General features: G+C 70.4%; 200 protein-coding genes and 2 pseudogenes (1 of these 202 only partly in view). 124 read left to right on the top strand and 78 right to left on the bottom strand.

From position 1 onward, the window contains the following. A pseudogene (locus tag AB0C27_RS21875) lies at nucleotides 1-245 on the top strand (ATP-dependent Clp protease ATP-binding subunit ClpC); the annotation flags it as partial. A gap of 760 nt (nucleotides 246-1,005) precedes the next feature. Here the strand turns inward: AB0C27_RS21875 and AB0C27_RS21870 are convergent. Then, a complete protein-coding gene (locus AB0C27_RS21870; RefSeq protein ID WP_357846622.1) occupies nucleotides 1,006-1,716 on the bottom strand; it encodes a GntR family transcriptional regulator in 711 nt (236 codons plus the stop codon). Nucleotides 1,717-1,855: 139 nt separating this feature from the next. Here AB0C27_RS21870 and AB0C27_RS21865 point away from each other — a divergent pair, with 139 nt between their 5' ends. Both AB0C27_RS21865 and AB0C27_RS21860 read left to right on the top strand, forming a co-directional pair. After that, on the top strand, nucleotides 1,856-2,380 hold the full coding sequence (locus AB0C27_RS21865) for a YbhB/YbcL family Raf kinase inhibitor-like protein (protein WP_357846620.1): 525 nt from the start codon (nucleotides 1,856-1,858) through the stop codon (nucleotides 2,378-2,380). After that, nucleotides 2,377-2,805 (top strand): cupin, encoded by a 429-nt coding sequence (locus AB0C27_RS21860; RefSeq protein ID WP_357846618.1) that lies wholly within the window; start codon nucleotides 2,377-2,379, stop codon nucleotides 2,803-2,805. Before AB0C27_RS21865 ends, AB0C27_RS21860 begins: the two co-directional genes overlap by 4 nt. 200 nt (nucleotides 2,806-3,005) lie before the next feature. Here the strand turns inward: AB0C27_RS21860 and AB0C27_RS21855 are convergent, their stop codons facing one another. Further along, nucleotides 3,006-3,635 carry a TetR/AcrR family transcriptional regulator gene (locus tag AB0C27_RS21855; RefSeq protein WP_357846616.1) on the bottom strand — a complete coding sequence of 210 codons (630 nt, stop codon included), beginning with the start codon at nucleotides 3,633-3,635 and terminating at the stop codon, nucleotides 3,006-3,008. Nucleotides 3,636-3,702: 67 nt separating this feature from the next. Here AB0C27_RS21855 and AB0C27_RS21850 point away from each other — a divergent pair, with 67 nt between their 5' ends. Together AB0C27_RS21850 and AB0C27_RS21845 are read left to right on the top strand one after the other, a co-directional pair. Continuing rightward, nucleotides 3,703-4,494 (top strand): SDR family oxidoreductase, encoded by a 792-nt coding sequence (locus AB0C27_RS21850; RefSeq protein WP_357846614.1) that lies wholly within the window; start codon nucleotides 3,703-3,705, stop codon nucleotides 4,492-4,494. A 457-nt stretch (nucleotides 4,495-4,951) separates the two neighbouring features. Continuing rightward, entirely contained in the window at nucleotides 4,952-5,890 is a 939-nt protein-coding gene (locus AB0C27_RS21845) for a TIM barrel protein (protein ID WP_357846612.1), read from the top strand. A gap of 20 nt (nucleotides 5,891-5,910) precedes the next feature. On the opposite strand, the gene AB0C27_RS21840 is transcribed toward AB0C27_RS21845, so the two are convergent. Further along, nucleotides 5,911-6,882 carry a substrate-binding domain-containing protein gene (locus AB0C27_RS21840; RefSeq protein WP_357846610.1) on the bottom strand — a complete coding sequence of 324 codons (972 nt, stop codon included), beginning with the start codon at nucleotides 6,880-6,882 and terminating at the stop codon, nucleotides 5,911-5,913. A 55-nt stretch (nucleotides 6,883-6,937) separates the two neighbouring features. Here AB0C27_RS21840 and AB0C27_RS21835 point away from each other — a divergent pair, with 55 nt between their 5' ends. The 3 genes from AB0C27_RS21835 (at nucleotide 6,938) to AB0C27_RS21825 (ending at nucleotide 9,673) form a co-directional block, all read left to right on the top strand. After that, nucleotides 6,938-7,816: a substrate-binding domain-containing protein gene (locus AB0C27_RS21835; RefSeq protein ID WP_357846608.1), complete on the top strand. Its 879-nt coding sequence runs from the start codon at nucleotides 6,938-6,940 to the stop codon at nucleotides 7,814-7,816. Nucleotides 7,817-7,838: 22 nt separating this feature from the next. Beyond that, complete coding sequence (locus tag AB0C27_RS21830; RefSeq protein WP_357846606.1) at nucleotides 7,839-8,540, top strand: ABC transporter permease; 702 nt, start codon at nucleotides 7,839-7,841, stop codon at nucleotides 8,538-8,540. A 92-nt stretch (nucleotides 8,541-8,632) separates the two neighbouring features. Further along, on the top strand, nucleotides 8,633-9,673 hold the full coding sequence (locus AB0C27_RS21825; RefSeq protein ID WP_357846604.1) for an ABC transporter ATP-binding protein: 1,041 nt from the start codon (nucleotides 8,633-8,635) through the stop codon (nucleotides 9,671-9,673). 35 nt (nucleotides 9,674-9,708) lie between these two features. On the opposite strand, the gene AB0C27_RS21820 is transcribed toward AB0C27_RS21825, so the two are convergent. Beyond that, nucleotides 9,709-10,173, bottom strand: a complete 465-nt coding sequence (locus AB0C27_RS21820) for a MarR family transcriptional regulator (RefSeq protein ID WP_357846602.1) — start codon at nucleotides 10,171-10,173, stop codon at nucleotides 9,709-9,711. 60 nt (nucleotides 10,174-10,233) lie between these two features. On the opposite strand from AB0C27_RS21820, the gene AB0C27_RS21815 reads away from it, so the two are divergent. Both AB0C27_RS21815 and AB0C27_RS21810 read left to right on the top strand, forming a co-directional pair. Next, nucleotides 10,234-10,611, top strand: coding sequence for a cupin domain-containing protein (locus tag AB0C27_RS21815; protein WP_346100830.1), 378 nt, complete (start codon nucleotides 10,234-10,236; stop codon nucleotides 10,609-10,611). Continuing rightward, complete coding sequence (locus AB0C27_RS21810) at nucleotides 10,608-10,757, top strand: hypothetical protein (RefSeq protein WP_357846600.1); 150 nt, start codon at nucleotides 10,608-10,610, stop codon at nucleotides 10,755-10,757. Before AB0C27_RS21815 ends, AB0C27_RS21810 begins: the two co-directional genes overlap by 4 nt. 49 nt (nucleotides 10,758-10,806) lie before the next feature. On the opposite strand, the gene AB0C27_RS21805 is transcribed toward AB0C27_RS21810, so the two are convergent. Beyond that, the gene (locus AB0C27_RS21805; RefSeq protein WP_357846598.1) at nucleotides 10,807-11,682 is read right to left on the bottom strand and encodes an A/G-specific adenine glycosylase; all 876 of its coding nucleotides are present in this window, start codon (nucleotides 11,680-11,682) and stop codon (nucleotides 10,807-10,809) included. 79 nt (nucleotides 11,683-11,761) lie between these two features. Here AB0C27_RS21805 and AB0C27_RS21800 point away from each other — a divergent pair, with 79 nt between their 5' ends. After that, complete coding sequence (locus AB0C27_RS21800) at nucleotides 11,762-12,445, top strand: hypothetical protein (RefSeq protein WP_357846596.1); 684 nt, start codon at nucleotides 11,762-11,764, stop codon at nucleotides 12,443-12,445. A 17-nt stretch (nucleotides 12,446-12,462) separates the two neighbouring features. On the opposite strand, the gene disA is transcribed toward AB0C27_RS21800, so the two are convergent. The 5 genes from disA to AB0C27_RS21775 form a co-directional block, all read right to left on the bottom strand. Further along, nucleotides 12,463-13,539: a DNA integrity scanning diadenylate cyclase DisA gene (gene disA, locus AB0C27_RS21795; RefSeq protein WP_357846594.1), complete on the bottom strand. Its 1,077-nt coding sequence runs from the start codon at nucleotides 13,537-13,539 to the stop codon at nucleotides 12,463-12,465. Between the two features lie 40 nt (nucleotides 13,540-13,579). After that, on the bottom strand, nucleotides 13,580-14,986 hold the full coding sequence (radA, locus tag AB0C27_RS21790) for a DNA repair protein RadA (protein WP_357846592.1): 1,407 nt from the start codon (nucleotides 14,984-14,986) through the stop codon (nucleotides 13,580-13,582). A gap of 78 nt (nucleotides 14,987-15,064) precedes the next feature. Next, nucleotides 15,065-15,370 (bottom strand): thioredoxin, encoded by a 306-nt coding sequence (gene trxA / locus AB0C27_RS21785; RefSeq protein ID WP_357846590.1) that lies wholly within the window; start codon nucleotides 15,368-15,370, stop codon nucleotides 15,065-15,067. Nucleotides 15,371-15,372: 2 nt separating this feature from the next. After that, on the bottom strand, nucleotides 15,373-15,741 hold the full coding sequence (locus AB0C27_RS21780; protein WP_346100835.1) for a MerR family transcriptional regulator: 369 nt from the start codon (nucleotides 15,739-15,741) through the stop codon (nucleotides 15,373-15,375). A 66-nt stretch (nucleotides 15,742-15,807) separates the two neighbouring features. Beyond that, nucleotides 15,808-16,506, bottom strand: a complete 699-nt coding sequence (locus AB0C27_RS21775) for a class I SAM-dependent methyltransferase (protein WP_357846588.1) — start codon at nucleotides 16,504-16,506, stop codon at nucleotides 15,808-15,810. A gap of 206 nt (nucleotides 16,507-16,712) precedes the next feature. Between AB0C27_RS21775 and AB0C27_RS21770 the strand changes: the two genes are divergently transcribed. From AB0C27_RS21770 to AB0C27_RS21740, 7 genes are all read left to right on the top strand, one after another. After that, a complete protein-coding gene (locus AB0C27_RS21770) occupies nucleotides 16,713-17,522 on the top strand; it encodes a sugar phosphate isomerase/epimerase (protein ID WP_346100837.1) in 810 nt (269 codons plus the stop codon). A gap of 34 nt (nucleotides 17,523-17,556) precedes the next feature. After that, complete coding sequence (locus AB0C27_RS21765) at nucleotides 17,557-18,390, top strand: class I SAM-dependent methyltransferase (protein ID WP_357846585.1); 834 nt, start codon at nucleotides 17,557-17,559, stop codon at nucleotides 18,388-18,390. Next, entirely contained in the window at nucleotides 18,387-18,989 is a 603-nt protein-coding gene (locus tag AB0C27_RS21760) for a TetR family transcriptional regulator (protein ID WP_357846583.1), read from the top strand. Before AB0C27_RS21765 ends, AB0C27_RS21760 begins: the two co-directional genes overlap by 4 nt. A gap of 138 nt (nucleotides 18,990-19,127) precedes the next feature. Then, entirely contained in the window at nucleotides 19,128-21,233 is a 2,106-nt protein-coding gene (locus AB0C27_RS21755; RefSeq protein ID WP_357846581.1) for a (Fe-S)-binding protein, read from the top strand. A gap of 148 nt (nucleotides 21,234-21,381) precedes the next feature. Then, on the top strand, nucleotides 21,382-22,185 hold the full coding sequence (locus tag AB0C27_RS21750) for a hypothetical protein (protein WP_357846579.1): 804 nt from the start codon (nucleotides 21,382-21,384) through the stop codon (nucleotides 22,183-22,185). Next, nucleotides 22,182-23,261 (top strand): glycosyltransferase, encoded by a 1,080-nt coding sequence (locus tag AB0C27_RS21745; RefSeq protein WP_357846577.1) that lies wholly within the window; start codon nucleotides 22,182-22,184, stop codon nucleotides 23,259-23,261. Before AB0C27_RS21750 ends, AB0C27_RS21745 begins: the two co-directional genes overlap by 4 nt. A 29-nt stretch (nucleotides 23,262-23,290) precedes the next feature. Then, a complete protein-coding gene (locus AB0C27_RS21740) occupies nucleotides 23,291-23,572 on the top strand; it encodes a metal-sensitive transcriptional regulator (protein ID WP_080044376.1) in 282 nt (93 codons plus the stop codon). Nucleotides 23,573-24,078: 506 nt separating this feature from the next. Here the strand turns inward: AB0C27_RS21740 and AB0C27_RS21735 are convergent. After that, the gene (locus AB0C27_RS21735; RefSeq protein ID WP_357846575.1) at nucleotides 24,079-25,524 is read right to left on the bottom strand and encodes a hypothetical protein; all 1,446 of its coding nucleotides are present in this window, start codon (nucleotides 25,522-25,524) and stop codon (nucleotides 24,079-24,081) included. Nucleotides 25,525-25,718: 194 nt separating this feature from the next. Between AB0C27_RS21735 and AB0C27_RS21730 the strand changes: the two genes are divergently transcribed. After that, a complete protein-coding gene (locus tag AB0C27_RS21730) occupies nucleotides 25,719-26,483 on the top strand; it encodes a hypothetical protein (protein WP_357846573.1) in 765 nt (254 codons plus the stop codon). Here AB0C27_RS21730 and AB0C27_RS21725 read toward each other — a convergent pair. Next, a complete protein-coding gene (locus AB0C27_RS21725; protein ID WP_346100845.1) occupies nucleotides 26,455-26,985 on the bottom strand; it encodes a gamma carbonic anhydrase family protein in 531 nt (176 codons plus the stop codon). The genes AB0C27_RS21730 and AB0C27_RS21725 overlap by 29 nt on opposite strands. A gap of 141 nt (nucleotides 26,986-27,126) precedes the next feature. Here AB0C27_RS21725 and AB0C27_RS21720 point away from each other — a divergent pair, with 141 nt between their 5' ends. After that, complete coding sequence (locus AB0C27_RS21720) at nucleotides 27,127-28,230, top strand: hypothetical protein (protein ID WP_357846570.1); 1,104 nt, start codon at nucleotides 27,127-27,129, stop codon at nucleotides 28,228-28,230. 189 nt (nucleotides 28,231-28,419) lie between these two features. On the opposite strand, the gene AB0C27_RS21715 is transcribed toward AB0C27_RS21720, so the two are convergent. The 4 genes from AB0C27_RS21715 to AB0C27_RS21700 form a co-directional block, all read right to left on the bottom strand. Further along, entirely contained in the window at nucleotides 28,420-28,662 is a 243-nt protein-coding gene (locus AB0C27_RS21715; RefSeq protein ID WP_357846568.1) for a hypothetical protein, read from the bottom strand. A 123-nt stretch (nucleotides 28,663-28,785) separates the two neighbouring features. Then, on the bottom strand, nucleotides 28,786-29,538 hold the full coding sequence (locus AB0C27_RS21710) for a GntR family transcriptional regulator (protein ID WP_357846566.1): 753 nt from the start codon (nucleotides 29,536-29,538) through the stop codon (nucleotides 28,786-28,788). A 152-nt stretch (nucleotides 29,539-29,690) separates the two neighbouring features. Further along, nucleotides 29,691-30,233 carry a VanZ family protein gene (locus tag AB0C27_RS21705; RefSeq protein WP_357846564.1) on the bottom strand — a complete coding sequence of 181 codons (543 nt, stop codon included), beginning with the start codon at nucleotides 30,231-30,233 and terminating at the stop codon, nucleotides 29,691-29,693. A gap of 56 nt (nucleotides 30,234-30,289) precedes the next feature. Then, nucleotides 30,290-30,994, bottom strand: coding sequence for a dienelactone hydrolase family protein (locus AB0C27_RS21700; RefSeq protein WP_357846562.1), 705 nt, complete (start codon nucleotides 30,992-30,994; stop codon nucleotides 30,290-30,292). Nucleotides 30,995-31,135: 141 nt separating this feature from the next. Between AB0C27_RS21700 and AB0C27_RS21695 the strand changes: the two genes are divergently transcribed. From AB0C27_RS21695 to AB0C27_RS21670, 6 genes are read left to right on the top strand one after another with little or no spacing between them, the layout of a single operon-like run. Continuing rightward, nucleotides 31,136-32,545: an aldehyde dehydrogenase family protein gene (locus AB0C27_RS21695; RefSeq protein ID WP_357846560.1), complete on the top strand. Its 1,410-nt coding sequence runs from the start codon at nucleotides 31,136-31,138 to the stop codon at nucleotides 32,543-32,545. Next, nucleotides 32,538-33,335 (top strand): fumarylacetoacetate hydrolase family protein, encoded by a 798-nt coding sequence (locus tag AB0C27_RS21690; protein WP_357846558.1) that lies wholly within the window; start codon nucleotides 32,538-32,540, stop codon nucleotides 33,333-33,335. The genes AB0C27_RS21695 and AB0C27_RS21690 overlap by 8 nt, the downstream gene beginning before the upstream one ends. Continuing rightward, nucleotides 33,332-33,757, top strand: a complete 426-nt coding sequence (locus AB0C27_RS21685; protein ID WP_357846556.1) for a RidA family protein — start codon at nucleotides 33,332-33,334, stop codon at nucleotides 33,755-33,757. The genes AB0C27_RS21690 and AB0C27_RS21685 overlap by 4 nt, the downstream gene beginning before the upstream one ends. Beyond that, the gene (locus AB0C27_RS21680) at nucleotides 33,754-34,269 is read left to right on the top strand and encodes a 3-hydroxyanthranilate 3,4-dioxygenase (RefSeq protein WP_357846554.1); all 516 of its coding nucleotides are present in this window, start codon (nucleotides 33,754-33,756) and stop codon (nucleotides 34,267-34,269) included. The genes AB0C27_RS21685 and AB0C27_RS21680 overlap by 4 nt, the downstream gene beginning before the upstream one ends. 10 nt (nucleotides 34,270-34,279) lie before the next feature. Then, on the top strand, nucleotides 34,280-35,257 hold the full coding sequence (locus AB0C27_RS21675; protein WP_357846552.1) for an amidohydrolase family protein: 978 nt from the start codon (nucleotides 34,280-34,282) through the stop codon (nucleotides 35,255-35,257). Nucleotides 35,258-35,289: 32 nt separating this feature from the next. After that, a complete protein-coding gene (locus AB0C27_RS21670; protein WP_357846550.1) occupies nucleotides 35,290-36,579 on the top strand; it encodes an aminotransferase class V-fold PLP-dependent enzyme in 1,290 nt (429 codons plus the stop codon). Between the two features lie 25 nt (nucleotides 36,580-36,604). On the opposite strand, the gene AB0C27_RS21665 is transcribed toward AB0C27_RS21670, so the two are convergent. The 4 genes from AB0C27_RS21665 to AB0C27_RS21650 all read right to left on the bottom strand — a co-directional run bounded on the left by AB0C27_RS21665 (nucleotide 36,605) and on the right by AB0C27_RS21650 (nucleotide 39,863). Then, on the bottom strand, nucleotides 36,605-37,138 hold the full coding sequence (locus AB0C27_RS21665) for a pyridoxamine 5'-phosphate oxidase family protein (protein WP_357846548.1): 534 nt from the start codon (nucleotides 37,136-37,138) through the stop codon (nucleotides 36,605-36,607). Nucleotides 37,139-37,252: 114 nt separating this feature from the next. Next, nucleotides 37,253-38,356 (bottom strand): serine hydrolase domain-containing protein, encoded by a 1,104-nt coding sequence (locus tag AB0C27_RS21660; protein WP_357846546.1) that lies wholly within the window; start codon nucleotides 38,354-38,356, stop codon nucleotides 37,253-37,255. Between the two features lie 81 nt (nucleotides 38,357-38,437). Beyond that, complete coding sequence (locus tag AB0C27_RS21655; RefSeq protein WP_346100858.1) at nucleotides 38,438-38,809, bottom strand: MmcQ/YjbR family DNA-binding protein; 372 nt, start codon at nucleotides 38,807-38,809, stop codon at nucleotides 38,438-38,440. A 10-nt stretch (nucleotides 38,810-38,819) separates the two neighbouring features. Then, entirely contained in the window at nucleotides 38,820-39,863 is a 1,044-nt protein-coding gene (locus tag AB0C27_RS21650; RefSeq protein ID WP_357846544.1) for a DUF2293 domain-containing protein, read from the bottom strand. A 145-nt stretch (nucleotides 39,864-40,008) separates the two neighbouring features. Here AB0C27_RS21650 and AB0C27_RS21645 point away from each other — a divergent pair, with 145 nt between their 5' ends. Then, nucleotides 40,009-40,812, top strand: coding sequence for an FKBP-type peptidyl-prolyl cis-trans isomerase (locus tag AB0C27_RS21645; protein ID WP_357846542.1), 804 nt, complete (start codon nucleotides 40,009-40,011; stop codon nucleotides 40,810-40,812). A gap of 73 nt (nucleotides 40,813-40,885) precedes the next feature. On the opposite strand, the gene AB0C27_RS21640 is transcribed toward AB0C27_RS21645, so the two are convergent. Continuing rightward, entirely contained in the window at nucleotides 40,886-42,238 is a 1,353-nt protein-coding gene (locus tag AB0C27_RS21640; RefSeq protein WP_357846540.1) for an NERD domain-containing protein kinase family protein, read from the bottom strand. Between the two features lie 61 nt (nucleotides 42,239-42,299). On the opposite strand from AB0C27_RS21640, the gene AB0C27_RS21635 reads away from it, so the two are divergent. Together AB0C27_RS21635 and AB0C27_RS21630 are read left to right on the top strand one after the other, a co-directional pair. Continuing rightward, nucleotides 42,300-42,917 carry a DJ-1/PfpI family protein gene (locus tag AB0C27_RS21635; protein ID WP_357846538.1) on the top strand — a complete coding sequence of 206 codons (618 nt, stop codon included), beginning with the start codon at nucleotides 42,300-42,302 and terminating at the stop codon, nucleotides 42,915-42,917. After that, complete coding sequence (locus AB0C27_RS21630) at nucleotides 42,914-43,360, top strand: helix-turn-helix domain-containing protein (RefSeq protein WP_357846536.1); 447 nt, start codon at nucleotides 42,914-42,916, stop codon at nucleotides 43,358-43,360. The genes AB0C27_RS21635 and AB0C27_RS21630 overlap by 4 nt, the downstream gene beginning before the upstream one ends. Here AB0C27_RS21630 and AB0C27_RS21625 read toward each other — a convergent pair. After that, nucleotides 43,325-43,825: a hypothetical protein gene (locus AB0C27_RS21625; protein WP_357846534.1), complete on the bottom strand. Its 501-nt coding sequence runs from the start codon at nucleotides 43,823-43,825 to the stop codon at nucleotides 43,325-43,327. The two genes, AB0C27_RS21630 and AB0C27_RS21625, sit on opposite strands and share 36 nt — an antisense overlap. 414 nt (nucleotides 43,826-44,239) lie before the next feature. Here AB0C27_RS21625 and AB0C27_RS21620 point away from each other — a divergent pair, with 414 nt between their 5' ends. Continuing rightward, nucleotides 44,240-44,506 (top strand): hypothetical protein, encoded by a 267-nt coding sequence (locus tag AB0C27_RS21620; RefSeq protein WP_106246008.1) that lies wholly within the window; start codon nucleotides 44,240-44,242, stop codon nucleotides 44,504-44,506. 316 nt (nucleotides 44,507-44,822) lie between these two features. Here the strand turns inward: AB0C27_RS21620 and AB0C27_RS21615 are convergent, their stop codons facing one another. After that, the gene (locus tag AB0C27_RS21615) at nucleotides 44,823-45,386 is read right to left on the bottom strand and encodes an NlpC/P60 family protein (RefSeq protein ID WP_357846532.1); all 564 of its coding nucleotides are present in this window, start codon (nucleotides 45,384-45,386) and stop codon (nucleotides 44,823-44,825) included. Nucleotides 45,387-45,750: 364 nt separating this feature from the next. On the opposite strand from AB0C27_RS21615, the gene AB0C27_RS21610 reads away from it, so the two are divergent. Beyond that, a complete protein-coding gene (locus tag AB0C27_RS21610) occupies nucleotides 45,751-46,017 on the top strand; it encodes a hypothetical protein (protein WP_346100866.1) in 267 nt (88 codons plus the stop codon). 363 nt (nucleotides 46,018-46,380) lie between these two features. Beyond that, a complete protein-coding gene (locus tag AB0C27_RS21605) occupies nucleotides 46,381-46,758 on the top strand; it encodes an STAS domain-containing protein (RefSeq protein ID WP_357846530.1) in 378 nt (125 codons plus the stop codon). Here AB0C27_RS21605 and AB0C27_RS21600 read toward each other — a convergent pair. The 6 genes from AB0C27_RS21600 to AB0C27_RS21575 all read right to left on the bottom strand — a co-directional run bounded on the left by AB0C27_RS21600 (nucleotide 46,685) and on the right by AB0C27_RS21575 (nucleotide 54,268). Further along, on the bottom strand, nucleotides 46,685-48,922 hold the full coding sequence (locus tag AB0C27_RS21600) for a terpene synthase family protein (RefSeq protein WP_357846529.1): 2,238 nt from the start codon (nucleotides 48,920-48,922) through the stop codon (nucleotides 46,685-46,687). The two genes, AB0C27_RS21605 and AB0C27_RS21600, sit on opposite strands and share 74 nt — an antisense overlap. A gap of 22 nt (nucleotides 48,923-48,944) precedes the next feature. Then, nucleotides 48,945-50,321, bottom strand: coding sequence for a family 2B encapsulin nanocompartment shell protein (locus tag AB0C27_RS21595; protein WP_357846527.1), 1,377 nt, complete (start codon nucleotides 50,319-50,321; stop codon nucleotides 48,945-48,947). Nucleotides 50,322-50,352: 31 nt separating this feature from the next. Then, nucleotides 50,353-51,762, bottom strand: a complete 1,410-nt coding sequence (locus AB0C27_RS21590) for a family 2B encapsulin nanocompartment shell protein (protein ID WP_357846525.1) — start codon at nucleotides 51,760-51,762, stop codon at nucleotides 50,353-50,355. A 30-nt stretch (nucleotides 51,763-51,792) separates the two neighbouring features. Then, nucleotides 51,793-52,734: a 4-hydroxy-3-methylbut-2-enyl diphosphate reductase gene (locus tag AB0C27_RS21585; protein WP_357846523.1), complete on the bottom strand. Its 942-nt coding sequence runs from the start codon at nucleotides 52,732-52,734 to the stop codon at nucleotides 51,793-51,795. Nucleotides 52,735-52,746: 12 nt separating this feature from the next. Beyond that, entirely contained in the window at nucleotides 52,747-53,796 is a 1,050-nt protein-coding gene (locus AB0C27_RS21580) for a polyprenyl synthetase family protein (protein ID WP_357846659.1), read from the bottom strand. Nucleotides 53,797-53,998: 202 nt separating this feature from the next. Further along, nucleotides 53,999-54,268, bottom strand: coding sequence for a hypothetical protein (locus AB0C27_RS21575; RefSeq protein ID WP_357846521.1), 270 nt, complete (start codon nucleotides 54,266-54,268; stop codon nucleotides 53,999-54,001). A gap of 95 nt (nucleotides 54,269-54,363) precedes the next feature. On the opposite strand from AB0C27_RS21575, the gene AB0C27_RS21570 reads away from it, so the two are divergent. From AB0C27_RS21570 to AB0C27_RS21550, 5 genes are all read left to right on the top strand, one after another. Continuing rightward, complete coding sequence (locus tag AB0C27_RS21570) at nucleotides 54,364-55,545, top strand: zinc-dependent alcohol dehydrogenase (RefSeq protein ID WP_357846519.1); 1,182 nt, start codon at nucleotides 54,364-54,366, stop codon at nucleotides 55,543-55,545. Nucleotides 55,546-55,608: 63 nt separating this feature from the next. Further along, nucleotides 55,609-56,658, top strand: coding sequence for an NAD-dependent epimerase/dehydratase family protein (locus AB0C27_RS21565; protein ID WP_357846517.1), 1,050 nt, complete (start codon nucleotides 55,609-55,611; stop codon nucleotides 56,656-56,658). Nucleotides 56,659-56,756: 98 nt separating this feature from the next. After that, nucleotides 56,757-57,230 carry an ATP-binding protein gene (locus tag AB0C27_RS21560; RefSeq protein ID WP_357846515.1) on the top strand — a complete coding sequence of 158 codons (474 nt, stop codon included), beginning with the start codon at nucleotides 56,757-56,759 and terminating at the stop codon, nucleotides 57,228-57,230. Nucleotides 57,231-57,319: 89 nt separating this feature from the next. Beyond that, nucleotides 57,320-58,219 carry a dihydropteroate synthase gene (folP, locus tag AB0C27_RS21555; RefSeq protein ID WP_357846513.1) on the top strand — a complete coding sequence of 300 codons (900 nt, stop codon included), beginning with the start codon at nucleotides 57,320-57,322 and terminating at the stop codon, nucleotides 58,217-58,219. 13 nt (nucleotides 58,220-58,232) lie between these two features. Further along, on the top strand, nucleotides 58,233-58,640 hold the full coding sequence (locus AB0C27_RS21550) for a DUF1992 domain-containing protein (RefSeq protein ID WP_357846511.1): 408 nt from the start codon (nucleotides 58,233-58,235) through the stop codon (nucleotides 58,638-58,640). Between the two features lie 47 nt (nucleotides 58,641-58,687). Here the strand turns inward: AB0C27_RS21550 and AB0C27_RS21545 are convergent, their stop codons facing one another. Continuing rightward, entirely contained in the window at nucleotides 58,688-61,000 is a 2,313-nt protein-coding gene (locus tag AB0C27_RS21545) for a glycoside hydrolase family 6 protein (protein ID WP_357846508.1), read from the bottom strand. A gap of 340 nt (nucleotides 61,001-61,340) precedes the next feature. Here AB0C27_RS21545 and AB0C27_RS21540 point away from each other — a divergent pair, with 340 nt between their 5' ends. Both AB0C27_RS21540 and AB0C27_RS21535 read left to right on the top strand, forming a co-directional pair. Then, nucleotides 61,341-64,253: a glycoside hydrolase family 48 protein gene (locus AB0C27_RS21540; protein ID WP_357846506.1), complete on the top strand. Its 2,913-nt coding sequence runs from the start codon at nucleotides 61,341-61,343 to the stop codon at nucleotides 64,251-64,253. A gap of 11 nt (nucleotides 64,254-64,264) precedes the next feature. Further along, nucleotides 64,265-66,751 carry a glycoside hydrolase family 9 protein gene (locus AB0C27_RS21535; protein WP_357846657.1) on the top strand — a complete coding sequence of 829 codons (2,487 nt, stop codon included), beginning with the start codon at nucleotides 64,265-64,267 and terminating at the stop codon, nucleotides 66,749-66,751. Nucleotides 66,752-67,053: 302 nt separating this feature from the next. Here AB0C27_RS21535 and AB0C27_RS21530 read toward each other — a convergent pair whose 3' ends face one another. From AB0C27_RS21530 to AB0C27_RS21510, 5 genes are all read right to left on the bottom strand, one after another. Further along, nucleotides 67,054-67,575, bottom strand: a complete 522-nt coding sequence (locus AB0C27_RS21530; protein WP_357846504.1) for a hypothetical protein — start codon at nucleotides 67,573-67,575, stop codon at nucleotides 67,054-67,056. Then, nucleotides 67,572-68,633: a lytic polysaccharide monooxygenase gene (locus AB0C27_RS21525; protein ID WP_357846502.1), complete on the bottom strand. Its 1,062-nt coding sequence runs from the start codon at nucleotides 68,631-68,633 to the stop codon at nucleotides 67,572-67,574. Before AB0C27_RS21525 ends, AB0C27_RS21530 begins: the two co-directional genes overlap by 4 nt. 360 nt (nucleotides 68,634-68,993) lie before the next feature. Further along, nucleotides 68,994-70,253 carry a serine/threonine-protein kinase gene (locus AB0C27_RS21520; RefSeq protein ID WP_357846500.1) on the bottom strand — a complete coding sequence of 420 codons (1,260 nt, stop codon included), beginning with the start codon at nucleotides 70,251-70,253 and terminating at the stop codon, nucleotides 68,994-68,996. Further along, nucleotides 70,240-71,211: a LacI family DNA-binding transcriptional regulator gene (locus tag AB0C27_RS21515; RefSeq protein WP_357846498.1), complete on the bottom strand. Its 972-nt coding sequence runs from the start codon at nucleotides 71,209-71,211 to the stop codon at nucleotides 70,240-70,242. Before AB0C27_RS21515 ends, AB0C27_RS21520 begins: the two co-directional genes overlap by 14 nt. A 224-nt stretch (nucleotides 71,212-71,435) precedes the next feature. Next, complete coding sequence (locus AB0C27_RS21510) at nucleotides 71,436-73,592, bottom strand: transglycosylase domain-containing protein (RefSeq protein ID WP_357846496.1); 2,157 nt, start codon at nucleotides 73,590-73,592, stop codon at nucleotides 71,436-71,438. A gap of 405 nt (nucleotides 73,593-73,997) precedes the next feature. On the opposite strand from AB0C27_RS21510, the gene AB0C27_RS21505 reads away from it, so the two are divergent. The 4 genes from AB0C27_RS21505 to AB0C27_RS21490 are packed head-to-tail and all read left to right on the top strand — an operon-like array spanning nucleotide 73,998 to nucleotide 77,202. Continuing rightward, nucleotides 73,998-75,248, top strand: a complete 1,251-nt coding sequence (locus tag AB0C27_RS21505) for a hypothetical protein (RefSeq protein WP_357846494.1) — start codon at nucleotides 73,998-74,000, stop codon at nucleotides 75,246-75,248. Then, nucleotides 75,245-76,243 (top strand): hypothetical protein, encoded by a 999-nt coding sequence (locus AB0C27_RS21500; RefSeq protein WP_357846492.1) that lies wholly within the window; start codon nucleotides 75,245-75,247, stop codon nucleotides 76,241-76,243. Before AB0C27_RS21505 ends, AB0C27_RS21500 begins: the two co-directional genes overlap by 4 nt. A 35-nt stretch (nucleotides 76,244-76,278) precedes the next feature. Next, nucleotides 76,279-76,764 (top strand): MarR family transcriptional regulator, encoded by a 486-nt coding sequence (locus tag AB0C27_RS21495; protein WP_357846490.1) that lies wholly within the window; start codon nucleotides 76,279-76,281, stop codon nucleotides 76,762-76,764. A 60-nt stretch (nucleotides 76,765-76,824) separates the two neighbouring features. Further along, the gene (locus AB0C27_RS21490) at nucleotides 76,825-77,202 is read left to right on the top strand and encodes an STAS domain-containing protein (protein WP_357846488.1); all 378 of its coding nucleotides are present in this window, start codon (nucleotides 76,825-76,827) and stop codon (nucleotides 77,200-77,202) included. Between the two features lie 60 nt (nucleotides 77,203-77,262). On the opposite strand, the gene AB0C27_RS21485 is transcribed toward AB0C27_RS21490, so the two are convergent. After that, complete coding sequence (locus tag AB0C27_RS21485; protein ID WP_357846486.1) at nucleotides 77,263-78,669, bottom strand: NAD(P)/FAD-dependent oxidoreductase; 1,407 nt, start codon at nucleotides 78,667-78,669, stop codon at nucleotides 77,263-77,265. Nucleotides 78,670-78,830: 161 nt separating this feature from the next. On the opposite strand from AB0C27_RS21485, the gene AB0C27_RS21480 reads away from it, so the two are divergent. Next, nucleotides 78,831-79,934 carry a sialidase family protein gene (locus tag AB0C27_RS21480; RefSeq protein ID WP_357846484.1) on the top strand — a complete coding sequence of 368 codons (1,104 nt, stop codon included), beginning with the start codon at nucleotides 78,831-78,833 and terminating at the stop codon, nucleotides 79,932-79,934. Nucleotides 79,935-79,961: 27 nt separating this feature from the next. Here the strand turns inward: AB0C27_RS21480 and AB0C27_RS21475 are convergent, their stop codons facing one another. From AB0C27_RS21475 to AB0C27_RS21465, 3 genes are all read right to left on the bottom strand, one after another. Then, the gene (locus AB0C27_RS21475) at nucleotides 79,962-81,866 is read right to left on the bottom strand and encodes a CheR family methyltransferase (RefSeq protein ID WP_357846482.1); all 1,905 of its coding nucleotides are present in this window, start codon (nucleotides 81,864-81,866) and stop codon (nucleotides 79,962-79,964) included. A gap of 45 nt (nucleotides 81,867-81,911) precedes the next feature. Then, complete coding sequence (locus AB0C27_RS21470; RefSeq protein WP_357846480.1) at nucleotides 81,912-82,775, bottom strand: STAS domain-containing protein; 864 nt, start codon at nucleotides 82,773-82,775, stop codon at nucleotides 81,912-81,914. Nucleotides 82,776-82,871: 96 nt separating this feature from the next. Next, nucleotides 82,872-84,428 (bottom strand): IucA/IucC family protein, encoded by a 1,557-nt coding sequence (locus AB0C27_RS21465; protein ID WP_357846478.1) that lies wholly within the window; start codon nucleotides 84,426-84,428, stop codon nucleotides 82,872-82,874. Nucleotides 84,429-84,507: 79 nt separating this feature from the next. Here AB0C27_RS21465 and AB0C27_RS21460 point away from each other — a divergent pair, with 79 nt between their 5' ends. Both AB0C27_RS21460 and AB0C27_RS21455 read left to right on the top strand, forming a co-directional pair. Then, entirely contained in the window at nucleotides 84,508-86,076 is a 1,569-nt protein-coding gene (locus AB0C27_RS21460; protein ID WP_357846476.1) for an IucA/IucC family C-terminal-domain containing protein, read from the top strand. A gap of 52 nt (nucleotides 86,077-86,128) precedes the next feature. Continuing rightward, the gene (locus AB0C27_RS21455) at nucleotides 86,129-86,974 is read left to right on the top strand and encodes an alpha/beta hydrolase (RefSeq protein WP_357846474.1); all 846 of its coding nucleotides are present in this window, start codon (nucleotides 86,129-86,131) and stop codon (nucleotides 86,972-86,974) included. 55 nt (nucleotides 86,975-87,029) lie between these two features. Here AB0C27_RS21455 and AB0C27_RS21450 read toward each other — a convergent pair whose 3' ends face one another. Both AB0C27_RS21450 and rfaE2 read right to left on the bottom strand, forming a co-directional pair. Continuing rightward, on the bottom strand, nucleotides 87,030-87,521 hold the full coding sequence (locus tag AB0C27_RS21450; protein ID WP_357846472.1) for a hypothetical protein: 492 nt from the start codon (nucleotides 87,519-87,521) through the stop codon (nucleotides 87,030-87,032). 112 nt (nucleotides 87,522-87,633) lie between these two features. After that, nucleotides 87,634-89,049 (bottom strand): D-glycero-beta-D-manno-heptose 1-phosphate adenylyltransferase, encoded by a 1,416-nt coding sequence (gene rfaE2, locus AB0C27_RS21445; protein ID WP_357846471.1) that lies wholly within the window; start codon nucleotides 89,047-89,049, stop codon nucleotides 87,634-87,636. A gap of 84 nt (nucleotides 89,050-89,133) precedes the next feature. Between rfaE2 and AB0C27_RS21440 the strand changes: the two genes are divergently transcribed. The 7 genes from AB0C27_RS21440 (at nucleotide 89,134) to AB0C27_RS21410 (ending at nucleotide 97,124) form a co-directional block, all read left to right on the top strand. Further along, nucleotides 89,134-90,237: a glycosyltransferase family 9 protein gene (locus AB0C27_RS21440; RefSeq protein WP_357846469.1), complete on the top strand. Its 1,104-nt coding sequence runs from the start codon at nucleotides 89,134-89,136 to the stop codon at nucleotides 90,235-90,237. A gap of 148 nt (nucleotides 90,238-90,385) precedes the next feature. After that, nucleotides 90,386-90,895: a SigE family RNA polymerase sigma factor gene (locus tag AB0C27_RS21435; RefSeq protein WP_357846467.1), complete on the top strand. Its 510-nt coding sequence runs from the start codon at nucleotides 90,386-90,388 to the stop codon at nucleotides 90,893-90,895. Then, nucleotides 90,892-92,103 (top strand): hypothetical protein, encoded by a 1,212-nt coding sequence (locus tag AB0C27_RS21430; RefSeq protein ID WP_357846465.1) that lies wholly within the window; start codon nucleotides 90,892-90,894, stop codon nucleotides 92,101-92,103. Before AB0C27_RS21435 ends, AB0C27_RS21430 begins: the two co-directional genes overlap by 4 nt. An 89-nt stretch (nucleotides 92,104-92,192) precedes the next feature. Next, complete coding sequence (locus tag AB0C27_RS21425; protein WP_357846463.1) at nucleotides 92,193-92,771, top strand: TetR family transcriptional regulator; 579 nt, start codon at nucleotides 92,193-92,195, stop codon at nucleotides 92,769-92,771. A gap of 19 nt (nucleotides 92,772-92,790) precedes the next feature. Further along, on the top strand, nucleotides 92,791-93,552 hold the full coding sequence (locus AB0C27_RS21420) for an SDR family oxidoreductase (protein ID WP_357846461.1): 762 nt from the start codon (nucleotides 92,791-92,793) through the stop codon (nucleotides 93,550-93,552). Nucleotides 93,553-94,058: 506 nt separating this feature from the next. Further along, nucleotides 94,059-96,380 (top strand): sodium-translocating pyrophosphatase, encoded by a 2,322-nt coding sequence (locus AB0C27_RS21415; protein ID WP_357846459.1) that lies wholly within the window; start codon nucleotides 94,059-94,061, stop codon nucleotides 96,378-96,380. 264 nt (nucleotides 96,381-96,644) lie between these two features. Beyond that, on the top strand, nucleotides 96,645-97,124 hold the full coding sequence (locus AB0C27_RS21410; protein ID WP_357846457.1) for a histidine phosphatase family protein: 480 nt from the start codon (nucleotides 96,645-96,647) through the stop codon (nucleotides 97,122-97,124). Here AB0C27_RS21410 and serB read toward each other — a convergent pair. From serB to AB0C27_RS21390, 4 genes are all read right to left on the bottom strand, one after another. Beyond that, the gene (gene serB, locus AB0C27_RS21405) at nucleotides 97,121-98,341 is read right to left on the bottom strand and encodes a phosphoserine phosphatase SerB (protein ID WP_357846455.1); all 1,221 of its coding nucleotides are present in this window, start codon (nucleotides 98,339-98,341) and stop codon (nucleotides 97,121-97,123) included. The two genes, AB0C27_RS21410 and serB, sit on opposite strands and share 4 nt — an antisense overlap. A 78-nt stretch (nucleotides 98,342-98,419) precedes the next feature. Further along, a complete protein-coding gene (locus AB0C27_RS21400; RefSeq protein ID WP_357846453.1) occupies nucleotides 98,420-98,986 on the bottom strand; it encodes a hypothetical protein in 567 nt (188 codons plus the stop codon). A 100-nt stretch (nucleotides 98,987-99,086) separates the two neighbouring features. After that, nucleotides 99,087-100,094, bottom strand: coding sequence for an S-adenosylmethionine:tRNA ribosyltransferase-isomerase (locus AB0C27_RS21395; RefSeq protein WP_357846451.1), 1,008 nt, complete (start codon nucleotides 100,092-100,094; stop codon nucleotides 99,087-99,089). Between the two features lie 37 nt (nucleotides 100,095-100,131). After that, nucleotides 100,132-100,797 carry an SDR family oxidoreductase gene (locus AB0C27_RS21390; protein WP_357846449.1) on the bottom strand — a complete coding sequence of 222 codons (666 nt, stop codon included), beginning with the start codon at nucleotides 100,795-100,797 and terminating at the stop codon, nucleotides 100,132-100,134. Between the two features lie 123 nt (nucleotides 100,798-100,920). On the opposite strand from AB0C27_RS21390, the gene AB0C27_RS21385 reads away from it, so the two are divergent. Together AB0C27_RS21385 and AB0C27_RS21380 are read left to right on the top strand one after the other, a co-directional pair. Beyond that, a complete protein-coding gene (locus tag AB0C27_RS21385) occupies nucleotides 100,921-102,048 on the top strand; it encodes a GAF domain-containing sensor histidine kinase (RefSeq protein ID WP_357846447.1) in 1,128 nt (375 codons plus the stop codon). A 127-nt stretch (nucleotides 102,049-102,175) separates the two neighbouring features. Then, a complete protein-coding gene (locus AB0C27_RS21380; protein WP_357846445.1) occupies nucleotides 102,176-102,793 on the top strand; it encodes a response regulator transcription factor in 618 nt (205 codons plus the stop codon). A gap of 120 nt (nucleotides 102,794-102,913) precedes the next feature. Here AB0C27_RS21380 and AB0C27_RS21375 read toward each other — a convergent pair whose 3' ends face one another. Beyond that, on the bottom strand, nucleotides 102,914-103,630 hold the full coding sequence (locus AB0C27_RS21375) for a hypothetical protein (RefSeq protein WP_357846443.1): 717 nt from the start codon (nucleotides 103,628-103,630) through the stop codon (nucleotides 102,914-102,916). A gap of 68 nt (nucleotides 103,631-103,698) precedes the next feature. Between AB0C27_RS21375 and AB0C27_RS21370 the strand changes: the two genes are divergently transcribed. From AB0C27_RS21370 to AB0C27_RS21355, 4 genes are all read left to right on the top strand, one after another. Next, nucleotides 103,699-104,487 (top strand): ABC transporter ATP-binding protein, encoded by a 789-nt coding sequence (locus AB0C27_RS21370; protein ID WP_357846441.1) that lies wholly within the window; start codon nucleotides 103,699-103,701, stop codon nucleotides 104,485-104,487. A gap of 86 nt (nucleotides 104,488-104,573) precedes the next feature. After that, nucleotides 104,574-105,497 (top strand): SPFH domain-containing protein, encoded by a 924-nt coding sequence (locus AB0C27_RS21365; RefSeq protein WP_357846439.1) that lies wholly within the window; start codon nucleotides 104,574-104,576, stop codon nucleotides 105,495-105,497. A 77-nt stretch (nucleotides 105,498-105,574) separates the two neighbouring features. Then, complete coding sequence (locus tag AB0C27_RS21360; protein ID WP_357846437.1) at nucleotides 105,575-106,330, top strand: sulfite exporter TauE/SafE family protein; 756 nt, start codon at nucleotides 105,575-105,577, stop codon at nucleotides 106,328-106,330. 23 nt (nucleotides 106,331-106,353) lie between these two features. Next, the gene (locus tag AB0C27_RS21355) at nucleotides 106,354-106,578 is read left to right on the top strand and encodes a hypothetical protein (RefSeq protein WP_357846435.1); all 225 of its coding nucleotides are present in this window, start codon (nucleotides 106,354-106,356) and stop codon (nucleotides 106,576-106,578) included. A 13-nt stretch (nucleotides 106,579-106,591) separates the two neighbouring features. Here AB0C27_RS21355 and AB0C27_RS21350 read toward each other — a convergent pair whose 3' ends face one another. From AB0C27_RS21350 to AB0C27_RS21325, 6 genes are all read right to left on the bottom strand, one after another. Continuing rightward, nucleotides 106,592-107,410, bottom strand: a complete 819-nt coding sequence (locus AB0C27_RS21350) for an NAD(P)H-binding protein (RefSeq protein ID WP_357846433.1) — start codon at nucleotides 107,408-107,410, stop codon at nucleotides 106,592-106,594. A 29-nt stretch (nucleotides 107,411-107,439) separates the two neighbouring features. After that, nucleotides 107,440-108,351 carry a Rieske 2Fe-2S domain-containing protein gene (locus AB0C27_RS21345; RefSeq protein ID WP_357846431.1) on the bottom strand — a complete coding sequence of 304 codons (912 nt, stop codon included), beginning with the start codon at nucleotides 108,349-108,351 and terminating at the stop codon, nucleotides 107,440-107,442. Nucleotides 108,352-108,381: 30 nt separating this feature from the next. Then, the gene (locus AB0C27_RS21340; protein WP_357846429.1) at nucleotides 108,382-108,993 is read right to left on the bottom strand and encodes an HD domain-containing protein; all 612 of its coding nucleotides are present in this window, start codon (nucleotides 108,991-108,993) and stop codon (nucleotides 108,382-108,384) included. Between the two features lies 1 nt (nucleotide 108,994). Continuing rightward, nucleotides 108,995-111,175, bottom strand: coding sequence for a molybdopterin-dependent oxidoreductase (locus tag AB0C27_RS21335; RefSeq protein WP_357846427.1), 2,181 nt, complete (start codon nucleotides 111,173-111,175; stop codon nucleotides 108,995-108,997). A gap of 133 nt (nucleotides 111,176-111,308) precedes the next feature. Further along, the gene (locus AB0C27_RS21330; RefSeq protein WP_357846425.1) at nucleotides 111,309-111,959 is read right to left on the bottom strand and encodes a hypothetical protein; all 651 of its coding nucleotides are present in this window, start codon (nucleotides 111,957-111,959) and stop codon (nucleotides 111,309-111,311) included. Nucleotides 111,960-111,961: 2 nt separating this feature from the next. Beyond that, nucleotides 111,962-112,177: a hypothetical protein gene (locus tag AB0C27_RS21325; RefSeq protein ID WP_357846423.1), complete on the bottom strand. Its 216-nt coding sequence runs from the start codon at nucleotides 112,175-112,177 to the stop codon at nucleotides 111,962-111,964. A 649-nt stretch (nucleotides 112,178-112,826) separates the two neighbouring features. On the opposite strand from AB0C27_RS21325, the gene AB0C27_RS21320 reads away from it, so the two are divergent. After that, entirely contained in the window at nucleotides 112,827-113,690 is an 864-nt protein-coding gene (locus AB0C27_RS21320) for a helix-turn-helix transcriptional regulator (protein ID WP_346100921.1), read from the top strand. 52 nt (nucleotides 113,691-113,742) lie between these two features. Further along, nucleotides 113,743-113,967, top strand: a complete 225-nt coding sequence (locus AB0C27_RS21315; RefSeq protein ID WP_106246091.1) for a DUF397 domain-containing protein — start codon at nucleotides 113,743-113,745, stop codon at nucleotides 113,965-113,967. 369 nt (nucleotides 113,968-114,336) lie between these two features. On the opposite strand, the gene AB0C27_RS21310 is transcribed toward AB0C27_RS21315, so the two are convergent. Together AB0C27_RS21310 and AB0C27_RS21305 are read right to left on the bottom strand one after the other, a co-directional pair. Continuing rightward, on the bottom strand, nucleotides 114,337-115,782 hold the full coding sequence (locus AB0C27_RS21310; protein WP_357846420.1) for a catalase: 1,446 nt from the start codon (nucleotides 115,780-115,782) through the stop codon (nucleotides 114,337-114,339). Nucleotides 115,783-115,927: 145 nt separating this feature from the next. Further along, nucleotides 115,928-117,337 (bottom strand): MFS transporter, encoded by a 1,410-nt coding sequence (locus AB0C27_RS21305; RefSeq protein ID WP_357846418.1) that lies wholly within the window; start codon nucleotides 117,335-117,337, stop codon nucleotides 115,928-115,930. 103 nt (nucleotides 117,338-117,440) lie between these two features. Between AB0C27_RS21305 and AB0C27_RS21300 the strand changes: the two genes are divergently transcribed. From AB0C27_RS21300 to AB0C27_RS21285, 4 genes are all read left to right on the top strand, one after another. Continuing rightward, complete coding sequence (locus AB0C27_RS21300; protein ID WP_357846416.1) at nucleotides 117,441-118,268, top strand: helix-turn-helix transcriptional regulator; 828 nt, start codon at nucleotides 117,441-117,443, stop codon at nucleotides 118,266-118,268. A 59-nt stretch (nucleotides 118,269-118,327) separates the two neighbouring features. Further along, nucleotides 118,328-119,416 (top strand): CapA family protein, encoded by a 1,089-nt coding sequence (locus AB0C27_RS21295; RefSeq protein ID WP_357846414.1) that lies wholly within the window; start codon nucleotides 118,328-118,330, stop codon nucleotides 119,414-119,416. A 123-nt stretch (nucleotides 119,417-119,539) separates the two neighbouring features. Beyond that, on the top strand, nucleotides 119,540-121,297 hold the full coding sequence (locus AB0C27_RS21290) for an SDR family oxidoreductase (protein ID WP_357846412.1): 1,758 nt from the start codon (nucleotides 119,540-119,542) through the stop codon (nucleotides 121,295-121,297). Nucleotides 121,298-121,394: 97 nt separating this feature from the next. Next, nucleotides 121,395-121,958 (top strand): TetR family transcriptional regulator, encoded by a 564-nt coding sequence (locus tag AB0C27_RS21285; protein ID WP_357846410.1) that lies wholly within the window; start codon nucleotides 121,395-121,397, stop codon nucleotides 121,956-121,958. A gap of 147 nt (nucleotides 121,959-122,105) precedes the next feature. Here AB0C27_RS21285 and AB0C27_RS21280 read toward each other — a convergent pair whose 3' ends face one another. Further along, nucleotides 122,106-122,426 carry a hypothetical protein gene (locus tag AB0C27_RS21280; RefSeq protein WP_357846408.1) on the bottom strand — a complete coding sequence of 107 codons (321 nt, stop codon included), beginning with the start codon at nucleotides 122,424-122,426 and terminating at the stop codon, nucleotides 122,106-122,108. A gap of 172 nt (nucleotides 122,427-122,598) precedes the next feature. On the opposite strand from AB0C27_RS21280, the gene AB0C27_RS21275 reads away from it, so the two are divergent. After that, the gene (locus AB0C27_RS21275) at nucleotides 122,599-123,129 is read left to right on the top strand and encodes a tetratricopeptide repeat protein (RefSeq protein WP_346100929.1); all 531 of its coding nucleotides are present in this window, start codon (nucleotides 122,599-122,601) and stop codon (nucleotides 123,127-123,129) included. A 231-nt stretch (nucleotides 123,130-123,360) separates the two neighbouring features. On the opposite strand, the gene AB0C27_RS21270 is transcribed toward AB0C27_RS21275, so the two are convergent. The 6 genes and pseudogenes from AB0C27_RS21270 to dnaK form a co-directional block, all read right to left on the bottom strand. After that, nucleotides 123,361-124,071: a hypothetical protein gene (locus tag AB0C27_RS21270; protein WP_357846406.1), complete on the bottom strand. Its 711-nt coding sequence runs from the start codon at nucleotides 124,069-124,071 to the stop codon at nucleotides 123,361-123,363. Between the two features lie 199 nt (nucleotides 124,072-124,270). Continuing rightward, the gene (clpB, locus tag AB0C27_RS21265) at nucleotides 124,271-126,844 is read right to left on the bottom strand and encodes an ATP-dependent chaperone ClpB (RefSeq protein ID WP_357846404.1); all 2,574 of its coding nucleotides are present in this window, start codon (nucleotides 126,842-126,844) and stop codon (nucleotides 124,271-124,273) included. A 73-nt stretch (nucleotides 126,845-126,917) separates the two neighbouring features. Next, a pseudogene (locus AB0C27_RS21260) lies at nucleotides 126,918-127,199 on the bottom strand (helix-turn-helix transcriptional regulator); the annotation flags it as partial. Nucleotides 127,200-127,203: 4 nt separating this feature from the next. After that, nucleotides 127,204-128,385, bottom strand: coding sequence for a molecular chaperone DnaJ (gene dnaJ / locus AB0C27_RS21255; RefSeq protein WP_357846402.1), 1,182 nt, complete (start codon nucleotides 128,383-128,385; stop codon nucleotides 127,204-127,206). A gap of 22 nt (nucleotides 128,386-128,407) precedes the next feature. Further along, the gene (gene grpE / locus AB0C27_RS21250) at nucleotides 128,408-128,998 is read right to left on the bottom strand and encodes a nucleotide exchange factor GrpE (RefSeq protein WP_357846400.1); all 591 of its coding nucleotides are present in this window, start codon (nucleotides 128,996-128,998) and stop codon (nucleotides 128,408-128,410) included. Next, the gene (gene dnaK / locus AB0C27_RS21245; protein WP_346100934.1) at nucleotides 128,998-130,872 is read right to left on the bottom strand and encodes a molecular chaperone DnaK; all 1,875 of its coding nucleotides are present in this window, start codon (nucleotides 130,870-130,872) and stop codon (nucleotides 128,998-129,000) included. The genes grpE and dnaK overlap by 1 nt, the downstream gene beginning before the upstream one ends. A 138-nt stretch (nucleotides 130,873-131,010) precedes the next feature. Between dnaK and AB0C27_RS21240 the strand changes: the two genes are divergently transcribed. Both AB0C27_RS21240 and AB0C27_RS21235 read left to right on the top strand, forming a co-directional pair. Continuing rightward, a complete protein-coding gene (locus tag AB0C27_RS21240) occupies nucleotides 131,011-131,562 on the top strand; it encodes an RNA polymerase sigma factor (protein WP_357846398.1) in 552 nt (183 codons plus the stop codon). After that, entirely contained in the window at nucleotides 131,555-132,682 is a 1,128-nt protein-coding gene (locus AB0C27_RS21235) for a hypothetical protein (protein WP_357846396.1), read from the top strand. The genes AB0C27_RS21240 and AB0C27_RS21235 overlap by 8 nt, the downstream gene beginning before the upstream one ends. 318 nt (nucleotides 132,683-133,000) lie before the next feature. Here the strand turns inward: AB0C27_RS21235 and AB0C27_RS21230 are convergent, their stop codons facing one another. Continuing rightward, nucleotides 133,001-133,444: a hypothetical protein gene (locus AB0C27_RS21230; RefSeq protein ID WP_357846394.1), complete on the bottom strand. Its 444-nt coding sequence runs from the start codon at nucleotides 133,442-133,444 to the stop codon at nucleotides 133,001-133,003. 126 nt (nucleotides 133,445-133,570) lie between these two features. On the opposite strand from AB0C27_RS21230, the gene AB0C27_RS21225 reads away from it, so the two are divergent. From AB0C27_RS21225 to AB0C27_RS21205, 5 genes are all read left to right on the top strand, one after another. After that, nucleotides 133,571-134,452 carry a proline dehydrogenase family protein gene (locus AB0C27_RS21225; protein WP_357846392.1) on the top strand — a complete coding sequence of 294 codons (882 nt, stop codon included), beginning with the start codon at nucleotides 133,571-133,573 and terminating at the stop codon, nucleotides 134,450-134,452. Nucleotides 134,453-134,496: 44 nt separating this feature from the next. Then, nucleotides 134,497-135,291, top strand: coding sequence for a pyrroline-5-carboxylate reductase (gene proC / locus AB0C27_RS21220; protein ID WP_357846390.1), 795 nt, complete (start codon nucleotides 134,497-134,499; stop codon nucleotides 135,289-135,291). Nucleotides 135,292-135,424: 133 nt separating this feature from the next. Then, the gene (locus AB0C27_RS21215; protein ID WP_357846388.1) at nucleotides 135,425-136,759 is read left to right on the top strand and encodes an efflux RND transporter periplasmic adaptor subunit; all 1,335 of its coding nucleotides are present in this window, start codon (nucleotides 135,425-135,427) and stop codon (nucleotides 136,757-136,759) included. After that, complete coding sequence (locus AB0C27_RS21210) at nucleotides 136,756-137,514, top strand: ABC transporter ATP-binding protein (RefSeq protein WP_357846386.1); 759 nt, start codon at nucleotides 136,756-136,758, stop codon at nucleotides 137,512-137,514. Before AB0C27_RS21215 ends, AB0C27_RS21210 begins: the two co-directional genes overlap by 4 nt. Then, nucleotides 137,511-138,695 carry an ABC transporter permease gene (locus AB0C27_RS21205; RefSeq protein ID WP_357846384.1) on the top strand — a complete coding sequence of 395 codons (1,185 nt, stop codon included), beginning with the start codon at nucleotides 137,511-137,513 and terminating at the stop codon, nucleotides 138,693-138,695. Before AB0C27_RS21210 ends, AB0C27_RS21205 begins: the two co-directional genes overlap by 4 nt. A gap of 93 nt (nucleotides 138,696-138,788) precedes the next feature. On the opposite strand, the gene AB0C27_RS21200 is transcribed toward AB0C27_RS21205, so the two are convergent. The 4 genes from AB0C27_RS21200 to AB0C27_RS21185 all read right to left on the bottom strand — a co-directional run bounded on the left by AB0C27_RS21200 (nucleotide 138,789) and on the right by AB0C27_RS21185 (nucleotide 142,313). Continuing rightward, the gene (locus AB0C27_RS21200; protein ID WP_357846382.1) at nucleotides 138,789-139,532 is read right to left on the bottom strand and encodes an ABC transporter permease subunit; all 744 of its coding nucleotides are present in this window, start codon (nucleotides 139,530-139,532) and stop codon (nucleotides 138,789-138,791) included. Continuing rightward, on the bottom strand, nucleotides 139,529-140,419 hold the full coding sequence (locus AB0C27_RS21195; protein WP_357846380.1) for an ABC transporter ATP-binding protein: 891 nt from the start codon (nucleotides 140,417-140,419) through the stop codon (nucleotides 139,529-139,531). Before AB0C27_RS21195 ends, AB0C27_RS21200 begins: the two co-directional genes overlap by 4 nt. A gap of 80 nt (nucleotides 140,420-140,499) precedes the next feature. After that, nucleotides 140,500-141,180 (bottom strand): response regulator transcription factor, encoded by a 681-nt coding sequence (locus AB0C27_RS21190; RefSeq protein ID WP_357846378.1) that lies wholly within the window; start codon nucleotides 141,178-141,180, stop codon nucleotides 140,500-140,502. Continuing rightward, nucleotides 141,177-142,313 carry a histidine kinase gene (locus tag AB0C27_RS21185; protein WP_357846376.1) on the bottom strand — a complete coding sequence of 379 codons (1,137 nt, stop codon included), beginning with the start codon at nucleotides 142,311-142,313 and terminating at the stop codon, nucleotides 141,177-141,179. The genes AB0C27_RS21190 and AB0C27_RS21185 overlap by 4 nt, the downstream gene beginning before the upstream one ends. 144 nt (nucleotides 142,314-142,457) lie before the next feature. On the opposite strand from AB0C27_RS21185, the gene AB0C27_RS21180 reads away from it, so the two are divergent. The 9 genes from AB0C27_RS21180 (at nucleotide 142,458) to AB0C27_RS21140 (ending at nucleotide 149,643) form a co-directional block, all read left to right on the top strand. Beyond that, nucleotides 142,458-143,621, top strand: a complete 1,164-nt coding sequence (locus tag AB0C27_RS21180) for an acetoin utilization protein AcuC (protein WP_357846374.1) — start codon at nucleotides 142,458-142,460, stop codon at nucleotides 143,619-143,621. 13 nt (nucleotides 143,622-143,634) lie between these two features. Then, the gene (locus AB0C27_RS21175; RefSeq protein ID WP_357846372.1) at nucleotides 143,635-144,423 is read left to right on the top strand and encodes a phosphatase; all 789 of its coding nucleotides are present in this window, start codon (nucleotides 143,635-143,637) and stop codon (nucleotides 144,421-144,423) included. Nucleotides 144,424-144,729: 306 nt separating this feature from the next. After that, nucleotides 144,730-144,933: a helix-turn-helix domain-containing protein gene (locus AB0C27_RS21170; RefSeq protein ID WP_043629748.1), complete on the top strand. Its 204-nt coding sequence runs from the start codon at nucleotides 144,730-144,732 to the stop codon at nucleotides 144,931-144,933. A 174-nt stretch (nucleotides 144,934-145,107) separates the two neighbouring features. Then, a complete protein-coding gene (locus tag AB0C27_RS21165) occupies nucleotides 145,108-145,206 on the top strand; it encodes an AURKAIP1/COX24 domain-containing protein (RefSeq protein WP_018654693.1) in 99 nt (32 codons plus the stop codon). Between the two features lie 22 nt (nucleotides 145,207-145,228). Next, on the top strand, nucleotides 145,229-146,224 hold the full coding sequence (locus AB0C27_RS21160) for an NAD-dependent epimerase/dehydratase family protein (protein WP_357846370.1): 996 nt from the start codon (nucleotides 145,229-145,231) through the stop codon (nucleotides 146,222-146,224). Nucleotides 146,225-146,292: 68 nt separating this feature from the next. Beyond that, nucleotides 146,293-147,117 carry a lysophospholipid acyltransferase family protein gene (locus AB0C27_RS21155; protein WP_346101066.1) on the top strand — a complete coding sequence of 275 codons (825 nt, stop codon included), beginning with the start codon at nucleotides 146,293-146,295 and terminating at the stop codon, nucleotides 147,115-147,117. Between the two features lie 87 nt (nucleotides 147,118-147,204). Then, the gene (locus tag AB0C27_RS21150; protein ID WP_357846368.1) at nucleotides 147,205-147,990 is read left to right on the top strand and encodes an SDR family oxidoreductase; all 786 of its coding nucleotides are present in this window, start codon (nucleotides 147,205-147,207) and stop codon (nucleotides 147,988-147,990) included. Nucleotides 147,991-148,048: 58 nt separating this feature from the next. After that, entirely contained in the window at nucleotides 148,049-148,627 is a 579-nt protein-coding gene (locus AB0C27_RS21145; RefSeq protein ID WP_346100949.1) for an RNA polymerase sigma factor, read from the top strand. A gap of 2 nt (nucleotides 148,628-148,629) precedes the next feature. After that, nucleotides 148,630-149,643, top strand: a complete 1,014-nt coding sequence (locus AB0C27_RS21140; RefSeq protein WP_357846365.1) for an LCP family protein — start codon at nucleotides 148,630-148,632, stop codon at nucleotides 149,641-149,643. 98 nt (nucleotides 149,644-149,741) lie between these two features. Here AB0C27_RS21140 and AB0C27_RS21135 read toward each other — a convergent pair whose 3' ends face one another. The 3 genes from AB0C27_RS21135 to AB0C27_RS21125 are packed head-to-tail and all read right to left on the bottom strand — an operon-like array spanning nucleotide 149,742 to nucleotide 151,972. Next, nucleotides 149,742-150,614: an HAD-IB family hydrolase gene (locus AB0C27_RS21135; RefSeq protein ID WP_357846363.1), complete on the bottom strand. Its 873-nt coding sequence runs from the start codon at nucleotides 150,612-150,614 to the stop codon at nucleotides 149,742-149,744. A 30-nt stretch (nucleotides 150,615-150,644) separates the two neighbouring features. Then, nucleotides 150,645-151,274: a DUF5667 domain-containing protein gene (locus AB0C27_RS21130; RefSeq protein WP_357846361.1), complete on the bottom strand. Its 630-nt coding sequence runs from the start codon at nucleotides 151,272-151,274 to the stop codon at nucleotides 150,645-150,647. 59 nt (nucleotides 151,275-151,333) lie between these two features. Then, the gene (locus AB0C27_RS21125) at nucleotides 151,334-151,972 is read right to left on the bottom strand and encodes a sigma-70 family RNA polymerase sigma factor (protein ID WP_346100953.1); all 639 of its coding nucleotides are present in this window, start codon (nucleotides 151,970-151,972) and stop codon (nucleotides 151,334-151,336) included. Between the two features lie 179 nt (nucleotides 151,973-152,151). Here AB0C27_RS21125 and AB0C27_RS21120 point away from each other — a divergent pair, with 179 nt between their 5' ends. After that, a complete protein-coding gene (locus AB0C27_RS21120) occupies nucleotides 152,152-153,699 on the top strand; it encodes an antibiotic biosynthesis monooxygenase (RefSeq protein WP_357846359.1) in 1,548 nt (515 codons plus the stop codon). A 59-nt stretch (nucleotides 153,700-153,758) separates the two neighbouring features. Here AB0C27_RS21120 and AB0C27_RS21115 read toward each other — a convergent pair whose 3' ends face one another. Continuing rightward, on the bottom strand, nucleotides 153,759-153,995 hold the full coding sequence (locus AB0C27_RS21115) for a glutaredoxin family protein (protein WP_357846357.1): 237 nt from the start codon (nucleotides 153,993-153,995) through the stop codon (nucleotides 153,759-153,761). A gap of 116 nt (nucleotides 153,996-154,111) precedes the next feature. Here AB0C27_RS21115 and AB0C27_RS21110 point away from each other — a divergent pair, with 116 nt between their 5' ends. The 7 genes from AB0C27_RS21110 (at nucleotide 154,112) to hemL (ending at nucleotide 161,669) form a co-directional block, all read left to right on the top strand. Continuing rightward, complete coding sequence (locus AB0C27_RS21110; protein ID WP_357846355.1) at nucleotides 154,112-154,789, top strand: redox-sensing transcriptional repressor Rex; 678 nt, start codon at nucleotides 154,112-154,114, stop codon at nucleotides 154,787-154,789. Then, nucleotides 154,786-156,042, top strand: coding sequence for a glutamyl-tRNA reductase (locus AB0C27_RS21105; RefSeq protein ID WP_357846353.1), 1,257 nt, complete (start codon nucleotides 154,786-154,788; stop codon nucleotides 156,040-156,042). The genes AB0C27_RS21110 and AB0C27_RS21105 overlap by 4 nt, the downstream gene beginning before the upstream one ends. Further along, nucleotides 156,039-156,959, top strand: coding sequence for a hydroxymethylbilane synthase (gene hemC / locus AB0C27_RS21100; RefSeq protein WP_357846351.1), 921 nt, complete (start codon nucleotides 156,039-156,041; stop codon nucleotides 156,957-156,959). The genes AB0C27_RS21105 and hemC overlap by 4 nt, the downstream gene beginning before the upstream one ends. Next, nucleotides 156,956-158,500 carry a bifunctional uroporphyrinogen-III C-methyltransferase/uroporphyrinogen-III synthase gene (locus tag AB0C27_RS21095; RefSeq protein ID WP_357846349.1) on the top strand — a complete coding sequence of 515 codons (1,545 nt, stop codon included), beginning with the start codon at nucleotides 156,956-156,958 and terminating at the stop codon, nucleotides 158,498-158,500. Before hemC ends, AB0C27_RS21095 begins: the two co-directional genes overlap by 4 nt. Continuing rightward, the gene (gene hemB / locus AB0C27_RS21090) at nucleotides 158,497-159,483 is read left to right on the top strand and encodes a porphobilinogen synthase (protein ID WP_357846347.1); all 987 of its coding nucleotides are present in this window, start codon (nucleotides 158,497-158,499) and stop codon (nucleotides 159,481-159,483) included. The genes AB0C27_RS21095 and hemB overlap by 4 nt, the downstream gene beginning before the upstream one ends. A 130-nt stretch (nucleotides 159,484-159,613) precedes the next feature. Further along, nucleotides 159,614-160,243, top strand: coding sequence for a bifunctional DNA primase/polymerase (locus AB0C27_RS21085; RefSeq protein WP_357846346.1), 630 nt, complete (start codon nucleotides 159,614-159,616; stop codon nucleotides 160,241-160,243). Between the two features lie 136 nt (nucleotides 160,244-160,379). Next, nucleotides 160,380-161,669 carry a glutamate-1-semialdehyde 2,1-aminomutase gene (hemL, locus tag AB0C27_RS21080; protein WP_357846344.1) on the top strand — a complete coding sequence of 430 codons (1,290 nt, stop codon included), beginning with the start codon at nucleotides 160,380-160,382 and terminating at the stop codon, nucleotides 161,667-161,669. Between the two features lie 159 nt (nucleotides 161,670-161,828). Here hemL and AB0C27_RS21075 read toward each other — a convergent pair whose 3' ends face one another. After that, nucleotides 161,829-162,704: an EamA family transporter gene (locus AB0C27_RS21075; protein ID WP_357846342.1), complete on the bottom strand. Its 876-nt coding sequence runs from the start codon at nucleotides 162,702-162,704 to the stop codon at nucleotides 161,829-161,831. Nucleotides 162,705-162,897: 193 nt separating this feature from the next. On the opposite strand from AB0C27_RS21075, the gene AB0C27_RS21070 reads away from it, so the two are divergent. Next, nucleotides 162,898-163,818: a LysR family transcriptional regulator gene (locus AB0C27_RS21070; protein ID WP_346100964.1), complete on the top strand. Its 921-nt coding sequence runs from the start codon at nucleotides 162,898-162,900 to the stop codon at nucleotides 163,816-163,818. 83 nt (nucleotides 163,819-163,901) lie between these two features. Here AB0C27_RS21070 and AB0C27_RS21065 read toward each other — a convergent pair whose 3' ends face one another. Continuing rightward, a complete protein-coding gene (locus tag AB0C27_RS21065; protein ID WP_357846339.1) occupies nucleotides 163,902-164,753 on the bottom strand; it encodes a DMT family transporter in 852 nt (283 codons plus the stop codon). Between the two features lie 89 nt (nucleotides 164,754-164,842). On the opposite strand from AB0C27_RS21065, the gene AB0C27_RS21060 reads away from it, so the two are divergent. From AB0C27_RS21060 to ccsB, 5 genes are all read left to right on the top strand, one after another. After that, a complete protein-coding gene (locus AB0C27_RS21060; protein WP_357846337.1) occupies nucleotides 164,843-165,481 on the top strand; it encodes a histidine phosphatase family protein in 639 nt (212 codons plus the stop codon). Nucleotides 165,482-165,603: 122 nt separating this feature from the next. Further along, entirely contained in the window at nucleotides 165,604-166,179 is a 576-nt protein-coding gene (locus AB0C27_RS21055; protein ID WP_357846335.1) for a TlpA disulfide reductase family protein, read from the top strand. Further along, the gene (locus AB0C27_RS21050) at nucleotides 166,172-166,894 is read left to right on the top strand and encodes a cytochrome c biogenesis protein CcdA (RefSeq protein ID WP_357846333.1); all 723 of its coding nucleotides are present in this window, start codon (nucleotides 166,172-166,174) and stop codon (nucleotides 166,892-166,894) included. Before AB0C27_RS21055 ends, AB0C27_RS21050 begins: the two co-directional genes overlap by 8 nt. Then, on the top strand, nucleotides 166,894-168,468 hold the full coding sequence (locus AB0C27_RS21045; protein WP_357846331.1) for a cytochrome c biogenesis protein ResB: 1,575 nt from the start codon (nucleotides 166,894-166,896) through the stop codon (nucleotides 168,466-168,468). Before AB0C27_RS21050 ends, AB0C27_RS21045 begins: the two co-directional genes overlap by 1 nt. Beyond that, nucleotides 168,458-169,504 (top strand): c-type cytochrome biogenesis protein CcsB, encoded by a 1,047-nt coding sequence (gene ccsB, locus AB0C27_RS21040; protein ID WP_357846329.1) that lies wholly within the window; start codon nucleotides 168,458-168,460, stop codon nucleotides 169,502-169,504. The genes AB0C27_RS21045 and ccsB overlap by 11 nt, the downstream gene beginning before the upstream one ends. Before the next feature lie 126 nt (nucleotides 169,505-169,630). Here the strand turns inward: ccsB and AB0C27_RS21035 are convergent, their stop codons facing one another. Continuing rightward, nucleotides 169,631-169,924 carry a PLDc N-terminal domain-containing protein gene (locus AB0C27_RS21035; RefSeq protein ID WP_357846326.1) on the bottom strand — a complete coding sequence of 98 codons (294 nt, stop codon included), beginning with the start codon at nucleotides 169,922-169,924 and terminating at the stop codon, nucleotides 169,631-169,633. 157 nt (nucleotides 169,925-170,081) lie between these two features. Between AB0C27_RS21035 and AB0C27_RS21030 the strand changes: the two genes are divergently transcribed. Together AB0C27_RS21030 and AB0C27_RS21025 are read left to right on the top strand one after the other, a co-directional pair. After that, on the top strand, nucleotides 170,082-171,278 hold the full coding sequence (locus AB0C27_RS21030) for a hypothetical protein (protein WP_357846324.1): 1,197 nt from the start codon (nucleotides 170,082-170,084) through the stop codon (nucleotides 171,276-171,278). Between the two features lie 10 nt (nucleotides 171,279-171,288). Beyond that, nucleotides 171,289-171,531, top strand: a complete 243-nt coding sequence (locus AB0C27_RS21025; RefSeq protein ID WP_357846322.1) for a hypothetical protein — start codon at nucleotides 171,289-171,291, stop codon at nucleotides 171,529-171,531. A gap of 286 nt (nucleotides 171,532-171,817) precedes the next feature. Here the strand turns inward: AB0C27_RS21025 and AB0C27_RS21020 are convergent, their stop codons facing one another. Then, nucleotides 171,818-172,039: a BldC family transcriptional regulator gene (locus tag AB0C27_RS21020; protein WP_026214226.1), complete on the bottom strand. Its 222-nt coding sequence runs from the start codon at nucleotides 172,037-172,039 to the stop codon at nucleotides 171,818-171,820. Nucleotides 172,040-172,295: 256 nt separating this feature from the next. Between AB0C27_RS21020 and AB0C27_RS21015 the strand changes: the two genes are divergently transcribed. Next, entirely contained in the window at nucleotides 172,296-172,514 is a 219-nt protein-coding gene (locus tag AB0C27_RS21015; protein WP_357846320.1) for a DUF4229 domain-containing protein, read from the top strand. On the opposite strand, the gene AB0C27_RS21010 is transcribed toward AB0C27_RS21015, so the two are convergent. Further along, a complete protein-coding gene (locus tag AB0C27_RS21010) occupies nucleotides 172,511-173,716 on the bottom strand; it encodes a hypothetical protein (RefSeq protein WP_357846318.1) in 1,206 nt (401 codons plus the stop codon). The genes AB0C27_RS21015 and AB0C27_RS21010 overlap by 4 nt on opposite strands. A 107-nt stretch (nucleotides 173,717-173,823) precedes the next feature. Between AB0C27_RS21010 and AB0C27_RS21005 the strand changes: the two genes are divergently transcribed. The 17 genes from AB0C27_RS21005 (at nucleotide 173,824) to AB0C27_RS20925 (ending at nucleotide 192,413) form a co-directional block, all read left to right on the top strand. Continuing rightward, nucleotides 173,824-174,540 carry a demethylmenaquinone methyltransferase gene (locus AB0C27_RS21005; RefSeq protein ID WP_357846316.1) on the top strand — a complete coding sequence of 239 codons (717 nt, stop codon included), beginning with the start codon at nucleotides 173,824-173,826 and terminating at the stop codon, nucleotides 174,538-174,540. 357 nt (nucleotides 174,541-174,897) lie between these two features. After that, entirely contained in the window at nucleotides 174,898-176,154 is a 1,257-nt protein-coding gene (locus AB0C27_RS21000; RefSeq protein WP_357846314.1) for a geranylgeranyl reductase family protein, read from the top strand. 64 nt (nucleotides 176,155-176,218) lie between these two features. After that, the gene (locus tag AB0C27_RS20995; RefSeq protein ID WP_111175515.1) at nucleotides 176,219-176,614 is read left to right on the top strand and encodes an NADH-quinone oxidoreductase subunit A; all 396 of its coding nucleotides are present in this window, start codon (nucleotides 176,219-176,221) and stop codon (nucleotides 176,612-176,614) included. Between the two features lie 2 nt (nucleotides 176,615-176,616). Continuing rightward, the gene (locus AB0C27_RS20990) at nucleotides 176,617-177,168 is read left to right on the top strand and encodes an NADH-quinone oxidoreductase subunit B family protein (RefSeq protein WP_346100979.1); all 552 of its coding nucleotides are present in this window, start codon (nucleotides 176,617-176,619) and stop codon (nucleotides 177,166-177,168) included. An 86-nt stretch (nucleotides 177,169-177,254) separates the two neighbouring features. Continuing rightward, nucleotides 177,255-177,860 (top strand): NADH-quinone oxidoreductase subunit C, encoded by a 606-nt coding sequence (locus AB0C27_RS20985; RefSeq protein ID WP_357846655.1) that lies wholly within the window; start codon nucleotides 177,255-177,257, stop codon nucleotides 177,858-177,860. Next, a complete protein-coding gene (locus AB0C27_RS20980; protein ID WP_346100980.1) occupies nucleotides 177,857-179,182 on the top strand; it encodes an NADH-quinone oxidoreductase subunit D in 1,326 nt (441 codons plus the stop codon). Before AB0C27_RS20985 ends, AB0C27_RS20980 begins: the two co-directional genes overlap by 4 nt. Continuing rightward, the gene (nuoE, locus tag AB0C27_RS20975; protein WP_357846311.1) at nucleotides 179,179-179,835 is read left to right on the top strand and encodes an NADH-quinone oxidoreductase subunit NuoE; all 657 of its coding nucleotides are present in this window, start codon (nucleotides 179,179-179,181) and stop codon (nucleotides 179,833-179,835) included. The genes AB0C27_RS20980 and nuoE overlap by 4 nt, the downstream gene beginning before the upstream one ends. Then, complete coding sequence (nuoF, locus tag AB0C27_RS20970) at nucleotides 179,832-181,121, top strand: NADH-quinone oxidoreductase subunit NuoF (protein ID WP_357846309.1); 1,290 nt, start codon at nucleotides 179,832-179,834, stop codon at nucleotides 181,119-181,121. Before nuoE ends, nuoF begins: the two co-directional genes overlap by 4 nt. Further along, on the top strand, nucleotides 181,118-183,496 hold the full coding sequence (locus AB0C27_RS20965) for an NADH-quinone oxidoreductase subunit G (protein WP_357846307.1): 2,379 nt from the start codon (nucleotides 181,118-181,120) through the stop codon (nucleotides 183,494-183,496). Before nuoF ends, AB0C27_RS20965 begins: the two co-directional genes overlap by 4 nt. Beyond that, nucleotides 183,493-184,776 (top strand): NADH-quinone oxidoreductase subunit NuoH, encoded by a 1,284-nt coding sequence (nuoH, locus tag AB0C27_RS20960; protein ID WP_357846304.1) that lies wholly within the window; start codon nucleotides 183,493-183,495, stop codon nucleotides 184,774-184,776. Before AB0C27_RS20965 ends, nuoH begins: the two co-directional genes overlap by 4 nt. Continuing rightward, nucleotides 184,763-185,278 carry an NADH-quinone oxidoreductase subunit NuoI gene (gene nuoI / locus AB0C27_RS20955; protein WP_106246440.1) on the top strand — a complete coding sequence of 172 codons (516 nt, stop codon included), beginning with the start codon at nucleotides 184,763-184,765 and terminating at the stop codon, nucleotides 185,276-185,278. Before nuoH ends, nuoI begins: the two co-directional genes overlap by 14 nt. After that, nucleotides 185,271-186,050 (top strand): NADH-quinone oxidoreductase subunit J, encoded by a 780-nt coding sequence (locus tag AB0C27_RS20950; protein ID WP_357846302.1) that lies wholly within the window; start codon nucleotides 185,271-185,273, stop codon nucleotides 186,048-186,050. The genes nuoI and AB0C27_RS20950 overlap by 8 nt, the downstream gene beginning before the upstream one ends. Continuing rightward, nucleotides 186,047-186,343, top strand: coding sequence for an NADH-quinone oxidoreductase subunit NuoK (nuoK, locus tag AB0C27_RS20945; RefSeq protein ID WP_020542667.1), 297 nt, complete (start codon nucleotides 186,047-186,049; stop codon nucleotides 186,341-186,343). Before AB0C27_RS20950 ends, nuoK begins: the two co-directional genes overlap by 4 nt. Nucleotides 186,344-186,416: 73 nt before the next feature. Next, nucleotides 186,417-188,264 carry an NADH-quinone oxidoreductase subunit L gene (nuoL, locus tag AB0C27_RS20940; RefSeq protein WP_357846653.1) on the top strand — a complete coding sequence of 616 codons (1,848 nt, stop codon included), beginning with the start codon at nucleotides 186,417-186,419 and terminating at the stop codon, nucleotides 188,262-188,264. Then, nucleotides 188,264-189,823, top strand: coding sequence for an NADH-quinone oxidoreductase subunit M (locus tag AB0C27_RS20935; protein WP_357846299.1), 1,560 nt, complete (start codon nucleotides 188,264-188,266; stop codon nucleotides 189,821-189,823). Before nuoL ends, AB0C27_RS20935 begins: the two co-directional genes overlap by 1 nt. Further along, nucleotides 189,820-191,412 (top strand): NADH-quinone oxidoreductase subunit NuoN, encoded by a 1,593-nt coding sequence (gene nuoN / locus AB0C27_RS20930; protein WP_357846297.1) that lies wholly within the window; start codon nucleotides 189,820-189,822, stop codon nucleotides 191,410-191,412. The genes AB0C27_RS20935 and nuoN overlap by 4 nt, the downstream gene beginning before the upstream one ends. An 11-nt stretch (nucleotides 191,413-191,423) precedes the next feature. Then, nucleotides 191,424-192,413 carry a polyprenyl synthetase family protein gene (locus AB0C27_RS20925; RefSeq protein WP_357846295.1) on the top strand — a complete coding sequence of 330 codons (990 nt, stop codon included), beginning with the start codon at nucleotides 191,424-191,426 and terminating at the stop codon, nucleotides 192,411-192,413. Here AB0C27_RS20925 and rarD read toward each other — a convergent pair. Next, nucleotides 192,389-193,318, bottom strand: a complete 930-nt coding sequence (gene rarD, locus AB0C27_RS20920; protein WP_357846293.1) for an EamA family transporter RarD — start codon at nucleotides 193,316-193,318, stop codon at nucleotides 192,389-192,391. The genes AB0C27_RS20925 and rarD overlap by 25 nt on opposite strands. A gap of 134 nt (nucleotides 193,319-193,452) precedes the next feature. Next, a complete protein-coding gene (locus AB0C27_RS20915; RefSeq protein ID WP_357846291.1) occupies nucleotides 193,453-194,271 on the bottom strand; it encodes a DeoR/GlpR family DNA-binding transcription regulator in 819 nt (272 codons plus the stop codon). A gap of 417 nt (nucleotides 194,272-194,688) precedes the next feature. On the opposite strand from AB0C27_RS20915, the gene AB0C27_RS20910 reads away from it, so the two are divergent. From AB0C27_RS20910 to AB0C27_RS20875, 8 genes are all read left to right on the top strand, one after another. Then, the gene (locus tag AB0C27_RS20910) at nucleotides 194,689-195,858 is read left to right on the top strand and encodes a sugar ABC transporter substrate-binding protein (RefSeq protein WP_357846289.1); all 1,170 of its coding nucleotides are present in this window, start codon (nucleotides 194,689-194,691) and stop codon (nucleotides 195,856-195,858) included. Between the two features lie 56 nt (nucleotides 195,859-195,914). Beyond that, a complete protein-coding gene (locus AB0C27_RS20905) occupies nucleotides 195,915-196,853 on the top strand; it encodes a sugar ABC transporter permease (protein WP_357846287.1) in 939 nt (312 codons plus the stop codon). A 5-nt stretch (nucleotides 196,854-196,858) separates the two neighbouring features. Further along, on the top strand, nucleotides 196,859-197,704 hold the full coding sequence (locus AB0C27_RS20900; protein ID WP_357846285.1) for a carbohydrate ABC transporter permease: 846 nt from the start codon (nucleotides 196,859-196,861) through the stop codon (nucleotides 197,702-197,704). Nucleotides 197,705-197,737: 33 nt separating this feature from the next. Continuing rightward, nucleotides 197,738-198,601, top strand: coding sequence for a ketose-bisphosphate aldolase (locus AB0C27_RS20895; protein WP_357846283.1), 864 nt, complete (start codon nucleotides 197,738-197,740; stop codon nucleotides 198,599-198,601). Between the two features lies 1 nt (nucleotide 198,602). Then, nucleotides 198,603-199,799: an ADP-dependent glucokinase/phosphofructokinase gene (locus AB0C27_RS20890; protein ID WP_357846281.1), complete on the top strand. Its 1,197-nt coding sequence runs from the start codon at nucleotides 198,603-198,605 to the stop codon at nucleotides 199,797-199,799. After that, nucleotides 199,796-200,746, top strand: coding sequence for a mannose-6-phosphate isomerase (locus tag AB0C27_RS20885; RefSeq protein WP_357846279.1), 951 nt, complete (start codon nucleotides 199,796-199,798; stop codon nucleotides 200,744-200,746). Before AB0C27_RS20890 ends, AB0C27_RS20885 begins: the two co-directional genes overlap by 4 nt. 211 nt (nucleotides 200,747-200,957) lie before the next feature. Further along, nucleotides 200,958-201,131, top strand: a complete 174-nt coding sequence (locus AB0C27_RS20880) for a hypothetical protein (RefSeq protein WP_357846277.1) — start codon at nucleotides 200,958-200,960, stop codon at nucleotides 201,129-201,131. Between the two features lie 169 nt (nucleotides 201,132-201,300). Next, a complete protein-coding gene (locus tag AB0C27_RS20875; protein ID WP_357846275.1) occupies nucleotides 201,301-201,522 on the top strand; it encodes a hypothetical protein in 222 nt (73 codons plus the stop codon). Between the two features lie 269 nt (nucleotides 201,523-201,791). On the opposite strand, the gene AB0C27_RS20870 is transcribed toward AB0C27_RS20875, so the two are convergent. After that, nucleotides 201,792-202,667, bottom strand: partial view of an NADP-dependent oxidoreductase gene (locus AB0C27_RS20870; RefSeq protein ID WP_357846273.1) — the 3' portion only. It continues 81 nt past the right edge of the window; the window shows 876 of its 957 coding nt (coding positions 82-957); the start codon falls outside the window, past its right edge; its stop codon occupies nucleotides 201,792-201,794.

Raw genomic sequence — 202,667 nt, 5'->3', positions numbered from 1 at the left:
AGCAGCTGCTGGCCGACCGCGGCTACGACCCCGTCATGGGCGCCCGGCCGCTGCGCCGGACGATCCAGCGCGAGCTGGAGGACTCCCTGTCGGAGAAGATCCTCTACGGCGAGCTCCGTCCGGGGCAGGTCGTGAAGGTGACGATCGAGGGCGAGGGCGACAACGCCAAGTTCATCTTCAAGGGCGAGACGTCCTCGAAGATCCCGGACTCGGCCGCCGCGATCGCCGCTCCGATCCAGAACTGACCCTGTTCTGAGGAAAGCCCCCGCGTGGATCATCACGCGGGGGCTTTTCGCGTCCTACGCGCGGCGCCGGGGCCGGGGCCGAGGTCGAGGTCGAGGTCGGCGGTGAGCCGTCGTGGGAGCAGCGCAGAGACCACGACGTGAGCCAGCCGGACATCTTCTGGATGTCGGCCTGCTCGTTCGGGATGATCTCCTTGGCCGGCTTGCGCACGTAGTCGCCGCCGCCCCGCTCGGCCGCGAGCTCGCCCAACTGGATGGGTCTGGCGGTGGTGGACCTCCGTGCGGCTTGCTTGCGACGTCCGTGCGGTCTGTTCATGGCCTCGTCGGTAGTCCCCGGCATCCTTCCGGGACCACCGACCACGTCTTCCCGTTTGCGGTTGTCAGGCGAACTGGCTGGTCAGCCGCTTGGAGGCCGGTCAGGCAGGCACGTCAGGCGAGTCGAACTCAGCATGCCGAGCATGGCCGTCAAGGACGGCGCTTCGGAGCGACGACCGTGTGATCGGCGGCCGGTTGGGCAAGCACGTCAGGCGAGTAGACCCGAGTATGCCGAGCATGGCCGGGCCCTCCAGGACGGCGGCGTTGAGTGGATCGGCTGCTGCGGCTGGTCGCACCGCCACCTATGGGCCGCACCGCCTTCTATGGGCCGCGCTGCCCGGCTTGTGGGTCGCGCCGCCAGTTGTGGGTCGCACCGCCTCCTATGGGCCGCGCTGCCCGGATGTGGGCCGGACTGCTAGTTGTGGGCCGCACCGCCGGCTGTGGCAGGTCACAGCTGTGGCCTGACTTCATCAGGTGCATCGGGTGTATCAGGGGCGGAGGTGAGGGCGGCGACGGTCAGGGTCAGGTGTTGGGCCAGGACGTCGGCGGCGGTGTCGGCGTCGCGGGCCAGGGCCGCCTCCTCCAGGCGGCGGTGCTCGGCGGCGCCGTCGCGGTCGGGGGTGCGCTGCGCCGACCAGCGGCGGGCCAGCTCGCCGGCCGTCCACAACCGGTCGAACGTGTCCAGCAGCACGGGGTTGCCGCACCCGTCCAGCAGTGTCCGGTGGAAGGCGCGGTGTGCCTCCGACCAAGCGCTGCTGTAGTACTCGCCTTCCTCCGGCACGTACACCGGCGTGCGGGTCAGGCGGTGGTGGGCCGCCCGCACCCGTGCCTCCCAGTCGAGGTCGCCGCGCTCGATCGCCAGGCGCAGCATGACCGGCTCGATCGTGCGGCGGGCCTCCGCGATCTGCTGCCACCGCTGGTCCGAGAAGTCGGGGACGGCGAAGCCGCGGTTGGGCAGTCGCACCGCGATACCCTCGCCGACCAGGCGCACCAGAGCCTCGCGTACGACGGCCAGGCTGACGTGGTGCTGCTGGGCCAGCTCTTGCGGCTTGAGCGCCTCGCCCGGTGCGTACTCGCCCCTCATGATCGCTTCCTGGAGCCGGGCGTGGACCCGCTCGGAGAGCATCTGCTTCGTCGATGGGCCGACGGTCTGCGTCATGTCCTCAGGATAGACCATTCGCCAAATAATCGATTATTCATGTTATGGTCGATGATGTCCGGACGGCATCCTCGATGGTGCCGTTCGTGGATGCCGACTCGTCGGCTGACCTCCTCACCAGCTCACTGAAGGAGCAGACGTGAACAACCCCTTTGCCCGCCTCCCCGAGGCGCCCTCCTTCACCGTCACCAGCACCACGCTGGCCGACGGCGCTCCCTGGCCCGCCGCACAGCTGTCCGCGGGCGTTCCGGGAGGAAAGGACGTCTCCCCGCAGTTGTCGTGGAGCGGCGCCCCTGAGGGGACGAAGAGCTATGCCGTCACGGTGTACGACCCGGACGCGCCGACCGGCTCCGGCTTCTGGCACTGGGCCGTGGCCGACATCCCCGCCACCGTCACCGCGTTGCCCGAAGGCGCGGGCGACGACACCGGCTCCGGTCTCCCCGAAGGCGCCTACCAACTGGCCAACGACGCCCGCGTGGCGCGTTACCTCGGCGCAGCCCCGCCGGCGGGGCACGGCCCGCACCGCTACTTCGTCGTGGTGCACGCCCTCGACACCGACACCATCGGCGTCCCGGCCGACGCCACCCCCGCCTACCTCGGCTTCACCATCGCCGGCCACATCCTCGGCCGCGCGGTCCTGACCGCCACCGCCGAAACCCCATGACCGTGACCCCGATCGAGCTCTCCGCGTCCGGCATCCACCTGTCGAGGGGTGGCAGGATCCACGCCGGTCCCCGGCCGGTGGACGCCGGGCGCGATGACTGGCATCTGAAGGCGTTCCACGCCAGGACCGGTGTCGACGTGCACGCCGACCACTGGCAGGTGAACACCGATGCCGAGAAGATCGTGTCCTGCGTCATCGGCAAGATCCGCCTCTACCTCCGTCCGGCGCGGCCGGAAGGTCCGCAACGTCCGCAACGTCCGGGGCGGCAGGGGGAAGAGGAGGAGGAGATCAGGCTGACGGCCGGCACCGCCGCCATCGTCCCGCGCGGACGGTGGCACCGGATCCAGCTCGACATCCCCAGCACCATCATGATCATCACTCCGCCGGGTGGCGGCCGTTTGGAAAGACGCGCCGACCCCCTCTGACGACGCCCGCTCTCTGACGACGCCCGCTCTCTGATGGCGAATGTGCGGAGGCGGGTGCGGACAGGCGTGCGGAGGCGGCGGTAACGTGCGGTGCCGTGGGCGGGCTTGGGTCACGCGGGGCTGTGCGTCAGCTTGAGCGGTCTGGGGTCACGCGGGGCTGTGCGTCGGCTTGGGTGGCCTTGGTCGCGTGGGGTCGGGTGTCAGCCGGAGTGGCCTGGCTCGTGTCTTGGCCAGGCGGTCAGGGCCAGGTCGGCTATCTGGGTGAGTTCGGCCGCGTCGGCTCCGTCCCGGGCGCGTTGCGACATCCCCTGGATGACGGCGGCGAAGTATCCGGCCAGCGCGCGGGGATCGGCGTGCGGGGGTAGCTCGCCGTCCTGCTGAGCGGCGCGCAGGCGGTCCTGGAAGATCGCGAGGTTCGTGTTGCGCAGATCGCGCAGGAACGCCGCAATCTCGGTGTCCTGGACGGTCACGTTGGTGGCGGCGCTGATGGTCAGGCAGCCGGCGGGATGTGCAGGGTCGGGGTAGATCGCCGCGGCCTCGCACAGGATGCGGGCGAAAGCGTGGTGCGCCGTGGGCTCCTCGCGGAGGGCCACGCCGACGAACGCGCCGACGGGCGAGCGGGTGTAGGCGTGCACGACCTCCTTGAACAGCGCCTTCTTGTCGCCGAAGGCGGCGTACAGGCTGCCTGGCCTGATGCCCATCGCCTCGGTGAGCTCGTTGAGCGAGGTGGCCTCGTAGCCGCGCTCCCAGAACAGCCGGGTGGCCGCGGCGAGTGCCGTGTCACGGTCGAACGTACGCGGACGGCCTCGTGCTGCGCCTGCTTGCCCCATGACTCACATTCTAGAGCGTTCACTCAAGAAGTAGTGTTACCGTACTTGTTGAGTGAACACTCAAAAAATGAGAGGCGGGACGTTCATGGGCGGACGTGTGCTGGAGGACAGGGTGGCACTGGTCACCGGCGGCAGCAGGGGGATCGGGCGAGCCATCGCCGAGCGGCTCGGCCGGGACGGCGCCGTCGTGGCCGTCGCCTTCGCCCGCGATCAGGCTGCGGCCGGCGAGGTCGTGGAACGAATCGGCAAGAACGGCGGCCGGGCGTTCGCGCTCCGGGCCGAGTTGGGCAGGCACGGCGACGCGGCCGCGTTGTGGGCCGCGTTCGACGCCGAAGTCCAGCGGCACTCGCTCCGGGCGGGCGTCGACATCATCGTGAACAACGCCGGCATCGGCCGCAGTTCGGACCTGGCCTCGCTCACGGAGGAAGAGTTCGACGAGGTCTTCGCGGTCAACGTGCGGGCGCCGTTCTTCATCGTGCAGCAGGGGCTCAGCCGGCTGCGCGACGGCGGGCGGATCATCAACATCTCCAGCGGCGCGGCCCGGCTGGCCATGCCGGAGATCAGCGCCTACGGCTCCTCCAAGGGCGCCCTGGACACCTTCACGCTCAACCTGGCCAAGCAACTGGGCCCGCGGGGCATCACGGCGAACTCGGTTGCCCCCGGGATCGTGGACACCGACCTCAACGCGGGATGGCTGCGCGGGAACGCGGACGCCCTGGCCAACGCCGCGTCGCTGCACGCGCTGGGCCGGGTCGGGCAGCCCGAGGACATCGCCGACGTCGTGGCGTTCCTCGCCTCCGACGACGCTCGCTGGGTGACGGGCAGGGTGATCGACGCGACCGGCGGCGCCGGGTTGTGACCCGCTTCTCGGGTGGGGGCCACCGTGGCACTCCGCCCGAGAAAGGGGTGGGTGGCTCTGTGGGGGTGCTGGGGAGGTGTTCGGAGGTCGTGGGGACCCCCGGGCCTATGTATGGGGGAATGGGGCGGTGTGGGGGATTTGGGGCCGCGTACGGGAGCATCTTGGTGATCTTCACCGTACGAGATGGCCGGAAGTGAGAAGGTTGCGGTCGTTGCGTAATTGTTGGGTCAACGGGTATGACGCCACCGCGAGTAGTACTACACTGCGTAGAGCTTCGCCAAGTCTCATCCAAGTGAGCGACAAGTGCGTGTTCCTAGGCTGAAGGCTGCTCCGCAGGGAGTAGCGAGATGTCAACTCAGGGCGGACGCGCGTGCCACCCGCAAGCAGGCATGCTCACATGGCTCGTACGTTTCGAGGCGGGCGAGGGAACACTCAAAGCAAGCCGTGGAGGAAACCGATGCGCCTGCGTCACGATGACGGAACGCTCGTTCACCTCGCCTACAACGCAGGCGTCCACCCCGCTGAGGACCTGGAGAACCTCATCGCCCACCTGACGCGTTACGCGGTTCCGGTGCGCAAGCGACTGGGCGTGGAGCGGATGGGCATCGGGCTTTGGCTGTCCCCTGCCGTCGCCGACCACCTCACCGCCGACCGCATCGAGCTCGTACGGCTGCGCCGCTCCCTGGAGGAGCGCGGCCTGGAGGTCGTGAGCCTCAACGGCACCGGCGGACGCAACCAGGAGGTCCCCGGGCCCGACTGGGCCAAGCCGGAGCGCTACCGCTACACGATGGCGCTGGCCAAGATCCTGGCGTTCCTGCTGCCCGAGGACGTACGGTTCGGCAGCATCTCGACGATCCCGATCGGCTGGCGCCGCGACTGGCCCGCCGACCTGCACTCGATCGCCACGCGCCGGCTTGAGCGGCTGGCCCGCGAGTTGCGCGGCATCTACAGCACCACGGGCAAGACGATCAGGGTCGGGTTCGAGCCGTGGCCCGGCTGCGTGCTGGAGACCACCGAGCAGGCGCTTGAGCGGGTCGGCGGCATCGACTCCGAGCACCTGGGCGTGTGCCTGGACGCCTGCCACCTCGCGTGCGGGGCCGAGGAGCCCGATGTGGCGCTGAAGGGGCTGGCCGCGGCCGGCGCGCCCGTGGTCAAGCTGGGCCACGTGCACAACCACACGGGTGAGACGCCGAGCACGGGCGCGGTGCTGCACGACACGCTGACGGCCCTGCTGTCGGGCGCGGTGAGCGGCAGTGCGCACATCGAGGTCGAGACGCACAACCTCATGGTTCCCGGGCGGGCCAAGGGGCCTGGCGCGCTGGTGTCGCTGCTGGCCGAGGAGCTGGCCTGGGCGCGTACCAATCTGACCAGCCTGGGTCTGCAACTGGCCGCGTAGGGGATGATCCCCGCGTCCGCTCAGCGCTGAGCGGACGCCGGTCGTTCTGTGTCGGCAAGTTCGGCAAGTTCGGTGAGTTCGGGGAGTTCGGTGAGTTCGCCGGAGCGGGACGTGTCGTAGCCGCCGAGGGCGGTGATCTTCTCGCGCAGGGCCGGGGTCTGGAGTGCGGCGATGAGGTGGGCCGCCGGGTCGAGGCCGTTTCTGACCAGCCCGATGTCGAAGTCCTCCCACGTCAGAGGGACGAAGTCGAGGTCCAGGCCGATGGCGGCCGAGCGGATGCCGAGGCCGGCGTCGACCGTGCCGGTGGCCACGGCCAGGGCGACCTCCAGATGGGTGCCGACCTGCGGCCCCCTGAGGTCGTCCGGGTCCAGGCCGGCGGCGAGGAGCAGGCGGTCGAGCAGGATCCTGGTTCCGGTGCCGGGGCGGCGGGTGGAGATGCGCCGGTTCGCGAGGTCGGCTATGCCGGTGATGCGGCCCGGGTTGCCCGGTAGCACGATCAGCCCCTGCTCGCGTCGCCATAGGTGGATCAGGTGCGGTTCGAGACCGCGCAGCATGCCGCGCGCGAAGGGCGCGTTGTAGACGCCGGTGTGGTGCAGCAGATGGATCGCGGCCCCGTCGGCGCGGCCCTCGCGTACCGCGGCGAGGCCGGAGACGCTGCCCTCGCGCTGGGTGATCTTCAACTGGCCGGACAACATTCCTGCGAGGAGGTCGAGCGCGGGGTCGTCACTGCCGGCCAGGGTGAAGACCTGGTCCTCGTGCAGGAAACGCCGGGCGGCGAGCGCGGCGCCGGGCGCCACGCGGGCGCGGCGGCGTTCGGCGAGTTCGAGCACCCCGGCGTCGGCCAGCCGCCGCTGGGCGCGGCTGACGGTGGAGGCGGTGGTACGCCACTGCTGGGCGAGCTCGCGCACCCCCGGCAGTTCGTCGCCGGGGTGGAGGGTGCCGGCGCTTATCTGGTGGGCGAGGTCGCTGCAGATCTCCCGATATCGGGTCACGTCGCAATAACTTACCCTTGCACTACTCTGAAGTAGCGCAGATAGGGTCACAGCCATGCGTAGAGGGATCCTGATCGGTATCGCCTGGATCGTGGCGGTTCTCCTGGCCGGATGCGGGACCACCCCCTCCGCCGGCGGGCCCTCCGCGAGCGCGTCGGCGGCTCCGGCGGAGAAGTCGCTCATCCTGGCCACCACGACCAGCACCCAGGACAGCGGCCTGCTCGACGAGCTGCTGCCGGTGTTCACCCGCGAGAGCGGCTGGCAGGTCAAGACCGTGGCGGTCGGCAGCGGGCAGGCCATCGAGCTGGGGCGGCGCGGGGAGGCGGACGCGCTGCTGGTGCATTCGCCGGAGGCGGAGGAGAAGTTCGTCGCCGAGGGCAGCGCCGGCGCCCGGCGGCTGGTGATGCACAACGACTTCGTCCTGCTCGGCCCGAAGGCCGACCCCGCCGGCGTACGGGGAACGAGCAGCGCGGACGCGATGAAGAAGATCGCTGACACCAAGGCGGTCTTCGTCTCGCGGGGCGACGAGTCGGGCACGCATGCCAAGGAGAAGGGCCTCTGGTCCCAGGCCGGCGTGACCCCGGGCGGCTCCTGGTACCAGTCCACCGGCCAGGGCATGGGTGCGACGCTGCGGGTCGCCGGTGAGAAGGCCGGCTACACCCTGTCGGATCGGGCCACGTACCTCAGCCAGCGCGAGTCCCTGGAGCTGGAGGTGCTCAGCGAGGGCGACCCGGGTCTGCTGAACGTCTACCACGTCATCGAGATGACTCAGAAGGCCGGCGGCAGGGTGCGGGCCGACGGCGCCAAGGCGTTCGCGGACTGGATCGTCGCTCCGGCCGCGCAGCGGCTCATCGGCGAGTTCGGGCGGGCGAAGTTCGGCCAGCCGCTGTTCACTCCGGACGCCGGCAAGGACGAAGCGAAGCTGGGCGAGTGAGCACCGTCCGGGAGGTCGCTTGATGGACGTGCTGTTCGACGGGTTCGTGGACGCGATCAAGCTGCTGCTGTCGGGGGACGAGGACAGCTGGTCGATCATCGCGCTGACGCTGCGCGTCTCGTTGACGGCGACCGCGATCGCCCTGCTGGTGGGGCTGCCGCTGGGCGCGATCGTGGCGCTGGCCCGCTTTCCCGGCCGGCGGGTGCTGCTGGCGGCGGCCAACACGGGGATGGGCATGCCGCCGGTGGTGGTCGGCCTGTTCGTGACCGTGCTGCTGTGGCGCAGCGGGCCGCTGGGCGGGCTCGGGCTGCTCTACACGCCGACCGCGATGATCATCGCCCAGGCCGCCATCGCCACTCCCGTCGTGATCGCGCTGGTCGCGGCCGCGCTGCAACAGGTCGATCCCGACTTCCGCGTACAGATGCAGGCTTTGGGAGCGAACCAGGTGCGGGCGTTCGCGGCGCTGCTCGGAGAGGCCAGGCTGCCGCTGTTCGCCGGGACGATGGCCGCCTTCGGGGCAGTGGTGAGCGAGGTCGGGGCCGCGCAGATGGTCGGGGGGAACCTGGTCGGGCAGACCCGGGTGCTCACCACTGCCGCGGTTCTGGCCACGAGCCGGGGGCAGTTTTCGCTCGCGATCGCGTTCGGGCTCATTCTGCTGGTGATCGCGTTCGGCGTGAACCTGACACTGACCCTCGTCCAGCAGCAGCGGGCAGAGCCGCGATGAGCGGCCCGAGCGCCGGGGGCGCGGTGGGCGGCCGGGATGTCGGGGATGCGGTGAGCGGCCTGAGTGCGGGGATTGGGTGCCGGGACCTGTGTGTGCGTGCCGGCGACCGCGAACTGCTCAGCGTGCCTGAGCTGGACGTCGCGTCAGGACGCACGCTGGCCGTGCTCGGCCCGAACGGAGCCGGCAAGTCGACCCTGCTGCGTGCGCTGGGCCTGCTCAGCAGTCACCGTGTCAGCGGGCGGATCCTGCTCGACGGCCGGCCCGCGACCCGGCCGCTGATGCGCCACGCCATCGCGGCCGTGCTGCAACGGCCGATCCTGCGCCGTGGCACGGTCGCCGCCAACGTGATCAGCGGGCTGCGGTTCCGTGGGATGAGCCGGCGTGAGGCCCGGCTGCGCGCGTGGCCGTGGATGGAGGCGCTCGGCCTCGTGCCGTTCGCCGACCGGGACGTCCGCGGTCTGTCGATCGGCGAGGCCCAGCGGGTCAGCATCACCCGCGCGCTCGCGGTCGGGCCCAAGGTGCTGTTGCTCGACGAGCCGTTCACCGGGCTGGACAGCACCACCCGCGCCGACCTGATCGCCGACCTGCGTGCCGCGCTGAGCGGGCAGCCCACCGCCACGATCATGGTCACCCACGACCGGCAGGAGGCGCTCGCCCTGGCCGAGGACACCGCGCTGCTGATCGGCGGCCGCATCCGCCAGCACGGCCCGACCGCCGAGGTGCTCGACCATCCCAGTGACGCCGACACGGCCCGGCTGCTCGGGTACACGAACCTGCTCCCGCCGGCGCTCACCGGCCGCCCCCATCCGCTCGTGGCCCGGCCCGAGCACACGCATCTCATCCTCGACTCGTCCGACTTCGTCGCGGGTCAGGGCGATGATGACGTACGGCCGGTGGCCGGAACGCTGCGTCGTACTGTTGCGCTCGGCATCGCCACCCGGGTGGACGTCGACACCGCGAGCGGCCCGTTGACCTGCCTGCATCCCGGAGATCTGCTCGGCACCTCGGTTCCTCCGGTCGGGGGTGACGTTCGCGTACAGGTGCGGCAGGCACGGGCGCTGGCCGTCGCCGATGGGAACGGGTGGATGGAGGGCGTCAGGTCTGATCCTGAGACCAGGCGTCGCCCTGGGTAAGGAGGCCGAGGAGGGGGCCTCGGTGTGGAGGTGGGTCAGAGGTTGCCGAACCAGCCGGGGGTGTCCAGGCGCCACGGGTTGCCCGGCGTCATCGTGCGCAGGTCGGCTTCCAGGGCGTTCAGGCGGTCTTCGCCCAGTTCGTCGGCCCAGCGGGCGCGCAGGGTGTCGAAGATGCGGGCTGAGCGGTTGAGGGCGTCCATGCCGTACGGGGTGAGGCGGACGATCTTGCGTCTGGTGTCGCGGGCGTCCGTGGTGCGTTCGACGTAGCCGATGCGTTCCAGGGTGTCGATGGTCTTGCCCGCGGCCTGTTTGGAGACGCCCAGCGTACGGCCCAGCTCGACGGCGGTGGTGCCGTCCGGGCCGATCGCCTGCATGACGAAGCCGTGCATGGGCCTGATGTCGGGATGACCCTGCCGGGCGAGCTCGGCGTGCAGCTCGTCGATCAGCATCCGGAACGCGAGCAGCAGGCGTAGCGGCAGTTCGAAGCCATGGCTTGACACGATAGACAACCTGGTTAACTATATGGACAACGTGGTTGCCTATCTTAGGGGGTATGCGGCATGGCCGTCATCCATGCGGCTGAGGCGCGGCGGTCGGAGACTCCTGGCGGGGTCATGACGACGCTCGCCTCGCCGACACAGGGAGGGGCCTCAAGGGCCCTGTGGAAGGTCGAGGCCAAGCCGGGCGCCGAGGGGCCCGTGCACGACTTCGACGTGGAGCAGGTGTGGAGCTGGGTCGCCGGGGCGGCGACGGTCGAGCTGGGTGGGGAGCGTTTCGAGGTGACGGCCGGTGACACGGTCGTCATGCCCGCTCGTACGGTGCGGCGAGTCCTCGCCGACCCCGCGACCGGCTACACGGCCGTAGTTACGGCTGCGGCCGGGGCCAGGGCGTTCACCGCCGACGGCACCGAGTACGGCGTGCCGCCGTGGATCGCGTGAGAGGAGTCGCCGAGCACGGGTTCGTGTCGGTCGTGGTCGCGCCGGCCGGGGCTCGGGTCTGCAACCCGAGCGGCGTGTCGGAGCCGGACGCCTGCGCCCTGGCCCCCAGGGACACCGAACGCCTGGTCCCGCTCTGGGTGCGGTGAACGGCCTCCTGGGGTGCGGTGGTGGTTCGTGAATCGGTGGGGCTGTGGGTCAGGTGTGGGGGAGGCGGTAAGTGTCGTCGGGGAGGACTTCGGCCAGGCCGTCCGCGATCAAACCGTCCAGAGCGCGTTCGCGTTGCGGGGCGTCGTCCCACACCGCGTCGAGCGCCGCCTTCGGGACCGGGCCGTGCGCGTTGCGCAGCACTTCGAGCAGGCGGCCGCGGCACTGGCGGTCGGTGCCCGCGTACGTCTGGCCCTTGCGCGGCGGGCCCGCGTGCGGTGGTTTGCCGGCCAGCCGCCACGCGCACACGTGGGTGATCGGGCAGTCGGCGCAGCGGGGCGCGCGGGCCGTGCACACCAGGGCGCCCAGCTCCATCACGGCCACCCCCCACCGGGCCGCGCCCAGCTCGGGCAGCAGCGCTTCGGCCAGCCGCCGTTCGGCCGCCGAGGTGGCGGTCGGCGGGTATTCCTCCGCGCGCACCGCCCTGGCGAACACCCGCCGCACGTTGGTGTCGAGCACGGCGTGCCGGCCCCCGTAGGCGAAGCTGGCGACCGCGGCGGCGGTGTATTCGCCGATGCCGGGCAGCGCCAGCAGGGTCTCGTGGTCGGACGGCACCTCGCCCCCGTGTTCGTCGGTGATGGCCTTGGCGCAGGCGTGCAGGCGCAGGGCCCGGCGCGGGTAGCCGAGGCGGCCCCAATGGCGGACGGCCTCGCCGGGTTGCTCGGCCGCGAGTGCCTTCGGGGTGGGCCAGCGTTCCATCCACTCGTGCCAGATGGGCAGGACGCGGACGACCGGGGTCTGCTGGAGCATGATCTCGCTCACCAGCACCCCCCACGGCGTCGCGTCGGGGGCACGCCAGGGGAGATCGCGGGCGTTGTCCGCGTACCAGTCCAGAACGGCGGTGTGCAGGAGGTTCGGCTCGACCACGCGGTCAAGCGTATTCCGTGATGGCCAAGACTCGGCGTGTCGTCACTCACCGTCGCTGACCCGTCACCAGACTTGGTGTATGGACCCGGATACGATGCGTGGCGACGGCGGTGACATCTACTGGCGGCGCCGGATGAGCCTTCTGGTGGCGGTGCTCGTCGTGGTGGCCGTTGTGGCGTGGGCGTGCTCAAGCGGCAGCGGCCCTGAGCGCTCGTCCAGCGCGCAGACCTCGCCGAGCGCGAGCGTCAGCGCCACGCCCTCCGTCGACCCGCTGCTCGCGGGGCTGCGTACGCTCGCCATGGGCACGGCCAGTCCCACGCCCGCCACCCCCACCCCGAAGGCGACGCCCACCCAGCGGCCCAGGCGGCCGGGGGAGCCGTGCCCCGAGCAGGACCTGGTGCTCAGCCTCCAGGGCGGCAAGGAGCAGATCTACCCGGGCGACTCCCGTCCCAGCTTCATGGTCACGCTGGTGAACACGGGCACGGTCATGTGCACCGCCGACGTGGGGCCGCGGGCGATGGAGATCCGCATCACCTCGGGCGCCGACCGCATCTGGTCCACGGCCGACTGTGTGAGCGGTGAGGGCACGGAGGTCAGGCAACTGCAGCGGGGAGTTCCGTACGTGCGGTCGCTGGAGTGGGATCGGCGGCGGTCGAGCTCCGACTGCCGCGCGACCCCGTCGGTGGCCTTGCCGGGGACGTACGTGGCGACGGTGCGGATGGGGAGGATGCGCAGCACCAAGGGGGTCTTCCACCTCCGCTGAGCAGGCGGAAGGGGGAGTCAGACGTAGCGTTCGAGGATGGAGGACTCGGCGAGGCGGGACAGGCCCTCGCGGACGCTGCGAGCCCTGGACTCCCCGACGCCGCCGACCGCCTGGAGGTCGTCGATGCTGGCGGCCAGCAGCTTCTGCAGGCCGCCGAAGTGGTTGACCAGCCGGTCGACCACCGTCGCGGGCAGCCGGGGGACCTTGGCCAGCAGGCGGAAGCCGCGCGGGCTGACCGGGCTCTCCAGCTGGTCGCTGCCGGTGTGGCCGAGGACGCGGGCGACGACCGAGAGGTCGAGGAGCTCGTTGCCCGACAACTTGTCCAGCTCGTGCAGGGCTTCGAGCAGCCGGCGCTGGCGGCGGCCGGCGGGGGCGGGGAGGTAGTCGCGGATGACCAGCTCGCGCTCGGAGTCGACGCCGGCCACGAGCTCGTCGAGCTGCAGGGAGAGCAGCCGGCCGTCGGTGCCGAGCTCGACCACGTAGCCCTTGATCTCGTCGGAGATGCGGCGGACCATCTCCAGGCGCTGCGCCACGGCGGCCACGTCTCTGACCGTGACCAGGTCTTCGATCTCCAGGGCCGACAGGGTGCCGGAGACCTCGTCGAGGCGGTGCTTGTAGCGTTCGAGCGTGGCCAGGGCCTGGTTGGCCTTGGACAGGATGGCCGCCGACTCCTCCAGGACGTAGCGGATGCCGTCGAGGTAGAGGGCGATGATGCGCATCGACTTGCTGATGGCGATGATCGGCAGGCCCGTCTGCAGGGCGACGCGCTGCGCGGTGCGGTGGCGGGTGCCGGACTCGTCGGTGGGGATGGCGGGGTCGGGCACGAGGTGCACGGCCGCGCGGACGATCTTGTGGTCACCGCTCACCACGATGGCGCCGTCCATCTTGGCCAGCTCGCGCAGCCGGGTGGCGGAGAAGTCGACGTCGAGCAGGAAGCCGCCGCTGCAGACCTCTTCGACGACCTCGTTGTAGCCGAGGACGATCAGCCCGCCGGTCTGTCCGCGCAGGATTCGCTCCAGGCCGTCGCGCAGAGGTGTGCCCGGCGCCACAGCGGCCAAGGCTTCGCGACGGCGGTCGTCAAGACTCCTGTCCACCTGACCCCCGTGTCGATCGGTCACCTCAGCTTAGCCGTGCTCATGTGACGTGTGTGAGTGCGTCCCAGACGTTCTCCGCCTGGACCACCTCGAACCCGGGCGCGAACGCCACCGGCCCCACCGGCACCAGAGCTCGCTGCCCGCCACGTCTGCGACCGGCCTCTTCGAGGGATCCGGCGGGCACGAGGGCGCGCTTGAAACCCAGGCGCGCGGCCTCCGTCAGCCGCCTGCGCACGTCCTTGACCGGGCGCAACTCGCCCGCCAGCCCCACCTCGCCCAGCGCCACCAGGCCGGACGGCAGCGGCTTGTCGCCGGCGGCGCTGGCCACGGCGAGCATGACGGACAGATCGACCGCAGGATCGGACAGTTTGATGCCGCCGACCGTCGCGGTGAACACGTCGCAGCCGCCGAGCCGGGCGTTGAGCCGGCGCTCCAGCACCGCCAGGATCATCTGCACGCGATAGGTGTCGAGGCCGGATGAGGTGCGCCGGGGCTGCTGGGCGTCGGTGCGGGCGACGAGCGCCTGCACCTCGGCGGGCAGCGGACGGGTGCCCTCGACGGTGACGGTGACGCAGGTGCCGGGGACCGGCTCGCTGCGCCGGGAGACGAACAGCCCGCTCGGGTCGGTGATGCCCTCGATGCCGCGCTCGTGCAGATCGAAGCAGCCGACCTCCTCGATCGGGCCGAACCGGTTTTTGATCGCGCGCACCATGCGCAGCCGGGAGTGGCGGTCGCCCTCGAAGCTGAGCACCACGTCGACGAGGTGCTCAAGGGTGCGGGGGCCGGCGATGGAGCCCTCCTTGGTGACGTGGCCCACCAGGACGGTGGCCATGTTGCGCTCCTTGGCCATCCGGACCAGGTTGGCCGCCACCTCGCGCACCTGCGTCACCCCGCCCGGCACGCCGGTGGCCTGCGCGGAGCCGATCGTCTGGACCGAGTCGACCACCAGCAGCCGGGGCTCCACCTTCTCCACGTGGGTCACCAGGGCCGACAGCTCGGTCTCGGCGGCGAGGTAGAGCCGGTCCTGGATCGCGCCGATGCGGTCGGCCCGCAAGCGCACCTGGGCCGCGGACTCCTCGCCTGTCACGTAGAGGACGGTGTCGCGCTCGGCGATGCGGGCCGCGGCCTCCAGCAGGAGGGTGGACTTGCCGATGCCGGGCTCGCCGGCCAGCAGCACGACCGCGCCCGGCACCAGCCCGCCGCCGAGCACCCGGTCGAGCTCGGCCACGCCGGTCGTGCGGGCGGTCGCCAGCTCGGCCTTGACCTGGCCGATCGGCAGCGCGGGCGCGGTCGTCGCGCCCGCCTGGACGACGTTGACCCCGGCGCGGGCGCCCTCCTCGTCGACCGTGCCCCACGCCTGGCACTCGCCGCACCTGCCGACCCACTTCGTGGTGCGCCACCCGCACTCGGCACAGCGGTATCCGGGCTTCTGGGCTGTCTTGGCCATGCCGAGCAGGCTAGCGGCTCGGGCCGACAATCTTCGAGAGAGCGGATCCGCGCGCGGCCATGTCGGGCACGCGGCGGCCTACGCCAGGCCCAGCTCCGCGACGAGCATGCGCTTCGGCTTGGCGCCCACGATCTGCTTGACCGGCTCGCCGTTCTCGAACAGCAGCATCGTCGGCACGGCCATCACCCCGTACCTGGCCATGATCTCGGGGTTCTCGTCGGTGTTGAGCTTGCCGATCGTCAGGCCGTGCTCGGCCTCGATCTGCTCCAGCACGGGCCCGACCATCCGGCACGGCCCGCACCACTCGGCCCAGAACTCGACCAGCACCGGCTTGTCGCTCCTGAGCACCTGCTCCTCGTAGTTGTCCGTGGTCAACGTGATCATCTTCATCCCCTCACAAAGCAACCTGGGCAGGACTGGGCGAGCTGGGCGGCCACCTCGGCGCGGCGGGCGAGCAGGACCCGGATCTCCTGGTCGATCTCGGTCAGCTTGCGCTCGTAGACCTCGACCGACTCGGCGCACGAGCCGCCGGTGCTGTGTCCCCGGCGCAGGCAGTCGACGAACGGCCTGGTCTCCTCCAGCGTGAAGCCGATCTGGAGCAGGGCCCGGATCTCGGACACCAGCCGGACGTCGTCCTCGGCGTAGTCGCGGTAGCCGTTGGAGCCGCGGCGGGCGCGGAGGAGCCCGTGCTGCTCGTAGTAGCGGAGCGAGCGGGTGCTCACTCCGGTGCGTTCCGCCAGCTCACCGATGCGCATGCGTCCACGGTAAACGTTGACGCCTGTGTCAAGGTCAAGCGGTGAAGTACGACGTCGCGGTCGTGGTCAGAAGTAGCGCCAGCGCAGGACGTTCGGGTAGGCCAGCTCCAGCCCGGTCGTCTCGGCGATGGCCTGCTCCGCCACCTCGGGCGTGAACTCGATGCGCAGCACCGCCTCCAGGTCCGCCCGCCGCCGGAACGTCATCCGCAGGTCGAGCGGCCGGCGCTGCCAGCCCTGCCGGTCCCAGAACGCCTCGACCTCGCGGACGGAGTAGGTGGGCACCGTACGGGAGAACCAGCGGCCGAACGACCCCCGCGCCGCGTCGAGGTCGAGGACGAAGGCGGCTCCGCCACGGCGGACGACCCGGGACAGCTCACGCAGGCCAGGCTCGCAGCCTGGCCCGAAGAAGTACGCCCACCGCGCGATGGCCACGTCCACCCCCGCGTCGGGCAGCGGCAGGTCCTGGGCCGCCGCGGCGTGCACGCTGACGTTGGGCAGGTCCGCGCAGCGGCGGCGGGCCAGGGCGGCCAGGTCTCCGTGCGGCTCCACGCCGATCACCCTGGCGGCCTCGGCGGCCAGGACCGGCAGGTGGTAGCCGGTGCCGCAGCCGATGTCGAGGACGGTGGCGCCGCCCCAGGGGCGCAGGGCGCGCATCGCCGCGTCGGCCGCGCCGTCGGGGTCGACGGCGCGGTTCTCCAGCTCGTAGGTCTGGGGGGTGTTCCAGATGTTGGGGCTGGGGATCGCACCTTTCGCTATCCGGGACATGCCACCACGGTAGAGGCACCTCCGCCCAGGAAAAGCCGCGGCCTCGGACGCGCCCGCGGACCCCGATGTGTCGCCGCAAGGGAAGGGCCGCGTTCGGCGCCGGGGCCGAGGTCACGAGCGTGCCGCCGTCCCCGACGAGACGCTGAGACACGGCTCACCACGGGTGGCCGCGCGCCAGATCGCCTTCTCCGGCTTAGGCTGGCAATGTGGCTGATGTCATCCGCGTGCCCAGCGCGAAGATCGCGCTGAGCACCGCTTCGGTATATCCGGAACGCACTCCCGATGCGTTCGAGCTGGCCGCGCGCCTGGGATACGACGGCGTAGAGATCATGGTCGGCGCCGACCCGGTGAGCCAGGACATCGACGTGATCGAGCGGCTGTCCGAGCACTACCAGGTGCCCGTGCTGGCCATCCACGCGCCCTGTCTGCTGGTGACCCAGCGGGTTTGGGGCCGTGACCCGTGGGCAAAGCTCGTCAAGGCGCAGAAGGCGGCCGAACGGCTGGGCGCCTCCACGGTCGTGGTCCATCCGCCGTTCCGCTGGCAGCGTGACTACGCCCGTGACTTCGAGACCGGGCTGGCCAGGATGCGGGATGAGACGGATGTCGCGTTCGCGGTGGAGAACATGTTCCCTTTGCGGGCCAGGGCCAACGACGTGGTGCCCTATTCACCCGACTGGAATCCGATCGACTACGACTTCCCCCAGGTCACGCTGGACCTGTCACACACGGCGGTCTCGGGCTCCGACGCCATGGAGATGGCGGTCAAGCTCGGCGACAGGCTCGCGCACCTCCATCTCGCCGACGGTCTCGGCGTGACGAACAAGGACGAGCACCTGGTGCCCGGCAGGGGCAACCAGCCGTGCGCGCCGATGCTGGAGCGGCTGGCCGGCAACGGCTACTCGGGGCTCGTGGTCCTGGAGATCAACACCCGGAAGGCGGCCAGCCGCACCGAACGGATCGACGATCTGGCGGAAGGGCTGGCCTTCGCCAGGTTGCACCTGGCGGCTTCTAGATGATCCTGGTGGCAACCTCCATGAACGCGGCATCCACATGAACGCAGGGCCGATCAAGGACCTGGGCAGGACCTTCGACCGGGTGGCGGACGCGTACGACGAGGGCAGGCCCGGCTACCCCGACGAGGTCTACCGCGCGCTGGGCGAGGTCAGCGGCGTCGACCTCGACGGCGCGACCGTGGTCGACGTCGGCGCGGGCACCGGCATCATGACGCGCGGCCTGAGGGCGCGCGGCGCCCGGGTGGTGGCGGTCGACCCGGGCGAGCCGATGCTGGCGCGCCTGGTGTCCAGGAGCCGTGCCGACGAGCAGGCCGGTGAGCAGGCCGGTGAGCGAGCAGGCGAGCGAGCAGGCGAGCGTTCAGGCGAAGGCGCGCCCGTGGCCGCCGTGCTGGCCGACGGCAACGTGCTGCCCCTGGCCGGCGAGACGGCCCAGCTCGTGATGTACGCCCAGTCGTGGCACTGGCTGGACCCCGTGCTGTCGATCAACGAGGCGCGGCGGGTGCTGCGGCCCGGTGGCGCGATCGCGGGCTGCTGGAACTTCCACCACGCCTCCCAGGCCGAGTGGCTGGCCGCCTATGAGGCCCGGCTGGCCGAGGCGGTTCCGACCTACTGGGGGCCGGCGGTCGAGGAGTGGTCGGTGCCGCCGATCGCCTCGGCCTTCGAGGTGGTCGAGGAGCGCTGGATCCCCTGGACCAGGCTGGTCGGCATCGAGCACTTCCTGCTCGACCTGCGCTCCCACTCCTACATGGCAGCGCTGTCCAAGGAGCGGGCCGACGAGCTGGTCGACCGGCAGCGGGTGGAGCTGCGCGCGGCGTTCCCCGAGGGTGTGCTGTCCGTGCCGATGCGGGTCTACCTGGCGGTGGGCCGGTGAGCGGTACGCCGGCGAAACGGCGGCCGGGGCGCAGGCCGGGCTCGGCCGACACGCGCGGCGAGATCCTCACGGCGGCCAGGAGGGTGTTCGCCGAGAAGGGCTTCGACAAGGCGACCGTACGCGGCATCGCCAGGGAGGCCCAGGTCGACCCGGCCCTCGTGCACCACTACTTCGACACCAAAGAGGGCATCTTCACCGCGGCGATGCAGCTGCCGATCACCCCTCAGGACGTCATCCCGCTGCTGCTCGACGGCCCGCGTACGGAGATCGGCGAGCGGCTGGTGCGCATGATCCTGCGCGTCACCGCCTCGGCCGAGACCCGCGAGCCGATGGTGGCGCTGATCCGCTCGGCGATGACGAACGAGCAGGCGGCCGCGATGTTCCGCGAGTTCATCTCCAACGCCCTGCTCTACCAGGTGGCCGACCGGCTCCAGGTGCCGCACCTGCGGGTCGAGGCGGGCTTCGCGCAGATGTTCGGCGTGATCATGGCGCGTTACGTGCTCAGGCTGGAGCCCATGGCCAGCGCCACCCATGACGAGCTGGTGGCGCTGCTCGGCCCGACCCTCCAGCGCTACTTCGCGCCCGAAGGGCCAGATTAGAGCATTGTTCTGGAGGCGGCGATGACCTTAGGGTATGTCACGTGACCCGCTGAAGTTACTCACGGGTAGGATCGGGTTGAACGCCTGATCGGCGGGTCACCGTACGCTGACAGCCAACGTCGTCTGTGGGAGGATCCCGTGCTCTGGGTAGCCATCGTCGGGCTCGTCATGACCATCCTGGCGGTGGCCGTGGCCGGCCGCAGAGTGATGTTCCTCTACCGGCTCGCGACCGTGGGCCCACCCGCTCCCGAGCGGATCGACTACGCCAAGGCCCACGCGGGCGACGAGATCAAGGCCCAGCTCGTCGAGGTGTTCGGGCAGCGCAAGCTGCTCAAGTGGACGCCGTCGGGCGTGGCTCACTTCTTCGTCATGTGGGCGTTCTTCATCCTGCTGACCGTCTACATCGAGGCGTACGGCGCCATCGTCCAGGGCGCGATCACCGGCACCCCCGACTTCCACATCCCGCTCATCGGCACCTGGGGCGTGCTCGGCTTCCTCCAGGACTTCATCGCGGTGGCGTGCGTGCTCGGCCTGATCGCCTTCGCCGCCATCCGGATCAAGAACTCGCCCAAGACGCTCGGCCGCGAATCCCGCTTCTCCGGCTCGCACCTCGGCGGCGCCTGGCTCGTCCTGTTCATGATCTTCAACATCATCTGGACGTTGTTCCTGGCCAGAGGCGCGGCCGCGGCCAACGGGAATTTCCCCTACTCCTCCGGCGCGTTCGTCTCGCTCGCGCTCGGCGACGCGCTGCCGGCCAGCTCGCTGCTCGAGGAGATCGCGCTGCTCCTGCACATCGGCTTCATGCTGGTGTTCCTGGTCATCGTGGTCAACTCCAAGCACCTGCACATCTTCACCGCGCCGATCAACGTGCTCTTCTCCCGCCGCCCCGACGGAATGGGCGGCGCGCCCGAGATGCGCGTGGACGGCAAGGCGGTCGACTTCGAGGACGAGGACCTCGACCCCGAGCGGCTCGGGCGCGGCAAGATCGCCGACACCACCTGGAAGGGCTTCCTCGACTTCTACTCCTGTACGGAGTGCGGCCGCTGCCAGTCCCAGTGCCCGGCGTGGAACACCGACAAGCCCCTGTCGCCGAAGATGCTCATCCTCGACCAGCGCGACCACGCCTTCGCGGTGGCCCCCTACCTGCTGGCGGCGGCCAACGGCGTCGAGCACAAGGACACCGACGTGCTCGCCCTGCTGGAAAAGCCGCTGGTCGGCGAGGAGGGCGTGATCCACCCCGACGTGCTCTGGTCCTGCACCAACTGCGGCGCCTGCGTCGAGCAGTGCCCGGTGGACATCGAGCACATCGACCACATCCTCGACATGCGCCGCTACCAGGTGATGGTGGAGTCGTCGTTCCCGTCCGAGGCGGGCGTGATGGTGAAGAACCTGGAGAACAAGGGCAACCCGTGGGGCATGTCCGAGATGAAGCGGGCCGACTGGATCGAGGAACTCGACTTCGAAGTGCCGATGGTCGAGGACAAGATGCCCGAGGACGCCGAATACCTGTTCTGGGTGGGCTGCGCGGGCGCGCTCGAAGACCGGGCCAAGAAGACCACCAAGGCGGTCGCGGAGCTGCTGCACATCGCGGGCGTGAAGTTCGCGGTGCTCGGCCCGATGGAGGCGTGCTCCGGCGACCCGGCGCGGCGGCTGGGCATGGAATACCTGTTCAACATGCTCGCTCAGCAGAACATCGAGACGCTCAACGAGGCGGGCGTGAAGAAGATCGTGGCCACCTGCCCCCACTGCTTCAACACCCTGGCCAACGAATATCCGCAACTCGGCGGCACGTACGAGGTCGTGCACCACACCCAGTTGCTGTCGAAGCTGGTGGACGAGGGGCTGCTCACCCCGGTCACGCCGATCGAGGAGAAGATCACTTACCACGACCCGTGCTTCCTCGGCCGCCACAACAAGGTTTACTCCCAGCCCCGCGACATCATGGCGAAGGTGCCCGGCGTGCAGACCCAGGAGATGCACCGCCACAAGGACCGCGGCTTCTGCTGCGGCGCCGGCGGCGCGCGCATGTGGATGGAGGAGCGCATCGGCAAGCGCATCAACACCGAGCGGGTGGACGAGGCGCTGACCACGAATCCTGACACGGTCTCGACCGCGTGCCCGTTCTGCATGGTGATGCTCGGAGACGCGATCAACGAGAAGAAGAACAACGGCGAAGCCAAGGAGACGCTCGAAGTCGTGGACGTCGCCCAGCTCTTGATCAAGTCGGTCAAGGGCACTTCCTGACCGTCGTCAGTCGGACTCCTCCACACCAGTTGTGGAGGAGTTTCGCATGTCAACGGGTGTGGCTGGGAGAAATCCAGCATCCACATAACGGGAAAATCACGGTAACCTCAACGTCGCATGGCTCTATTCGACGGGGAGGGGGCTAGTGATGGGCGTCGTCGTCACGGACGCCGAAGTCACCCTGGCCGACGTACTCTCCCTGCGGCTAGCCATCGACGAACCTCTGGAAGACGGCACCGAACTCGTTCTCAGGCATCGCACCACGGGGGTGGAACGCGACGTGCTGCTCCGGACGTCACGCGCTCGGGCGCGCGAGGCCACGCTGTCGGTCTCGCTGGAGCCACTGGACCTCAGCACCGGGCGCTGGGACGCCTATCTGCGCCGTGACGGCAAACGCAGCAGGCTGCGCAGCGTCGATCCCGGCTTCTCGCTCGACCACCTCGACGCGTACGCGCTGTGCAAGCGCACCCTCGCCTACCGCTCCTACCGCACCCGCAACGGCTTCCTGGCGCTGAAGATCTCCGACGCCGAGCCGGTGGCCGAGGTGCGCTCCATCTGGTTCAGGGAGGGCCGTTTCGAGGTGATGGGCCTGCTGGCCTACACGGGGCTGGAGGACGACGACACCCGCCACGAGGCCACGCTGACGCTCGACCGCCGCCTGACCGGGGCCCACCTGTCGGCCACGGCCACGGTCCAGGGCGTGCGCTTCCACGCGGCCGTGTCGCTGGTCGACGTGCTGGCGGCCGGCCACGAGGAGGCCGAAGGCTCGGGCACGTGGGAGCCGGCGCTGGAGGTCGAGGGCGTGCCCACGCCGCTGCGCCTCGGGGCCAGGCTCGACGACGTGGACGGCAAACGGCGCCGGCTGCACTATCCGTCCTCCCGGGTGGACGGCGTGCTCATCAGACCCTGCTACACCGCCGACGACGAGCTGCGGATCGAGGTCGGCGGATGAAGGTCAGCCTCGTCCTCACCTCCGCGTACGCCATGCGCGGCGACGTGCGCGCCACGCTCAACCTGGCCACCGCGCTCGCGGAGCGGCACGAGGTCGAGGTCATCAGCATCCGGCGGCAGAAGGAGAAGCCGTTCTTCCCCGTCGGGCCCAAGGTGGCCATGCGCAGCGTCGTGGACGCCAGGCCGGGGGTCAGGCACCTGCTGCCGCGCGGCCAGGTCCGTACCGAGGTGGCGCTGTGGCGGATGCTGCGCAACCTCAAGTGCGACGTGCTGATCACGACCAGGCCGGGGCTGAGCGTCCAGGCGGCCAGGCACGCGCCGCGCGAGACCATCAAGATCGCCCGTGAGTGGGGCAGGCCGTCGGTGCCCGGGCCCGTGCAACGCCTCTACCCGCGCCTGAACGCCGTCGTGACGGCCACGGAGTCGGCCCAGGAGGACTGGGTCAGGCTGCTCGACGTGCCAGGCGGCGGCGGGCCTGTGGTGCACAGCGTGCTGGACGCGCTGCCGCGCGGCCCGTGGCCGCGCTCGCGGATGGACAACAGGATCGTCGCCGCCGGCGGGCGGTGGGTGCCGGTGAAGGCGTACGACCGGCTGATCAGAGCGTTCGCGATCGTCGCCGACAAGCGCCCCGACTGGCGGCTGCGGCTGTACGGCGGCGGCCCCGAGGAGCGCAGGCTGCGTGCGCTGGTGCGCGAGCTGCACCTGCACAACCACGTCTACTTCATGGGCACCACCCCCGACCTCGCTGGCGAGTTCGCCAAGGCGTCGATCGTGGCCAACCCCTCGCGCGGCGAGGACCTGGGCATGACGGTCCTGGAGGCCATGGGGTGCGGGGTGCCCGTGGTGGCCTTCGACGGGGCCAGGGGGCCCAGGGAGTTCGTCGCGACGGGCTACAACGGGGTGCTGGTGCCCGAGTCCGAGAGCGACCAGCAGCTCTTCGCAGGGGCGCTGCTGGCGCTGATCGACGACGAGCGCAGGCGGCGCTCGCTCGCGGCGGGGGCGCTCGACACCGCGGTGCGTCACTCGGCCGACGAAGTGGCCGAGCAGTGGGAGAAGCTGATCGACGGGCTCCGCTGAGCGATACCTTCTCCGGGTACCGTAGAAGCATGCATGGGTACAGCGGGGACAAGCAGGCATATCTGACTCGCCTGCGACGGATCGAGGGGCAGATCAGAGGTCTGCAGCGCATGGTCGACGACGACGCCTACTGCATCGACGTGCTCACCCAGGTCTCCGCGGCGACCAGGGCCCTGCAAGCGGTGGCGCTCGGGCTGCTGGAGGAGCACATCTCCCACTGCGTGGCCGACGCGATCAACACCGGCGGGCCGGAGGCCGAGGCGAAGGTCAAGGAGGCCTCGGCGGCGATCGCCCGGCTCGTCCGCTCGTAGGTGCGCCTCTCGTCCGAAAGTCGGATCGACCGGCGGTGGATTGACTAGTTATGTGAAACCCCGGAAACCGGTGTTCCCGACCCCATTGGAGCCGGGAACTAGGTCCCCGGGGCTAGTAATCGTTGGTCCTTCAGCGGCTCGCCGAAGTCCGCAATCCGAGCGCGTCGTCGAGTTCGTCCAAGGTCAGCCGCCGCTCGCTGACAGCCACGGCCGTGAGCACCTCGGCGTAGAGCGCAATCTCGTCCAACGCGACACGGTCGTGGACCCGAGAGTCCAGGTCATCGTGCCCCACCGCGTCGTCCTTCCTTCCGCAGCCCACACCCTCTACGAGGTTACGGCGGAGACTCTGCGGGCGACATGGCCCATCGGAGTCATTCCTTTCAGCGCCGCGGGGGCCCCTCGGGGATCATTTCCCGAGGCCGAGATCACAATTCAGCTAATTAACTGTTATCGGAAGTGTTAGAACGATATAGGGGAGGTAAGGTGGAAATATCGGTATTTGTGGTTTAGATGTGACCTGTGTGATGGTCGTCGCGTTGATGGACGATCTTTCGTACGAGTGCCGACTGACTTGCCAGCCCCCGCTCGGGCACCCTGGCTCCCGTCAGCCGCCCCCACGCGAGCCCCATGGCGTAGGCCGCCCCCAGCACCGCCGCCGCGCTCGCCCGGTCCGGCGGCGTCACCTCCAGCACCGGCTCGGGCCCGCCCGTGAGCCCGCCAGTGAGTCCGCCCGTACGGACCGGGAAGCCGTCGGGCTCCGTCGAGTCGGCCGCGGACGTCCCGACCCGCCCCGCGCGGGCCAGCTCCTCGTACGCCATCCGCAGCCGATGATCCAGCCGCCCCGGCAGCATCCGCCTGGAGTCGGACAGATCGGCCAGGAACGTGGCCGCGGCCGCCGGCGGGTCCGGCATGAAGGACAGCGCGTCGACGAGGTCGTACACGGTGTGCGAGAAGTGCGCCTCGAGGTCGTTCTCCACCAGCAGCGCCCGGCACAGCCGCGCGGGCACCCGCTCCAGCCACGCCTCACGCAGCGCCGCGTCCTCCCGCTGGAAGTCCGGCCGGGAGTCCTGCGACCGGCTGTGCGGGCCCGTCAATGAGCCGTTCCCCGCAGCGTCCTGGTACGCGCTGTGCAGCCCGCTGGTGAACTCGCCGCGGAAGTCCTCAGGCCTGGCCGTGCGCAGCATCGGCTCGACCATCGTGAGCAGCGCCAGCGCCCGCGGCCTGAACCGGGTGTCGAGCAGCAGGATCTGCGCCGCGTCCGCCATCACGGCGGCCAGCCGTAGCGCCGCCCGCGAGCGCCCGGCCCGCAGCCGCTCGGCCACGAGCGTGACGAGGTCGAGCAGCGGCGGCGCGGGCAGCCAGCGCACCCACTCGTCGCCGGGCAGGGGGCGGCGCAGGTATTCGCCGAACACCGTGATCAGCCGCTCGTTGCCGTCGAAGGCGGGCGCGTAGGCGCACCACATGATCGTGCCCCAGACGGCCGCCACCGTGCTGGGCACGTCGGAGGCGAAGATCTCGCCGAACGCCGTCAGCGGGTAGTCCAGCTCCGACTTGCGCCCGCTCGCGCGAAGGAGCACCCTGAGCTGCTCGGTGAGGGTCTCGGGCACGTCGGGGCCGACGAACGCCTGCGTGGAAGCGGGCTCGGCGTGGAAGTCGTAGCCCTGCGGCACCACGGCGTCGGGCAGGGTCGTCGTCGCGTGCCCCACCTGGCGCGCGCGTACGCGTCTGGCCGGCGGGGCGAGGTGCCAGCGGCCGTCGGCCGGGTCGAGCAGGTGCCAGCGCGCGTGGGCGCCGAAGAGCCACCGATCGCCATCTGGGGTCACAAGAATTCTGGCGGCCAGGACGTGGGCACGATCGGGTAGGGGAAGACGCTGCCAGCGTGGGTCCGCGACCATGGCACGGACCTCCGCCTCCGCGGCGGTGAACGCATCCCAGGGTGGCACGGCGGTCATCGTACTGGTGGTACTCGGATCATCCATCGGCTTTTCACGGCACAATGTCCGCTATGAGGGCGAAGGTAGCAGGGTTGTCGGTGGTCGTTTGTGTGCTCTCCGGTTGCGGGACCACAGCGGCACCGCAGCCGACGCTCACGGGTCCCGGCATCCTCACGTTACAGAACGCCAGTCCGCCGGCGTCCGGCGGGGAGGTGGGTGAGGCATCGACGGAGTTCGACGACGCCGCCGACCTGTCGGCGTGGACCAAGCTGAGCGAGACCGAGAAGGACGTCGACCGCATCGCCAAGTACGACGTCAACAAGACCGTGAAGGGCTCGATGTACTTAGAGCCGAAGACCTCGGCCTGGTTCGACGGCTTCCGCGGGCCCTTCGTCTACCAGGACCTGGCCGGCGACATCGTCATGCACGCCCGGGTCAAGGTCACGGGCAGGAGCGGCAGCGGGTGGCCGAAGCGCAAGTTCTCGCTCGGCGGGCTGATGGCGCGCCAGCCCGGCTCGTACGCCAAGCCCAACTGGGTGTCGGCCGCCGTGGGCACGGGCGAGAAGAGCGGCCAGGTCGAGGTGAAGTACACCCAGGACGGCAGCTCCAAGCCGCAGGAGCTGGCCGTGAAGAGCGGCTGGGTCGACCTCGCGCTGGCCAGGGTGGGCCGGGTCTTCGTCGCCCTCTACAAGGAGGACGGCGGCGCGTGGAAGGTGGGCCGGCGCTGGCCGTCCACCCTCCCCGACGTGCTCCAGTGGGGGGTGACGGCCTACACCGACTGGGACAGCTACAGCCTGCTCAAGAAGGACGCCACCAAGGGCAACGCCAAGCAGGTCACGGGCACGCCAGACCTCAAGCTCACGGTCGACTTCGTCCGCTTCCTGCGGCCCGAGCTGCCCGAGTACGCCGACCCGCTCAACACCGCCTCGGTGTCGGACGAGGTGCTCATCAAAGCGATGACGCCTGCCGGTGCCTGATCGCCTTGGCCATGTAGTTGTCAGGAGTCCTGGCGAAGGAGTCGCGGTCGTCGTCGGTGAGCTCGCGCACGATCTTGCCGGGCACGCCGGCGACCAGCACGCCCGCGGGGATCTTCTTGCCGGGGCCGACGAGCGCTCCGGCGGCCACGAGCGTGCCCGCGCCGATCCTGGCGCCGCCCAGCACGATGGCGCCGATGCCGATCAACGAGCCCGACTCGACGTGGGCGCCGTGGACCATGGCCTTGTGGCCCAGGCTCACGCGGTCCTCCAGGATCGCGGGCTCACCCGGGTCGGAGTGGAGACAGGACAGATCCTGTACGTTGCACTCCTCGCCGACCTCGATCCGCTCGTCGTCCCCCCGGAGAACGGAGCCGTACCAGATGCTGGATGCCCGGCCCACACGTACGGCGCCGACCACGACGGCGCCGTGGGCGATGTACGCATCGGGGTGTATGTCGGGCACTGCTCCGTTGTCCAACGCTGCTATGTACATTCGAGACATCGTAATTCCAGCTCGGGGTATGGCGTTCGGGTTGCGGACGTGGGCAGATGGCAGGAAAGTCGTTTCCTGACGTCCCGTTGCCAGACCCTCACAACCCGCAGTTTTCCCCCGCCTCACGCAAACCACCCTTAGGTAACCCCCATGACACACCAGCACGAGAGCATTCCCGATCTGATGCAAGAGGACACGTTCGAGGTCGTGATGCGCGGCTACAACCGCCGCCAGGTCCACGACTACATGATGCGAACCCGTAACCAGATAAGGGACCTGGAAGAGCGGCTGGCACGGGCCATCGAGCAGGCCGAGCAGGGCCGGATCGAGCTGGCGGAGGCCCGCCGGCGCATGGTCGAGACGCCGCAGAGCTACGAGGACCTCAGCCCCCGGCTCGCGCAGATCCTCCGGCTCGGCGAGGAGGAGGCCGCGTCCAAGCGCGAGGACGCCGAGGCCGAGGCCGCCAGCGTGCGCGAGTCGGCCAAGGCCGAGTCCGAACGGCTGCTCAGCAGCTCGCGCGAGACCGCCGACAAGATCCTCACCTCCTCGCAGGCCGAGGCGGAGCGGCGGGTGAGCGAGGCCACCCAGGCGGCCGAGAACATGCTCGCCCAGGCGGGCAGCGACGCGGAGGAGCAGCTCACCTCCGCCCGCACCGAGGCCGATGAGACGCTGAAGGCGGCCAGGGCCGAGGCCGAGCGGCTCGTCACGGGCGCTCGTACCGAGGCCGACCAGGCCATCACCAGCGCCAGGGCCGAGGCGGAGCAGGCCATCGCGAACGCCCAGGCGCAGGCCGAGCAGACGGTGCAGTCCGCCAACGCGCAGGCCGAGCAGATCGTCACCAGCGCGCGCAGCGAGGCCGACTCCATGCTGGAGCAGGCGCGGCAGCGCACCGCCGCGCTGGACGAGCAGGCCGGGCGGCGGGTCGACTACCTGAGCAACACCCATTCGGAGGTCGTGCGCCGGCTCACGGAGGTCAGCGCGGTGCTCGGCGACCTCATGCGGGCGGAGGCGAACGCCGGCCCGCTGGTGCCGGAAGCAATCGCCCCGCCGGCGGCGCAGCCGGCCGTCCATGACGCTCAGGAGGTCGCCCAGGAGGGCGTCCAGGAGGACGTACGCGTGGTCCTCGACCCCGAGGAGACGGTTGAGGTCGTCATCGACAAGGACGCGGCCGAGCCGCGGCCTCAGGCCCGGGAAGACGGCATCTCGGACGATACGGACGTCAACATCGTCCGGCTGTCAGAGGCCCACAAGTAGGCCACAAGGCGGCACCCCGGATAGGTCCACGAGCAGGTCGTAAGCGGAAGCCCCCGCCCCCGATAGGGTCGGAGGCTTCCGCGTTCGTGGCCCCTCCTGTTTGGGGGCCCGGTACCGGGGCCGCCGAGACGCTGAACCCGGCACCGGGCTGCTCGTGTGCGCGGGCCGGGGAACGCTCCACGGCCCGCGTCAAGGAGGTGCGGGGCCGGCCCGCCACGTCTGGTGCTCACCGGCCCGCCTCTCCTGGTCCCGGAGATGGTCGCGCAGTCCCTCCGGGTCGTCCGCGTCGATGGTCATCGCACATCCGGCATCGCGCTGCGCCACGCTGAGCGGATGGTGTCTCGTGGCCCACCAGCGGCCCGCGTCGCTCCGCCAGATGGTCCAGTGGGGGTACTCCCGGGCGATGTCGGCAAGATGTCGGTCAAAGGACATCTCCGTCCGCCTTTCCCGGGCCCCAGGCGAGGTTCCATCTCTCTACACGATGCGCCACTTCTCTAGAGAATTTCTATGATCGTGACGGTCAGGTCAACCTATCGCTTGACAGATCGCCTTGAATCACGCGTCGAAGTCGTACTGGAGTACATAAGCCGCCGAGTCCAGCACCATCTCGTTGAGCTCGATCGGCAGCCCTCCCGACGTGTACGCGGTCCGCGAGATGACGATCACGGGCGTGCCACCGGGCAGGTCGAGCAGCCCGCTCTCGCGCGGTCCTGGCATGCGGGCGCGCACCTCCTCGGTGAAGTGGACCGGAGGCAGCCCCAGATCGCCCAGTCGGGCGTAGACGCCGCCGGGGCCGGTGTCCGCGAGGGTGATCGCGCTTCCCTGGACCAGGTGGGCGGGGAAGTAGGACGTGGCCAGTTGCACGGGTCTGGCGTCGACCGAGTAGCGCCGCCGCCGTACCCACACCTCGACGCTTTCGAGTACCCCGGCCACCTCCTCGGTGGCGCGCTCCAGCGCCACCTCCACCCGGTCGACGGTGAACGGCCGCCCCCGCGCGTCGGCGTCCCAGATGGCCCGTCCCTGACCCCACTGCTCTCGTGACAGGCGGCGCGAGCCGTGCCTGCGGATCGGTTTGAACAGCCGCACGTAAACCCCCGAGCCTCGTTTGGGCACCGCCAGCCCTTCGTTGATCAGTACGGCAAGCGCCTGCCTGGCGGTGGCTCGTGCGATTGCGTATTCGGCCATCAGCGCGTTCTCGCCCGGTAGTCGGTCCCCGTCGCGCAGTTCGCCGGACAGAATCCGGGCGCGGAGGCCGTCGGCGATGCGTCGATAGATAGGGGGCTCGTGGGGTACCGGGGATTCAGACAACTTTGATCACCCTCTGTCACCAACCGGGTAGTGGCGTCTCCAGAGAACTTGCCCCGTCTTGTCCACGATCGCACAGATGCAGGGCTTGGTCGCGGGCTGATTTTGAGAGGATCGTGCCCGTGTGGTGAATTCCGCGATGTTTTAGCGGACCGTTAGTGTGGAACGGTCCCGGCCGGTATTCGATCGGCCCACCAGCGGCGAGTAACCAAAGAGAAGATCACGGCGCCGGCCGTATTGAGGATGACGTCGTCCACGGACGAGAAACGACCCAGTCGCAGCACGTACTGGAGCACCTCGACCAGGACCGAAAATGCCGCCGCGACGGCCGCAACGCGGGCGGGAGAGGACATCGCCGCGCTGCGTACCGGCAGCAGCGCGCCCAGCGCGGCGAAAACCAGCAGATTACCTCCCACCTGCACCGACACCGCTTCCCACGGTGCCGTCACCAGGTCCGCGAGGTCGGCGAACGGGACGAGCCCGACTCCCGGCTCGCCGTCGGAGGGCGTGAGGATCATCCAGATCCAGGGTGCGGTCCCGGCCACGATGCCGACGTCGGCGATCGAGGTGCGCAGGGGTGCCGGACGGCCGGCGCGAGCGCGGTGGCGGCGGAGAACCAAGATTGCTAGCAAGGCGACAGGGAGTGCAAACGTACCAGCAATAATGACGTTTCCCCACAATTCCCACGTCCGCGCCATCCGACCATCATGGCGATTGATCTAGGGGTACCGGAAGATGTCCATCTGGACAGGTCTCATCGGGCGGGCAGATGCTCGTCGAGGAAGGCCATGGCGACCCCCCACGTACGCTCCGCCGCCTCCGGCCGGTAGAACATCGGCGCCTCGCTGTTGTGGAAGGCGTGGCCGGCCTCCTCCTCCACATGCATGGTCACGTTCGGCCTGGACTCCGCGGCCTTCTCGACCACGGCCACCCGCTCGCGGGCGATGAAGGGGTCTGCGCCGCCGAAGACCAGCAGGAGCGGCGCCTGGATGCGCTCCATCAGGCCGGTGCCCTCGGGCACGGCCGAGCCGTAGAACGACAGCACCGCGGCCAGCTCGACCTGGGTGGCCAGCATGTACGCGAGCGAGCCGCCCAGGCAGAACCCGACCGCGCCGACGCCGCCGCGCACCTCGGGCAGCGCGGCCAGATGGGCGACCGTGAGCGCGCAGTCGGCCACGCCCTGGGCGAAGTCGAACCCCTCGGCCAGCGCGATGGAGGTCTGCGTGCCCTCGGGCGTGTGCTCGCCGACCCAGTGCGGCTGCAACCGCCAGAACAGATCGGGCGCGGCCACCACGTAACCGCGTGAAGCCAGGTCGGCGGCGACCTTCTCGATGTAGGGGCCGACGCCGTAGATCTCCTGGACGAGCAGGATCCCCGGGCCGCTCCCGCCGTCGGGAAGCCACACGCGTACGTCGAAGGAGCCGTCATGGGCGGCGATGCTGTCTGTTCGGATCTGCATGTTCACCAGCATCGCTCATAGCGCGCGCCGCGATCCGGCGAGACGATGCGATCAGAGGTTCCGTGTCCCCGGGACGCTCGAAGGTCCACGAGCCGCACATCCGTCCAGACCGAAAGGCGAGGGAGAGATGAGGAGAGTGTTGTGCTGACCCATTTCATCGGTGGCGAGCCGGTGGCCGCGGGCAAGGCGTTCCCCGTGCACGATCCGGTGACGGGCGCGGTGGTCAGGCAGGTGCACGAGGCCGATCCCGAGGTCGTCGACCGGGCGGTGCGCGCGGCCAGGGAGGCGGCCCGCGACTGGGCTGCGCTGCCCGTCGGCGAGCGGGCCGGATGGATGCGGCGCCTGGCCGAGGGCGTCGAGGCGCGCTTCGACGACCTGGTGGCCGCGGAGATCGCCGACACGGGCAAGTCGTTCGACCAGACCCGCACGCTCGACATCCCGCGCGGCATCGCGAACTTCCGCGCGTTCGCCGAGATCGCGGCCCAGCGTCCCGACGACGCCTTCCACCTGTCGGGGACGCTCAGCTACACCGTACGCAGACCGCTCGGCGTGGTCGGGGTGATCGTGCCGTGGAACCTGCCGTTCCTGCTCATGACCTGGAAGCTCGCCCCCGCCCTCGTCTCGGGCAACACCGTGGTGGTCAAGCCGTCGGAGCAGACGCCCGGCTCGGCGGCGGTGTTCGCCGAGATCTGCGCCGACACCGGGCTGCCGCCGGGCGTGGTCAACATCATCTTCGGGCACGGGCCTGTCGGGCAACTGCTGGTCGAGCATCCGGGCGTGAACGGGGTGACGTTCACCGGGTCCACCAGGACCGGCACGGCGATCATGATCACGGCGGCCGAGCGGGTCAAGCCGATCTCGTTCGAGCTGGGCGGCAAGAACGCCGGGCTGATCTTCGAGGACTGCGATCTCGACCGGGCGGTCGAGGGCGCGGTGAAGTCGGTCTTCACCAACGGCGGCCAGGTCTGCCTGTGCACCGAGCGGCTCTACGTGCAACGCTCGATCTTCGAGGAGTTCTGCGCCCGGCTGGCCGTGCGCGCCCAGGAGGTCGATCTCCAGCCGATGATCTCGGCCGAACATCGCGAGAAGGTGCTCTCCTACTACGCCCTGGCCCGCTCGGAGGGAGCCAAGGTGCTGGCGGGAGGCGGTGTCCCCCTGTTCGGCGACCACCGCGATTCCGGATATTTCGTGGAACCGACGGTAGTGACAGGCTTGTCGGAATGGTCAAGGTTCAACAGGGAGGAGATCTTCGGCCCCGTGTGTCACGTCGCCCCCTTCGACAGCGAGGCCGAGGCGATCGACCTGGCCAACGGCAGCGACTACGGCCTGGCCGCCACGCTGTGGACCACCAGTCTCGACCGCGCGCACCGGGTGGCGCAGCGCCTGGAGGCGGGGCTCGTCTGGGTGAACACCTGGTACCTGCGCGACCTGCGCACGCCGTTCGGCGGCGTGAAGCTGTCGGGCATCGGCCGCGAGGGCGGCACCCGATCGCTCGACTTCTACTCCGAACCCACCACGATCACCATCAAACTGGAGCAGTCCGATGCATGACGAATGGTCCCAGGCAGTGAACGCGCACGCCCAGGCCGCCGACCGGCTGGCCGAGGCCGCACTCTCCGGCAAGCCCTGTGCGCCGATCAGGGACCTGGTCAGCACCGCCGCCGACGCGTACGCCGTACAGGAGATCGGCACGAAGCGGGCGCTGGCCGCAGGGCGGCGGCTGATCGGCCGGAAGATCGGCGTCACCAACCCGCTGCTGCAGCAGCAGTTCGGCATCGACCAGCCCGACTTCGGCATGTTGTTCGCGGACATGTACCACCGCGACGGGCTGCCGATCCCGCTGGAGCCGTTCCTGCAGCCCAAGGCCGAGGCGGAGGTCGCGCTGGTGCTCGGCGCCGACCTGGAGGGCGGCCCCTTCACGGTGGCCGACGTGATCAGGGCGGTCGACTTCGTGCTGCCGGCGATCGAGATCGCCGACTCCCGGATCGCCGACTGGGACATCACGCTGGCCGACACGGTCGCCGACAACGCCTCGGCCGGCGCGTTCGTGCTGGGCAGCACGCCCGTCTCGCTCATGGGGCTGGACCTTCGGGCGGCCAAGATGACGATGACGCGCGGCGGCGAAGAGGTCTCGACGGGGTCGGGCGAGTCGTGCCTGGGCCACCCGCTCAACGCCGCCGTCTGGCTGGCCACCCGGCTCGGCCGCACCGGCTACGCGCTGCGGGCCGGCGACGTGGTGCTGACCGGCGCCCTCGGCCCCGTGGTGTCCATCGGGCCCGGAGACGTGTTCGAGGCGAGCGTCGAGGGGCTGGGATCGGTGCGGGCGGTGTTCGGGAAGTGAGGCCCAAGGCCATCCGCGTTCCGGGCAAGGCCGCGCCGCGAGGCAGGTTCCCGCACGTCAAGAGGGCGGGTGACTTCCTGTACGTCTCCGGCACGAGCTGCCGGCGCCTCGACGACACGTTCGTGGGCGTGGAGGTGGACAAGCACGGCACGACGAACCTCGACATCAGGGCCCAGACCAGGGCGGTCATCGAGAACATCGGCGACATCCTCAAGGCCGCCGGCGGATCCCTGGCCGACCTCGTGCAGATCACCACGTACCTGGTCAACATGAACGACTTCAGGGGTTACAACGAGGTCTACGCGGAGTTCTTCGACGAGGAGGGGCCCACCAGGACCACGGTCGCGGTGCACCAGCTCCCGCACCCCCACCTCCTCATCGAGATGCAGGCCGTCGCCTACCATCCACAGGAGCGATCATGATCGTCCCCATCGACTTCACGAAGTGGATCGACGAGCACGCCCACCTGCTCATGCCGCCGGTCGGCAACAAGGTGGTCTTCGAGCAGGCGAACGACTTCATCGTCATGGTGGTCGGCGGGCCCAACGCGAGGACCGATTTCCACGTGGACCCGTACGAGGAGCTCTTCTACCAGATCCGCGGAAACATGCACGTCAACGTCGTCACCGCCGACGGCCCCGAGACCGTGCACGTCCGCGAGGGGCAGATGTGGCTGCTGCCGCCGCGCGTGCCGCACTCGCCGCAGCGGCCGGAGGCCGGGTCGGTCGGGCTGGTGGTGGAGCGCATCCGCCCCGAGGGCGAACCGGAGAGGTTCCAGTGGTACTGCGAGCGCTGCGGCGGCCTCGTCCACGAGGTCGAGCTGCAGGTACGCGACATCGTCAAGGACCTGCCGCCGGTCTTCGAGGCGTACTACGCCGACGAGCGGGCCCGCACCTGCGGCCGGTGCGGCGCCCTGCATCCGGGCAAGGGGTAGCCGGTCCTCCATGGTCATCGACGTCCACACGCACCACGTGCCCAAGGGCTGGCCCGACCTGGGCTGGCCCGGGGCGCCCCGGCTCCGGATCGACTCGGAGCGCGAGGCGACGATCCTCGTCGGCGACCGCAGTTTCCGCACAGTCCAGGACGACTGCTGGGACCCGCGGGTCCGGCTGGAGCGCATGGACGCGGACGGCGTGGACCTTCAGGTCGTCTCGCCCACGCCGGTCTTCTTCGGCTACGACCGGCCGGCCGCGCAGGGCGTGCGGATCGCGCGGATCTTCAACGACCTGGCGCTGGAGATCTGCTCCGACGAGCGGTTGATCCCGTTCTGTCAGGTGCCGCTGCAGGACCCCGAGCTGGCCTGCGCCGAGCTCGATCGTTGCCTGGCCGCCGGTCACCGGGGCGTCGAGATCGGCAACCACGTCGGCGACCGCGACCTCGACGATCCCGGCGTGGTGGAGTTCCTGCGGCACTGCGCCCATCGGGACGTGCCCGTCTTCGTGCACCCGTGGGACCTGCCGGCGGGCCCTCGGGTGGCCCGCTGGATGGCGCAGTGGCTGGTCGGGATGCCGGCCGAGACCCACCTGTCCATCCTGGCGATGATCCTCGGCGGCGTGTTCGACCGGGTGCCGGACACGCTGCGGATCTGCTTCGCGCACGGGGGCGGCTCGTTCGCCTTCTGGCTCGGGCGGGTGGAGAACGCCTGGCACCGCAGGCACGACGTGGTCGGCGGCTCCGAGCGGCCGCCGTCCCGCTATCTCGGCAGGTTCGCCGTCGACTCTGCCGTCTTCGACGAGCGGGCGCTGCGCCTGCTCGTCGACACGTTCGGAGAGGATCGGGTGCTGCTCGGCAGCGATTTTCCCTATCCGCTGGGGGAGTCGCCGTCGGGCGCCCTGATCAGGCGGGCCGGCTTCCTGTCCGGTACGGCCCGCGCGAAGCTGCTCGGGGGTAACGCGGAGGCGTTCCTGGGTCTGGTCCCATAATGGCGAAATAGGGTGATATTCACTATTTCGTCATGACAGGAGTGGCCGTGGACCGCGACCAGTGTCTCGCCCTCGACGCCGAGGATCCGCTGCGGGCCTTCAAGGACGAGTTCGTGCTGCCGGACGGTGTGATCTACCTCGTCGGCAACTCGCTCGGCGCGCTGCCCCGGCGCACCTCCGAGCGGATGCGGCAGGCGGTCGAGGACGAGTGGGGCGCGCAGCTCGTCGGCGGCTGGAACCACGCCGGCTGGTACGCCCAGCCCCTGACCACCGGCGACCGGCTGGCACCCCTGATCGGCGCCGGGCCGGGGCAGGTCGTGGTGGGCAACACGACCTCGATCGCCATCTTCCAGGCGGTGGCGGCGGCGCTGAGACTGCGTCCTGAACGCCGGGTGATCGTCTCCGAGGTGCGGAACTTCCCGACTGACCACTACATCGTGCAGGGGCTGACCCGGCTGCTGGGCGATGATCGTTACGAGGTGCGCGACCTGGCCGAGGGACGCTTCGACGACGCGGCCGTGGTGCTGCTGTCGGAGGTGGACTACCGCACCGGCGCCCGGCGCGACATGCGATCGATCACCGCCGAGGCGCACGCGGCGGGGGCGCTCATCGTGTGGGACCTGTGCCACAGCGTGGGCGCGATGGAGGTGGACGTCTCGGGCGTGGGCGCCGCTGGGGCCGACTTCGGGGGCGCCGGGGCCAATGGGGCCGATTTCGCTGGGGCCGACTTCGCAGGAGCCGACTTCGCGGTGGGATGTACGTACAAGTACCTGAACGCCGGTCCCGGTGCGCCCGCGTTCCTCTACGTCAGCCCGCGGCACCAGGCCGACGCCGAGAACGTGCTGTCCGGCTGGCACGGTCACGCCGAGCCGTTCGCGTTCGAGGAGGACTTCCGGCCGGCCGAGGGCATCAGGCGGTTCGCGGTGAGCACCCCGCACGTGCTGTCGTTCGCCGCGCTTGAGGCGACGCTGGACATCTGGGAGCGGGTGGACCTGGCCCAGGTGCGGGCCAAGAGCATGGCGCTGACCTCGCTCTTCATCGATCTGGTCGGCGACGCGCTGGAGCTGGTCTCACCGGCGGACCCCAGGGAACGGGGCAGCCAGGTCAGCCTGCGCCACCCTGACGGCTACCCGGTGATGCGGGCGCTGATCGACCGCGGCGTGCACGGGGACTTCCGCGCGCCCGACATCCTCAGGTTCGGCTTCGCGCCGCTCTACATCGGCTACGCCGACGTGCACGACGCAGCCACGACCCTGCTGGAGGTGCTGGACAAGGAGCTCTGGCGCGACCCCGCTTACGTCACCCGCCTGGCCGTCACCTGAGCTCGCCGGCAGCCCGGGAGAGCGCTCACCGCCACAGGTAACGCGTCTGGGACGACCGGGTCCCGCCGGCGAAGGCGAACGCCTTGTCCGGCTGGACCCGGTAGAGGTGGACGGTTCCGGACCTGACGGCGTCGCCCACCTGGTGCCAGGTTCCGTCTTCACGGGTGAACTGCCAGCCATAAGCGTGCTCGAACGCGGTCGTCACGGAATGCCGGGTGGCCTCGTCGGTGACCAGGCTCGCCGTGCCTTCGATGACGTAGTCGGTGCCGGTCAGGGTGTCGGTGCCGCCGGTCAGTGCGCAGTGCTGGTTGGTGCTGAGATTGACGGCCTTCTGCTCGTTCTCGCCGGTGATGAACCACATCGCGCCGAACGCCCAGATCGCCAGCAGCGGTGTCACGTGTGGGCGGCCGTCCCTGCGCACCGTGCAGAGCTGGAACTTCTGGATCCGGCGCAGGGCCCACTCCGTCTCCTCCCACGGCGTCGGGCTGGCGCCTGGTGCGGAGAAAGGGCCCAGGCTCGTCTGCGGCGCGGCCGGCTCGCCGGTGGTGGGAGTGGACATGATCTCTCCTGGTGATCGTGGTGGATCCGGCCCCGGCACACGGACCCCGGCACACAGACAGGGACAGCTCGGAGACGGGTGGCTCGGGCGGGTGCGTGCTCGGGTGCGGACGGCTCAGGCCATTCTGGCGAGGTGGTCCGACAGAATCGTGGTGACCGAGAGCGCGGTGTCGAAGTTCGGGACGAGCCGGGTCTTCGTCAGCGCGAAGGCGATCCCGCGTGCGGGGTCCGCGTAGGCGTAGCTTCCGCCCCCGCCCGGCCACCCGAACGCCAAAGAGCTCTCTTCGGCGTTGTCTTTGGGGGGCGCGCCGATCCGGCCGAGCGGGAAGCCCAGCGCCATCCGCGCCGGAGTGCCGAAGACCTGGTCCACGCCCTCGTACGCGAGCGCGGACAGTTCCCCCACCCGGGCGGAGCCCACGAGCTCGCCCCGCAGCAGGGCGTCGAACATCGCGGCGAGGCCGCGCGCGGTGGCGATGCCCACCGACGGGATGTCGGCACACAGGATCTCTCGGTCGTTGCCGAAATCCGCCCGAGGCCCGCTCTCCCACGGCGCGAGGATCGCGTCACCGGAGGCCGGGACGGCGGGCCACTGCTCCGCCCGCTGCTCCAGCCGGGCCAGCCCCGGCAGCGACTCCGGCGGGGCGGCGAAGTAGAGCTGCCCCTCGATGCCGAGCGGCGCGGTGATCCACTCACGCAGCAGCTCGCGCATCGGCCGCCCGGTCGTACGGCGGGCCAGCTCACCGACCAGATAGCCGAAGGTGTAGGCGTGATAACCCATGGCGGCGCCGGGCGGCCGGCGCGGCTCGGCCGCCGCCAGCGCCGCGCACACCCTGGACCAGTCGGGCAGCTCGGCCGGAGTGATCTCGCGCGGCATGGCGGGCAGGCCGGTCGTGTGGGTCAGTACGTGGCGCAGCGTCGTCGTGGCCTTGCCGCGTACCCCGTACTCGGGCCAATGGTCCGTGACCAGGCTGTCGTAGCCGAGGAACCCCCGCGCGACGAGCATGTGCGCGAGCGTCGCGGCGATGTTCTTGCCGGTGGAGAAGCCGAAGATCGGTGTGCCGGACGTGAGCGGCCGCCCGGTGGCCGGATCGGCCGGGCCGGCCACCACGTCCACGATCAGCGCGCCGTTCTGGTAGACGGCGACCTGCAGCCCGGCCTCCACGCCGCCGCCGACGAGCGCGTCGGGGTGACGCTGGATCCGGTCCTGTAGATCACTCATCGCGGTTCCCGGCCCCTGTCTCCGGCCCCGTGTTGCGGCTCCGTCCGGGCGTCACCTGGGGCTCATCGGCATGCGCGGGCGTCACCTGAGGTCGAGTTCCTTGACCGCGCGCTTGGGCGCGATGGCGCGGTAGCTCTCCTCGACCCAGTCGAGCAGCACCTCGGTCTCGGGCAGCGCGGACAGGAACGGCACGGTCACCCACCCGGCCTTGCCCAGCCCGTAACCGCTCGGCCCGGCCCCCTCGACGGTCAGCGCGTGGCCGTGGGCCTCCGACAGCAGCTTCACCCCGAAGGTCGGATCCCACTTCTCGGTCTGCTCGTCGATCCCGAGAAACAGGAAGACCTTCTTGTTGACCTTGATGACCGTCTCGCCCCAGGGATGATCCTCGTGGCTCTCGGGCAGACCGAGCGCGAACGCGCGCAGCTCCTGCCTCACGTCGTGCCAATCGCTCATGTTTTCGACATTAGCGCGGGGCGCGGAACTCTTCGAGCTTGCGCTCGATGGCCCCTCTGATCCGCTCGCGGGCCTCCATCCGCGGCACGCCGGACATGAGCAGGCTGTCGTAGTCGGTGTCGAGGTGCCGGACCGAGGCGATGACGGCGAGCGTGATGGCGTTCTCGTCGAGCGCCCTGGCCGCCGCCGACCTGCCGACCCGGCCGCTGCCGCGCAGGCCCGCGTGCTCGGCGATCTCCCGCGCCCGCTCCTCCGGGCAGCCGGGGAACAGCCGGGCGATCTCGGCCGCCATCCGCGCCTGGAACTCGACGTCCTGATCCGCCCTGCGCTCGCGGTCGCGCTCGCGGCGGCGCAGCCGTACCTCCTCGTCGGCCAGGCACCGGTCCTCGGCCGCGGCCAGCGCGGCCTCCTCCACCAGCAGGCCCTGGCGCTGGTAGAGCCGGCGCCGCCGGTTGTAGCGGACCACCACCGCCGACAGGCCGCTCTCCTGCTTGGCGCGGCGGCTGAGCGCGGCGTTCCCCGACGGCAGGAACACCAGGTGGTCCATGTCCGCGCAGGTCAGGCAGTGCGGCGCGTCGTCCTCCATGATCAGGTAGGGGCCGGTGCCGGCGCAGGACGCGCACGTCCACTCGTCGAGCGGGGCCACCGCCACCAGGTCGGGCGCCTTGCTCTGCGCCTCGGTGAGCCGGCGCACCCTGGCTTCGCTGAGGTCGGGCGACAACCAGTGCACCCGGAACGGCTCCTGCGCGTGCGCGGTGGTGAAGCGCAGCTCGCGGCGATCGCGCGTGCCCGCGACGTACGGGGTGTCGACCGGTTTGAGCCCCTTGGCCCGCGCCCAGTCGCGCAGCAGCCCGGCCGTGGTCAGCAGGCGGTCCTCGTCGACCGCCGCCAGCTCGGCCAGCGTGGCCACCCTGCCCTGCCGCCAGGTGTCCACGTGCCGGGAGTGCAGCCAGCGCAGCGCGGTCACCACGTCGATGAACGTCACGTACTTACGGGTGGTCAACGCGATCTCGGCCGCCTCGGCGACCCGCCGCGCGAGGTTGGGCTTGCTCACATGCTCTCCTTACGCCGACCCGAACGCGGGCCGTCGCGTCTCGTCGTCCCACGGTCCCAAGTTTGTCGTGAGATGGCGCGCCCCGAAGCTTTCCTTTGAACACTTACGGCAAGTACTCCTTCGGATCTGGTCCGGGAGGAAAATCGTGCGTCTGTTCTGGCCTGCTCTCCTCATGCTCGCCACCACGTGCGGGGTGGCGGAAGAGGGCACGCAACCCGTCGTCACGGGTCGGTTCGGCAGCAAGCCGAACGTCTCCATACCCCTGGGCCAGCCGGGGCGCACGCCGCGGATCACGGTGCTGTCGACGGGCAGCGGGCGGCGTACGGTGCCCGGTGACGTGGTGCTCGCCGACGTGGACATCCGGCGCTGGTCGGGCAACCGTCCCTACCTGAGCACCTGGGACGGCAACCAGCCCACCACGGTCGTCTTCGACGGCAGGCAGGTGTCGGAGACCTGGCGGCAGGCCCTCATCGGGCGGCCGGCGGGCAGCCGGGTCATGCTGGTCAGCCCGGCCGGCGAGGCGAAGGGCCCGAACGTGCCGCTGGGCGGCCTGTCGCCCGCCGACACGCTGGTGCTCGTCTTCGACATCCTGGGCGGCTACCCGCCCGACGCCCGGCTCGTCGGGCGCGCGCTGCCGGTGGTCCCGGCCGACCTCACGCCCTCGGAGCCCGCCCGTACGCTCATCGACGGGTCGGGGCCCCGGGTCGAGCCCGGCGCGAAGGTGGTCGTCCAGTACGTGGCCGCGTCCTGGCCGTCGCGGACCGTGGTGGACTCCTCCTACCGGCGGGGCGGGCCGAGCGCGTACACGCTGGAGGCCGGCGCCGCGCCCATGTCCTGGGTGAACGCGCTCACCGGGCAGCACGTCGGCAGCCGGGTGGCGGTGCCGTCGCCGGGCGAGCTGCCCATGCTGTACGTGATCGACATCCTCGATATGATCACCACCGCCTAGCCAGGAGCCGCCGCGGAGCCGCCGCAGAACCGTCGCGGCGGGGGCACGGCCGGGGCACGGCCGGGGCCGGTCGTCAGGAGCCGGAGACGATGCGGCGGACGAGACGCCTGATCTTCGAGCCCTGCTGCGGCGTGCTGCGCAGTGCCTCCAGCGCCTGCTCGGCCGTGGGCCGCTTGGCGGGCGAGTGGTCGAGCATCCGGCGGACCACCTCGGGCACCTCGGGGCCGCCGTGGGCGTCGGCGCTGGTCGGCAGCTGGCCGGTGAGGACCTGGTAGGCGATGGCGCCGGCCGCGTAGACGTCGGAGGCGGTCGTCATCTGGTCGGGCCGCTCCTGGCACTCGGGCGCCACGTAGTGGGCGTCGAGCACGTTGCCCAGCTCGTGGGCCACGGTGTAGTTGCGCGGCCCTGGCTTGGCGTAGTCGAACCCGGTCAGCACGGCGTGCCCGGCGTCGGTGACCAGGAGCGAGGCCGGGGTCAGGGCACGGTGCACGACGCCGTTGGCGTGGGCGTGCGCCAGCCCGCGCAGCAGGTCCTGGATCACCGCCATCGGGGCGGCGCCCTTGCCCATCGCCAGGTGCAGCGCCTGGCCGTGGACGTCGTCGAGCACCAGCACGAACCGGCTCTCGTCGTCGATGGCGAAGAAGTCGCGCGAGCGCACCACGCACGGGTGGGGCGGGATGCGGGCCAGCGACTGGTAGGCGTTGGCGATGCGCTGCCGCTCGGCCGCCCGCGCCTCGTGGTCGGCCAGCGGATCGGCCTGGTAGACCCGCAGCAGCACGGTCTCGCTGCCCGGCAGCGTGGCGTTGAACGCGCGGTATTCGGTGACCTTGGCGTCGCCGCCGAGCTGCTCCTCGACCTCCCAGTTGCCGAACCTGGGCGGCGCGGTGCTGCGGCGCACGGTCTGGTTGAGCGCGTCGAGGATCGCCGTCAGGTACGGCTTCGCGTCGGGGCTGCACCCGCGCCTGACCCGCGAGACGTCGCTCAGCGTGGCCAGCAGGCCCGGCAGGTCGGTGACGTTGACCGCGTCGCGCCCGGCCGGGTCGATCAGCTCGGCGTCGGGCGAGGTGAGCACGACCAGGCTGTCGACGTAGACCCGTTCGAGCTGGGTGGCCCTGGACACCAGCAGGCCCTTGAGCGCCTTCGCGGTGCCGCGCAGCTTGGCCACGGGCGAGCCGAACGCCTCCCTGCGGGGCGGGAACCAGCGAGTGCCCGACACCTCGATGCGGCCCCTGGTGCCCTTGACGTCGACCACGACGAGCGAGTGGCCGGTCAGCACGATCATGTCGACCTCGAACACGTCGTGGCCGCGCGGGACCTCGACGTTGTGCAGCAGCAGCCAGTCGCCGGGCGCGTGGTCGCGCAGATAGGCGATCACACGCCGCTCCGCGTCGTTCACCGGGCGTCCGCCGCCGACGATCTCTGCCATGACCACTATCCTCGCATGGGATCGCATTGACAACATACTGTCGAAATGACAAGATGTTGTCATGAAGCGAATCGCACACCACGCCGTCTACGACACCCTCGCCGACTGGGAGACCGGTCACGCGACCGCGCACCTGCGCAACGGCCGCTACATGCGCGAGCCTGAGGGCTACGAGATCGTCACGGTCGGCCTGACCCGCGACCCCGTCGTCACCATGGGCGGCGTGCGTCTCACGCCCGACCTCGCGCTCGCCGACCTGTCGCCGGCCGAAAGCGCGCTGCTCATCCTGCCCGGCGCCGACCTGTGGGACGCGGGCGACGAGCTCGCGCCGTTCGCGCGCAAGGCGGGGGAGTTCCTCGACGCGGGCGTGCCGGTGGCGGCCATCTGCGGCGCCACGGCCGGGCTGGCCCGCGAGGGGCTGCTCGACGAACGCGACCACACCAGCGCCGTGGTGCACTACCTCCAGGCGCAGCCGGGCTACGCCGGCGCCGGGCGCTACCTCGACCGGGACGCGGTGCTCGGGGGCGACCTCATCACGGCCGGGCCGACCGAGCCGGTGGCCTTCGCCAGGGAGATCTTCCGGCGGCTCGACGTCTACCGGCCGGAGGTGCTGGACGCCTGGTTCCGGCTGTTCGCGCACAGCGACGCCACGGCGTTCGAGGTGCTGGCGGCCGCATGAGCGAGAGCGCCGAGCTGCTGTCCGGAATGGCTCTGGGGTCGTTCCGGCTCAACGGGCAGTTCCTGCACGTGGCCGAGGAACTGGCCCGCCCTGCGGGGATGACGGCGGCGTGGTGGCAGGTGCTCGGAGCCGTACTCGCCGAGCCTCTGCCCGTCGCCGGGATCGCCCGCGTCATGGGGATGACCAGGCAGGGCGTGCAGCGGATCGCGGACCTGCTGGTCGAGCGGGGGCTGGCCGAATACCGGCCCAACCCCGCGCACCGGCGGGCCAAGCTGCTGCGGCCCACGGCCGAGGGGCGGGCGGCCATCGACGAGATCACCCCCGGCCATCAGGAGTTCGCCGACCGGCTCGTGGGCGAGCTGGGGGTCGAGACGGCCCGTGACTGCCTGGAGGCACTCCACCGTCTGTCAGCGGCTCTCGACCGGATCGGCGACCACCCCTGACGGCCACGTCGCGGCGCGAATTCCGCGGCGCGGTTTGAAGACCGACAGCGCCGTGGCCGTCATCAGCATGGCGATCTGGAGGCCCAGCGCCGCCACCTGAGCCCACTGCCGTGCCTCCGTCACGGACCGGCCGCCCGAGGTGGCGGCGGCCATTCCCTCCGGATCGACCAGGAACATGCCCACGCCGACCACGGCCAGCAGCAGCACCAGCTTGGCCGCCACCCAGGAATGGCGAAACAGCCCCCAATGGCTGGTCAGGCCCAGTGTTATGCCGCTGATCAATGCGATGAGGCTGAGCGGTATCCCGCCCGCGAACACCAGTGGCGCCATCAGCTGATAGGCCGAGTGGGTCAGCGCGGGATCCTTTGCCAGCCTCGCCGCCGTATTCAGCACGACCAGGCCCCACACCTCCCCGACCAGCGCGACCGAAGCGATGACGTGGATTACCACGATCGTCTTCCTCATTCGTGGTCGCATCTCACCCGCCTCCTTTCCGTGCCCAGGCGGCCATCCTCACCGTTCCGTGCGGCCACGACGTCCCCCCTCGGGCGCACGCCCGGATACGCCACCGGGCGTACGCGATATTCAAGTTTCGGGCGATCCTTGTCTAACCGGTGGTGAACTAATACGCGGGTATTCTCGCGGAGAGCCAAAACGGATGCCGATTTCCGGCCTTCTGATGGAGCGTAAATGCCGGGCGCGGTCGACGGGCGTGAAAACACCGTGCCAAGAAACAGAGGTTCCGGCTTGACTCCCAGCAGGGCCAAACGAGTTGCGGTTCTCGCCGCCTGCCGCGATTGTTATTGGCGGCACCTCACAGCCCTGCACAAACGACTATGGCGTCGGGATTTCCGCGCCGATCCATGGAGGAAAGCACACATGATCCGTCGCATTCTCGCCGGTGCCGCGATCGCGGCCGTCGCACTCGGTTTCTCCGCGTCCGCGGCCTCGGCCGACGTCGGCCCCAACCCGCACAACAGCGGGCAGAGCATTCTGAGCCAGTTCAGCATCCTGGACGACCTGACCGCGCTGAACGACGTCCTCAACGACTCCGTCAAGTACGTGGACGTGCTGACCATCGCCCACCTGCAGGACATCGACGCCGACGTCCTGAGCAACGTGGAGAACTCCGGCGACAACAACTGACGACTCCTCACATGGCGTAGGCAGGAAGGTGATCGGCGACTTTCCGAACATGCGGAGAGCCCGCCCGGCCAAGATCGTCTTTCTGGTGCCTTGAGGTAGGCCGAATGTACGGGCCGTGGACATCGCGACCACGGCACTGGCTTGGTGCGCACCGAGCTACGCGCATCGCGCGGTCCGGGTCGATCACTGCAGGACGACCCCGGGCCGCGCGATCGTCGTTTCCACCGGACGCACGCTGCCCGGCCGGCTGCCTGACCGGCTGCCCGACCGGCTGCCCGACCGGCGCCCCGCCGGTCGCACCTGCCGGCGCCCCGCCTCACGCCGACGGATCGAGGTTCGCCGCGGTCTCGCTCGGCCGTACGACTCCCATGAAGGTCGGCCGATCCAGCGGATCCACCCGGACGAACTGCCCGGTCTGCGGCGCGTGCACCATCCGCGTCGCGTCCACCGCCACGGCGACGTGCTCGGGCCCTGGACTGCCGGGGTCGTTGTCGTAGAAGACCAGATCCCCCGGCTCCACCTGCTCCTTGGCCACGCGGATCCCCGAGCGCCACTGCTCGTGCGTGGTCGTGCCGATGGGCACCCCCGCCCGCGCCCAGGCGTACTCCGTCAGGCCCGAGCAGTCGAAACCGAGCGTCCTGGCGCCTTTCCCGATCCCGAATCCGGGCCCGCGCACCCCGCCGCCACCCCACGAATAAGGAATTCCGATCATCTCCATCGCCGCCCGCGCCGCGATGGCCCCGGCCCCTGAGCGCAGCGCCGAGACGGGCCGGCATATTTGCGCGGGACAGCCGTCGACGGCCGCCGCGGCAGTGGCGGGAAACGCGTTGACAAGTGTGCCCGCCAGCACCGCCGACAGCACCGTCCTTATTCCGTTCATGGCATGTTCAGCGCTCCTCGACTCGTTTATGCCGAGCCCGTGGTCACGGCGTTCTGCCGTTAACATTCCGCCCTGCCTATGCGGATAAAACGCCCTTTGGTCAGGTGGGGTGCGCGTATGGCCATAAGATGAAATATTGCCGTCATGCCGCCCGGGGCAAAGCGGGACCACTCGGTACATATCCCGACTGGGGATGATCGGCAGCCAAGGAATTGGTGCGCGTATTTGACTTCGACTTAGCGTGGCCGGGTTGCGGCGCGCCGACAGGTCGCGAGATTGTTATTCAGCGAATCTCACAGCGCTGTGCGAGTGATTCACGATGACGCGCATCCCGCGCCGATTCCGACGAAGGAGAAACAAACAAATGATCCGTCGCATTCTCGCTGGTGCAGCGATCGCGGGCTGCATGTTCGGGATGTCGGCCACGAGCGCCTCGGCCGACGTCGGTCCCAACGCGTTCAACAAGGGCAAGCAGATCCTCAGCCAGCTGAGCATCCTCGACGACGCCACGGTGGCCAACGACGTCCTCAACGACTCCGTGAAGTACATCGACCTCGGCACCTTCCTGCACCTGCAGGACATCGACCTCAACGCTCTCAGCAACCTGGAGAACGTGGGCGACAACAACTGATCGCCCGAGGGCGGGGCGGCTCGACGCCCAGGTCCGCGTTCCCCGGTGTGACGGCGCTCCGGCAGCCACGAACCCCTCGTGGCGGCACCTTGCCGGAGTGTCTCCCCGCCGGTCGCGTACGCGGAGCCGGGCGCGGCCGGTCACCGTCCTCGGTAGATCGCGCATCCGAACAGGCAGGTGTCCGTCAAGCCCGCAGCCGGCGCGGGTACGGCCCGCCTGTTCGGAAAGCGCTGCCTGCCAACATTCACCCTAAAAACGGTCATAACACGGCGAAGAATACCTATTAATTAATTCCTCGTGTAGCCTGTATTTCAGGAAATTCGGCAATATGACCCCCAGAGTGTGTGTTGGGGGGTGCGGGGAGTGTGTAGCGTCCAGCAGCGACTGCTCTATCAGGACGAGCAGCTGAGCATCACCGTGGTGATGGCGTCCGCGGCTCCGGTCGTCACACTGACCGGCGAGATCGACGCCACCAACAGTCCGGCGCTGGCCGGCGTCCTGGCGAGTTGCCGCCAGAACACCGGCGGGAACGCCGTCGTCCGACCTGACCCCTGCCCTTACGTCGACGTCGACACCGGGGCGCTGACCTTCATCGACGTCTCAGGACTGCGGGTGCTGGTCATGCCCGCGCTGCCCGCAGGGCAGCGCTGGATCCGATTGCACAACGTCACGCCGGCTCAGCGGCGGCTCCTGCGCATGATGGGGTGGTACTACCAGCCCACGGTCCACGCGCCCCTGTGAGCTCGATCAGCGCGGCCGAGGTGCCCAGCCCCGTGGGCCCGCCGATCCGCCACTGCGTCGCGCGGTGGTGGCGGAGGAGCGACGGCTCGTCGTAGCGCGAGCACTGGCGGTGCCAGTGGGCGACGCCCGCCAGCCAGTCGCGGAGCTCGGCCACGAAGGCGTCGAGGTCCTGCCGCGCGTCGGCGTCGAGGCCGAAGTCGGCGCAGACGATCGGCAACTCATGCACCACGATGTGCTCGAACTGCCGCACCCGCGAGGCCATCAGATCGTTGACGATCTCCAGCGCGGCCGAGTAGTCGCAGTCGAAGAAGTTCTGCACCACCAGGACGCCGTTGTGCACCTCGCCGTCGAACTCGATCTCCTTCTGGTACGAGAAGACGTCGTTGATCAGCATCCCGGCGTCCATGATCGCGTTCTGCAGCGCCACCATCGGGCCGGTCGCGTAGAGCTCCCTCGGGATCGCCTTCGAGCGCCGCAACCGGCACAGGCTCATCGTCAGCTTCGAGCCGAAGGTGTGCCGGCGCATCTCCAGGTAGTCCACCGGGTCGGGAATGTGGTGGGCGATCTCGCCGGCCAGCTCCCAGAGCCAGGACGCGCACATGTCCTCGACCGACACGCGCAGCTCCCGGCGGTCCTCGACCGGCATCGGCCCGGCCGTCCTGGCCCAGATGTCGGCCAGCCCCCGCTCCAGCGCGCCGACCGGCGGCGGCGGGGCGGAGCAGTCGAGCGGCATGAGCTCCTTGAGCCGGTCCACGCACACCTTGGCCGCTGACAGGTTACGGGTCCTGCCGAACACGGCGGGGAAGTAGTCGTCGCCGTACGTGCCCCAGGCCAGCCAGAACGAGGCCAGGTCGAGCTCCTCCGGTGCGGCGTCCGGATGCAGGCCCGCCGCGCACAACGGCAGGTCGTAGTCGATCACCTTCGCCTCGTCCCACACCGCCGTGCCGACCACCCCGTTCTGCGGCTCCAGCATGCCCGTCTCCCGGCACCAGTCCACGGTGTGGCGGCGTGACCGGTCGAGGTGCGGCGACAGCCTCAGGTCGAAGGGCACGTACAGGTCGGGAATGCGCGAAGGACCCACGCGCGGGTACGGCACGTGCGCGAAGTTCCGCAGCCGCTTGGCGCCCAGCACGTCGATCGCCGACGACATGCCGAGTGGCCGGCTCGCCCTGGCCCGCGCGTTCATGTAGCGGCTGGAGCGCAGGTGCCACTCGTGCCCGCCCGACTGCCAGTCCTGCAGCCCCTTCACGTACGCCAGCACCTCGGCCGCGCCGATCGGGTCGATGGCGTGCTCCGCGAACAGCGGCCCCAGCTCGAACGCCGCCGTGTGCTCGAACTGCTGCATCCGCGAGGTCAGCAGGTCGTTGACCGCCTCGGCGGCCTCCTGCGTGCCGCAGCCGAGGAACGTCTCCAGCACCAGCACGCCGTTGCTCAGCTCGCCCTCGTCACGGACCTCACGCTCATAGGAGAACAGGTCGTTACGCAGGTGCACGGCGTCGGAGAAGGAGTCGCGCAGCACCCGCATCGGCCGCGAGGCCGCGATCCTGGCCGGCACCTCGGCCGCCACCGCGTGCTCGACCAGCCCGGCCGACCAGGGGGCGCCGCCGACCTTGCGCCGCATCTCGATGTACTCGACCGGGTTGGCCACCCGGCCCCTGTTGATGTTGGCCAGCTCCCACAAAGACTCGTCGAGCAGGTTGCGAGTGCTCTCCGCGAACCGCGCCCGCCAGTCGGCGGACATGCCCGGCACCGTACGCGGCCACAGGTCGGCCAGCCCGGCCTCCACCGGACCGGCCGGCTCGGGCACCGTCAGGTCCAGGCCCATCGGCATGAAGGCGGCCAGCCGGTCGAGATACCGCTTGCCGCCCTTGAGGTCACCCGTGCGCTTGAAGACCTCCAGGAAGTGATCGTCGAAGAAGAAGACCCACACGTACCAGTCGGTGATCAGACTCAGCTCGGCGCCGTCGCAGTCGGGATGGGTGTAGGCGCACATCAGCGGATAGTCGTGGGCGTCGAGGTCGGCCTCCTCCCAGACGCCCGAGCCCTCGAGCATGCCCATGTCGCGCGCCCACTGCGTGGAGTGCGCGCGGGCCTCGTCGAGGTGCGGGTTGAGCCGGGCCGGATACGGCTGGTAGAAGTCCGGCAGTTCGAACGGCTGGGACATCATCGCTCCTTCACGTGAACGGTCAGCGCGTCACCTCGACGTTCTCCAGCACGCCGAGCGCGTCAGGCACCAAGACGGCGACCGAGTAGTAGGCGCTGACCTGGTAGGACGCGATGGCTCTGGCGTCGATGCCGGTGAAGCGCACGCTCAGCCCCGGCTCGCGCTCGCCGGGGACGCCGCGGCGGTGGAGGCCGACGACGCCCTGATCCTCCTCGCCGGTGCGCAGGACGAGGATCGAGGTCGTGCCCTGCCCGCTGATCGGGATCTTGTCGCAGGGCAGGATGGGCACGCCGCGCCACGCGGTCATGCGCGCGCCGTCGATCTCGACGCTGTCGGGATAGAGACCCCTGGCGGTGCACTCGCGGTGGAAGGCGGCGACGGCGCGCGGATGGGCCAGGTAGAAGCGGGACTTCTTCCTGCGGCACAGCAGCTCGTCGAGGTCGTCGGGGGTGGGCGGGCCGGTGCGGGTGTGCACGCGCTGGCCGGGGTGGGCCTGGTGGAGCAGCCCGAAGTCGCGGTTGACGATCATCTCGCGCTCCTGCGACTCGCGTACCGCCTGGATGGTCAGGCGCAGCTGCTCCTCCTTCTGGTCCATCGGCTGGTTGTACAGGTCGGTGACCCGGTTGTGGACGCGCAGCACGGTCTGCGACACGCTCAGCTCGTACTCGCGCGGCCCCGGGTCGTAGTCGGCGAACGTGCCGGGCAGCGTCACCTCGCCGCGGTGCCCGGCGGCGGTGGCGATCTCGGCCTCGCCCTGCTTGTTCTGCGGCGCGGCCCTGCTCGCGCGGTGGGCGGCGAGCCGGTCGCGCAGCGCCGGTGACCGCTCGGCCAGCGCGTGGAGCTCCTCCCAGCGCAGGAACAGCACCGTGCAGGCGGTGTCGGCCGCCAGCGTGCAGTCCCACGGCTCGCCCTGGGCGGGCTCGTCGGCGCCGGCGTGGTCGCCGCCGGCCAGGACACCGGCGAAGGTCCGGGCGCCGTACGCGCCCGCCCGGAACCTCCGCACCCGCCCGCGCGCGACGACGACCAGCTCGTCCGCCGGCCGCCCGGCCCGCACGATCGTGTCGCCAGGCTCGTACTCGCGCTGCTCGAACCGCTCGGCGACCAGGTCGAGCACCTGGTCGCCTGCCAGGCCGTGCAGCGGCGGCAGCTCGGCCAGGGTCGGTGGGACGACGTGGATCCTGGCCCCGGTGTTGGCGAAGCTCACCCGGCCGCCGCCCACCGGATAGGTGAGCCGCCGGTTCACCCGGTAGACCCCGCCCGCGACGTCCACCCACGGGAGCACCCGCAGCAGCCAGCGCGGGGAGATCTCCCGCATCTGGGGTGACGTCTTGGTCGTCGTGGCCAGGTTGCGCGCCGCCGAGGTGTCAAGGCTCGACCTCTGGCCGGGCTCCGCTGTCATCACACCAACTCCTGACGAGAAATGAGAGCGGTTAGCCGTTCCTGCCGAGCTCGACGTCCTCCAGCACGCCGAGCGCGTCCGGCACCAGCACGGCGGCCGAGTAGTAGGCGCTGACCAGGTAGGAGATGACGGCCTTCTCGTTGATGTTCATGAAGCGGACCGACAGGCTCGGCTGGTACTCGTCGGGGATGCCGGTCTGGTGCAGGCCCACGACACCCTGGTTCTCCTGCCCGGTGCGCATGAGCAGGAAGGACGTCGTACGGGTGCCAGAGACCGGGATCTTGTTGCACGGGAAGATCGGCACACCCCGCCAGGCCGGCACCCGGTGGCCGCTGACCTCACTCGACTGCGGGTAGACGCCGCGCTTGCTGCACTCGCGGCCGAACGCGGCGATGGCCTGCGGGTGGGCCAGGAAGAACGACGGCTCCTTCCACACGGTCGACAGCAGGTCGTCGAGGTCGTCGGGGGTGGGCGGGCCGGAGCGAGTGCGGATGCGCTGGCCGAAGTCGGCGTTGTGGAGCAGGCCGAACTCCCTGTTGTTGATCAGCTCGTGCTCCTGGCGCTCGCGCAGGGCCTCGATCGTCAGACGCAGCTGCTGGTCGAGCTGGCTCATCGGCTGGTTGTACAGGTCGGAGACGCGGCTGTGCACGCGCAGGACCGTCTGGGCCACGCTCAGCTCGTATTCGCGCGGGGTCTGCTCATAGTCCACGAACGTGCCGGGCAGGACGGCCTCGCCGACGTGGCCGGCCGACATGTTGATCGCGGCCTCGCCGTAGTCGTTCTGCTCGCGGTCGCCGCTGGTGCGCCAGCGCTCGACGTGCTCGCGCAGCGCCGGGGCCTGCTCGGCGATCTGCTCGAAGTCCTGGCGGGAGAGCGTGAGCACGGTGGTGGCCGTCTTCGCGCGGGCCGAGAACTCGTGCCGGCCGCCCCCGGCCAGGGTCAGCTCGCCGAAGTGGTCGCCGTCGGCCAGCACGCCGAGGTTCTGCTCGTCTCCGTACGAGCCGTGCCCGACCTTGGCCACGCGGCCGTGCGCGATCAGCACGAGCCGGTCCACCTCGCCGCCCTCGGAGACGATCTCCTCGCCCGCCTCCACCTCGCGCTGGCTGAACCGGTCGGCCAGCGCGCCGAGCACGTCCATGTCGTCGAAGCCGCGCAGCATGGGCAGCTCGGTCAGCTCCGCCGGGATCACCCGCACCTCCGCGCCCGTGGTGGTGAAGGTGATCCGGCCGTCGCCCAGCGTGTACGTCAGCCGCCGGTTGACCCGGAACACGCCGCCCGAGCACTGCACCCACGGCAGCAGCCGCAGCAGCCACCGGCTGGTGATCTCCTGCATCTGCGGCGGCGTCTTGGTGGTCGTCGCGAGCTGTTTGGCCGCGTCGGTACTGAGGCTGAGCTGCCCGTTGCCGTTCTCGGGCGCCGTGGTGTGCGTGGTTTCCGTCATCGTGGTGCACCGCCAATCTGTGGATGGGACCTAGCGAGGGTTGCGGGAGGATCGGAGTTCGAGCGGCAGCGAGAACGTGAGGGTCTCCTCCGTCAGCGTCACCTGCTCCACGTCGGCGTATCCGCGGGCCGAGAGCCAGGCCAGTAATTCGCCGACCAGGCTCTCCGGCACGGACGCGCCGGAGCTCACCCCGACGGTCGCGACGCCGTCGAGCCAGCGTTCGTCGGCGTCGCAGGCCCGGTCGACCAGGTGGGCGGCGTGCGCGCCCGCGTTGAGCGCGACCTCGACCAGGCGTCGGCTGTTGGAGGAGTTCGGCGAGCCGACCACGATGACGAGCTCGCACTCCGGCGCGATCCTGGTGATCGCCTGCTGGCGGTTCTGGCTGGCGTAACAGATGTCGTCGCTCGGCGGATCGACCAGGCCGGGGAAGCGCTCGCGCAGCGCCGTGACGGCCCGCATGGTCTCGTCCACGGCCAGCGTGGTCTGCGACAGCCAGCTCATCCGGCCGGAGCCGGCCGTCGCCAGCTCGCCGGGCCTGGCCGGGTCCACGACGTGGATGCGGTCGGGAGCCTCGCCGAGCGTGCCCTCGACCTCCTCGTGCTCGGCGTGGCCGATGAGGACGATCTCGAAGCCCTCGTCCGCCATCCGCACGGCCTCCTTGTGCACCTTCGTGACCAGGGGGCAGGTGGCGTCGATCGAGCGCAGGCCGCGCCGCCCGGCCTTGTCCTTCACCGCGGGCGCGACGCCGTGGGCGGAGAAGACGACCAGCGCGCCGTCGGGGACCTCGTCGAGCTCCTCGACGAAGACCGCGCCGCGCCTGGTCAGGTCCTCGACCACGAAGGTGTTGTGGACGATCTGTTTACGCACGTAGACGGGGGGTCCGAAGCGTCTCAGCGCCTCTTCCACCGTCATGATCGCGCGTTCCACGCCCGCGCAGTAGCCGCGCGGGGCAGCGAGAAGTACCCGTCCCATCCGGGGGTCCCCTTACTTGGTGCGGTGGGCGAGCTGGTCGGCCATGAGGGCCAGCACGCCGGCGGCCTCCGGCTTGATCTGCGCCCGGCCCAGAGCGGTCATGGCCTGGCCGACCCGTTCATCGATCATCTGCTCGACCCTGGCCAGCGCGCCCGTGTCGATCAGGATCTGCCGCACCTGCGCGGCGTGCTCCTCGTCCAGCGCCGGATTGCCGTGCCAGGCCCGCAGCTGGACGAGCTGGGCGGCGGAGGCGTGCTGCACGGCGTGCGCGAACATCACCGTCTGCTTGCCCTCCCGCAGGTCGTCCAGCGCCGACTTGCCGGTCTGCGCCGACGAGCCGAACGTGCCGAGCACGTCGTCGCGCAGCTGGAACGCCTCGCCCAGGGGCACGCCGAAGCGGGAGTACTCGTCCAGCAGCTCCAGCGGGGCGCCGGCCAGCGCGCCCCCGATCTGCAGCGGCCGCTCGACGGTGTATTTCGCGCTCTTGTAGCGGATCACCGTCAGCGCCTCCTCCTCGGTGGCGCCCGAGCGGAGCTGCGCGAGCACGTCGAGGTACTGGCCGCTGATGACCTCGGTGCGCATGGTGTCGAACACGTGGTGCGCGGAACGCAGCCGCGCGCCCTCCACGCCGCACGAGGACAGCAGCGCGTCGGACCAGGCCAGGCTGAGGGTGCCGAGCAGGATGCCGCCCGCCCGGCCGAACGCCTCCGCGCCCGGCCCGTCGTGCAGCCCGGCCAGGCTCATGTGGACGGTCGAGCGGCCCCGGCGCAGCTCGCTGCCGTCCATGATGTCGTCGTGGATCAACAGGCCCGCATGACACAGCTCAAGGGCGGCGGCGGCGCTGATGATCTCCTCACAGTCGTCGCCGCCGGCGCCGCGCCAGCCCCAGTAACACAGCTGCGGCCGGACGCGCTTGCCGCCGCCGAGGATGAACGAGGACAGCAGGCCGTAGGCGGCCTCCACGCCCGGGTCGGAGACCTGGGTGCGCCAGGTTTCCAGGAATCCGCTCAGCCGCTGATCAATGCGTGAACCAAGGGAATGCTGGGTGAAGCCCACCGGCATACGCACGGCTCCTTCTCTCTCCAGTCGGTCACTACCCCTAGTTACTCATCGAATACGGAGAGTGTAAAGCTTCTGCCACCGCTTGACCATGGGCAGCCCGGAAGAACGCCAGGTCGCCGGCGTCATTTCGAGGGCACGACAAAACGGCCCCCCACGGGTGTCGTCACTCGTGGGGGGCCCGAAGAAGGTCGGAGCGGGCTGGTTACGGGGTGAGGGGAGGCTGCTGCCGGTCCGTGAGCGGCTGACCGCCGAGCTCGAACGTCATGCCGCGCGGGCCGGCCATGCTGATCACCGGGCGTCCGAGCAGTTCGCTCGCCCGGTGCACCGCCTCCTGGAAGTGGCGCTGGAGCTCCGGGTCGTCCACGGCGGACAGGCGGAGCGAGCCCTTCTCCGCGAGCTCCTTGGCGAGCCATTCGGACATGTTCCCCCGGAAGCGGGCGGCCTCGTCCGGGGTGAGGGGGGTCGGTGCCATGAGGGCAGTCTAGGCGCTCGCCTCAAGGCCGGAGCCGTTTGGAGAGCTGCGTGGGGGTATGCGGCTTTTGTCGCCTCTGGCTGAGGAGAACGAGGATGAAGGCAGTCACCTGGCACGGTAAGCGTGACGTGCGGGTCGAGGACGTCCCCGACCCGTCGATCAAGGAGCCCACCGACGCTGTCATCAGAGTGACCAGCACCGGGATCTGCGGCTCCGACCTGCACCTGTACGAGGTGCTCGGGCCCTTCATGGCCGAGGGCGACATCCTCGGGCACGAGCCCATGGGCGTCGTCGAGGAGGTCGGGTCGGCCGTCTCCGGCATCCGGCCGGGCGACCGCGTGGTCGTCCCGTTCAACATCGCCTGCGGCCACTGCCACATGTGCGGGCTGGAGCTGTACGCCCAGTGCGAGACCACCCAGGTGCGCGAGCACGGCATGGGCGCCGCCCTGTTCGGCTACACCAGGCTCTACGGCCAGGTGCCCGGCGGGCAGGCCGAGTACCTGCGGGTGCCCGAGGCCCAGTTCGGCCCGATCAAGGTCCCCGAGGGGCCGCCGGACGAGCGCTTCCTGTACCTCTCCGACGTGCTGCCGACCGCCTGGCAGGCCGTCGCGTACGCGGAGCTCCCCGAGGGCGGCAGCGTCACCGTCTTCGGGCTCGGGCCGATCGGCCAGATGTGCGCCCGCATCGCCCGCCACCTCGGCCACCGCGTGATCGGCGTGGACGGCGTCACCGCCCGCCTGGAGATGGCCCGCCGCCACGGCATCGAGGTGATCGACGCCAGTGAGGTCACCGACGTCCCCGGGGAGATCCGCGCACGCACCGGCGGGCGCGGCACGGACTCCGTCATCGACGCGGTCGGCATGGAGGCCCACGGCTCGACCGCGGCCAAGCTCGCCCAGACGCTCACCGGGCTGCTGCCCGGCGCGGTGGCCGCGCCGCTCATGACGAACGCGGGCGTCGACCGGCTGGCGGCGCTCAACCAGGCCATCGACGCCGTCAGGCGCGGCGGGGTCATCTCGGTCATCGGCGTCTACGGCGGCATGACCGACCCGATGCCCATGCTGCGCATGTTCGACAAGGGCATCACGCTGCGCATGGGCCAGGCGCACGTCAGGAGATGGATCGGCGCGCTCATGCCCCTGGTGACCGACGACTCCGACCCGCTGGGCGTGATGGACCTGACCACGCACCGGCTGCCGCTGGAGCGGGCGCCGCAGGCGTACGAGATGTTCCAGAAGAAGTCCGACGGCGCGGTGAAGATCCTGCTGCAGCCGTAACGTCGCAGGTCACCGGTGGTGGATCGACGTTTCGTGGCCCGGGGGGCGGGCAGCGGAGCACCCATGAGAGTCGTCGTGGTGGGTGCTACCGGGAACGTCGGCACCAGCGTCGTACGCGCGCTGGCCGCGGACGAGGACGTGAGCTCGATCGTCGGGGTCGCCCGCCGGCTGCCCGGCTGGCGGATCGACCGCACCGACTGGCGGCGGGCCGACGTGGCCACCGACGACCTGACCAGGATCTTCGACGGCGCGGACGCCGTGGTGCACCTGGCCTGGCTGTTCCAGCCGACCCGGCATCCCGAGGTCACCTGGCGGGCCAACGTGCTGGGCAGCATGCGGGTCTTCCGCGCCGTGGCGGAGGCGGGGGTACCGGCGCTGGTCCACGCCTCGTCCGTCGGGGCGTACTCGCCGGGGCCGAAGGATCGGCCGGTCGACGAGAGCTGGCCCACGCACGGCTGGCCGGGGGCGGCGTACGGGCGGGAGAAGGCGTACGTGGAACGGGTGCTCGACGTGTTCGAGCACGACCATCCTCACGTCCGGGTCGTACGCATGCGCCCCGGTTTCATCTTCCAGCGCGTCGCCGCGACCGAGCAGCGCAGGCTGTTCGGCGGGCCCTTCGTGCCCAGGCGGCTCGTCAGGGCCGGGCGGATCCCGTTCGTGCCGGACATCCCAGGACTGCGGCTGCAGGTGCTGCACGCCGCCGACGCGGCCGAGGCTTATCGGCTGGCCGTCACCAAGGAAGTGCGGGGCGCGTTCAACATCGCCGCCGAGCCCGTGCTCGACCCGCACGACCTGGCCGAGCTGCTCGGCGCCCGCACGGTCCCGGTGCCGCGCGGCCTGGCCAGGGCGGCGGTGGCGGCGGGCTGGCACCTGCGGCTCGTGCCCGCCGCGCCAGGGCTGCTCGAACTGTTCCTGCGCATCCCGGTCATGCGGACCGACCGCGCGCGGGAGGTGCTGGGCTGGGCCCCGCGCTACTCCTCGTTCGAGGCCATGCGGGAGCTGTTCGAAGGCATGCACGACGGCGCGGGGATGGAGACCGCGCCACTGGCGCCCGACGGGGGGCCGATGGCCCGCGTTCGCGAGCTCGCCACCGGCATCGGCGGACGCCCGTAACCACATGACTGTGTGTAAGATCCGGCCGCAGGGGAAGATGTCAGATCACGCGGGGTCCTGAAGCGTGGCCGGTGTGTCGAAACGGCACGGAGGAGCGCATGCGTACCCTGATCGCCCAGGACTTCACTCTCCAAGACCTGACGAAGCTGCGCCACGCCGTGTCCGAGCAGGCCAGAAGCTGCGGGCTGCACGGCCCGAGGCTCGACGACTTCGTGCTGGCGGTGCACGAGAGCGTGGTCAACGCCATCGAGCACGCGGGCGGGCGCGGGCGGTTCAAGCTGTGGACGGTCGACGGGGTCATCCGCTCCGAGACCAGTGACCGGGGCGCGGGCATTCCCGAGGCGTACATGAACGGCGCCAAGCGGCCTTCCGACGAGTCCCACACCGGGCGGGGGATCTACCTGATCAGGCGGCTGTGCGACGCCGCCGACTTCCGCACCGGGCCCGGCGGCACCACGGTCCTGCTGACCATGCGGTTACCACGGGAGAGCGGTCCGAGGGCGTCGAGGAGCATGCGGCGCATCCGGGTCACGGCGCCGGGCGGGCGCCCGTTCGGCCGCTTCACCGCGTGAGCCTCCGCGTGATCGCCGCGCCCGGGTCCCGGGCCGTCTGACCTGGCCGGGCGCCGGGTAGGCTCAAGGCGACGGAAAGGGATCACTACGTGAGCGGCGAAGAGCTTTCCCCCGGGATCATCTCTCCTGTCCGGCGCATCGGACGGCGCGAGTTCGATTTCGAGCGCCAGGTCGCCATCATGGCCATCGTCAACAGGACGCCCAACTCCTTCCACGACCAGGGCAGCACGTTCGAGCTCGACCGCGCGGTCGAGGCGGCGACGCGGGCCGTGGACGAGGGGGCAGACTGGGTCGACATCGGCGGCTTCGCCTTCTCCGCGGCCCAGGCCCACATCGACGTGGCGGAGGAGATCGACCGGGTGGCCCCGGTCATCGCCAGGGTCAGGGCCGCCACCGACGCGGTGATCTCGGTCGACACCCACCGCCCCGAGGTGGCCAGGGCCGCCCTTGAGGCGGGCGCCGACGTCATCAACGACACCAACGGCCTGCGCGAGCCCGGCCTGGCCGAGGTCGCCGCCGAGACCGGCGCCGGCGTCATCGTCACCCACAGCCTGGGCGGCCCCGGCCGCCGGGTCTTCCGGCCGAGCTACGCCGACGTCGTGTCCGAGGTGGCCGACTTCCTGCGCGAACGGGTCTCGGCCGCGCTCAAGGCTGGCATCCTGCCGGAGAAGATCATCATCGATCCCGGCCACGACCTCAACAAGAACACCTTCCACTCCCTGGAGCTGACGCGCCGGCTGGAGGAGATCACCTCGATCGGCTACCCCACGCTGGTGGCGCTGTCCAACAAGGACTTCATCGGCGAGACGCTCGACCGTCCCCAGGGCGAGCGGAAGGAGGGCACGATCGCCGCCAACGTGGTCTCCATCCTCAAGGGCGCCCGCATCCTGCGCGTCCACGACGTCGCGGCGACCGTCGCGTCCGTACGCATGACCGAGGCCGTGCTCGGCTGGCGCGGCCCCGCCGCCCCCAGTCACAACCTGGCGTGAGGAGAGCACATCCGTGAGCGACCGCAAGCCCGTCGGCATGCCCTTCGAGAGCTGGATCGACCGGCAGATCCGCGAGGCCGAGGAGCGCGGCGAGTTCGACGACCTGCCCGGCAAGGGCAAACCGCTGCCGAACCTCGACCGGTACCTCGACGACATGTGGTGGATCAAGCAGAAGGTCGAGAGCGAGGGGCTGTCCATGCCCCTGCCGCCCACGCTGGCACTGCGCAAGGACGCCGAACGGGCCCTGGCCGAGGCACGCGGGGCCCGCTCGGAGACCGAGGCCAGGCGGATCGTGACGGAGATCAACGAACGGATCCGCGAGGCGATCAGGACGGGGCTGTCCGGGCCGCCGCTCAACCTGATGCCCTTCGACGCGGACGAGATCGTCGCGGAGTGGCGCCGGGCCCACAGAAAGAGGTGACCGGCCGGCGACCCGGGTCAGGCGGGTCGCCGGCCGGCCGGGTCATCTCAGTTGACGGGCGGGTAGGCGTTCTGCAGCAGCTGCCTGAACTGGGCGGAGAACCACTGCCCTGACAGCGGCGCGTCGGCCAGCGCCCCCGACATGTTGTTGCCGTTGAGGTCGTTGCCGGGGTAGGTCGGGTCGCACATCCGGTCGAACTTCTTGCCCTCGTCGTTCGGGATGTCCTCACTGGCGCCGTCGGACTCGCCGGGCGGCTTGATCCAGACGTAGGCGTCGAGGCCGCCGGCCGGAGCAGCGGTCGGCCGCGCGCCCAGGCCCGCGCCGCTCTGGTTGCACCAGTTGCCGGCGTGGATGCGGCGGTCGGTGCGCGACTGGTTGACGAACTCGTCCACGTTGGTCGACGTGCTCGGGCCGCTCGGGCGGGCGCTGCCGCCCCAGCCGTTGCGCGAGGTGTCGATCAGCATGCCGAGGCCGGAGCGGAAGCCCTTGGCGATCAGGGCGGTGCGCAGGGCGACGGCGAAGGACTGCTCGTCCACGTAGTAGTTCCAGTCGACCCACTTGGACTGGCGCACCGAGGTGCCGTTCACCGTGGTGTTGATGGTGAAGTGCGGCTCGGTCGTCGCGGAGTAGTTGGCGGTGTTGACGATGAAGCCGTCCACGCTGTCCACGCCAGCGGTGGTGCCGGCCACCGTCTCGTAGAAGAGGTTGACGGAGGGCTGGAAGTTCGAGTCCCAGCCGAGCCACGCGTGGTGGGCGGCGTCGATGTAGGTGTAGACGTTGGTGATGGCGTGCAACTGGTTGAGCGCGTACCGGACGCCGTCACGATAGCCGCCGGCGCCGTTGGCCTCGCGGCAGTCGGCGAACCTGTCCAGGTTGGTGACGAGATTCGGCAGCGAGTCGGGCTCGATGATGGTGACGATGCGCAGGTTCGCGTAGGCGGACTCGCGGAGGATGGCCGCGATCGGGTCGATGTACTCCGTCTTGTAGCGGTTGAAGCCGTCCTCGGAGATGCGCAGCTCGCCGTTGGAGGCCAGCGCCGAGCAGTCGCGGTTGGGCAGGTTGTAGATGACGACCTGGATGGTCAGCGGCGCGGAGCCGTTGGCGGCGTCCTGCCTGACGGCCTCGTCCAGGTGGGCGCGCAGGCCCATGGCGCCGGACGCGCCGGCGATGGCCGCGATGCGGTCCATCCACACGGCCGTGGAGACGTTGGCGACCGCCGAGCCGCCGGGCTCGGCCGCGGCCCTGGCGCTCCAGTTCGGGTTCACGTAGCCGGTGGCTCCCGCGTACGGGTTCTCCACGTGGGTCGGGGTGGGCCCGCCGTCGTCGTCGGCCTCGGTGGCGGTGACCGTCCGCGAGGTCAGGCCGGTGGAGGCGACGGTGAAGGTCCGGCTGCCGGCGGCGGTGTCGGAGTCCTGCGCGGCGGCCAGGGTGACCGTCTGCGGGGTGTTCCAGTTCGACGTGGTGAAGGCGAGGCTGCCGCCGGAGGAGACGGTGAGGTCGGCGTCGCCGCTGCCCGCCGTGGTCGTGACGGTCACGCCGGAGGCGGGCTGGGCGGCCAGCCGCACGGTGAAGGTGCCGGTCGAGCCCTCGGGCACGGTCACCGCGGCCGGCGTGACGACGAGTGACTGCTCCACGGTGGCGTCGTCGTCGACCTCGGTGGCGCTCACCGTGGCGCCGGTGACGCCGGTGCCGCTGACGCTGAAGGAGGCGGTGCCCGCCGTGGTGTCGGAGTCCTGGGCGGCGGCCAGGGTGACCGTCTGCGCGGTGCTCCAGTTCGACGGCGTGAAGGTGAGTGAGGCGCCCGAGCTGACGGTCAGGTCCGTGTCACCGCTGGTCCGCGCGGTGGTGACGGTCACGTTCGAGCTCGGCGCCGAGGAGAGCCTGGCGGTGAACGTCGCCGTGCCGCCCTCGTTGACCGCGACCGCGCTGGCGGAGGTGACCACCGACGGGGTGGTGGGGGTCGTGCCGCCGCAGGTGGTGCCGTTGACGCTGAACGAGGTCGGGTTCGGGTTGGTGCCGGACCAGGTGCCGTTGAAGCCCACCGAGACCGAGGCGCCCGTGGCCAGGCTCCCGTTGTACGGCATGTTGGTCCCGGTCACCCGGGAGCCCGACTGACTCCAGTTGGCCCCCCAGCCGGTGGGGGTGTAGCGCTGCGTGGTCGTCGGGTAGTCGAAGGCCAGCGACCACGACGAGATGGGGTCGCCGGTGTTCTTCAGCGTGATGTTCGCGGTGAAACCGCCCTGACCAGGGCTGCTCGTCCACGAGTTGGCTGTGTAGGTCACGTCGCAGGCGACGGCGGCGTTCGCGGCCGTGCTCTGGCCGGCGACGAGCCCTAAGGCCGCGACACTCGCGGCGGTCATGGTCACGGCCCATTTGCGGAGGCCGCGGTGGAGTCTCACTTGCGATCATCTCCAGTGCTTAGGTGGCTGGGAGCGCTCCCATGGTCTGTCGCGGCCGGATCCGTGTCGAGAGCCCGCTTGATCGCGGGGTTTCGACCGCCCCGCATGCTCGCCGAATGCCCTCCGACACAGATGAAACTTTCATCCCGGCCAGCCTGGTGAGAGGAAACACGGGGGTCACCGACACGCCATTCCGTTGACATACGCCGGAGGGCATCCACAATCCCGTTTGGGAGCGCTCCCAACCCCCTACTCCCATGGAGACCCCGTGAAGCACAGACCTCCGATTCTCTTGACCCGGTTGGCGAGACGGCTCGCCGTGGCCACGACGCTCGTCCTCGTCGCGGGCGCGACCGCGGCCGTCACGGCCGCTCCCGCCCAGGCCGCGGTGGCCTGCGATGTGACGTACGCGGCCAACCAGTGGACGAGCGGCCAGAACCAGGGCGGTTTCACCGCGAACATCACGCTGAAGAACACCGGCGACCCCATCACGTCCTGGTCCTTGGCCTTCGACTTCCCGACCACGGGCCAGCGCTACACCCCGACCGGCTGGGGCGCCAACTGGAGCCAGTCGGGCCCCCGCGTGACCGGCACCAACATGCCCTGGAACGGCAGCCTGGCCACCGGCGCCTCCACCAACATCGGCTTCAACGGCACCTGGACGGGCAGCAACCCGAGCCCGGCCACGTTCAGCGTCAACGGGGTCACCTGCGGCGCCACAGGCAACGCGCCCACCGTGGCGCTGACCTCGCCCGCCGCGGGCCAGACGTTCACCGCCCCCGCCACCGTGCCGATCACGGCCACCGCCGCCGACTCCGACGGCACCGTCGCCAAGGTCGACTTCTACCAGGGCTCCACGCTGCTGGGCACCGACACCTCCTCCCCCTACGCCTACACCTGGTCGAACGTGGCCGCCGGCAGCTACTCGATCACGGCCAGGGCCACCGACAACAGCGGCCTGGTCACGACCTCCGCCCCGGTCGGCATCACGGTCTCGCCGGACTCGGGCCCGGCGCTCGTGGTGAGCCCGACGACCATCTCCGTGCCGGAGGACGGCACCGCCTCCTTCGGTGTGCGGCTGTCGCAGGCGCCCTCGGCGAACGTGAGCGTCTCGGTCGCCCGCGTCAGCGGTGACGCGGACCTCACCGTCTCCGGCTCCGCGACCAGGACGTTCACGCCGTCGAACTGGAACACCGTGCAGAACGTCACGCTGGCCGCGGCCGACGACGCCGACACCACGGCCGGCTCGGCCGTCTTCCGGGTCAGCGCCACCGGCTACACCGCGGTGGACGTGACGGCGAACGAGGCGGACGACGACGTCGGCGGCGACAACGAGTACGTGGCCCGCTTCGTCGAGCTCTACAACGAGCTGCACGACCCGGCCAACGGCTACTTCTCGCCCGAGGGCGTGCCGTACCACTCGATCGAGACGTTCATGGTCGAGGCGCCGGACCACGGGCACGAGACCACGTCCGAGGCCTACAGCTACTACCTGTGGCTGGAGGCGACGTACGGGCAGGTGACCGGCGACTGGTCGAAGTTCAACGCCGCGTGGGCCTCGATGGAGAAGTACATCATCCCGGCCACCGCCGACCAGCCGACGAACTCCTTCTACGACCCCTCGAAGCCGGCGACGTACGCGGCCGAGTACAACACGATCAACAGTTACCCGACGCAGATCGACTCCAGTGTCAGCGTCGGCACCGACCCGATCGCCGGCGAGCTGCAGAGCGCGTACGGCACCCGCGACGTCTACGGCATGCACTGGCTGCTCGACGTCGACAACACCTACGGCTTCGGCCGCTGCGGCGACGGCACGACCAGGCCCGCCTACATCAACACCTACCAGCGCGGCCCCGAGGAGTCGGTCTTCGAGACGATCCCGCAGCCGTCCTGCGACACCTTCGCCCACGGCGGCACCAACGGCTACCTGGACCTGTTCATCAAGGACGCCTCGTACGCCAAGCAGTGGAAGTACACCAACGCCCCCGACGCCGACGCCCGGGCGGTCCAGGCCGCCTACTGGGCGCTGACCTGGGCCAAGGAGCAGAACAAGGCCGGCGACATCTCCGCCACCGTGGCCAAGGCCGCCAAGATGGGCGACTACCTGCGCTACGCGATGTACGACAAGTACTTCAAGCAGCCCGGGTGCACGAGCCCGTCGTGCCCGGCGGGCACCGGCAAGAACGCCTCCAACTACCTGCTGTCCTGGTACTACGCCTGGGGCGGCGCGACCGACTCCAATGCCGGCTGGGCCTGGCGCATCGGCTCCAGCCACAACCACGCCGGCTACCAGAACCCGTTCGCGGCCTGGGCACTGTCCAACGTGACCGAGCTGCGGCCGAAGAGCTCGACCGGCGCGGCCGACTGGAGCACCAGCCTGACCAGGCAGCTGCAGTTCTACACGTGGCTGCAGTCGGCCGAGGGCGCCATCGCCGGCGGCGCCACCAACAGCTGGGAGGGCCACTACGCCACGCCGCCGTCCGGGCTGCCGAAGTTCCACGGCATGACCTACGACTGGCAGCCGGTCTACCACGATCCGCCGTCGAACCAGTGGTTCGGCTTCCAGGCGTGGACGATGGACCGGGTGGCGCAGCTCTACTACGCCACCGGCAACGCCGACGCCAAGGCGCTGCTGGACAAGTGGGTGTCGTGGGCGCTGGACAACACCACGATCAACGCCGACGGCAGCTACCAGATCCCGTCCACGCTGCGCTGGACCGGCCAGCCCGCGGGCAACTTCAGCGCCACGTCCGGCATGCCGCCGGCCAACCCGGGCCTGCACGTGACCGTCGTGGACCACACGCAGGACGTGGGCGTCGCGGGCGCGTACGCCAAGGTGCTGATGTACTACGCGGCCAGGGCCGACCACGCCGAGGCCCGTGACACGGCCAAGGCGCTGCTCGACGGCATCTGGGACAACCGTGACGCCGAGGGCGTGTCGGTGCCGGAGACCAAGACCGACTACCAGCGCGTGGACGACCCCGTGTACGTCCCGGCCGGCTGGAGCGGCGAGATGCCCAACGGCGACCCGATCAACTCGAACTCCACGTTCCTGTCGATCAGGTCGTTCTACGAGGACGACCCGGACTGGCCGCGGGTGCAGGCGTTCCTGAACGGCAACGGCCCGGCGCCGGTCTTCAACTACCACCGCTTCTGGGCGCAGGTGGACGTCGCCGTCGCCCTGGCCGAGTACGGGCGGCTCTTCCCGTGAGCAAGGCAACCATGATCGCCGTGGCTTCGCTGGTCCTGTCCCTGATGGGGGCGGGGCCGGCGGCCCCGGCCGACGCGGCGGCGCCCGCCTTCGCCTACGGCGAGGCGCTGCAGAAGTCGCTGTTCTTCTACGAGGCCCAGCAGTCGGGCGAGCTGCCCGGCTGGAACCGGGTCTCCTGGCGCGGGGACTCCGGCCTGGACGACGGCGCGGACGCCGGAGTCGATCTCACGGGCGGCTGGTACGACGCGGGCGACCACGTCAAGTTCGGCTTCCCGATGGCCTTCTCCGCCACGATGCTGGCCTGGGGCGCGGTCGAGTACCGCGACGCCTACGCCTCCTCCGGCCAGCTCTCCCACCTGCTGAACAACCTCAAGTTCGTCAACGACTACTTCGTCAAGGCGCACCCGTCGCCGAACGTGCTCTACGGGCAGGTCGGCAACGGCGGCACGGACCACGCCTGGTGGGGGCCGGCCGAGGCGATGGCGATGAACCGGCCGGCGTACAAGATCGACGCGTCGTGCGGCGGGTCGGATCTGGCGGGGGAGACGGCGGCGGCGATGGCGGCCTCCTCGATCGTCTTCCGCCCGACAAATCCGTCTTATGCCGACACGCTGGTGACGCACGCCAAGCAGCTCTACTCCTTCGCCGACACCGTCAGGAAGAAGTACAGCGAGTGCGTCACCGACGCATCCAGCTACTACAACTCGTGGAGCGGCTACCAGGACGAGCTGGTGTGGGGCGCGATCTGGCTCTACCGGGCCACGAACGACGCCGCCTACCTGGCCAAGGCCGAGAGCGGTTACGCCGGCCTGGGCACCGAACCGCAGAGCACCACGAAGTCGTACAAGTGGACCCTGGCCTGGGACGACAAGTCGTACGGCGCGTACGTGCTGCTGCACAAGCTGACCGGTAAGCAGCAGTACCTCGACGACGCCAACCGCTGGCTCGACTGGTGGACGGTCGGCGTGAACGGCTCGAAGGTGGCCTACTCGCCGGGCGGCCAAGCCGTGCTCGACCGGTGGGGCTCGCTGCGGTACGCGGCCAACACCGCCTTCGCCGCGCTCGTGCACAGTGACGCGATCACCGACGCCACGCGCAAGGCCCGCTACCACGACTTCGCGGTCCGGCAGATCGACTACGCGCTCGGGGACAACCCGCGTAACTCGTCGTACGTGGTCGGGTTCGGCGCCGACCCGCCGAGGAACCCGCACCACCGTACGGCGCACGGCTCGTGGACCGACCAGATCACCAACCCCGAGCAGACCCGCCACACCCTGTACGGCGCGCTCGTCGGCGGCCCGCCCGACCCGAACGACGCCTACACCGACAAACGCGACGACTACGTCATGAACGAGGTCGCCACCGACTACAACGCCGGCTTCACCAGCGCCCTGGCCCGGCTCTACCAGGAGTACGGCGGCGCGCCGGCGGCGAACTTCCCCGTGGCCGAGACCCCGGACGGCCCGGAGATCTTCGTCGAGGCGGGCGTGAACGCCTCGGGCAACGGCTTCACCGAGATCAAGGCCATCGTCCGCAACCAGTCGGCCTGGCCCGCCCGGGTCCTGTCCGACGGCTCGTTCCGCTACTACTTCACCCTCGACGGCTCGACGACCCCGGCGCAGATCAGCGTCTCGTCGGCCTACACGCAGTGCGCGGCGCCGACCGTGCGCCAGGCGAGCGGCAGCACGTACTACGTGAACGTCGACTGCTCAGGACAGGCCATCGCGCCCGCCGGGCAGTCGCAGCACCGCAGGGAGGTGCAGTTCAGGATCACCAGCGCGGGCACGTGGGATCCGGCGAACGACTGGTCGTACCGGAACATCCCGACCACGCCCGGGGCGACGCCGGTGCGCACCCCGAACATCACCCTCCACAGCGGCGGCACCACGATCTGGGGTGAGCCCCCTGGTCCGGTGGAAGAGGACACCACCGCCCCCGGCCGGCCGGGCAGGCCCGCGGTCTCCGCGATCACGGGCTCCTCGGCCAGGCTGAGCTGGGCGGCCGCCACCGACGACGTGGGCGTGACCGGTTATGACGTCTACCTGGGGTCCACCAAGGTAGCGACCGCCACGAGCACGTCGTCCGACCTGAGCGGGCTCACCCCCGCCACGTCCTACACCGCCCACGTGGTGGCCAGGGACGCGGCGGGCAACACCTCGGCCGCCTCGGACAGCGTCTCCTTCACCACCACCGACGCTCCCGCCGGCGGGTGCACGGCCACGTACCAGGTGGTCAACTCGTGGGGCGGCGCGTACCAGGCCGAGGTGACGGTCAGGAACGCCGGCACGTCGCCCACCGGCGCCTGGACGGTCGCCTGGACCACCCCGAGCACGATCACCCAGCTCTGGGGCGGCCGGCACACCGTGTCCGGCACCACGGTCACGGTCAGGAACGAGGCGTGGAACGGCGCTCTCGCGCCCGGCGCGAGCACCACGTTCGGCTTCGTCGCCAACGGCGCCGCCACGACCCCCGACCCGATCAGCTGCACTCCCGGCTGATCCGAGAGCCCGCCCCCGCCGCAGCAGCGGCGGGGGCGGCACCAACGAAGACGGACTGAACCCCCCGGCCATCGGCTGCGTATGAGGAGGTGAGGGCCAACAACAATCCCTGCCCAACACACCATCCCGCCCGGATGGGACGGACGCGGTCGAACCTCCACTCGACCGCGTCCGTTCGTGTGTGGTCCGTTCTCACCCTTGCGTCGGCGCGTAGCTGTGGGTGGTCTGTTCTCACCCTTGCGCCGGCGTGAACCTGTAGGTGATCTGTTCTCAGCCTCGCGCCGGCGCGAACCTGTGGGTGGTCACTTCTCGGCCGTCGCCAGCGCGAACCTCTCCCGCGCCGCGTCGATCGCCGCGTCGTCGCTGAACTCGGCGAACGCCTGCTCGTGGTAACGCTCGGGGATGAGCCGCCGGACCCGCTCCGGGTAGCCGGCGCCCGCCTCGGGCACCCTGACCTGGGGCGGGATGTCAATCTTCACGGCGATCGGGCCCGAGGCGCGCACGGACGACGCCCAGTCCCGGCTCTGGCCGGTGATGGCGCACATGTGACGGGCGTAGACCCAGCGCACCTCGACCAGGGAGGCGGCGTTCGGGGGTTCGGTGCCGAAGGGCTCCACGGCGCACACGACGCCCGCGTCGAAGCTGTGCCCGTGGGAGTGGTGCTCGCCTGGCGAGGCCTGTTCGAGTATCAGGGTCACCTGGGCGGCGAGCTCCTCGTTGAGCTGCGAGGACGGCTGCCTGGCCACGAAGAACGTCACCCCGGCCAGGGTCAGGCCGGCCAGGGTGACGAGTGCCGCGACGAGCCCGCGACGGGTTGAGATCACGGGCTGGTGCAGGTCAGGCTGGGTGCGGGGCTCGGGACCGAGCCGGTGGCGTTGAACCCGAACGAGGTCGACGCGTTCGGTGCGAGCTGTCCGTTGTACGTGGCGTTCTTGACCGCCACGTTCGGCGCCTGTGCGGACAGCACCCCGTTCCACGGCTGGCCGTCGAAGCCCTGGCCGCCGGTGTAGGTCCACTTGACCGTCCAGCCGTTCAGCGCGCTGGTGCCCGTGTTCTTCACGGTCACCTCACCCTGGAAGTGGCCGGCCCAGCCGGTGTCGGTGGCCTTCCACGTGGCGGTGCAGCCGCCGGTGGGAGGAGGGTCGGTCGGATCGGGGTCGGGGTCGGGGTCAGGAGTGCTGCCGCCGGGTCCGACGCCGGTCACCTCGCCGTTGCCGCCGTCGAAGACGACGTCCGAGCAGCTGTAGAAGTTCTCGTTGCTGTCGGAACGGATCCAGTGCGTGTAGATGATGTGCCGCCCGCTCTTGCCTGAGGGCAACTGGGCGTTCCAGTAGTAGTAGTTGAGCCCGCCGGCGCCGCCGGACTTGGGCGGATTCGTGACGCTGCCGAACGGCTCAAGGTCGGACCACTTGAGCGGCCCGTTGGGGTTCCAGCCGTTCTTGGTGATGTAGTAGTTGAACGACCCGGGGTGCTCGGCCCAGTTGCTGTGCCGCATCGTGATGGAGGCCCCGGAGGTCAAGTGGGTCAGCGGCCAGTCGGAGCGGACCGCGTTGTAGGCCGAGAAGTCGTAGGGCCCGCCGGTGCCGCCGCTGCAGAGCTGCCCGTCGGGGATGAATCCGGAGGTCCGGCCGGCGCCGTCGGAGCGCAGCACGGCGAACCAGTTGTAGAGGGGGGTCGTGCCGCTCTGGTTGACGGCGGCGGCGCACGCGGGGTTGTAGGGGAGGATCTGCCCGTTGTCCCGCAGGCCGTCCTGCCAGCACAGGAACGTACGGGCGCCGGGGAACATCGACACTCCGTGCGCCTGTGCCTGCGTGGGGGCCATCAGGACACTGGTGATCAGGACCAGGACGGCGGTGAGTGCCGCCGACTTGAATAACTTCATGGGGATTCCCTTGCGCTGACGACAGAGGAAACTGCCCACGACCTGCCCGCCCGGCCAGCGCATTGAATCACGACATTTCTTGATTCGACAATCTTCAGTGAAACTTTCACGCGATCATGGTCATGGCGAATTTGGGGCTACCCATATGGGAGCGCTCCCACTACGCTCCCTCTCGCGGAGGCAGGGGAGCGGGCTCGCGCGGGGCCACGCATTGTGAGGGGTCTGGCCCGCGCGATGGAGGGGTACGGCTGGTGCGGCCGTACCCCTCGTCAATCCGCCGCTCCCGAACCGCCGCACTCGCTCACGCCGCACCGGCCCTGGTCCCGCTGGCCCTGGTCCCGCCGGTTCAGTCCCGCCGGTTCAGTCCCGCTGTACGGCGGCGTCGATGTCGTCCAGCCTGGCCTGCAGCTCGCTCAGGCAGGCCGGTGTGAGGCGGCCCTCCTGCAACCGGGTGGAGAGCTTGGCGCGCAGGCTCGCCGTCTCGACCTCCGACGGGCCGTGCCGCGGCGCCACCGTGTCGTCGAGGACCTGCCGCAGGTCCAGCACCACGTCATCGTCGGTCGCGCCGCACGGCGTCCGCGCCTCCAGCACCGTTCTGAAGCCGGCCGCGGCCTGCTCGACGGTGATCGCCGTGGCCGGCGAGCGCTCGATCAGGTTGGCCGTGGGCGACGGCGGCGGCTGGGCCGCCCGCTGCGGCTGCTCGGGCGGGTGTTCGGGAGGCCGCGTCTGCTGGAACCAGAGCAGGACCGACAGCGCGATGGCCGCCGAGCCCGCCACCGTGAGCCCGCGCCGCACGTGCCGGCCCAGCGTCGCCGTGCCGAGCGCGGAGGTCAGGGCCGAGACGATCTGCGCCGCCGTCGGCCGCTCCTCGGGCAGGCGCGCCAGGCAGCGCTGGCAGAGCGTGGCCACGGCGTTCGGCACGCCGGGCACCCGGGGCGGTGGCTCGGTCCTGCGGGCCGCCTCGATCTCCTCCCACGTGGTCTCCGGGTACGGCGTGCGCCCGGTGAGCATCGTGTGCAGCAGCACGCCCAGAGCGTAGACGTCGACCGCGGGATCGGTCGGCGCGCCGAGCAGCCGTTCTGGGGCGACGTAGGGAGGGGTGCCACGATCGTCCTCGGGGTCGCCGGCCCAGGCCGCGATGCCGAAGTCGAGCAGCTTGGGACCGGCCGCCGTGAGCAGCACGTTCTCCGCCGTCACGTCCCTGTGCACCAGGCCGCGGGCGTGCCCGGCCATCAGCACCCGCGCCAGCCGCAGCGCGATGGAGGCGGCCTCCTGCCACGGCAGCGGGCCCCGCTCGATCCGCTCGGCCAGCGGCGTGCCGTCGAGCAGCGGCATCACCACGTACGCCGCGACGCCGCCGCTGGTGGTGACGGTCTCGCCGTAGTCGTAGATCTCGATCGAGTCGGGGTGGATGAACCTGGCCGCGGCGCGCGCCTCGCTGCGTACGCTGACCCGCGCTCCCGAGTCGGTGTGCAGGGAGGCGGTGAGCACCTTGACCGCGATCATCCGGTGCAGGGACTGGTCGAAAGCCCGCCAGATGACCGACATGCCCCCTCTGGCCAGCGGGTCCAGCAGCAGGTACCGGCGGGCCAGTACGTCCCCGGGCTCAAGCCGACTCACGGACGACCAGTTCCGTGGGGAGGACGGGGTCGATGCCCGCGGCCCCCGTCAGGAGCAGCCGGGTGGCGACGGTGGCGAGCTCCTCGACGGGCTGGCGGACGGTGGTCAGGGCGGGCACGGTGTGCCTGGCGACGGGGGCGTCGTCGAATCCGATCACCGCGACGTCGGCGGGGATCTTGCGGCCCGCCCTGCGCAGGGCCTGGATGGCGCCGGCCGCCATCAGGTCGGAGGCCACGAACACGGCGTCCAGGCCGGGGGCGTGGCGTAACAGCCACTGCATGGCGTGGGTGCCCGAGGCCGCGGTGAAGTCGCCGTACGCGACGGGGACATCGGGGGCGCCTGCGGCCTGGAGGGTGCGGACGAGGCCCTCCAGCCGGTCTCGGGCGCCGGGTAAGGACGGCGGCCCGCCGATGGCCGCCACGTTTCTGCGGCCGGACAGCAGGAAGTGCTCGGCCGCCTGCCGGCCGCCGTCGAGGTTGTCGACGTCGGCGTACGGGAGCCTGAGGTCGTGGGGCGGCCGGCCGATGTTGCGGACCGGGACGCCCGAGGTGGACAGCTTGATCGCCAGGGGATGGCGTTCCCTGGCGCCCACGATGAGCACCGCGCCGGAGAGGGCGGGCAGCGTGGAGGAGGTGGGGGCGACGGTGGTCACCATCAGGTGGGTGCCGTGTTCGGCGATCACCGCGCCGGCGGCGGACAGGAGCCTGGCGTAGTAGGGCTCGTTGAAGAGCCGGGGGAGATGGTCACAGATCACCGCCGTGACGCCGTCGGCCATGGTCTTCGCGGCCGTCCCCCGGGGTGCGCGTTGCCTGACGTATCCCATGCGGGACACGGCGTCGTAGACTTGGCGGCGGGTCGAGGTACTGACCCGCACCGAGCCCGTGAGGACTCGAGATGCGGTCGCGGGGGAAACCCCGGCAGCGGCCGCCACCTGTGCCAGTGTGGGCTGCTCGGACATGGAGCACCTCGCGGGAAGATCCTGGGAGCGCTCCCACGTTACCAATGTTTCGCCGTTGTTAATAGGGCCTTTGCAAGGAGTGCGTCCCGTTGTACGGACGCACTCCGCATCCGCTCAGCCGGGAAGTGCTGGTAGCCGGCGGGGGTTTCGGTGCCGGATGTGCATCAGGGCCTCTTTCTGGACGCCCTATTCATCCACATCCGGCACTCTGAAAACCGCTGAGGTCACTCCCCGCCCAGGCCCGTGTCCACTCCCGTGTAGTCCTCGTCGCCGTCGGTGACGTCGTCGTCCTCGTCGGGCGTCTCGCGCCTCGGCGCGCAGCCCGAGCCGCAGCCGCCGAACCGCTCGCTGTTGACCGGGGTGAAGGCGGTGGCCGGCGTGCCCTTGAGGGCGGACAGCATGGTGTCCTTCCAGATCGGCCCGGGGATCGAGGCGCCGAAGACGTTGGCGTAGTACCGGCCGCCGATGGTGATGCCGTTGAGCTTGTGGTCCTGGGCGCCGTCCGGGTTGCCGATGCTGACCGCGCCCGCCAGATCCGGGGTGAAGCCGGCGAACCAGGCGGTGGCCTGGTTGTCCGTGGTGCCCGTCTTGCCGGCCGCCGGGCGGCCGATGCCGCCGACGCCGCTCATCGTGCCCTTGGTGAACACGCCGGACAGGATGCTCGCCGCCGCGTCCGCGACCTCGGGGTCGAGCTTCTGCTCGCAGTCGGGCTTGTAGTTCTTCACCTTGCCGTAGCGGTCGGTGATCTTGGTGATGACCATGGGCGTGCAGCGCTTGCCGCGCGCGCCGAGGGTGGCGTAGGCGTTGGCCACGGTCACCGGGTCCATCTCGTTCGTGCCCAGCGTGAACGTCTCGTACTCGGTCAGCGGCAGGCCGTCGGAGCGCTTGATGCCCAGGTCCTTGGCCGTCTTGATCGTGTCACACAGGCCCACCTTCTGCTCAAGCTGCACGAAGAAGGTGTTCACCGACTTCCAGGTGCCGGTCTGCAGCGTCATGAAGCCGCCGCCGCCCTCGTCGTTGGTGACGGTGTGCGTCGGGTCGCCGATGTTCTCGCCCTTGCAGTTCTTGAACGAGGAGTAGTACGGGGACCGGTAGCCGCCACTGACGGAGAAGCCCTCGTTGAGCTTCATGCCCTTCTTGAGCGCGGTGACCAGGGTGAACGTCTTGAACGTCGAGCCCGCCTGGAAGCCGGTGCCGCCACCGTGCGCGGCGTCGGCCACGACGTTGTACGACATCTCCTTCTTGCGCTTGTTGGTGCCGTACTTGCGGCTGGCGGCCATGGCCTTGATCGCGCCGGTGCCGGGCTGGATCAGGGCCTCGGAGGCGACCGGGGCGTCCGAGGCGAACACGTGCTTCTTGATGGCCCGCTCGGCGGCCCGCTGCATCTTCGGGTCGAGCGTGGTCTGGATGGTCAGGCCGCCCCGGTTGAGGAACGCGCTCCTGGTCTTGGCCTTCTTGCCGAAGACCGGGTTGCGCAGCACCTCGTTGCGGACGTACATGCAGAAGTACGGATATTTGCTCTCAGCGCATCCGCCCGGGATCGGGGTGTTCTTGAAGCCGAGCTTCTGGGCCTTGGCCGCGGCGGCCTCTTCCGGCGTGATCTTCTTCAGCTCGGCCATCCGGTCGAGCACCACGTTGCGCCGCGAGAGCAGCCGCTTCTGCTGGGCCTTGCCGATGTTGGGGTCGGTCGCGTTGGGGTCCTGGACCGCTCCGGCCAGCGTCGCCGCCTGGGCCAGCGTCAGGTCCGACGCGCTCACCCCGAAGAAGCGCCTGGCCGCGGCCTCCACGCCGTTGGCGCCCGCGCCGAAGTAGGCGATGTTGAGGTACTTCTCCAGGATCTGGTCCTTGGTGTACTTCTCCTCGACCGCCATCGCGTACCGCAGCTCCTTGAGCTTGCGCGCGTAGCTGGCCTCCAGGGCCGCGGCCTTCGCCTCGTCGGTCTCGGCGGAGTTGAGCAGCACCTGCTTGACGTACTGCTGGGTGATCGACGAACCGCCCTGGGCGATGCCACCCGAGGTGGCGTTCTTGGCCAGGGCCCGGATCGTGCCCTCGATGTCGATGGCGCCGTGCTCGTAGAAACGGAAGTCCTCGATGGAGATGATGGCCGTCTTCATGATGTCGGCCACCTGGTCGAGCGTGACGCTCTCGCGGTACTCCTCCCAGAAGTAGGCGATCTCGTTGCCCTTGGCGTCGAGCAGCGTCGTCCGTTCGGCCAGCGGGGGCTCCTTGAGCTCCTCGGGTTTGATGCCGAGGTCTTCTGAAGCCGAGACGAAGATCGCCCCGGTACCCCCGACCGCGGGCAACGCGATGGCGGCGGCCACTACGCCGGCCGCCGCCGCGGCCGCCGTCAGGCGTGCGACACTCGACAAACGGGAACCCATGACGGTATACCCTCCCCCTCGTGGCAATAGGGTGCATCCTAAACCCGGGCATGACGTGCTCCAGGTAAAAACTTGGACGCTCACTGACCCGGAAATGTTGCTCCTGCGCGGAGTTTTCTGGTGATTCGCCGCCGAAGCGGCGTTCGACCTGGTCGGGACGTACGGGGCCGCCGCGACGCGCGTGACGTGAGCCCGTAGCCTCCGCCCTCCCCGCCGCCTTCATCCGCGTCTTCATGTGGGCCTTCTGCTGGGCCTTCGTCCGCGTCTTGTTCTGTGTCTTCTTCTGGGGCGGCCGAGTTTCCGCCAGGTCAAGGCAAAGAAGCGTGTTGTCCGCCGGGTCGTGGCCGGCCGGTCTGGCAACGTCTGGCAGGGCATTTCTTCCCGGGCCTTGGTGGAGGGGGCTGTATGCGTCGCGTCGGGGACCGTGAGCACGTCGATCGGCTGCTGGCCGCCGCCAGGACATGGTGGGCGGACAGCGCCGGTGACGACGGGTGCGTCGTCGCGGAGGCGTACGACGAGGACCTGCGGGTCGTGGCGCGCACGCTGCTGGTGGCGAAGGCGGTCTGCGGGCTGCTGTCCGCGCGGCTGGTCGTGCTGACCGATCCCGGGTGGACGCGGCTGGCCGAGGCGTTCGGCGGCACCGTGGGCGGGCGGCCGGACGTTCCGCCCCGGGCGCTGGTCACCAGCCGGGCCGGGCGCTCCGTGCCCAGGGAGGTGCCGGTCGTCCACGTGCACGGCACCGGGACGCTGCGGGCGTACGCGCTCTTCCCCGACCAGGGGACGTGCACGATCCAGGACGAGCTGCCCGCCAGGGTCGGCGCCTTCTTCGAGCGGCACGTCTGGCCGCACAGGGAGGCGATCAGGCCCAGCGCCGAACGGGTGGCCCGGCGGGTGGGGCGCGGCTACCAGGTCCGTACGGAGACCGAGCGCCGCCAACTGCGTCACCACGCCTGCTCCCGCCTGGGCATCGACGCCGACCGGCCCACCGTCGCGGTCTTCGGCCACGAGCCCGGCGGGGACGCGGAGCTGTTCGCGGCGACGACGGAGTTCGCCGCGGCCGACCAGAGCGCGAACTGGCTCTTCCTCGACACACCCGCCGATGCCGCCTCCCCGAGCACGCCCAGAAACAGCTCCCGGATCAGGCACGTGAGCGGGAAGATCTCGGCCAACCTGCTGTGGAGCACGGCGGACGTGGGCGTCGCGTTCGGCGACAGCGACCTGCCGGCGTTCGGGATCCCCGTCATCCAGGCCGGCTGGTCCGAGGGCGGCGCCTGCGGGGCCACCCACGTCGCGGGCTCGCCGTCCGAGCACCGCCTGCTGCTGGCCGAGGCCATCGCCAGGGGCGCCAAGGGCGCCGGCTTCCTCGGGCCCGAGCAGCGCGAGCGCGCCCGGCTGTGGCTCTGGCTGCGCCGCTGCGGCGCCGACGTGCCCAGCCAGCTCCTGCCCCACTGGGAGCACGGGGACGACTACGCCAGGGCCATGACGGTCAACCTGCGGCACGCGGAGCCGGACGGCGACGCCCTCTACAGCGCGGTCGGCCGCATGTGGCGATGGCGCGATCCCGTACTCACCCGATTCGACTTCCACGACCCGGCCGCGACGGCCGCCGCACTCATTCCTTCGACGACCGCCGTCCCTTCGAGGAGCACCCGATGACCAGCTCAGGACCCGCCACCGACCTCGACCAGGTGGTTCTTCCCGCCATCCCGCCCGTCCACCTGTCCAGCGGCCGGCTGTCGGCGCTGCAGGTGACCGACCGGCTGCGGCGCGGCAGCCAGATCCTGGGCAGGTTCGAGACGTCCGGGCTGGCCGGCTTCAAGGTCTCCGCCCAGGGACGGGCGCTGCGGGTGCAGGTGTCGCTGTCGACGGACGAGCGGTCGGTGAGCGGCTGGCACGAGGGCCGTACGGAGATGAACCCGCGGCCCCGCCTCGTCCAGGTGCTCTCCCAGGGGCGGCTGCGCCAGTGCGTGCTGTTGCGCGGCAAGAAGGCGCACGCCAGGGTGGCCTTCGACCTGTCGCCCGACGAGATCCCCGACGACGGGCTGATCTGCGTCGAGGCGCTGGACATCACCGAGGGCGACGGCGTCTGCGACGAGGTGCGCACGGCCGTGGCCGGTCGCGTCGCCGAGGACGGGGTGGCCGGGGTGCGGCTGGACAAGGTCGTCTTCGAGGAGCCGCCGGCGGTGGACTACGACCCCGACACGCTCGACGGGGCCCGCTGCGAGCTGTACTCGCTGATCAGCGCGGGCGGCCTGGCCAACGCCAACCGGCAGGGGGCGCGGGTGCTGCGCTCCGGCATGTTCGTGGTCAACCCCGTGCTCAAGGACCGGTTCGGGTCGAGCGGGCGCATCACGCTGCGGCTCGGCACCAAGGCCGAGGCGGTGAGCATGATCCCGGCCACGTGGCGCCGGGTCAACAGCGAGCTGCGCTGGCTGCGCCACACCACCAGGCGGCTGCTGCAGTCGGCGGCGCCGTCCGTCGAGCGGGTGATCAGCGTGCGGGACGGCGACCTGGGGAAGCCCGAGCAACGGGTACGGGGGAACGTCACGGAGCTGGAACTGTCCGACCCGGCGGCCTCGCCCCTGCTGGTGATCCTCGGTCCTTGCCCGGACGCCATCCCGACCCTGGAGTCGGGCACCGCGCACCGATAAGGGCGGAGGGTTCGCCTCGAATAGGATGCGGAGCCATGGGCGACGCCATCGACACGATCATCGAGCAGTGGCGGCGCGAGCGGCCCGACCTCGATCTGTCGGCCATGGACGTCTTCGGCCGGCTCGCCCAGGCCATGCGGCTGATGGCGCCCCAGGTGGACCGGGTCTTCACCAAGCACGGGCTGCGGCAGGGCGAGTTCGACGTGCTGGCCGCGCTGCGCAGGGCCGGGCCCCCGTACACGCTGATTCCCTCCGAGCTGTCGGAGGTGCTGATGATGTCGCGGGCCGGGATGACCAACCGGATCGACCGGCTGGAGGCGGCCGGGCTGGTCGAGCGCAGCCTCGACCCGGCCGACCGGCGCAGCTTCCTGGTCAGGCTGACCGAGCGGGGCCTGCGGGTCATCGACGACACGCTCACCGAGCACGCCGCCAACCTGGCCCGCCTGGCCGCGCCGCTCGGCCGCGAGGAGATGGAGACGCTGGCCGGGCTCCTGCGCAAGCTGGCCGACAGCTTGGAGTGAGCAGTCGGGAAAAATGGCAAATACCCCGTGTTATCACCGCTCAGCGGGCAGTGTGGTGATGTGGGCGATGGCGGTTTGCGGATCGAGACGACGAGGCACCTCCATTGCACCGTCCTGCGCGCCGGCGGCGTCCTCGACCACGCCGGCCGGGTCAGGTTCAGCGACCGCATCAACCAGGTGTGGAACTGGTCGGTCGGCCCCGTCCTCGTGTTCGACCTGGCCGACCTCGACTTCTTCGACTCCTCGGTCATCGGCGTGCTCGCGATGGCGATGCAGCGGATGGAGGAGCAGGGCGAGGGCCGGATCATCCTGGTACGGCCCTCGGACCACCTGCTGTCCGTCCTGCGGCTGACGGACCTGCTGTCACGTGTGGAGCTGCGCGGGAGCGTCGAGGAGACGGTGGCGGAGCTGATGCTCCAGTCGGAGGCCAGCCCCTGACCCGCCGCCCCGCCGCACAGCACCGCCGAAACGCCGCCGAAACGCCGCCCCACCGTCGGCCTACAGGCCGTACGCCTCCAGCAGCCGCAGCCAGATCTCGCTCACCGTCGGGAAGGTCGGGACCGCGTGCCAGAGCAGGTCGAGCGGCACCTCGGCGGTCACCGCGATCGTGGCGGAGTGGAGCAGGTCGGCCGTCGCGGGCCCGACGAACGTGACCCCGACCAGCACCCTCCTGTCCTCGTCCACCACGGCCTTGGCCTTGCCCCGGTAGCCGTCGCCCATCAGGTAGGCCCCCGTGACCGAGCCCAGGTCGTACTCGACCGCGCGGACCCGGATGCCCGCCGCGCGGGCCGCCTCCTCGCTGAGGCCGACCGCGCAGACCTGCGGGTCGGTGAAGACGACCTGCGGTGAGCGGGCGCCGCCGACGAGGTCGCGCATCGCGGGCAGCTCGTCGCCGCGCGCCCGCGCCGCGATCACGTCGCCGCAGATCCTGGCCTGGTACTTGCCCATGTGGGTGAGGAGCGCGCGCCCGTTGACGTCGCCCACGGCGTACAGCCAGCCGTCGGCGACCCCGGTGGCCCGCATGCTGTCGTCGACCTCGACGATCGCGCCGTCGGGCAGGCCGACCGCCGAAAGCCCCAGGTCGCCGGTCGCGGGCCGGCGGCCGGTGGCCACCAGCAGCTCGTCAGCCTCCAGCGGTGGGCCCTCCGGCAGGTGCACGGTCACCTTCCCGCCCGGCTCGGGACGTTCGACGCGGACGGCGTCGGTGTGGGTGCGCAGCTCGATCCCGGCGTCGGCGAACGACTCGGCCAGCAGCTCTCCCGCGAACGGCTCCATGCGGCTGAGCAGGCGGTCGCCCCGGACGAGCACGGTCGTCGAGCGTGCGCCCAGCCCGTGCATGGCCTGCGCCATCTCACACGCCACCACGCCGCCGCCGATCACGACCAGGCGCTCGGGGACCGACGTGGTCGCGGTCACCTCGTGGCTGGTCCACGGCCGCGCCTCTGCCAGGCCCGGCGTGGGCGGGATCGCGGGGACGCTGCCGGTGGCCAGGACGACCGCCTGGCGGGCGGTGATCACGCGCTCGCTGCCGTCCTCGGCGGTGACGCGGACGCGTCTGGGCCCGTCGAGGCGGCCCTTGCCCCGGAAGAACTCGGCCGGGACGCTCTCGATCCAGCGCACCTGGCCGCTGTCGTCGAAGTTCGACACGGTCTCGTCGCGCCTGGCCAGCACCGCGGCCACGTCGATCGGCCCGAGCGAGAGCCCCGGCACCCGCCGTACCTCCCCGGCCAGGTCGACCGGCCGCAGCAGCGCCTTGCTTGGCACGCACGCCCAGTAGGCGCACTCGCCGCCGGCCAGCCGCTCCTCGACGATGGCCGCCGTCAGGCCGCCGCGCACGGCCCGGTCGACGACGTTCTCGCCGGCCGGACCGGCGCCGATCACGATGACGTCGAACTCGTCAGCCACTGCTGCCTCCCCAGGCACGGTATTCGTCCTCTTCTCGCATCGTTTCACGGCGAGCCGCCGCAATCGTGGTGCCTGGCCCCGGTGTCGTCCGTCCGTCGGTTTCGCCCGCGCGTACGGCTCCCGTCGGGGTCCGTTCACCCAAGGGCCCTAGCGTGCCCCGCATGGCTGATCGCTACCCGACCTCGGTGCCGTACCGGCAGGCGACGGACGGCTATCACACGTACCGGATCCCGGCGACTGTGGTCACGGCGGCGGGCACGGTCCTGGCGTTCGCGGAGGGGCGGCGCGGCTCGGCGTCCGACTCCGGCCACATCGACCTCGTGCTCAAGCGGTCGGAGGACGGCGGGCGTACGTGGGGCCCGTTGCAGGTCGTGGCCACGGAGCCGAACCGGGGCACCGCGGGCAACCCCGCGCCCGCGGTGCGCGGCGACGGGCGGATCGTGCTGGTGCACGTCCGGCAGGGCCCGACGGCGACCGAGGAGAAGATCAGGCGCGGTCAGGTGGCGGCCGACGCGGGTCGGCGGGTGTTCGTCCAGGTCAGCACGGACGACGGCGTCACCTGGCCGGCGCCGCGCGAGATCACCGCCGAGGTGAAGCGGCCCGGCTGGCGCTGGTACGCGACCACGCCGGGCCACGCGCTCGTGCTGCGTCACGGCCCGCACGCCGGCCGCCTGGTGGTCCCCGCCAACCACTCGCTGCCGCCCACCGGCAAGGACGACGGGACCGAGGGCAAGTACAACGGCGGCCACGCGCTGCTGAGCGACGACGGCGGCACGACCTGGCGCACCGGCTACGTCGACGACAACCCCGACGGGTACGTCAACGTCAACGAGACCACCGCCGCCGAGCTGCCCGCCGGACGCCTCTATCTCAACACCCGCACCGACTCCACCGCCCCCGGCACCAGGGCCGACGCCTACTCGGCCGACGGCGGCCAGACGCTTGAGCTGCCCTTCCGCCCGCAGGCCGGGCTGACCGGGCCGGTGGTGGAGGGGAGCCTGCTGTGGTGCGACGGGCCCGAGGTGCTGCTGTTCTCGGGACCGGCGGCTCCCGACGCACGGGCGGTGATGACGGTGCGCGCCAGCGACGACCACGGTCTCACCTGGCGGGTGGCGCACACGGTGTCGGGGTTGCCCGCCGCCTACTCCGACCTCGTCCGCGTGGACGGCGACACGGTCGGGCTGCTCTTCGAGACCGGGAACTTCGGCCCGTACGAGAGCATCGCCTTCCGCCGGATCCCGGTCGCCGAGATGGCCGCCCGCTGAGGCGGCTGCTCACCGAGACGGCAGGGGTCAGGGCTCCCGGGGGTGGATCTCCTTCATCACCATGATCAGGCCGTGCACGGCGTCGTCCTCCGTGCGCAGGTGTGACAGGCGCACGTCGAGCCGCGTCGGACGCCCGCGCCGGTTGACCGCGTCGAGCAGCAGTCCCTCGCCCTGGACCGGCGGCCGGGACCGGTCGGCCAGCGCGGCGCGCAGACGGGGGCACAGCACGTCGAGCGGCAGGCCGGCGTCGAGCTCGGCCAGCGGCAGACCGGCCGCCTCGTCGGCGCGCACCCCCCACAGCTCCTCCGCCCCCGGGCCCCAGACGACCACACGTAACTGCTCGTCCAGCACCACCACCGCGTCGCCCAGGCTGCGCACCACCGAGGAGACGAACCGGTTGACCTCGTCCAGCTCGATCGTGCGGGTCGTCAGGACGTCGTTGAGGTGCCGCAGCTCGTCGTTGGTGGACTGCAGCTCCTCGTTCATCGTCTCCAGTTCCTCGTTGGTGGACTGGAGTTCTTCGTTGGTCGTCTCCAGTTCCTCGTTGGTGGACTGGAGCTCCTCGTTGGTCGCCTCCAGCGCCTCGTTGAGCGAGCGCAGCTCCGTGTAGGCCTGTTCGAGCCGGCGGTTGGCCTGCTTCAGTTCGTCCCTGAGCCGGCGGTAGCGGGTGACATCGTAGAAGTGGATGCTCACCCCGGCCAGGTCGCCCGACACCAGCAGGGGGACGACGGAGACGTCGAAGACCTCGGGCGCGGGCAGGCCGGCGCGGTACCAGTTCACCTCGCGCAGCTCCACCGGACCCCGGCCTTCGCACGCCTGCTCGATGACGGAACGCAGCTCGACGGGCCAGTAGGAGACCTCAAGATCCTGGAACGGGCGGCCGACGTCACGCGGGCCGAGGCCGAACAGGGCCGCGGCCCTGGAGTTGGCCAGCGCCAGGTTGCCGGGGACGTCCACGACGATCTGGGCCACGGGGCCGCAGTCCAGCGCCACGGACGCGAGCGCGGGCGGACCGGCGACCCGGTCGGCGGGGCAACCGGTGACGCCGCCGGTGACGCCGCCGGTGACGCCGCCGGTGACGCCGCCGGTGACGCCGCTGGTGACGTCGCCTGTGATCGGGCCGCGCTTGCGAAACAGCCGCAGGCCGAGGTCTAACGGCTCGAACGCGTGCTGCTGCTGCCCGAGCAGCATCTCGGCCTTGCCGAGGAAGAGGAAGCCGGGGTCGGACAGGGCGAAGTGGAAACGCCTGACGACGTCGAGCTGCGTCTCGGTGTTGAAGTACATCAGCGTGTTACGGGCCACCAGCAGGTCGACGCGGGAGATGGGGGCGTCCCGGGTGAGGTCGTTGCGGCCGAAGACGAGCCGGCCGCGCAGGTCGTGGCGGAAGGCGGAGCCGCCGTCCGCCGGCTCGAAGTACCTCTCGCGCAGGTCCGCCGGCACGTCGGCGAGCGCCCGGTCGCTGTAGACGCCGGCCCTGGCCGCCCGCACGGACTTCTCATCGAGGTCGGTGCCATAGATCTTGACCCGCCGGCGGAACTCGTCCGCGCCGAGCTCCTCGGCCAGGATCATGGCGAGCGTGTAGGTCTCCTCGCCGGTCGCGCAACCGGCGCTCCACACCCGGATGGGCCGGCTCGCCGGCTCCAGGTCCAGCAGCGCCGGGACGATCAGCTCACGCAGCCGCTGCCAGGCGGTCGCGTCCCTGAAGAACTCGGTGACGTTGATCAGCAGGCTGTCGAAGAGCTTCGTGAACTCGCCCGGTTCGAGTTCGAGCAGGTCGCGGTACGCGTCGTAGTCGCGCAGACCCAGCGCTTCGAGCCGCCGGGCGATGCGCCGGATCAGGGTGGTGCGTTTGTAGCCCGAGAAGTCGAAGCCGCGAGTCTCCCTGAGAAGAAGGAGGAGCTCGTCGAACTTCCGCTCTTCCTGCGTCGTCACGAGCGAAGCCTACGCCGATTGGGTGCGCCCGGCCTGGTGAGAGCCTCATCCTCGGTTCAGCCGGAACGACGTGGGGAGCTTGAGCGAGCCGAGGCTCACGTAGCCGAGGCTGATCACCGCGCGGGCGCGGACGAGGTTGCTGCGCATGGCCGCCAGGTTGTCGTCGCACCGTTCGAGGGTGGTGTGCAGCAGCGAGCGGGCCTCGACCGCGGTCGCGCGCCGCCTGGCCAGCGTCTGCTTCTGGTCGAACGCCTGCTGGCGCAGCATGCGCGAGCGCTCGACGAGCGGCGCCAGCGAACCGGCGGACGTGACGGGAGCCACCGGGCTCGCGGCCGGCTCCTCCTCCAGGCGCGCTTCACCGGCCTGGACGGCGAGCGGTTGCGTCGGCGACGGCTCGCGCCGCGCCCTGAAGCGGCGGCGGGCGCCGGACTGGAGACGTGGCTGGAGGCGCATGTACGGCAGGTGGCGGTACGCCCCGCCAGGCGGGACCCCGGTCCGGTGATCCGCCCCGTGTTCCGTGCCGTGTTCCGACCGGTATTCCGTTTGGTATTCCGGCACCCCGGCGGACGCGAGCGCCTCCGTCATGCTGGCGAAGACGGGGAACGACATCTGGTCCTGCTCGCTCATCAGCGAGATGAGCCGGCGCAGCGGCGGCTGGGGCTCGGCCACGGCCAGGTGGCCGCCCTTGGCCCGCAGGGCGGCATGGGTGGTCGCCAGTTGTTCGAGGCCGTTGAGGTCGCAGAACCAGAGGTCCGCCGCCGCCACGAGCACGTGTTTGACGGGGGACTTGGGCAACGGGTCGAGGAACGCGGCCAGCACCGGCCTCGTCGTGACGTCCAGCTCTCCCGTCAGGGCGATCACCAGGGTGGCGTCATCGATCGGGACGAGCCGTACCGACAGCTGCATCATCGCGTTCCTCCCTCCGGCCATCCACGCGATGGACGCCCGCGCGAACCACCGGGCCGGCCCTCATTCTCCTCCCGCGCACGGAAAAGGGCCAGGCGCTTACGCGTTGTGCTCGGTCAGCGGGTTGGGCAGGCTCGTCCAGTTGCCGCCGGGCGGGGCGCCCTCCAGCCGGGCGGCCAGGTGGGCCTTGGCCGCGATCCGGTCGCCGAACAGGGCGGCGCGGTCCGCGCGTACGTCACGGGTGCCCGGCAGCCGTTCCGACGCCGCACGGGCGGCGGCGGCCAGCACGTGCCAGAGCCGGCCCTCCAGAGCCCGGTCACCCTGGCCGAACAGGGCCACAAGGCTGCCGAACGTGGTCCCGACCAGCGAGCCGAGCAGCTTGGCGTGCAGGACCGCGGGGTCGTCGCTGAGCAGCCTGGCGCTCACCGGCGGCGTCTCGACGCCGTTGCGGGTCAGGCGGGCCGGGCTGATCCTGACGTCGGCCAGGTCACGGTAGATCAGCCGGTACGGCAGCCCGTCCCCGCCGAGCACGACCAGCAGGTTCTGGCCGTGCGCCTCCAGCGCCACGCCGAGCGCGAGCAGGCCGAACGCGTCCGTCACGGCCAGGCGGGCGAACGCGTCCAGCCAGGCCGCGGGGTCACCGACCATCGTCCTGGTGAGCGCCGCCACCGGCAGCACCGTGCCCTGGGCCGTCACGGGCTCGCGCAGCATGACCGACAGATCGGCGCTGTGCCCATCTGCCGATCCGCCCGTGTCGAGCGGGCCGGCCGCGCCGGCCAGGTAGCGGGCGATGCCCGGCGTGCCGCCGCAGCGGGCCGACAGGCGGGTGAGCAGGTCGGACAGGGGCACGCAGTCACGTACGGAGCCGGGGGAGATGTCCCTGACGTCCGAGGTCATGCGCGTGCTGAACGCCGTCTTCAGATGCGGGCTCCCGTCGAGGGGCACGAGGGTGCGTACGGACATGAGCGGGCGCGCGGGAACGGCCCCCGTGGCGTAAGGACGCAGCCCCAGATCGGGCAGGACGTGCCGGGTCTGCCAGGGGTGCACGGGCAGCAGCAGCCGGTCGCCGTCCATGAGGGAGGACGGCCACGGGCCCGAGACGAGGCAGCGGGCGGCGGGCAGCGCCAGCAGGTCGAGCAGCACCGTGGGCCGGTGCTCCGGCATGTACGCCAGTTGCTCGGCGACCGACACGCCCGGCCGGTTGCGGCAGCCGGGGTGGTAGGGATGGCCGTCCACCACGCTCTGCTCGTGCTCCACCAGCCCTTTGGGGCTGTGCGGTGGGGCGCCGGCCCGCGACAGGGCCAGCGAGGCGACGCTGTTGTCCAGGTCGGCGATCAGCCGGTCGGCGCCGGGCAGGCCGAGGGCGGCCAGCAGCGCGGCCGGATGCGTGTGGGGCTCGCCGTCCAGGTGCAGCACCGGCTCGTCCCCGACGTCGTACGGCCTGCGCTCCGGCCCCGTGAGCCTGCGCCCGTCGGCCAGCAGCACGATCGACGGGCCCCGGGCGGTCAGGCCGGGCAGCGGCTCGTACAGCAGCCCCCGCCACAGCCGGCCCAGGACGGCGGCACGCGCGCCCGGGAGGGCATCGGCGTACGCGGCGGACAGATCAGGACGTACGAGGTCGAGCTGCGCCGCGAACTCCGCCTCCGAAAGGCTCATATATCCCATCTATCCCATCAATCTGCCTGGTAGCTACCCTGTGGGCACGGAGGAGGCAAAGGGTAGGAGTACGGTCGCCATGGCATCCACCGACGGCCTCCTCCCGTTCTCTGGGCCGGAGCGGGAGGCAGCGACCCGGGCTTCGGCCCTCGCGGTGACGGCGCTGCTCAACTGCCTGATCCGCGAAGTGGCCCGACCCGCCGTGCCCGGCGAGTACGTTCTGCCCGCGACCGGCCACGTGCTGCGCGTCGGCGGCGACCGGTATCCCGCCGCTCCCTCCCTGCGCACCCCGGACGGCTGGTGCCCGCTGGAGCTGCCGGACCTGGTCGCGCTGACGGCCGCCGAGCTGCGGGCGGCCACCGGGGCGGGCAACGACGAGCTGCCCGCCGAGATCCTGCGCAGCCGCGACGTGACGGCCGCCCTGCTGCTGGCCAGGCGGGCCGCCGTGCCGCCCGCCGACCTCTACCTGCGCTCGGAGCAGGCCCTGGTGGCCGGCCACCGCTACCATCCCGCGCCCAAGGCCAGGGGCGGGGGGAGCCGGGAGTCGTGGCTGCCGTACGCGCCGGAGGCCGCCGCGAGCTTCGCGCTGCCGCTGCTCGGGGTGCCGGTCGAGGACCTGGTGGAGGAAGGGGACGCGGGCGCTCTCGACCTGCTCGGCGACCCGGCCGGCGACGGCTTCGCCCTCCTGCCCGCCCACCCGTGGCAAGTGGCCCTGCTCGGCGGCCTGCGCGGGGGGCGGTTGCGGCATCTCGGGTTCACGGAGGCGACGGCGGTGGCGACGGCGTCGATCCGCACGGTGTACCTGCCGGAGCCCGACCTGTTCTGCAAGTTCAGCCTGGACGTGCGCATCACGAACGACGTACGCCGCCTCTGGCTGCACGACCTGAGCCGGCTCACGCTGGTGACGGCCCTGCTGGACGAGGTCTTCGACGACCTGCCCGGCCACCTCCCGCGCCCCGCCGTGCTGCGCGACCGCGGCTGGCGCAGCGTACGGCTGGGCGGGGACGGCGGTGAGGCGCTGGCCGTGATCGTCCGCGACGGGCTGCGGGGACACGTGCGCCCCGGCCTGACCGCGCTGCTGGCGGCGGGCGTCAGCGAGGGCTTCCCCGGCAACCCGCTCGACGGGCTGGACGAGGACGCGGCCTTCGTCTGGTGGGAACGCTACCTGGAGCACGTGGTGCCGCCGGTGCTGCACGCGTACCTGCGTCATGGGGTGGTCCTGGAGTCCCACCTGCAGAACGTGCTCGTCGCGGTGGACGCGCTGGGCCTGCCCGCGCAGGTCCTGTTCCGCGACGCCGAGGGCGTCAAGCTGGTGGCCGAGCGGCATCCGGAGCTCAGCGCGCCCGTGCTGGGCGCGGAGCGGGCGTGGGAGCGGCTGGTGTACTGCCTGCTGACCAACAACCTCTGCGAGATCGCCGGCGCCGTCGCCGAACGCCATCCGCGTTTGCGCGGTGAGTTGTGGGCGCGGGCCAGGGCGGTGTTCGCCGCCGCCGCCAAGGACCACGGGGATCCGGCCGAGCTGCGCGACCTGCTCGCGGCCCCGCACATCCCGGCCAAGGCCAACCTGCTGCTGCGCTGGCTGGACGCCGACGGAGGGGCCATGCGCTGGGTGCCCGTCCCCAATCCGTTGAGACTCTTTACGGCATAAGCTATTGTCGTCCCAACAATTCTTTACGCTGTATCGAGTTAGGGGCGGGCCCATGGTTCAGGTCACGATGCACGACGGCAGCACGATCGAGGCGGAGGTGCACGGCTCGGGACCGGCCCTGCTGCTGCCGGTCGATCCCACGCCTGTGGAGGGCGAGCAGGCCGACGAGATGCGCAAATGGGGCAACGACCCGGCGCTCGGCCGCTCCCTGATCGACGGGCTCAGCGACGTCTTCCAGGTCGTCGCCTTCGACTACACCGGGCACGTGCTGAACGCGCCCAAACCGGACACGCTCACCCCCGCCAACGTCGTCGCCGACCTGCTGGCCGTGGCCGACGCCGTCGGGGCCGAGCGGTTCGCGTACTACGGCTACTCGTGGCTCGGGCTCAGCGGGCTGCAGCTCGCGCTCAGGACCGACCGGCTCTCCGCGCTGGTGATGGGCGGATATCCGCCGTACGAGGGGCCGTACGCCGAGATGCTGAAGGTCACCATGGCGGCGTACGAGCAGGCCCTCGCGCCCACGCCCGCGCCCGCCCCGAAGGAGAAGAGCTCCGACGACGCCTTCGACTGGTCCTCGGTCGAGGTCAGCACGACCGTGGACCAGAGCAAGCAGTTCGTCACGCTGTACGAGGCGCTGCGGAGCTTCGACGACACGGCGGTCCGGCTCTCCTGCCCCCGGCTGTGCTTCGCCGGCGCCGAGGACAAGATCACCTACGAGGAGCGGTGGGGCGGCGTGGTCGTCGACCTCGCCGGACCGCTGGTGCGGCACCGGGCGGAGCTGGAGGCACTCGGCTGGGACGTCGTGGTGCTCGACGGGCTTGACCACATGAGCGCCATGCAGGCGACGAACGCACTGCCGGTCCTGCGACCGTGGCTCACCGAGACACTGCTGAAGTGACCCGTCAGTGGTTCTCGCGGCGCGCCCGGGTCCGGTGCGCGGCCCAGGTCCCCGGTCAGCGGTCCTCGTGGGGCCAGGGGGAGGCGGCCACGACGACGCCGTACAGCACGTGGTCGGCCAGCAGTGCCAGCCTGGCCGCCGCGCCGTGCCCGCGGTGCAGGCCGAGCGCCGGTACCAGGCCCGCCTCGAAGGCCGTCCAGGCCAGGACGCCGTACACCGGGCCCGCCCACGGCCTGCGGCGCAGCCCCCGGGGCAGCAGGCCGAAGGCGGCCCCGCCGACCGCCCCGTAGGTCCAGTGCACGAGTTCCACCGCCGCCGGGCGCAGCCGTACGGGCACGCGGTGGAAGGCCGTGGGCGCGGTCCGTTCGAGCACCGACTCCGGCGGCGTCGCCGGCAACATGCCGAGCGAGCCGGTGAGCCGCCGCAGGCCCGACATGGCCATGGCCGCGATCGCGCCGCGCGCGGCCGAGCGGGTGATCGGCCGCCGCCGGTGCTCCAGCATGACGTGCTCGTGCAGCTCGGGAGGGGCGTTCAGGGTCTGGGTCATGATCGGTCTCTTCCTGGAAGTGAACGCGGGCGTTTGTGGGAGCCGGTAGCCGTCGCGGTCGCGGCGGTCAAAGCGGTCACGGTGGTCTTGGCGGTCATAGCGGTCATAACGGTCATGGCAGTGAGCGCATGCGGCCGATGATGGCGGTGGTCGAGCGGTCGGGCAGGTAGCCGAGGACGTGCACCTCGCCGCCCAGCGAGCGGACCAGCGGCGCCTCGGCGAGCATCTCCGCCGTGTAGTCGCCGCCCTTGACGTACAACTCGGGACGGATCATCCGCAGCAGCCGTTCCGGGGTGTCCTCGTCGAACTCGGTCACGTAGTCGACGTCGTACAGGGCGGCCAGCACGGACATCCGGTCCTCGCACGGGTTCACCGGGCGGCCCGGCCCCTTCAGCCGGGTCACGCTGGCGTCGCTGTTGACCGCCACCACCAGCACGTCCCCGAGCCGGCCCGCCTGCTCCAGGTACGTCACGTGGCCCCGGTGCAGCAGGTCGAAGCAGCCGTTGGTGAACACCACCCGCTCGCCCCTGCGCCGGTGCTCGTCCAGCAACCGGGCCAGGCGCTCGGCGGGGTGTACCGTGCCCTCGTGCCGGCGCAGGGCGCGCAGCAGCTCGTGCCGGGTGCAGACGGCCGTGCCTGGACGGCGGACGACGACGCCGGCCGCGGCCTGACCGGCCTCCGCGGCCTCCTCCGGCGTGGCGCCGCCGGCCAGCCAGAGCGCGAACGCGGCGGTGTAGGTGTCGCCCGCGCCGGTCGCCATGTGCTGGGGCGCGCGCCTGGCGTAGGTCCGGTACGGCGGGCGGCCGCTCCGGTGCAGCAGCGTCCCCTCCCCGTCCAGCGTGGTCACCACGATCGCGGCGCCGGTCAGCTCCAGCACCCGCTCCGAGCAGGTCATCAGGTACGACGGCCGGTCGATCTCCCCGGCCACGCCGCCTAGCAGGCGTACGACCTCCTCGTAGTTGGGCAGCACGGCGGTGGGCGCGCACTCACGCCAGGGCGCCACCGCGTGCGCGTCCACCACGAGCAGCGGCACCCCGGCCAGCGCCCGGCGCACGGCGGGCGTGAACACCCCGCCGCCGTAGTCGCACGCCACCACCACGTCGGCGCCGGCCACGCACCTGGCCAGCCGCGCCAGCAGCTCCCGCTCAGCCCATTCCGGCAGGACGCCGTGGTCCTCCTCGTCGTAGCGCGCGGTGAGCTGGCCGCTGGTCACCAGCCGGCGCTTGTGGGCCGTGCGCCGCCCCGGCACGGTGAGCAGGTCGATCCCGACGCCGGCCAGGCGCAGCACCCGTACGAGCTCCTCCCCGCAGGCGTCGTCGCCGACGATGCCGACGAGCCGGACGCGGGCCCCGAGCGCCACCAGGTTGGCCGCGGTGTTGGCGGCGCCGCCGGGGGCGTCCTCGGTCGCCTCCAGGCTCATCACGGGCACCGGCGCCTCCTGGGCCAGGCGCTTGGCCGAGCCGTGCAGCCACGAGTCGAGCATGACGTCGCCGACGACCACGGCTTCGATGACCTCGTCTGTGCCCATGATGAGCGAGTACCTGGGAAAGCCCTGCTCAAACCAGACATTGCCCAAGTTATGGGGACGAAGTGCCGGGGTAGCCGGTTCGTCATGCAGGAGCTCGAAGTGCTCACCACGCCGTGCCTCACCATGCGGGGCCGCCCGGCGGCGCTGGTCGGTGACGTGCGGCGGCTGGCGGTGTTGCGGGCCAACGCGCTCGGCGACTACCTCCTGGCCGTACCGGCGCTGGAAGCGCTCAAACGGGCCTATCCCGGCGCGCGCCTGACGTTGCTGGGCGCCGCCTGGCACGCCGCCTTCCTCACCGGGCGTCCAGGACCTGTGGACGATGTGGTGGCGCTGCCGCCCATCTCCGGCGTCTCCACGCTGGAGCCCGGGCACCCGGTGCCGGACGGGCTGTGCGAGCGGCTGCGGGAGCACGCGTTCGACCTGGTGGTCCAGATCCACGGGGGCGGGCGCTTCTCCAACCCGTTCGTCCGGCGGCTCGGCGCCCGGGTGACCGCGGGGATGCGGGCGCCGGGGGCGGAGAGCCTGGACCGCTGGGTGCCGTACACGGACTATCACCACGACACCCTGCGCTTCCTCCAGGTCGCCGCGCTGGTGGGGGCGGCGGGCGGCGAGCTGGAGGCGCGGGTGGCGATCACCCGCGACGACCGCGCCGAGCTGGCCCGCGCGCTCGGATCGCCGCCGCGCGGGCTCGTGGCCGTGCACCCGGGCGCCAGGGACCCGAGGCGGCGCTGGCCGGTCGAGCGCTTCGCCGAGGTGGCCGACGCGCTCGGCCGCCCCGTCGCCGTCACCGGCACGACGGAGGAGAAGGACCTGGTCATGGGGGTGGTCGCGGCGATGCGCCGCCCGGCGATCCCCGTCGTCGGCACGCTCGGCATCGGCGCGCTGGCCGCCCTGTACGAACGGTGCGACCTGCTGATCGCCAACGACACGGGACCACGGCACCTGGCCGCGGCCGTCGGCACCCCCACGGTCGCCGTCTACTGGTGCGGCAACCTGATCAACGCCGGCCCGCTCAGCAGGACCGCGCACCGGCCGCTGATCTCGTGGACCACGGCCTGCCCCCGCTGCGGCGCCCCCGGCGTGCAGCCCAGGGCCGAGCGCTGCCCGCACGACGAGTCCTGGGTCCGCGACGTCCACCCTGACCTGGTCCTGGAACAGGCCGAGGACCTGCTGTCCGGCACGAAATAGCGCCCGCTCATGAGGCGCGGGCGGGGGTGCTCGTGAGGTCGGGCGCGGCTCGCTCGCGAGGCGGCGGAGAGCCTGTTGAGGCGGTGGACGCATAGCGGGCGGCTCCTGCGGCGTCTGAGAGGGTGATGTCAATCCCTTGGAGGTGACCGTGGACGCCGCGGACGAGCAGCGTTTCCGCGAGTTCGTCGCCGCCCGATCTCCCGCCCTCATCCGGCTCGGCTTCCTGCTCACCGGCGGTGACCAGCACGCGGCCGAGGATCTGGTGCAGAGCGCGCTGGCCAAGCTGGTGACCAGATGGCGGCGGGTGGAGACACCGGAGGCGTACGTCAGGCAGATCATGTACCGGCAGCAGGTCAGCTGGTGGCGTACGAGCGCGCGGCGCGGCGAGGTGGTGCAGGCGAGCCCGCCCGAGACGGCGGCGCGCGACCCGCACCATCAGAGCGAGCTGCGCCTGGTGCTGCGCTCCGCACTGGCCAGGCTCACCGCCCGCCAGCGCGCGGTGCTCGTGCTGCGTTATTTCGAGGACCTGCCGGAACAGGAGATCGCCCAGGTGATGGGCTGCTCCGTCGGCACGGTCAGGAGCACCGCGCACCGGTCGCTGGCCCGGCTGCGCGAGATCGCCCCCGAGCTGGCCCAGGATCTGGAGGTGGCCACGTGACCCGGCTGCTGCGCGACACGTTCGAGGACTGGGCCGACGAGGCCAGGGTGCCGCACGACCTGGCCGACCGGGCGCTACGGAGGCGCGCCTGGCGGCCGGTCGGCGCGGCGGCCCTGGTGGCGGTCATGATCGCGGCCGTGGCCCTGTTCGTCACCGGGCAGCGGGAGCCCGAACCCGTCATCCGCCCGGCCGACGGCGTCACGCTGCCGGCCCGCCCGTCGCCCGCGCCGACGGACGTGCGGACCGACACCGCCGACGTCCCGCCGAAGAAGCTGATCGCCGCGGGCAGGATGGCCGTGTCGGCGTACTACGTCGTCAACCGCGAGGCGGTCGACGAGAAGAACGAGCGCCTGCGGCGCACCTGGCACCTGTACGACCCGCGCACCGGCGGCTACGAGCGGACCCCGTACGTCTGGGCGGACGTCGCCCCCGGGCTCCAGGTCGCGGCCGTGCTCGAAGGCGACCTGCTCAGCAGGCGGCTGGGCGTGCTCGACCTGAACACCCGCCGCATGCTCACCTGGATCGACCTGGAGCACCCCGTCGGCTCCGTGGTCTGGTCGCCGGACGGCACCAGGATCCTGGCCACCGCCTACTCCAGCTATCCCGACGACCTCGTGGGCAGGGGAGAGCAGGCGGTGCCGGCGATGGACGGCAGGAGCTCGCGCACCGGCTACTACATCGTGGACGTGCGGGAGGGCATGGCCGACTACCACGAGCTGCCGCCCATGGCCGACAGCAGGCCGGGCGACGCCGAGGGCAGACCCTTCAACGTCAGCTCCCGCCAGGATCTCGGCTGGAGCCTGGACGGCACGATGATCTACGGGCCCACCTCCACCCAGCCCGACCGCGTCTTCTTCACCCTCGACGGGCAGGAGCGGCCCTGGCCCGAGGATCAGCGGTACGTCGACCACTCGTCCCAATCGGCCACCTCGCCGAACGGCAAGCTGGTCCTGGGCACGCCGGGACTGCCGACGAAGATCACCGACGCCGCGACCGGCGCGGTGGTGGGCAGGCAGAAGGTGCTGCAGCTGCACGCCTGGGCGGACGACGACAACGTCCTCGCGATGGGCTGCGCGGGCGAGTGCGAGAACGAGTTCAACTCGGGTCTGGTGCTGGTCAGCGTGGACGGCTCCAGGATGACGCAGCTCTCCCTGAACCAGGACAACAATCTGGACGGCTCCTGGCGCTGGGTCCTGACACCCCGATGAGGCATCGGATCGCCGGTCGGGCCCTGGGCCCGCACCGGCCTGGTCGGCGATTTTTGACCGAACGTTCTCGATTCTGCTAACTTTCCCGCGTGGGAAGAAGCAAGGAGTTCGATCCCGAGGTCGCCCTGCAGCAGGCCCTGGAGCTGTTCTGGGAGCGCGGCTACGAGGCGACCTCGATGGCCGACCTCGTCGACCGCCTCGGGATCGCGCGGGCCAGCATCTACGCCACCTTCGGCGGCAAGCGCGAGCTCTACCTCAAGGCGCTGGAGCGTTACGACCGCCAGCGCGAGGTGGTCGGGCCGCTGTCCCAGCCGGGGCCCGCGCTGCCGGCGATCCGCGCGTTCCTCGACGGCTACGTCGCCGAATGCCTGGCCGACGAGGCGCGGCGGGGCTGCATGGTGGTCAACACCGCCGTGGAGTTCGGCGGGCGCGATGCGGAGATGTTCCGCCGGGTGTCGAGGAGCTGGACGGAGCTGGAGACGGCGCTGTCCGGCGCGCTGGTCAGGGCGCGTGCCCAGGGGGAGCTGGCCGCGGGCAAGGACCCCTACGCGCTGGCCAGGTTCCTGCTCGTGCTGCTGCAGGGCGTCAGGGTGCTCGGCCGGGCCGACCCCGACCCGCGCAGGCTGCGTGACGCGGTCGATCAGGCCATGGCCGCCATCCATATTTGAGAACGATTGGTATGAAAAAATGACTACACGTTTCGCAGGCAAGGTCGCGCTCGTCACCGGGGCGAGCGGGGTGGTGGGCCGGGCCGCCGCGCTGGCGTATGCGCGGGAGGGCGCCGCCGTCCTGGTCGCGGGCCGCGACGCCGCCAGGCTGGCCGAGGTGGTGAAGCTGGCGGAGGAGGCGGGCGGCCGGGCGAGCGCGTTCGCCGTGGACGTCACCCGCTCCGCCGAGGTCGCCGCCATGGTCGAGGCCGCGGTCTCCCGTTACGGCGGCCTCGACGTGGCGCTCAACGCGGCCGGCGTCTTCGGGAGGGTGGCGCCGCTGGCCGACTACGACGAGGACATCTGGGACGACGTGCTCGCGGTCAACCTCAAGGGCGTGTTCCTGTCGATGAAGCACGAGATCGCCCACATGCGGGCGCACGGCGGCGGCGTGATCGTCAACGTGGCCTCCAACCTGGGGGCGCACTGGCGGCTGGCTGGGGCGAGCGCGTACGCCGCCTCGAAGGCCGCGGTGAGCCACCTGACCCGCACCGCCGCCCGCGACCACATCGCCGACGGCGTCCGGATCAACGCCATCAGCCCGGGCCCGGTCGACTCGCCCATGTCGATGCGGCCGGGGGAGACCCGCGCCGACCGCGACGAGCGGATGAGGACCGCGCTGCCGATCGGCCGCGTCAGCACCCCTGAGGAGATCGCCGCGGCGGCCCTGTGGCTGTCGTCAGCGGAGTCGAGCTTCGTGGTGGGCGCGGACCACGTGATCGACGGCGGCGCCACGGCCTGACCGGCGCCGCAGGAGCAGGCACCTGACCACGGCGCACAGCGCCCCCAGCCAGGTGGCCAGGGCTAATCGTGACAAGTCGATCTCCGTTTTTGGGCGCAACCCCATCGGCGCGGGGAAGAGCCGGCCGCCGCCGAACCGGCTGGGCCCAGCCTTGTTCGGCACCCAAGGTTGACGGAGGCGGGCACTGCGTGATCCTGCCTGCAAAACGGAGTTTGGGTCTGACCGTTATCCTGTCTTGCTGCGACCGTAAAGCGGTGGAAATTCACCTTGTCAGATCACAAATCGGGTCACTGGCAGGGGATTACTAGACACTGCCACAATTAGCGGGCGCGAGAGCCTTCATATCCGCGGAGTGCCTGCGTAGACTCCCGGCACCGGCCAAGGTGATCCGGCGGAACGCGGATTCAACCGGAAGCGGCACCCACAACCCGGATGGTGCCGCAACACCCGCCGAGGAAAACTGCAGCACCGCCCGGGCAGGACGACCGGTCTTGCCGAGGAGAACGATGAGCAGGCACATGCTGGCAGCGGAGCCAGCGTCCAATCTGGCCCTGAGCGCAAACAATCTCACCATCGTGATCGTGGTCGCCGCGGTCGCACTGATCGCGCTAGCCGTCGCCGGCGGCCTGGTGCGCGAAGTGCTGTCCGCCGGCCAGGGCACCGAACGAATGCAGAACATCGCGCGTGCCGTACAAGAAGGCGCCGCCGCCTACCTCACGCGTCAGTTCCGCACGTTGGCGATCTTCGTCGTCGTGATTCCCTTCCTGTTGCTGTTGCTACCTGGAGAAACCGACGTCCGCATCGGACGTTCCATCTTCTTCGTGGTCGGGGCGGTCTTCTCCGCGCTGACCGGATTCATGGGCATGTGGCTGGCCGTGCGCGGAAACGTGCGCGTGGCTGCTGCGGCCAACGACTCGGGCGAGAAGCGCGCCATGCGCATCGCCTTCCGCACCGGCGGCGTGGCCGGCATGTTCACGGTGGGCCTCGGACTGCTGGGCGCGGCCGTGGTCGTGTTCGTCTACCAGGGCGACGCGCCGGGCGTGCTCGAAGGCTTCGGCTTCGGTGCGGCGCTGCTCGCGATGTTCATGCGAGTCGGCGGCGGCATCTTCACCAAGGCCGCCGACGTCGGCGCCGACCTGGTCGGCAAGGTCGAGCAGGGCATCCCCGAGGACGACCCGCGCAACGCGGCCACGATCGCCGACAACGTGGGCGACAACGTCGGCGACTGCGCCGGCATGGCGGCCGACCTGTTCGAGTCGTACGCGGTCATGCTGGTCGCCAGCCTCATCCTGGGCAAGGTGGCCTTCGGCGAGCAGGGGCTGGTCTTCCCCCTGATCGTCCCGATGATCGGCGTCATCACCGCGATCATCGGCATCTTCGTCACCGGGATGCGCGACCGCGACCGCAACGGCATGGCGGCGATCAACCGCAGCTTCTTCATCTCGGCCGGCATCTCGGCCGTCCTGGTCGCCGCGGCGGCGTTCTGGTACCTGCCGAGCAGCTTCTCCGGCCTGACCAACGCCGGCGTGCAGTCCGACGCCGACCCGAGGATCATCGCCATCGGCGCGGTGCTCATCGGCCTCGTGCTGGCCAGCGCCATCCAGCTGCTCACCGGCTACTTCACCGAGACCAACCGCCGTCCCGTACGCGAGATCGGCGAGGCCTCGGCCACCGGCCCGGCGACCGTCATCCTGGCCGGCATCAGCGTCGGCCTGGAGTCGGCCGTCTACTCGGCCCTGATCATCGGCGGCGCGGTCTACGGCGCGTTCCTGCTCGGCTTCGGGAACGTGACGATCGCGCTGTTCGCGGTGGCCCTGGCCGGCACCGGCCTGCTGACCACGGTCGGCGTCATCGTCTCGATGGACACCTTCGGCCCCGTCTCCGACAACGCCCAGGGCATCGCGGAGATGTCGGGCGATGTCGAGGGTGAGGGCGCCCGCGTCCTGACCAGCCTCGACGCGGTCGGCAACACCACCAAGGCGATCACCAAGGGCATCGCCATCGCCACTGCGGTGCTGGCGGCCACGGCGTTGTTCGGCGCCTTCCGCACCGCCGTGGAGCTGGAGCTGGCCAGGGCCGACGCGGCGATCAAGGGCGCGCTGGGCACCTTCCAGAACTTCAACCTGGGCATCGACAACCCCAACGTGCTCGTCGGGCTCATCATCGGCGCCGCGGTCGTGTTCCTGTTCGCCGGCCTGGCGATCACGGCCGTCGGACGGGCCGCGATGCGGGTCGTCTTCGAAGTGCGCAACCAGTTCCGCACCCGGCCCGGCATCATGGCCGGCACCGAGCTGCCCGAGTACGGCCGCGTCGTGGACATCTGCACCCGCGACTCGCTGCGCGAGCTGGCCACGCCCGGCCTGCTCGCGGTCATGACGCCGATCGCGGTCGGGTTCGCGCTCGGCTACGCGCCGCTGGGCGCGTTCCTGGCCGGAGCCATCGCCTGCGGCACCCTGATGGCCGTCTTCCTGGCCAACTCCGGTGGCGCCTGGGACAACGCCAAGAAGCTCGTCGAGGACGGGCACCACGGCGGCAAGGGCTCCCCCGCGCACGAGGCCACGATCATCGGCGACACGGTCGGCGACCCGTTCAAGGACACCGCCGGTCCTGCCATCAACCCGCTGATCAAGGTGATGAACCTGGTGGCGCTGCTGGTGGCGCCGGCCGTGGTGCTGTACGCGGGCAACCCGGCCCTGCGCATCGGCATCACCGTGGTGGCGGTGGGCGTGGTGGTCGCGGCCATCGTCATCTCCAAGCGGCGGTCCGTGACCAGCGAGCCGGCCAGCGACAACAACAGCGACCGCGAGCACGAGCCGGTGGCGACGTGACCGTTCACCCGAGGTAACCGGCACGGCGAAACACCGAGGCACCCGCTCCCCGATGACGAAGGGGGCGGGTGCCTTTCGCGTGTGAGCTTGCTCGGAACCGAGCCGGGCGCGGCCCCAGGCCCCCTCGATGGGAAACTGGGCGCGTGAACGATGACAAGCCGCCCAGCGGCGCGAAGACCCTGGGCCTCATCCTGCTGGGGATGCTCGCCGTCCTGGCCGTGATCGTAGGGCTGGCCGTCTGGGCCTCGAAGACGGGATGACCTCGTGCGTACTCTGATCGTGCTGCGTCACGCCAAGGCCGCCCACGTGCCCGGCCTGGCCGACCGCGAGCGCCCGCTGACCGACCGCGGCGAGCGGGACGCCAGACGGGCGGGCGACGAGCTCAGGGCGGCCGGCCTCGACCCCGACGTGGTGCTCTGCTCGCCGGCCCTCAGGACCAGGCGCACCGCCGAGCTGGCCTTCCCCGGCGCGGAGATCAGCTACGAGCGCGACATCTACGAGGCGTACCCGGAGGAACTGCTGGAGCTGGTCCGCCGCGCCGACCCCGAGCTCGGCACGGTGGTGCTGTGCGGGCACAACCCGGGCGTGCACGAGCTGGCCGTGGCGCTGGCCCCGGTCGACTACACGGGCGACTACACGTTCCGGCCGGGCGCGTACGCGGTGATCGGGGTGGAGTCGCCGTGGGAGGAGCTGCACCCGGGCGAGGGCCGCCTGATCTCCCACTGGGACCCCAAGGAGCACTAGGACCCGGTCAGCGCCCGGTCCTCGGCGTCGGCCGCCTCGACCTCGTCGCGCGAGATGCCCAGCAGGTAGAGGATCGAGTCGAGGTAGGGCGTGTTGACGGCGGTGTCGGCCGCCTGACGTACGACGGGCTTGGCGTTGAACGCGATGCCGAGCCCGGCCGCCGCGATCATGTCCAGGTCGTTGGCGCCGTCGCCGATGGCCACCGTCTGCGAGATCGGCAGCCGCGCCTCGCGCGCGAACCGCTTCAGCGCCCGCGCCTTGCCCGGCCGGTCCACGATCTCGCCGACGACGCGCCCGGTCAGCCGGCCGTCGACGACCTCCAGCACGTTCGCCGCCGAGTAGTCGATGCCGAGCTCCTCGACCAGCCCGTCGGTGATCTGGGTGAAGCCGCCGCTGACGATGGCGAAGCGGTAGTCGAGCCGCTTGAGCGTGCGGACGAGCGTGCGCGCCCCGGGGGTGAGCACGACCTCCTTGCGCACGTGCTCGAACACCTCGGCCGGCAGCCCTTCGAGCAGCGCCACCCGGCGGCGCAGGGACTCGGCGAAGTCGAGCTCGCCACGCATGGCCTCCTCGGTGACCCGGGCGACCTCCTCCAGGCAGCCGGCGTGCGCCGCGAGCAGCTCGATGACCTCGCCCTGGATGAGGGTCGAGTCGACGTCCATGACGATGAGGCGCTTGGCCCGGCGGGACAGGCCGGTGCGCTGCACGGCGACGTCGACCTCCTGCGCGGCGGCCTCGGCGGCCAGCTCCACGCGCAGCGCGTCGGGGTCGGCGCCGGAGACGGACAGCTCGATGCAGGTGACGGGCCACTGGGCGAGGCGTTCGATGCGGTCGATGTTGGCGCCGGCGGCGGCGATGCGGCCGGCGATGCCGGCGATGGCGGCCGGCTGGAGGGTGGCGCCGAGCACGCTGACCGAGAGCCGGCCGCGGCGGCGCGCCTCCTTGGCCGTCGATCCGGTGGAGAGCTCCACCTCCATGCCGAGGTCTTCGGCCACCCTTTCGACGGCGGTCCACATCGCGCCGAGGGTGGTGCCGGTGCCGGTCGAGGGGCCGCCCGTGTACGCCACGAGCACGCCCAAGGTGAGTCTGCCTCGGATGACGACCTGCTCGATGTCCGCCACGGCCACCGGGAACTTCGACAGAACCGAGAAAAGACGCGAAGTGACGCCCGGGCGGTCAGGGCCGGTCAGTGTGATCAGGAGGGTGCGCTGGTCCACATCCAGCCACGGTACTGCGCCCGGTCCGATGCTCGTGAAGCAGGTTGGGCATTCGGGCACGGGCGCAGGGTGCGGGAACTAGCGGACGATCTTGGTCTTGACCGACTTGAGGTAGCCGTGAGCCGGGATTCCGAGCCGGTCCAGCTCTTCCTTGCTCAGGTTCTCCATGCCGGTCTGGACGTCATAGGAGATGACGCCGAGTGTCGCGGTCTGGGTGCCCTTCGCCTTCTTCGTGAGCTTCGTGTAGAAGGAGAAGGAGACCGACTCGCCCTTCTTCAGGGCCTTGGGCGCGAAACAAAGGAACGCCCGCCCTTCGGAGAAGCACTGGGTCTTCTTGACGCTGCTGCGGTAGGTGACCCGCTTCAGGTCGACGCCCTTGGGGAACTGGCCGCCGAGGAACCAGGCGTCCGCGACGTACGGGCCCGTGTTGAGCGCCTTGACCTGGTACGTGATCTTGCCCCCGGCCTTGACCTTCTTCGGCGCCTTGACGGTCACCTTGAAGACGTTGAACGGGTCGTCCAGGACGGACGCGCTGACCGCGGTGGTGGTGCTCGCGGTCGTGGTCGCGGCGGCCGGAACCGCCGGGAGGAGCAGGACGCCCGCGAGTAAGCCGAGCGAGGCGACCTTGGTAACCGAGTTATGCATTCAACGTCTCCGTTGTGAGAGGAATGCGGGGACGCGACAGACTAAGCCCCCGTGAATGTCGGCTTTTCCTATCACGTATGCAAAATCTATGTAAAGCCGTTTACTTCAGTATCAGGTGCGTGTCGCCGAACTCGTGCCACAGATATCCCTCACGCAACGCCTCCTCGTACGCGCGGGCCAGCGCCGGCCGCCCCGCGATGGCGGTCAGCATGAGCAGATGACTGGAGCGCGGCTCGTGCAGACCCGTGATCAACCCCGTGACGGCCCGTACGCCGCCTTCGGGCGTCACCACGTGCCTGGTCCAGCCCGCGGCGGCCGAGACCAGGCCGTCTGCCCCCGCGGCCGTCTCCAGCGCCCGCACGACGGTCGTCCCCGCAGCCACCACCCGCCCGCCGTTCGCCCTGGTCAGGTTGACCAGCCGCGCGGTGGACGCGGGCACCTCGTACCGCTCCGCGTAAGGCGGCTCGTCCTTCTCAGGCGAGGCCACCCCCGTGTGCAGCGTGATCGGGGCGATGCCGACCCCGTGCGCCACCAGCGCCGTCACCAGCTCGGCGGTGAACGGCCTGGCCGCGCTCGGCATCTCCGCGCTCCCCGGCACGGTCGCGAACACGGTCTGGTACGCCTCGATCGGCCAGTCCCGCTCCACGTACGAGTAGCGGATCGGCGTGCCGTGCACCCGCAGGTACGCCGGCACGTCCCGGTCGAGCTCGGCCCGCCACAGCCGCGGCGTCTCCCGCTCGATCAGCCGCAGCGTGGCCCGCCCCGGCAGCGGCAGCCACTCGCCCGGCTCGCCCCCCGCGTACGGCTCCGACGCCTTCGAGGTGCGCCGGCGCAGCTCCACCAGCCACGTCCCGTCGTTCCTCGCGGTGGAGAAGTGCACGGCCAGGCGGTCCAGCCGGACGGCGGCCGGCAGGGTAGCCGAGTTGTTCACCACGATCAGGTCGCCCGGATCCAGCAGCCGCGGCAGGTCGCTGAAGTGGTGGTGGCCCGGCTCGGCGGCGCCGCGCGAGACCATCAGGCGCACGGCGTCCCTGGCCAGGCCCCTGGCCTCGGGCGGTTCCGCGGCCGACAGGCCGGGCGGCAGCAGGAAGTCCAGCGAGGCGGTCATCGCAGGCTCACCCTCCTCAGAGAGTCCGGCGAGGCGGTCATTGCAGGCTCACCCTGCCGCTGGCCGGGCGGGAGCTCACCAGGTCGGCCAGCCCTGCCGCCACCTTGGCCGGGTCGGCCGCGCCCGCCGCCTCCTCCTGGCCCACGGCGTCGGCCAGCATGCGGGTGTTCATCTCGCCCGGATCGACCCACCAGACGCGCAGGCCAGGCTCCTCGGCCGACAGCACGTTGGACAACTGCTCCAGCGCGGCCTTGGTGGCGCCGTAGCCGCCCCAGCCCTCGTACGCGCCCGTGGCGGCGTCCGAGGTGACGTTCACGATCGCGCCGCCGGACGCCCGGAGCGCGGGCAGCGTGGCCTGGACGAGGGCGAGCGGCGCGGTCACGTTCGTCTCCAGCAGCACCCTGAACGCCTCCAGCGGATAGCCGGCGAGCGGCGGCAGCGGCGTCGCGCCCAGGTCGCTGGCGTTGTTGACGAGCAGGTCCAGCTCGGGCGCCGCCCTGGCCAGCCGCCGTACGTGCTCCGGGTCCGTGACGTCGCCCGGTATCGCGGTCGCGCCCAGCTCGGCGGCGGCCCGCTCCAGCTCGGCGGCCCCGCGGGCGGTGAGGACGAGATTCCAGCCCGCGGCCGCCAGTGACCGCGCCAGCGCGAGGCCGAGTCCGCGGGAGGCTCCGGTGATGAGTGCGGTCTTCGTCGTGTTCGTCATGAAACCGACGCTAGGAACGCCGCGGGCACGGCACATCGGGCTGTGGACCCGCCCCGTTCTGGGCACATCGTCCTAGGTCCGGGGACCCGTGGTTCTGTCGGAGCCGGACCATAGAGTGGGGCCGTGACCTCAGACCGGGACGAGATCCTTCAGGCGGTGAGCTCCGCAGTGCTCGCGGTCACCCGCCACCTGTCGGTCCGCGAGGTGCTGCAGGTCATCGTACGTTCGGCGCAGCGCCTGCTCGACGCCCGCTACGCCGCGCTCGGCGTGCCCGACGACGACGGTTCGTTCGCCGAGTTCGTCGCCGAGGGCCTGACCGACAAGCAGTGGGAGGCGATCGGCCCGCTGCCCAGGCAGCACGGCATGCTCGGCGCGATGCTCCGCGACGGCGCGCCGGTCAGGTTGCCCGACCTGCGCAGCGACCCGAGGTTCGAGTGGTGGCCGAAGGCCCATCCGGTGATGCGCGACTTCCTCGGCATGCCGATCCGCGACCGCGAGCGGGTGCTCGGCATCATCTTCCTGGCCAACAAGCGCTCGGGCGGCGGCTTCACGCGAGACGACGAGGAGCTGCTCATGCTGTTCGCCGCGCACGCCTCGATCGCGCTGATCAACGCCAGGCTCTACGAGCGCGGGCGCGAGCTGGCCATGATGGAGGAGCGCAACAGGGTCGCCAGAGACCTGCACGACGCGGTCACCCAGAAGCTGTTCTCGCTCAGGCTCTCCGCGCAGGCCGCCGGCGACCTGCTCGCCAAGGCGCCCGACAAGGCCGCCGCCGAGCTCGACCGGGTCCAGCGGCTGGCGGGCGAGGCGCTGGCGGAGCTGCGGGCGGTGATCGTCGAGCTGCGCCCGGCCGAGCTCGACCGGCACGGGCTGTCCGAGACGCTGCGCAAGCACGTGCGCATGCTCGACCGGCTCCATCCGGCACTGGTCACGTTCGAGTGCGCCGAGCTGCCGCCGCTCGACCCCGAGGTGGAGGTGGTGGTGCTGCGGGTGGCCCAGGAGGCGCTGCACAACGCGCTGCGCCACTCCAGCGCCGACCTGGTCTCCGTGCGCCTGTGCGCCACGGACGGCGGGCTGACGCTGGAGGTGAGCGACGACGGCAAGGGCTTCGAACCCGGGGAGTCACGCGGGCTCGGGCTGGCCTCGATGCGCGACAGGGCCGAGTCCATCGGCGGCGTCATGACCGTGGAGTCGATTCCCGGCAACGGCACCACCGTGCGAGTGGAGGTGGGCGGAGGATGCGGGCGCTGATCGCCGGCGGCCCGTCTCGGCGGAGGCGGCCGGGTGATGCCGGTACGGACCGCGGACGACCATCCGGTGGGGGTGGTCGGGTGATTCGCGTGCTGATCGCGGACGACCATCCGGCGGGGGTGGCCGGGTGATCCGGGTGCTGATCGCCGACGACCATCCGGTGGTGCGGCAGGGGCTGCGCACGTTCCTCGACCTCCAGGACGACATCACGGTCGTCGGCGAGGCCGCCGACGGGGCCCAGGCCGTCGAGCTGGTGGCGGAGCTGGCGCCCGACGTGCTGCTGCTCGACCTGAAGATGCCGGTGCTCGACGGGCTCGGCGCGCTTGAGCGGCTGAGCGGCGCGCCGACCAGGATCGTGGTGCTGACCTCGGTGAGCGACCCGTCCGACGTGGGGCCGGCGATGCGGGCGGGGGCGGCCGGGTTCCTCTACAAGGACGTCGATCCGCCCGCGCTCGTCCAGGCCGTGCGGGCGGTGCACGGCGGGCAGGTGCTGCTCGCCCCAGAGGCGGCCGAGGCGATGTTGTCGTCCAGGGGCGGCGCCGTGCCCGCGCCGGTGCCGCTGACCGAGCGCGAGCGCGAGGTGCTGGCGCTCATCGCGGCCGGGCGGTCCAACAGGGAGATCGCCCGGAGCCTGGCCGTGGCGGAGAAGACGGTCAAGACCCACGTCTCCAACGTGCTGATGAAGCTCGGGGTGCAGGACCGCACCCAGGCCGCCCTCTACGCCGTCCGTCACGGCCTCGGCTGAGCGGGCGGCCGGGGGATGACGCGGAAGGTCCCGGAGAGGGCGGCTCGGATGCAGGTGAGGGCGGCGCGGGTGGCGGCGGGGGCGGCTCGGGTGGTGGTGCCGGGGGTGCCGGCCGGGCCGCTACTGGTTCCTGACCGGCTCGAAGATCGCGTGGTGGGCCGCCACGAGCGCGCGGCGCACCGCCCGGTCGAGCTCGCGCAGCGCGGCCGCCCGCGCGGCGAGCTGCCCCGAGGTGAGGCCGCGCTCGTCGGCCAGGCGCAGCACGGCGGCCAGCCGGGTGGCCAGGGCGGAGACCCGATGCGCCCGGCCGGGATAGCCGGGCGCGAGCTCACCGCCGCGCGGCGTCCGTTCAGGGCGGTCGTGGGCGGGCCCGTCGACCGAGGTCAGGGCCTCGGTGGCGGCCCGGATCGCGTCCGACAGCTCCCGCTCGGCCTCCGACAGCGTGGGCAGGTCGTGGCGTACGGGCCCGGCGTCGTGGATCTCCAGGCGCACGCCGACGTACGACGACCCGCGCAGGTCGGGCACCGGCACGAGCCCGAGGTTGCGGTCGCCGAGCACGGCGATGACGGCCTGGCCGGCGTCGACGGCGGCGGAGTTGAACGACGCCGGCCCCGACAGTCCGAGCGGATCGCCCGGGGCGGGCAGGGCCAGCCGCACCTCGCGCAGACCGCCGCCGCGCAGGTTTGCGAGGTATTTACGCAAGGGGACATCGCCGGCGACGACGGGCCCGCCGGCGGCTTCGACGTGGTCAGCCGCCTCGTCGAGGCCGACGTGACCGGACAGCCACGCGTTGCCCCAGGCGACCAGGGATGGGCAGACAGTCGATTCAGGGCGCACCGATCCACGATAAGCGCTCGCCCTGCAATAGGTTTGTCCCGAGGGTGACTCCTAAGGAGGTATCGGGGATGGGTGGTCAGGTGCTGCGGCTCCAGGACGTCGCCGTCAGGCGCGACGGAGCGGCCCTGCTGCGCGGCATCGACTGGACGGTCAACGCTGACGAGCGGTGGGTCGTCGTCGGTCCCAACGGCGCGGGCAAGACCACGCTGCTGCAGGTCGCGGCCACGTTGCTCTATCCGAGTGACGGCGTGGTCGAGGTGCTGGGCGAGCGGCTGGGTCAGGCCGACGTGTTCGACCTGCGGCCGAGGATCGGGCTGGCGAGCGCCGCGCTGGCCGAGCGCATCCCGCCGGAGGAGAAGGTCATCGACCTCGTGCTGACGGCCTCGTACGGGATCATGGGCCGCTGGACCGAGGAATACGACTCCAACGACGTCACCAGGGCGGTCGAGCTGATCGACATGCTGGGCGCGGCCCACCTGATCAGGCGGCGGTTCGGCACCCTGTCGGAGGGCGAGCGCAAGCGGGTGCAGATCGCGCGGGCGCTCATGCCCGACCCCGAGATGCTCCTGCTCGACGAGCCGGCCGCCGGGCTCGACCTGGGCGGCAGGGAAGACCTGGTGCGCCGTCTGTCGCTGCTGGCCGGCGACTACCGCTCGCCGACGCTGGTGCTGGTGACGCACCACGTGGAGGAGGTGCCGGCCGGGTTCACCCACGGCCTGCTGCTGCGCCACGGCTCGGTGGTGGCCCAGGGGCCGCTCGACCACGTCATGACCTCCGACACGCTCTCCGAGACGTTCGGGGTGCCGCTCTCGCTGGACCGCAGCGCCGAGGGCCGCTGGTACGCGCGCGCTCACTAGATCACCATTTATGACGATAAAAGACGCCCAAACCTGAAACACCATAGGATCTGCGGAGTCGGTTTCCTCGGCTCCGGAGCGTCGCCATGTCCGTCGAACAGCTCATCGTCGCCATTGTCGTGGTCGCCGCGGTGGGCTTCGGAGTGGCCCGGACGATTCGCATCATCCCGCAGGCCACGGCCGCCATCATCGAGCGCCTCGGGCGCTACCACCGCACGCTGACCCCCGGGCTCAACCTGGTGGTGCCCTTCATCGACCGGATCAAGGACCTGATCGACCTGCGGGAACAGGTGGTGTCGTTCCCGCCGCAGCCGGTGATCACCTCCGACAACCTGGTGGTCTCCATCGACACCGTCATCTACTTCCAGGTCACCAACCCGAAGGCGGCCACGTACGAGATCGCGAACTTCCTGACCGGCGTCGAGCAGCTCACGGTCACCACGCTGCGCAACGTGGTCGGAGGCATGGACCTGGAGCGCACGCTGACCTCCAGGGAGGACATCAACACCGCCCTGCGCGGCGTGCTGGACGAGGCGACCGGCAAATGGGGCATCCGGGTCAACCGGGTCGAGCTCAAGGCCATCGACCCGCCCGCCTCCATCCAGGACTCGATGGAGAAGCAGATGCGCGCCGACCGCGACAAGCGCGCCGCCGTGCTGACCGCCGAAGGCCAGCGTCAGGCGGCGATCCTGGCGGCCGAGGGCGAGAAGCAGGCGTCGGTGCTGCGGGCGCGCGGCGAGGCGGAGGCGGCCGTGCTGCGCGCGCAGGCCGAGGCCGAGGCCCAGGCGATGCGGGCCAAGGGGCAGGCGGACGCGATCGGCATGGTGTTCAAGGCCATTCACGAGGGCAATCCGGACCAGCACCTGCTGGCCTACCAGTATCTGCAGACCCTGCCGGAGATCGCCAAGGGCGACGCCAATAAAATCTGGATCGTCCCATCCGAGATGGGCAAGGTCCTGGAGAACCTTGGCGGCCTCTTCACTCCCCCGAAAGACCAGGACACCCGGTGAGAACCCTGCCGAACGGACTGCCGCCGCGGCCTTGACCGGGCACGTCGACGCGGCTGCGGTCCGAGCGGGGGGTCTGCGTGACCGGATGGGAACTGGCCGCGATCTGCGCTGCCGGGATGGTGGCGGGCGCCATCAACGCGGTGGTGGGGTCGGGCTCGCTGATCACGTTCCCGACGCTGGTGGCGCTCGGCGTCGATCCGGTCACCGCCAACGTCTCCAACACGATCGGCCTGGTCCCCGGCTCCTACACCGCCGCGTACGGCTACCGCGCCGAGCTCCGCGGCCAGCGTGACCGCCTGCTGCGCCTGGGCGCGGCCTCGGCGCTCGGGGCGCTGATCGGCGGGATCCTGCTGCTGTTCCTCGATCCCGACGTGTTCGAGTTCGTGGTGGTGGTGCTGATCGCGGTGGCCTGCGTGCTCGTCATGACGCAGCCCCGGCTGAACGCGTGGGTGGCCGCGCGGCGCGAGCAGCCCCACGCGCACGGCGGCGCGGCGCTGTGGGTGGGCGTGCTGGCCTCGGGGATCTACGGCGGCTACTTCGGGGCCGCGCAGGGCGTGCTGCTGATCGGGCTGCTCGGCATCTTCCTCGACGACGGCCTGCAGCGGGTGAACGCGGCCAAGAACGTGCTCGCGCTGATCGTCAACGGGGTGGCCGCGCTGCTGTTCGTGGTGGTGGCGGAGGTGGACTGGGCGGCCGTGGCGGGGGTGGCGCTGGGCGCCATCGCGGGCGGGTTCCTGGGGGCCAGGCTGGGGCGACGCATTCCGGCGCGGGTGCTGCGGGCGATCATCGTTTTCGTGGGACTTATGGCGATTATCGTACTGGTGTACGGATAAGTCGGGATGGGTATAACTCGGTCATGAAAGGTGACCGGGTGGAGATCGTCATCGACGCGGGAGACTCTTCGCCCCGCACGTACGAGATCACGGCCACCCGCGCCGGGCGGCGGGTCGAGGTGGCCAACCGGCGGGGGCTCGTGGAGGTGAGCGAGGTGACCCGCACCGGCACACCGGTGCGCACGGCCAGGTTCATGTCCAGCCGCATCCTCGCCCTCGTCGAACACCCCGCCGACTCCACCGACTGAAGCAGGCCCCGGGTCAGGCGAAGTCGGCGGCGTGGTCTTCCGCCCACTGGCGGAAGGTGAGCGCGGGCCGGCCGAGCAGCCGTTCCACCGTGTCGGTGGCCCGTTCAGGGCGCGTGACGAAGCTCTCCCAGGTCGTCAGCGCGCCCTCCACGAACGCCGGCTCCCCCCACGCCGCCATGAGCCGCTCGCGCGCCTCCTCGACCGGCTGCTCCTCCCAGCGCACCGCACGCCCGGTCGCCTCACCGATCACGCGCGCCTGCTCGGCCTGGGTCAGCTCCTCGGGCCCGGTGAGCGCGTACGCGGCCCCGTTGTGCCCGGCCGAGGTGAGCACGTGCACGGCCACGGAGGCGATGTCGCGCTCGTGGATCAGCGCCCTGGACGCCTCCCCGTACGGCCAGCGCACCACGCCCTGCCTGATCTGCCCGGCCCAGCCCAGCGTGTTGGCGGCGAACCCGCCCGGCCGCAGGAACGTCCATCCGAGCCCGGAGCGCCTGATCAGCTCCTCGATCTCCGCGTAGTGCGACGGAGCGCCGTCGCCGCCCAGCGCGGACAGGTACACCACCCGGCGCGCGTGCCGCGCGACGGCCGCGACCACCTCGGCGGCGTTGCCGGTCGTGAAGCCGGGCCAGAGCAGGAACACGCTCTCGACGTCCTTCAGCGCGGGCTCCAGCGTCTCGGGCTCGTACAGGTCGCCCTGGACGACCTCCACGGCCGCCCGCACCCGCTCGGGGCGCCTGGCGAACGCCCGTACCTCCAGCCCCGCCCCGGCGAGCTGGGACACCACATGACTGCCGACGTTACCGGTCGCGCCGGTCACCAGAATCTTGCTCATGGCCCCGACCGTAGGACCTCAACCAAACTTCAGGTCAACCCCGGCCGCACCTGGATGGTGCCGTCCCTCCTGATCCGCGTCTCGAACACCGGCGCGGGCGCGGTCGCGGGCCCGTGCCTGACCGAGCCGTCGGACAGCCGGAACGTGCTGCTGTGCCACGGGCACACCACGCACGCCTCGCCGTCCTCCATCACGAGCCTGCCCTGGTGCAGCGGACCCGCCAGATGCGGGCACCGGTCGGCCAGCACGGTCACGCCCTCACCCTGGCGCAGCACGAAGAGTTGGATGTAGCCGAGCCGCCTGGCCACGGGCCGGCCGTCGGGCAGGTCCTTGAGCGGGCACAGGTCGTGCCAGCCCAGCGGCACCAGGTGCGTCACCTGCGGCGCGTGGTTGGCGCCCGCCGCCTGGCGATGGGCCAGGTGCCCGCCGAGATAGGCGCCGAGCCCGCCGACGGCGAGCCCCGCGTACGACATCATCCGGCCAGGCCGCTCGTGCCCGCGCAGGCGCGCCAGCAGGGAGGCGGAGAACAGGCCGAGCGCGGCCGCGTTCGCCAGCATGTGGACGAAACCCACCCGCTGCTGCTCGCGGTGGAGCGAGGACCAGTCCGTGAGCCCCGCCGCCGCCGTGGGCAGCGCGTTGATCAAACCGGTGGCCAGCAGCAGGCGCGAGGCGCGCGGATCGGCGTCGGCCAGGTCCAGCACGGCCGTGGAGAGCCAGCAGCCCAGGGAGACCGTCGCCAGCGGCGGGTGCATGGGCTCCCCGAGGGGTACGCCGTGCAGCACGTCACGCAGCCGGCCCTGGCGCAGCCGCCGGCGCACGGCCTTGGCGAGTCCCCTGATCGGCGAGTCCATGGCCTTCGACTTCTCGAGCCGATCGGCGATGGCGACCGGCCCGGCGAAACCCCGCAACTGCCGACGTCTCGCTCGTACTGTCTCTTTCACGACAAGTCCCCTACCCCGGCCTTGTGGGGGTCACTCGGGCAGGTGCCCCCTGGCCACGGAGAGTTCGACCAGCTCCAGGGCGTACGCGCCCAGCGAGGGCGAGCCCTCCTCGATGATCCGAACCTTCTCCTTCACCTGTGTGGCGGTGACCTTGAACAGTGGCCACGTGCCGCCCTCGTTGTGATGGTTGGCCAGGATGGGGGCGAAACGGTCGAGCGCCTTGGCGAATCTCGCCTCCGGCGTCTTCCTGTCCTCGAACTCGGCCCACAGCTCACGCATCCGCGTGCCCTGCTCGGCCGGCAGCAGCCCGAAGATGCGGTCGGCGGCGGCCCGCTCGGCCTCGGCCTGCGCGGCCACCGCCACGGAGTCGTAGATGAAGGTGTCACCGGCGTCGATCTCCACCAGGTCGTGCACCAACAACATGGCCACGACGCGTTGCAGGTCGGTTCCGGGTGGGGCATGCTCGCCGAGGACCATCGCCAGCGTGCCCACGTACCAGGAGTGCTCTGCGGTGTTCTCCCGCCGCGAGCCGTCCATCAGATGGTTGCGGCGGATGACCCGCTTCAACTTGTCGATCTCGATGGCGAAGGCGATCTGGGCGTTCAGGCGGTCCTCTTCTGGCGCGATAGTCACGCGCGACACCCTATTGTGCGGTGATCACCCCGGTTGGTGAAATCGTGACCGGAACTCCGTTGAACACTGCGTTACCACTTGGAACGTCAATGGTGGTTTCGTCCGTCAACGCGTTGGCGCTGACGCCCGCGTGCCCGGCCGCCACGCTCTGCGTGCTGCCCGCGTGGCCCCAGCCGTGGGGGAGGCTCACCACGCCGGGCATGATGCTGTCGGTGGGCTCCACGGGCACCGTGACCTGGCCCTTCGCCGAGCGCACCACGGCCTGCCCGGCCAGTCCCAGCCGTTCTGCGTCGGCCGGGTTGATCTGCAGCGTGCACGTGTTGCTGCCGCCGACCAGCGGGCCCACGTTGTGCATCCAGCTGTTGTTGGAGCGCAGGTGGCGCCGGCCGATCAGGACCATCTCCGGCGGCTCCTCCTCCAGCCGGCCGCGCAGCCGTTCCACGTCCTCCAGGAGCTGCGGCGGGGCCAGCTCGATCAGCCCCGAGGCGGTCCTGAGCACCTCGCCGAGCCGCGGCTCCAGCGCGCCCAGGTCCACGCCGTGCGGGTTGTCGAGCAGCTTGCGCAGCGACAGGTCACCCTTGCCGGCCCACTCGCCGTACGGGCCGAGCCTGAGCATGAGGTCGAGCCGCCGTTCGCCGCCCGACTCGCCGTCCAGCAGCTCCCGCAGCTCCGCCACGTCCCGCCCCTCGACCCCCGAGCCGGGCGTCTGCGTGGCCTTTCGCAGCGTGTCGTCGATGACGAACGCGTCGAGGTCCCCTTCCAGCCCCGACGCGATCATGGCCAGCCTGGCCAGGATCTGCGCCTCCGACGGCCGCTCGTCCAGCGGCAGCAGCGGCGGCGAGTAACGCGCGTAGTTGCGCACGGCGAACCCGAGCAGCGCGAAGTCGAAGTGCCCCGACTGCAGGACGCGGGGCGGGGGCAGGATGACGTGCGCGTGCTTCGTGGTCTCGTTCAGGTACGGGTCCACGCTCACCATGAAGTCCAGCCGCCCGAAGGCCGCGTCCAGCCGATCCCCGTTGGGCGCGGAGAGCACCGGATTGCCCGCCACCGTGAACAGGACCTTGATCTGCCCCTCACCGGGTGTCTCGATCTCATCGGCGAGGGTGGCCACCGGCAGCTCACCGTTCGCCTCGGGCAACTCCCTGACCCGGCTGCTCCACCGCCCGACACCGTACGGCCTGCGCCGTGCGCGCATCTCGGTGGCGGCCTTGGGGAACATCGCGCCACCCGGCCGGTCCAGATTGCCGGTCAGCACGTTGACGACGTCCACCAGCCACTGGGCCAGCGTGCCGAACTCGGTCGTGCAGGTGCCGATCCTGGCGTACACGGCGGCCGTACGCGCCGCCGCCAGCTCCCTGGCCAGCCGCACGATCACCTCGGCGGGCACCCCGGTGCGCCGGGCCACGCTCTCCGGCGGGAAGTGCTTGGCCGCCTCGCGTACCTCGGCCAGCCCGTTGACCTCGGCGAGCGGCCTGGCCAGGTCCTCGGCGAACAGGGTGTGGACGATGCCGAACAGCAGGTAGGCGTCCGTACCCGGGCGGACGAACAGGTGCTCGTCGGCCAGCGCGGCCGTACGCGTGCGGCGCGGATCGACCACGACCAGCCGCCCCCCGCGCCCGCGCAGCGCCTTGAGCCGCCCGGGGAAGTCGGGCGCGGTGCACAGGGAGCCGTTGGACTCCAGCGGGTTGGCGCCCAGCATCAGCAGGTAGTCGGTCCTGTCGAGGTCGGGCACGGGGATGGCCAGCGGATGGCCGAACATGAGCCCGCAGGCCACGTGCTTCGGCATCTGGTCGGCGGTGCTGGCGGAGAAGACGTTACGGGTGCCGAGCGACTTGATCAGCGGCGCGCCGTACAGGGCGCCGGCCATGGTGTGGGCGCTGGGGTTGCCCAGGTAGACGGCGACGGAGCGGCGGTCGGAGACCCGGTCCAGCCCCGCCCTGACGGCCTCGAACGCCTCCTCCCAGCCGACCTCGCGCCACAGCTCGCCCTCCCTGATCAGCGGCTTGCGCAACCGGTCGGGATCCTCGTCCAGCCGCCCCAGACTGGCTCCCTTGGGGCAGATGAACCCCTTGCTGAACGGGTCGTCCTTGTCGCCCCTGACGCTGGTCACGTGCCCGCCCGCGTCGAGAGTGAGCGTCAGGCCGCAGACGGCCTCGCACAGGGGGCAGGTCCGGTGGACGGTCGAGGTCATCACGACTCCTGAGTTCGCCAGCTGAACTCATCTTCGCGCGCTCCCCGCCCATGGGGAAGCCCCGGAGCCCCCGCGGTCTCCGGGGCTTCGCCCCCCGGGGAATTTCCCGGATTCCCCAGGTCTCAGGTGGGTCTCATCGGCCCATCAGGGGAAGCGCCGGTTCGGTGCGCAGATCGGGCGGCTCCTCGAGGTCGGGTCTCATGGAGATCCAGACGCGGCGGCCGTACAGGCGCTCCAGGCCGGGGGAGAGCGCCCCCGGCACCTCGTCGCGCCGGACGGTCTCCACGATCAGAAGCTGGGCCCGCGTGCGGTGCCGGTAGACGTTGACGCTGCGCGCCCAGCAGGCCGCGGCGATCTCGGCGCTGTAGGCCTCGAACTCCTCGGCGCTGATGCCGGCCCTGACCAGCACCAGGGCCTTCTCGCCGGTGGCCGTGGGCGTGATCCACAACACCAGCGGGATGCGACCGGCCCTGGTGTGCATGGTGGTCTCCAGGCAGACCCGGTGCAGGCGGTGCCGGGAGATGACGCACCAGACGTGGGCCGTGATCCAGTTGCGGCCCGTCCTGGTGGCGGCGGGCACCGAGACGGCGCCGGCCAGCAGGATGAACGGCATCCAGCGACCCTCCTGGGCGGCGCCCACGAGCGTCAGCGTGAACAGCGCCAGCCCGGCGAGCAGCAGCAGCTCGGCGCGGGCCCGCCAGAACCTGACCAGCGGCCCGCCGCCCCCGGCGGCCGGGAGGTCCTCGTTGGCGGGGAAGATCTGGTTACGCGGATTCCTCGGCATCGTCAGGACACCTCCTCGGTCACCTTGCGTGGGAGGCGGAGCTGGTCGAAGCGCGGGTCGCGGTAGCGCCGGGAACCGAAACCGGTCCTCGTCACGGTCCAGCCCCTGCGGAATGCGAATTCGTCGGGCTCGACGCAGATTCGGTAGTCGGCCGGCGCCATGAGTTCCTGGATCCAGGACTTGATTCGGCTGAGTCCCTTGGTACCTTGTGAGTACATAGAAGACCCCTTTCGCGGCATTTTAAAGGTGGCTTCTTGGCCGGTCCGACGGCTGATGACCGGTTCTTCCGCAGGGTGGCAGCCCATATGCGGTGAACCGGTGGTCAGCCTCGGCCCGGCTTTTTTGCTGCTCGAATGAGCGGACTCGCGCGGTGTTTTCTAGGCGAATGCGCGATCCTTCCGGCAAGTGGCCTCCCTGGGGTGGAGTTTCGTATCCGGGACGGCGACGTTGCCGGAGAGGCGGCCCCTGCGGGGGCTCGCCAGCGGAAGCGGAAGGCTCGGTGTGGGCGGCCGTGTCGTCATCTCAGGCCTCCTCACCACGTCGAGCTCCCTCCTGGCTCTGATCGTCCCCCGAGGTCGTCGATGCTGCAATACTTTGAGCAAGGGAAGATTTAAGAATCTTGCGGCTTGCCGTGCAACTTGCAGGAGAAGTGTCGGCCACAGGGGCCACTCGGGAGATCTTTGCCCGTTGTAGACCACTTAGCGGAGCTTGTCTTGCTCCTACGCTCTACCCATGAAAGCCTTCTGGCAAGGCTGTGCGGCAATGTACGTGCAACTTGCAGGGTAAGATTGGCTAGACGGCCCAGAAAGCCGGGCTCCAAACGGTCCCTTCCGGCTACACCTCCATTCCCGAGAAGGAGCGTGGACGGTGCCAACGCAGCAGGGCAGTCCAACAGTACGGCGACTCCGTCTGGGGCAGGAGCTCCGCTTCCTCCGCGAGCGGCGCAAGCTCACCGGAGCCAGGGCGGCCAGGGATCTTGGCTGGTCGGCCAGCAAAGTCAGCCGCATCGAAGCGGCCAAGACCATGCCCAGCGCCGACGACATCAAGGCCATGGCCAAGCTCTACCGCGTTGACGGTGACAAACTTGACGAGCTCGTTGGCCTGTTGCGTGATGCGGAGCAGCGGGGGTGGTGGGAAGATTACGAAGACTCCCTGCCTGAGGAGTACACAAGATTCCTCGGGCTGGAGGCGGAGGCCACCTATCAGCGCAACTGGGAACCCCAGGCTGTGCCCGGCCTCCTGCAGACCGAGGACTACGCGCGAGAGGTCATCCTGGCCACCCGCGGCATCGCGCGCATCACGCACAGCGGTGTCCGCAGCAGGGTGGAGGCCCGACTCGACCGGCAGAAACGCGTCCTGCACAGGAGCGATCCCTGCCGGATGAGCGTGGTGCTCGACGAGGCGGCGCTGATGCGCCGGTTCGGAGAGCCCGCGGTCATGCGAGAGCAGATGGAGCATCTCCTGGAGATATCCCTGCTGCCGCATGTCAGCGTGCACGTCCTGCCGTTGGACGCACTACATCCGGTCAACACCGGTGCGTTTATTCATCTCAAGTTCACGGCATTCGATGATGTCGTGTATTTGGAACAGCTGTACACTGCTCATTTTGTCGACGACCTGGAGCGGGTGGCCGGCTACGAGTTGGCTTTCGACCACATCAGGTCGGAGGCCCTGGACGTGGACGAGTCGCGTGTTCTCATCCAGCGTAAGGCCATGCTCTGGCGGCGTTGACAAGCTACCTCAACAAAGAGGCAACGAAGCCTCTGCACCCTTTGGGGAGACAATGCACAACGACATCACGAAGGCGGCCTGGCGCAAGGCCAGCTACTGCAACGGCGCCACGGCGTGCGTAGAGGTCGCTCCGCTGGCGGACGGCAACGTCGCGCTGCGTGACAGCAAGCAGGAGGACGGACCCGTCCTCGTGTTCACGCCCGCCGAGTGGACCGCCTTCGTAGCCGGCGTCATGGACAACGAGTTCGACCTGGCCACACTGGTCGCGCGCGCATGACGAACGGCTCTGGCGTGTTGCTGGCACAACCGTCCAGAGCCGTCCTGTAAGAGGCCTGGGGTGCGCCTCTGTCGTTGGGGACACGCCGTCCGGCGTGCCGCAGAAACCCGCATATCGTGGCACCGATGATCTGTGCGCGCAACTCAAGTGATCTTCCTTGAGAACGCCACAGGCCCGGTCCGCCACATCCGGGTGCCCCCATGCCTCGTCTCGACAATCGTTCTCGGGTCCAGCGATATGGCCATCGAGCGAACGGCCTTTTCGTCGGCGATTCATCAGGGCGCGGAAATGGCCCTTCTCAGGCCCGCCACGGGAAATCTTTTATGACGTGGCCGTGGCGAAGAAAGCCGGGACGGTCGGATTCTCGGCTCAGTTCAGGCCGAGGCCCTTGCGGACGCGGGCGCCGAGGTCCTTGTGGATGTTGGTCCAGTAGTCCGCGACGCGCAGTTTCATCGCGGACGTCACCTCAGGGGCTGAGGCGTGGCCGACGATGTTGCGCACCATGTTGGCGCGGTCCCCTTCGGACAGGACGTTCTCCCAGAGCGCGCGCGGCTGCACGAAGTCGTCGTCCTCCGCGTGCCTGCGGTACGCCGAGCGCACGATCTCGCCCGTGACGTGGTAGCGCTCGCCCTCGTACAGGGACGGGTCGGCGGTGGGGCCGCCCGCGGAGTTGGGGGCGTACACCGGGTCCTGGGGGTTCGTGAAGGTCATCGGCCCGTCGAAGTTGTAGGAGTTGACGGGGCTGCGCGGCTGGTTGATGGGCAGTTGCAGGTAGTTGGGCCCGATCCGGTAGCGGTGGGCGTCCGGGTAGGAGAAGAGCCGGCCCTGGAGCATCTTGTCGGGGGAGGCGCCGATGCCGGGCACCAGGTTCGACGGCTCGAAGCCCGCCTGCTCGACCTCGGCGAAGTAGTTCACCGGGTTCTTGGTCAGCGTGAGCCGGCCGATGGTGAGCTCGGGGTAGTCGCCGTGCGGCCACACCTTGGTCAGGTCGAACGGGTTGAACCGGTAGTCGGCCGCGGCCTCGAACGGCATGATCTGCACGTTGACCGTCCACGACGGGTGGTCGCCCTTGGCGATGGCCGTGTGCAGGTCGCGGACGTGGTGGTCGGGGTCGGCGAGCAGCGCGGCGGCCTCGTCGGCCGTGTAGTTCCTGATGCCCTGCTCGGTCTTGAAGTGGTATTTGACCCAGAACCGCTCGCCGGCCGCGTTGTACCAGAGGAACGTGTGCGAGCCGAAGCCGTGCATGTGCCGCCAGGAGGCCGGGATGCCGCGGTCGGTCATGAGGAACGAGACCTGGTGCGCCGACTCGGGCGACAGCGTCCAGAAGTCCCACTGCATGTTGTTGTCGCGCAGGTGGTTGTCGGCGCGGCGCTTCTGGCTGTGGATGAAGTCGGAGAACTTCGACGGGTCGCGGATGAAGAAGATCGGCGTGTTGTTGCCGACGAGGTCGTAGTTGCCGTCCTCGGTGTAGAACTTGATCGCGAAGCCGCGCGGGTCACGCGCCGTGTCGGGGCTGCCGAGCTCGCCGGCGACGGTGGAGAAGCGCAGGAAGAGCGGGGTCTGGGCGCCCTTCTGGAAGAGCTTGGCCTTGGTGAACTGGCTGACGTCCTCGGTGATCTGCAGGAGGCCGTGGGCGCCGCCGCCCTTGGCGTGCACGACCCGCTCGGGGACGCGTTCCCGGTTGAAGTGGGCCATCTTCTGGATCAGATGGTGATCCTGCATGAGCAGGGGCCCGTTTGGGCCGACGGAGAGCGAGTGCTCGTCGCTCGGTGCGGGGATGCCCGCGTCGTCGGTGGTGATGGGCCTGTTCGTCATGATCACGCTCCTCCGGGTCGGCGTTGCCGCTGGTGCGACCTGTCTCCCGCGAACCGTCGCGTACGACCGGCGGCGCGGGGGACGGTCTCCGTCACGTCAAGCTACCCCCTTAACTTGAAGCATTCAAATAAGTGAGTGATCCAAATCAGGCCAGGGCTGGAGTGCGCCGCCGCACCAGCAAGATCGCGCTCAGCCCGGCCAGGGCGGCCAGCCCCGCCATCGCGGCCGCGGTCGGCAGCGCGGCCGCCACGGACGCGGACTCCAGGGCCATGAACAGCGTGCCCACCGTGGAGACGCCGATGACCTGGCCCAGCTGCATCACCGTGAGCAGCGCGCCGCTGGCGTCGGCCGCGTACGCCCGGTCCACCTGCTCGGTCACCATGGTGGTCACCGCGATCTGCACGCCGAGGCCCGCTCCGATGAGCGCGCTCATGACCGCGTACGGGACCCCGCCCCCGGCGGCGAGGCCGAGCCCGAGATAGGCCGGCGCGGCCACCAGGTAGCCGACGGGGACGAGCGAGCGCTGCAGCCGCTGCGGCAGGCGCGGCCAGGCCAGCCCGACCAGGCCGAACGCCAGCGCGCACGGCACCAGCATCATGCCGGAGGCCAGCGGCGTCATGTGCAGGTCGCCTTGCAGGTGCAGCGCCGAGGTGAACAGGAACGCCCCCCACGTGGCCGGGCCGAACAGCAGCACCGCCAGCCCCGGCCGCATGCCGGGCGCGCGCAGGACGCGGGCGTCCACCAGCGGACGGCCGCCGCTCGCGGTGACCCACCGCTCGACGCGGACGAACGCGAAGAAGGCGGCCACGCTCAGCGCCATCGAGATCCAGCCCCAGACGGGCCAGCCCAGATCCCGCCCGAGCACGAGCGGCACCACGAACAGCAGCACGGCCGCGGACAGCGTGGCCAGCCCCCACGGGTCGAGGCCGGTCCTGCCGCCGCCGGTGTCGGCGGGCAGCACCCGGATCCCGGCCACCAGCAGCAGCGCCGAGACCGGCACCAGCACCAGGAACACGAGCCGCCAGCCCAGGCCGACGCCCAGCAGGATCCCGCCCAGCGCCTGGCCCACCACGATGCCGCCACTGATCATCAGAGACCACAGGCCCATCGCCCGGCCCCTGGCCGCGCCGTGATAGTTGCGCTGGAGCAGCGTCAGCACCTGCGGCACCATCATCGCGGCCCCGGCGCCCTGCAGCAGCCGGCTGCCCACCAGCCACTCGGTCGAGGGCGCCAGGCCCGCGGCGAGCGTGGTGAGCGTGAAGACCGCAAGGCCGCCGAGGAACGCCCGGCGGTAGCCGAACAGGTCTCCCACCCTGGCGCCGGTGATCAGGAGGACGGCGTAGACAATGGTGTAACCGGCGATGATCATCTGCAGCCCCGCGCCGGACGAGTGCAGGTCGGACTCGATGGTCGGGGTGGCCACGTTGACGATGTTGACGTTCAGCACGGCCAGGAACTGCCCGACGAGGATGATCGTCAGCAGCAGGCCGCTGGCCTTGGGAGTCTCCTGCGCCTTTGTGTGCGCAGGAGCGGAGAAAGCGGCGGTTTGCGACATGCGGATGAGTCTGCCGCCGATCCAGTACCAGTAACGAGAGCCCATTTATACTGGTACTGGGGATAACTGGCTAAGTGTCGCCCTGTCACCCCATAGTGGAGGAATGACGGTGGCAGATGAGAGACGTGCCGACCTGTCCGCGTTCCTGCGTTCTCGCCGGGAACGGATCACGCCGGAGATGGTCGACCTCGCGCCCGGCCCGCGCCGGCGCACCCCGGGCCTGCGCCGCGAAGAGGTGGCCCAGCTGGCCGGCGTCGGCGTGACCTGGTACACGTGGCTGGAGCAGGGTCGGCCGATCAACGCCAGCAGCCAGGTGCTCGACGCGGTCGCGCGCACGCTCAGGCTCGACAGCGCCGAGCGCCACCACCTCTACCGGCTGGCCGGGCGGCCCGCCGAGCCGGTCCCCGCGGACTCGGCCCAGGTGGCGCCCGAGCTGCGGGTGATCCTCGACCAGCTCGGCGACCTGGCCGCGTGCGTGACGAACAGCAGGTGCGACGCCCTGGCCTGGAACGACGCCTACGTGGCGCTGTTCCCCGAGATCGTGAACGCCCCCGACGGGGAGCGGAACTCGCTCTGGCAGTCCTGCCTCAACCCCTCGCCCACCACGGCCCTGCTCGACCGGGACCAGGAGCTGGGCCGTGCCGTGGCCGTCTTCAGAAGCGCCTACAGCCGGCATGCCGACGACCCCTGCTGGCAGGACTTCCTGCGCCGGCTCAGCTCGGAGAGCGCCGAGTTCGCCCGGCTCTGGGCCAGGCAGGAGGTGGCCGAGCCGGGGCCGAGGGTGAAGGCGTTCAAGCACGTCGAGCACGGGATTCTGCGCTTCAGCACGACCAACCTCATGGCCGCGCTCGAGACCCGGCTGGTGGTCTACACGCCCATGGACGACGACACCCGTGAGGTGATGGCAAAGCTCAGGGGGGCTACGCGGTAATACGCCCTGCATGGCATGCTCGATCCCTGAAAGTCAGAATTCGAGCGGAAGTGCCGCAGATGAGACTCCCCCGTGTCCTCCCGGTGGTCGCCGCCGTCCTGGTGCCGCTGGCCGCGTGCTCGTCCGTGCCGGAACGGGAGCAGCTGCGCAAGCAGGTCGAGCAGCCGGCGACCGCCACGCCGTCGAAAACGAAGTCGAAGAAGCCGACGCCGCAGCGCCGGCCGTACACGATCGCGTTCGGCGGGGACGTGCACTTCGAGGGGATGCTGCGCGGACGACTGAGCAACCCGCGCACCACGCTCGGACCGATCGCCGGTGTGCTGCGCGAGGCCGACTTATCGATGGTCAACCTGGAGACGGCCGTCACCACCGGAGGGACGCCGGCGCCGGGCAAGCAGTTCACGTTCAGGGCGCCGGCCAGCGCGTTCACCGCGCTCAAGGCCGCCGGGGTGGACGTCGCCTCCATGGCGAACAACCACGGCATGGACTACATGGAGACCGGCCTGGCCGACTCGCTGGCGGCGATCAAGCGCAGCAAGTTCCCGGTGGTGGGGATCGGGAAGGACGCGGCGCAGGCGTACCGGCCGTGGCGGACGACCGTGAACGGCAACCGCGTCGCGATCATCGGCGCCACCCAGGTGATGGACGCCGAGTTCATCCAGGCGTGGACGGCCACGGCGGACAAGGGCGGGCTGGCCTCGGCCAAGGACGAGACGGCCCTGCTGAAAGCGGTACGCCAGGCGCGCAAGAGCTCCGACACCGTGATCGTCCACCTGCACTGGGGCACCGAGCTGCAGAAGTGCCCCAACGAGGCGCAGCTGTCGCTGGCTCCCAAGCTGGTCAAGGCGGGGGCCGACGTGGTGGTCGGCGGGCACGCGCACATTCTGCTGGGCTCCGGCTACCTCGAGGACGCCTACGTCAGCTACGGCATGGGCAACTTCGTCTTCTACAACTCCAACCCGGCCACCACCGGCAGGACCGGGGTGCTGACGCTGACGATCAACGGTCGGAAGATCCTCAAGGACACGTGGACGCCGGCCACCATCCAGGGTGGCATCCCGATCCCGATGACGGGCTCCGCCAAGACCGAGGCCGTGGCGGACTGGAAGGAACTGCGCGGCTGTGCGGGACTGGCCGCACGTCCCTGACCTGGGGGCTGTGGGGTGGCCGTGCGACCCTGAGGGCGCGGTCGTGCGGGGCTGGCCGCGTGAACGTGATCGATCTATCCTGCGGTCAGCCCTGCTGGACAGGGCGTCCAATAGGAGGTCGCGATGCGGTGGGTCAAGTCCGGTGACGTACGGCTGGCGGTGTACGAGGAGGGCGACCCCGGCAAACCGGTCGTGCTGCTCCTGCACGGATATCCCGACACGCACCGCGTCTGGGACGAGGTGGCCGCGCTCTTGCGCGACCGCTTCCGCGTGGTGCGGTACGACGTGCGCGGCGCGGGCGCGTCGTCACCGCCCCACGACCGCCGCGACTACGGCTTCGACCGCCTGATCGCCGACCTCGGCGCGGTGATCGACTCCCTGGACGTCCCCCGGGTACACCTCGTCGGGCACGACTGGGGCTCGCTGCAGGGCTGGGAGGCGCTCGGGAGGGAGGGGATCGGCAGGGAGGGGATCGGCGGCCGGCTGGCCTCGTTCACCAGCCTCGGCGGGCCGGGGCTGCGGCAGGCGGGGGACTTCTTCCGGAACGGGCGGCGCCGCGACGTCGCCGCGCAGCGGCTGCGGTCCTGGTACATCGGCGCGTTCCTGCTCCCGGTGCTGCCCGAACTGGCCTGGCGCTCGATCATGCCCCGGCTCGTCTCCCGTACGCTGCGGCGCGGCGAGGGCGTCACGCCGCGGCCCGGGCATCCCGCGGACACCATGGCGGCGGACGGGCGCAACGGGCTCTGGCTCTACCGGCGGAACATGCCGGACACGCTCGGCGATCCCGGGCTCGATCCGCGCCTGCCCGGCGTGCCGGTGCAGCTGATCGAGCCCACGCGCGACCCGTTCGTCACCCCGGCGCTGACAGCGGTGGCCGGGCGGTGGGCTCCTGAGCTGTGGCGGCGGAAGATCGTGGCCGGGCACTGGGTGCAGCGCAGCCACCCCGAGACCGTCGCCGGGATGATCGGCGAGTTCGTCGAGCACGTCGAGGGCGCGCCGGCCGGGCGGGAGCTGGGCCGGGCGCGGGCGCGCGGGGCGTTCGGCGGGCGGCTGGTGGTCGTGACCGGCGCCGGGTCCGGGATCGGGCTGGCGACCGCGCGGGCGTTCGCGGCTCACGGAGCCGAGGTGGTGTGTGCGGATATCGACCTTGACGCGGCGAAACAGGCCGTCGATGCCATTGGCCGGGATCTCGGGGGAACGGCATACGCGGTACGGGTCGATGTGGCGAATGCCGATCAGATGGAGAACTTCTCGCGAAATATCATCTCCGAATATGGAGTGCCGGACATTGTGGTGAACAATGCCGGGATCGCGGTCGCCAAGCGGTTCTTCGATCACAGTCTGGACGACTGGCGCAGGACGATCGACGTCAATCTCTGGGGCGTGGTCCACGGCTGCCGGCTCTTCGGCGCCGCCATGGCCGAGCACGGCCAGGGCGGCCACATCGTCAACGTCGCCTCCCTGGCCGCGTTCGCGCCGTCCAGGCTGCTGCCCGCGTACTCGGCCTCGAAGGCCGCCGTGAAGATGCTCAGCGACTGCCTCAGGGCCGAGCTGGCGGACCAGGGCATCGGGGTGAGCGCCATCTGTCCCGGTTTCGTGTCGACGGCCATCGCGCGCAACGCCGCGTACCCGACGGAGAGCATGCGCGAGGCGGCCGTCAGAGGGCTGGCGCGGCGCGGGTATCCGCCCGAGCGGGTGGCCGCGCACATTCTCCGGGCGGTGCACAGAAATGAAGCTGTGGTGCCAGTGAACCTGGAGGGAAAAATCGGATATGTCCTGTCACGGGTTTCACCTCGTACGATGCGGGGCGTTGCCCGATTGAGCGCTGTCGCGGAGAATCGGGAAATCATGGGTAACGATCGCTCATACAGGAGAAGATGAATCCGTGTCTTCGCCGCAAATGGATGATGAGTGCGTCCAACCCCAAGCCCTCAGGCGGCAGCCCGCACAGCGCCGCAGCGCACGACGTGTCGAGCGCATGCTCGACGCCTGCGCCGAACTGCTCGACGAGATCGGGTACGAAGCCCTGTCCACCACCCGCATCGCCGAACGGGCGGGCGTGGCGATCGGATCCGTCTACCAGTTCTTCCCCGACAAGCGGGCCATCACCCAGGAGCTCACCCGGCGCAACGTCGAGGAGTTCGTCCGCAGAGTCGATCGCACCTTCCTGGAGGAGGACTACCGCGGCTGGTGGGAGGCCGTCGACGCGATCATCGACATCTACGTCGACATGCACAGGACGGTCCCCGGCTTCCGGAGCCTGCGCTTCGGCGACGCCGTCGACCTCAATCTGCTCGACTCCGACTCCGACAACAACGCGGTGATCGCGGGGCGGCTGCGCGGGCTGTGCCTGAAGGAGTTCGGGCTGGCCGACAGCGCCGAACTCGACCTGGCCGTGCTGGTGGCGGTCGAGGCGGGGGACGCCGTGCTCAAGCTGGCCTTCCGGCACGATCCCGGGGGTGAGCCCGAGCTCGTCGAGGCGGCCAAGCAGCTCATCAGGAGCTTCCTGGGCCGCCGGCTCCGCTCCTGGTCACCGCTCTAGCACCGCCGAGTCGCAGCAGGACCGCCGAGCCGCTCCAGCACCGCCGAGCCGCTCTGACACCGCCGAGCCGCGCGTCCTCGGGGTCGCGCGTCCTGCGCCTTTGCGCCTCGTGCTGGAGACCCGGCCTGCCGTACGGGTCAGGCCGGGTCAGTTGCGGCCGCTGCGGACGGCGTCGCTGAGATCCCGTGACGGGCCGGCCAGCCAGCCGGGCACGTCGTGGAGCCAGCGTTCGCCTTGTTCGGTGGTGGGGGTCTGTTCCTCACCCGGTGTGCGTACGCACGGGGCTCGATAGGAGGCCGGTCTCGCGTCCCTGGCCTCGCGCACGTTCAGCCTGGCCTCCAGCGCCCGCAGGTTGCTCTCCGCGGCCTCGATCGCCTCCAGGCGGGCCGACAGATAGCCGGCGACGCCTGGGCCGAGGGCCGACAGAACGACGGCACAGGCCAGCGTGAAGGTCATCTGCTTGGACATGCCCATCACAGTCCCTCCGCTCGCATGGCGGCTGAGGACTCCTATATGCCCGATGACCTGCGCTGATAGGCATTCCGTGACCAGGAATGGACAAGTCGTTACCGAATTTGCACGTGACTGGCGATGCGGATTGACCGGGCAAAGGCCAACCAGGGTCGGTAGTCTCGGCGTTGTGGCGCATGTGACCCGTGAGCACCTTGATCGTCTGCTTGAGCAGGCCCTGCTGGCCGACGACCACAGTTCCTTGGCCAGTCGGCTGTACGACGTGGCGCTCGACTACTCCTCCGGAGACGTTTCGAGGGCATCCATCCTGGTCCTCGCCGCCGAGGAGTGGCGAGCGGCGGGCCAGCCCGCCCGCGCGATGGAGTGTTTCCAGCGCGCGGTCGAGGACGGCGGCGAGGCTGGGTTCGATCCGCGTGCCGGCATCGCCGACACGCTCTTCGAGCTGGACCGGCCGGACGAGGCCAGGGAGGTCATCGAGACCATCCGCAAGGAGGGCGACGTCTCCACGGCGACCGCCCATACGATCGCCGAGACCCTCGTCGCCTACGGTGACCTGCGAGGGGGGCTCGAATGGGCCACCCAGGCCGCCCTGCGGTGCGAGGAGAATGATCCTGAGCAGGTGGCGCTGCTGCGCACCCGCTACCGGATCAGGGTCGACCTGGGGCTGCCCGAGGACGAGCTCGACGAGCTCGTCTCCTGACGGCTCAGGCCCCCGCCGGAGCATCCGTCTCCGGCACGGCTGGCTTCACCATGCCCGCGTACGCGCGTGCGGTTGGTGGGAGGGGCCGCGGCGGCTGACCGCGGCCCCTCCGCTGTGGGGAGGTCCGGGCGCGACAGGCACGATCCGCGCCCGGACGGATGGCTCATCGCCCGGAGCAACCGGTCACGGGCCCACTCACAGGCCCACTCACAAGCCCGGTCATAGGCGCGGTCACAGGCCGAGGGTCTGCTTGAGGCCGGTGAAGCCGGTCAGCGCGGTCTCGCCGCCGGGCAGCATCGAGGTGCCCTCGACGCTCTGCACGGCCTTGGGCAGCAGCACGCCGATGACGTCCTCGCCGATCTCGCGTACCGGCTGCTGCAGGTCTGTCGGCGACTGGATCCCGGTGCCCCCGACCGAGTTGTGGTGCGGAGCCTGGGCGCGCGCGTCGCCCTCCAGCGGGGTGCGCGCCAGCGAGGGCAGCTCGGGCAGTGACGGCAGCTCGGGCAGCGCCGGCAGGGCGGGCACGCCCGCCGTCGTCGAGAGGTCCTTCATCGACATCGGCCCCGGCATCACGGGGATCGCCGGCGAGGCCGAGGTCAGCGACGGCATGCCCCAGGTGGCGGCCGTCCCGCCCAGGTCGGCCGAGCCCAGCACGGCCCGGCCCGTCGCGAGGCCGGTCAGGCCGAGCCGCCTGGCCAGCTCCCCGGCCGCCATGGCCAGCTTGTTGCTCTCCGACGCGACCATCCGGCTGCTGCCCGAGCCGTTGTCGTTCACGCGCAGCTTCGTGTGCTCGTCGCAGTACGTGGCGACCGAGCGAGGCGACAGCAGCGCGGGCTCGCCGCCCTGGCAGCTCGCGGCCGTGGCGGGACCGGCGACCAGCCAGATGACGCCCGTGGACAGAGCGGCCACCGCGATCATGCTCCGCGTTCTCTGGAATGACACCTGCACGTCTCCCTGATCGACTTCGGTGATCTCGCTGAACGTAGTCACCCGTGCGGCCGGGGAGCGGCGGCTTGTCCGAAGAGTGGGGCGAACCTTACCGAAGCCGGGGGCCGATGACCTTGCCATGACACGCCGGAGCCCGGAGATCTGCTGGATCCCCGGGCTCGGATGCGGCCGTTCCCGACAGCGCGCCGGTCGTTCAGGACCCGCGCTGGATGAGCAGCTCGTCGTCGCCCAGCTCGACCTGGACGTGGTCACCGTCGGAGACCTCGCCCGACAGCACGGCCCTGGCCAGTTTGTCGCCGATGGCGGACTGGACGAGGCGGCGCAGCGGGCGGGCGCCGTACATCGGGTCGTAGCTCGTCAGTGCCAGCCACTCGCGGGCCGCCGGCGTGACCTCCAGCGTCAGCCTCCGGTCGGCCAGGCGCTGCGCCAGCCGCTCGACCTGCAGGTCGACGATCTGCGCCAGTTCCTCGGTGCCGAGCGCGTCGAAGAGGATCACGTCGTCGAGCCGGTTGAGGAACTCCGGCTTGAACGAGCCGCGCACCGCCCCCATGACCGCGTCGCGCTTCGCGCCGTTCTCCAGCTTGGGATCGACGAGGAACTGCGAGCCGATGTTGGAGGTCAGGATCAGGATCGTGTTGCGGAAGTCGACCGTGCGCCCCTGGCCGTCGGTCAGCCGCCCGTCGTCGAGCACCTGCAGCAGGATGTCGAACACCTCGGGATGGGCCTTCTCGACCTCGTCGAGCAGCACCACGGTGTACGGGCGCCGCCTGACGGCCTCGGTGAGCTGGCCGCCCTCCTCGTAGCCGACGTAGCCGGGAGGCGCGCCGACGAGCCTGGCCACGCTGTGCTTCTCGGAGTATTCGCTCATGTCGATGCGGGTCATCGCCCGCTCGTCGTCGAACAGGAACTCCGCCAGCGCCTTGGCCAGCTCGGTCTTGCCCACGCCCGTCGGGCCGAGGAACAGGAAGGACCCGGTCGGGCGGTCGGGGTCGGCGATGCCGGCCCGGCTGCGGCGTACGGCGTCGGAGACGGCCTGTACGGCCCGCTGCTGCCCGATCAGGCGCTTGCCCAGCTCCTCCTCCATCCGCAGCAGTTTGCTCGTCTCAGCCTCAAGCAGCCGCCCTGCGGGGATGCCGGTCCACGACGAGATCACCTCGGCGATGTCGTCGGCCCCGACCTCCTCCTTGACCATGGCGTTGTCGGGCGGCGCGGCCTCGGAGGCCGCCTTGAGCGCCTGTTCGAGCCGGGGCACCTCGGCGTACATCAGCCGGGAGGCCGCCTCGAAGTCGCCGTCGCGCTGCGCCCGCTCGGCCTCGCCGCGCGCCTCGTCGAGCTGCTTCTTCAGCTCGCCGACCTTGTTGAGTCCGGCCTTCTCGTGTTCCCAGCGGCCGACGAGGGCGTTGAGCTCCTCCTGCCGGTCGGCCAGCTCCTGGCGCAGCCGCTCAAGCCGCTGGACGGAGGCCTCGTCGGTCTCCTTCGACAGGGCCAGCTCCTCCATCTTCATCCGGTCGACGTTGCGCTGGAGCTGGTCGATCTCCACCGGGCGGGAGTCGATCTCCATGCGCAGCCGCGAGGCGGCCTCGTCGACCAGGTCGATGGCCTTGTCGGGGAGGAACCTGCTGGTGATGTAGCGGTCGGACAGCGCCGCCGCGGCGACGAGCGCGCTGTCGGCGATCTGCACCTGATGGTGGGCCTCGTAGCGGCCCTTGAGCCCGCGCAGGATCGCGATCGTGTCCTCGACCGTGGGCTCGCCGACGTAGACCTGCTGGAAGCGGCGCTCCAGCGCGGGGTCCTTCTCGATGCGCTCGCGGTATTCGTCGAGCGTGGTCGCGCCGATCATGCGCAGCTCGCCGCGGGCCAGCATGGGCTTGAGCATGTTGCCGGCGTCCATCGCGCCCTCGGCGGCCCCGGCTCCGACGACGGTGTGCAGCTCGTCGATGAACGTGACGACCTGCCCGTCGCTCTCCTTGATCTCCGAGAGCACGGCCTTGAGCCGCTCTTCGAACTCGCCGCGGTATTTCGCGCCCGCGACCATCGCGCCGAGGTCGAGCGAGATCAGCCGCTTGTTGCGCAGCGACTCGGGCACGTCGCCGGCCACGATGCGCTGGGCCAGGCCCTCGACGACGGCGGTCTTGCCGACGCCCGGCTCTCCGATGAGCACCGGGTTGTTCTTGGTGCGGCGGCTGAGGACCTGGACCACGCGGCGGATCTCGGAGTCGCGGCCGATGACCGGGTCGAGCTTGCCGCCGCGGGCCCGCTCGGTGAGGTCGACGCCGTACTTCTCCAGCGCCTGGTAGGTGTCCTCAGGGGTCTCGCTGGTGACCCGCGCGTTGCCGCGTACTTTCTCGAACGCGTCGAGCAGCGCCTGCGGCGTCGCGCCCTGCGACCTGAGCAGCTCGGCCGACTGGCCCCCGTCGGCGGCCAGGCCGACCAGCAGGTGCTCGGTCGAGACGTAGAGGTCTTCGAGGCGGTTGGCGTGCTGGGCCGCGGTGTTGAGCACGGTCAGCAGCTGGCGCGAGCTGGACGGCGCCCCCACCGTCGAGCCCTGCGCCTTCGGCAGCGTCGCGAGCTGCTCCTCCGTGCGGGCCCGCAGCGTGCGCCAGTCGGCGCCCACGGCTTCGAGCAGCGGCACGGCGGTGCCGCCCGTCTGGGAGAGCAGCGTGGTCAGCAAGTGAGCGGGGGAGATCTCCGGGTTGCCCTCCGCGGCGGCGCGCCGCATGGCACCCGAGAGAGCTTCCTGGCTCTTCTGGGTGAGCTTGTAGTCCATCTTTCTAGGCCCCCGGTGGCAGCTCGTAGCGGATCAGCGCTCTGACCATGCGCATCTCGGCGCGCAGGCGGACGACCTCCTCACGCAGCCGCAGAGCTTCGTTCTCGAGCTCGAGAATCCGCTTGATGCCCGCGAGGTTGATGCCCTCCTCCTGGGAGAGCCGCTGCACCTCGCGGAGCTGGATGATGTCGCGTGTCGAGTAGAGGCGGCCGCGCCCGGCGGTGCGCCCGGGACTGACCAGCCCGAGGCGGTCGTACTGGCGCAGGGTCTGCGGGTGCAGTCCGGAGAGCTGCGCGGCCACCGAGATCACATAGACAGGGGTGTCATCGGAAAGGTCGAAGTAGTTGGCGTCCATCGGCTTACTCGCTTCTGGCTCGCTGAATGAGCTCAGCGCGCGGGTCCTCACTCGCGACCGCGGTGTTGAACTCGTTGAGCAGCTCGCGCGACTTGTCGTCGAGCGTCTTCGGCACGACCACCTCGACGCTGGCGAGCAGGTCGCCCTTCGTTCCGTCCTTGCGGGTGACGCCCCTGCCGCGCACGCGGAACGTGCGCCCGTTGGGTGTGCCCGCGGGAATGCGCAGCGTGACCGGCATCCCCTTGAGTGTCGGGACCTTGATCTCGGCGCCCAGGGCGGCCTCCGAGAACGTCACCGGCACGGTGATCGTCAGGTTGTCGCCCGACCTGCCGAACACGGCGTGCGGCTTGACGTGCGTCAGGATGTAGAGGTCGCCCGCCGGGCCGCCGTTCTCGCCCGGCGCCCCCTTCCCCTTGAGCCTGACCCGCTGGCCGTCGGCCACCCCTGCGGGAATGCGCGCCTGGATGGTGCGGGTGCTCTTGGCTCGGCCGCTGCCCTCGCACACGGGGCAGGGGACGTCCACGATCAGCCCGCGCCCCTTGCAGTCGCGGCAGGGCTCGGAGAAGGCGAAGTTGCCCAGGTTGCGGCTGGCCGCGCCGGTGCCCTCACAGGTGGGGCAGACCCTGGGGGTCGTGCCCGCCTTGGCGCCGGTGCCGCTGCACGAGGTGCAGGCGGCGGAGCTGGTCAGCCTGAGGGACACGGTGGTGCCGTCGACCGCTTCCGTGAAGGTCAGCGTGACCTCGGACTCGACGTCCTGGCCACGCCGCGGCCTGGACGTGGTCGTGGTGCGGGTCGCCCCGCCCCGGTTGAACAGCCCGCCGAACAGGTCGCCGAGCCGCTCGCCCGCACCCCCGCCCTGGGCGCCGCCCTGCTGGGCGGTGCCGCCGAACAGGTCGCCGAAGTCGAACGGGAAACCGCCACCGCCAGGCCGCTGGCCGCCCACCCCTGACCCGAACAGCGTGCGCGCCTCGTCGTACTCCTTGCGCCGCTTGGTGTCGGACAGGACGTCGTAAGCCTCGGAGACCTCCTTGAACTTGGTCTCCTTGGTCGCGTCGCCCTGGTTGGTGTCGGGGTGATACTGCCTGGCCAGCTTGCGGTACGCCTTCTTGATCTCGTCGGCGGTGGCGGTCTTGGGCACACCAAGGACGGCGTAGTAGTCCTTTTCCAGGTAGTCCTTGGTGCTCATCTACGGCCCTTCGTCTTTGTGATCAGTTGTCGTCGTCATTGGACGCGGCTGGAGCGTCCTCGGGTTCGGCGACGGCCACCCGCGCCGGGCGCAGCACCCTGTCGCCGATGCGGTATCCGAGCTGCAGCACCTCGACGGCGGTCGGCTCGCTCACCTCGGTCGAGTAGCTGTGCATCAGCGCCTCGTGGATCGTCGGGTCGAACGGGTCGCCCTTCTGCCCGAAGGAGCTGAGGCCCAGCTTGGTGAGCGCCGACTCCAGCGACTCCGCCACCTTCGCGAAGCCGCCGGTCAGCTCGCCGTGGTCGCGGGCCCGGCCGATGTCGTCGAGGACGGGAAGGAGCTCCGACAGGGCCCCCGCGACGGCCTGCTCGCGGACCGCGACCCGGTCGCGCTCGACCCTGCGGCGGTAGTTGGTGTATTCCGCCTGAAGTCGCTGCAGGTCGGCGGTCCGCTCGGCGAGCTGGGCCGCCAGCTCGCCATCCTGCGGCTCCAGCACGTCGCCCGGCACCTCCTGTGGCGCCGCGGGCGCCTGTCGAACCTGGCCCGTCTCCGGGTCGATCTTGCGGTTGTCGCGGATCACCGGCTCCTCGTGCCCGTTTTCACGCGCTGGCATCACTGGTCCTTCTTCGGCTGGTCGTCGTCGACGATCTCGGCCTCGACCACGTCGTCGTCGGCCTTCTGGTCACCCTGGCCGGCGGTGGCGTCCTGCGGAGCGCCCTCGGGACCGGCCTGCTGACCCTGACTCTGAGCGTAGATCGCCGAACCCATCTTCTGACTGACGGTGGCGAGCTTCTCGGCCGAGGTGCGGATGACGTCGGTGTCGGTGCCCTCCAGAGCCTTCTTCAGCTCAGCCAGGGCGTCGTTGACCTCGGTCTTGATCTCGCCGGGGACCTTGTCGTCGTTTTCGCGGAGGAACTTCTCCGTCTGGTAGGCCAGACCGTCCGCGTTGTTGCGGACCTCGGCCTCCTCGCGGCGCTTCTTGTCCTCCTCGGCGTACGACTCGGCCTCGCGCATCATCCGCTCGATGTCGTCCTTCGGCAGCGCGGAGCCGCCGGTGATCGTCATCGTCTGCTCCTTGCCCGTGCCCAGGTCCTTGGCGGAGACGTTGACGATGCCGTTGGCGTCGATGTCGAAGGTGACCTCGATCTGCGGGATGCCGCGCGGCGCCGGCGCGATGCCGGTCAGCTCGAACGTGGCCAGCTTCTTGTTGTAGGACGCGATCTCGCGCTCGCCCTGGTAGACCTGGATCTGCACCGACGGCTGGTTGTCCTCGGCCGTGGTGAAGACCTCGGAGCGCTTGGTCGGGATCGTCGTGTTGCGCTCGATGATCTTGGTGAAGATGCCGCCCTTGGTCTCGATGCCCAGCGACAGCGGGGTCACGTCGAGCAGCAGGACGTCCTTGACCTCACCCTTGAGCACACCGGCCTGGAGCGCGGCGCCGATGGCCACGACCTCGTCGGGGTTGACGCCCTTGTTGGGCTCCTTGCCGCCGGTCAGCTCCTTGACGAGCTCGGAGACGGCGGGCATGCGGGTCGAGCCGCCGACGAGCACCACGTGGGCGATGTCGGAGACCTTGATGCCGGCGTCCTTGATGACCTGGTGGAACGGGCCCTTGGTGCGCTCGAGCAGGTCGGCGGTGAGCCGCTGGAACTCGGAGCGGGTCAGCTTCTCGTCGAGGTGCAGCGGGCCCTCGGACGAGGCCGTGATGTAGGGCAGGTTGATGTTGGTCTCGGACTGGCTGGACAGCTCGATCTTGGCCTTCTCGGCCGCCTCGCGCAGGCGCTGGAGCGCCATCTTGTCCTTGGCCAGGTCGACGCCGTGGGCGTTCTGGAAGCGCTTGACGAGCTCGTCGACGACGCGCTGGTCCCAGTCGTCGCCGCCCAGGTGGTTGTCACCGGAGGTGGCCTTGACCTCGACGAAGCCGTGGCCGTCCTCCTGGCCGACGTCGAGCAGGGACACGTCGAAGGTGCCGCCGCCGAGGTCGAAGACCAGGATCGTCTGGTCCTGCTCCTTGTCGAGCCCGTAGGCGAGCGCCGCCGCGGTCGGCTCGTTGATGATGCGCAGCACGTTGAGCCCCGCGACCGTGCCGGCCTCCTTGGTGGCCTGGCGCTGGGCGTCGTTGAAGTAGGCGGGGACGGTGACCACCGCGTCGGTGATCTTCTCACCGAGGTAGGCCTCCGCGTCCTGCTTCAGCTTCTGCAGCACGAACGCGCTGATCTGCTGCGGGGAGAACTTCTTGCCGTCGATCTCCTGGGACCAGTTGGTGCCCATCTCCCGCTTGACGGAGCGGATCGTCCGGTCCACGTTGGTGACGGCCTGCCGCTTGGCGACCTCACCGACCAGGACCTCGCCGTTCTTCGCGAAGGCGACCACGGACGGCGTGGTCCGCGAGCCCTGCGCGTTGGCGATGACAGTGGGCTCACCGCCCTCGAGGATCGAGACGACGGAGTTGGTCGTCCCAAGGTCGATACCTACCGCACGTGCCATGAGTACGTCCTTGTAGTCAAAGTTGAGTCTGTTGGACTCAACCTATGGATACGTGTCGTCTTTGTCAAACGACTTGAGCCTACCCGACTCAACCCTCGTGAGCGTGAAAGCATTCCCGAATTCCGGGCAAGAACGGGCGTGACAGTGCACAACTCACGTAACGGACCCGCGCGATTAGGGGTTCCACCCGATCTCTTCGACGCCCACTTCGCGGAGATCCACCGCTACATCGCGCGCAGGCTCTCCGCGGACGTCGCCGACGACCTCGCCGCCGAGGTCTTCCTGGTGGCCATGGGCGGGGGTTACGACGCCGCGATGGGCGCGGTCAGACCATGGTTGTACGGGATCGCGACCAACCTGGTGGCACGGCACCGGCGTACCGAGATCAGGCGGTGGAAGGCCATCAGCCGGACGGCGGAGCGCGACACCGCCGGCCACGAGGACGAGGTGCTCGACCGGGTCGCCGCCGCCCGCTTCGCCCGGCCGCTGGCGGGGGCGCTGGCCGGGCTGAAGCGGCGCGACCGCGACGTGGTGCTGCTGGTCGCGCTGGCCGGGCTGAGCCACGCCGAGGTGGCGGCCGCCCTGGACATCCCGTACGGGACCGTTGCCTCCCGGCTGAACCGGGCCCGCAGGCAACTGCGCGCGGCACTGGGTGACCTGGATTCGCTGAAGGAGGACGTCGATGGATGAACTCGACCTGCTGAACCGCGCCCTCCCCGGCGCGCGCCAGCCGTCCCCGGAGGTCGTGGCCCGCGCCCGGGCCCGCGTGCGGGCCCGTGAGAGGGCCCATGAGAGGGCCCGTGAGAGGGTGCCGAGACGGCGGGTGCGGGCGTGGTGGGCCGCGCCGGTCACCGTGGCGGTCGTGGGGCTCGTCTTCGCCCTCGTGACCACCCTCGCCCCGCCCTCCGCCCCTGTGCTCACCCGGCCGAACCAGGCGCTCTACGACCTGGCGGACCGGATCGAGCGGCTGACGGAGAAGAAGGGCGCCTACTGGCGCGGCGAGGAGCTGTGGGGCTCGTACGTGCGCACGGACGGCTACACGTTCCTGATGACCATGCGCGTGGATCGCTGGCTGCCGCGTGAGCCCGGCGGGAAGAAGCTCAACGTGTCCCAGCCGGTCTACACCATGGAACCGGCCACGGCGGCGGACGCGCGGGCCTGGCGGGCGGCGGGGTCACCGGCCAAGATCACGGTCGCGTGCGGCGACGGCGGGCCCTGCGGCCAGGTGAGCACCAAGAAGGGGCACAACTGCGCCTATGACCGGACCGGCGCCAACGGTCTGCTGAGCGGCCACGGGTTCGCCCGCCTGACCGTGGCCGACCTGGCGGCCCTGCCCACCGGGCGGGACGCGCTCATGGCCTGGCTGCGCGACTTCCACAAGGCGTGGGCCGGCCGCGGCTCCAAGCCGGCGTTCGATGAGTTCCTGCCCGTGGCCTCCAACCTGCTGGCGGCGCCGATCGGCCCGGCCCAGCGGGCCGCGCTCATCCGCCTGCTGGCCGCCTCGCCCCACGTCAAGGTCGTGGGAGAGGTGACGGGACCCCTGGGAGGAAAGGGGCTGGCGCTGGACTTCGGGGAGCTCGACCACGTCTTCGACAGCCGGCTGACCCCGGCGAAGTTCCCCTACCAGCGGCGGATCGTCGACCTGTCCACGGGCCGGTGGCTCGCCGACGTCACCTACCAGGGCCGCGCGATCGGCGGCGTGGCCAAGGGGGCGCCGCTGATGTTCGCCGCCCGCCACGTCAGCACCGGCTGGGCCGAGGGGCCGCCCGGCCCGCCGAAGGGGTGCAAGGCGTTGAAGCTGGTGGGCTGAGCGACGTGGGCGGACCCCGGCGCGGTGGGCGCGCACCGGGGTCCGCGTAGGAGATGGCTCACGTGACCCGGGCGCTCGCGCCCTCCATCGGAGCGGGATCTCACCGGCGGAGGGTTCGGCGGCGGGGGTGTTCTGATCGATGTATCGCAACAAATCGATCATTTGTCACTACGGTTGTCCGTAAGTGGACAAATGAGGAAGTGGGGATATCAGGACTTGACGCCGCCAACGGGCACCGCCCTGTCACGCCGTCACTTCGCGCCGTCACTTCGCGCCGCCCCTGTCACGCCGTCACTTCGCGCCGCCCCTGTCACGCCGTCACTTCGCGCCGTCCACGAGCTTCCGCTTGCCGAGGGCCTTCTTCAGGGTGACCGTCGTGGTCTTCTCGATCGCGATCATGATGCAGGACACGTTCTTCGCCTTGCTGCCGGTGCCCTCGTACAGGGTGACGGTGACCCGCTTGGACGTCTCCTTCACCTTGACCCGGTCGAGCACCGTGCACGGCTCCACCCCAGACCACCAGGTGAGCTGGACCTTGCGGCCCTTCGAGACCGGCTTGGCCTTGGTCCAGCGGACCTTGTGGACGTTGATGGCGTCACCCGTCGGCTTGACCGTCTCGGGCGGCTTCGTGGGAGAGGTGGTGACCGGCTCCGACACGACGGGAGGCTTCTCCGGGGTCGAGGACGAGGCCCGCTCGACCGGCGGGGTCGTGCCGCAGCCCGCGGCGAGCACCAGACATCCGGTCAGGAGAGTCGCTGTCATTGTCCGCATACCCCTACGACGGACCGCGCCCGCCGCCGGTTCAACTCCCCGGCCGGATCCTGGTCAGGGCACGAGTTGCGAGGTGGGGGCGCACGATCGGCAGGCCGACTGATTAGTGTGGATCGTGTGCTCCGTCAGGCCATGCTCGCCCTCTCCAAGAGCCCCCGAGCCGAGCGGCTCGTCACCACCTCGCCGTTGACCGCGGACGTGATCAGGCGCTACGTCGCGAGCGACATCGGCGCCGTCGTCGACCGGCTGACCCGCCAGGGGCTGCTCGTCAGCGTCGACCACCTCGGCGAGGAGGTGACGGACGAGGCCCAGGCCGAGGCCACCGTGGCCACCTACGTGTCGCTGCTCGACCTGCTGCCCGCCGGCGCCGACGTGTCGGTCAAGCTCACCGCGCTCGGGCTGCGGCTGTCCCAGCGGCTCGCGACCGCCAACGCCACCGCCATCTGCGCGGCTGCCGAGGCGAAGGGCGTCACCGTCACGCTCGACGCCGAGGAGCACGACACGATCGCCGGGCTGCACGCCGTGCACGCGATGCTGCGCAGAGAGCATCCCGAGGTGGGCGTGGTGGTGCAGGCCTACCTGCCCGACTCGCTCGACCGCTGCGAGAAGGCCGGGTCCGCCCGCGTACGGCTGTGCAAGGGGGCCTACACCGCCCCCGGCGGCTACCGCAGGGCCGCCGACATCGACCGCTCGTTCGTACGATGCCTGAAGGTCCTCATGGCCGGCCCCGGCTACCCCATGGTCGCCACGCACGACCCCAGGCTGCTGCGCATCGCCTCCACGCTGGCCGTCCTCGACGGCCGCGACACGACGGGCTACGAATACCAGATGTTGTACGGCGTGCGCCCCGAGGAGCAGACCCGCCTGGCCGGGCTCGGCTCCCGGGTGCGCGTCTACGTCCCCTACGGCGCCGACTGGTACGCCTACCTCATGCGCCGCCTGGCGGAGCGCCCCCGCAACCTGGCCTTCTTCCTGCGTTCCCTGGTCTCCCGGCGGTAGCGGATAGGCTGCCAGACCAGCGTTCCATTCATCGAGGGGCCGAAATGATCGCGATTCTGGGCACGGGCAAGATGGGCGAGGCCCTGCTGTCCGGGTTGCTGCGCGCCGGGCTCAAGCCGGGCGACATCATGGCGACCACCCGCAGGGCCGAGCGCGCGCAGGCGCTGCGTGACGCGTACGGCGTGCGCATCGTCTCCAACGCGGAGGCGGCCAAGTCCGCCGACACCCTCGTCCTCGCGGTCAAACCGCAGGACATGGCGACGCTGCTGGCCGAGATCGCCCCTTATGTGCCCGCTGGGCGGCTGGTGATCAGCGCCGCGGCCGGCATCACCACCTCCTTCGTCGAGCAGCGGCTCGGCGTCCAGGTGCCGGTGGTGCGGGTGATGTCCAACACGCCGATCAGGTTCGACGAGGCGATGAGCGTGATCTCGGCGGGGGCGCACGCCACCGAGGAGCACCTCAAGCTGACCGAGGGGCTGCTTGAGCCGGTCGGCAAGGTGCTGCGCATCCCCGAGTCGCAGCAGGACGCCGCGACGGCGCTGTCCGGCAGCGGCCCCGCCTACTTCTTCTACCTGGTCGAGGCCATGGTCGACGCGGGCATCCTGCTCGGCATGCCGCGCGCCGCCGCGCTCGACATGGTCACCCAGTCCATCGTGGGGGCCGCGGTGATGCTGCGTGACTCCGGCGAGCATCCGGTGATCCTGCGCGAGGCCGTCACGTCGCCCGGCGGCACGACGATCGCGGCCATCGCCGAGCTCGAACGCCACAGCGTGCGCGCCGCCTTCCTGGCCGCCATCGAGGCCGCCCGCGACCGCGGCCGCGAGCTCGCGTCCGGCTGACCCCCCCGGCCTCCACCCCGGCCTCCGGCCGGCATCCGCGTCCGGCCGGAGGCCGGCCTGCGGCTGAGCACCCGGCAGCGGCGGCCGAGCGGGCGCTTGTGAGGGCGGCGGGCCCGGCTCCTACGATGGGGCGGTGACGGTCCGACGCGGGCTGGCCCCGCTGCTCGTCCTGTTAGCTCTGACCGGCTGCACGTCCGAGGAACCCCCGGCCGTCCAGCTCGCCGAGGTCCGGCGCGCCCCGGTCACCGAGGTCGTCGAGGCGCCCGCCACCATCGGCGCGCGCGCCTCCGCGACACTGCGCTCTCCCGCCCAGGGCACGATCGCCAAGCTGTACGTCAGTGAGGGCGACCGCGTCCGCAAGGGCCAGGTCCTGGCCAGGATCCGCTCGCCCCAGGCGGAGGACCAGCTCAGCCAGGCCCGCCGCGCGTCCAGGATGCCGGCCCCGGCGAGCTTCGGCGCGAACGTCCGCCTCCCGTCCCTCGACACCGGCGCGTTCGACCGCAAGGTGGCCGCCCACTTCGCCAAGGCCAGGAAAGAGGCGAAGAAGGTCGAGGACCGGCAGGCCCGCAGGCAACTCCTCACCGCGATCGAGCTGGCCCAGACCCAGCACCGGGCCCAGACGAAGGCGCTGGCCTCGATCACCGCCCAGCTCAACCGCTCGATCACCGGCGTGACCAGCGACCTGTCCAGCTCCATGGCCTCGCTCCAGGCCGCCTCGCGCACCCAGGCGAAGGCCGCGGTGAAGGCGGCCGAGAGCACGGTGAAGTCGCTGACGATCAAGGCGCCGTTCTCCGGCGTCGTCAGCCTGGGCCGGGCGTCGGGCGGCGGCGCGGCGGGCGGGGTCGAGAGCCTGCTCGGACGGCTGCCCGGCGGCGGGCAGCAGCTCCCGTCCGTGCCCTCGGGCGGATCCGCCTCCGGCGCTCCCGTCGCGATCGGCGTCCCGGTCTCGCCCGGAGACTCCATCGTCACCGTGACCGACGTGTCCAGGCTCACCCTGGACGCCGACGTGGACGAGACGGACGTCCTGCTGGTACGCGAGGGCGTCGAGGCCGCCGTCGAGCTGGACGCGGTGCCCGGCGCCACGTACACCGCCGTGGTCACCGGCATCGGCGTCAACCCCATGGAGGGCACCACGGGCGGCGTCAGCTACCCCGTACGCCTCAGGCTCGGCCCCGGCGCCTTCGACGACGGCGCCAAGGCGCCCGCCCCCAAGCCGGGCATGAGCGCCGTCACCAGGCTGACCGTGCGCGAGTCGCCGTCGGCCGTCTCGGTGCCGGCCTCGGCCATCGTCTCCAGCGGGCGCGAGAGCGTGGTCTGGGCGGTGGCGGACGGCGTGGCGCGGCGGCGCGTGGTCAAGCTCGGCGCCCAGGGCGACGCCGTGGTGGAGGTGCTGAACGGGGTGTCCGTGGGCGACCGGGTCGTGGTCAAGGGCGCGGACTCCGTACGGGAGGGGCAGCGGCTGCCATGAGCGCTCCCGCCATCGAGGCGGTGGACCTCACCCGCCGCTACCAGCTCGACGGCGTGGCCGTCGAGGCGCTGAGAGGTGTCTCGCTCCGGATCGACCAGGGCGAGTTCGCCGCCGTCGTGGGCCCGTCGGGGTCGGGCAAGTCCACGCTCATGCACCTGCTGGGCTGTCTCGACCGGCCCTCCTCCGGCGTGCTGCGGATCAACGGGGTGGACATCTCCCAGCTGTCCGACGGCGCGCTGGCCGAGCTGCGCAACCGGACGATCGGCTTCGTCTTCCAGTCCTTCCACCTGCTGGCCAGGACCACGGCGCTGGACAACGTGGCGCTGCCGCTGGTCTACCGGGGGCTGGGACGGGCCGAGCGGCGGGCCAGGGCCCGCGCGGCACTGGAGTCGGTGGGGCTGGGGCACCGGATGGACCACCGGCCCTCGCAGATGTCCGGCGGGGAGCAGCAGCGGGTGGCCATCGCCAGGGCGCTGGTCGGCGAGCCGAAGGTGCTGCTGGCCGACGAGCCCACCGGCAACCTCGACACCGCGAACGGGGCCGAGGTGATGGCCATACTCGACCGGCTCAACGCGGGCGGCGGCGTCGCCGTGGTGCTCGTCACGCACGAGGCCGAGGTCGCGGCCCACGCCAGGCGCCAGATCCACGTAAGGGACGGCGTGATCGAGCGGATCGACGTACGGGACGGGCCGATCGAGCGGACCGGCGTGCGGGACGGATCGACCGGGCGAGCCGACGGACAGGACGGGCGATGAACGCGACCGAGGCGCTGGTCATGGCGATGGAGGCGCTGCGGGTCAACCGGCTGCGCAGCGTGCTGACCATGCTCGGCGTCATCATCGGCGTGCTGGCCGTGGTGATCCTGGTGGCGATCGGCACGGGCGCCAAGGACGAGATCGAGCAGCAGATCTCCGGCCTCGGCACGAACATCATCCTCGTCGTCCCCGGCCGGATCAGCCTGGGAGCGGCGCCGACGCAGAGCAAGCTCGGCCTGGCCGACGTGGCCTACGTGCGGCGGGTGGTGGGCGACCCGGCGAAGGTGACGGTCTCGCTGCAGTCGGGCGAGACCGTGCGCGTGGGCAGGACCGAGGTGTTCGTCACGGTGATCGGCACCGATCAGAACCTGGTCAACATCTTCGAGCGGCCGGTCGGCAAGGGCCGCCCGCTGAGCGAGACGGACGTGGACACCCGCCGCCGGGTCGCCGTGCTCGGCTCGGAGGTGGCCGACCGGCTGTTCGGCGACCTGGACCCGATCGGGCGGCAGGTGACGGTGGCGGGGGCCAGGTTCAGGGTGGTCGGCGTGTACGCGACCGTGGGGCAGACGTTCGGGCTGTCGCGCGACCAGGAGATCCACATCCCGGTGACGACGGCGCAGCGGCTGCTCGGGATCGAGCGGATCAACGGGCTCGCGGTCGGCGCCTCGGGCCCGGACGAGATCGACCCGCTGTCGGACCGGGTGACGGCGGCGCTGCGCGACCGGTATCCGGGCGAGCAGTTCTCCGCCGTCACGCAGACCGCGCTGCTCGGCACGATCGGCAGCGTGCTGGGCATGCTCACCGGCGTGCTCGCGGCCATCGCCGGCATCTCGCTGCTGGTCGGAGGCGTCGGGGTGTCGAACATCATGCTGGTCAGCGTGCGCGAGCGCACCCGCGAGATCGGGCTGCGCAAGGCGCTGGGGGCCAGGCAGCGCGACATCCTGGCCCAGTTCCTCATCGAGGCGGTGCTGCTGACCACGATCGGCGGGCTCATCGGGATCCTGCTCGGGGTGGGCGGCGCGCTGGCCATCGAGGCGTTCACCGAGGTACCGGCCTCGATCACCTGGTGGTCGATCGCGCTGGCCTTCGGGGTGTCGGCGGCGGTCGGGATGTTCTTCGGCGTGGCGCCGGCGCGCAGGGCGGGCCGGTTGGATCCGGTGATCGCCCTGCGCGCCGAGTGAGACGGAGGAGCGCCTTCCAGACGCCGCGGCAGCCTGAGGCGGGAGAGCGGCTCAGGCGTCGCGGCGCCACAGCAGTCCGAGGCAGGGGACGGCTCAGGCGTCGCGGCGCTGCAGCAGCACGGCGCCCGCGGCGACGGTGACGGCGATCCACACCAGGTAGACGCCGAACCCGCTCCACGGCCCCAGCGCGCCCTCGCCCCGGACGGGCATCACGATCAGCATGCCGGCGTTGGTGGTGAAGTAGTCGGCCACGGTCCTGCCCCACTGCCCCGGCAACTGGTACATCAGCTGCGGCAGCACCAGCATCAGCGCGATGGCCGACACGATGGCCCCGGGCGTGTGCCGGATCAGGACGCCGAGCCCCAGCCCGAACAGGCCGCAGGCGGTCAGGTAGAGCGCTGACCCGAGCGCCGCCCCCGCGACCGCGCCAGGATCGACCGACGGCGGCTGAGCGATGAGCACGCCCACCAGGATCGCGACGGCCGACGCGGCCGCCGAGACGACCAGCCCCAACGCGGTGAAGACGACGATCTTGCCGGTGAGCAGCCGCAGCCGCCTGGGCACGGCCATGAGCGAGGTGCGGATGCCTCCCGTGCGATATTCGCTGGAGATCACCAGCACGCCCAGCGTGGCCATGGCCAGTGAGGCGAACATGTTGCCCACCAGGCTCAGCTGGATCGCGTCCTGGCCGGTGATCGGCCCGTCGGTGCTGCCCTTCTGCGCGGCGACGATGAGCGCGCCGAGGCCGATCAGCAGGATCGCGGTGGCGACCAGCGTCCAGACCGTCGAGCGTACAGAGCGGATCTTGGTCCATTCGGACCTGAGGATGTCGGTCATGAGGAGAACTCCAGGCTGTCCTTGGTCAGCTCCATGTACGCCGCTTCGAGCGAGGGACGCACGAACGTCAGCTCCTCCAGCGGAATGCCGGCCCGCGCGGTGAGCGTGCCGATCTCCAGCGTGCTCATCGCGGTGACCCGCAGGTGGTCGGGATGCAGCTCGCCCACTTTCACCAGGTCGGCGACCTCGGCCAGCCGGGGCGAGCGGACCCGTACGTAGCCCTGGGAGCTGCGCCCGATGAACTCGGCCACGCTCGTGTCGGCGATGAGCCGCCCCTTGCCGATCACGATCAGGTGGTCGGCGGTCTGCGCCATCTCGCTCATGAGGTGACTGGAGACGAACACCGTCCGCCCCTCGGCCGCGAGCTTGCGCATGAACGTGCGGATCCACAGGATGCCGTCGGGGTCGAGCCCGTTGACGGGCTCGTCGAACAGCAGGATCTCCGGGTCGCCGAGCAGCGCCGCGGCGATGCCCAGCCGCTGCGACATGCCCAGCGAGAACCCGCCGACCCGCCGCCCGGCGACCTCGCCCAGGCCCACGGCCTCCAGCACCTCGCCCACGCGGGAGGAGGGGATGCCGTTGCTCTGTGCGATGGCGAGCAGGTGGTTGCGGGCGCTGCGCCCGCCGTGCACGGCTTTGGCGTCCAGCAGCGCGCCGACCTTGCGCAGGGGATGCCTCAGCTCCGCGTACGGCCGCCCGCCTACGAGCACCGAACCGCCCGAGGGCCGGTCGAGGCCGAGGATCATGCGCATCGTGGTCGATTTCCCTGCGCCGTTGGGTCCGAGGAAGCCGGTCACCTGACCCGGCTCGACGTCGAACGACAGATCCGCCACGGCGACGGTGCCGCCGTAGCGCTTGCTCAGGTTCGTTGCCCGGATAGCGGTCATGGTCACAGCGTGCCGTCGTACGGCGCCGGTTTCTTCCTGCCCCGGGACCGTTCGCGGAGCCGCGATCTAGGACCCTGGTCCTACTCTCCTGGGTGGATCAAGCCCGCCTCGTACGCGACGATCACGGCCTGGGCCCGGTCCCGCACGCCGATCTTGGCGAACAGGCTCGTCACGTGGTTCTTCACGGTCGAGGGGGAGACGGACAGGCCGGCCGCGATCTCCGCGTTCGACCTGCCCCGGGCGATCAGCACGAGGATCTCCCGCTCGCGCTCCGTGAGCCCGGTCAGCGCGGCGGGCGCCTGGCGCGGGGGCGAGGTGCGGACGAAGGTGCCGATGAGCCGGGTCAGCAGGCGCGGTGCGACGGCCGACTCGCCCCGGTGCACCACGCGTACGCCCTCGATCAGCTCCTCGGGGGAGACGTCCTTGGGCAGGAAGCCGTCCGCGCCCGCGCGCAGCGCCGCGACCACGTTCTCGTCCAGGTCGAACGTGCTCAGCGCGAGCACCCGCACGCCGGGCAGTTCCGCGGTGATCAGCTCGGTCGCGCGCACGCCGTCCATGCCCGGCATGTGCAGGTCCATCAGCACCACGTCGGGCCGCAGCCGCCGGCTCAGGTGCACCGCCCGCTCGCCGTCGCCCGCCTCGCCGACCACGCTCAGGTCGGGCTGGGCGTCGAGCATGAGCCTGAAGCCCTTGCGCACCAGCTCGTGATCGTCGACCAGGAGCACTTCGATGGGGTCCGCGGCGGGATTCGCGGCGGTCATGTCGTCTCCAGCGGGATGCGGGCGTGCACGCGGAATCCGCCCTCCTGGCGCGGGCCGGTGGACAGCTGGCCCCCGCACAGGGCCACCCGCTCGGCCATGCCGCCGAGCCCGAACCCCGGCGTGCCCTGGCCCTTCGTCAGGCCGTCGTCGAGCACCTCGACCTCCACGGCGGCGGGCTGGTAGGCGAGCAGGACGCTGGCTCTGGCGCTGACGGCGTGCTTGCGCGTGTTCGTCAGCGCCTCCTGCACGATCCGGTAGACCGCGTGGTCCACGGTGGCGGGCAGCGCGACCGGCTCGCCCGTCACGGTCAGGCTGGCCGGTAACCCCGCCGACCTCGCCTCCTTGATCAGCGCGGGCAGCCGTTCCGCGCCGACCCCGGTCGCCGCGTCGGGGCCCTCGTGGCCGTCGGCCCTCAGCACGTCGAGCAGGCGGCGCATCTCCGACATGGCCTGCCTGGCGGTCTGCTCGGCGCTCTCCAGGGCGTTCCTGGTGACCTCCTGCTCCGGCGGCAGCGTCGCCCGCGCGCCGCCGACCAGGGCGTTGATCACCGTGATGTGGTGCGCCACCACGTCGTGCAGCTCCCTGGCGATGCGCCGCCGCTCGGCCCTGACCGCGGCGTCGGCGGCCTCGCGCATGCCCCGGTCCTTGAGCTCGGCCCGCAGCCGGACGAGCTGGCCGAGGCCCACGGTGGCGCCGACGGTGAACAGGGACACCAGCCAGAGCCCCTGCCCGTCCACGCCGAACGTCATGACGGTGGCGCCGGCGAGGCACGCCGCCGCCGAGGCGATCGCGGTGGTCCGGCCGCTGGTGTAGCGGCCCAGGCTGTACAGGGCGACGAGCGTGGGGATGTTGGTGTTGTCCACGGCCCCGCTCAGGATGAACACCGCGTCCACGGCGATGACCAGTGCGACGGTCGGCATCGGGCGGCGGCGGCGCATGAGCAGCAGCGCCGTTCCGAGCAGGTAGTGCAGGGTGGCGGCCTGGAACCACCACTGGCCCTGGGCGATCATCAGCAGAGGTCCGATGAGTGCGGGCAGGGCCAGCACGATCACCAGCGTCCGGTCGAAGACGACCGGACGTCTGAAGAATCTGGGGATCCGCCCGATCTTCCGAAAGATCCGCGCGATGCGCACGATAAACACCATAAGTCACGACTTCTGGGTGGAGCTCGGACGTTTCCCACCGTCGGCGGCGGCGCCGGACCCGTGCCACAGCAGGAGGTCCGTGGCTGCGGTAACGTCGGCGCGAAGGCGAGGGCAGCGTGTGGAGGGGTGGGCATGAGCCGGTCGGCGCGGGTGATCTGGGACGACGCTCTCATCTCCTACGACTTCGGCCCGAGCCATCCGCTCGCCCCCGTGCGCGTCGAGCTGACCATGGCCCTGGCCCGCGAGCTCGGTGTGCTCGACAAGGTCGACCTGGCCGGCTGTGAGCCCGCGAGTGACGACGAGCTGGCCCTGGTCCACGAGCGCCCCTACATCGAGGCCGTCAAGCGCGTGTCCGCCTCGGGCCGGGCCGATTTGAGCGTCGGCCTGGGCACGACCGACAACCCCGCGTTCAAGGGCGTCCACGAGGCCTCCGCGCTGATCGCCGGCGCCACGCTGGCCGCCGCCCGCGCCGTCTGGGAGGGCTCGGCCGAGCACGCGCTCAACATCGCGGGCGGGCTGCACCACGCGATGGCCGCCTCGGCCAGCGGGTTCTGCGTCTACAACGATCCGGCGCTGGCCATCGCCTGGCTGCTGGAGCGGGGCGTGGGCCGGATCGCGTACGTGGACGTCGACGTCCACCACGGCGACGGCGTGCAGGCGGCGTTCTACGACGACCCCAGAGTCCTGACGATCAGCCTTCATGAGAGCCCGCGCACGCTGTTCCCCGGCACGGGCTTCCCCCAGGAGACCGGCGCCGAGGGCACGGCCGTCAACGTCGCGCTGCCGGCGGGCTGTGGCGACTCCGGCTGGCTGCGTGCCTTCGACGCGGTCGTGCCGCCGCTGCTGCGCGAGTTCGGGCCGGAGATCCTGGTGACCCAGCACGGCTGCGACAGCCACGCGCTCGACCCCCTGGCCAACCTGATGCTCAGCGTGGACGGCCAGCGGGCCGCGTATTCCGCCCTGCACCGCCTGGCCCACGAGACGGCCGGCGGCCGGTGGCTGGCGACCGGCGGAGGCGGCTACGAGCTGGTCCAGGTGGTGCCGAGGATCTGGACCCATCTCATCGCCGAGGCGGCAGGTCATCCGATCGATCCGGCCACGCCGACGAGCGAGGAATGGCGCCGGTTCGTCCGCGAGCGGACGGGGGAGACGCCACCGCTCACCATGACGGATGGGCGCAAACCGGAATTTCATCACTTCTCTGATGGTTATGATCCTGCGGACCCCATTGACCGTGCGGTCATGGCGACCCGGCACGCGGTGTTCCCCCTGCACGGCCTCGATCCGATGCCCTGACGAGGAAGATGCAGTGCTCAGTCGCGACGAACTCCGTGAACAGCTTGTCCAGACCCGCATCGCGGGTGACGTCGCGACCTCCCGCGAGAACAACCTCGACCACTACAGCAGTCTGGCCAACGGCGACGCCTACTACGCGCTGGGCCTGACGTTCGAGCAGCCGTGGTCCTACCGCGACATCCTGGCGCTGATGGCGAAGTCCGCCGGCGTGGTCGCCGACCCGAGCCACCGCTGGGGCCAGGACACCATCGACCCCGAGCTGACGATCGACGCGATCGACGCGATGGCCGAGCGCATCGCCGCGGTGCTGGCCCGGCCGGGCGCGCGGATCCTGTTCGCCACCGGCCACCCCACCGGCCTGCTGGCCGTGCACCTGCCGCTGGCGGCCCTCTGCGTGGCGAAGGGCGCGCGGCTGCTGACGCCCGGCGAGGGATGGACGTACGCGGGATCGGGTTTCGGTCGGCCGCGGCGGATCCGCTACCTCCAGGACGTCGCCATGCTCGACGACAAGGGCGCGCTGGTGCACACCCACGACGCCGACCCGATGCGGCACATGCTCGATGAGCTCGGCGGCGACCTTCCCGACCTCGTGATCGCCGACCACGGCTGGGCGGGAGCGGCCGGAGAGGCGGGTGTGCCGACTGTGGCCTTCGCCGACTGCAACGACCCCGGGCTCTTCGTCGGTGAGGCGGAGGGCAAGATTGACGTGGTCGTACCACTCGACGACAACGTGCTACCCCGCTACTACGCTCCGTTGACCGAGCGGTTGGTCACAAGAGTCTCACAAGCCCTTCCCGTCTAATTCGGTCATCCCCATACCGTCTTTTCGCGCCTGCATTCCAAGAGGCTCGCTGTCCCTTTGCCAACTTTTGACAGGGCTCCGGCGACTCTTATGTGTGGCAACTTGGACAGTTCCAACGTCCGAGTGAGGTGCTCGGCCGGGCTGCTGGCCAGCGTTTTTGCTGGTTCGGCTGACAGGCGGCTCCGGCGACTGAGAAAATAGGGGGTTTGCGCACTCGGAGTCCCGACTTACGCTGACGGCAGTACACGTGCGTGAGCAATGGCACCAGTGGGGATAACCCGGAAACACGTGCGGAAGAGGCGTCCGATGGCTGCAGGCGAAAGACCTCTCAGCGAGGTGAAGTTCCTGACCGTCGCAGAAGTGGCGACGGTCATGAGGGTGTCCAAGATGACGGTGTACCGGCTCGTCCACTCCGGCGAGCTGCCGGCCATCAGAGTCGGCCGCTCGTTCAGGGTGCCTGAGCAGGCGGTACACGACTATCTGCGGGAGGCCTACATCGAGGCAGGTTGATGTAGCGACACGCCCGGTCGTGTCGTGAATGCTGTCGCGGGAGAGGCCCGGTTGCCGCTGATGCGACCGGGCTCTCGCCCCCCGATGGGCGATCTACCGTGGATCGCCGGTAGTCTGTGAGCCGGTGTGCGCTCGCACATCGATTCAGACTTGCTATCAGTACCTGGGGGTCCCGTGGGCTCTGTGATCAAAAAGCGCCGCAAGCGGATGGCTAAGAAGAAGCACCGCAAGCTGCTCAAGAAGACGCGCATCCAGCGGCGCAACAAGAAGTAACCGACGCAGCTGCGAGGCGCTGATGACCCACACCGTGCTTGTCACCGGGGTCTCGCGCCACATAGGCGCCCGGGTGGCGAGTGCCCTGGCGGCAGACCCGGACATCAGCCGTGTCATCGGAGTGGACACCGTACCGCCCCCCTCGCTGACGCGGGACGGTGACAGCTCCCTCGGCCGGACGGAGTTCGTCCGGGTGGATCTGCGCAGCCCCGACATCGCTCAGGTGATCGCGGCCGCGGACATCGACACCGTTGTGCACATGAGCCTCGTCAGCGCTCCCTCGCGGAGTGGTGGCAGGGCCGCGATGAAAGAGCACAACGTCATCGGCACCATGCAGTTGCTCGGTGCGTGCCAGCGGTCGGCGACCGTGCGACGTGTGGTGGTGCGTTCCACCACCGCCGTCTACGGCTCGTCGCCCCGCGATCCGGCGGTGTTCACCGAGGATCTGGAGCCCCACGACGGCCCCGTCCACGGTTACGCCAAGGACGCGGCCGAGGTCGAGGGCTACGTGCGGGGTTTCGCGCGGCGCCGTCCCGACGTGACGGTGTCGTTGCTGCGCTTCGCCAACTTCATGGGCCCAGGCGTCGACTCGCCGCTGACGCGTTACTTCACCCAGCCGGTGCTGCCGAGCGTGTTCGGCTTCGACCCGCGGCTGCAGTTCGTCCACGAGGATGACGCGGTCGAGGTGTTGCGCCGGATGGCCACCGAGCATCACCCCGGCACGTTCAACGTGGCCGGGGCCGGCGTGCTGCTGCTGTCGCAGTGCGCGCGCAGGGCGGGGCGGCCGACACTGCCGCTGCCCTCGTCCGCCTTCAAGGTGCTCGGCGGAGCCGTGCGCCGGATCGGGCTGGTCGAATACTCGCCCGAGCAGGTCAGGCTGCTGTGCCACGGCCGCGCGGTCGACACCGCCAGGCTGGAGGCCGAGCTGGGCTGGAAGCCCAAGTACACCACCGGCGCGGCCTTCGACGACTTCCTGCGCTCCCACGAGCTGCGGCCGCTGGGAGGTGCCCGGCCTTGAGCGTTCCCCAGGAGGAGGGCCGGGTGATCCCCATCAGCGCGGCGCCCTCGTTCGAGGAGCCCGACCCCATGGCCAGGCTGCTGGCCTTCCTGCGCCGGCGCGTGACCGGCGACTACGAGGTCGACGAGTTCGGCTACGACCCCGAGCTGACCGACAAGGTCGTCCTGGAGCTCATCAGGCCGCTCTACAACCACTGGTTCAGGGTCGAGCCCGTCGAGCTGAAGAACATCCCCGACGACAGCGGCGCCCTGATCGTGGCCAACCACTCGGGGACGCTGCCGATGGACGCGCTGATGCTTCAGGTCGCCCTGCACGACGAGGCCGGCCGGGCGCTGCGGCTGCTCGGCGCCGACCTGGTCTACCAGCTTCCCTTCCTCAGCCACCTGGCCCGCAAGACCGGCCACACGCTGGCCTGCCCCGAGGACGCCGACCGGCTGCTGCGCAAGGGCGAGCTGGTCGGGGTGTTCCCCGAGGGCTTCAAGGGCGTCGGCAAGCCCTTCTCCGAGCGCTACAAGCTCCAGCGCTTCGGCCGCGGCGGCTTCGTGGCCTCCGCCATCAGGGCCGGGGTGCCCATCGTGCCCACCGCGATCGTGGGGGCCGAGGAGATCTATCCCAAGATCGGCGATCTGAAGACGGTGGCCAGGCTGCTGGGCCTGCCCTACCTGCCGATCACCCCGTTCTTCCCGCTGCTCGGGCCGCTCGGCCTGGTGCCGCTGCCGTCGAAGTGGATGATCGAGTTCGGCGAGCCGATCAGGACCGACGAGTACGACCCGTCGGCCGCCGACGACCCCATGCTGGTCTTCAACCTCACCGACCACGTACGCGAGGTCATCCAGCAGCTGCTCAACGAGCTGCGGCTGCGCAGGGGCCACGCCTTCCCGCCCTTCCTCTGACAGGCCGGCCGAAGACCGGGTGCAACCGGACGGCCCCTGGCGGTGTTCTGCGGATCGATCGACTGAACACCGAAAGGGACAACCCTCATGGATCTGCAGCTTTCCGGCCGCGTCGCCGTCGTCACCGGCGCGTCCAAGGGCATCGGCCTGGCCGTCGCCCGCACCCTGGCTGAGGAGGGTGCCCACGTGGTCGCCGCCTCCCGTACCGTCCCCGACGCGAAGGTGAGCCACGTCGCGGTGGACCTGATGGACCCGCAGGCGCCCGCTCAGGTCGTCGCGCACGCGGTCGAGGAGTTCGGCGGGGTGGACATCCTGGTCAACAACGCCGGCGGCCCGCCGCCAGGCGTGACGCTGCCGCGCGCCGGGTTCCTGACGCCCGACGACGCCGATTGGCGGGAGATGTTCGAGTTCAACCTGTTCGCGGTCGTCCGGATGATCCGCGCCGCGCTCCCGGTGATGCTGGAGCGGGGCGGCGGCTCGATCGTCAACCTGTCCTCCACCATGGCCAGGCAGCCGAGCGCCATGAACGTCGACTACGGCGCCGCCAAGGCGGCCGTGCTGGCGATCGGCAAGTCCCTGTCCGAGGAGTTCGGGCCGCGCGGGATCCGGGTCAACACCGTCTCGCCGGGTCCCGTGCTGACGGACTGGTGGACCAAGGACGGCGGCGCCGCCGAGGTGTTCGCCGGCTTCGTCGGCTCCGACAGGGACAGCGTGATCAAGGAGGTGGCCCCTGCGATGATGAACCTGACCACCGGCCGGCTCGTGCACCCGCAGGAGATCGCCGACGCGGTCGCGCTGCTGGCCTCGCCCCGCTCCGGCGGCACGGCCGGCGCCGAGTTCGTCATCGACGGGGGCCAGCTCAAGGAGATCTGAACCCGCTGGGCGGGTTGTGGAGAGACATCCGTGACCGATCCCCCACAGAAGGGCGGAGATGATCACGCAACCCGCCGTCAGGGGAGTGGACTCCGAGCTGGTGAGCGCCTCGTGGACCGACCCCGAGGCGTTCGCCGAGCTCTTCGACCGCTACTCCGCCATGCTCTACAGGTACGTCTCCAAACGCCTCGGCCCCGGGCCGGCCGAGGACCTCGTCGGTGAGACGTTCCTGATCGCCTTCTCCAGGAGGAGGAGCTACGACCTGGCCTACCCGGACGCCAGGCCGTGGCTGTTCGGCATCCTGACCAAGCTGATCGCCCGGCACCATCGCTCCGAGGCGACGCGTTACCGGGCCCTCCTGCGCGCCCCCGTCGAGTCCGAGGTGGAGTCGCCCGCGGACCGGGTGGCGGCCGGGGTGAGCGCCCAGGCCGTCCGCGGTGAGCTGGCCGGCGCCCTGGCCGCGCTGCCCGCCAAGGATCGCGACGTGCTGCTGCTGATCGCCTGGGGCGATCTTACGTACGAGGAGGTCGCGCGGGCGCTCGGCATCCCCGTCGGGACCGTACGTTCCCGCCTCAACCGGGGCAGGCGGAAAGTACGCGCCGCGCTCGGCGACACCAACCCCATGGAGGAGGAGTGACGATGGACGACCTGAAGCTGCTCCGCGACCTCGGGGCCGAGCTGGAGCACGGGCCGCCGCCCACGCTCGTCCGCCAGCGCACGCGCTACCTGCAGGACCGGCCCCGCCGCCGCTGGAACGCGTGGTGGACGGCCGGCCTCGTCGCGGTCGCGACGGTCTGCGCGGTCGCGGTGCCCACGGTGCTCGTCTCGCCGCGCCACCTGGCGAACCTGGCGGGACCGCCGGCCGGGGGCGAGGCGGTGGACGTGAGCGGCGCCATGAATGTGCTGCTGATCGGCTCGGACACCCGCAAGGGCGAGGGCAACGCGAAGTACGGCCCGCGGAGCCAGGACGGGGGCCAGCGCGCCGACACCATCATCGTCGTCCACATGCCGGCCGACAGGAGCCGGGCCACCGCGGTCAGCGTCCCGCGCGACTCGCTGGTGCGGGCCGCGCCGTGCACGTCCGGCCCGGCCAGGACGGTCATGATCAACGCGCTGTACGACGAGGGCGGCGCCGCGTGCCTCAAGAAGACGCTGGAGAAGCTGACCGGCCTGCCGTTGCACCACACGATGGCGGTGGACTTCGCCGGGTTCGAGGACATGGTGGACGCGCTCGGCGGCGTCACCGTCAAGGTGCCGAAGCCTGTGAACGAGCCGAAGGCCAAGCTGCGCCTGCCCGCGGGCGAGCAGGTGCTCGACGGCGAGAAGGCCCTCGGGTACGTACGGCTGCGTTACTACGGGGACGACGGCTCCGACCTGTCCAGGATCAAACGGCAGCGCACGGTCGTCATGGCGCTGCTGAAGAAGGCGCAGGCGGCCGTCGCGGACCCGGGCAAGCTCCAGGAATTCCTCGAGGTGATGCGCAGGACGGTGAAGACGGACCTCACCGTGGAGGAGATGTACGCGCTGGCCATCCAGCTCGCGGAGACCAAGGTCAGCCTCACGGTGGTGCCCACGGCCGAGCATCCTGAGGACCGCAACCGGCTGCAGTGGAAGCAGCCGGAGGCGGGCAGGCTGTTCGCGTCGCTGAAGTAGGAGCGCCGCTGAAGTAGGAGCGGAGCCTCCCCGGGCGGGGAGGTCCATGGGGCGCCCCCAGGGGAGGGGCGCCTCAGTCCCAGTCCCGGGGCGCGGTCTCAGGCGCGGCCGCGGTAGTGGCGGCGCAGGGCGATGCCCGCCGCCACCCCGCCCGCGAGCGCGCCCACGCCGGCCGCGATGGGTAGCGCCGTCATCGTGGCCTTGCGCCCGGTGCGGAAGTCCCTGATCGGCCAGTCGTGCTTCCTGGCGTGCTCGCGCAGCTCGCTGTCGGGGTTGATCGCCACGGCCTCGCCGACCAGGGACAACATCGGCAGGTCGTTGGCCGAGTCGCTGTAGGCGGTGCAGCGCGTCAGGTCGAGCCCCTCCCTGCGGGCCAGCGCGCGCACCGCCTCCGCCTTGGCGGGGCCGTGGAGCAGGTCGCCGACCAGCCGCCCGGTGTAGACGCCGTTGCTGGTCTCGGCGACGGTGCCGAGCGCGCCCGTCAGGCCGAGCCGCTGGGCGATGACCCTGGCCAGCTCGACAGGGGTGGCGGTGACCAGCCAGACCCGCTGGCCGGCGTCGAGGTGGCTCTGCGCGAGCAGCCGGGTGCCGCCCCAGATGCGGTCGGCCATCACCTCGTCGTAGATCTCCTCGCCGAGGCGTACGACGTCGTCCACCTTGGCCCCGGCCACGAAGGCCAGCGCGGTCTCCCTGGCCACCGCGATGTGCTCGGGGTTCTCGTTGCCGCGCAGCCGGAACACCGCCTGCCCCACGGCGAACTTGAACAGGTCGGACGTCGTGAACAGCCCGCGTGTGGCCAGCCCTCTGGCGAAGTGGTAGATCGAGGCGCCGCGCATCATCGTGTTGTCCACGTCGAAGAAGGCCGCGGCCTCCAGATCGGGCTCGACCGGCGTGATCGGCGCGACCGTGACCGCCGCCTGCGCCGCGGCCTCGCCTGCGACCTCGGGCTGCACTTCCTGTCGTCGTCGCATAAGCCGCCACATGGGCTTCAGCTTACTTACCTACTCGGGCGCGACCAGACCTTCGATGTAGTCGAGATAGTCCTCCGCGCGGGCCAGGTCGGCCTCTCCGAGCTGGTCCAACATGGGTTCGACGACCTCCTGCTGATCCCGCGCGAACTTCTTGATCTTCGGGGAGCGCGGCTCGGTCCGTTCGAGGCGTTCGATGCCCGCGCGCGTCGAGTCCTCCATGTCCTTCAGCGTCTTGTTGATCAGCGGGGCGTCGGCGGTGGTGGAGCCGAGCAGGGTGGCGACCTCCTTGGCGCGGGTCTTGGCCGAGTCGAGCTCGCGCTCGCCACGTTCCGCGCCCGAGCTGAGCCGGACGAGCGTGGTCTCGGCGGCGCGCTTGAGCGGGTAGAGCGAGTCGCCCGGCACCGACTGGTAGGTGGCGAAGGAGGAGACCATCATCGCCGCCACCAGCCCCACGGCGGCGAGCTGGGACAGCAGCGGCCTGCGCCGCGCGGGGCGGCGGCGCGGGCGCTCGGTGACGGGCTCGTCCGCCTCCTGGGCGAGCGACAGCAGCTCCGCCCGCAGGCGTTCCTTGAAGGCCGGCTCGGGAGCGCCGAACGGCAGCTCCTGGAGTTCGGTGAGGTGATCGAGCACGCGCTCCCGCCGCCTGCGCGCACTACTCATGCCGGCTCCCGGACCTTCCCGCTCGTGACAATGGCCTAACGACGCGCGGTCGGCGTAGGTTACGCCAGGTCGTGCTTGAGAGCCCTGGCCAGCGACCGTACGGCCCGGAACTGCAGCGCTTTGATCGCTCCACTCTTCTTCCCCATGATCAGCGCGGTTTCCGCGAGCGAGAGGCCGTGCAGGAAGCGCAGGACGACGCACTCCTGTTGTTCGGGATTGAGATCGCGTACGGCACGCAGCACCCGGTCGTTGATGATGGCCGTGACCACGGCGTTCTCGGGGATGTGGGAGCCGTCGAGCGGGACGTCGATCACCTCTCCCGTGGTGACCTCCAGCCGGTAGCGACCCGACTTGAAGTGGTCGGTCACCAGGTTTCTCGCGATGGTCACGAGCCAGGCGCCGAAGTCGCGGCCCTGCCAGGTGAAGTCGCCGATCCGGCGCAGCGCGCGCAGGAAGGTCTCACTGGTGAGGTCCTCCGCCAGCGGGTGGGAGCCCACCCGGAAGTAGATGTAGCGGTAGACGAGGTCGACGTAGCGGTCGTAGAGCGTGCCAAAGGATTGCGTGCATCCGTTCTTGGCGTGCATCACCAGCGTGCGGAGGTCGTCGGGCACATCTTCGTGCACGACGAGCTCGCCCGTCCGGGCAGGTCCAGCGACGGCTGGAGCGAGCAGCCCGGCGAACGGCGACGAGTCAGGCATCCGGTATCCCTAGGGGTAAGGGGTGCGGCGTGCTCGAACACTCTAGAAATCAACCGGAAATTCCACAATCCACAGCGTGATGGCATGACTAGGCGTAATCGGCAGATACCGTGTTGGACCGACCCGTTCCCTCTTCGGCTACCGGCTGGGAGGCATCGTCCGGCAGCATTGGAGTCACCATGGAGATCCTCGTTGCTGTCATAGCTTTCGCCGGCGCGCTCCTGGCCGCCGTCGCGGCCGGTGCCCTGATCCAACGGCTGCGCGACGACCCTGAGGGATGGCTTGTCGCCTGGACCGTTGCAGTCGTGGCGCTCTGTCTCGCGTTGGGCGTGATCGGCCTCGGCTACCTCATCGGCTTCGGCGGCGTCACTTTCCGCATCTATCAGGTGACGGGATCGTTGCTGGCGCCGCTGTGGCTGGCGGTCGGGCTGGTGCAGCTGCTGTCGGAGAAGGCTCCGCCGAGGTTCCTGGCCTGGCTGGCGGGCATCGCGCTGAGCTTCGTGACCGTGGTCATCATGGTGTGGGACCCGCTGAAGAACGAGGAGATGGGCAGGTCGCTGCCGGCCGCGTCCAACCACTGGAACCTCTTTCCCGGCTACCTGCTGATCGCCGTGCACGCCGTGGCCGTGCTCCTCATGCTGGCGATGCTGGTGGTGGCCGGGATCAAGTGGCGCAACGGCGACGAATACGACACCGACAACCTGCACGCGACCGTGGTCATCGTGCCGTCGGGGCTGGCGCTCGTGGGGGCGATGCGGTTCGCGGTGCCGCCGCTGTTCACGACCGCGTTGCTGGCGGTGGCGGGAGCGGCGGTCTGGTACACCGTGCTGAGGCCGCTGGCGCCGTACGAGGACGACGACGAGGACGACTTCGGTCCCGACGGCGACGAGCGCCTCTCGCGCCGCGAGGAGCGCTCTCAGCGCCGCGAGGAACGGGTGCCGCGTGACGAACGGATGCCGCGCGGCGACCGCGCCCCGCGCGACGAGCGCCCCATGCCGCTGGACGAGCGCCAGATGACACCTGGCGACCGTCCCATGTTCCGCGACGAGCCGCCGGGCGACCGCCCGATGTTCCGCGACGAGATGCCGGGCGGCGGCGGGCGCAGGGGCATGCCCGAGCCGATGCAGGCGGCCGAGATGTCGCCCCCGCCACCGCGCAGGGCGTCGGGTCTGGGGGACCTGGTGGCCGAATACCGCGCGGGCGACCAGGAGATCGACTACGCGGCCCGGATGGCGCCGCCGCCCGACGCCGGGCCTTCGACCGGCTACATCATGAACGGCGCGCCGCCCCAGCGGCCCGACTACACTCTGTCACCGTCGGCGCCCGGCACCGGCGCGGTCTTCCCCGGCGCCGACGTCTTCACCCCCGCCCAGCAGCAGCCGGGCTCCGGGCGGCTCTCGCCCACGATCTACGGCCTGCTCACCGTCTTCACCATCATGGACGGCGCGGGCGACGCGTTCGACCGGCTGGCCGAGGCGACCGTCGAGGCCGTGCGCAGGGGCGAGCCCGACACGCTCGTGTACGCCTGCCATTCGGTGAAGTCGGCGCCGCTCCAGCGCATCGTCTACGAGCTCTACCGCGACGAGGTCGCCTACCGCGACCACCAGCGCCAGCCGCACGTGGAGCGGTTCGTCAACGAGCGGCAGACGATGGTGCTGGCCACCAACGTCATCGAGCTCGACGTCAACGCCGCCAAGGTGGTGCCGCTGCCCACCGTCCCGTACTGACCGCGGCTCCCGTTCCGCCTGCCGTCACGTTGCGAACGTGGCTCCCGTCTCCCCGGCCGTCACGTTTCGAGCGCGGCCCTCAGCCTGGCCTCGTCGACCCGCCAGAAGTCGTGCTGGACCCCGTCGATCAGCGTCACCGGGATCATCTCCCAGTATTTCTCGGTCAGCTCCGCCGACGACTCGATGCTGACCTCCTCCCACGGCACGCCCAGCTCGCCCGCGACCCTGGCGATGACCTCGCGCGCGTCGTCACACAAGTGACACCCGGGCTTGCCGAGCAAGGTGATGCGATGCATGGAGCAACCGTACCGCCGCCGACTTTGTGCATCGGTTCACAAAGGGATTAACCTGAAAGACGGTTCGATTCCTATCACGCGGTCCCCAAGCCGCCCGTTCCCTGGAGCACCGGCACGTGAAGAGCCCGTCCCAGCCCCGCGACCGCGGCATCCCCGAAGCCACGGTGGCCCGGCTCCCGTTGTACCTTCGGGCGCTGCACGGGATGGCGGAGCGGGGGATCGCGACCGTCAGCTCGGAAGACCTGGCCGTCGCCGCAGGGGTCAACTCGGCCAAATTGCGCAAGGATCTGTCACACCTGGGCTCCTACGGCACGCGGGGCGTAGGATATGACGTCGAATACCTCGTCTATCAGATCTCCCGCGAGCTCGGACTGACCCAGGACTGGGCGGTAGCGATCGTCGGAGTCGGTAACCTCGGCCGCGCGCTGGCCAACTACGGCGGTTTCGTCTCCAGGGGCTTCCGGGTCGCGGCGCTCGTGGACGCCGACCCCGAAGTGGTGGGCGACACCATCGCGGGGTTGAATGTGGAGCACATCGACGAACTGGAAGCCGTGATCGGGCGGCGCGGAGTCTCGATCGTGGTTCTGGCGACACCGGCGGCAGCGGCGCAGGCGGTCTGCGACCGTGTGATCGCCGCGGGCGTCACCAGCATCCTGAACTTCGCCCCTGTTGTACTTTCCGTGCCGGACAGCGTCGATGTCCGTAAAGTCGACCTATCAATCGAACTGCAGATTCTCGCGTTCCACGAGCAACGCAAGGCTGGGGGGCCACTCATGGCGATGGACGGTCAATGAGTGTTCTGGCTGTAGGACTCAGTCACCGGACCGCGCCGGTGGCACTGCTGGAGCGTGTCTCGATGACCGGTGAGGCGCTGGTCAAGCTCCTGCACGACGTACGACAGGACTCCTGCGTCGCCGAGGCCATGGTGATCTCGACCTGCAACCGGGTCGAGGTGCTGGTCACCGCCGACCGCTTCCACGCCGCCGTCACCGCCGTCACCGACCTGCTGAGCGTCCACTCCGGCGTGCCCGTCGAGGAGCTGCGGCCGCACTTCTTCGTGCACTACGAGGAGCGGGCCGTCGAGCACCTGTTCTCCGTCGTGTGCGGGCTCGACTCCATGGTCGTCGGCGAGGGCCAGATCCTCGGCCAGGTCCGCCAGGCGCTCAAGCTGGCCCAGCGGCAGGGCACCGTCGGCGCCACCCTCAACGAGCTGGTCCAGCAGGCACTGCGGGTCGGCAAGCGGGCCCACCACGAGACAGGCATCGACAAGCACGGCGCCTCGCTCGTCTCCGCCGGGCTCGCCCTGGCAGGCGACCTGACCGGGCGGCGCGCCCTGGTGGTGGGGGCCGGCTCCATGAGCTCCCTGGCCGCCGTCACGCTCGCCCGCGCGGGCGTCACCGACATCACCGTGGCCAACCGCACCTTCGAGCGCGGGGCCAGGCTGGCCGAGTCCGTCGGCGGGCGGGCGGTCGGGTTCGGCGCCGTGGCCGGCGAGCTGGCCGACGCCGACATCGTCATCACCTGCACCGGCGCCGGTCGCCACGTCGTCACCCCCGCCATGCTGAGCGGGCCCGCGTTCCTGCTCGACCTGGCGCTGCCGCACGACATCGACCCCGCCGTACGCGAGGTGCCCGGCGTCACGCTGGTGGACCTGGAGACGATCCAGGAGTCCGGCATCGGCTCCGCCGAGGGCGACGCCGTACGCACCGTACGCGACCTCGTGGCCGGCGAGCTGCGCGCCTACCTCGACGCCGAGCGGGCGGCCAAGGTCACCCCGACCGTGGTGGCGCTGCGCAGCAAGGCCGCGGGCGTGGTCGAGTCCGAGCTGGGCCGGCTCCTCATGCGCGTGCCCGAGCTCGACGAGCGGGCGCGCGACGAGGTCGCCATGACCGTGCAGCGGGTGGTGGACAAGCTGCTCCACGAGCCGACTGTGCGTGTCAAGCAGCTCGCCACCTGCCCAGGGGGCGATCATTATGCCGAAGCCCTGCGCGAGTTGTTCGACCTGGATCCGAAGATGCCCGAGGCCGTGAGGGAGGTGGAGCTGTGACGACCCGAACGCGCGCGCTGCGGCTCGGCACCCGCCGCAGCCTCATGGCGACCACGCAGTCCGGCATGGTGGCCGACGCCTACGTCCAGCGCACCGGGCGCGCGATCGAGCTGGTCGGCGTCACGACGTTCGGCGACGTCACCAAGGCCCACCTGGCCCAGCTCGGCGGCACGGGTGTGTTCGTCAACGCGCTGCGCGACAAGCTCGCCGAGGACGAGATCGACTTCGCCGTCCACTCGCTGAAGGACCTGCCGACCACGCAGGACCCGCGCTTCGTGCTGGCCGCCATCCCCGCCCGCCACGACCACCGCGACGCGCTGGTCGGCACGCACAAGTTCGCCGACCTCGCGCCGGGCGCCAGGGTCGGCACCGGCTCGCCGCGCCGGGTGGCCATGCTCAGCGCGCTCCGCCCCGACCTGGAATACGTCCCGATCCGCGGCAACGCCGACACCCGCATCGGCAAGGTCACCTCGGGCGAGCTCGACGCCGTCGTGCTCGCCTCGGCCGGCCTGGAGCGGATCGGCCGCAGCCACGAGATCGCGCAGATCTTCGAGAACGAGGAGCTGCTGCCCGCCCCCGGCCAGGGGGCGCTGGCCGTCGAGTGCCGCGCCGACCGCTCCGACCTGATCGAGTTCCTGCGGGTGCTCGACGACCCGTCAACCCGCTCCGCGGTGATCGCCGAGCGTGCCGTGCTGAACGCGCTGGAGGCCGGGTGTTCCGCCCCGGTGGGTGCTTTCGCGGCCGATGACGGGCACACTCTGAACCTGACCGCTGTGGTCGTCTCCATCGACGGCCGCGAAGCGGTCCGCAAGTCCGCCGCCGGCTCTCCTTCGGAGGCTGCGAAACTGGGCCGCCTCCTAGCGGCCGAGATGATCGCCGAAGGGGCCGACAGATTGATGGGGGAGCAATCCCATTGAGCTCCGATAGTCCGACCTCCGGTTTCGTCGCGTTCGTGGGCGCGGGTCCCGGCGATCCCAACCTGCTCACGCTCCGCGCCGCCGAACTGCTCGGCAAGGCCGACGCGGTGGTGCTCGACGACGAAACGCAAAGCCCGCTGCTGCGCCACTGCCGTGAAGGCGTCGAGATCGCCGAGCGCGACTTCGTCAAGCGTGCCGCCCGCGGGCAGCTCGTGGTGCGCCTGTGCGCGGGCGACCCGATGCTGTTCTCCTCGATCACCGAGGAGGTCGCGGCCTGCGCCGCGGCGGAGGTCGACTTCGAGATCGTGCCCGGCGTGCCGCCCGCGACCGCCGTGCTCACCTACGCCGGCATCCCGGCGGCCAGCGCCGTGCCCGAGTTCAGGATCGTCGACGCCGCCCAGGACCAGGACTGGGCCGTCCACGCCGCCTGCCGCGGCACGCTGGTCATCTACAACGGCATCGGCGACGCCGTGCCCATCGGCAAGGCGCTGATCGCGGGCGGCAAGCCCGACACCACGCCCGTCGCGGTCAGCAGCGGCGGCACCACCACCGAGCAGTACACCGTCGTGTCCACGCTCGGCCGGCTCCAGGCCGACCTCAAGCACGCCGGCTTCACCGAGCCCGCGCTGATCGTGGTCGGCGAGGCCGTCGGGCTGCGTGACAAGCTCTCGTGGTTCGAGACCAAGCCGCTGTTCGGCTGGCGGGTGCTGGTGCCCCGTACGAAGGAGCAGTCGCGCAGCCTCTCCGAGCAGCTCGTCGCCTACGGCGCGGTGCCCGAGGAGGTGCCGACCATCTCGGTCGAGCCGCCGCGCACGCCGCAGCAGATGGACCGCGCGATCAAGGGCCTGGTCACGGGCCGCTACGAGTGGGTGGCCTTCACCAGCGCCAACGCGGTCAAGGCCGTACGCGAGAAGTTCGAGGAATACGGCCTCGACGCCCGCGCCTTCGCCGGGCTCAAGGTGGCGGCCGTGGGCGACGCGACCGCGCGCGCCCTGGTCGAGTTCGGGGTCAAGCCCGACCTGCTGCCCTCCGGCGAGCAGTCGTCGGAAGGGCTCGTGGCCGAGTGGCCGCCCTACGACTCGATGCTCGACCCGATCAACCGGGTGCTGCTCCCGCGCGCCGACATCTCCACCGACACGCTCGTGGCCGGGCTCACCGAGCTGGGCTGGGAGTGCGACGACGTCACCGCGTACCGCACCGTGCGGGCCGCGCCGCCGCCCGCGCCGATCCGCGAGGCCATCAAGGGCGGCGGCTTCGACGCCGTGCTCTTCACGTCCTCGTCCACCGTGCGCAACCTCGTCGGCATCGCCGGCAAGCCGCACAACGTCACCGTGATCGCGGTCATCGGGCCGCAGACGGCCAAGACCGCCGAGGAGTTCGGGCTCCGCGTCGACGTCATGGCCGACACACCGTCCGCCTCCGCCTTGGCCGCCGCCGTGGCCGAGTTCGGGGCCAAGCAGCGTCAGGCGGCACTGGCCGCGGGCGACACCCCGCGCCGGCCCTCGCAAAACCGCCGTGGCGCCAGGAGGAGAGCCAAATGAGTGCCGCGCAGTTCCCCGTCGCCCGTCCCCGCAGGCTGCGCCGTGGCCCGGCCATGCGCCGCCTGGTCCAGGGCACCCGGCTGCACGCCGCCGACCTGATCCTGCCCATGTTCGTCAAGGAAGGGCTCACCGAGCCGCAGCCCGTGACCTCGATGCCGGGCGTGTTCCAGCACACGCGCGACTCGCTGCGCAAGGCCGCCCACGAGGCCGCCGAGGCCGGCGTGGGCGGGCTGATCCTGTTCGGCATCCCCGCCGTGAAGGACGCCCGCGGCTCGGCGGGCGACGACCCCGACGGGATCCTGCAGCAGGCGCTGCGCGACGTGCACGCCGAGGTCGGCGACGCTCTCGTGGTGATGGCCGACACCTGCCTCGACGAGTTCACCGACCACGGCCACTGCGGCATCCTCACCCCGTCGGGCGACGTCGACAACGACGCCACCCTTGAGCGGTACGCCTCCGTCGCGGTCGCCCAGGCCGAGGCCGGGGCCCACATGGTGGCGCCGAGCGGGATGATGGACGGGCAGGTCGGCGCGATCCGCACGGCGCTCGACGCGGCCGGTCACGCCGGCGTCCCGATCCTGGCCTATTCCATCAAATACTCCTCCGCCTTGTACGGGCCGTTCCGCGAGGCAGCCGAGTGCGCGCCGCAGTTCGGCGACCGCAGCACCCACCAGCAGGACCCCGCGGGCCCGCAGGACGAGGCGCTGCGCGAGGTCCGCCTCGACCTGGCGGAAGGCGCCGACGCCGTCATGGTCAAGCCGGCGGGGGCCTACCTCGACGTCATCGCCCACGTCCGCGCCGAGGTCGACGTGCCCGTGGCCGCCTACCAGGTGAGCGGCGAGTACGCGATGATCGAGGCCGCGGCGGCCAACGGCTGGGTCGACCGGGACCGGATGATCCACGAGTCGCTGGTCGCGATCAAGCGCGCCGGGGCCGACCTGATCCTCACCTACTGGGCCGTGGAAGTGGCACGAGGGCTCTAACCAAGGGGTTTCCCGTCAACTCCTGGGGCCCGTGGGTTAGAGTTGAAGGACTAGTGCTGGTGTGTCCCGCGTGTGCGTACAGCCCGGGATCCGGGACCTCTTCAGGCACTGTGAGGCGACGGGAGACACCATGGTGGGGGTACCACTGGCTCGGCGTACCAAAAAACGCGCGCGGCCGACACGCATCGACGCCGTGCTCGAATACGCCGCCCTGGGCTGGCCCGTGGTGCCCGGCGCCTACGCGCTGCGCACCGGGCCGCGTGCCTGCTCCTGTGACCGGGTCGGCTGTCCCGACCCGGGCGCCCATCCGCTGTCGCCCGCCTGGCATCTGCAGGCCACGACCGACCCGGCCCTGCTCACGCGCTGGTGGCAGGCCGAGCCCGAGGCCGGTGTGATTCTGCCCACGGGGCGCGTGTTCGACGTCTTCGACGTACCGCTCGCCGCCGGCCTGTCGGCCCTCACCCGGATCGACGCCGCCGACGCCCACCCAGGCCCGGTCGCCGCCAACGGCGACCGGGTCTTGTTCTACGTGGCCACGAGGGGCAATCCGGAGGACGAGGACGAGTGGTGGTCGTGCCACCTCGACTGCGACCCCGCGACCATCGACGACACGCCTGGGCTGCGCTGGCACTGCCGCGACAGCTACGTCGTGGCCCCGCCATCGACGCTGCCCGGCGGCCAGAGCGTCACCTGGCTGCGCGCCCCCGACGGGCGGCCCCTGCCCGACCCGCTGCTCCTGCTGGAGTGGCTGGCCGACTGAGCAGGCCCTGGCCGGGCGCCGATTCGGGGCAGATCCGGCGCTGATTTCTGGGCGGATTTCTGGGCTGCTTTCGGCGCTGAGCGGAAGCGCCTGCCTGCGGTGCGGGGGCGCGGGGTGGCGCGGCTAACCTGGATCGGTGAGCCGTACACAGAAGTCCGACGACCTGTTCGCCCGCGCCCGCCAGATCGTCCCCGGTGGCGTCAACTCCCCGGTGCGCGCGTTCGGCGCGGTGGGCGGCACGCCCCGCTTCATGGCCTCGGGGCAGGGCCCCTACATCACCGACGTCGACGGCAACCGCTACGTCGACCTGGTCTGCTCGTGGGGCCCGATGATCCTCGGTCACCGCCATCCCGCCGTCGTCGAGGCGGTCTCCGGCGCGGTGGCCGGCGGGTTCTCCTACGGCACCGCGACGCAGGGCGAGGTCGAGCTGGCCGAGGCGATCGCCGAGCGGGTCGCGCCGGTCGAGAAGGTGCGGCTGGTCAGCTCCGGCACCGAGGCGACGATGAGCGCCGTACGGCTGGCCAGGGGCTTCACCGGGCGGTCCAAGGTGATCAAGTTCGCCGGCTGCTACCACGGCCATGTCGACGCGCTGCTGGCCGCGGCCGGCTCCGGCGTCGCCACGTTCGGGCTGCCCGACACCCCCGGCGTGACGGGGGCGTCGGCGGCCGACACGATCGTGCTGCCGTACAACGACATCGAGGCCGTCGAGGCGGCGTTCGCGTCGGCCGAGATCGCTTGCGTCATCACCGAGGCGTGCCCGGCCAACATGGGCGTCGTCCCGCCGCGCGACGGGTTCAACGCGCGCCTGCGCGAGCTGTGCACGGCGGGCGGCGCGCTGCTCATCGTGGACGAGGTGCTGACGGGCTTCCGCGTCTCGGCGGCCGGCTGGTACGGCCTCGACCCCGTCGACGCCGACCTGATGACGTTCGGCAAGGTCATGGGCGGCGGGCTGCCGGCGGCGGCGTTCGGCGGCCGGGCCGACGTCATGGGCCACCTCGCGCCCGAGGGCCCCGTCTACCAGGCGGGCACGCTGTCGGGCAACCCGCTGGCCTGCGCGGCGGGCCTGGCGACGCTGCGCGCCCTCGACGCGGAGGCGTACGCGCGGGTGGACGACGCGGCGCTGAAGGTCGGGCAGGCCGCCTCCGAGGCGCTGTCGGCCGCCGGGGTGCCGCACCGGCTGCAGCGGGCGGGCAGCCTGTTCTCGATCTTCTTCACGGACGCGGAGGTGACGAACTTCGCCGAGGCCAAGACACAGAACACGGCGGCGTTCACGGCCTTCTTCCACGCGATGCTCGACCAGGGCGTCTACCTGCCGCCGTCGGCCTACGAGGCGTGGTTCCTGTCGGCCTCCCACGACGACGAGGCGCTCGGCCGCGTCGCCGAAGCCCTGCCCGCCGCCGCCAAGGCGGCCGCCGCCGTCCTCTGACCCCGTCGAGACAGGGAAGGCCGCGACCAGGGGAGTCGCGGCCGGTAGGACAGTGGGGCCCGGGACCGGTCCGGTGGGCGCAGGGGCCTGCGAGCGCGTGGTCGGCTCAGTGGGTGCGGGGGCTATGAGGGCGTGGCCGCCGGTTCGGCGGTGGCGGGCCTACGAGGGCGTGGCTGCGGGTTCGACGGATGCTGGGCGGCGGGGTCTGGTGCCGGCGTAGAGGACGCCGGAGACGATGAGCGCGGCGGCCAGCAGTTCGGGCCAGGACAGCGCTTCGCCGGTCACCAGGGCGGCCGACGACATGCCGAAGACGGGCACGAGCAGAGTGTACGGCGCCACGGTCGAGGCGTCGTAACGCCGCAGCAGCCAGCCCCAGACGCCGAAGCCGCCCAGGGTCGAGACGAAGGCCACGTACACGAGGGAAAGCCAGCCCTCCATGGCGGTGCTCAGCACCGGCGCCCCTTCCACCAGCACCGACAGGAGCAGGAGAGGCGGCGCGGAGAAGGCGCTCACCCAGACCATGAAACGCAGGGAGTCGGGCGGCGCGGCGCGGCGCTGGACGACGTTCCCCAGCCCCCAAGCCGCGGCGGCGGCCACGCACAGGGCGAAGGCGCCCAGCGGGCCGGCGACGCCGAAGTCGAACGCGACCAGGGCCAGCCCGCAGAACGCGACGGCCAGCCCGAGCACGCGGCGGGCGGTGAGCCGCTCACCGAGCAGCGTCACCGCGAACAGCACGGTGAACAGCGCCTGCATCTGCAGGACGAGGGAGGTCAGGCCGGCCGGCATGCCCGCTCGCATTCCCACGAGCAGGAGCCCGAACTGGCCGGCTCCCAGGGTGGCCGCCACCCCGGCGACCCAGCGCCACGGGACTCCCGGCCGGCCCACGAAGAGCAGGGCGGGGAACGCGGCCATGGCGAAGCGGACGCCGGCGTACAGCAGGGGCGGGAAGTACCGCAGGCCGATCTGCATGACCACGAAGTTGAAGCCCCAGACGGCCGCGAGGCCGACGGCGAGGGCGAGGTGGCGGGGGCTCACTCAGCGAGCTCAGCGAGCGGGCTTCTGGTACCGGATCCGCTGGTCGCGGGCCTGCTCGGCGAGCACCTTGAGGTAGGACACGGAACCGGTCTGCTGCTTCTTCGTCTTCAGGATTCTCATGCATCTATTTTCATCTGCTACACATTCAACGACAAGCGAGACTTTCTACGCTAAACAGTTTAGGCTGGCTTACATGTTGGACTTGAACCGGTTGAAGGCACTTCACGCAGTCCACGTCTACGGTTCTGTCGGGGCCGCCGCGGACGCGCTCATGGTCACGCCGTCGGCGGTGTCGCAGCAGATCGCCAAGCTGGAGCGCGAGACCGGCGCCAGGCTGATGGAGCGCAACGGTCGCGGCGTGCGCCTGACCGACGCGGCCGGGCTGCTCGCCGAGCACGCCGAACGTATCCTCGCCCTGGTCGAGACCGCGGAGGCCGACTTCGAGGCGCTGCGTGGCGAGGTCGTCGGCCGGCTCAACATCGCCGCCTTCCCCACCGCCGCGCGCGGGCTCATGCCGGGCGCGCTCGTCTCGCTCAGAGGCCGCCATCCCGATCTGCAGGTGCAGCTCAGCGAGCGCGATCCCGAACGGGTGGTGCGCGAGGTGGCCAGGGGCGAGCTGGACCTGGGCGTGATCCAGGACTGGCTCAACCGGCCCATGGCCATCCCCGAGGGCCTGTCCAAGGCGACGCTGCTGGACGACGTGGCCGACGTGGCCATCCCGGCCGCGCACCCGCTGGCCGATCGGCGCGAGGTCGAGCTGGCCGCGCTGAGCGGCGAGCAGTGGATCAGCGGCGCCCCCGGCACGGTCTGTCACGACTGGCTGGTCTACACGCTGCGCAGCGCCTCGCTGGAGCCGGAGATCTCGTGCATGGCCGACGAGTACCCGACCCAGCTCGCGCTGGTGGCGGCGGGCCTGGGCTGCGCGATCGTGCCGCGGCTCGGCCGTGACTGCGTGCCCGACGGCGCCCGGCTCGTCCCGCTCCTGCCGCGCCAGTCCCGGCGCATCTACGCGATCTGGCGCCAGGACGCGGCCCGCCGCCCCGCGATCCGCGCCATGGTCGACGCCCTGGTCGAGGCCAGCAAACAGCAGGAGAACGCCTGGGCCGTCACCTGACGACCACCCGCGAGTCGGCCCAGGGCGCGGCGAGCAGGCCAGGTCACGGCGGATCAGCTCGGGGCAGATAAGCGCAGCGCGGATCAGCTCAGGGCGATCGCCACGACGCCGCCGAGGATGACGGCCGCCGCCATCAACCGGCGCCGTACGTCGCCCTCGGCCAGCAGCCGTCCCCCGAGCAAGACCGCGATCAGCACGCTGACCTCGCGGGCCGGCGCCACCACGCTGACCGGCGCCATCGTGAACGCGAACAGGATCAGCAGGTACGACACGAAGATCAGCACGGCCGCCCCCACCACCCGGTACCGATGCTCCCGCCAGACCGGCCGGATCAGCGCCCGCCGGGCGCCGAGCACGAAGGGCGTGAGCGCCAGCGCCCGCAGCACCTCGCCGAGGTAGTTCAGCATGATCGGCGCCACCGCGAACGCGCTCACCACCCGCGAGTCCCACACCGTGTACGCGGCGATGAACACCCCCACGACCAGCCCGGGAACCAGCCCTTTGAGCTCCGCGTGCCCGCCGCCCATCAGGAACACCCCGGCCCCGATCAGCACGATCCCGGCGATGTTGGCGGCCGACGGGCGCTCGCCCAGGAACAGCACCGCGACCAGGCAGGCCAGCATCGGCCCCGTGCCCCGGGCGACCGGGTAGACGACCGACAGGTCGCTGCGGCCGTACCCGCGCTGGAGCAGCACGAAGTAGCCGAGGTGGAGCATCATGCTGCCGCCCGCCACCGCGAGGTCCTTCCAGGTGACGGGAGTGCCCGTGACCAGCAGGAACCCGGCGAACAGCGGGCTCCAGACGACGGCCGCCGACACGGCGACGAGCCAGAGGAAGACAGGCCCGTCGGCCAGGGCGGCGCGCTTGCTCAGCAGATTCCAGGTGGCGTGGGAGACGGCGGCGGTCAGGACGAGGACGAATGCCCATGGGCTCACGCGGGAGGCTCCTTCCGGCCCGACTTTACCCCGCGCGCCTCGCGGGCCCTGGCGGCGCGGCGCGGCCGAGCGGATAGGCTGTGGCCACCATGGCTGAAACCACCGTCGTCCACCTGCTGCGCCACGGTGAGGTGCACAATCCCGGGGGCGTCCTCTACGGCAGGCTGCCCGGCTACCACCTGTCGGAGACAGGTCACCTCATGGCCGAGACGGTCGCCAAGGCGGTCGGCGGCCGTGACATCGTCGCCATCTACAGCTCGCCGCTGGAGCGCGCGCGGGAGACGGCGGCTCCGCTCGCCGCGAAACTCGGCATCGACGTCGTCCGGGACGAGCGGCTGATCGAGGCGGGCAACCTGCTGGAGGGCCGGGTTCTGGGCCAGGGGCTGGCCGTGCTGCGCAACCCGCGCAACTACCGCTATTTCTGGAATCCGATGCGTCCGTCCTGGGGTGAGCCCTATCCGGTCATCGTCCGGCGGATGAAGTCGATCATCGACGAGGCGCGGGCGGCGGCGCGCGGCCACGAGGCGGTGCTGGTCAGCCACCAGCTCCCGATCTGGGCGATCAGGTCGGCCGCGGAGGGCCGCAGGCTGTGGCACGACCCCCGCCGCCGGCAGTGCGCGCTGGCCAGCCTCACGACGCTCACGTTCGACGGCGATCGTCTGGTCAGCATCGGTTACAGCGAGCCGGCCGGAGGTCTGGAGACGGGACCCACCGTCCCCGGCGCCTGATGTTCCGGGCAGAGCGCCCTGCGAGACGGGCCCGCCGTCGCCGGGGCCTGATGTCCGGGGCGGAAGGACGCACCGGTAGAGTTGCAAGCTCTACCGGTTGTAGTACAAGGAGATCTTCCTCCGTGCGCGCCAAGTCCATCTCCCTCCTTCTCCTGGCCCCCCTGGCTCTTCTGGCCGCCGGCTGCGCGGGCTCTCAGGGCGGGCAGCCCCAGGCCGGTGACACCCGGTTCGTCCCGGGCGACGGGAAGATGCAGGTGTTCGAGACGAGCGAGCGCAAGGCCGCGCCCGCGATCGAGGGGCCGACCCTCGACGGCGCCACCGCCTCGCTGGCCGCGCACAAGGGCAAGGTCGTGGTGCTCAACTTCTGGGCGTCCTGGTGCGGCCCGTGCCGGGCCGAGGCGCCGGTGCTCAAGGAGGTCGCGGCCAAGACCAAGGCCGGCGGCGTCGAGTTCCTCGGCGTCGACTTCAAGGACCGCCAGGCCGACGCGAAGGCGTTCGAGCGCACCGAGCAGACCGGCTACCCCCACATCTTCGACCAGCCCGGCAAGGTCGCGCTGGCCTTCCAGGGCACGGTGCCGCCCGCGGCGATCCCGTCCACGCTGATCATCGACAAGCAGGGCAGGATCGCGGCCAGGGCGCTGGGCGCGGTCAAATACACCGACCTGATGAACGCGGTGACCAAGGTGCGCGATGAGTGACGTCGTCGCCTCGGGCTCGCTGCTCCTGGCCGTGCCCATCGCGGTGCTGGCGGGTGTGGTGTCGTTCCTGTCGCCGTGCGTGCTGCCGCTGGTGCCCGGCTACCTGTCGTACGTGACCGGCATGAGCGCCGACCCCAAGCGGGGGCGGCTGGTGCTGGGGACGGCGCTGTTCGTGGCCGGGTTCGGGCTGGTGTTCGTGCTCAGCGGGGCGCTGTTCGGCGGGCTCGGGTCCGTCCTGCTGGGCAACGCGGAGATCATCACCCGAGTGCTCGGTGTGCTCACCATCGGGCTCGGGCTCGCCTTCCTCGGCGTGCTGCCGGGCCTGATGCGCGACGTGCGCATCCACCGCCTGCCCGCCGCGGGGCTGGCGGGCGCGCCGCTGCTCGGGGTGGTGTTCGGGCTCGGTTGGACGCCGTGCATCGGGCCGACGCTGGCCGTCGTGCTGACGCTCGGGATCAACGAGGGCAGCGCAGGACGCGGCGCGCTCCTGGCCGTGGCGTACGCCCTGGGCCTCGGTCTGCCCTTCGTGGGCGCGGCGCTGGCCTACAGCCGGGCCCTGCGTACGTTCCGGGCCATCCGCAAGCACTCGCGCCTGATCACCAGGGTCGGCGGCGGCATGATGGTGGCCGTCGGCGTGCTGCTCGTGACCGGGCTCTGGGGAGAGATGATCGCGGCCATGCAGGGCTTGATCGGCGCGTTCGAGCCGGTGATCTGATGAGCGTCGACGAGCTGGAGCGCAAGCGGGCGCCCGAGCGGGCCTCGTTCGGGGCCGTGGCCTGGCTGCGCTGGGTGTGGCGCACGCTCACCTCGATGAAGACGGCCCTCATCCTGCTGTTCCTGCTCGCGCTCGGTTCGGTGCCCGGCTCGCTGGTGCCGCAGCGCGGCGTCGAGCCCGACAAGGTCGCCCGGCTCTACGAGCAGAGCCCGACGCTGGCCGCGTGGTACGACCGGTTCCAGCTCTTCGAGGTCTTCACCTCGGTCTGGTTCGCCGCCATCTACCTGCTGCTGTTCACCTCGCTGATCGGCTGCGTCATCCCGCGTGTCACGACGTACGTACGCGAGCTGCGCCGCAAGCCGCCCGCCGCGCCGAAGAACCTGTCCAGGCTGCCCCACACCGCCTCGTTCGAGACCGGGCTGGACGACGGGCCCGGGGTCGAGCAGGCCGCGCGGCGGCTGCGCCGGCTGCGCTTCCGCGTCGTGACGGGCGACGGCTGGGTGTCGGCCGAGAAGGGCTATCTGCGCGAGACCGGCAACCTGCTCTTCCACATCGCCCTGCTCGGCATCCTGCTCGCCATCGGGGGCGGCTCGCTCTACGGCTACCGGGGCAACGTGCTGGTCGTCGAGGGCGACGGCTTCGCCAACACCGTGGCCGCCTACGACCGGTTCTTCCCGGGCAGCCAGGTCTCGGCCGAGTCGCTGGAGCCGTTCTCCTTCCAGCTCCAGGACCTCAAGGTGGCCTACCAGGTCACCGGCGACAAGCGCGGGCAGGTGCTCGACTACACCGCCCACCTCAAGGTCAACGACTCGCCGCAGGCGCCGGCCCGCGACTACGACCTCAAGGTCAACGATCCGCTGGAGGTCGACGGCACGCAGACGTACCTGATCGGCAACGGCTACGCGCCCGTGTTCAGGGTGACCGACGGCAAGGGGCAGGTGGCCTTCGAGGGGCCCGTGGCCTGCCTGATCGAGGAGAAGGCCACGATGACCTCGGGCTGCGTGGTCAAGGTGCCCGACGCGCGGCCGTCGCAGCTCGGGTTCCTGCTGCGCTTCCTGCCGACCAGCGTGCCGCTGACCGACGGCAACCACGCCTCGGCCTTCCCCGGCGAGCTCAACCCCGAGGTGCAGGTGCTCGGCGCCTTCTCCGGCGATCTGGGCGTACGCTCGGGCAAGCCGCAGTCGGTCTACGAGCTGGCCGAGCCCGAGGTGCTGAAGAAGCTCAACCGGCTGTTCATGGGCTCCAACACGCCCAAGCCGCTGGCCGTGGGGCAGTCGGTGGACCTGCCCGGCGGGCTGGGCAAGCTCGAGTTCACCGGCGTCAAGGAGTGGATCACGCTCCAGACGGCCTACGACCCGGGCCGCATGCCCGCGTTGATCGCGGCCGGCACGGCCGTCGTCGCCATCGCGCTCTCGCTCATGATCCGCCGCCGCCGGGTGTTCGTCCGGATCGCGGGCGGCCGGGTCGAGGTGGGCGGCCTGACCCGTACGGAAGGGTCCGCGACGGGCTTCGCCGAGGAGTTCGCCGGGATCGTCAAGGTTCTATCAGCAGCAGGAGACAAGGATGTCCGCTGAGCAGCTAGCCGAGCTGAGCGACCTGTTCGTCGTCGCAGCCGTCTTGCTCTACGTCTTCGCCATGGTCGGCTTCGCCGTCGATCTCGCCTTCGGCCGGGCCCGTTCCGACCGGGCCGCCGCTGGAGAGCCGGTCGAGGCCAGACAGCCGGTCGCGGTCGGAGCCGCCGTGACGGGCGGGGAGTCCTCCGCGACGTCCGAGGCGTCCCAGGCGCCGGAAGTGGCGTCAGAAGCGGCGGCAGGGGCGGCGGCGGGAGCTGTGGCAGGGGCCGCTGAGACGGGCACGGAGGCCGTGAAGGCGGCGGGCGGGCCCAACGGTCCCGCGCGGGCCGGCACGGTGGCTCTGGCGCTCGCCTGGCTCGGCTGGGCCGCCAACTTCGGCGCCCTCGTCACCCGCGGCCTGGCCGTGGACCGGTGGCCGTGGGGCAACATGTACGAGTTCGTGGTCGCGATCTCCTTCGCCGCCGTGACCGCGTTCCTCGTCACCCAGATTCGCCACAACGTGCGCTTCATGGGCGCGTTCGTCATGGTCACCGCCGCGCTCGGCCTCGGGCTCGCGGTCAAGGTGTTCTACACGGTCGCGGGGCCGGTGGTGCCGGCGCTGGACTCATACTGGATCGCCATTCACGTCAGCGCCGCCATCATCGCCACCGGCCTGATGACGATGGCCGGGGTGTCCGGCATCCTCTACCTGGCGCGCGGCGACGGCGCGTCACGCCTGCCGTCCCGCGCGGACCTGGAGCGGGTGGCGCACCGGGCGATCGTGTTCGCGTTCCCGCTGTGGACGTTCGCCGTCATCGCGGGTGCGCTGTGGGCGGACCGGGCGTGGGGCCGCTACTGGGGCTGGGACCCCAAGGAGGTGTGGGCCTTCATCACCTGGGTGGCCTACGCCGCCTATCTGCACGCCAAGGCGACGGCCGGATGGAAGGGCAGGGCATCGACGATCGTGCAGCTCGTGGCGTTCGGCTGCCTGCTGTTCAACCTGATCGGCGTCAACATCTTCATCGACGGCCTGCACAGCTACGCCGACGTCGACTGACGCACGGCGGCTGAGTTTCTGAGACGGGCTTACTGAAACGGCCGTCCGCTCACGTCGGACGGCGCAGGGCGGGCCGGCTCGCAGCCGGCCCGTTCGTGCTGTCCGGCTCTGTCTAGCTCACGCCGGCTAGCTCACGTCGTCGCCGCGCATGCGGCGGTCGAGGTCGCGCAGGAAGTCGGGGTCGTCATCCGGCCCCTTCGGTATGCCCGGCCCCGGGGGCACGGGCCACGCCGCCCGAGGGGCGCGCGGACGGCCACGCGCCATCCACACCACGCCGCCGAGCAGAGGGATGACTACGACGATGAGGATCCACAGTGCCTTTGGTACGTTCCTAACCTCGTCTTCGGGCGTGGTGACCACGTCGAAAAGCGAGAAGAGCCAGAAGACCAGCAGCGCCAGGCCAATCAGAACAACTGCCATGCCCGAACTGTAAGCCATCGCACGACCTGATCGTGCTGCCCGATGTCCCATATCGGGTGACTAGCGGAAGATCCGCGTCGTACGGTGGAAACGGATGTGACGGTGTCCACGGGGGTCCGCGTGGCCGGGTGGGCATCCACGGGCGTTGAGAGGTGCGATGGCCTTTTCTGCGGACAGGAGTCCGGGCGACAAAGGTCGGCATCGGCGCGGCCGCTGGTGGCGGCGCGGTTCCTACCTCTTCTCCCGCCGCGCCGAGGCCCCGCCCGACGCCGAGCGCTCCTTCTGGTCCAGGACCCGTGAGCGGCGCCAGGAGGCCAAGGCGGCCGCGCGGCGCGAGGCGGCGCGGCGCCCCGGCGAGGGCAGGCCCGACCGGTCAGGCTGGCCCGGCGACGGCCGGCCCGATCGTTCCGGCTGGCCGGGCGGCGAACACGCCGAGCGCGTGGCTTGGCCCGGCGAGCCCGAGCGGGCGTACGGGCCCGGCGGGCGCGACAGGGCGTCCGGGCCTGAAGGGCACGAGAGGGCCGCGTGGCCCGGCGGTGGCGAGCGTGAGCGGATGACGTGGCCGGGCGGCGACGCCCCCGGGCCGTGGGAAAGGCGTCATGAGATGAGCCGGGACGGATTCACGCTGCGCGAACACGGCGAACGGCTGCCCGCCGCCGTCATGATGGACCGCCCCCGCTACACCTGGTACGACTTCGAGCTGGCCGACCAGCCGCTCAGGGCCCAGCCCAACCGCCCCGACGCGCCCTCGCTCGGCGACGGCCTGCGCCACTGCGGGAAGCTGGAGACGATCCTGCACCGTCAGTGGGACGCCAGGCGCGGCCGGCCCCCGGTGGACCTCATCCGCGCCGTGGAGAGCCTGGCCAGACTGCCGGAACGGCTGAAGGAGCTGCTCGCGGAGGGCCTGGAGGGCATCTACGTCGGCCCTGGCGGCGTCCCCGACCTCGACGACATGGGTTACTTACGCGGCGCCCCGCTCCCGTCGGGCCGCGCGACCTGGGACATCTGCGCGGGCGCGTACGGCGACCGCAAGATCGTCGTGGGCGACCGCCCCTCACCGACCCCCGACGTGATGATGCACGAGGTGGGCCACGCGATCGACGACATCGACTCGGCCTACGGCGCCTGGGTGTCCGACTCGCCGGAGTTCGTACGGCTCTACGAAACGGCCGTCCCGCTGCTGGCCTCGACGTTCCACCGCCAGGGCGGCGGGCTGGGCCGCAAGGAGTTCTTCGCCGACGCCTTCGCCGCCATCGCCTCCCGCCAGCGCCCGGCCCTCGTCGACATGCTCGGCGGCGACACGCGCATGGCGCTCGACATCATGCTGTTCTTCAACCGGCGCTACGGAATCTAGGTGATCGGCCATGTACGTCATCCGGCTCGCGGACGGGACACTGCGCGTGCCGCAGAGCCTGTCCAGCGAAGACGGGCGTCTGATCGGCAACGCGTACGTGGACGTGCAACCCGGTGACCCCGACTACGAGCAGTGGTTGCCGGAATCGCTGACCGAGGAGGAGCTGGAGCTGCGCCGCCGTCGCTGGGAAGAGGAGAACGACGAGCTGGAGCGCGAGTTCCTGGCCTTCAAGGCGCGACAGGAGGACGCCTGAGCCGGCGACCCGGGAAAGACGCGAGAGACGTTCAGCCGGTAGAAAGACGCAAGAGACGTCAGGCAGGGAGAAAAGAGCGCCTTCGAGCGGGGCACTGGTCGCCGCCTGTGCGGGGAGATCGGGCAGGCGCCAGCCACGGTCGGCGGTTGGCGCCGCCCCGTGCTCGCCGTACGAAAGTGTGGCCGGAAAGCACGCCGAACAAGTGGGTCCCGCCAGCGGTGATCCTGGGGGTGGTGGTCGCCGTTGCCGACGGGCCACCGTGCAGGATCACCGACTTGACGGAACGTCAGACGCGCGGGGACTCACCTGCTGGCCTGTCGGCCGTAAGAACGTCCTCGCCTCGGAGAAGGGCGTGGACTTCCGACTCGCGGAAGCGCCGGTGCCCTCCGGGGGTGCGGATACTGCTGATGCGGCCTGCCGCAGCCCAGCGCGTAACCGTCTTTGGGTCTACCCGGAAGAGGGCGGCAACCTCTCCAGGGGTCAGCAGACGCTCGCTGCTACTCTCCACCAATCTCTCCCCCTCGCATCCCGCTTCCTGCCAGCGGGCGGACAGGTAACAAGTGTGTCGAGCGAAGCCTGATTTATCCGTGGTTTTCGACAAAGATCACGGGTTGTTATCAGCTGACTGCCCGATTGTTATATGATAGAGCCTCTTTGGGGCTCTCGTGGGTGTTTCTTTACGAAACTCCCTAACTGGGAACAGTAGCAGTGCTCGCGACCGATGCGAAGAGCGAGCCGTACGCAGGTCCGAGTAACCTCGACCTGTGCGTCCCGTTCTCCTTTACACCGCGTCCAGGCTCGCCCTGTTTCTCGTGACTCTCGGTGTCCTGTTCCTGCTAGGACTGCAAAACCCGCTCGCGCTGATCGCGGCTTCTTTCTTGATCAGCGGCATAGCGAGCTACGTCTTGCTGTCGAAGCAGCGTGACGCCGTCAGCGAGCGTCTCAGCCACAGGATCGACCGCCCCAAGCCGCAAGACGACTAGGGCAGGGGGAACATGCCAATCCGGGCATGGTACTCCCGTCCGAGTCTCGTTGTGTCGCTACCGACAAGTAGTCCGCCGCTGTGCGCGTAAAACGCCTTCACGCCGATGCCGCGCTCCCGAGTGGGATTCCAACTGAGCGCCTTTCCGGTACGCGGATGAATGGCGCCGATGCCAGGCCGTGACACCGCGCCCGGCCCCGCCGAGTCGCGGCCCCGTGGATTGTCCAGCCAGCGCTGATGTCCTCCGACGTAGACGGCCGCGCCGGTCACCGCGACGGCGTAGAGCGAGTCGCCGCCCGTGGCGTTGGCCCAGGTGGGCCGGATGGCCGAGCCCCTGCTGTAGGTCTCGAACCTGGCGGCCGTGTCGCAGATCCCGCCCCTGGCGCCGCCGGTGGTGACCACCGCGAAATAGCTGCCGTCGGGGGAGAAGTCGAGGCCCCGTACATAGGAGGGGAAGTTCGGGCTGCACGCCTGCGCGTACGCCTCCGTACGCCAGGGCGCGACTTTGGCCTGCGCGCCGCCGACGTCGATCAGCCCGAGCTGCGGCCGGGAGTGGCCGCCGAGCGTGGTGAACGAGCCGTCCACGGCCAGCCGGTCGCGTGAGACGGCCAGCGCGTGCACCTTCACCCGCGTGGTCAGCGGCCCGCCCGGCGTGATGGCGAAGGCCGGGTCGGCCGCGCCGGTGGTGGCGTCGAGCCCGGCCAGCGCCGTACGCGGGCTGGTGAAGTCGCCGCCGACGTACAGCCTGGCGCCCTGCCTGACCACCGAGGTGACCATGCCGCCGCCGATGCGCGGATCGAAGCCGGGCGTGAGCGAGCCGTCGGCGAGGGCGAGCCTGGCCAGGCCGCGGGCGCGCTGGTGGTTGACGCCGTGGAACTCGCCGCCCACATAGACGGTGCCGCGGTCGCCGGCGGCCAGGCCGAAGACCGGCCCGGCCACGCTCGGCGCGAAGCCGGGCAGGATCCGGCCGGTGACCAGGTCGTAGGCGAACAGGTTGTCGCGCGCGTGGATCGTTCCACGGGCGGCGTCGCTCACTTCGCTGAACGAGCCGCCGACGACGACGGTGCGCCCGACGACGGTGATGGCGTTGACGATGCCGTCGAGCACATGAGGGGTGGTGTCTATCGGGTCGGCCGACACGACGCGCGGATGCGCGGCGGGAGCCGAGGCGATGATGGCCGCAAGGGCGACACGGGAAAGCATTCGCCAATATCTAGCAGACGTTGCGTAGTCTCATGGCTACTTTCCGTCGATTGTCCAGGATGGGCGTGTCCGCCTGTCCGGGGGCGCCGGCCCGTAGGGTGTGGGGCATGACGCGCGCTCAGTTGGACAAACAGCCGGATGAGGTCGCCGCGATGTTCGATCGCACCGCCCGGCGCTACGACCTGGTCAATGACGTGATCTCGCTCGGGCAGGTGAGGCTCTGGCGCAAGGCGGTGGCCGCCGCCGTGGACGCGGGTCCCGGTGAGCTCGTGCTCGATCTGGGGGCCGGCACCGGCACCTCCACCGACGCGTTCACCACGCTGGGTGCGCGGGCCATCGCCTCCGACTTCTCGCTCGGCATGCTCCGCACCGGCGTGGCCCGCCACGGGGGCAACGCGCTGTCGGGGGCCGGGGTGCCGTTCCTCGCGGGTGACGCGACGCGGCTGCCCTTCGCCGACGACGTGTTCGACGCGGTGACGATCTCGGTGGCGCTGCGCAACGTGCACGACACCGGCATGGCGCTGCGGGAGATGCTGCGCGTGACCAAGCCGGGCGGGCGGCTGGTCATTCTGGAGTTCTCCCATGTGACGATCAAAGCGTTCGACCTCGTCTACCGCGAATATCTGATGCGGATGCTGCCGAAGGTGGCCAAGGTGTTCGGGTCCAACGACGACTCCTACGAATATCTGGCCGAGTCGATCAGAGACTGGCCCGATCAGCGGACGCTGGCCAGGACCATCCAGGAGGCCGGCTGGGAACGCGTCGCCTGGCGCAATCTCACCGCGGGGATCGTGGCCGTGCACCGGGGTTTCAAGCCCGCTTGATCTTGCCGGGCGGTCGCGCGTTTCGCGGGTAATTTCAGTGGGACGAGTCCGGCGGAAAAAATGCCGGCGGCGATTCGCGAGCGCCGGACCGGATCGACGGCCCACTCCCCGCAGTCGTGCGGCGCTCCTGACCGGCCGCGCTCGGATCCAGTCAGGGCCTGCTGCTAGCGTGACGGATCATGAGTGCGCTGCCCCCAGGCGACACGCCATCCACTTGGATCACAGAACGGCACCCCGACTGCCACTATGTACCCGAAAAGCAGTAGACTGCGGCCCGGTAAGTTTGTGAAGGGGTTCACAAAGGAACGAAGGCGCGACACCCCACGGCCTTCGAGCGTGTAGGGACAGGACAGTCCAGTGACCGTGCCAACAGCCATACAGGCTGACGCCGCCGACGTCATCGTCGTCGGCGCCGGTCCCGCCGGTTCCGCAACCGCCTTTTACCTCGCTCAGGCCGGGCTCGACGTGCTGCTCCTGGAGAAGACCAGGTTCCCCCGGGAGAAGGTCTGCGGCGACGGTCTGACCCCGCGTGCGGTCAAGCAGTTGCAGAACATGGGCGTCGACATCGACGCGCCCGGCTGGATCAGGAACAAGGGCCTGCGTGTCGTCGGCGGCGGCCTGCGCTTCGAGCTCGACTGGCCCCAGCTCGAACGCTTCCCCGACTTCGGGCTCGTCCGCACCCGGCAGGACTTCGACGAGATCGTCGCCGCCAACGCGGTCAAGAACGGCGTACGCCTCATGGAGGGCGTCACCGTCACCGGCCCCGTCCTCGACGACCGCAGCGGCCACATCGTCGGCGTGACCACCAAGGACGGCCGCACCTTCCGCAGCCGCGTGGTCGTGGCCGCCGACGGCAACAGCACCCGCCTGGCCCTGGGCATGGGCCTGCACAAGCGCGAAGACCGCCCGATGGGCGTGGCCGTGCGCACCTACTTCGAAAGCCCGCGTCACGACGACGACTACCTGGAGACCTGGCTGGAGCTGTGGGACGGCGACACGCTGCTGCCCGGCTACGGCTGGGTGTTCGGCGTCGGCGACGGCACCTCCAACGTGGGGCTCGGGCTGCTCAACACCAGCTCACAGTTCGGCAACATCGACTACCGCGACCTGCTGCGGCGCTGGTGCCGGTCGATGCCGGCGGAGTGGGGCTTCACCGAGGAGAACATGACGGGCCCGATCCGCGGCGCCGCGCTCCCGATGGCCTTCAACAGGCAGCCCCACTACACACGCGGCCTGGTGCTCGTGGGAGACTCCGGCGGGGCGATCAACCCGTTCAACGGCGAGGGCATCGCCTACGCCATGGAGACCGGCGAGATCGCCGCCGAGATCATCGCGAAGGCCCTCAGGACCACCACCCCCGCGCAGCGGGAACGGACCCTGCGGACCTATCCTCGAGTGCTGAAGGACGCCTACGGCGGCTACTTCACGCTGGGGAGACTGTTCGTCGAGGCGATCGGGAAGCCCGGGGTGATGAGCTTCGGCACCAAGCACGGGCTGCCTCACCCGAGGCTGATGCGCTTCGCGCTCAAACTCCTTGGTAATCTCACCGACCGGCGAGGCGATGCGTCGGACATGATCATTAACGCACTCTCGAAGGTCGCGCCACCAGCATGAATCTCGCAATCAACAGATCCGGCTGCGCGCCCGCGCGCGCGGCGACTCCAGAGGAGGCGTAGCGATGGACCTTTACGTGCCCATCCTGGTGCTCGCCGTTCTCGCGGGGGGCTTCGCGATCTTCTCGGTCGCCATCGCTCCCTTCACCGGTCCCAAGCGCTGGAACCGCGCCAAGCTTGACGCCTACGAATGCGGCATCGAGCCGACGCCCCAGCCGGTCGGTGGCGGACGGTTCCCGCTCAAATACATGGTCACGGCGATGCTCTTCATCGTCTTCGACATCGAGATCATCTTCCTCTACCCGTGGGCCGTCTCGTTCGCTCCGCAGACGGACGACCTCGGCCGCGTGCTCTCCTCGGGCCTGGGTCTGTTCGCGCTCGTCGAGATGCTGCTGTTCATCGTCACCGTGCTCGTCGCCTACGCGTACGTGTGGCGCCGCAAGGGTCTGGACTGGGACTGAAAATGGGACTTGAAGAGAAACTCCCCAGCGGGTTCATCCTCAGCACGGTCGAAGCGGCCGCCGGCTGGGCGCGCAAGAACTCCGTGTGGCCGGCCACGTTCGGTCTCGCGTGTTGCGCCATCGAGCTGATGGCCACCGGCGGCCCCCACTACGACCTGGCGCGCTTCGGTATGGAGCGCGCTTCGGCGTCTCCCCGCCAGGCCGACCTCATGATCGTCGCCGGGCGCGTGTCGCAGAAGATGGCTCCCGTCCTGCGGCAGATCTACGACCAGATGGCCGAGCCGAAGTGGGTCATCTCCATGGGCGTGTGCGCCTCCAGCGGCGGCATGTTCAACAACTACGCGATCGTGCAGGGCGTCGACCACGTCGTGCCGGTGGACGTCTACCTGCCCGGCTGCCCGCCGCGGCCCGAGATGCTCATCGACGCGATCGTGAAGCTGCACGACAAGATCCAGAACATGAAGTTCGGCGCGCACCGCGCCAAGCAGATCGAGGAGCTCGAACTGCAGGCGCTGCGCACGCTGCCGCTCATCGACCAGGGGAGCGCGAAGTGACCTCGCCAGACAACCTGCCCGAGGTCCCGGACGCGCAGGTCCCCGAGGTGCCGGCGGCCCAGGAGCCGCCCGTCGCCCGGCGGGGCATGTTCGGCGCCCACGACTCCGGCGACACCTCCGGCTACGGCGGCCTCGTCGTGCGCAGGGCGCCGCAGCTGTCGACGCCCCGCCCGTACGGGAGCTACTTCGACGAGCTCGTCGACACCCTCGGGCTCGACGACGCGATCGAGCGCGTGGTCGTCGACCGCGGCGAGCTGACCCTGCACGTCAAGCGCGAGCGCCTGGTCGAGGTCTGCCAGAAGCTGCGCGACGACCCGGCGCTGCGCTTCGAGCTGTCGCTGGGCGTCACCGGCGTGCACTACCCGCATCTGGTGGGCGAGGAGCTGCACGCGGTCATCCACCTGTGCTCGATCACGCACAACCGGCGCGTACGCGTCGAGGCGAGCGCACCCGACGCCGACCCGCACATCCCCTCCACAGTGAGCGTCTACCCTGGTCACGACTGGCACGAACGCGAGGCGTACGACTTCTTCGGCATCGTCTTCGACGGTCATCCCGGGCTCACCCGGATCATGATGCCGGACGACTGGGACGGGCACCCCCAGCGCAAGGACTATCCGCTCGGCGGCATCCCGGTCGAATACCGCGGCGCCACCGTTCCCTCGCCCGACCAGAGGAGGAGCTACTCATGAGCACCGCTTATGACGAGGCGACGGAAGGCAAGGTCTACAACGTCTCCGGCGCCGACTGGGACGAGGTCGTCACCGGAGTCCGCGACTCCGACGAGGAGCGCCTGGTCGTCAACATGGGCCCGCAGCATCCGTCCACGCACGGCGTGCTCCGCCTGGTCCTGACGCTCGACGGCGAGACGGTCACCGAGGCGCGCGGCGTCATCGGCTACCTGCACACCGGCATCGAGAAGAACATGGAATACCGGACGTGGACCCAGGGGACCACGTTCGTGACCCGGATGGACTACCTGTCGCCGATCTTCAACGAGACCGCCTACTGTCTCGGCGTGGAGAAGCTGCTCGGCGTCGAGGACCGCATCCCCGACCGGGCTCAGGCCATCCGCGTGATGATGATGGAGCTCAACCGCATCGCCTCGCACCTGGTGGCGATGGGCACGTTCGGCATGGAGCTGGGCGCGACGACGCCGTTCCTCTTCGGGTACCGCGATCGTGAAATGATCATGGACCTGTTCGAGTACATCACCGGCCTGCGGATGAACCACGCCTACATCAGGCCGGGCGGCGTGAGCGTCGACCTGCCCGCGGGCGCGGTCGACAAGGTCGGCGAGTTCCTCAAGGAGATGCCCAAGCGGATCAAGGACATCCGCAAGCTCCTCGACGAGAACCCCGTCTACGTGCGCCGCACCCAGGACGTGGCCTACCTCGACCTGACCGGCTGCATGGCCCTGGGCATCACCGGGCCGATCCTGCGCGCCGCCGGCCTCCCGTGGGACCTGCGCAAGTCGCAGCCCTACTGCGGTTACGAGACCTACGAGTTCGACGTCGCCACCGAGCGCGGCTGCGACGTCTACTCGCGTTACCTCGTCCGCATGAAGGAGATGGAGGAGTCCCTCAAGATCGTCGAGCAGGCGCTCGACCGCATCGCCGGCCCGCTCAAGGGCGACCCGGTGATGATCGAGGACAAGAAGATCGGCTGGCCCGCGCAGCTCGCGCTCGGCCCCGACGGGTTCGGCAACTCGCCCGACCACATCGCCCACATCATGGGCACCTCGATGGAGGCCCTCATCCACCACTTCAAGCTGGTGACCGAGGGCTTCAGGGTGCCGGCCGGGCAGGCGTACGCCAGCATCGAGTCGCCCAAGGGCGAGCTCGGCGCCCACGTGGTCAGCGACGGGGGCACCCGGCCCTACCGCGTGCACTTCCGCGAGCCGTCCTTCTGCAACCTGCAGGGCTTCCCCGCGATGGCGGAGGGCGGCCAGGTCGCCGACGTGATCGCCGCGGTGGCTTCTATCGACCCCGTCATGGGAGGTGTGGACCGGTGACTTACGCACCGGAGATCCGTGAGCGTCTTGAGCGGGACGCCAAGGAGATCATCGGACGCTATCCCAAGACCCGCTCCGCCCTGCTGCCGCTGCTCCACCTCGTGCAGTCGGAGGACGGCTACGTCTCCGACGACGGCCAGGAGTTCTGCGCGGAGATGCTCGGCATCAGCAAGGCCGAGGTCACCGGCGTGGCGACCTTCTACACCATGTACAAGCGCAGGCCGGCCGGCGAATATCACGTCGGCGTGTGCATCAACGCGCTCTGCGCGGTCATGGGCGGCGACGAGATCTGGGACGAGCTCACCGAGCACGTCGGCGTCGGCCACGAGGAGGCCACCGCCGACGGGAAGATCTCGCTGGAGCGCTTGGAGTGCAACGCGGCCTGCGACTTCGCCCCGGTCATGATGGTCAACTGGGAGTTCTTCGACAACCAGACGCCTGAGTCGGCCAAGCAGCTCGTCGACGACCTGCGTGACGGCAAGGACGTGCGGCCCACGCGCGGCCCGAAGAAGCTGTGCACCTTCAAGGACGCCTCCCGTGTGCTCGCCGGCCTGCCCGACGACCTCGCGGGCGACGGCCCGTCGGCCGCCGGCCCCTCGCTTGAGGGCCTGAAGGTGGCCAAGGCCAAGGGATGGAAGGCCCCGGAAGCATGACGACGACTTTGACACCGGTCCTGACGGCCAACTGGGACCAGCCCAATTCCTTCACGCTCGGCGTCTACGGCGAGTACGAGGCGGCCAAGAAGGCGCTGGGCATGGACCCCGACGCCGTCATCCAGGCCGTCAAGGACTCGGGCCTGCGCGGCCGCGGCGGCGCAGGCTTCCCCACCGGCATGAAGTGGGGCTTCATCCCGCAGGGCGACGGCAAGCCGCACTATCTCGTCGTCAACGCCGACGAGTCGGAGCCGGGCACCTGCAAGGACATCCCGCTGATGATGGCCAACCCGCACTCGCTGGTCGAGGGCATCATCATCACGGCCTACGCGATCCGGGCCAACCACGCCTTCATCTACGTGCGCGGCGAGGTGCTGCACGTGATCAGGCGGCTGCACGCGGCCGTGCGGGAGGCGTACGAGAAGGGCTTCCTCGGCAGCGACATCTTCGGCTCCGGCTACGACCTGGAGCTCGTCGTGCACAGCGGCGCGGGCGCCTACATCTGCGGCGAGGAGACGGCGCTGCTCGACTCGCTCGAAGGCTTCAGAGGTCAACCTCGGCTCAAGCCCCCGTTCCCGGCCGTGGCGGGCCTCTATGCCTCGCCTACTGTCGTGAACAACGTGGAGTCGATCGCCAGTGTTCCCTCGATCATCGCGAACGGCGCCGACTGGTTCGCGGGGATGGGCACCGAGAAGTCCAAGGGCTTCGGCATCTTCTCCCTCAGCGGCCACGTCACCAGGCCCGGCCAGTACGAAGCCCCGCTCGGCATCACGCTGCGCGAACTGCTCGACATGGCCGGCGGCGTCCGCGAGGGGCACCAGATCAAGTTCTGGACCCCGGGCGGCTCCTCCACGCCGATCTTCACCGACGAGCACCTCGACGTGCCGCTCGACTTCGAGGCGGTCGGCGCCAAGGGCTCGATGCTCGGCACCCGGGCGCTGCAGATCTTCGACGAGACCACCTGCGTGGTCCGCACGGTGCTGCGCTGGACCGAGTTCTACGCCCACGAGTCCTGCGGCAAGTGCACGCCCTGCCGCGAGGGCACGTACTGGCTCAAGCAGGTGCTCAAGCGCCTGGAGAAGGGCCAGGGCACCGAGGACGACCTGACCACGATCACCGACATCGCGGACAACATCCTCGGCCGCTCGTTCTGCGCGCTGGGCGACGGCGCCACGAGCCCGATCCACTCCTCGGTGAAGTACTTCCGCGAGGAGTACCTCAAGCACTTCGAGATCGGCGGCTGCCCGTTCGACCCGAAGAAGTCCACTCTCTGGGGTGAGCAGTGACCGTCGTAGAGACCGAAACGAACCTGGTGACCCTGTCCATCGACGGGTTCCAGGTCAGTGTCCCCAAGGGCACTCTGATCATCAGGGCCGCCGAGCTGCTGGGCATCCAGATTCCCAGGTTCTGCGACCACCCGCTGCTCGACCCGGCGGCCAACTGCCGCCAGTGCCTGGTCGACATCCCCGACGCGGGCAACGGCCGCGGCTTCCCCAAGCCGCAGCCGTCGTGCGCGATCGAGGTCGCCGAGGGCATGGTCGTGCAGACGCAGCTCACCTCGCCGGTCGCCGAGAAGGCGCAGCGCGGGGCGATGGAGCTGCTGCTGATGAACCACCCGCTCGACTGCCCGGTCTGTGACAAGGGCGGCGAGTGCCCGCTGCAGAACCAGGCCATGTCGAACGGTCAGGGCGAGTCGCGCTTCCAGGAGCAGAAGCGCACCTTCCCCAAGCCGCTGCCGCTGTCCACGCAGGTGCTGCTCGACCGCGAGCGCTGCGTCCAGTGCGCGCGCTGCATCCGCTTCTCCGACCAGATCGCAGGCGACCCGCTCATCGAGTTCTTCGAGCGCGGGGCCAAGGAGCAGGTGCGCACGGCCGAGGGCAAGCCGTTCAACTCCTACTTCTCCGGCAACACGGTGCAGATCTGCCCGGTGGGCGCGCTCACCGGCGCCGCCTACCGGTTCCGGGCCCGCCCGTTCGACCTGGTGTCCACGCCGAGCGCGTGCGAGCACTGCGCGGCCGGCTGCGCCCAGCGCACCGACCACAGGCGCGGCCGGGTCACCCGCCGCCTGGCGGGCAACGACCCGCTGGTGAACGAGGAGTGGAACTGCGACAAGGGCCGCTGGGCGTTCTCCTACGCCACGCAGCCCGACCGGCTCAAGACGCCGCTGGTGCGCAACGAGGACGGCGTGCTCGTGCCGGCCTCGTGGCCGGAGGCGCTGATGGTGGCCGCCGAGGGCCTGGCCAAGGCCCGCGGCAAGGCCGGCGTGCTGGTCGGCGGCCGGGTCACGGTCGAGGACTCCTACGCCTACGCCAAGTTCGCCCGGCTCGCCCTGGGCACCAACGACGTCGACTTCAGGGCCAGGCCCCACTCCGCCGAGGAGGCGCAGTTCCTGGCGCACGCGGTGGCCGGCAAGGGCATCGAGATCAGCTACACCGACCTTGAGAACGCGCCCCACGTGCTGCTCGTCGGGTTCGAGCCCGAGGAGGAGTCGCCGATCGTCTTCCTGCGCCTGCGCAAGGCGTGGCAGAAGAAGGGCCTCAAGGTCACCTCGATCGCGCCCTTCGCCACCCCCGGCCTGGTGAAGATGGGCGGCACGCTCGTCCGCACCGCGCCCGGCGCCGAGGCCGACGCGATCGGCGACCTGGTCGGCACGCTGGCCGAGGGCACGATCGTGCTGGCCGGCGAGCGCCTGGCCACGGTCCCCGGCGCGCTGTCCGCCCTCGTCCGCCTGGCCGCCGCCTCCACCGCCACCCGGATCGCCTGGATCCCGCGCCGGGCCGGTGAGCGCGGCGCTATCGAGGCCGGCGCGCTGCCCAACCTGCTGCCGATCGGCCGCCCCGTGGACGACGAGAGCGCCAGGGCCGAGGTCGCCAGGGCGTGGAACGTGGCCTCGCTGCCCGCCACGCCCGGCCGCGACACCGCCGGCATCCTCGCCGCCGCCGCGGACGGAGACCTGGACGCGCTGGTCGTGGCCGGCGTCGACCCCTACGACCTGGCCGACCCGGCCGCCGCGCTCGACGCGCTTGAGCGCACGCCGTTCATCGTCAGCCTGGAGATCCGCGCCAGCGCCGTCACCGACCGCGCCGACGTGGTCCTGCCCGTCGCCTCCGTGCAGGAGAAGGGCGGGACGTTCGTCAACTGGGAGGGCAGGGGCCGCTCGTTCGAGGCGCCGCTGAAGGTGCCCGGGCTGCAGTCCGACCTCGCCGTGATCTCCAACCTGGCCGACCGCATGGACGTGCACCTGGGCCTGCCGGACGCCAAGGCGGTCCGGCGCGAGCTGTCGGGCCTGGGCGCCTGGCGGGGCAGCCGGGTCAACGCGCCGAACGCCCTGACCCGCACCCTGGAGCTGCCCGAGCAGGGTCAGGCCGTCCTGGCGACCTGGCACCTGCTGCTCGACGACGGCAGGCTGCAGGACGGCGAGCCGTACCTCGCGGGCACCGCCCGCACCGCCGAGGCACTGGTCTCGAGCGGCACGGCGGCCGAGCTCGGCGTCGCGGACGGCGACAAGCTGGTCGTCGGCGACACCGTGACGCTGCCGGTGCGCGTCGCCGACCTGCCGGACCGCGTGGTCTGGGTGCCTGCGAACTCCGGCGGCTGCTCGGTCACCCGTGACCTGCGCGCGGTGGCCGGCGACATCGTCACCATCGGGAGCGCCTCATGAGTCCCACCCTGGAGAACTTCGGCCACGATCCGGTGTGGATCACCATCATCAAGGCCGTGATGCTGTTCGTCTTCCTGATGCTGAGCGTGCTGTTCGGCGTCTGGTTCGAGCGCAAGCTCATCTCGCGGATGCAGAACCGCTACGGCCCCAACCGGGCCGGCAAGTTCGGTCTGCTGCAGTCCGTGGCCGACGGCCTGAAGATGGGCCTGAAGGAGGACCTCTTCCCGCGGACCGTGGACAAGGTGCTCTACCTGCTGGCGCCGATCATCATGGTGGTGCCGGCGTTCCTCGCCTTCTCCATCGTGCCGTTCGGGCCGATGGTCAACCTGTTCGGCGTGCAGACGCCGCTGCAGCTGGTCGACCTGCCGGTGGCGGTGCTGTTCATGCTGGCCATGGGCGCGGTCTCCGTCTACGGCGTGGTGCTGGCCGGCTGGTCGTCGCGCTCGCCGTACGCGCTGCTGGGCGGTCTGCGCTCGGCGGCCCAGGTGGTCTCGTACGAGATCGCGATGGGCCTGTCGTTCGTGGCCATCTTCCTGTTCGCCGGGACGCTGTCCACCTCGGAGATCGTCAAGGCGCAGGAGCAGACCTGGTTCGCGGTACTGCTGATCCCGTCCTTCCTCGTCTACGTGGTCTGCATGTTCGGTGAGGCCGCGCGCATCCCGTTCGACCTGCCCGAGGGCGAGGGCGAGCTGGTCGGCGGCTTCCAGACGGAATACTCCTCGTCGCTGAAGTTCGCCCTGATCATGATGGGCGAGTACCTGCACACCTTCACCGCCACCGGCATCGCCGTGACGCTGTTCCTGGGCGGCTGGCGGGCTCCGTTCCCGATCTCGCTGTGGGACGGCGCCAACCAGGGCTGGTGGCCGGTGCTGTGGTTCTTCATCAAGTTCGTGCTGACCTTCTGCTTCATCGTGTGGGTGCGTGCCTCGCTGCCGCGGGTTCGCTACGACCAGCTGATGGCGCTGGGCTGGAAGGTGCTGATCCCGGTCAACCTGGCCTGGATCCTGCTGGTGGCCGCCGTGCGCAACGTGGTGGTCAACGAGGGGAACAAGATGCTCGGCATCGGGCTCGGCGTGGTGATCGTGATCGGCGCGCTGGCCATCTGGATGCGCTTCGACACCGTCAACCAGCGGCGCAAGGAAGCGAAGAAGGCTCAGGTGGAGGCCGAGTTCGAGGAACTGTCCAACGAGCCGGAGGCCGGCGGCTTCCCTGTGCCGCCGCTCGACCTGCCGCACTACCACGGGGTGCAGCACAAGGAGATTCCCAGTGGGACTAACTGATTGGCTGAACCCCGTCAAGGGCTTCGGGGTCACCTTCCACACGATGTTCAAAAAGCCCGTCACGACGAACTACCCGGAGGAGAAGAAGCCGACGGCTCCGCGCTTCCACGGGCGTCACCAGCTCAACCGCTGGCCGGACGGGCTGGAGAAGTGCATCGGGTGCGAGCTGTGCGCCTGGGCGTGCCCGGCCGACGCGATCTTCGTCGAGGGCGCGGACAACACCGACGAGGAGCGCTTCTCGCCGGGTGAGCGTTACGGGCGCACGTACCAGATCAACTATCTGCGCTGCATCCTGTGCGGACTGTGCATCGAGGCGTGTCCGACCCGCGCGCTCACCATGACGAACGAGTACGAGCTCGCCGACACCGACCGCGAGAGCCTCATCTACACCAAGGAGATGCTCCTCGCCCCTCTGACCCAGGGCATGGAGCAGCCGCCGCACGCCATGCGGCTCGGTGAGACCGAAGAGGACTACTACCGGCTGGGGCGGACCAATGGGTGAGACCATCACTTTCTGGGTGCTCGCCGTCGTCTCCGTCGGCGCCGCGCTCGGCATGGTCTTCAACCGCAAGGCCGTGTACTCCGCGCTGATGCTCGGCACCGTGATGCTCTGCCTGGCCGTCCTGTACGCGGTGCAGGACGCGCCCTTCCTGGCCGCGGTGCAGATCATCGTCTACACCGGCGCGGTCATGATGCTGTTCCTGTTCGTGCTGATGCTCGTCGGCGTCGACTCCTCCGACTCCTTCGTCGAGACGCTCAGGGGCCAGCGCTTCTGGGCGATCATCGCGGGGCTCGGCTTCCTGGCGCTGATCACCGCCGCGGTCGGCAACGCGATCTTCGCTCCTGAGGCCGGGCTGGCGGCGGTCACCCAGCAGGGCGGCTACATCCGCTCGATCGCGCTGCAGCTGTTCACCAAGTACGTGTTCGCGTTCGAGATCACCTCGGCGCTGCTGATCACCGCCGCGCTCGGCGCGATGGTGCTGGCGCACCGCGAGCGGCTCACCGAGAAGGTCACGCAGAAGGACCTGTCCCGCGCCCGGTTCCTCGGCGACCACCCGTCGCCGCTGCCGGGCCCCGGCACGTACGCCAGGAACAACGCCATCGACATGCCGGCGCTGCTGCCGGACGGGTCGGTCGCCGAGTCCTCGGTCAACCGCTACATCGCACGCTACGACGTCGAGCACGGACACCTTCCCGAGGATCCCAAGCTCGCCGCGGCCATCAAGCAGACGGCCGAGGACGACGCCGAGGAAAACAACGAGGTCACCAAATGACGACTCACTACCTCGTACTGTCCGGCCTGTTGTTCGCCATCGGCGCCATGGGCGTGCTGATCAGGCGGAACGCGATCGTGGTGTTCATGTGCGTGGAGCTGATGCTCAACGCCTGCAACCTCGCCTTCGTCACGTTCTCCCGGCAGGTCGGCAACCTGGAAGGCCAGATCATCGCGTTCTTCGTGATGGTGGTGGCCGCGGCCGAGGTCGTGGTGGGCCTGGCCATCATCGTGACGATCTTCCGAACCCGCAGGTCCGCGTCCGTTGACGACGCCAACCTGCTGAAGTACTAAGAGGTGACTGGTGGAATCTCATATCGCTGAGATCACCCAGCACACAGGCGGAGTGATCGGCAGCGCTTGGCTGATGATCGCCTTCCCGTTGCTGGGGGCGCTCGTCTTGCTGGTGTTCGGCCGGTTCACCAACCGCTGGGGCCATCTGCTGGGCGTGGCCATGTCCCTCGCCTCGTTCGTCGTGGCGGTGCTGGCGTTCTTCGAGCTGATCGGCTTCGGGGAGGAGCAGCGCCGCAAGGCCGTCGAGCTGTACGACTTCATCCCCGGCATGGTCAAGATGGGGCTGCTGATCGACCCGCTGTCGATCAGCTTCGCGCTGCTGATCACCGGTGTGGGCTCGCTGATCCACATCTACTCGGTCGGCTACATGGCCCACGACGAGCACCGGCGCAGGTTCTTCGGCTACCTGAACCTGTTCGTGGCCGCGATGCTGCTGCTGGTGCTGGCCGACAACTACGTGGGGTTGTTCATCGGCTGGGAGGGCGTCGGTCTGGCGTCGTACCTGCTGATCGGGTTCTGGCAGTTCAAGCCGTCCGCGGCGACGGCGGCCAAGAAGGCGTTCGTGGTCAACCGGGTCGGCGACTTCGGCCTGCTGGTCGGCATGTTCGTCATCTGGACCACGTTCGGCACGCTGACCTTCAAGAACCTGGGCGAGCAGATCACGGCCGGTCAGACGAACGGCGCCATGCTCGCCATCGGCCTGCTGCTGCTCCTCGGGGCGTGCGGCAAGTCGGCGCAGCTGCCGCTGCAGTCGTGGCTCCTCGACGCGATGGAGGGCCCGACCCCGGTCTCGGCCCTGATCCACGCCGCGACCATGGTCACCGCCGGCGTCTACCTCGTGGTCCGCTCCGGCGCGTTCTTCTTCCCCGAGGGCTCGGGGGCGGCGCTCGCCGTCACCATCGTCGGCGCGGCCACGCTGCTCGCCGGTGCGATCATCGGTTGCGCCAAGGACGACATCAAGAAGGGCCTGGCCGGCTCGACGATGTCGCAGATCGGCTACATGATGCTCGGCGCGGGCCTAGGCCCGGCGGGTTACGCCTTCGCGATCGGTCACCTGATCACGCACGGCTTCTTCAAGGCCGACATGTTCCTCGGCGCCGGCTCGGTCATGCACGGCATGAACGACGAGGTCGACATGAGGAAGTACGGCGCGCTGCGCAAGGTCATGCCGATCACGTTCGTCACGTTCTTCATCGGCTACCTGGCGATCATCGGGTTCCCGCTGCTGTCCGGCTACTTCACCAAGGACGGCATCATCGAGACCGCGGTGCACCACCAGCCGATCCTGGGCTGGCTGGCCGTGCTGGGCGCGGGCATCACCGGCTTCTACATGTCGCGCATGGTCTTCATGACCTTCTTCGGCGAGAAGCGCTGGGCCGAGGACGCGCACCCGCACGAGTCGCCGCTGGTGATGACCATCCCGCTGTTGATCCTCTCGCTCGGCGCGCTCGGTCTGGGCGGCTACCTGGTGCTCAGCAACCGGCTGATGCTGTTCCTGGCGCCGGCTGTCGGTCTGCCGGAGGAGCTTCCGCACTTCGCCCCCTTCGCCCCGTCCGGGCTGGCCACGTTGGCGCTGGTCGCCGTGGGCGCGGCCATCGCGTGGATGAAGTACGGCCGGGCCGAGGTGCCCGCGGTGCAGCCGCGCGGCTCCTTCCTCACCACGTTCGCCCGGCGCGACCTCTACGGTGACGCGCTCAACGAGTCGCTCTTCATGCGCCCCGGCCAGTGGCTGACACGCCTCGCGGTGTTCTTCGACAACCGGGGCATCGACGGGCTGGTCAACGGCCTGGCGGCGGGCATCGGCGGCAGCTCCGGGCGCCTTCGGCGGATCCAGACGGGCTTCGCCAGAACGTACGCGCTGTCCATCCTGATCGGTGCCGCCCTGCTGACCGGCGCCCTGCTCCTCGTTGGGACCATCTGATGTCACCCTGGCTTCCGATACTCATGGCGGTGCCCGTGGTGGGCGCCATCGTGGTGGCCCTGCTGCCCAAGGGCAGTGACAAGCTGGCCAAGCAGGTCACGCTGCTGGTCTCGCTGCTGGTGCTGGTCCTGACCGGCGTCATGGCCGCCGGGTTCAAGCCGGGCGGCGAGCGCTTCCAGTTCAAGGCCGAGTACGACTGGATCCCGAGCTTCGGCGTGAAGTTCGGGGTCGGCGTGGACGGCGTGGCGCTCGTGCTGATCGCCCTGTCGGTGGTGCTGGTGCCGATCGTGGTGCTGGCCTCCTGGCACGACGCCGACGGCGTCAAGACCGCCGACGGCACGCTGGTCACGCCCAAGCGGTCGGTGAAGACGTACTTCTCGCTGCTGCTGGTGCTGGAGACGATGATGATCGGCGTCTTCGCGGCGACCGACATCTTCCTGTTCTACGTCTTCTTCGAAGCCATGCTGATCCCGATGTACTTCATGATCGGCTCGTACGGCGGCGCCCAGCGGTCCTACGCGGCCGTGAAGTTCCTGCTGTACTCGCTGTTCGGCGGCCTGCTCATGCTGGTCGCGGTCATCGGGCTCTACGTGGTGGCCGGCAGCAAGACGTTCATGTTCCCCGACCTCGTCGGGGTCATCCAGGATCCGGCCATGCAGAAGTGGCTGTTCGCCGGCTTCTTCATCGCCTTCGCCATCAAGGCGCCGCTGTGGCCGGTGCACACCTGGCTGCCCGACGCGGCCGCCCAGGCTCCGGCCGGCGCCGCGGTGCTGCTGGTCGGCGTGCTGGACAAGGTCGGCACCTTCGGGATGCTCCGCTTCTGCCTGGAGCTCTTCCCCGACGCGGCCAAGGCGTTCACGATGCCGATCGTCGTGCTGGCGGTCATCAGCATCATCTACGGCGCCATCGTGGCCATCGGGCAGACCGACATGAAGCGGCTCATCGCCTACACGTCGATCTCCCACTTCGGCTTCATCGTGCTCGGCGTGTTCGCCATGTCCTCGGTCGCCCAGTCCGGCGCGGCCCTCTACATGGTCAACCACGGCTTCGCCACCGGCGCGCTGTTCCTGGCCGCCGGGTTCCTCATCGCGCGGCGCGGCTCGCCGTTCATCGGGGACTACGGAGGCGTGCAGAAGGTCGCTCCGGTGCTGGCCGGGTTCTTCCTGGTCGCCGGTCTGGCCGGTCTGTCGCTGCCGGGCCTGTCGTCGTTCGTCAGCGAGTTCATGGTCATGATCGGCTCGTACTCCAGCCAGGCCCACGGCTCGGGTGCGCTGTCGGTGGCCGCGATCATCTCCGCGGTCGCGGTGATCCTGGCGGCCGTCTACATCCTGTGGATGATCCAGCGCACGATGAACGGGCCGACGGCCGAGCCGGTCAAGGCGTTCAAGGACCTCAACGCCCGCGAGATCTGGGTGCTGGCCCCGCTGGTCGCCCTGATCATCGGCTTCGGCTTCTTCCCCAAGCCGCTGCTCGACGTGATCAACCCGTCAGTGCAACAGACGCTGACCAACGTGAAGGTGCCCACCTCCACCATCGCTGAGAAGGGGACGGGTCAGTGAACGACGTCATCCCAGCGCCGACGATCGAGTACGGCACTCTGGCGCCGTTGCTGGTCGTCTTCGGCGCGGCCTGCATCGGCGTGCTCATCGAGGCGTTCGCGCCGCGCTACCTGCGCAAGTCCTTCCACGTGCCGCTCACGCTGCTGAGCCTGGCCGGCGCGTTCGCGCTGGTCCTGGTGCAGACGCTGCGCGGCCAGGTCTCCACCGCGCCCTCCGCCATGGGGGCGCTGGCGGTCGACGGCCCCTCGCTGTTCATCTGGGGCGTCATCCTCATCCTGTCGTTCGTCTGCGTGCTGCTGATCAACGACGAGGGGCACTTCGTGGCCTCCGCCGCGTCCGTGCCGGGCAGCTCCGACGAGGAGGAGGCCGAGGCCCACGACAACGGCACCGGCCACACGGAGGTCTACCCGCTGGTCCTGTTCGCGGTCGGCGGCATGCTGCTGTTCCCGGCCGCGCACGACCTGCTGATGATGTTCGTCGCCCTTGAGGTCATGTCGCTGCCGCTCTACCTGCTGTGCGGCCTGGCCCGCAGGCGCCGCCTCCTGTCGCAGGAGGCGTCGATGAAGTACTTCCTGCTGGGCGCGTTCTCCTCGGCCTTCTTCCTGTACGGCACCGCGATGATCTACGGCTTCGCGGGCACCGTCTCGCTGCCGGGCATCAACCGGGCCATGGCGGAGGGCAACACGCTCGACCCGCTGCTGCTGATCGGCTTCGCCATGCTCGGCGTGGGCCTGCTGTTCAAGATCGGCGCGGCGCCGTTCCAGGCGTGGAAGCCTGACGTCTACCAGGGCGCCCCGACCCCCATCACCGCCCTCATGGCCTCCGGCACGCTCGTGGCGGCCTTCGGGGCCGTGCTGAGGGTCTTCTGGGTGGGGCTGGGGAACCTCGACTGGAACTGGCGGCCGGTCATCTGGGGCGTCGCGGCGCTCACGATGATCGTCGGCTCGATCCTGGCGATCACCCAGACCGAGATCAAGCGGATGCTGGCGTACTCGTCCATCGCGCACGCGGGCTTCCTGCTCGTCGGCGTGCTGGCCACGTACGGGAGCGCGCAGCAGAACGCGGTTTCGCTCAAGGCGATCCTGTTCTATCTGGCGGTCTACGGCATCACCACGGTCGGCGCGTTCGCGGTGCTGACGCTCGTGCGCGATCCCGGCGGCGAGGCCGGGCACCTGTCACGGTGGGCCGGGCTCGGTAAGCGCGCGCCCGTCCTTTCCGGGGCGTTCGCCTTCTTCCTGCTCGCCTTCGCCGGCATCCCGCTGACCAGCGGCTTCTTCGGCAAGTACGCCGTCTTCGCCGCCGCGCTCAACAGCGGCACCCAGCCCGGCGACTCCATGGGCGGCTGGATGGCCGGCCTGGTCGTCGTCGGCGTGGTGGCCTCCGCGATCGCGGCGTTCTTCTACGTCCGCGTGATCGTGCTGATGTTCTTCAGCGAGCCGGCGGCGGACGGCCCCGCCGTCGCGGCCCCCAGTATGGGGACCGTGGCGGTCATCGCCGTTTCGTTGCTGGTTACCGTAGGAGTGGGCCTCTACCCGGAGTCCGTGCTCGGTGTTGCCAACGACGCTGCCAGCAGCCTGTTCATCAGATAAGGGGATCTCGTATGTCTGCGCCTCCCGTGGTTGACCTTCCCATTGAGGACGAACGGCTGGCGCAGGACGTGGCCACCGGGCTGGCCGCGGTCGAGAAGCTCCTGCGCTCGTCCGTGGAGAGCGAGGACGCCTTCGTCACGGAGGCGTCCAAGCACCTCATCGAGGCGGGCGGGAAGCGGTTCCGCACCTTGATGGTGCTGCTCGCCGCCCAGTTCGGCGACCCGTCGGCGCCGGGGGTCGTCCCCGGCGCCGTGGTCATCGAGCTGACCCATCTCGGCTCGCTCTACCACGACGACGTCATGGACGAGGCCCCGGTGCGCCGGGGCACGCCCTCGGCCAACGCCCGGTGGGACAACACCGTGGCCATCCTCACCGGCGACTACCTGTTCGCCCAGGCCTCCGACATCCTTGCCGACCTCGGTCCCGAGCTGATCCGCATCCAGGCGCAGACGTTCTCGCGCCTGGTGCAGGGACAGATCCGCGAGACCATCGGCCCGCGCGACGACGAGGACCCGGTCGCCCACTACCTGAGCGTCCTGGCCGACAAGACCGGCTCCCTGATCGCCGCCTCGGGCCGCTTCGGGGCGCTGCTGTCGGGCGCGCCCGCGGACGTCGAAGAGCGTCTCAGCCGCGCCTGCGAGGCCATCGGGGTGGCCTGGCAGCTCGGCGACGACCTGCTGGACGTGGCCTCCACGGGCGCCCAGTCGGGCAAGACACAGGGCACCGACCTGCGCGAGGGCGTCAAGACGCTGCCGGTGCTGTACGCGCTGGCGGCCGGCGACTCGCCGCGGCTGGCGGCCCTGTTGTCGGGGCCGGTGGCCGAGGAGGACGTCGAGGAGACCCTCACCCTGCTCCGCGCCCATCCCGGCATGGCCAGGGCGCGGGCGGAGCTGGTGGCGTGGGTGGACCGGGCCCGGGCGGACCTTTCCGGCCTGCCCGACATCCCGGCCAGGGCCGCCTTCCTGGCCCTCTGCGACTACGTGGTCGAGCGCTCGGGCTGAGGTGCCCTGAGTTCGGTGCGCTTCCGGGCGGACGTACGCGCCGCCCGGAGCCCGTCGTACGTGAAGATCACGAGCGCCAGCCACACGATCGAGAACCCGATCCACCGGCTCGACGGCATGACCTCCTTGGCGATCAGCACACCGCACGCGAACTGCAGAATCGGCGCGATGTACTGCAACACGCCCAGCGTGCTCAACGGCACCCGGATCGCCGCCGCTCCGAAGCAGATCAGCGGCACCGCCGTGATGGCCCCGGCCCCCACCATGAGCAGCACGTGTCCGACCCCGGCGTGCCCGAACGTGGTCCCCCCGCTCGCCTGCAGATAGACCAGGTAGCCCAGCGCCGGCAGCAGCAAGACCATCGTCTCGACCGCGAAGCTCTCGGTGGCCGCCACGTTGGCCTGCTTCTTGATCAGCCCGTACAGGCCGAAGCTGACGGCCAGCGTGAGCGCGACCCACGGCAGGCGCCCGTAGTCGAACGTCAGCACCAGCACCGCCAGCGCCCCGAACCCGACCGCCGCCCACTGCAGCGGCCGCAGCCGCTCCCGCAGCAACGCGACCCCGAACACCACGTTGACCAGGGGATTGATGAAGTATCCCAGAGCACTCTCGACGACGTGCCCGGCGTTGACCGCGTAGATGTAGGTGCCCCAGTTGACGGTCACCACGATGGCGGCCAGCGTCAGCAGGGCGAGTTTGGCGGGCTGCCTGACGATCTGGCGCATCCACGACCAGTGCCTGCGCACGCTCAGCAGAATCGCCACGATCACCAGCGACCACGCCATGCGGTGGGCGAGGATCTCGACGGCTCCAGAAGGCTTGAGGAGAGGCCAGTAGAGGGGGAAGAGTCCCCACATGATGTAGGCGGCGATACCGAGCAGAACACCACGCCGAGCGTCAGGCATGTCACCCAGTTTCGGGCATTACCACCTTGAACACAAACTTTGTCCACTATACGGAAATATGTAGACATGCTTAAGTGTGTTGGTTTGCGGGGCCGGGTTGACGTCCGATGGGGCCTGACGAGCTCTTCTGAGCGCTAGGGCTTGACCGCGGGGGTGAGCACCTCCACGCCGCTCGCCTTAAGGGCGCCCCGCAGGTCGGGTGGCGGTGCGGCGTCGGTGATCAGGTAGTCGGCAGCTCCCAGTTCCGACACTTGGGCGAACAGGCGGCGGCCGAATTTGGAGGAGTCGGCGAGGATCGCCACGCGGGCCGCGCGGGAGATCATCTCCTGCATCATCGCGGCCTCGGCGAGGTTGCTCGTGGTGTAGCCGGCGTCGGCTGAGACCGCGCCGACGCCGATCAGCGCCAGATCGCAGCTGATGTCCAGCTCGGCGCCGGTGTTGGCGCGGAAGCTGACCGGGCCGATCGTGGCGAGGGTGAGCGCGCGCACCGCGCCGCCGAAGACGTAGATGTCGCGGATGGCCGTGGGCGGGAGCGCGCTCGGCACCAGCAGATTGTTCGTCGCCACCGTGAGGTCGCGGTGCTGGCCCAGACTGCGGGCGAGCGCAAGGGTGGTCGTCCCGCCGTTGATCATGATGGTCGAGCCGTCGTCGACCAGTGTCGCGGCCAGTGCCGCGATCTTCTCCTTCTCCTGCTCCTGCACGGCAAGCCGCTGGTCGACGGCGCGGTCGGTGCGGGAGACCGTGGACAGGCTGACGGCGCCGCCGTACGTACGCACGAGGATGCCCTCGGCGGCCAGCTGATCGAGATCGCGTCGCACGGTGTCGATGGAGACGCCGAAGCGCTCGGCGAGCTCGCTCACCGTGACCTGACCGGTGTCGGCCACGTACGCGGCCAGCTGGGCTTTGCGCCCGGCGGGTAGGTGGCGCTGCCGCTCGTCCCTGTCAACGCTCACTGATTCCCCCTTGTCAGTGCGGGAGTATTCCACAAGTCTGCGCCGATTGGGCACGTTGCCGCATAGAGCTGCCGAGAGCAGCAAGAGGGGGCAGGGCCGGCCGAAGGTCGGTGAAGAAGGGGAAATCCACAGATCAAGGGGCGGCGATGGGGCGCCGGATCTTGCTTCATGGCACCACATTATGCCGTACTTCGCAGCTTTCTGCCGTTCTTCTCTTGTTTACGTCCGTAACACGCTGCTAACGTGACGGCCAACTCGGCAGAGGGCGGAAAGATCTCGAAGTAGGAGGAGCCCGTCATGGTGGTTGATGCAACCCGGGTGAGGCGAGTGATAGGGGCAGCCACAGCGGCTGCGACGGTCGCGCTCGCGACGGCGTGTGGCTCGGGCACCTCGAGCGACACCGCCTCGGACGGCAGTGTGACGCTGGAGTTCGCCCAGTGGTGGGGGGCCGAGCTGCCGGCCGGGGAGTTCGACAAGATTGTCAACGATTTCACCGCACAGAATCCGAACATCAAGATCAAGCTGCTGAGCGCGCCGTACGCCTCGACGAAGCAGCAGCTGATCACCGGCGCCGCGTCGAAGACTCTGCCCGACGTGGTCGGCCTCGACGGCGCCTGGGTCAACGACTTCGCCAAGCAGGGCGCGATCACCGATCTGTCCAAGCTGATGGCCGACGCGAACTACGACGCCGGCCAGCTCGCCAGTCAGGTGCAGATCAAGGACAAGACCTACATGATCCCGGTGGTCAACTTCGTCTACCCACTCTTCGTCAACAAGGACCTGCTCACCAAGGCCGGCGTCGCCAAGGTGCCCACCACGCGCACCCAGTTCCTCGACGCGGCCAAGAAGATCAGCGCAACCGGCGGTGACGTCAAGGGCTGGGCGCTCCCGCTCGACACCGCCGTCCCCAACGGCATCCAGAACGACGTCATGTCCTGGCTCTGGGCGTCCGGCGGCAGCATGCTGACCAACGGCAAGCCCAACCTGACCGGCGCGCCGGTCAAGAGCGTGGTCGAGTATGTGAAGAGCCTGAACGACGCGGGCGTCATCGCCCCCGGCTCGCTCACCATGAAGGAACAGGACAAGGTCGAGAAGTTCACCAACGGCCAGGTCGGCATGATGATCGACTCGCTCGCGCACATCAACCTGATCAAGAAGAACAAGCCGGATCTGAAGTTCGAGGTGGCGGCCCTTCCGGCCGAGGACGGCTACACCGGCAAGCGCGGCATCCCGTACGCGTCGTGGGGCATCGGCATCTCCGGCTCCACCGAGCACAAGGCCGAGGCGTTCAAGTTCGTGTCCTACCTGCTCAGCAAGGAGACCAACGCGAAGCTGAGCACGATCGCGAACGGCTTCCCGGGCAACAAGAACGCCCAGCCCGACTTCAGCGACAGTGACCCGCTGTTCAAGACCGCTTTCGACATCTACCAGCAGGGCTACCCCGCCAACGAGTTCGTCGGCCTGCCCAAGTCCGAGGACCTGATGCGCAGCTTCGACGAGCAGCTCCAGCTCGTGCTGACCGGCAAGACGAGTGTCGACGACGCCCTCGCCAAGGCGCAGGAGTCCTGGACCTCGGCGATCGGGTAGCTCGCCCGGGCGCCGTGCCGGTCCCCCGGGCGCGGCGCGCGATCAAGGAGAAAGCGATGACATCCATGACGGCGCCGAAGACGGCGCCCACCGAGGAGCGGGTCACACCCGGCCGGACCCGCTCCACCCTGGCCGGGCGCCTGATCCCGTACGGCTATCTGTCCCCCACGGTGCTTCTGATCGTGGTCCTGATGGTGGTCCCCATCGTCATGGTGATCAGCTACTCGTTCCAGGACAACGTGATCGTCCAGGAGAACCCGGTGTTCGCCGGGTTCGCCAACTACACCAAGGTGCTCACCGACCCGGACTTCCTGGCGGCGCTGCAGAACACCGCCATCTTCATCACGGTCAGCACCGTGGCCCACCTGGTCCTCGGCCTGGCCTTCGCGATGATGCTCAACACCCAGTTGCTGGGCGGGGTCACCAAGGCCGTTTTCCGAATCGTCTACATCCTGCCCTGGCTGTTCACGATCGCGGTGATCGCCGTCATCTGGCGGCTGCTGCTCGACCCGTCCGGCGTGGTCAACTACGTCCTGCACACGCTGGGTCTCATTCAGGAGGGCGTGAACTGGCTCGGCGACCCGGCCAAGGCGCTCTGGGCGATCACGTTCGTCAACATCTGGTCCGGCTACCCGTTCTTCATGATCAGTCTGCTCGCCGCGCTGCAGGGCATCCCTGGTCATCTGTACGAAGCGGCCGCGATGGACGGGGCGAACTGGTTCCAGCGGTTCACGCACGTGACGCTGCCCCAACTGCGACCGGTGATCGTCAGCATGGGGGTGCTCGACCTGATCTGGACGTCCCAGCAGTTCGCACTGATCTGGATGACGACCGGCGGCGGACCGCTGCACGCCACCGAGATGCTCAGCACCTACACCTACAAGCAGGCCTTCAGCGAGTACGAGTTCGCGACCGCGTCCGCCGCCGCCGTGATCGTGCTGCTGCTGACGATGATCCTGGCCTTCTTCTACGTACGCCAGCAAAGGGAGCGGTGAGACGCATGGCCACCACCATCAAGAGTCGTCGCACCCTCGCCAAGGCCGGTGTCATCACCGGCCTCGTCATCGGCGGGCTGTTCGCCGGCCTGCCGGTCCTGTGGCTGCTGTCCACCTCGTTCAAGAGCAACGGAGAAGTCTTCCAGAATCCGCCGAAGCTCATCACCGGCAGCTTCTCGTTCGACGCCTACTGGGAGATCCTGGGCAACGGTGCCCAGTTGCGGTACTTCCTCAACAGCTACATCGTCGCCTTCGCGGTGACCATCCTGACGCTGCTGGTGGCCGTCCTGGCCGGGTTCGCCTTCAGCCGCTTCACGTTCCCGTTCCAGAAGACCATCAACGCCGTGATCGTCAGCGTCCAGGCCGTGCCGCCGATCACGCTCGTCATTCCGTACTTCGGGCTCGTCGTCGCGCTCGGGCTGTACAACACCTATCCCGGCCTGATCCTCACGCACATGGTGTTCACCCTCCCGTACGCGATCATCATGATCACCGCGTACCTGAACACGCTGCCACGAGAGCTGGACGAGTCCGTCAAGGTCGACGGCGGCACCAACTGGACCGCGCTGTGGCGGATCCTGGTACCGATCTCGGTGCCCGGTCTGATCGCGGTCGGCGTGTACACGTTCATGATCTCGTGGAACGAGTACCTGTTCGCGCTCAGTCTGACCCGTACCGACGACATGCGCACCGTGCCGATCGGCATCCAACTTCTCATGGGCCAGCACTCGTACGAGTGGAATCAGATGATGGCGATGAGCATCCTCGGGTCCATTCCGGTCCTGCTCCTCTTCCTCCTGTTCCAGCGACGGTTCATCGGCGGGCTCACCGCCGGCGCCGTCAAGGCCTGACACACCCAGCACGCAAAAGGAGAGAACGCACAAATGCTGACGACCGGCAAGGCGATCCTGGACGTCGCCAACGAACACAGCTTCGCCGTGCCCGCCTTCAACATCAGCGACTGGGCGATGTTCAAGGGGATCGTTGAGATCAGCGAGGAGACGAACGCCCCCCTGATCGTCGGGATCCACCCGGACGAGGTTCGGCACATCGGCCGCGAGATGATCACCGGCATCGTCGAGCGGTCGCACCACTCGAGCGTCCCGATCGCGATCCACTGGGACCACGGCGCCACCTATGAGCAGATCCTGCAGGCGATCCAGTACGGCTTCACCTCCGTGATGATCGACGGGTCGCTGAAGCCGTTCGAGGAGAACATCGCGATCACCAAGAAGGTCACCGACTCCGCGCACGTTCTCGGAGTGTCGGTGGAGGGCGAGCTCGGCACGATCGGCGGAAACGACAGCTACGCCGAGGCGGGCGCCGCCGAGATCATCTACACCGACCCTGACGACGCGGTCACGTTCGTCGAGCAGACCGGCGCGGACAGCCTCGCCGTCGCGATCGGGACGTTCCACGGCCTCTACCCGGCCCACCTCAAGCCGGAGCTGAAGCTCGATCTGCTCAAGGAGATCAAGAGCCGGGTGCAGATCCCCCTGGTGCTGCACGGCGGCTCCGGCAACCCGGACGACGAGATCCGCGAGGCGGCGCGAATCGGCATCAACAAGATCAACATCTCCACCGATATCAAGGTCGCCTACCACGACAAGATGCGCGAGGTGCTGGGCAGCGACCGGAAGGTGCGCGAGCCGAACGCCATCCAGCCCGCCTGCATCGAGGCCATGAAGGTGGTCGCCGCCCAGAAGATCGAGCTGTTCGGCGCTGCCGGTAAGGGCTCGCTCTACTGACATGGCCGACGCGTCCCGGATAATCCTGGGCCTCGGCGGTTGCGTCGACCACGAGTTGAAGCTGACCGCCGGTGTCCTGGAACAGCTTGTCGCCGACTACGGCATCGTGGCCGCGGAACTGGCGTCGCCGGCCACGGTGACCAGTGAGCGGGACCTCGTGGTGTCGATCCTCGGGTACGTCGCCCGGGGCGGAGGCGGCGAACACTTCGTCGCCTCCGCCCCAGCGCTGTCGACCTTCGCGAACCGGTCTCCGCATCGGGAAACTCTGGGCGGCACCTCGGTGCGGGCCGGGATCGTGATGAGCCGGCTCGGCGTGCCGTCCACGCTGCACCTGGTCAGCGTCAACGACACCTTCCGCCGGCTGCTGCCGGCGAACTGCGAGTACATCAACAGCGGTGTCGGGGAGACCTTCTATCCGCACCTGATCGTCCAGTACGACAAGGGCCTGCGGGTCCGGGCAAGCGACATCGACATCGTCGCGCCGTTCCCGAACCGCCTGATCTACGTCAACGACCCGGCGAACGCCGCCATGCTGCTCACCGACGATCTCGGCGACCGGTTGCGGAAGGCGGACATCTTCCTGATCTCCGGATTCAACGCCATGCGCGATCAGGCGGAGCTCGACGAGAGGCTCGCCTCCCTGAAAGAGCACATGCGGCAGCTGCCGTACGGGGCGGTGGCCTACTTCGAGGACGCGGCATACCACGAGCCCGCCTTCAGCCGCCGGGTCCGGGATGCGCTGCTCGACGAGATCAACGTGTACGGACTGAACGAGGACGAGCTGCAGTCGCACATCGGGCGCCCGGTCGACCTGCTCTCGGCCGAGGATGTCGCGCAGGCCCTCACGGCGGTGCACGCGCTCATCCCGGTGCCGACGCTGGTGCTGCACACGAAGTACTGGGCTGCGGCGCTCGGCGCAGGCGGTTACGCCGACGCCCTCGACACCGGCACGGTCATGGCCGCCACCCGCTACTGCCACGGCGACGAATTCAGCGAGGAGGACGTCGAGCGGGTGCGCCGGCTGGCCCGGCGGCCCGAGTCCGTCGCCTTCGCGGCGGCGCTGCGCTCGCGCATGGGGGCGACTGTCGACTGCGTCCCCGGCTTCGCACTCGACGTCCGGAATCCCACCACCGTCGGGCTCGGCGACACGTTCGTCGGCGGCTTCCTCGCCGAGCTGGCCCTGAAGGGACATCGATGACCGTCGAGGTACTGCCTGCGAACCAGCCCGAGACGTTCTATCGCGGCGCCGGCCGGATCGCCGAGTTCCGCGACGTGCCGGGGCTGCCCGACCGCCCGGAGGACTGGGTGGGCTCGGTGACCTCCAGGTTCGGGCTCGCCCCATCCGGGCTGTCCACCCTGGCCGACGGCCGCGTGCTGGCCGAGGCGATCGCCGCGGACCCGCGCTGGTGGCTCGGTCCGGAACGCGCCGACACCGGCGTGCTGGTGAAGCTGCTCGACGCCGGCCAGCGGCTGCCCTTACATGTGCACCCTGACCGCCGCTTCGCCACCGCGCACCTCGCCTCGCCGTACGGGAAGACCGAGGCATGGGTGATCGTCTCCGCGCGGCCCGGCGCGTACGTCCATCTGGGTTTCGCCCGTGACGTGGAGGCCGCCGAGCTGGCCGGCTGGGTGGACGGGCAGAAGACTGAGGCGATGCTCGCCGCCACCAACCAAATCCCGGTCGCGGCCGGCGACGCGATCCTCTGCCCGGCCGGGCTTCCGCACGCGATCGGCGACGGCATCCTGCTGGTCGAGGTCCAGGAGCCGACCGACTTCTCGGTGCTGCTGGAGTACGAAGGCTTCGGCCTCGCCGGCGGCCACCTCGGCCTCGGCTACGACCTGGCGCTGCAGTGCGTCGACCGCGGCGCCTGGACGCCAGCACGCCTCGACGAACTCCGCGGTACTCCAGCGCGACTGCTGCCCGAGGCTGCGGACGAGTTCTTCGCCGTCCACCGCCTGTATGGCGGCGAACGCCTGGAGCGTGGCTTCAGCGTGCTGGTCGTGGTGGCCGGTGAGGGCAGGCTGATCGGCGAAAGGGACGACCTGTCGCTCCGGCGGGGAGACACGCTGCTGGTTCCGTACGCCGCCGGCCCGGTCCTTCTGGACGGCCAGGTCGAGGTGATCCGTCTCTCGGCGTCCGCCTGACCGCCACAGCGCTTCTGCCATCACCGGCAGCTCGTACAGGAGGTTTGCTACTTCGAGTAGTGAACTGAACCTATGAGCATGCCTGAGCGAGACTACGCGCCGGGGAGACGGCCCGGCCGCCAAGGTCAGCGTCTCTTTGAGCGCGGGCAACATTCGCGCCGTCCGCGAGCGAGTCGGAGCCCGCGGGTTCTCGGCCTACGTTGACGCTGCCGTGGAGCGCCAGATCGAGCGGGACCTCTTGGAGGAGGCCCTGCAGGCCAACGAGGCTGCTTCCGGGCCGATCCCGCAGGCTTTGCGTGATGAGGCGGCGGAGTTGTTCCGCCGCGTGAAGTCCGCGCCTGAACTCCAAGAGAAGGACGGATGGCGCGCGCCCGAAGCCGGTTGAGCGCGGGCACCGTCGTTCTCGGCTGCGAGGGGCTCGTGAAGTGGTGCGAAGCCGATCAGAGAGTGACGGCGTTCGTACGGGAGGGTCAGGACAACGACTTCAGGGTTGTCGTAAGTGCGATGACGCCGATCGAGGCGCAGGACGTCCGCGTGAAGAGTGATCGCCTCAGGTGGCACCTGTCCCGGCTGAGGATCGAGCCGGTAACGAGGACATATCAGCGCTGGCGATCGAACTGCTTCGCGATGCTCGCCTGCACGGTCACAAGTACGCCGTTGACGCGGTGGTGGCGGCTACCGCGCTCCGCTCGATCCGGCCGGTCATCGTCCTCACCTCTGACGAGGACGACATGAGGAAACTGTGCGGGAAGACCGTGCAGGTGATCGGGGTCTGACACGGCCTGTGCGGGGTCGCTCGATACTTGGAGTGGACCGCTACCACCAGCAGTACCTCTTCAAAGTGCCGCACGGGTACTGCGGTATCGGCGGCCCGGGCGTCGTCTGCCCCGTCGGTCTGGGCCTTCGTCGTCGCTCAACCTGCGAGCTTTGACGGGCTCGGCCACCTGATTCCTATCTTGGCCGCCCAGAGCCCTCAGCGGGCGGGAGGCCGTCCTCGCCTGATCGGTGACAATGACCTCGCGTTCATCGTCACGACGGCCTTGAGCTAGAGGTCGATCACGACCTTGCCGTGCACGTGCCGGCCGGCCTGGAGTTCGGCCGCGCGGCGGATCTCCTCGATCGGGAAGCTGGCCGCGATCGGCACCCGGAGCCGGCCCGCCGCGACCAACCGGGCGATCTCTTCCAGGGCGCCGGGGGTGGCGTTCGCGCCGTTGGCTGCCGGTACGCCGTCGACCTGCGCGGCGATGGTGCAGATGCGGTCGTCCTGGACACCGAGTTTCCTTGCCGCGTGCACCGTCTCCGTCCCGTGCAGGTCGATGGCGGCGGTGACGCCGTCGGGAGCGAGGGCGCGGACCCGGTCGGCCAGGCCGTCGCCGTAGGGGACCGGCTCGGCGCCGAGGTCACGCAGGAAGTCGGATGAGGTGGCCGATCCCGTCCCGATCACCCGCGCTCCTGCGATCCGGGCCAGCTGGACGGCGAACACCCCGACCCCGCCCGCCGCGCCGCCGATCAGCACGGTGTCGTCCGGGCCGAGGTCGACCACGGCGAGGGCGGCGGAGGCCGTACGGCCGGCGATCGTGAGGGTGGCGGCGGTGCGGTCGTCGACGCCGTCGGGAGTGTGGTGGGCCTCATTCGCCGCGATCCTCTCGTCCAGGTCGATCACCACGAAGTCGGCGACCGCGCGGGACAGCGCGCCCCCGAACACCCGGTCGCCGGGCGCGAATCCGGTCACCCCGTCACCGAGCCGGTCGACCACTCCCGCGTAGTCGGTCCCGAACCCGGCCGGGAGGCTCAGGCCGAACCTGGTGGCGGTGTCCGCGTCGGCGGTCATGATCCAGTCCATCGGGTTCAGGCCGGCCGCGGTGACCCGTACACGGACCTGTCCCGGGCCGGCCTGCGGAACGGGAACTTCATGGACGTC

The organism is Nonomuraea sp. NPDC048882, assembly GCF_040649755.1.
Lineage (GTDB): Bacteria > Actinomycetota > Actinomycetes > Streptosporangiales > Streptosporangiaceae > Nonomuraea > Nonomuraea maheshkhaliensis.
The sequence above is the reverse complement of the archived record's forward strand: the minus strand, read 5'-3'. Positions and strand labels throughout refer to the sequence as shown.

Excerpts from the sequence above, each read along its gene's own strand:
- AB0C27_RS21870 (WP_357846622.1), bottom strand. The coding sequence starts at position 1,716 with ATGACGCAGACCGTCGGCCCATCGACGAAGCAGATGCTCTCCGAGCGG.
- AB0C27_RS21860 (WP_357846618.1), top strand. The coding sequence starts at position 2,377 with ATGACCGTGACCCCGATCGAGCTCTCCGCGTCCGGCATCCACCTGTCG.
- AB0C27_RS21855 (WP_357846616.1), bottom strand. The coding sequence starts at position 3,635 with ATGGGGCAAGCAGGCGCAGCACGAGGCCGTCCGCGTACGTTCGACCGT.
- AB0C27_RS21850 (WP_357846614.1), top strand. The coding sequence starts at position 3,703 with ATGAGAGGCGGGACGTTCATGGGCGGACGTGTGCTGGAGGACAGGGTG.
- AB0C27_RS21845 (WP_357846612.1), top strand. The coding sequence starts at position 4,952 with ATGCGCCTGCGTCACGATGACGGAACGCTCGTTCACCTCGCCTACAAC.
- AB0C27_RS21835 (WP_357846608.1), top strand. The coding sequence starts at position 6,938 with ATGCGTAGAGGGATCCTGATCGGTATCGCCTGGATCGTGGCGGTTCTC.
- AB0C27_RS21830 (WP_357846606.1), top strand. The coding sequence starts at position 7,839 with ATGGACGTGCTGTTCGACGGGTTCGTGGACGCGATCAAGCTGCTGCTG.
- AB0C27_RS21815 (WP_346100830.1), top strand. The coding sequence starts at position 10,234 with ATGGCCGTCATCCATGCGGCTGAGGCGCGGCGGTCGGAGACTCCTGGC.
- AB0C27_RS21800 (WP_357846596.1), top strand. The coding sequence starts at position 11,762 with ATGGACCCGGATACGATGCGTGGCGACGGCGGTGACATCTACTGGCGG.
- radA (WP_357846592.1), bottom strand. The coding sequence starts at position 14,986 with ATGGCCAAGACAGCCCAGAAGCCCGGATACCGCTGTGCCGAGTGCGGG.
- trxA (WP_357846590.1), bottom strand. The coding sequence starts at position 15,370 with ATGATCACGTTGACCACGGACAACTACGAGGAGCAGGTGCTCAGGAGC.
- AB0C27_RS21780 (WP_346100835.1), bottom strand. The coding sequence starts at position 15,741 with ATGCGCATCGGTGAGCTGGCGGAACGCACCGGAGTGAGCACCCGCTCG.
- AB0C27_RS21775 (WP_357846588.1), bottom strand. The coding sequence starts at position 16,506 with ATGTCCCGGATAGCGAAAGGTGCGATCCCCAGCCCCAACATCTGGAAC.
- AB0C27_RS21765 (WP_357846585.1), top strand. The coding sequence starts at position 17,557 with ATGAACGCAGGGCCGATCAAGGACCTGGGCAGGACCTTCGACCGGGTG.
- AB0C27_RS21750 (WP_357846579.1), top strand. The coding sequence starts at position 21,382 with ATGGGCGTCGTCGTCACGGACGCCGAAGTCACCCTGGCCGACGTACTC.
- AB0C27_RS21745 (WP_357846577.1), top strand. The coding sequence starts at position 22,182 with ATGAAGGTCAGCCTCGTCCTCACCTCCGCGTACGCCATGCGCGGCGAC.
- AB0C27_RS21740 (WP_080044376.1), top strand. The coding sequence starts at position 23,291 with ATGCATGGGTACAGCGGGGACAAGCAGGCATATCTGACTCGCCTGCGA.
- AB0C27_RS21735 (WP_357846575.1), bottom strand. The coding sequence starts at position 25,524 with ATGACCGCCGTGCCACCCTGGGATGCGTTCACCGCCGCGGAGGCGGAG.
- AB0C27_RS21725 (WP_346100845.1), bottom strand. The coding sequence starts at position 26,985 with ATGTCTCGAATGTACATAGCAGCGTTGGACAACGGAGCAGTGCCCGAC.
- AB0C27_RS21720 (WP_357846570.1), top strand. The coding sequence starts at position 27,127 with ATGACACACCAGCACGAGAGCATTCCCGATCTGATGCAAGAGGACACG.
- AB0C27_RS21715 (WP_357846568.1), bottom strand. The coding sequence starts at position 28,662 with ATGTCCTTTGACCGACATCTTGCCGACATCGCCCGGGAGTACCCCCAC.
- AB0C27_RS21705 (WP_357846564.1), bottom strand. The coding sequence starts at position 30,233 with ATGGCGCGGACGTGGGAATTGTGGGGAAACGTCATTATTGCTGGTACG.
- AB0C27_RS21700 (WP_357846562.1), bottom strand. The coding sequence starts at position 30,994 with ATGCAGATCCGAACAGACAGCATCGCCGCCCATGACGGCTCCTTCGAC.
- AB0C27_RS21690 (WP_357846558.1), top strand. The coding sequence starts at position 32,538 with ATGCATGACGAATGGTCCCAGGCAGTGAACGCGCACGCCCAGGCCGCC.
- AB0C27_RS21680 (WP_357846554.1), top strand. The coding sequence starts at position 33,754 with ATGATCGTCCCCATCGACTTCACGAAGTGGATCGACGAGCACGCCCAC.
- AB0C27_RS21675 (WP_357846552.1), top strand. The coding sequence starts at position 34,280 with ATGGTCATCGACGTCCACACGCACCACGTGCCCAAGGGCTGGCCCGAC.
- AB0C27_RS21670 (WP_357846550.1), top strand. The coding sequence starts at position 35,290 with ATGACAGGAGTGGCCGTGGACCGCGACCAGTGTCTCGCCCTCGACGCC.
- AB0C27_RS21665 (WP_357846548.1), bottom strand. The coding sequence starts at position 37,138 with ATGTCCACTCCCACCACCGGCGAGCCGGCCGCGCCGCAGACGAGCCTG.
- AB0C27_RS21660 (WP_357846546.1), bottom strand. The coding sequence starts at position 38,356 with ATGAGTGATCTACAGGACCGGATCCAGCGTCACCCCGACGCGCTCGTC.
- AB0C27_RS21655 (WP_346100858.1), bottom strand. The coding sequence starts at position 38,809 with ATGAGCGATTGGCACGACGTGAGGCAGGAGCTGCGCGCGTTCGCGCTC.
- AB0C27_RS21640 (WP_357846540.1), bottom strand. The coding sequence starts at position 42,238 with ATGGCAGAGATCGTCGGCGGCGGACGCCCGGTGAACGACGCGGAGCGG.
- AB0C27_RS21635 (WP_357846538.1), top strand. The coding sequence starts at position 42,300 with ATGAAGCGAATCGCACACCACGCCGTCTACGACACCCTCGCCGACTGG.
- AB0C27_RS21630 (WP_357846536.1), top strand. The coding sequence starts at position 42,914 with ATGAGCGAGAGCGCCGAGCTGCTGTCCGGAATGGCTCTGGGGTCGTTC.
- AB0C27_RS21625 (WP_357846534.1), bottom strand. The coding sequence starts at position 43,825 with ATGAGGAAGACGATCGTGGTAATCCACGTCATCGCTTCGGTCGCGCTG.
- AB0C27_RS21620 (WP_106246008.1), top strand. The coding sequence starts at position 44,240 with ATGATCCGTCGCATTCTCGCCGGTGCCGCGATCGCGGCCGTCGCACTC.
- AB0C27_RS21615 (WP_357846532.1), bottom strand. The coding sequence starts at position 45,386 with ATGAACGGAATAAGGACGGTGCTGTCGGCGGTGCTGGCGGGCACACTT.
- AB0C27_RS21610 (WP_346100866.1), top strand. The coding sequence starts at position 45,751 with ATGATCCGTCGCATTCTCGCTGGTGCAGCGATCGCGGGCTGCATGTTC.
- AB0C27_RS21600 (WP_357846529.1), bottom strand. The coding sequence starts at position 48,922 with ATGTCCCAGCCGTTCGAACTGCCGGACTTCTACCAGCCGTATCCGGCC.
- AB0C27_RS21595 (WP_357846527.1), bottom strand. The coding sequence starts at position 50,321 with ATGACAGCGGAGCCCGGCCAGAGGTCGAGCCTTGACACCTCGGCGGCG.
- AB0C27_RS21590 (WP_357846525.1), bottom strand. The coding sequence starts at position 51,762 with ATGACGGAAACCACGCACACCACGGCGCCCGAGAACGGCAACGGGCAG.
- AB0C27_RS21585 (WP_357846523.1), bottom strand. The coding sequence starts at position 52,734 with ATGGGACGGGTACTTCTCGCTGCCCCGCGCGGCTACTGCGCGGGCGTG.
- AB0C27_RS21580 (WP_357846659.1), bottom strand. The coding sequence starts at position 53,796 with ATGCCGGTGGGCTTCACCCAGCATTCCCTTGGTTCACGCATTGATCAG.
- AB0C27_RS21575 (WP_357846521.1), bottom strand. The coding sequence starts at position 54,268 with ATGGCACCGACCCCCCTCACCCCGGACGAGGCCGCCCGCTTCCGGGGG.
- AB0C27_RS21570 (WP_357846519.1), top strand. The coding sequence starts at position 54,364 with ATGAAGGCAGTCACCTGGCACGGTAAGCGTGACGTGCGGGTCGAGGAC.
- AB0C27_RS21565 (WP_357846517.1), top strand. The coding sequence starts at position 55,609 with ATGAGAGTCGTCGTGGTGGGTGCTACCGGGAACGTCGGCACCAGCGTC.
- AB0C27_RS21560 (WP_357846515.1), top strand. The coding sequence starts at position 56,757 with ATGCGTACCCTGATCGCCCAGGACTTCACTCTCCAAGACCTGACGAAG.
- AB0C27_RS21545 (WP_357846508.1), bottom strand. The coding sequence starts at position 61,000 with ATGACCGCCGCGAGTGTCGCGGCCTTAGGGCTCGTCGCCGGCCAGAGC.
- AB0C27_RS21535 (WP_357846657.1), top strand. The coding sequence starts at position 64,265 with ATGATCGCCGTGGCTTCGCTGGTCCTGTCCCTGATGGGGGCGGGGCCG.
- AB0C27_RS21525 (WP_357846502.1), bottom strand. The coding sequence starts at position 68,633 with ATGAAGTTATTCAAGTCGGCGGCACTCACCGCCGTCCTGGTCCTGATC.
- AB0C27_RS21515 (WP_357846498.1), bottom strand. The coding sequence starts at position 71,211 with ATGTCCGAGCAGCCCACACTGGCACAGGTGGCGGCCGCTGCCGGGGTT.
- AB0C27_RS21510 (WP_357846496.1), bottom strand. The coding sequence starts at position 73,592 with ATGGGTTCCCGTTTGTCGAGTGTCGCACGCCTGACGGCGGCCGCGGCG.
- AB0C27_RS21505 (WP_357846494.1), top strand. The coding sequence starts at position 73,998 with ATGCGTCGCGTCGGGGACCGTGAGCACGTCGATCGGCTGCTGGCCGCC.
- AB0C27_RS21500 (WP_357846492.1), top strand. The coding sequence starts at position 75,245 with ATGACCAGCTCAGGACCCGCCACCGACCTCGACCAGGTGGTTCTTCCC.
- AB0C27_RS21495 (WP_357846490.1), top strand. The coding sequence starts at position 76,279 with ATGGGCGACGCCATCGACACGATCATCGAGCAGTGGCGGCGCGAGCGG.
- AB0C27_RS21480 (WP_357846484.1), top strand. The coding sequence starts at position 78,831 with ATGGCTGATCGCTACCCGACCTCGGTGCCGTACCGGCAGGCGACGGAC.
- AB0C27_RS21470 (WP_357846480.1), bottom strand. The coding sequence starts at position 82,775 with ATGATGCAGCTGTCGGTACGGCTCGTCCCGATCGATGACGCCACCCTG.
- AB0C27_RS21465 (WP_357846478.1), bottom strand. The coding sequence starts at position 84,428 with ATGAGCCTTTCGGAGGCGGAGTTCGCGGCGCAGCTCGACCTCGTACGT.
- AB0C27_RS21460 (WP_357846476.1), top strand. The coding sequence starts at position 84,508 with ATGGCATCCACCGACGGCCTCCTCCCGTTCTCTGGGCCGGAGCGGGAG.
- AB0C27_RS21455 (WP_357846474.1), top strand. The coding sequence starts at position 86,129 with ATGGTTCAGGTCACGATGCACGACGGCAGCACGATCGAGGCGGAGGTG.
- AB0C27_RS21450 (WP_357846472.1), bottom strand. The coding sequence starts at position 87,521 with ATGACCCAGACCCTGAACGCCCCTCCCGAGCTGCACGAGCACGTCATG.
- rfaE2 (WP_357846471.1), bottom strand. The coding sequence starts at position 89,049 with ATGGGCACAGACGAGGTCATCGAAGCCGTGGTCGTCGGCGACGTCATG.
- AB0C27_RS21440 (WP_357846469.1), top strand. The coding sequence starts at position 89,134 with ATGCAGGAGCTCGAAGTGCTCACCACGCCGTGCCTCACCATGCGGGGC.
- AB0C27_RS21420 (WP_357846461.1), top strand. The coding sequence starts at position 92,791 with ATGACTACACGTTTCGCAGGCAAGGTCGCGCTCGTCACCGGGGCGAGC.
- AB0C27_RS21415 (WP_357846459.1), top strand. The coding sequence starts at position 94,059 with ATGAGCAGGCACATGCTGGCAGCGGAGCCAGCGTCCAATCTGGCCCTG.
- AB0C27_RS21400 (WP_357846453.1), bottom strand. The coding sequence starts at position 98,986 with ATGCATAACTCGGTTACCAAGGTCGCCTCGCTCGGCTTACTCGCGGGC.
- AB0C27_RS21395 (WP_357846451.1), bottom strand. The coding sequence starts at position 100,094 with ATGACCGCCTCGCTGGACTTCCTGCTGCCGCCCGGCCTGTCGGCCGCG.
- AB0C27_RS21390 (WP_357846449.1), bottom strand. The coding sequence starts at position 100,797 with ATGACGAACACGACGAAGACCGCACTCATCACCGGAGCCTCCCGCGGA.
- AB0C27_RS21370 (WP_357846441.1), top strand. The coding sequence starts at position 103,699 with ATGGGTGGTCAGGTGCTGCGGCTCCAGGACGTCGCCGTCAGGCGCGAC.
- AB0C27_RS21365 (WP_357846439.1), top strand. The coding sequence starts at position 104,574 with ATGTCCGTCGAACAGCTCATCGTCGCCATTGTCGTGGTCGCCGCGGTG.
- AB0C27_RS21355 (WP_357846435.1), top strand. The coding sequence starts at position 106,354 with ATGAAAGGTGACCGGGTGGAGATCGTCATCGACGCGGGAGACTCTTCG.
- AB0C27_RS21350 (WP_357846433.1), bottom strand. The coding sequence starts at position 107,410 with ATGAGCAAGATTCTGGTGACCGGCGCGACCGGTAACGTCGGCAGTCAT.
- AB0C27_RS21335 (WP_357846427.1), bottom strand. The coding sequence starts at position 111,175 with ATGACCTCGACCGTCCACCGGACCTGCCCCCTGTGCGAGGCCGTCTGC.
- AB0C27_RS21330 (WP_357846425.1), bottom strand. The coding sequence starts at position 111,959 with ATGCCGAGGAATCCGCGTAACCAGATCTTCCCCGCCAACGAGGACCTC.
- AB0C27_RS21325 (WP_357846423.1), bottom strand. The coding sequence starts at position 112,177 with ATGTACTCACAAGGTACCAAGGGACTCAGCCGAATCAAGTCCTGGATC.
- AB0C27_RS21315 (WP_106246091.1), top strand. The coding sequence starts at position 113,743 with ATGCACAACGACATCACGAAGGCGGCCTGGCGCAAGGCCAGCTACTGC.
- AB0C27_RS21310 (WP_357846420.1), bottom strand. The coding sequence starts at position 115,782 with ATGACGAACAGGCCCATCACCACCGACGACGCGGGCATCCCCGCACCG.
- AB0C27_RS21305 (WP_357846418.1), bottom strand. The coding sequence starts at position 117,337 with ATGTCGCAAACCGCCGCTTTCTCCGCTCCTGCGCACACAAAGGCGCAG.
- AB0C27_RS21300 (WP_357846416.1), top strand. The coding sequence starts at position 117,441 with ATGACGGTGGCAGATGAGAGACGTGCCGACCTGTCCGCGTTCCTGCGT.
- AB0C27_RS21295 (WP_357846414.1), top strand. The coding sequence starts at position 118,328 with ATGAGACTCCCCCGTGTCCTCCCGGTGGTCGCCGCCGTCCTGGTGCCG.
- AB0C27_RS21290 (WP_357846412.1), top strand. The coding sequence starts at position 119,540 with ATGCGGTGGGTCAAGTCCGGTGACGTACGGCTGGCGGTGTACGAGGAG.
- AB0C27_RS21285 (WP_357846410.1), top strand. The coding sequence starts at position 121,395 with ATGCTCGACGCCTGCGCCGAACTGCTCGACGAGATCGGGTACGAAGCC.
- AB0C27_RS21280 (WP_357846408.1), bottom strand. The coding sequence starts at position 122,426 with ATGTCCAAGCAGATGACCTTCACGCTGGCCTGTGCCGTCGTTCTGTCG.
- clpB (WP_357846404.1), bottom strand. The coding sequence starts at position 126,844 with ATGGACTACAAGCTCACCCAGAAGAGCCAGGAAGCTCTCTCGGGTGCC.
- dnaJ (WP_357846402.1), bottom strand. The coding sequence starts at position 128,385 with ATGAGCACCAAGGACTACCTGGAAAAGGACTACTACGCCGTCCTTGGT.
- grpE (WP_357846400.1), bottom strand. The coding sequence starts at position 128,998 with ATGCCAGCGCGTGAAAACGGGCACGAGGAGCCGGTGATCCGCGACAAC.
- dnaK (WP_346100934.1), bottom strand. The coding sequence starts at position 130,872 with ATGGCACGTGCGGTAGGTATCGACCTTGGGACGACCAACTCCGTCGTC.
- AB0C27_RS21235 (WP_357846396.1), top strand. The coding sequence starts at position 131,555 with ATGGATGAACTCGACCTGCTGAACCGCGCCCTCCCCGGCGCGCGCCAG.
- AB0C27_RS21230 (WP_357846394.1), bottom strand. The coding sequence starts at position 133,444 with ATGACAGCGACTCTCCTGACCGGATGTCTGGTGCTCGCCGCGGGCTGC.
- proC (WP_357846390.1), top strand. The coding sequence starts at position 134,497 with ATGATCGCGATTCTGGGCACGGGCAAGATGGGCGAGGCCCTGCTGTCC.
- AB0C27_RS21210 (WP_357846386.1), top strand. The coding sequence starts at position 136,756 with ATGAGCGCTCCCGCCATCGAGGCGGTGGACCTCACCCGCCGCTACCAG.
- AB0C27_RS21205 (WP_357846384.1), top strand. The coding sequence starts at position 137,511 with ATGAACGCGACCGAGGCGCTGGTCATGGCGATGGAGGCGCTGCGGGTC.
- AB0C27_RS21200 (WP_357846382.1), bottom strand. The coding sequence starts at position 139,532 with ATGACCGACATCCTCAGGTCCGAATGGACCAAGATCCGCTCTGTACGC.
- AB0C27_RS21195 (WP_357846380.1), bottom strand. The coding sequence starts at position 140,419 with ATGACCGCTATCCGGGCAACGAACCTGAGCAAGCGCTACGGCGGCACC.
- AB0C27_RS21190 (WP_357846378.1), bottom strand. The coding sequence starts at position 141,180 with ATGACCGCCGCGAATCCCGCCGCGGACCCCATCGAAGTGCTCCTGGTC.
- AB0C27_RS21180 (WP_357846374.1), top strand. The coding sequence starts at position 142,458 with ATGAGCCGGTCGGCGCGGGTGATCTGGGACGACGCTCTCATCTCCTAC.
- AB0C27_RS21170 (WP_043629748.1), top strand. The coding sequence starts at position 144,730 with ATGGCTGCAGGCGAAAGACCTCTCAGCGAGGTGAAGTTCCTGACCGTC.
- AB0C27_RS21160 (WP_357846370.1), top strand. The coding sequence starts at position 145,229 with ATGACCCACACCGTGCTTGTCACCGGGGTCTCGCGCCACATAGGCGCC.
- AB0C27_RS21155 (WP_346101066.1), top strand. The coding sequence starts at position 146,293 with ATGGCCAGGCTGCTGGCCTTCCTGCGCCGGCGCGTGACCGGCGACTAC.
- AB0C27_RS21150 (WP_357846368.1), top strand. The coding sequence starts at position 147,205 with ATGGATCTGCAGCTTTCCGGCCGCGTCGCCGTCGTCACCGGCGCGTCC.
- AB0C27_RS21145 (WP_346100949.1), top strand. The coding sequence starts at position 148,049 with ATGATCACGCAACCCGCCGTCAGGGGAGTGGACTCCGAGCTGGTGAGC.
- AB0C27_RS21140 (WP_357846365.1), top strand. The coding sequence starts at position 148,630 with ATGGACGACCTGAAGCTGCTCCGCGACCTCGGGGCCGAGCTGGAGCAC.
- AB0C27_RS21135 (WP_357846363.1), bottom strand. The coding sequence starts at position 150,614 with ATGCGACGACGACAGGAAGTGCAGCCCGAGGTCGCAGGCGAGGCCGCG.
- AB0C27_RS21130 (WP_357846361.1), bottom strand. The coding sequence starts at position 151,274 with ATGAGTAGTGCGCGCAGGCGGCGGGAGCGCGTGCTCGATCACCTCACC.
- AB0C27_RS21125 (WP_346100953.1), bottom strand. The coding sequence starts at position 151,972 with ATGCCTGACTCGTCGCCGTTCGCCGGGCTGCTCGCTCCAGCCGTCGCT.
- AB0C27_RS21120 (WP_357846359.1), top strand. The coding sequence starts at position 152,152 with ATGGAGATCCTCGTTGCTGTCATAGCTTTCGCCGGCGCGCTCCTGGCC.
- AB0C27_RS21115 (WP_357846357.1), bottom strand. The coding sequence starts at position 153,995 with ATGCATCGCATCACCTTGCTCGGCAAGCCCGGGTGTCACTTGTGTGAC.
- AB0C27_RS21105 (WP_357846353.1), top strand. The coding sequence starts at position 154,786 with ATGAGTGTTCTGGCTGTAGGACTCAGTCACCGGACCGCGCCGGTGGCA.
- hemB (WP_357846347.1), top strand. The coding sequence starts at position 158,497 with ATGAGTGCCGCGCAGTTCCCCGTCGCCCGTCCCCGCAGGCTGCGCCGT.
- AB0C27_RS21085 (WP_357846346.1), top strand. The coding sequence starts at position 159,614 with ATGGTGGGGGTACCACTGGCTCGGCGTACCAAAAAACGCGCGCGGCCG.
- AB0C27_RS21070 (WP_346100964.1), top strand. The coding sequence starts at position 162,898 with ATGTTGGACTTGAACCGGTTGAAGGCACTTCACGCAGTCCACGTCTAC.
- AB0C27_RS21060 (WP_357846337.1), top strand. The coding sequence starts at position 164,843 with ATGGCTGAAACCACCGTCGTCCACCTGCTGCGCCACGGTGAGGTGCAC.
- AB0C27_RS21050 (WP_357846333.1), top strand. The coding sequence starts at position 166,172 with ATGAGTGACGTCGTCGCCTCGGGCTCGCTGCTCCTGGCCGTGCCCATC.
- AB0C27_RS21045 (WP_357846331.1), top strand. The coding sequence starts at position 166,894 with ATGAGCGTCGACGAGCTGGAGCGCAAGCGGGCGCCCGAGCGGGCCTCG.
- ccsB (WP_357846329.1), top strand. The coding sequence starts at position 168,458 with ATGTCCGCTGAGCAGCTAGCCGAGCTGAGCGACCTGTTCGTCGTCGCA.
- AB0C27_RS21035 (WP_357846326.1), bottom strand. The coding sequence starts at position 169,924 with ATGGCAGTTGTTCTGATTGGCCTGGCGCTGCTGGTCTTCTGGCTCTTC.
- AB0C27_RS21030 (WP_357846324.1), top strand. The coding sequence starts at position 170,082 with ATGGCCTTTTCTGCGGACAGGAGTCCGGGCGACAAAGGTCGGCATCGG.
- AB0C27_RS21025 (WP_357846322.1), top strand. The coding sequence starts at position 171,289 with ATGTACGTCATCCGGCTCGCGGACGGGACACTGCGCGTGCCGCAGAGC.
- AB0C27_RS21010 (WP_357846318.1), bottom strand. The coding sequence starts at position 173,716 with ATGCTTTCCCGTGTCGCCCTTGCGGCCATCATCGCCTCGGCTCCCGCC.
- AB0C27_RS21005 (WP_357846316.1), top strand. The coding sequence starts at position 173,824 with ATGACGCGCGCTCAGTTGGACAAACAGCCGGATGAGGTCGCCGCGATG.
- AB0C27_RS20995 (WP_111175515.1), top strand. The coding sequence starts at position 176,219 with ATGGACCTTTACGTGCCCATCCTGGTGCTCGCCGTTCTCGCGGGGGGC.
- AB0C27_RS20990 (WP_346100979.1), top strand. The coding sequence starts at position 176,617 with ATGGGACTTGAAGAGAAACTCCCCAGCGGGTTCATCCTCAGCACGGTC.
- AB0C27_RS20985 (WP_357846655.1), top strand. The coding sequence starts at position 177,255 with ATGTTCGGCGCCCACGACTCCGGCGACACCTCCGGCTACGGCGGCCTC.
- AB0C27_RS20980 (WP_346100980.1), top strand. The coding sequence starts at position 177,857 with ATGAGCACCGCTTATGACGAGGCGACGGAAGGCAAGGTCTACAACGTC.
- nuoF (WP_357846309.1), top strand. The coding sequence starts at position 179,832 with ATGACGACGACTTTGACACCGGTCCTGACGGCCAACTGGGACCAGCCC.
- nuoH (WP_357846304.1), top strand. The coding sequence starts at position 183,493 with ATGAGTCCCACCCTGGAGAACTTCGGCCACGATCCGGTGTGGATCACC.
- AB0C27_RS20950 (WP_357846302.1), top strand. The coding sequence starts at position 185,271 with ATGGGTGAGACCATCACTTTCTGGGTGCTCGCCGTCGTCTCCGTCGGC.
- nuoK (WP_020542667.1), top strand. The coding sequence starts at position 186,047 with ATGACGACTCACTACCTCGTACTGTCCGGCCTGTTGTTCGCCATCGGC.
- nuoL (WP_357846653.1), top strand. The coding sequence starts at position 186,417 with ATGATCGCCTTCCCGTTGCTGGGGGCGCTCGTCTTGCTGGTGTTCGGC.
- AB0C27_RS20935 (WP_357846299.1), top strand. The coding sequence starts at position 188,264 with ATGTCACCCTGGCTTCCGATACTCATGGCGGTGCCCGTGGTGGGCGCC.
- AB0C27_RS20925 (WP_357846295.1), top strand. The coding sequence starts at position 191,424 with ATGTCTGCGCCTCCCGTGGTTGACCTTCCCATTGAGGACGAACGGCTG.
- rarD (WP_357846293.1), bottom strand. The coding sequence starts at position 193,318 with ATGCCTGACGCTCGGCGTGGTGTTCTGCTCGGTATCGCCGCCTACATC.
- AB0C27_RS20905 (WP_357846287.1), top strand. The coding sequence starts at position 195,915 with ATGACATCCATGACGGCGCCGAAGACGGCGCCCACCGAGGAGCGGGTC.
- AB0C27_RS20900 (WP_357846285.1), top strand. The coding sequence starts at position 196,859 with ATGGCCACCACCATCAAGAGTCGTCGCACCCTCGCCAAGGCCGGTGTC.
- AB0C27_RS20895 (WP_357846283.1), top strand. The coding sequence starts at position 197,738 with ATGCTGACGACCGGCAAGGCGATCCTGGACGTCGCCAACGAACACAGC.
- AB0C27_RS20890 (WP_357846281.1), top strand. The coding sequence starts at position 198,603 with ATGGCCGACGCGTCCCGGATAATCCTGGGCCTCGGCGGTTGCGTCGAC.
- AB0C27_RS20885 (WP_357846279.1), top strand. The coding sequence starts at position 199,796 with ATGACCGTCGAGGTACTGCCTGCGAACCAGCCCGAGACGTTCTATCGC.